The organism is Archangium primigenium (assembly GCF_016904885.1).
Taxonomy (GTDB): domain Bacteria; phylum Myxococcota; class Myxococcia; order Myxococcales; family Myxococcaceae; genus Cystobacter; species Cystobacter primigenius.
This window is the reverse complement of sequence record NZ_JADWYI010000001.1, coordinates 2,732,046-2,957,740: the sequence shown is the minus strand read 5'-3', so window position 1 is coordinate 2,957,740 and position 225,695 is coordinate 2,732,046. Positions and strand designations below refer to the sequence as shown.

Here is a 225,695-nt window from a genome sequence, read left to right as displayed (position 1 = left end):
CAGCACGGGCTTCGTCTACCTCACCGACGCCCAGGGCCGGGTGCTCGCCGGCGGCGGCGGCCTGAGCGCCAACCAGGACATCTCCCACCGCCCCGTGGTGGCCCACATGCTCCAGGGCCTCATGCGCAGCCCCGACACGGACATCCTCCACGTGGGCAACTTCGGCGAGGGCGAGGACGCCGTCGTGGCCGCCTACGCCACCCTGGCCGATGCCCACTGGGCCATCGCCTCCGAGCAGCCCGTGGCGCTCGCCTACAAGCAGGTGGAGACCATGGAGCGGCGGCTCCTGTTCACCGTGCTCGCCGCCACGCTCGTGGCCCTGGGGCTCGCCGCCTTCTTCTCGCGCGGGGTGACGCGGCCCCTCAAGGGCTTCACCCAGGGCGCGCTCCAGCTGGCCCAGGGCAAGTTCGGCCTCGAGGTCAACGTGCCCCAGAAGAACGAGCTGGGCGAGCTGGCCCGCACGTTCAACTACATGAGCAAGCAGCTGCTCGCCTACGATCACGAGAACCGCGGCCTCTACGCGAGCCTGGAGCAGGGCTACCTGGAGACCATCGTGGCGCTGGCCAACTCCATCGACTCCAAGGACTCCTACACCCGCGGCCACAGCCAGCGCGTGGGCGACGTGGCGGTGGAGATCGGCCGGGAGATGGGCCTGTCCGAGCGCGAGCTCAAGCAGTTGCAGTTCGGCGGCATCCTCCACGACATCGGGAAGATCGGCATCGCCGAGTCCATCCTCTGCAAGCAGTCCCGGCTCACCGATGAGGAGATGGCCATCATGCGCGAGCATCCGGACATCGGGGACACCATCATCAAGCCCATCAGCTTCCTGGCCCCCATGCGCTCGTGTGTGCGCCATCACCACGAGCGCTGGGACGGCACGGGCTATCCGGACCGGCTCAAGGGCGAGGACATTCCCCTGCTCGCGCGCATCGTGGGCTGCGCGGACACCTTCGACGCGTGCACCTCCACCCGCCCCTACCAGAAGGCCATGCCGCTGGAGAAGGCCATGGAGATCCTCGAGAACCTCAGTGGCAAGCAGCTGGATCCCACCGTGGTGAAGGCGCTGCGCCGGGTGCTGGAGAAGCGCGGCGTGCGGGTGGAGGGCCACCGGCTGCCCGTCAAGCTGGCGTCCTGAGCCACGCGGCGCTCCCCTCGGACTGGCGCCGGTGGTAAGCAGCCGCCCCGGGCCCCTCCGGCCCCGAGAGAGGAACCGCCTTGAGTTTCTGGGATCGCATCAAGCCCGCCGAGCGCCCCACCTCCGCCACCGAGGCGGAGCTGTCCCACGAGGGCACCCATCTGCACCTCACCTGGGACGACGGCGTGAAGACCCATGCCACCGCGCAGCACCTGCGCCAGCAGTGCCCGTGCGCGGGCTGCGTGGACGAGTGGACCAACCAGCGCACCCTGGACGCCACGAAGGTGCCCGCGGACGTGCGCGTCACCCTGGTGCAGCCCGTGGGCAACTACGCGCTCACCTTCGCCTTCAGCGACGGGCACTCCACGGGCATCTACCCGTGGAAGCTGCTGCGCGAGCTCACCCAATCGCCCTCGGCCTGAGTCGGCCGCCCCGGAGAGGCCGCCCGTGACCGAGTCCCGCTACCGGCTGGTGCGCTCCCTGGCCCTGGGAGGCATGGCGGAGCTGTTCCTGGGCATCTCCCGGGGCGCCGAGGGCTTCGAGAAGCCCGTGGCCATCAAGCGGCTGCTGCCCCACCTGGCGCGCGAGCCGCACATCGCGCGGATGTTCCTCAACGAGGCGCGGCTGGCCACGCACCTGCACCACCAGAACATCGCCAGCGTCTACGACGTGGGCCGCGGCGCCGAGGGCCTCTTCCTGGTGATGGAGCTGGTGGACGGCTGGGACCTGGGGGTGCTCCTGCGGCACGCGACCCCGTGTGGCGTGCGCTTTCCGCCCCACCTGGTGGCCTTCATCGGCACCCAGGTGCTCGCGGGGCTCGTGCACGCCTACCGCCGCCTGCACGAGGGCCGCCCCGTGCTCGCCGCCCACCGGGACATCTCCCCCTCCAACATCCTCGTGTCACGCGAGGGCGAGGTGAAGGTGACAGACTTCGGCATCGCGCGCGTCGAGGGACTCTCCACGGGGACCCAGCCCGGCACCTTCCGCGGGAAGATGCCCTACGCCGCGCCCGAGACACTCCGCGGCGAGCCCGCCACCGCCGCGAGCGACCAGTTCTCGCTCGGCATCGTCCTGTACGAGCTGCTCGCCGGACGCCACCCGTTCGCCCACGACGCGAGGGAGCCCCTGGCGCTCGCGCTCGCCATCACCCAGCGCGAGCCCGCGCCCCTGGAGGACGTGCCCGCGCCCCTGGTCGCCGTGGTGCTCAAGGCCCTGGCGCGCGACGCCCAGGACCGCTTCGCGCGGCCCGAGGACATGGCCGATGCCCTGGCGCGCGTCATCGCCCAGCTCGGCGAGCCCACGCAGTCCCGCACCCTGGCGGCCTTCATCACCCGCTTGGGTCCCCCGCCCCCGCTGCTCGACCGCGACGTGCCCACCGTGCCGCACGACGATCGCACCCACACCTCCGAGCGGCCCAGCCTGTCCCTGCCCGCCGTGAGCGCCAGCTTCGAGCTACAGCTGACGGACGAGTGGACCCCGCCGCCCGGCCCCGCCCTCAGCGCCAGCGGCCAGGTCCTCCAGAGCCCGCCGCCCCCGGGTCCCCCACCCGCCCCGGTCCGTCCCGCCCCCGTCGCGTACGAGCAGACCTTCGACTGGAGCGCCCCCCCGGTGGGCGGCGCCCCCCGCGAGCCCACCGGCTCCGGGCTGGAGTTGGAGGAACGGGCGCCCCATCCGCCCAGCGACTTCCGCTCCCCGCTGGAGCCGAGCCCCCTGCTCGCGCGCCTGGGCCGCGTCGCGCGCACCGGGCTGCTGCTGCTCGTCGGGGCGGGAGGACTCTGGCTGGCGGCGCCCCACGCGCAATCCCTCGGGCGGGCCCTCTGGCCCCGCGTGCGGCAGGCCGTGGGCCTGTCGCCCCGGGTGCACATGCTCTCCATCACCAGCGAGCCGCCCCAGGCCACGGTGCACGTGGACGGCGTCGAGCTGGGCACCACGCCCTTGTTCGTCGACAACGTGTACCCCGAGCGGGACATCCCCGTCCGGCTCACGCTCAAGGGGTACAAACCCTGGAAGGGCACCCTCCGGGGCGGAGAGCCCGTCACCCTGGACGTCCGCCTCCAGCGCTGAGGGGGCCCCGCTCGGGGCCCCCTCGCTCACTTCACCAGCCGCAGGTGGCCCCGCTTGGGCGGCGGCGGATCATCCTTGGGCCCCTCGGACTCCACGGCCGTGGGCACCGGGGCGACCTCGGGCTCCTCCTCGTGCGCCACCACCTCGCGCAGGATGGCGCGGGGCCGCGGCGCGGGCTGCTCGGCCACCGCTTCCGGCACGGGCACCTTGGACGTCACCATGGACTGCTGCAGCAGCTCCACCGGCATGTCCTCCGGATAGGCCCAGGACTCCTTCGTCACCTGACTGGTGACGGCGAAGAGCGCCGACCACGGCACCGCGACCGTGAAGCGGCTGCCGGAGAAGCTCAGCGTGCAGCGCACCCCCCACTCGCCCACCGTGAGGTCCGGCGGATCGAACCGGTAGGAGAGGTTGAGGCGCAGGTGGGACTCATTGCGCAGGGAGGCCGGGACGAGCACCCCGGGACGCCGCGCGTCCAGGTGGATCATCACCATGCCCTTGTCGAGCGCGGCCAGCAGCCGGGCCTTCTTCTCGGGACCTTTGTTGTCCATCGACGCGCGTGAGCGGGGTGGCGGCGATCAGCGACGGCGCATCGCTCGATCCATCTCCCGCTTCGTCTCCCTTTCCTTGATGTCCTGCCGTCTGTCTTCGTGCGTCTTGCCCTTGCACAGCCCCAGCTCCACCTTGGCCCGGCCCTGCTTGAAATACAGCACGAGGGGGATGATCGAATAGCCCCGCTCCCGAACCTTGGTGTTCCACCGTTCGATCTGCTCGCGGTGCAGCAGCAGCTTGCGGCCCCTCAGGGCCTCGTGGGTGAAGTAGCTCGAGGGGTTGTAGAGCCCGATGTGGGCGTTGAGCAGGAAGAGCTCGTTGCCCTTGGGCAGGGCGTAGGCATCCGAGAGGTTGGCCGTGCCCGCGCGCAGCGCCTTCACCTCGCTGCCGGTGAGCACCAGGCCCGCCTCGATCTTCTCGTCCACGGAGTAGCTGGCGCGTGCCTTGCGGTTCTCCGAGATGATCCGGATACCGCCCTCGCCCGCCCCGCCCTTGCCCTTCGCACCCGCCATACGCTCGTGTCCTCGTGGTCCCACTAGCCCCCGATGGGCTGGTTGTCGATCAGCCGGGTCTTCCCGGCGAACGCCGCCACCAGGATCCGCGCTGGCTGGCCCGGAGTCACGAAGGAAAGCGAGGTGAGCGACGTGGCGTCCACCACCTCGACATAATCCTCCCGCAGGTCCGCCGCCGCCAATTCACGCCGCACCGCGTCCACCAGGGAGGCCGTGTCCCGCGTGCCCTGGCCGAGGAGCGCCTGGGCGGCGGCCATGCCGCGGGACAGGGCGAGCGCCCGCCGCCGCTCGTCCGGCGTCAGGTAGGCGTTGCGCGAGCTCAGGGCGAGCCCGTCCGGCTCGCGCACGGTGGGCATGCCGACGATCTCCACGCCCAGGTTCAGGTCGCGCTCGAGGGCGCGGATGACCTGGAGCTGCTGGTAGTCCTTCTCGCCGAACAGCGCGAGCTGGGGCTTGAAGAGGCACAGGAGCTTGGTCACCACGGTGGCCACGCCCTGGAAGTGCCCGGGCCGGCGCGCGCCGCACAGGCCCTGGCTCACCTGCGCCACCTGGACGTGGGTCTGGAAGCCCGGCGGGTAGATTTCCTCGGGCACCGGGGCGAAGACGGCCTCCGCCCCGGCGCTCTCGCACTTGGCCAGGTCCCCCTCCAGATCGCGCGGGTAGCGCGAGAGGTCCTCGGTGGGACCGAACTGGGTGGGGTTGACGAAGATGGAGGCGGCGACCACGTCCGCGCGGCGTCGTCCCTCGCGCACGAGCGACTGGTGCCCCTCGTGCAGGTAGCCCATGGTGGGCACCAGGGCCAGACGGCGCCCCGCGCGGCGGAGGGATTCCGCCCACGCGGCGGTCTCGGCGACGGTGCGAAGGACGAGCAGGCTCATGGGCTAGACCGGCGCTCCGTAGATGGCGCCCAGCTTGTCGCCCACGTCCGCCGAGGGGGGCGCGTCCGAGACGGCCGGCTGCGTGGGCATCAGGCGCTGGGGCTGCTTGGACTTGAAGGAGTGCTCCTCGTCCGGGAAGCTGCCCTCGCGCACCTCGGCGAAGTACGCCCCCGCCGCCTCGGTGATGGCGCCGTGCAGGTGGGCGAAGCGCTTGACGAACTTGGGCTTGAAGTCCGGGTTCATCCCCAGCAGGTCGTAGCAGACGAGCACCTGGCCATCGCAGTGCTTGCCCGCGCCGATGCCGATGGTGGGGATGGACAGCCGCTGGGTGATCTGCCGGCCCAGCTCCAGGGGCACGCCCTCGAGCACCAGCGAGAAGCAGCCCGCGCGCTCCAGCGCGAGCGCGTCGTCGATCATCTTGCGCGCGGCGTCCTCGTCGCGGCCCTGCACCACGTAGCCGCCCATCTTGTGCACCGACTGCGGCGTGAGGCCCAGGTGGCCCATCACCGGGATGCTCGCGCGCGTGATGGCCGCCACGACGTCGGCGAACTCCGCGCCGCCCTCCAGCTTCACCGCGCCCGCGTGGCCCTCGGCCACCAGTCGGCCCGCGTTGCGCACCGCCTCCTGGGTGGAGACCTGGTAGCTCATGAAGGGCATGTCACCCACGACGAGCGCCCGCTTCGTGCCGCGCGCCACCATGGCCGTGTGGTAGACCATCTGATCCATGGTGACCGGCAGCGTGGAGTCATGGCCCTGGATGACCATGCCCAGCGAGTCGCCCACGAGCAGCAGGTCCGCCCCGGCCTCGTCGAGGATCCGGGCGAAGGTGGCATCGTAGGCCGTGACCATACAGATCTTCTGGCCGCTCTGCTTCTGACGCTTCAGCGTGTGGATGGTGACCTTGTCCTTCACGGTTCACCTCCTATGGGGTGAGGGGGAACGAGTACGGCGCACGGCCTGGACCCCCCTCGCCGTCCCCGAGGGGATCGACGGAGGAGACCATTGCGCCACACTCTAACGCCCTTGCCCGCCCCGCGGGGGGGAATGTCGTGAAGGCAGGCGGCCCGGCGGGCCCTCGCTCAGGCCCGCTTGGCCTGGGCCAGACGCTGGGCCGCGGCGCCCTGACTCGCGCGGTCGATCTTCTCCATCAACGCCTGGAGGTCGCCCTCGTTGTTCACGAAGTCGATGTCCGAGGTGTCCACCACGAGCAGCGGCGTCTCCGTGTAGTGGGAGAAGAACTCGTTGTACGCGTGCACGAGTTCCTCCAGGTAGCCCACGTCGAACTGGCGTTCGAACTCGCGGCCCCGCTTACGGATGCGGTAGAGCAGCACGTCCAGCCGGGCCTTGAGGTAGATGACCAGGTCGGGCCGTGTCACCCGGGGCGCGAGCGCCTCGAAGACGCGCTCGTAGAGCGCCAGCTCGTGCGAGTCCAGCGTCAGGCACGCGAAGATGCGGTCCTTGGCGAACAGGTAGTCGCTGACCGTCACCGAGTGGAACAGGTCCGGCTGGAACAGTTCCTGCTGCTGCTTGAAGCGCGAGAGCAGGAAGAAGATCTGCGTCTGGAAGGCGTACTTCTGCCGGTCCGCGTAGAAGTTGGCGAGGAAGGGATTCTCCTCGACGATCTCGAAGACACGCCGCGCGCTGAAGCGCCCGGCGAGGATGTTGGAGAGGCTCGTCTTGCCCACGCCGATGGGCCCCTCGACCACGATGTAGCGGTTGTCCATCCGCTTCGGAACCTCCGAACCACGCTGCTTGAAGTCACGCCGTGAGCCCCGCCAGGAGCGGGCCGACAACGGGGCGCGGATAAGAACACGGCCCAGGCGCCCGGGCAATGTTCCGGCGCGTCGCGCGCCTCGCCGGGCTTGACGGAATCCGGGGCGTCCACTACCAGGATGCCCACGCGCCAGGAGCGGCACGCGGGACGCGCGAGGACTGAACGAGATGAGCCGACGTCAGCGGCCAAGAACGGTCATCGAGCTGGAGACCCACCGGGCGTCCGTCCCCGAGATGGACGGTGAGCCCGCTACCGCCGCCGCGTCGGCGGAGGCCGTGGAGTCCCTGGAGCTGGATCCCCTCTACGGCGTGGCGCTGCTCAAGGTCGCCCTGGAGCTCAAGCGCCGCCGTGACGGCACGCCCGAGGAGATCCTCCGCGGGGTGCTCTTGCGCATGCGCCTGTCCGAGGTGGACTTCCGCGCGTGGCTCGCCGAGCGCGGGGACCTAGCCAAGGTGTTCGGCGAGTAGCCGCCCCTGGCTCCGGCCGCGTGGGCTCAGCGTCCGGACACCCAGCCGAGCAACACCGCGTCCACCGCGTTGCTCAGCGACTTGCAGAAGGCGTACTCGGTGCGCAGCCGCTCCACGGGCGTGGAGGCCTCGAAGCGCCGCGTCTCGAAGAACAGCGCGTACACCACCCGCTCGGCCACCTTGGAGCGGATGCACAGGTGCTCGCCCTGCACGTCCATGCGCGGCAGGAGCATGCGCTCCAACGAGCGGTAGACCCGCGCCATGTCGGTCGTGGCCCCCACGAAGGTGCAGGGGTCGGGCTGGGGGATGGACGAGGCATCACCCCAGGTCAGCAACACCTGACCGTCCGCGTGGGCGAACACCGCGTACAACACGCCAAAGCGGCCAAGGACCGGCGCCAGTGCCTCCACGGGCAGGGGGGTGTCCAAGCGTCAATCCTCCTCCGGCCCGAGCGCCCGCTCGATGGCGGCGAACTCCGTGGATGACAGCGTCTCCGCGCGCCGCATGGGATCGATGCCAGCGGTCTCCAGCGCCCGCTGCAGCCGCGCCGTATCCCCCAGGGACTTGTCGGACTTGAGGGAGTTGAGCAGCGTCTTGCGCCGCTGGGCGAAGCCCGCCTTCACCAGCCGGATGAAGCGCGCCCCGTCCGTCACCGGCGCCAGGGGCTGGGGGTGGCGGATGAGCCGCAGCACCGCCGAGTCCACCTTGGGCGGGGGATGGAAGCGCCGGGCGTCGATGTCGAAGAGGTTCTCCGCGCTGAAGTACAGGCCCAGGATGGCGGTGAGCAGGCCGTACTCGCGCCCGCCCGGCTCGGCCGAGAGCCGGTCCACCACTTCCTTCTGCAGGGTGAAGACGGCGCGCGACACGCGCTCGCGCTGCTCCAGCACCTGGAAGAGGATGGAGCTGGTCAGGTGGTAGGGCAGATTGCCGGCGACCTTCACCTCGGGAGCCTCCGCCACCTCGGCGAAGTCCACCGTGGCCGCGTTGCCGCTGACCACCCGCACGCCCGGGATGGCCTCCTTCTCCAGCACCGCGAGCATGTCGCGGTCCTTCTCCACCGCGGTGACCCGCGCCCCGGTGGCGGCGAGGAAGCGCGTGAGGTGGCCCAGGCCCGGTCCCAGCTCCACCACGGGCTCGCCCTCGCGCAGCTCCAGCGCGTCGGCGATGGCCTCGAGGATGTCCGGGTCTCCGAGGAAGTTCTGACCCCAGCTGTGCTTGGCCCGGAGCCCATGGCGCTGGAGGATGTCACGAGGTGTATCCACGAGGTGTTCCCTTCACATGCGCCAGGCGGGGTCCGCGGACAGGCTGAAGTCGCCGCGCAGTCCGCGACGCCAGGCCTCGTAACCCGCCACGGCGATCATCGCGCCATTGTCCGTGCACAACCGCACCGGGGGAAGGAAGAGCTTCAATCCCCGCTCCCGGGCGCGCTCCTGGCACAACGAGCGCAGTCGCGAGTTGGCCGCCACGCCCCCACACACCACCAGACGCTCGAGGCCCAGCCGCCGCGCCGCGCCCACGAACTTGCGCGACAGCGCGTCCGCCACCGCCTCCTGGAAGGACGCGCACAGGTCCGCCAGCCCCTGTCCCTCGGGCACCCCGTGCTTCTTCACGTGGTGGAGCACCGCCGTCTTGAGCCCGGAGAAGGACACGTCGAAGTTGTCCGCCCCCGGCAGCGCCCGGGGAAAGCGGATGGCCTCCGGGTTGCCCTTCTGGGCGAGCTGATCGATGGGCAGGCCGCCCGGGTAGGGCAGGCCGAGGATGCGCGCCGTCTTGTCGAAGGCCTCGCCCGCGGCGTCGTCCCGGGTGCTGCCCACCAGCCGGTAATGGCCGTAGTCCCGCACCTCGTAGAAGCTCGTGTGGCCCCCGGAGACGACCAACCCGAGGAAGGGCGGCTCCGGCGCGTCCTCGAGCAGGCGGATGGCGAGCAGATGGCCCTCGAGGTGGTTGGCCCCCACGAAGGGCTTGCCGGTGGCGAGGCTCAGGGACTTGGCCACCTGCACGCCCACCAGCAGCGCGCCAATGAGCCCCGGCCCGGAGGTGACGGCGATGAGGTCCACGTCATCGAGCCGTTTGCCCGCGCGGGTGAGGGCCTCGTGCAGCACGGGCATCACCTGCACCACGTGGTTGCGGCTGGCCAACTCCGGCACCACCCCACCCCACCGCCGGTGGATGTCCACCTGGGTGGAGACCACGTCCGAGAGCACCCGCCGACCGTCCTCCACGAGGGCGGCGGCGGTTTCATCACAAGAGGTTTCGAGTCCGAGGACGAGCAAGGGCACCTTCTCTACCAGGAGCCCATCGCCGCGCCTACTGCCCGAGCGACTTGAGCGCGCTTCGTGCGTCGGCCGCGTACTTCCCGCTGGGCTCCAGCGAGAGATAACGCTGATAGGCCTCGGCCGCCTTCTTCTTCTGCTGGGTCTGCTCGCGGGCCACGGCCAGGAACAACCACGCACTGGCGTTGCGGGGCTGCTCGCGCGTCACGTCCTCCAGCAGGCGGCTGGCCTCCCGGTAGTCGCCCGTCTCCCCCCGCACCAGCGCGATGCCCAGCCCCACCCGGGCCTCGGCATGGTCCGGCTTGAGCTCCAGCACCTCGCGGTAGGCCCGGGCCGCGGCCTTGTAGCGCTCGCTCGCCAGGGACTTGCGGGCCTCGCGCACCAGCTCCGCGAAGCGCGCCTCGGGATCCTTCTCGGCGGCGGCGGCCGTGGGCGGCGCCGCCCCCGGGGTTTCGGCCTTCGCCGCCGCCTCGGGGGCCGGCACGGGCGCGGCCGGGGCGGTGGCGGTGGCCGGCTCCGGAGTCGCGACGGGCGCCTTCGTCTCCGGCTCGGGCGTCTCCGGCGCCTTGGCCTCGGTGGGGGCCGGCGGCGCGGACGGCGTCGCGGCACGGGGAGCCGTCGGCGTCACGGTCGGCGCGGGCGCCTCGCCCCCCGAGCGGGTGAAGGCCACCACCGCCGCGGCCACGGCGATGGCCGCGATGCCCACGCCCACGAAGAGTCCGGTCCGCTTGGGCTTCTCGGACTCGGACACCTTGCGCTCCGCCGAGCCCGTGCGCGGCCGGGGCGTGGACTCCACGGAGGGCTTGCGCGCCTCGGCGGCGGGCGGGACCGCGGGCGCGGCCGGCGACACGGGCGCGACCGGAGCGGCGACGACCGGAGCGGCGGCGACGGGCGCGGCGACAACCGGAGCGGCGGCGACAACCGGAGCGGCGACAACCGGAGCGGGCGGCGCGGCCTCGGCGGGCACGGGCGGCATGACCGGCATCTTGGCCGACACGTGCGTCACTTCCTCGGCGGGCGTGGCGGGCTCCGGAGGAGGCACCGCCGCCAGCGGAGGCGACAGGGCCGCGCCCCCGAAGATGGGCGCCTTGGAGGCCAGGCTCTCCACCGGCGCGGCGGGCGCCACCGGCGTGGGGGTGACGGCCGGGACCGGGGCGGGGGCGGGGGCGACCGGTGCCGACGTGGGCGCGGAAGCGGAGGCGGAGGGCGCGCGAGGCGCGGGCGACCACGAGGGACCCCACCCCTGCGCCGAGCCGATTCCATCCTCGTCCACCCGGTCCCAGTCGAGCAGCAGGCTGCGCTGGGCCTCGTCCTTGGCGCGGTGGGCCGGCGCGGGATCCACGAGGAACGACGAGCCCTCGGCCGTGCGCGGCGGGGCCATCAGGTCCGCCTCGGCGGCGTTCGCCGGACGGCGACGGGCCTCGAAGACGACGACGTTGGCGAGCTGCGGCTGCGGCGCCACCTCGATGGGAATCTCCGGCGCGGGCGGCTCCAGGGCGGCCACGGGCTCGACCACCGGCGCCGCGACCACCTCGGGCTCGGGCATGGGCGCGACCGCGCGCAGCTCGGGCAGCGGCGCCGGCTCGACGGGCGCGCTCGGCGCGGGCGCGTTGTGCAGCCACTCCTCGATGCCCGGCTTGCCGCTCTGCACGGGCTCCTGCGACACGCTGCCCAGCTCGCGGATGAGCCCCTCGAAGTACAGCTTGCTGATGATGCCCAGGGCCGCGAGGTCGTCGAAGTCCGAGTCCTCCACCACCCGGCTCAACGAGCGCTTGCCATCGAAGAGGCGCAGCAGGCCGTTGACCTCGTCCGGGATCTCCGAGAGCCGGTCGGCCAGCTGGTGGTAGTCGATCTCGAAGAGCGTCTCCAGCGGCGGCAGCTGCTCGAGCATGCGGCCCCACTCGTCCAGCCGGCGCATGCCCTCCATGAGCAGGCCCTGGGTGGAGACCTCGATGCGCTCGGGGCGATCCAGCGCGGAGAACTGCACCTCGAACTCACCGTCGGTGGCGTTGAGCAGCCGGTAGAAGGCGTTCTCGCCCTTGAGCCGGCCCATCTCCGCGTCGATGACGCGGCCTTCCTTGAAGTAGATGGTGGCGACGCGGTCGCCCTTGATGGAGATGGTGCCCGTCTTGCGGCCGATCTCGAACGTCTGCACCAGGTCCACGACGCCCATGTCGACCAGGTTGCCCGCGAAGCCGCCCTTGGTCGTCTCGCGCCGCTCGATGCGCTCCTTGTCCGCCTTCTGGAGGATCATCGTCACGCGGGTGACGATCTCCTTGATGTAGATGGGCTTGGTTAAGTAGTCGTCCGCCCCCATCTCCAGGCCCTTCACCTTGGCCTCGACCGCCTTCTGGTTGGTCAGGAAGACGAAGGGAATGTGCTTGTAGCGCTCGTCCGTCTTGAGCGTCTTGCACAGGACCAGACCGTCCATCTCGGGCATCTTCGTGTCGGACAGCACCAGATCCGGTGGGCTGATCTGCACCTTCTCGAGCGCGTCCCTGCCGTGGATCGCGGTCGTGACGGAAAAGCCCGCCTTCTTCAGGCTGACCTCCATGACACGGAGACTCTTCGGGTCACCATCGACCAGGAGCAGGTGCTGCTTGGCCACGTTCGATTGCCTTTCGCTGCGGACGGTCTCCGACGGAGCGCCGGCGCGGAGAAGGCCGGATGATCACGCCCGCTCTCCGCGTGTGTCAATGGTCGAGGAGGCGACGGCCCCCGCCAGGAGGACAGGGGGCCAGGCACCTCCCGCCGGGCGATTCAGCGGAACAAGCCGCCCTTCTTCCCCGGAGGTGGATTCTTGCGGCGCATCTCGATGATGCGCATTTCCTGACCCGCCTCCAGGTGTTTGGGGTTGACACGCAGGGTCTCGCGGAAGTGCCGCTCGGCCCGCTCGATGTCCCCCTCCACCCGGGCGATCACCCCCAGCTGATAGTGGGCCCGCTCGCAGTGCGGATCCTTCTTGAGCGCCTCGGTCATCATCTGCCGGGCCTTGCCCGCCTCCGCCTTGCGTTGGGGGTCCATGTAGATGGCCCACCCCCTCGCCGCCAAGTAGGTCGCCTTGGGCTCCACCTGGAAGGCCCTGTCGAAATGTTCGGCCGCGGCCACGAAGTCCCGCTTGCGGAAGAAGACCTCGCCCATCTTGAACAGCTCCTCGGGATCCATGCCGCCGCCGGGCCGGGGCCGCAGCGACGGAGAGGCCCCCTTGGAGCGCAGCTCCTGGAGGTACGCCGCGCGCTTCGCGTCGTCGTAGAGCACCTCGTAGGCATCGCGGATGGCCTCGAAGATGGCCGTCATCTTGGGCGCCAGGGGCGAGAGCGACTGCGGCAGGCGATCCGGATGGAAGCGCTTGGCGAGCCCGAGGAACGCCGTCTTCACCTGCTCGCGCTTGAGGTCCGGGCCGATGGCGAGCCCCAGCATCGTGAAGTGATCCTTCTTCGCCTGGACGTCCGCGTAGCGCTTCTCGATGAGCTGGGCGAGTTGCTGCTCGTCCACGCCCGGCGAAGCGGGCGCCGGGGAGGCCGGTTTGGCGGCGGGCTCCGGCGCCCGGATGGGCGCTGGACGCGGCGCCTGCGCGCCCACGGCCGCTTCGCGCCCCCCCGCGACCGGACCCGGCGCGGGGGCGCGCGGGGCGGAGACCGGAGGCGCGGGCGCGCGGGGCGCTGGCGCGGCGGCCACCGTCGCCGCGGGCGGAGGCGCCCCGGCGGAAGGCGGCTCCACGGCGGGAGGCGGCTCCACGGCGGGCACCGGTGCCGCCGCCGGAGCAGCGCCGAGCTCGACCTGGACGAGCGACTCCAGATGGGCATCGACCTGATGCAGCGCGGCCTCGAAGGAGGCGTTGATGTCCCCCGCCGCTTCACCGGCCGAGGCCTTGTCGAAGGCGACGATGCGCCAGAGCACGTCCTCGGTCATGGGACGCACGTCCGGCTCCAGGACGGACGCGGGCGGAGGCGCCGCCGTGGTCGCCCGGGCGGACAGGTTCGGAGGCACGGAGGACGTCTGTCCGGCGGCGCGGGGCGTGGACGCGCCACTCGTGGAGGAGGAACGCAGGCCTGGCGGCACGGCGGCGACGGCCGGACGCGCGCCCGCCGCGGGCGGACGCATGCCGGGAGGCACATCGGCGCGAGGCGTGGTGGGCCGCTGGGGAACGACCACGGGCGGAGGCGGCACGACCGGCTCGGGTGAATCGGATGCCGACAACATGGCCCACGACTCCACGGGCGCGGCGCTCTCCGGAGACGGAACCGAGGGCTCCGCGACAGGAGGGGCCGGGGCCACGGGCTCCGATTCCTCCATGAGCCAGGCGTCCGGAGGAGCGGCACCCGCTCTGCGCAGGGCCTCCTCCATGTCCTGGATCAACGCGCTATTCGCCTGGGCCCGCGCTCCGCGCAGGGCGTCCGGGGTGTCCGCCACGCGGGGAGCGGGCGCCTGCGCGGGAACCACGACCTCGGGCGCCGGCGGCGGCGACGTGGGGGCGGCGTCGAACCACCCCTCGGTCGACGGAGACAGGTCGGCGAGCGAGACATCGAGCGCGGCGCCCTGGATGTCCTCGGGAGGAGGAAGGACATCGGTGAGGGTGGTGAAGACGAAGTCGTTCTCCTGGAGCGAGGACGAATCGGCGAAGGGCGCCGCCACCTCGGGGGACGAGACATTGACGGTCTCGACGTTCCCGGACGGGCCCTCCGGAGTGGACAGTCGCTCTTCCCGCGCGGAGCGGAACCACGCCTCCTCGGCGAGCCGGGCCGCTTCCTCGGCGAGCCGTGCGGCGTCCTCGGCCAGACGCTGCTCCTCGAGGATGCGGGACGCTTCCTCGGCCAGGCGGATCTGCTCGGCCAGACGCGCCTGCTCGATCTGCTGCCCCTCCGCGAGAAGCCGGGCGGCATTCTCGGCGAGCCGGGCCGCTTCCTCGGCTTCGTTGAGCGCTTCCGCACGATGCCAGGCCGCTTCAGCCAGTCGCGCCTTCTCCGCGCGCAGAGACGCCTCGGCCAGGCGCGCCTCCTCCGCCAGGCGGGCCTCTTCCGCCAGGCGGGCCTCTTCCGCCAGGCGGGCCTCTTCCGCGCGCCGTGCGGCCTCCTCGGCCAGACGCGCCTCTTCCGCGAGCCGTGCCTGTTCCTGCAAACGGGCCGCTTCGGCCAGCCGGGCCTCTTCCGCGAGCCGTGCGGCCTCCGCCGCCAGGCGTGCGTCTTCGGCCTTCCGGGACTCTTCCGCGCGCCGTGCGGCCTCCTCGGCCAGGCGGGCCTCTTCCGCGCGCCGTGCGGCCTCTTCAGCCAAGCGGGCCGCCTCGGCCAGACGCGCCTCTTCCGCGCGCCGTGTGGCCTCCTCGGCCAAGCGGGCCTCTTCGGCTTGCCGTGCCTCTTCGGCCTGCCGCGCCTCTTCGGCCAAGCGGGCCTCTTCCGCGCGCCGTGCGGCCTCTTCAGCCAAGCGGGCCTCTTCGGCCAGACGCGCCTCTTCCGCAAGCCGTGCGGCCGCCTCGGCCAAGCGCGCCTCTTCGGCCAAGCGCGCCTCTTCGGCTAGGCGTGCTTCTTCCGCGCGTCGCGCCGCTTCTGCGGCCAAGCGCGCCTCTTCGGCTAGGCGTGCTTCTTCCACAAGCCGCGCGGATTCTTCGGCCAGGCGAGCCTCTTCCGCGAGCCGTGCGACCTCTTCGGCCAAGCGCGTTTCTTCGGCCAGCCGGGCCTCTTCCGCGAGCCGCGCGGCCTCCTCAGCCAGGCGCGTTTCTTCGGCCAGACGCGCCTCTTCCGCGAGCCGCGCGGCCTCCTCGGCAAGGCGTGCTTCTTCGGCCAGACGCGCCTCTTCGGCTAGGCGTGCTTCTTCCGCGAGCCGTGCGGCTTCTTCGGCCAGGCGTGCTTCTTCGACCAGACGCGCCTCTTCCGCGAGCCGCGCGGCCTCCTCAGCCAGGCGCGTTTCTTCGGCCAGACGCGCCTCTTCCGCGAGCCGCGCGGCCTCCTCGGCAAGGCGTGCCTCCTCGGCCAAGCGTGCCTCTTCGGCTAGGCGTGCCTTTTCAGCGAGCCGCGCGGCTTCTTCGGCCAGGCGCGCCTCTTCCGCGAGTCGCGCGGCCTCCTCGGCCAAGCGTGCTTCTTCCGCGAGCCGTGCCTCCTCGGCCAAGCGTGCCTCTTCGGCTAGGCGCGCCTCTTCGGCGAGCCGCGCGGCTTCTTCGGCCAGGCGCGCCTCTTCGGCGAGCCGCGCGGCTTCTTCGGCCAGGCGTGCCTCTTCCGCGAGTCGCGCGGCCTCCTCGGCCAAGCGTGCCTCTTCGGCTAGGCGTGCCTCTTCCGCGAGTCGCGCGGCCTCCTCGGCCAAGCGTGCTTCTTCCGCGAGCCGTGCCTCTTCGGCTAGGCGTGCCTCTTCCGCGAGTCGCGCAGCCTCTTCAGCCAAGCGTGTTTCTTCCGCGAGCCGTGCCTCCTCGGCCAAGCGTGCCTCTTCGGCTAGGCGTGCCTCTTCAGCGAGCCGCGCGGCTTCTTCGGCCAGGCGTGCCTCTTCAGCGAGTCGCGCGGCCTCCTCGGCCAAGCGTGCTTCTTCCGCGAGTCGCGCGGCCTCCTCGGCCAAGCGTGCTTCTTCCGCGAGTCGCGCGGCCTCCTCGGCCAAGCGTGCTTCTTCCGCGAGCCGTGCCTCTTCGGCTAGGCGTGCCTCTTCCGCGAGTCGCGCAGCATCCTCAGCCAAGCGTGTTTCTTCCGCGAGCCGTGCCTCCTCGGCAAGGCGCTCCTCCTCGGCAAGACGTGCCTCTTCCGCGAGTCGCGCGGCCTCCTCGGCCAAGCGCGCCTCCTCGGCAAGGCGTGCATCCTCGGCAAGGCGTGCCTCTTCCGCGAGCTGTGCGGCTTCCTCGGCCAGACGCACCTCTTCGGCCAAGCGTGCTTCTTCGACCAGACGCGCCTCTTCCGCGAGCCGGGCCTCCTCGGCCAAGCGCGCCTCTTCCGCGAGCCGTGCGGCCTCTTGGGCCAGGCGTGCTTCTTCGGCCAGGCGTGCTTCTTCGGCCAGACGCGCCTCTTCGGCCAGGCGTGCTTCTTCCGCGAGCCGTGCGGCCTCTTCGGCCAAGCGTGCTTCTTCGACCAGACGCGCCTGTTCCGCGAGCCGTGCGGCCTCTTCGGCCAAGCGTGCTTCTTCGGCCAGACGCGCCTCTTCCGCGAGTCGTGCGGCCTCCTCGGCCAAGCGTGCCTCTTCCGCAAGCCGGGCCTCTTCCACGAGCCGAGCCTCTTCCGCGAGCCGTGCGGCCTCCTCCGCCAAGCGCGCCTCTTCCGCGAGCCGTGCCTCCTCGGCCAGGCGTGCCTCCTCGGCCAGGCGTGCCTCTTCGGCCAGGCGTGCCTCCTCGGCCAGGCGTGCCGCTTCCGCGAGCCGTGCGACCTCCTCCGCTTGCCGAGCCTCCTCGGCCAGCCGGGCGTTCTCGCGCTCCGTCCATTCTTCGACGGACAGCGACTCGACGAGCCCTTCGCGCTCCAGGACCTTCAGCAGGATGTCCATGGACGGAGGCACGCCCTCCAGGCGATGGAAGTCCGGGAGCGCCTCCAGCAACGTGCGCTCCTCCTCCCCCTGCACCCAGGGAGCGCAGGCGTCCACGTCCACGCACCGGTACATGCGTGCGGCGAGGGCCTCCTGGCGCAAGGGCTCGAAGGCGGCACGGACCACCCGAGTCCCCGGGATGGGCAGGAACATCTCCTCGATGTCCCCTTCCTCGAAGTCAGCGGACTCGGCGAACTGGCTCAGGCGGCGCACCTGCGCGAGCACCTGGTGCTCGGCCACGCCCCGAGCGGACAGCCCCAGGCTCTCCAGCAGTTCCTCGTCCGGGGCGCCCGCGCTCTCGCGGGCCCACAGCGCATCCAGCGTCTCCGGAGAGAGCAGACCGGACTGCAACAGCGACTGCACGGGCGTCTGGAACCCGAAGCCCAGGCGGGTCCCCACCAGGTTGCCCTCCTGGAGGAACAGCAGGGACTCCTGGTCCCCGGCCCGGAGCGTGAGCCGGCCAGTGGAGCGGGACTTGTGGACGGAGTACAGCGTGTCGGCGACCTGCGAGGCGGGCATGCGGCGCCCAGTGTAGTCCGTCCTTCCCTCCTCTCAACTTGGCGTGTCCGCCCGGCCGCCCGGCATCCCGAAGTGGACTTGCCGCAGGGCCTCGTAGGCGGCGATCCCCACGGCGGTGGACAGATTGAGGCTGCGGCGCTCCGGGAGCATGGGGAGGGTGACGGCCGTGCCGGAGCCTCCGGAGAGCACCTCCGGGCCCAGCCCCTGGGTCTCCGAGCCGAAGACGAGGTGGTCCCCCGGCTCGAGCCGGGCGTCATACAGGGATGTTTCAGCCCGGGCGGAGAACAGCCAGCGCCTGGTGGAGGGCCACTCGGCCAGGTAGGCGGCGTAGTCCGGGTAGAGCTTCAGGAAGACCTTGTCCCAGTAGTCGAGCCCCGCGCGCTTGAGGTCGCGGTCCGCGATGGAGAAGCCCAGGGGCTCCACGAGGATGAGGCGGCAGCCGGTGACGGCGCACAGGCGGGCGATGTTGCCGGTGTTGGGGGGAATCTGAGGGGAGACGAGGACGAGGTGGAAGGGGCGCGCCAAGGGCTGGAGCATTGGAGTAGAACGCGCGGTATGCGCTTGAGGGTGACCAACATGACACGAGACCGGTTGCTCGCCGACCGCGCGGAGCGAGCCACCCGTTTCGCGGACCGCTTCGTGGGGTTGATGGGCCGGCGCTCGCTGGCGCTGGGCGAGGGGCTGCACATCGACCCTTGCAATTCCATTCATACCTTCTTCATGCGCATTCCCATCGATGTGGCCTTCCTCGACCCGGACGGGGTGATCGTCAAGCAGTTCCTCGCCCTGCCGCCCTGGAGGACCACGTCGATGTACTTCCGCGCGAAATCGGTGGTGGAGCTGCCCGCGGGCACCCTCGCGGCGAGTGGAACCCAGGAGGGGGACCGGCTCGTGCTCGAGCCCGTCGCCTGAGGGACGGGTGAGGGACCGGGGGGCGCGCCGGGTGGGGTGTCGCTTCGGTTTTGACCCTCCTCGTGGCGCTTTGTTAACCTGCGCGCCCCGTCCACGGCCCATCCTGGACACGCTGGAGAACCGCCGAGCATGCGCATTGAGGTCGCTGGCCACACCCACGTTGGGATGAAGCGCAACCACAACGAGGACAACTACCTCATCCTCCAGGAGGAGAACCTGTGCTGCGTGGCCGACGGCATGGGCGGCCATTCCTCCGGGGAGATCGCCTCGAAGATCGCCGTGGACGAGCTGGCGGAGTTCTTTCGCATGACGGCGCGCGACCAGGACGCCACCTGGCCGTTCAAGATGGACAAGGCGCGCAACTACGACGAGAACCGCCTGGCCACGGGCATCAAGCTGGCCAACAAGTGCATCTACGAGAAGGCCACCCACGAGACGAAGTACAAGGGCATGGGGACGACGATCGTCTCGGTGCACTTCACCCAGGACTCGGCCTACGTGGGGCACGTGGGTGACAGCCGCGTGTACTTCTTCCGCCAGGGCGTGCTGCGCCAGCTGACCGAGGACCACTCGCTGCTCAACGACTACCTCAAGGCCAAGAAGCTCACGCCGGAGGAGATCGAGAACTTCCCGCACAAGAACGTCATCGTCCGGGCGCTCGGCATGAAGGAGCTGGTGCAGGTGGACGTGACGAAGGTGGAGGCCCAGCAGGGCGACGTCTTCCTGCTGTGCTCGGACGGGTTGAGCGGCATGGTGACGGACCCGCAGATCCAGGACCTGTTGGGCCGCACGCTGGAGCTGGAGAAGGCCTGCTCGCAGCTCATCGATCTGGCCAACGCCGCGGGCGGCAACGACAACGTCACCTGCGTGCTCGCCCGCTTCCACGCCAACTGACGCCGCAGCCGGGGCCTCAGCGCGGCGCGTGCACCCGGTGCGCGCCCCAGGCCACCGTGTCCACCAGGGATTCGTCGGGTTGGAGCGCCGTGCCCTCCAGCAGCACGCTGCGCTCCAGGCGCACGCCCTCCGCCACCCGCACGCCCGCGCCCACCGCCACCGAGCTCCCCACCCGCGCGTCGCGGGACACCACGCTCCGGGCCTCGAAGTAGGCCGGCCCTTCCACCTGCCCGTCCACCTGGGCCGAGGCGTGCGCCCAGAAGTAGCCCGCGCCCCGGGGCGCTTCCGCGAAGGGCGAGTCCGCCCCCAGGCCCGTGAGCGGCACCCGGCCCCCGAGCACGTCGTGCACCGTGGCCAGGTAGCGCGAGGGCGTGCCCAGGTCCGACCAGTAGGCCTTCACCGCCTCGCCGCGCACGCTCAGGCCCGCCTCCATCATCCGCACGTAGACGTCGCGGTTGATGTCCTCGGGGCCCTGGGCGGTCATGAAGTCGAAGACGCGCGGGGACATCACGTGCACGCCGGTGAAGTGCCAGGGCGTGAGGCCCTCGCCCCCCGGGCCCCGGCCGGCGATGCGGCGCACCTGTCCCCGGGCCTCCAGGTCCACCGAGGCGTACGTCTCGTTCTCCGGCATGGGCAGGAGCACCATCGTCGCCGCCGCGCCGGCCTCGCGGTGCGCGGCCACCACCGGGCGCAGGTCCACCGGGAAGAGGATGTCCCCGTTGAACACGAGGAAGTCCCCGTCCGACAGGAAGTCCCTCAGGCCGCGGATGCCCCCACCCGTGCCCTGGATGACGGGCTCGTGCACCACGTGCAGCGGCAGCCCCACGCGCGCGCACTCCGCCCGCGCCGTCTCCGCCATGACGTCCGGCAGGTGGTGGGTGTTGATGCCCACCGCCGTCACCCCCGCGCTCCGCAGCACCGACAGGTGGTAGCGGAACAGCGGCTGGCCCAGCAAGGGCAGCGCCGGCTTGGGCCACCGCTCGGTGAACGGCCGCAGGCGCGTGCCCAACCCCGCGCACAGGATCATCGCCTTCATGGACCCACCCCTTCGTGCTCGACCGCCGAGTGCTCGACCGCCGCCGGCTCACCCCAGCTCGGGCACGTACCGGGCCACGAGCGTGCGCAGCGCCCCGAGCTCCGGACGGCGCTCGAAGGCGTCGCGCACATAGCGCAACGAGGCCGGAATGGACACCAGGAACCCCGGATTGCCCTTCACCCGGTGGATGAACTCGAAGCGGCCCGCGTCCTTCATCTTGCGCTGGAGCGTGAGCAGGTCGAAGTAGGCCTTGAAGGCCGTGGGCTCGATGCGCTCGCCCGTCGCCTCGGCGAACGTGGCGATGTACCGGTCGAGCATGGCGTCCACGAAGCCCCGGTCCAGCTCCACGTAGCTGTCGCGCAGGAGCGCCACCAGGTCGTACTGCCGCGGGCCCTGCAGCGCGTCCTGGAAGTCGATGACCACCAGCTCGCCGTCCTTCACCATGATGTTGCGGCTCTGGTAGTCGCGGTGGGTGAAGCCCCGGGGCGCCGCGGCGAGCTGCCGGGCGATGTCCCGGAAGGTCCGGTCCAGCTCGGCGCGCTCCGTCTCCGTGGGCTTCTTGCCGCTCCAGGCCTCCAGGCCCCACTCGCGGAAGTGGTGCAGCTCCCAGTCGTACAGGTCCTCGTCGAAGGCGCGCGTGAAGGCGAGGCAGTCCGGGTCCGCCTGGCGCTCGGCCTGGGCGCGCAGGCGCGCGAGCAGGTCCACCGCGCGGGTGTAGAGCGCGTCGCGGTGCTTGCCGCCCTCGAGCGCCGCCTCGAACGTCACGTCGCTCAGGTCCTCGAGCACCATCATGCCCGCGGGCTCGTCGTAGCGCAGGATGCGCGGCACGCGCACGCCCAGGCGCTCCAGGTAGCGGTGCACGTTGACGAAGGGCAGCTCCTTGGGCGGCTCGCCCTTGGAGGCCTCCTCGCTCTTCTTGGATGCATCCAGGGGCATCTCCATCACCACCCAGCTCTCGGGCGGCGTGCCCACGCGGTAATACGAGCGGTTGCTCGCATCCCCCTTGAGCTTCTTGATGGGAGCCTGGGACACGGGGCGGCCAATGGCCTTCCCCACCTGGTCGCGCAGCGCGGCCTCGAGTTCCATGGGTCAGCGTTTCTCCGGAAGTCCGTCCTGGGACGGGCGCGCGCGAGTATGGGAGCACCGCCCGGCGGGGTCAAAGCTCCCGCGTGCCGGGACGCGTCATGGGCCGCCCGCCCGCTCCCCCGCCCTGTTGGAAAGTCACCGGGCCCCGGCCCGGGAGGGTCGGGCCCCCCCGGGGTGTTGAACGAAGACGGAGGCGGCGCTCACCGCGAGGGTCGACCCCTTTCTCCGGGGCTGCGTATAACGGCCCCCCACTCCCTTAGCCCCGAGCGAGTCTCCCATGGACATCCACGACACCATCCTCTCCGCGATTGGCCACACCCCGCTGGTGAAGCTGCAGCGGCTGGTGGGACCCAATGACGCCACCGTGCTCGTCAAGTGCGAGTTCATGAACCCCGGCGCGTCCATCAAGGATCGCATGGCGCTCTACATCATCGAGAAGGCCGAGCGGGAGGGGAAGCTCAAGCCCGGCGGCACCATCGTGGAGAACACCTCGGGCAACACGGGCATGGGCGTGGCGCTGGCCGCGGCGGTCAAGGGCTACAAGTGCATCTTCACCATGCCGGACAAGATGTCGCTGGAGAAGATCAACCGGCTCAAGGCCCTGGGCGCCCAGGTGGTGGTGACGCCCACGAACGTGCCGGCGGAGGATCCGCGCAGCTACTACGAGACGGCCAAGCGCCTGCACCGCGAGACGCCCGGCGCCTTCATGCTCAACCAGTACCACAACCCGGACAACATCGAGGCGCACTACAAGATCACCGGCCCGGAGCTGCTCGAGCAGACCGAGGGGAAGATGGACTACTTCGTCTCGGGCCTGGGCACGGGCGGCACCATGAGCGGGGCGGGCAAGTTCCTCAAGGAGAAGATCCCCGGCCTCAAGAACGTGGGCGTGGACCCGGAGGGCTCCGTGTACGAGGGCTACTTCAAGACGGGCAAGCTCACCGAGCCGCACGTCTACAAGGTCGAGGGCATTGGCGAGGACATGCTCTGCGGCGCCATGGACTTCAAGGTCGTGGACGACGTGCGCCAGGTGGATGACCGCCAGAGCTTCGTGGCGGCGCGGCGGCTCGCGCGCGAGGAGGGCATCTTCGCGGGCGGCTCGTCCGGCGCGGCGGTGCACGTGGCGGTGCAGCTCGCCAAGGAAGTGGGCAAGGGCAAGACGATCGTCGTCATCCTGCCGGACACCGGCATGAGCTACATCAGCAAGTTCCACTCGGACGAGTGGATGCGCGACAACGGCTTCCTCGAGGAGAAGGGCGCGGGCACGGTGCGCGACCTGCTCCAGGGCAAGCGCGGCGAGGTCATCACCGCGCGCAAGGGCCAGCGGGTGGACCAGGTGGTGGAGACCATGCGCCAGCGCGGCATCAGCCAGATGCCCGTGCTCGACGCGGAGGGCCGCGCCCTGGGGATGATCCACGAGTACGACCTGCTCAACGCGCTCGTGGCCGCGCAGGTGAAGTTCGCCGACCCCATCGACAGCATCGTGGCGCCCATGCAGGGCGTGGTGGCGCCCGAGACGAGCCTCCCCCGGCTGCGCGAGGTGTTCAACCAGGACAAGGTCGCCGTGGTGAAGGAGGGCGAGAAGGTGCTCGCCATCGTCACCAAGATCGATCTCATCGAGCACATGCACCGCAGCATGCCCTGAGCACGCCCCCGCGCATGCCACCGGACGCGGAGGAGGAGGCCCTGCGGGAGGCCGTGCTGCGGGCCTGCGACGACGTGGGCCTGCCGCGCGCCTACCGCGCGGCGGTGCTCCAGCGCCTGCGCACCCCTCGCGCCGAGTGGCCCGAGTGCTGCGGCGAGGGGTGCTACCCCTGCACCCAGACCCTGTCGGACGCCGCCGAGCGCGTGGAGCAGCTGCTCGGCCGCGCCCCGGCGGACGGCGCCTGACTCAGCCCAGGCTGGCCAGCAGCCGGTCCGCCTGCTCGCGGATGCTCGGCTGCGAGCTCTTCTGCGCCTTGCGCGCGTGCTCGCGCGAGCGGGCCTTGTCGGTGTCGGCCAGGGCCAGCGCCATGTTCAGGTTGAGGTTGGCATCCTCCGGGCTCGCGGCGAGCGGCGGCGTGAGCACCTGGATGGCCTGGGCCCGGCCCGCGCCGGCCGGCTTGGACAGGTAGTGGACCGCCAGGTCGCACGCGGGCGCGGCCGCCGTGGGGTCCACCTTGTTGGCCTCCTCCAGGAGCTTCAGCTCTCCGGCGGGGTCCTTGAGCAGCCGGCGCACGTTGGCGAGCGCCACGCGGGCCTCCACCGTGCGCGGCTCCAGGGCGATGGCATCGCGCAGCGGGGCATCGGCGCCCTGGGGGTCTCCCGACAGCAGCGTCGCGAGCCCCTGCAGGTAGGCGCCCTCCGCGCTCTGGGGGCTCGTCTTGCGGAACTCGGCGGCCGTCTGGGCCGCGCCCTTCGCGTCCCCGGTGAGGATGATGAGCTTGATGAGCTCCGGGTAGATCTCCGCCTTGTCGTGCGCCCGCGACAGCGCCTGCCGCATGTACTCGAGCGCCTTGGGCACCTGGCCCTTGAAGGCGAGCAGGCGCGCGGCGTGCAGCAGCGGCAGGTGCTCGTGCTGCGTCAGCGACGAGGCCTTGAGGAAGCAGGCCAGCGCCTCGTCCGTCTTGCCCAGGGGCCGCAGGGCCAGGCCCAGGTAGGTGAGCACGTGGTAGTCGTTGGGCTGCAGCTTGCGCGCGCGCTCGAAGGCGACCGCGGCCTCCTCGAAGACGTCGCGCGCCAGCAGCACCCGCCCGAGGTTGAGGAACTCGAAGAAGCCCGCGTCCAGCTGGCTCGCGAGGCCCCGCAGCACCGTGACGGCCTTCTCGTCCCCCGCCTCGGCGTCCAGCCGCGCCAGGTGCCCGAGCGCCTCGGGGTGCGTGGGCTGCACCTCCAGCACCCGGCCCAGCAGCGTGCGGGCCGCCGCGTTGTCACTCAGCGCCAACCGCAGCCGCGCCAGCCCGAGCAGCGCGGTGAGGTCCCGCGGGTTCTCCGTCAGGGCGCGGTCGAACGACTGAGCGGCCGGCGCGAGCATGCCCTGGGTCATCAGACGCACGCCTTCGGCGGCATGAGGGGAGACGGTCATGGGGGACACCTTTTCAACGAAGGGGGAAGGAAGCGCGGCGTCCAGTCTAGGCGCCGGGAGACGAAAATACCGAGGGGGATCCGCTCCCGCGCCTGGCGGTGACGGATCCCCCTCGGGGAGTGAAGCGATGGGAGCGAACGCGCGGACTAGCTGAACAGGCCGCCGATGCCGTCCTTGAACTTGTTCCAACCCTCCTCGATCTTGCCGCCGACGGCGCCGATGCCCACGTCGGCCACCGCCTCGGCGATCTCGGGGATGTTCACCTCACCGGCGACTTCCACGCCCAGGCCCGCGCCCACCGTGGCCTCGGCGCCCACGTCGAACTTCACCTTGCCGCCGCTGATGCCGATGTCCGCGTGGGCCTTGCCGCCGATGCCCGCCGTGGCGCTGGCCGTCACGCTGCCGCTCACCATGGTGTCGCCGTCGTGCTTGAGGGCCACCGAGCCCGTCAGCTCCGCCTTGGCGCCCGCGAAGCCCTCGGCGCTCGCGGTGATGGAGGGCTTGCCGTCCAGGCCCAGGTGCACGTTCAGGTTGATCTTGCCGTCCGCGCCGATCTTGCCGGCCGCCGACAGGTCCACCTCGGCGGAGAACTTCTCGCCGGCCACCTCGAAGTCGATCGTCTTCTTGGCGCTCGCGCCGGCGTCCGCCAGCGTGGCGTCCACTTCCACGCCCAGGTTGATGTCCAGGCCGTCCTTGCCCACCTTGGCGTCGGCATGACCCTCGACGCTGATGCTCGGGCCGTTGACGTGCGCCTCACCCTGGATGCCGCCGGGCAGCTCGCCCTCGACCTTCACGCCGCCCACGCCCGCGCCCGCCGAGCCGCTCGCGCCCGCCTGCGCCCCGTCCGGACCCACGCTCGCGCCGGCCTGACCCGTGGCGCCCGCGCCGCCCGTGGCCTTGAAGTCCGGGTTGCCCGAGCTGCCCTGCACGCCCGTGGAGAGCGTGGGGATGAGCCCCTTGAGGGCCGAGGTGAGCGTGTCCTTGGCGCCCTGCGTGAACGTGTCCTTCACGTCCTGCGCCGTCGGCTTCGGCATCGTCGGCTTGTTGGGCAGGTTGACCGTCACACCCGTGTTCGTCAGGCCCTTGTTGTCGACGTTCACCTCCACGCGGCTCGGCTTCGGGGTGGTGGGGGCGATGGGAGAGCGGTTCACGGGACCGATAGCCATGGGAGACCTCGAAGGGGGAGCGGCGGGGTTTGGAGAACCGGCGACCTGTGCGTCGGTGACGGGAATACACCTTAGCAGGAGGTGTGCCAGGGCATACCCGGACCGACACCTTCGCTAAGTTCCTCATATTCCACGAAAAGTTGGGACAGCACCAGCCCCCCTGGTGACTGGAGTCTCCAGGGAGCGAGCCCCGCGCTGGTGACTGGAGTCTCCAGGTGGTGACTGAAGTCACCACCCCCCCCGGGGTATCGTCCCCGTCCGCACCCCCGGGTGCACCCCGACCATGTCCCGCTCGCGCCTCCGTCCCGTCCCCGTGCTCCTCACGACCCTGCTGCTCGGGGCGTGCGGCCACCGCATCGAACCGCAGCACCTGCGGCCCACCGCGCCCGCGGCCAATGGGGGCCGGCCGGTGTCGGATCCGCCGCCCTCGCGCATCGTCCTGCACGCCACCGTCTTCCGCGAGGCGCTCATCCGCAAGATGGCCGAGAGCCTGCCGCGCACGGGCGAGGGCGATGCCCAGGTCTTCGCCGGCCAGCGCGTCCACTACACCTGGCAGCGCGAGCCGGTGACGCTCAAGTTCGACCGGGGCCGCGTGGTGGTGGGCGTGGCGGTGCACGGCCGCTTCAACCTGCTGGGCGAGCGCACCCTGCCCCTCACCATTACCCTGGCCGGCGAGCCCGTGATGACGCCGGACTTCCAGGCCCTGCTGCAGTCCACCGAGGTGCAGGTGGTGGCCTCCGGGCCCGTGGAGTCGGTCAACCGCGCCATCGAGGCCACGCTGCGCGACACGGTGATGAAGACCGTGGACACGTTCCGCTTCGACGTGCGGCCACTCCTGAGCCGGGCCTTCGAGCAGCTCGCCCGCCCCATCGAGATTCCCGTGGGGGACCAAGTGGCGTGCGCCGAGCTCAAGGTGACGAGCCTGGAGGCCGCGCCCACGGTGCTCGCCGATGGCCTGGAGAAGGACCTGGGCATCGTCGTGATGCCCTCGGTCACCCTGCCCTGTACGCCCGAGGCCAGCCTCCGCGCCCCGCCCCCGCCCGAGACCGCGAGCCCCGGCACGCCGGACACGGGGGACGCGGGGGACACGCGCCTGGCGAGCTACGCCCCGCCCGCCCCCGGGCCGGAGCTCTCGGTGCCGCCGCCGCCCCCCGCCCGGCCGCCCGTGCCCATCCCGCTCCTGCAGAACGTGTCCACCCTGCCCTCCGGACCCTTCCGGGTGGTGGTGCCCGTGGCCGCGCGCTACGAGGAGCTGTCCCGGGCGCTGGAGACGTCCATGAACGGGCGGCTCTACTTCTCCGCGTCCAACCCGGAGCTCTATATGGAGCGCCCCCAGGTCTACCCCTCGCACGACTCGGTGGTCATCCGGATGAACCTGGGCGGCAAGGCCCAGGTGGGCGGCTACGCGGTGCCCGTGGGGGGCGAGCTGTTCTTCGCCGGCCACCCCCACGTGCTCGACAACCAGCTGTCCGTGCCGGACCTGGAGATCGCCCCGGGCACGGCGAGCGAGCTGGTGAAGCTCAAGTTCGCCCTGGACTACGCCTCCATCCGCGACCAGGCCCGGCAGGCGCTCCGGGTGGACGTGTCCGAGCGCCTCGCGGCGGTGAAGGACAAGCTGTCCACCGAGCTGTCCTTCGCCGAGGACCAGGGCTGCGTGCGCGGTCAGGTGCTGCGCTCGGAGGTCACCGGCGTGCACCCCCACGCGAACTTCCTGCGCATCTACGTCCAGGTGGATGCGCAGCTGGGGCTCTACATGCCCTGCAAACAGTAGCGCCCCGCGGCCCCGAGGGCGCTCAGGCGCGCTCGAGCGCCTGGCGCAGGTCGTCGATGAGGTCCTGCGCGTCCTCGATGCCCACCGACAGGCGGATGAGCCCGTCGGAGATGCCGAGCGCCTCGCGCGTGTGCTGGGGCACCGAGGCGTGCGTCATGATGGCCGGGTGCTCGATGAGCGACTCCACGCCGCCGAGCGACTCGGCGCAGGCGAACACCTTCACCGTCTTGAGGAACGTGCGCGCCGCCTCCAGGCTGCCCTTGATGTCGAAGGTCATCATGCCGCCAAAGCCCTTCATCTGCTTGCGGGCCAGGGCGTGCTGCGGGTGGCTGGTGAGGCCCGGGTAGGTGGCCTTGTTCACCTTGGGGTGCGAGGCGAGGAACTCGGCGATCTTCATGGCGTTCTGGGCATGGCGCTCCATGCGCACACCGAGCGTCTTCACGCCGCGCAGCACGAGGAAGCTGTCCATGGCGCCGGGCACGCCGCCCACGGCGTTCTGCAGGAAGAACATCTTCTCGGCCAGGTCGTCGTGGCTCGTGCAGGCGAAGCCGCCCACCACGTCGCTGTGGCCGTTGAGGTACTTCGTCGTGGAGTGCGTCACCACGTCGAAGCCCAGCTCCAGCGGGCGCTGGAAGTAGGGCGTCATGAAGGTGTTGTCACACACCGAGAGGATGCCCCGCTTCTTCGCCGTCTCGGCGATGCGCGCCAGGTCGATGAGCTTGAGCATGGGGTTGGTGGGCGACTCCACCCACACCATCTTCGTCTTCGGGGTGATGGCGGCCTCGAAGGCGTCCGGGTTGGACAGGTCCACGAAGGAGAAGTCCAGGCCGTGGCGCTTCCACACCTTGTCGAAGATGCGGAAGGTGCCGCCGTACACGTCGTCGGACACGACGACATGGTCCCCCGCGTTGAGCAGGTGCATCAGGTTGTCCGTGGCGGCCAGGCCCGACGCGTACGCGAGGCCGTGTTTGGCCCCCTCCAGCGCCGCGAGGCAGTCCTGGAGCGCCCTGCGGGTGGGGTTCTGCGTGCGGCTGTACTCGTAGCCCTTGTGCTCCCCGGGGCCCGCCTGGACGTAGGTGGAGGTCAGGTACACGGGCGTCATGATGGCGCCCGTGGTGGGATCCGGCTCCTGGCCGGCGTGGATGGCGAGGGTATCGAAGCGCATGGGAGCCGACCTAGCACAGGAAGGCTTGCCGCGGGGCGTCGAGTCGGAGAAGAGAGCGGACATGACGACAGAGGGTCCAGGCCCGACAGCGGGTGGAATGTTCGACAACCGCCTGCGCAAGAACGCGCGGCACTTCCGCAAGTGGGCCCGGGCCCGGGGGCTCACCGCCTTTCGCGTGTATGACCGGGACATCCCCGAATACCCCTTCGCGGTGGACGTTTACGGCGAGCACGTGCACCTGGTCGAGTACCCGCGCCGCCGGGCGCTCAAGGGCGGCGGCCTGGAGGCCCAGCGCGCCGAGGTGCTGGCCACGGTGAGCGCCGTGCTGGAGGTGCCCGAGGCCCGCATCCACGTGAAGACCCACCTGCCCCAGCCCTGGGGCCGCGCGCAGTACGGCCGCGTGGGCGAGGGCTCCGAGAAGCTCGTGGTGGAGGAGCAGGGGCTCAAGTTCTGGGTGAACCTGGGCGACTACCTGGACACGGGCCTCTTCATGGACCACCGGGTGACGCGGGCGCGGGTGCGCGAGGAGGCCCGGGGCCAGCGCTTCCTCAACCTCTTCTGCTACACGGGCGCGTTCACGGTGTACGCCGCCGCGGGCGGGGCCTCGCGCACCCTGAGCGTGGACCTGTCCAACACCTACCTCGACTGGGCCGAGGAGAACCTCGCCCTCAACGGGCTTTCCAGCGCCCGGCACACGCTGCTGCGCGGCGATGCCCTGGCGTGGGTGCTGTCCCAGGCCGAGGCTCCCGAGGAGACGTTCGACCTGGTGGTGTGCGACCCCCCCTCCTTCTCCACCTCCAAGAAGATGCAGGGCAGCTTCAACGTGCAGCGCGACCACGTGAAGATGCTCCAGGCCCTGGGCGCGCTGCTATCCCCGGGCGGGGTGCTCTACTTCTCCACCAACTTCCTCGGCTTCGAGCTCAAGGACGCGGCGGTGCGCGACTACGCGAGCGTGACCGAGCTCACCCCCGGCTCCATCCCCGAGGACTTCCAGCGCGAGCACATCCACCGCTGCTGGCGGCTCGTGGCGCCGCGCGAATAGTCCTGGCGGGAGGCTACTCCTTGCCGTAGCGCGAGCCGTACCAGCGCTGCCCCACCTCCACGGACTTCTGGAAGTCGGAGAGGAAGGCGCGCTCGGCCTGCCGGGCGAAGGCCTTGTCGTCCACGATGAGCGCCCCCTCCTCCATCAGCCGGTAGGACAGGATGTCGAAGTTGATGGAGCCCACCATCACCAGGTGGTCATCCGCGAGGATGACCTTGGAGTGCATCATGGAGATGGGCCACTCCCACAGGCGCACGCCCGCGGTGGCCAGGTCCGGGTAGGACAGCCGCTGGGTGAGGGTGATGGCCGGCTGGTCGTTCTTGTCCCCGGGCGCGAGCACCCGCGTGTCCACGCCGGAGTGCGCCTGCTGCACCAGGAGCTCGAGCAGACTGGAGGTGGGCGTGAAGTAGGACTGGCCAATCCACAGCCGGCTGCGCGCCGCCTTGCACATGAGCAGGATGCTGCGCTCGGCGCGGGACAACTCCGGGTTGGGCGTGCTGCTCACGTAGGCGGCGCGCGCCCCGCCGGCCTTGCCCGGGGCGTGCAGGGCGGCGAAATCGGACGCGGGCAGCAAGACGCCCCCCATCTCCTGCCAGTTCTCCGCGAAGGCCTGCTGCATCTGCGCCACCACGGGCCCCTCGGCCCGCACGGCGACGTCGCGCCACTCGTTCTCGTTGCGCGCGTCCCCCAGCCACACCGTGTGCACCCCGAAGCCGCCCGTGTACCCCACCCGCCCGTCCACGATGACGAGCTTGCGGTGGTTGCGCGCCAGCGTCTCGTCCGCGGGCAGCGGCCGGAAGATGCGCACGTCACACCCCGCGCGCTCCAACTGGGGCTTGACGATCTCCAGGTCGTTGCTGCCAAAAGGGTCCAGCAACACCCGGCAGACGACGCCCTCCTTCGTGCGCTGGGCGATCTCCCGGGCCAGCGAGTCCCCCGGCTCCCCCGAGCGCCAGATGAACAGCACGATGTTGATGGAGGACTTCGCCGTGCGCACGTCCTTGGCGATGAGGTCGAAGAGCGCGCCGTTGTCGATCCACTCCACCTGGTTGCCCTCGGTGAAGGGCGTGCCGAGCGTCTGGTAGAGCGCCAGCCCGAGGCCCTCTGGATCCGCGGGGATTTCCCCCCGCAGCACGAAGTCCGAGGTGCGCGCGCCATTGGTGGCGCAGGCGGAGGACAACAACAGGGCCAGGGCCCACGGATGGATCTTCATCACCGCTCCAGGCCCCGCGGCCTCACTGCATGGCCGACAGGGCGTTCATGGCCGCCACCTTGGCGGGAAAGACGAGGGCGTGCACGAAGCGCAGCTTGCCCATGACGGCGGGCGCGAGCACGAAGGGATAGAGGTCCGGCTGCCCCATGCTCTGGTTGAGGCTGTTGACCGCGTAGGTGAGCGGCAGCCACGTCTTGAGCAGCACGTCGAAGTCCGACTGGTGGTAGGGCTCGAAGTCGATCTCCATCGTGAGCGCGGCGTCCTGGGCGCCCCGGGGCTGCACGCGCAGGCCGAACGCATGCGCCGTCTCCAGCGTGTCCACGATGTGCAGGTAGTGCGCCCACGTCTCCGCGAAGTCCTCCCAGGGGTGCGTGCTCGCGTAGCTGCTCACGAAGCGCTGCCGCCAGTCCGCGGGCGGACCGTCCGCGTAGTGCGCCTTCAGGCACTCGCCGTAGTCCTGGCGCTCGTCGCCGAACAACGTCCGGAAGGCGTCGAGCCACGGCCCGCCATTGACCAACCGGTCCCAGTAGTAGTGCCCCACCTCGTGCCGGAAGTGTCCGAGCAGCGTGCGGTAGGGCTCGGCCAGGTCGCGGCGGTGGCGCTCGCGCTCGGCGTCATCCGCCTCGGTCACGTCGATGGTGATGAGCCCCGAGGCATGGCCCGTGACGACGGGCGCCGGCTTGCCGCCCTTGCCCTTCAAGCGCGCGAGGAAGTCGAAGGCGAGCCCCCGCTCGGGCTCCTCCCCCTTGCCCACCACCGGCAGGCCCAAGCGCAAGAGGCCGTACACGAGCTGGTGCTTGGCGACCTCCAGCCGCTGCCAGCGCAGCAGGTTGTCCCCCTCGTTCAGCGGCGGAATGGTCCGGTTGAGCTGGCAGGCGCGGCAGTAGTCGTCGGGGCTGTCCGCGGGCACGAGCCAGTTGCACGCCGCGTGGGCCGCGTTGGCGCAGAACCGGGAGGTGCGCTCCGGCGCGGCCAGGGGGCTGAAGCGCCCGTCCTCCAGCGGCGTCAGGGCGCTGAGGGTCGTCAGCTCCGGCAGGTAGCCCAGCGCGTGCGCACAGCGCTCGCACCGCGTGTTGCTGAAGTACACCATCAGGCCGCATTGCTGGCAGTTGAAGATCTTCATCTCGACGAGCGGGGCGAGGGGGTGGGAGCACGACAAGAGGGGTGGACGCGGGGTCCACCCCCCCGGGCACGAGGGACTACTTGCCGAAGGCCTCGGCGAAGAAGTTGTTCATCGCCTGGAAGGCGCGCTTGGCCACCTTCGGGTTGTACTGGGCCTGACCCGGGGCATTGGCCTCGGGCTCCGAGAAGCTGTGCACGGCGCCGCCGTAGGCAACCAGCTCCCAGTCCGCCTTGGCCTTGCGCATCTCCTCCTGGAAGCCCGCCACCTCGGCGGCCGGCACGAACGGGTCATCCGCGCCGTGCAGCGCGAGCACCTTGGCCTTCACCGCGCCCTCGGTGGCCGGCATGGGCGCGTCCAGCCCGCCGTGGAAGGACACCACGCCCGCGAGGGGCGCCCCGGCGCGCGCCAGCTCCAGCACGCTCGTGCCGCCGAAGCAGAAGCCGATGGCCCCCACCTTCTTGGCGTCCAGGCCCGCCGCCTTGCCCTCGGAGCGCAGCAGCTCCAAGCCCTTGTTCACCCGGGCGCGCATGACGTTGCGATCGCCCTTCACCGCGCCCGCGGCCTGCCCCGCCTCCTGCTGGTTCTTGGGGCGCACGGCCTCGCCGTACATGTCCGTGACGAAGACGATGTACTGCTTGCCCGCCACGTCCGAGGCCATCTTGAGGCTCGCCGGCGCGATGCCCAGCCAGTTGGGCACCATCACCAGGCCCGGCCGCGCGCCCTTCACCGCGTCGTCATAGACGAGCACGCCCTCGAACTTCGTGCCGTCCACTTCGTACTTCACCGGCTTCTGCACCGGCTTGGCCGACGCCGTCAGGGCCAGCAGCCCCACCACCACTCCGAGTCCGCGCTTCATGGAAATTCTCCTCCGGGGGGAAAAAAGCGTCCGATGACTGTGCGCTGTGACACGCTTTTGCAAGCCGATTCGGTGGGATTCCGGCCCCGTCGTCATCTTCCGTTCCACCGCGCCCGCGTGCGGCGAGGCCCTCGCGGGTTGGCTGGCCAAGCGCCGCGCGGCCGTAGTATGTGCGCGCCCCATTCACGTCCATGAGGGACGAGTTGAGGAGCGGACCACCATGAAGAAGTTTGCCGGAATCGTGGCCTTCGCGGCCCTGGCGCTGACGGGTTGTGGGAGCATCTGCGACGACATGCTGGATGCGTCCGACACCTACCGGGCCAAGTACAGCCCCTGCAGCAGCTCGCTCGAGAACATCTTCGACAACGAGGCCTTCAACGTCACCCAGTGCGAGCGCACCGTCGACAAGTGCACGGACGCGGAGCAGGACGCCATCAACGACTACGCCGACTGCCTGCGCACCCTGCCCGAGTGCTCGCCGTCCACCCGCGACACCTTCAAGAACGCGGTCGAGGGCTGCAACCTGAAGATCAAGGACAAGGTGGGCAACAGCTGCCGCAGCGCCCTGTGAGCCGCGGCTGACGTGCTGAAGTCCGAGTGGGCCGGCGCCCCGGAAGAGCCTCCGGGGCGTCAGCGCACCCAGTCGACGCGCTGCTTGCGGCCCTTGATGCGCCCGTCGCGCAGCCGCTGGAGCGCCACCCGCACGAGCCCCTGGGAGACGGCGACGTAGGACAGCCGATCCTGGATCTCGATCTTCCCCACGTGGGACGCATCCAGGCCGCCCGCCTCCCCCGTCAGGGCCCCGAGGATGTCCCCCGGCCGCATCTTGTCCTTGCGCCCGGCGCCGATGCACAAGGTCTCCCAGGGCGAGGCCAGCGCGCCCCGCGCGGACGCCCCCTCGGCCGGCAGCGCCTCCACCCGCGCGCGCTCCAGCGGCGTGCCCAGCACCCGCTCCAGCTCCTCCACCCGACGCTCGTCCTTGGGCGTGAGCAGCGACAGGGCCAGACCCCGCCGACCCGCGCGGCCCGTGCGGCCGATGCGGTGCACGTAGGCCTCGGGCTGCGCGGGCAGGTCGAAGTTGACGACCGCGTCCAGCGCCTCGACGTCGATGCCCCGGCCCGCCACGTCCGTGGCGACGAGCACCCGGATGCTGTGGTTGCGAAAGCGCGCCATGACCTGGTCGCGCTCGCCCTGCTCCATGTCCCCCTGGAGCCCATCCGCGCTCACCCCCGCCTCGCGCAGCGCGCGCGAGAGCTCCGCCACCGTCACCTTGAGGTTGCAGAACACGAGCGCGGAGCCGGGCTGGTGGTGGCGCAAGAGCCGCGAGAGCAGCGCCGGTTTGTCCTCGGGCAGGCACGTGTAGGCGAGCTGCTGGATGTCCGGCGCGGCCCCCGGCGCCTCCTCCACCGTCACCCGCGTGGGCTCCTTCTGGAAGGAGCGGCTGAGCGCCTCGATGGTGTCGGGGAATGTCGCGGAGAAGAGCACGGTCTGCCGCGTGGGCGGCGTGGCGCCGAGGATGCGCTCCATGTCCTCGCGAAAGCCCATGTCGAGCATCCGGTCCGCCTCGTCCAGCACCACCGTGGCGAGCTGCCGCGTGTCCAGGGCCTCGCGCTGGAGCAGGTCCAACACGCGCCCCGGCGTGCCCACGGCCAGGTGGGCGCCCTTCTCCAGGGCCTCCAGTTGGGGACGCAGGGGCTGGCCGCCCGCGAGCACCAGCACCTGGAGGCCCGGCAGGCGCCGGCCCAGACGGCGCAACTCCCCGGCCACCTGCGCGCACAGCTCGCGCGTGGGACAGAGCACGAGCCCCTGGAGCCGCCGCCGGTCCAACCGCGTGCGGTGCAGCAGGGGCAGCGCGAACGCGGCGGTCTTGCCACTGCCCGTCTTGGCCTGGCCCACCAGATCCCGCCCCGCGAGCAGCACGGGGATGGTCTGGGCCTGGATGGGCGTGGCGCTCTGGAACTTCAGCTCCCCGAGCACCTGCAACAAGGGCGGGGAGAGGGACAACGCGGAGAAATCCATGGGGGACTCGATTCAGGAAGCACGGACTGAGGAAACGCGTCCCCCAGCCGGATCAGATCTGGCAGGCGCCTTCCACGCAGCGCTCGCCCGAGGGGCAGTCGCAGTTGACGGCGCAGGTGGCGCCGCTGCCCGGGGTGCTGGAGGGCGAGCAGTAGCCCACCTTGCACACGTGGCCGGAGGGGCACGCCGTGGTGGAAGCGCAGGGCGCGCGGCAGGAGCCATCCACGCAGTCCTGGCCCGAGGCGCACTGCGCGGCGCTCGTGCACGAGGCCGTGGGACGCGGGCGGCACAGGTTGCTCACGCACGCCTCGGTGGCCCGGCACTCCGTGTCGGACGCGCAGCCGCGCACGCACGCGTTGTTGATGCAGTAGGAGCCCGTGGCGCAATCGGTGTTGCGCACGCACCCGGGCGCCGAGCCGCCGTCCGTGGCGGGCGTGCCGGCATCACCCCGGGGGCAGGAGCCGCCATCCGTGCCGGTGCCGCCGTCCGAGGGCTTCGTGCCGCCATCCGTGCCGGTGCCGCCGTCCGAGGGCCTCGTGCCGCCATCCGTGGGCTTGCCGCCCTTCACCTGGCAGTAGTTCCCGTCGCACACGAAGCCCGCGGCGCACTGCGAATCCCGGGAGCAGGACTGGTTGCACACGCCGTTGACGCAGGTATCGCCCTTCGTGCAGTCGCTCGCGGAGCGGCACGCCTCGGCCTCGACGCTGAGCACCTCGCACTGGCCGCGCATGCAGTACTGGTCGGAGCGACAGTCCGAGTCGCTCCAACACGAGGACCCTTCCTCGTCCCAACCGGAGCCGTGACCATCGACGAAGACACATCCCGTGGCGAAGCCCACGACGAGCGCGAGCAGGGGCATCCAGCGGGACACAGGAGACGGGGCGATGTTCGACATGGGGCACTCCATGGGGCGGACCCTCACGCGCTCCGGGAGCTGGAGCACCACGCCGCCCTCGCGCGCGATTGGATCAGAGTCCGGCCCGGAACGCAGGTGAAACCGGACGGGACGCCGCTTTCTGGACGCTCGTGTCCCAGGCGGCATCGGGGCCACGGGCCGACTTGAAGTAGTCGCCCACGAACACATAGTTCTCGGGAAGCCGCAGCCGACCCGACTCGCGCAGGGCGATGTCCTCGGGACGACGGGACAGCAGGCAGGCATCCTCGTCGCAGAACAGGGGCTTGAAGCGAGTCACCACCCGCGGGAGGGCGGGATCGTCCCGCCGCAGCAGCACCAACTCCGTGCCGTAGCGCTCCAGCGTCACCAGGGGATCCACCCCGTCCACGCCCATGCGGATGTTCGTGGAGATCATCTGGCCCGAATAGGCCATGACGTGGCGGCCATCGCAGGCGATGCGCGAGTCCGGCGCCGCCCACAACAGCAACCCGCCCCAGTCGAAGTCGTTCCACAGCCGGCCCGACAGGCCATTGAGCCGCAACACGGCGATGGCGTTGGAGGGGTTGCGAAAGGGCCACTCGATGAAGCTCAACGCCTCGGGCACGCGCAGGCCCCACAGCGCCAGGAACCCCACCGCGAGCACCCCCGCGAGCTTCACCGCCAGCGCGTCGAGGCGCTCGAGCCGCAAGGACTTCATCCGCGCGAACATCGCCTCGAGCGACACCGCCACCACGGGCGCGAGCAGCAGCGGCGCCATGCGCAGGTGCCGGCTCGCCGACAGGCTCGTGCCCACCGCCAGCACGAGCAGCAGCCACAACCCCAGGCGCCGTCGGGGCAGGAAGGCGAGCGCCAGGAGCCCGGTCACCGCCAGCAACCCGAGCGCCACCTTCTCCGTGGGGACCAGGAGGTGCACGTACCAAAGGGGAATCCACTCCCGATCCAACAGCCGGGCGGGATCTCCCGACAGCCGAAGGGTTTCCAGCACGAGCCGGGGCCCATAGGGCGTCAGACACGCGGACAGCGCCGCGACCCCCGGCAACACCGTCCACTCGCTCCAGTGCGGACGCCGGGCGTCACCGCTCCAGCCCAGCCTCGCCTCGAGCATGCGCGTGACGCACAGGCCCGCGAGCAGACCCCAGCCCGCGAGGAAGCCTCCATGGAAGTTGGCGGACAGGCCCGTCAGCGGCGCGGCGAGCCACAGCGCCCAGCGTCGGCCCGAGACCCCCGCGTACACCACCAGGGCGATCAGCGCGAAGCTGACGAGCTGCGCGCGGACCAGCTCGAAGCTCATCCACATGCAGTGCACGGCGAACAGCAGCACCACCAGTTGCACCAGCGCGCTGCGGCTCACCGCGCGGATGCTCGCGGTCAGCCCCCCCACGGTGAGCGCCATCCACCCCCACTTGGCGGCGATGACGCCCCCAGCGCCCCAGCGCTCGTGCAGCCCGTACAGCAGGACGTTGAAGGCCCACTGGTACATGACGAGGGGATGGGTGGGCTCGGTGAAGGACTCCTCGTTCACGCGAGGAAAGACGCCCGTGGCCGCCAGCTTCCGGGCGAAGGCGAGCGTCCAGCCCAGGTCCGCGTTCACCGGCGTGAAGGCGTTGGACACCAGCGCGAGCCCCAGCCCCGCCCCCAGCAGCCACCACCCGGCGAGCGCGCTGGGAGCGGCGGGGACAGGCGCCTCCTCGGCGCGGGGGTCCGACCCAGAAGGGGAATCAGGAGAGGCCATGGCCACATCGGCTTACACGCTTCACGTCCTGGCGGGAAGCGCCTCGCGCGCACGGGGCACGAACCCCAGTCCGAAGGCCCAGGCGGGAAACGCCGTGGCGGCCACCCCCGCGCCAAAGCCGTACAAGAGTTCATCCCAGGGCACGCCCAGGAACCGGCCCGCGAGCAGCAGGCTCGGCCGCCACGTGCGCTCGAACACCCCGGGCACCAGCCGCGCGAACACCAGGCAGAGCACCAGATAGATGGCCACCGACACGAGCCCCCCGAGCAGCCCCGGCCCGAGCAGATCCCGGCGAACGCCCAGGAGCGCCCCGGCGCCCACGACCATGGCCCCCACCGAGGCGTACAGGATGGGCACCCGCAGGGCGTGCGCGACCCCCGCCAGCCCCAGCACGCCGCCCAGCGCGCCCACCGCCCGCCACACGGGCCGCACGCGCTGGCCTCGGGACACCACCGCCCGCCGGAACACCACCGCGTAGCCCGTGGAGGCGAACGCCGCGAGCCCCGCCACGAACAGCACGTCCTCGATGCCGAAGCCGAGGTGGTCCGCCAGGTCGAACAGGAAGCGCGGCGTCCAGTACGCCGGGTAGAAGAGCCACTCGGTCGTCGCGAACGGAAGCGCGAACAGCACCGAGCGCGCCATCAACCCGCGCAGGTCCGGCCGGGCCCAGGCGAACAGCGCCCCGGGCACGAGGAACAACACCGACAGCACGAGGAACTCGTGGGTCATGACCGGAGCGGGTTCATGACCCGTCACGAGCCCGGAGGCCAGCGGGGACTACTGGCAGAGGGGTGCCGCGGACACTTCCGTGTCCTGGAGGGACGCTCCGGCGGGACACGGCGTGGAGCAGAAATCACAGCTGGGGTAGCCGTTGAGGATGCAGAGCTGCGCGCACGACAACCCGGCCATGTTGGCGGGCCGGCAGGTCGGCGTGGGGCACACCGTATTGCAGTAGCCGCAGTCGGAGTACCCGCTGTTCATGCAGCTCTGCACGCAGGTCAACCCGCCCTGGTTCGGCGTCCGGCAGGTCGGCGGAGGACACGGGGTGTTGCAGTAGTCGCAGCTGGCGTACCCGCTGTTCATGCAACTCTGCAGGCACGTCAGCCCGCCCTGGGTTGGCGGCCGACAGGTCGGCGCGGGGCACACCGTATTGCAGTAGCCACAGTCGGAGTACCCGCTGATCACGCAGCTCTGCACGCAGGCCAGGCTGCCCTGGGTCGGCGGCCGACAGGTCGGCGCGGGTCCCACGGACGCCTGGGCCGGAGCGCACACGTCGGTCGTCGTCTCCCGGGCCTGCGCGAAGGGCAGCGCGACGATGAAGACGGCCGCACGGAGAAGATTCTCGAAACCTCGAGGCAGACGCATTCCTGGCTCCTTCCGCCCAGACGGGCGGTGCTGATGACGGCCTTGGAGCCTATCACTGGTTTTTTAGGATTTGGCGGTCTTGCTCGAATTCGGATCGTGGCTACCAGCCGACGAAGCAGTTGACGAACAGGCGGGCGATGCGGCGCGCCTCCGCCTCGTCATGCGGGTGATCGATCTGTTGGTAGAAGCCCTTCATGTTCTCCAGCCGGTGGGCGTCCTGCTCGGCCTGATGGAGCGCCTGCCAGTGGGCGAGCAAGAGCAGGCTGTAGCCGCGCTGCACGCTGTGGAGCTTCTCGATGCCAAAGCCCCAGGCCTCCGTGGTGAAGCGGAAGTAGCGCTCCGCGAAGGCATGCAGCCGCGGGGCGAACTCCTCCAGGCGGGTCAGGATGCCGGACGGGTTGCCGAGGTTCACCTGGCGCAGCATCCGCGTCACGTAGGCGGGGTAGAAGGGCGTCGGGCTCAGGGGCTTGCGCGACCATTGCGCCAGCTTCAGGTCCAGCTCGGCCACGGGGCCCTTCTCCGTGAGGGACTGCAACAACACCGTGTCGAGTTCGAGGGCATCGGGCGCGAGCGTCGCCTGCTGGGCCACCTTGCGCGTGTAGTCCTTCAGGGCGCGCTGGAGCTCGACGAACTCGCTGTCCGCGAGCTCCAGCAGCCCCGCGAGGCGTGAGAAGCGCCGGCGCAGGGGGATGGGAATCGACTCGGCGGATTTGTAGCCCAGGTCGTGTTCGATCTCGGCCCAGGCATGCTGGAGGATGGTGCGGATTTGAATCTCGAACGGCCAGTCCCACTCCGGGTGCGCCTCCAGCAGATCCGCGGGAGGGTGGCAGATGCTGTGCAGGGAGACGTAGCCGAAGCTGTGGGGATCATGCCGCCGCCGCTTGTCCTCCGAACGGCTGGAGTCCACGCGGAAGTTCGCCTTGATGAGACCGTCCACGTGGTCGACGGAGTCATCGAAGTAGGTGATGACCCGGAGCCCGATGAGGTCGGTGATGTCCTCCAGGCGCTGGTAGGTCTTGTCGGGTCGGCCCAGCTTGTGGGCGAGGCTCTTGAGGTCCTTCACCCGGTAGCTCACGGCGTGCACCTCGACCCCACCGCTCGAGAGCACGTCCTTCAAGCGCGCATGCAGGGCCTGGCCCAGCGCCTCGAAGGTGGCCTGACGGCCCAGGTAGGCCTCTAGCAACTCGTGGTTGATCATCGCCCGGTCATCTTAAAAACCGGCACCACCCGGCGCGACCGCAAGAAGCGGACCCGTGCGCGGAAACACCAGGAACCCACAGGTCGTCCGCGATGCCACAAGTGCGGGAGAGTCACGTCAGCGGCTCAAGCCCAGTGGACGCGCACGCACACTACGCGATACGTCACGCCACCAACATGACTCCAAGGAAAAGGGGGGAGTGGGCTCGCGTCTTCATCAGCGCCAGGCGCCACGGGCTCGGCAGGCTGGGGCTTGTCCTCTTCTCCGTTGAATGCGCGCGGGAGCTGGGCTCCATGCTCCCCGTGCTCCTGGCCGTGCGTGTGCTGCCTCGGGTCGCACCCACTCGAGGGAGATGGCGGAGGACGCGCCCGGCGCGGCATCTGTCCTCACGCTCAGCGGCGGACCGGAGCCGCGAGCGGAACGGAAGGTGGAGGACTCGGAGGTGCCGGAGTGGCTCATCACCCGCCAGGGAGACGCCGGGGTGGTGGCGAAGAAGATGCCTCGCCAGCGGATGAAGGGCCAGGCGGCGCCGCCATGCGAGGAGCCCAACCTGGCGCTCAGCGACGCATGCTGGGCTCGACTCGAACAGCGTCCGCCCTGCGGCGACTTCTACGAGCAGGAGGGCCGGTGCTACGTGCCCATCGTCGAGAAGAAGCGACTGCCCACGAGCGTGAAGGAATAGGTTTCCGCCCCTCCCTTCTCACCGCGCCTCGTGCCAGCCCCAGGCCTCCGCCCCATCCGGCAGGCGCCCATAGGCCTGGCCCGGGGACAGTGGCGCATGGAAGGTGAGGTCCACCACGCCCGTCATCCGCTGACCGTCGAAGAGCCCCAGCTCGCCGCCCTGCGTGGAGAGCTTGAAGGGCAGGTGCTCCGCGCCCGCCTGGGCAGCGCCATCCGCCACCAGTCGCAGCGTCCCATGCGCGGGCACCACCAGGGTCTTGGGCAGCCGGTGCTTGAACTGGCGGCTCAGGTCGTCCGTGAAGGTCATCCCGCCCAACGCCACGGGGGTGTCCTCTCGGTTGTAGAGCTCGATGTAGCCCGCCGCGCGTCCCTGGGCGTCGACCGCCGCGCCCGGAAGGATGCCAAAGGCGTTGATGACCACCCCACCCTCCCCCCGGTGCCGCTCCAAGGGGAGCTGCTGCTGGATGAAGGCCCGCCGGCGCGTGACGTACCGCTTGAGGTACTCCGGCGCATAGCGCGCCGCCGGGAGCACGACATACGGGTCCTTGGGCAGCAGGTCGCGGATGAGCGCATGCTCCTCATCGATGCGCCGGGTCGTGGCCTCCTCGGTGAAGACGGTGGCCATCAACGTCTCGATGGTGTCGAGCACCCGCGCGCGCAGGGCGGGACAATCCCAGATGCGCTGGTTCAGGACACTGAAGGGCAGGTGCGCCCCCCCGTACTTCTCCTCCTTGTACTGGTAGATGCGCTCCTGCCGCGTGTCGTAGGCGGTATAGGCGGGCAAGGGCAGCTTCACGCTCGGATCCGTGCCGACCGGCTCGTAGCGGTAGTACAGCAGCTTGCTGTTGTTCAAATCCCAGGGAACGTAGAGCCACCGGCCCTGCTTCGGATCGCGCACCAGGTAGCTGCCCGAGTCGTCGATCCCGCTGATGCTGATCAACGCGCCCACGGCGAGGTAGCGCAGGTACGCGTCCAGATCGAGGTGCTCGCGGAGGAAGGCCTCGAACTCGTGCTCGGGCGTGCGGGAGATCTTCCAGAGGAACGTGTTCAGGTCATCCCACGGCAGGTCCTCCTGGGTCTTCTTGTCCCAGGGGGACTGGTAGTGCGCCTTCGGGGTGAGCCGCATCTCGCAGTCCTTGCTGCCGCACCGGTAGATGCTCGAGTCGGAGGGCAGGCCGTGCGCCTTCAAGAAGGACTTGTCGACCTGCTCCACCAGCATGAAGACCCCCTCGAACCGGCCATTCACCGTGAGGGTGACGTAGCGCGCCCGCGGTGCGTGGGCGCCCGCCACGTGCATCAGTTCGTAGGAGAAGGCGTCCGTGAGCAGGCCCGCGTCGAGCCACTCGGCGAGGAAGTTGAGGTGACGGGCGCCATCGAGCTTCTGGCCCTCGGGCAACTCCACCTTCCAGCTCTTCTTCGGGTGGAAGAAGGCCTGATCGCCGCGCAGGCGCATCCCCACCGCGTACTCCACCCCCCGCGCCTTGAAGCGGCCGGGTGCATAGTCCTCCGAGGTGCTCGGGTCGTTGACGAGCCTCCACGTGGTCTCGTCGAAGGAGAGCTCGAAGTTCTCCACCTGCGACTGCGGTCCAGTCCAGGCAGGCGTCCAGGGTGGCGGGGGCGTGTCCTGCTCGGGCCGCGTCGGCTCGGATGGCGTGGCGGGGACGGAGGCATCGGGCCCCCTCGGCTCCGGCGCCGGGGACTCGCCTGGAGCGAGGGGAGGCGCCTCGGGTTCGCTCGAGGTGCGCTCCATTGGAGTACAGGCGCAGAACAGACACACCACCACCACCGACCACGGGATGACCTGCATGGAACGTCCCTCCTTGGATTCCTGGGGAGAATCCAAGGAGCGTGCCGAGCCCGGGGGCCCGCACGGGAGCGCCGCATGGAGCTTGAGTCCAATGAGGCGGAGAACCGGGAGTTCAAGGAGTAGAAAAAGCGTTCTTCCCGGAAAGAAGCCGAGTGGTCCCAGGCCTTGAGCAGGCGAGAAGCCGAAAGGCCCCTTGCGGAAGGCTCACGTGCCCGAGAAGAACGCCACCACCGCATGGGGGGACCGCGCGCCGAAGCACAGCTCGAGCCCGTCGGCTGAGTCCTGGGCCGACTTCGCACTGCGCGGGAACATCGCGGCTTCGTACTCCCGCACTGCCCTCTCGACCTCGCCCCCGTGCTTCACCAGCGCCTTGCCGAGCTCCGCGCCGTCGAACATCGCCAGGTTCGCGCCTTCTCCGGCGAAGGGCGACATGAGGTGCGCGGCATCGCCCAGGAGCGTGACACCGGGCGTGGGCTCCCACCGATGGCCGACGGGCAGCGCGTGGAGGTGTCGCGGCACGAGCGCGCCCTCGGCGTGCTCGACGAGCGCGCGAAGCTCCGGCGCCCAGCCCTCGAACTTCGCCAGCAGGGCCCGCCTGGCCGCGGGCACGTCGGTGAAGTCGAGGCTCGGCAACCAGGACTCCGGCGCGCGGACGGCGGCGTAGATGTGCAGGCTCCCATTGTTCTCCTTGTGCCCGAGCAAGCCCTGGTCGGGCGCCAGCGCCATGAGCGCGCCGTCGCCGACGACTCTCGCGTACTCCGGCTGCTTCACCGCCGCGTCGGGGACGTAGCACTCGACGAAGCTGATGCCCGTGTACGCCGGCTTCACGTCGGACACGAGCGGCCGGATGCGCGACCACGCGCCGTCACCGCCCACGAGCAGATCGCAGGTCACCGTGGAACCGTCGGCGAAGCGCAGCGCGTGCCGTCCGTCCCCGAGTGCCCGCGCGTCGACGAGCTTCATGCCCCAGCGGATGAGGCCCTCGGGCAGAGAGTCGAGGAGCAGCCGCCGGAGCTGACCGCGATCGACCTCCGGGCGGCCACCGGTGCCGTCGTCGACCGACGCGTGCAGCAGCACGCCGTCGCGGTCCAGGACCCGCGTGGCCTGCGCACCGGTGTGCACGAGGCGCAGGAACGCGTCGTGCAGCCCCGCCGCGCGCAGCGCCTCCTGGCCGGTGTCCTCATGGATGTCGAGCTGACCGCCCTGAGACCGCGCCGTGGGCGAGGCCTCAAGCTCGAAGAGCGTGGACGCGATGCCGTGCACGTGCAGCACCCGCGCGAGCGTGAGCCCACTCAATCCGGCCCCGACGATGGCGATACGAACATGTTCGTTCATGATGACTTCAAGCTAACGAACACGTTCGTCACGATCAAGTTCGTCAAGAACATGTTCATACCCGCTCCCGAAAACAGGTGTAATTTCGGGCACATGCAACGCAAACCCATCAGCCGGCGGGAGCGCCCGGCGAAATCACCGTTGAGCCGCGAGGCGGTGGTGAAGGCCGCGCTCACCCTCTTGAAGGAGGACGGACTGCGGAAGGTGACGATGCGCCGGATCGCCGAGGTGCTCGAGACGGGACCGGCGTCGCTCTACGTCTACGTGCGTGACACGCAAGACCTGCACGCCCAGCTGCTCGACGCGCTGCTGGCCGAACTCCCCACGCCGAAGCCCGGACCGAACTGGCGCGCGGACCTCGCGCACGTGGCGGAGGCGTTCCTCGCGGTGCTGATGCGCTATCCCGAGATCGCGCGCATGACGATGACGAACCTCGTCATGGAGCCGAACTCGATCCGGCTCCTCGACACGATCGCTGGGTTGTTGCTCGCGGGCGGCGCGGACGCGAGAGCCGCCGCGTGGGGGGTCGACATCGTGCTCGCCTACGTGGTCGCCACCGCCGTGGAGCACGCCGGACGCAACAATGACGCGGATCTCGACAGCCTCCGCCAGAGGGTGGCGACGCTCGATGCGTCCGTGCATCCCCACCTCGCGCAGCTCGGCGCCGAGCTCGTCTCCGGAGAGGGTTTGCAGCGCTTCCGCTGGGGGCTCGACGTGCTGGTGAACGGGCTGCTCCACGGCGCCAGGCCCTGAGCCCACGGGGTCAAGGCGGGCCGTCCCACCACCACGCCTCTGAATCTTGGCGCCGCCACCGGTTACGCCCGCGCGGTCCGCACATCACTCGGAGGTCCTCGGTGAAGAGGTCCCCCTCGAGGCCATCGACGTCGGGGACCAGGCGCCTCCGCACCCATACTCGGATTAATCCGATATTACTGGAATTATTCAATGTTCCAGGAAACGATGGGGGTCCTTTCCGAGAGGAAGACCATGCGACCCTTGATGACCCTGCTCGCGGCCGGACTCGTCCTCGCCGCCTGTGAACCCGCTCCCGGAGAGGAGCCGCTGTCCGGACAGGCCCGGGAGCCTGACACGGGGGTCCGGCGACAGGCCCTGGAGCCAGGAGAGGGCGCCGCGACGTTCGACACCACGTGGGCAGCGCCCGCGTGCGCGACCGTGGGCAGCCGGTGTGACTCGGTGGGCCTGCTGGTGGGACGGGGTTCCTTCGGCCCCGAGCCCCATCAGCCCAACACCGTGGGGGGCTCCTGTGCGGATGGCACGACGGGGACCGCGGGCTACATCGCGTCGCTGGATCGGCTCGTGGTCTCGCGGAGTGATGGCACCGCGTTCGCCGCGGGCAAGGAGGTCCAGGTCGAGGCCACGGTGACGACGAATGGGGCCGCCTCCAACCAGGCCCTGGATCTCTATGTCGCGGCCGACCCGGGCAACCCCTCCTGGACGTGGGTGGACACCGTGTTTCCGCCCAGTGAGATGGGAACCTTCACCCTCACGTCCCGGTACCTGATACCCGCCGGGACGCGGCACGCCCTCCGGGGTGTGTCCCGCACGAATGGCCGCGCCACCCCGCCCGTGCCCTGCCTCCAGCCCACCTACAGCACCTCCGCCTACGACCATGATGACCTCGTCATCGCGGTGGGCCAGGAGACGGACGCCACGCCGCCCTCGGTGGCCCTCACCTCACCCGTGGAGGGCGCCACGCTCGTGAACACCGTCAACGTCCACGTGACGGCGGGTGACGACTTCGGCGTGAGCCGGGTGGAGCTGTATGACGGCACCACCCTGCTGGGCAGCGCCACCCGCGCCCCCTCTGTCCTGAGCTGGGCGACCCGGACGGCGTCCAACGGGCCCCACACCCTCACCGCACGGGCGTATGACCAGGCGGGCAACGTCTCGAGCACCGCCCCGGTCCACGTCCTGGTCGACAATGATCTCGTGGCGCCACAGGTGGCGTTCGTCACGCCCGGGACGGGCGCGACCGTGAGCGGAACGGTCTCGCTCCAGGCCCAGGCCAGCGATGACCGGGGCACGGTGTACGTCTCGTTCTACGTGGATGACGTCTACATCGGGAGCACGTCCACGCCGCCCTACACCGTGAGCTGGAACTCGCGCGTGGGGGCCCCGACGGGGCCCAACGGCGTGAACAACGGGCCGCATGTCCTCAAGGTGACGGCCCACGACGCGGGCGGCAACGCCGCGCCCCCGAGCACGGTGAACGTGCTCGTGAACAACGACTACGTCGCCCCCACCACCACGATCACCTCGCACATGGACGGGGCGGTCCTCACGGGACTCGTCACCCTCGAGGCGACCGCGAGCGACAACCTGGGCATCGCGCAGGTGTCGTTCTACGCGAGGGGGGTGCTGGCCGGCATCGACACGACGCCGCCGTACTCCGTCACCTGGGACTCGGCGGAGCTGTCCAACGGAAGCCACGAGCTGTTGAGCGAGGCCCTGGACGTATCGGGCAACTCCACCCACAGCACGCGCATCACCGTGATCACGAACAACCCGGGCAGCGTGCGCTACGATCCGGTGCTGAAGGTCCCCCGGTGCGACGCCGTGGTGGCGAACTGTGACAGCCGGGATCTGCTCCGCGAGATCGGGGGCTCCGAGCGCAACTCACCCAACACGCTGGATGGCTGCGTCGATGGCAGGGATGTGGATTCGAGCCGCCGACGGGTGGACCGGATCCGGGTCATCCGGGAGGACGGCACCCTCCTGGCCGTCGGCAAGCGCGTGCGGATCGTGGCGGATGTGTGGAGCGGCTACGCCCCCGGCGACAGGCTGGACCTGTATTACATGGCGGAGGCGGCACCGGGAGGGGCGTGGACGCACCTCACCACCCTCCAGCCCGCGGGCGAGGGCGCGCAGACGCTCTCGGCGGAGTATGTCCTGCCCGCCGGCGCCTCGCAGGCGGTGCGCGCGCGCTTCCTGTCCACCGGAGACATCAGCCCCGGGACGTGCCAGACGGGCAACCGGACGGATCGCGACGACCTGGTCTTCGCGGTGGGCCAGGAGGCGGACACCGTGCCCCCGCACGGCGTCGTGCTCACCGCTCCGGCGGAGGGCGCGGCGGTGACCCGCACCGTCACGCTGACGGCCGTGGCGAGCGACAACTTCGGCGTGGCGGCCGTGGACTTCTATGACGGAGACACGCTGATCGGCACGGACACCCAGGCCCCGTTCAGCGTGAGCTGGAACAGCCGCCAGGGCCCCAACGGCGCCCGCGTGTTGACGGCCCGGGCCCGCGATCTGGCGGGCAACGCGACCCCCTCGCCGCCGGTGACGGTGACGGCCTCCAACGACCTGTCGGTGCCGGGAGTCACCCTCACCGCGCCCTCGCCCGGGGAGCGGTTGACGCGGGTGGTGGACTTCGCCGCCGAGGCCACGGACCCGGAGGGCATCACCCTCGTCGAGTTCTATTCCGGCGACCGGCTGATTGGCTCCGACGCCACCGCGCCCTACACGTGCACCTGTGACACGAAGATCACCGGCCCCTCCTGGACGGACCTGACCGCGCGGGCCTACGACGCCGCCGGCAACGTGGGCGTCTCCGCGCCGGTGCGGGTGCACGTGACGGTCGAGCTCAACCCCCCGTCCGTCTCGCTCACCGCCCCCGCGAGCGGGGCGAGGCTCGGCGGGACCGTGACGCTCTCGGCGAGTGCCTCCGATGGGTCCGGGGTGTCCCGGGTGGAGTTCCTCGTGGATGGGGTCCTGCTCGGGAGCGTTTCCTCCTCGCCCTACCACTTCTCCTGGAGCACCCGGACGGTGGCGGATGGCGCGCATGCCCTGAGCGCCCGCGCGACCGATGTCTACGGCAACACCGCCACGTCCACGGTGAGCGTGACGGTCGACAACGCGGGTCCGGCCGTGGCCATCACCTCCCCGGCCCCGGAGGCCTGGGTGAATGGCCTGGTGTCCCTCCAGGCATCCGCCACGGATGGCGCCGGGGTCTCCTCCGTCTCCTTCTATGTCGATGGGATTCTGCTGCGCACGGACTCCAGCGCGCCCTACGAGGCGAGCTGGAACAGCGCCGCCGCGGCGGACGGTGCCCACACGCTCAGCGCCCAGGCCTCCGATGCCCTGGGCAACGTCTCGAGCTCGGTCGGAGTCGTGGTGCGGACCGACAGGCTCTCGCCGGTCGCGGCGCTCACCTCGCCCTCGCCGGGCGCCTTCCTGCGCGGCATGGTCGAGCTCACGGCCAACGCCAGCGACAACCAGGGAGTGGAGCGGGTGGAGTTCTACGACGGCACGTCGCTCGTGGGCACGGACACCCAGGCGCCCTACGCGGTGAGCTGGAACACGACGGGCGGGACGGAGGGAACCCGGACCCTCACGGTGAAGGCCGTGGACCGTGCTGGCAACACGAGCACCTCCGCCGCGGTGGGGGTGACCGTGGACAACACCGCGCCCACGACCGCCCTGGCTGCTCCGGCGCAGAATGCCCGGCTCCGAGGCACGGTACTGCTCAGCGCCACCGCCAGCGACGCCCAGGGCGTGGACCGGGTCGAGTTCTACGCTGGCCCCACATTGCTGGGAACGGACACCAGCGCACCGTATGAGGTGAGCTGGGACACGACGGCCACGGTCAACGGGTCGGTGACCCTGACGACGCGGGCCTACGACGCCGCGGGCAACGTCACCGTCTCCGCTGGCGTCGCGGTCTTGGTGGACAACAGCGCGCCCACCGTGGCCATCACCTCGCCGGCCAACGGGGCCTCCCTCTTCCTGAGCGCCACCCTCCAGGCGAGCGCGAGCGACAACGTGGGCGTCACCCAGGTGGTGTTCTACGACGGCACCAAGGTCCTGGGGACGGACACCTCGGCGCCCTACAGTTACAGCTGGAACCTGCTCTCCGCGACCAAGGGCAACCACACCCTCACGGCCAAGGCGTACGACGCCGCGGGCAACGTCACCACCTCCACGGCCGTCACCGTGAAGGTGAACTAGGGCGCGGGGGCGCGAGGAGTGAGGACGAGGCCGTCGAGGACCCCGTAGGCGTAGAGGGCGGCGAAGGCGTAGGCCCCCACGAGGTAGGAGACGAGGTCCGCCGGAGAGGGCTCGGGGGTGACGGCAAGAGAGGGCGTGAGGGAGGGCGCGCGGCGCGGGGCGTTCAGCGCGGCGATACGCTCGCGGTGAACCGTGCGCACGCCTCGACAGCCTCCGTCAGAGGGGGGCGACGCTCGATGCGTCCGTGCATCCCCACCTCGCGAAGCTCGGCGCCGAGCTCGTCTCCGGAGAGGGCTTGCAGCGCTTCCGCTGGGGCTCGACGTGCTGGTGAACGGGCTGCTCCACGGCGCCAGGCCCAGAGCCCCGAGGGTCACGGCGGTCCCTGCGGCTCGCCCGCTCCCACGCGGCAGACGACCACGGAGACATCGTCTGGGAGGGCCCCCGACGGGTAGCGCACCGACTCCACCAGGCGATGGGCCGCCTCCTGGGGTGGGTGCTGAAGGGCCTCGGCGAGCCGCTCCCAGCGCACGTATTTCCAGAGGCCATCCGAGCCGAGCACGAGCTGTCCCGCGCGCCTGGCTCTCCCGCATTTTGTGTGCACGACGCGCTTGTGGCGTTCTCTGCTCGTCGGGGTGGCGGGCGTCCTTCCTCACGGAGTGGGACTGATCCACGTCAGCGGATCAAGCCCAGGTCGCTCGGTGTCTCATTCAGCGGCGGGGTGCCCCAGTGCATCCAACGTCCGACGAAGAGCCTGGATACCTTGCTCCGTGAGCTGACATGCGGCCCTGATTCTGCCGGTGATGGCCCTGACCTCGTTCCCGATTGCACGGCTCGCGTCGGTGAGGTCGATCAGCACGCGACGTTCGTCGTTCACGTCTCGGGTACGGGTTATCATGCCGGCGATTTGCAGCCTCTTCAAAATCGGCGTCATGGTACCCGTCTCCATCCCCAGCCGCTCGCACAGCTCGCCCACGCTCCGCGGAGAGCCGCTGAGCAGCTCAAGGATCACGAGATACTGCGGAAAGGTCAGCCCCAGCGGGTCGAGGAACGGCTTGTGAAGGCGCACGACCCGGTTCGCTGCCCCGTAGAGGGCGAACGAGAGCTGGGCGCCCACACCGTCCTGCTTGGTTTTCATACCTCCTCCTTCGTCGACCGCCACCTACGGAGTCCGTTGGCGCTGGCCCCGTTGTGCGCGTGCAAGTGGTTCTGCAACGAACTACACGCGCCCGTTCCCGTCATTCGAGGTCGAATCGGGGATGGGGCGGTCCATAGAACTCGCGCAGCGACTTCGGATGGAAGCCGGGAAGGTCCGTCACGCCATATCGCTCGCCGAGTTCTGCCCCGATCACCGTCTTGCCCGCCAGCGCCATCATCTCCGGATCGTCCCAGACAGCACCGATGATCCGGCCTTCGTAGCGCGGGCTTTCCATGCCCATCCCTTCGAAGACCTCCTTTTTGTCGCCGAGCATCTCCTCCCCGCGCTCGGTCCTGACGAAGCCGGGCCAGAGCGAGATCGCGGCGACGTTCCGGGGCACGAAGTCCTCGGACCAGGACGCGGCCAATTGGTCGAGCCCGGCCTTTGCGGCGTAGTAGGCCGGATCGTGGATCTTGGCGTCGCTGTAAAAAGAGATGTTGACGACGAGGCCCCGTCCGCCTGCGACCAAGAGGGGCGCAGCGTAGTAGGTCGCGACCTGGTGACAGCGCAGCCCGACGTCGATGATGTCGGCGAGCTTGATCGGCGCCTCCCAGAAGGGGCGTTTGCCCATGTCCTCGTGGAGCGAGGCGGCGTTGTTGACCAGGATGTTCAGGTGGCCGCTTTCTGCCTTCACCCGCTCAAATAGCGCCTGGATGTCGTCGTCCTTGGACATGTCGCAGGCGACCGCGATGCCGTGGCCGCCAGCGGCGGTGACCTCGGCCGCCGCCTTGTCGATCGATCCGGGCACGGGCCTGCCGCCCGCCGACACCTGGCTCATGCCCGCCGTCGTGCGCCCGACGACGTAGACAGTCGCCCCGCGCTGCCCGAGTTCCAGGGCGACGCCCTTGCCGATCCCTCTGCTGGCGCCCGTGACGACCGCCACCAGCTTGTTTGTGTCCACCATGAAAACCCTCCTTCGTTCATCCGTATAACGATTTCACGCCACTAGGAATTGCACCATATAATATTTAGCGATAATATAGCGAACGATATAATCGTCCTTGATGGAATCGCAAGCGGTCCTATTGTCGGTACCTGCCCGTCGCCAGACGGAGCGGGAAATCCACTCCCCGGGGCACCCGTACCCCACATCGCAATGCGCTAATGGAGCGCCGCCATGTCAAAACCTGTTTCGCGCCCGCCCATCGACCCCGAGTTGGAGCTGGCGCATACCGCCCTCGCCCAGCAACTGCCGTCCGGCATGACCGAGGCGATGATCCCGATGATGCGCGGGGACAGCCCGATGGATGTCACCGACGAGACGATCGCCGCTCATGGCCTCGTGCGAAAGGACCATACGATCGAGGGCTTCGAGGGCGCTCCGATCGAAGTCTCGGTGCTTGCCCGTGCCGACCACAGCGGCACCACAGCTGGCATCCTGAACGTTCACCCGGGCGGGATGGTCGCCGGCAACCGGATGACTGGCCTGCACAGCCTGCTGCCCTGGATCGTCGAGCACGACGCGGTGATGGTCACGGTGGAGCATCGGCTGGCGCCGGAGTTTCCGGCCCCGTATCTCGTCGAGGACTGCTACGCCGCTCTCGTCTGGATGGCAGGGCAGGCGGCGGAACTAGCCATAGACCCCGGCCGGATCATGATCGTCGGAGCCAGTGCCGGTGGCGGAGTGGCCGCGGGGACCGCGCTGCTCGCCCGCGACCGTAACGGTCCCCGCCTGACGGGCCAGGTCTTGATCGGCCCCATGCTCGACGACCGCGATCGCACGGCCTCTACGGAGCAATATGAGGGCATGCCGCCTTGGGACCGGGTCAGCAACCGGATGGGCTGGACAGCACTGCTCGGCGACCGCCGCAACACCGACGACGTCTCGGTTTACGCGGCGCCGGCGCGTGCCATCGACCTCGCTGGTCTCCCGCCCGCCTTCATTGAAGCCGGGTCGGCCGAGGTATTCCGTGACGAGGACGTCGCCTATGCCAGCGCGCTCTGGGCGGCTGGCGTCCAGGCGGAACTGCATGTCTGGGCGGGAGGCTTCCACGGCTTCTACGCAGTAGCTCCCGACGCCGCGATCTCCCGGGCGGCAGTTGCGACACGTGACGCATGGGTGGCCCGCCACCTGCGAAGCAGGTAGCAAAGTGGGCTTGAGCCTGCCCCAGTTTCGTGGCTCTCCCGCGCTTCATGTGCACCGTGAGCTGGGACGCCTGCCGCTCCGACGAGCGGTGATCGCCGCAGGTGTATCGAGCACACGAAATGCGGGAGAGCCCAGTCAGCCCGCTGTGGGCTTAGACTGGCCGCATGGGACTCTTGACCTTCAGCATCAACGTCACCCTGGACGGCTGCGTCGACCACCAGGAGGGAATCGCCGACGACGAGACACACGCCTTCTTCACCCGCCTCATGGACGAGAGCGGGGCGATGCTGTGGGGCCGCGTCACCTACGAGATGATGGAGAGCTATTGGCCGGCGGTCGCCCGGGGCAATGAGTCGGCGCCGCCAGCGATGCGCGAGTGGGCGCTCAAGCTGGAGGACAAGCCCAAGTACGTGGTGTCGTCGACGCGAAAGGACTTCCCGTGGACCCATAACCACCACCTCGTCGGCGACCTCCGCACGGCCGTGCAGAAGCTCAAGGATGCGACCCCGTCCGGCGTGCTCCTCGGGAGCGGCAAGCTCGCGACCGAGCTGGACCGACTGGATCTGATCGACGAGTACAAGTTCCTCGTCCACCCCAGGCTCGCCGGCCACGGCCCGACCCTGTACCAGAGCGGGCTGCCAAGCACACGACGGCTCGAGCTGGTCTCGGCGAAGCCGCTCGGCTGCGGAGCGGTCGCCATGCACTACCGGCGCGCGCTGACCCCCGCACTCGCTTGAGCACAGAGTCCGGGTCCCGTCCCCGACACTCAACCTACGGACCGGGTACTGACCGGAGGATTGTTCGCGGTGGGGGCAATCGCGGGGAACACGGCCCTTCTGGGAGTTCGAGCGTTGGCCTCCCGTCCCCCTGAAAAGCTACCGGTGTTTCTGGGCGCCTGGGGGGCATGGATGCTCCTGGTTGCCCTTGGTTCCGCCTTCTTTCGGAATGCGTTCTCATCGACCGCGGCCGCGAGCCTTCCAGGTGTTTGTCATCTGGTCGTGTGTGGGCTCTCTCTTTTGACGGAGCGACTGAGGACCCGGTAGCAACCGACACGCGCCGCGAACCCGGTCAGGCTATTCATTGGAGCGAGCGAGCAGGCTGCTGAACAAGTCAGGACTGAGCCGCTGTGAGGAGGACGTCCCCCTCTCACGACGAGGGCAGCCATCGTCGGCGGCTCCGGCAGACCCACCAGAGCAAATGGAGTACAGGTCCATCGCTCGCCACGACCTGGCCCGCAGCGGCAAGCCGCTCCGCGAGGGCAAGGCTCCACGCATTCAGGGCGCAGGGGCACGAGGGGTAAGGACGAGGCCGTCGAGGACCCCGTAAGCGTAGAGAGCGGCGAAGGCGTAGGCCCCCACGAGATAGGAGACGTTGAGCCCTCGGGCCACGCCCGCGTCCCCCGCGCTGTAGCGCCCATCGGGGCCCCGCAGCGCCAGCGCCGTGCCCAACGAGGCCGCGGACACGGCCAGACTCGCGCCCTGGGTCACCGCCAGCACCGTGCCCCGGGTGCGTTGGCCGTGCTGGAAGTGGCCCACGCCAAAGGGCACCAGGTACCAGCCTCGCGAGGGGCCGACGGTGCCCCGCAGTGCCAGGTCCGCCGGAGCGGGCTCGGAGGTGGCGGCAAGGGAGGGCGTGAGGACGGGCGCGCGGCGAGGGGCGTTCAGCGCGGCGATGCGCTCGCGGTGAACCGTGCGCACGCGCGCCACGAAGGCGATGAAGTCCGGCGGATACAGCAGCGGATCCAGCTTCGTGTCGGGACGGGCGCCCAGCCCCAGCACCGCTTCGTTCTCGGCGCGGGTCGGGTCCTCCTGCGCGTGGTAGGTGGCGGCCAGCAGCAGATGGGCCTCGGCCTCCAGTGGCGCCTCGTGCAGTTGCAGGGGGTAGAGCAGCGCCTCCAGTTCGGCACGGGCCCGCGCCAGCTCGCCGGATTGGTACGCCGCGCGCGCGGGCTCCAGCGGAGACGCGAGGGATAGGACCAGGGCCAGGACGAGGCCCGTCACGGCGCCGCCTCCACCACCACCTCGATGCGCTGGCCAGCCACGACGTCCACCTCGCGTTGAAGGAGGGCCCCGCCAGGCGCCCGGGCCGAGACGACGTGCGCGCCGTGCTCGACATTCACGGGACCGGGCAGCGGCGCCACCCCCTCCTCCACTCCATCGACGAAGACGCGGGCTCCCACGGGCGCGACGATGGCCAGCTCGGCCTTGCGCACCTGGAGCTTCACCTCACGCGACACGCTCTCCCCGGCGGCCACCTGGATGACCTCCTCCCAGGTGTCACACAACGGGTTGACGAAACGCAGCCGGTGCGTGCCCGGAGACAGGTTCACCTCACGCACCCGGGGCGTGTAGCCCCGGCTCTGGTCGTCCACGAACACCTCGGCCCACGGGCGTGTCGCCACCCGCAGGGTCGCGGGCTTCACGGGTTCCGCGGACAAGGGTGCGTCCGTGGTGGAAGCGGTCGGCGCACGCGCGCCCTTCGCGCCCCCCGTCCGCGTGGGCGCGGCCATGCGCACGGGTGCCACGGCCTCCGGTGCGGCGCTGGCCGTTTCCCTGGGAAGGACTTCCGGAGAGGCGGGTCGGGGTTCTTCGCTCGGTTCCCGAGGCTCCTGAGCCCGGGTGGGAACCGGCGCCGCGAGGACTCGCGCCTCCGGCGCCTGGAGCGACCGCTGCGGAGTGAGCCACACGGATGCGCCCCACCCCACCATGCCGACGACCGCGACGAGGCCGGCCACCGCCGCCCCCACGCCGAGCGCCGTCGGGCGTCGGGCCTTCGGCCGCTCGCGCAGGAGCGACATCACCTCGGGCGACTCCGGCCGGAGCACCAGGGCCTCGTTGAGGAGCTTCGCGGCCCGGGCCCCCTCCCCCCGCGCCAGCAGCGCGCCCCCCTCGCTCAGCAGCCGTTGAAACCGGGCCTCGCGCCAGCGCGCCGCGTACGCCTCCGGGTCCTGGAAGAAGGCCCGGACCTCCTCGGCGGGAGGACCAGACATCCGGCCCACCGCGTCCTCCAGCAGCCGGGCCAGCTCCTCCCCACTCGCGGGCCGATCGCGAGGGTCCCGCGCGAGACAGCGCGCCACCAGCGCATTCAACGGCTCGGGCGTGCCGGGCACCACCGAGGCCAGGAGCGGCGCGTCCTTCGTCATCACCGAGGCGGCCAGGTACGCGGCGCCCTTGCCGCCATGGGGGGTGGTGCCAGCACACAGCTCGAAGAGGAGGACGCCCACCGCGTACACGTCCGAGGCCGGCGAGAAGGCGCCGGTGTCGATGCGCTCGGGCGCCATGTACGCCAGCGAGCCGGTGATGGCGCCGGTGCTCGTCAGCCGCTCCTGGTCGGCGAGCGCGGCGATGCCGAAGTCCGCCAGCTTCAGTGGCCCGCCCCGCGCCACCAGGACGTTCTCCGGCTTCACGTCCCGGTGCACCACGCCCCGCGCATGCGCCGCCCCGAGCGCCCGGGCCAGCTCCCAGCCGAGCACCGCCGCCACCTCGGGGGGCACGGGCGCGAGCCGCCGCGCCAGCGCGCGCAGGTCCTCGCCCTGGACCCACTCGCACACGAGGAAGGGACCGCGCGCCGCGTCCTGGCCGAAGTCGTGGATCTCCAGCACGTTGGGGTGCTTGAGCGAGGCCACCAGCGCGGCCTCCTGGCGGAAGCGCTCGGCGCGGCGTCCGTCCCCGCCCGGGTGCATCACCTTCACCGCGACCTGGCGCGACAGGTGGAGGTCCGTGGCCAGGAAGACCGTGGCCATGCCTCCGTGTCCCAACTCCCGCTCCAACTGGTAGCGGCCGGCCAGCGGTTCACCCGTCATCGCGGGCGTATTGTAGGGCCCGGACTCCCGGGAGCAACCTCCGCCTCAGGGCAGGCGGCAGGCGCGGAGCGACGTCGAGCCCACCTGCTCGCACGCTCCCGCCGCGCCGCCGGGGCAGTCCCGGTCGAGCAGGCAGGGCTGGTGGCACCGCTTCACGCCGCCGGAGGCCACACAGAAGCCGCAGCGGCCACAGTCCAACGAGGATTCACACGTGAGGCCCACCGTCTCCGGCGGCGTGCCGGTGCACTCGTTCACGCACACCGAGTCCGGGGCACAACGGTAGTCGAGCGGGCAGCCCGAGTCCGAGAGGCAGCTCAGCTTGCAACGGCGCTGGGCATTGCAGCTCGCGTCGCGCTGGCAGTCGAAGCCCTCGCGGCACGCCTCACCGAGCCGCGGCCCTTTCTCGCACTGGTGCCACGACTTGCCGCAGCGCGAGCCGTCCGGACACTCCGCGTCCCGGGTACACGCGAGGGCACAGGCGCCGTCGTCACAGTCCGCCCCGGGGGTGGCGCAGTCGCAGGCCCGGGCACAGCGCTCGTACAGGGGCACCTGTCCCGCGCAGCCCGCGTCCTCCGAGGGCGACGGACCGTCCGTCCCCCCGTCCCCTCCACTGCTGGAGGAAGGGGCACAGGCCCAGGTACCGCTCCCGGGTCGCGGCACGGGTGCGCACGCATAGCCCGGGCGGTCACACGCCTCGCCACAGGCCCGCATGCACCGGCCCAGCTCCCCCACACACACCGAGCCCGAGGCGCAGGTGACTTCCGCGCCGCACGGCGCGAGGCAGTAGCCCCCCGGGAAGCCGGTTCCACAGGTGAGCCCGGCGCCACACGCGGCGTCGGAGGTGCAGGCCGCCCCCACCCGCGCGAACTCCACCGGGACACACGCGCCCGCCACGCACGCCGCGCCGTCGTCGCACAGGAAGGACGCGTCGCAGCGGACCTGGATGACGAGCGGGCACCCGGCGACCACCAGGGCCAGGAGTGCGGAGGCGAGGAAGAGGAGTCGGCGCATGGGGACAGGAGGACTCTATGTGAGCAGGCGCGGAAGGACAGCCGGGGGGGGGACGCTGTCCTTCCGCGCGCGGGTCACGGGTTCAAGCGGAGTGAAACGAGGAGCGCGCTACATGCACACGCCGCTCATGCCCGGGAAGGACGCGCAGCTGTTGCTGGCGCACTGGTCGTTGCTCGTGCAGGGCATGCCCGGAGCGCCGGAGCTGCAGAAGCCGAGGACCGCGTTGGTGTAGGGCTTCACGCAGCTCCAGCTGGAGGGGCAGTTCGAGTTGTCCTTGCACAGGCCCTCCATGCAGAAGCGGCCCTTGCCGGTGAGGTAGCCGTCGTTGCAGACGGCGCCGAACATGCCCGTCGGGCACACGCCGCTCTGCGGGCACGGCGGGAACGAGGCGCAGTAGGCGTCCTGCGTCGTGCCGTTCTGCTCGTTCGGGTCGACGCAGATGGCGTACGTGTTGCAGCCATCCTCCGCGGAGCCCGACCGATCCGGCTCGCACGCGGGCTTGGCCTCGGGAGGCTTGAGGCTGCAGAAGTTCTTGAGGCACACCTGCGACGCGGCGCACTGGCTGTCCGAGGTGCACGTGGGCACCGTCTTGTTCTTGCAGTAGTACGGCGGCCCGATGTCCTCGGTGTCGCAGTACATGCTGTCACCGCAGTCCTTGTTGGAGGTGCAGCCCGGGGCGCAGATGCCGTTGAAGCAGAACTGGCCATCGGGACACCGGTTGGTGGCGTTGCACAGGCCCTGCGGCAGCGTGGTGCCACCACCGCCACCTCCCCCGCCCCCGCCGTTGTTGCCGTCGGTGTCTCCGCCGCCCGAGCTGTTGCCACAGCCCACCGTCAGCACCAGGAGGAACGCCATCATCATCCGCTTCATGTGTTTTGCCCTCATGCGTCCTGCGCATCGGCCCCTGCCGGCGCAGCTGGGCACGCCTAGGGCAAGGGGAGTGCCAGGGGGCCTCGGAGCGACGAAAGCCCACCATTTCGCGGGGTTGCGCGCCGGGGCGTCCCGGGAGGGCTCATGGCCGCGGGAGGAACGTGCCAGGACTGGCACGCGCGAGGGGCTCCCCAGGGGACATGCGTGTCAGTCCCCTTCGCCCAGGTAGCGGAACAGGGAGCGCAGGCCGATCCCCAACGCCTGGGCCGCGTCCTTCTTGCTCCCGCCACTGCGGGTGATGGCCTCGCGCACGTAGCGGTGGACGAAGGCGTCGCGGGCCTCGTCCAGCGGAACGAGGGGCGCATCGTCTCCGCCCAGCTCCAGGTCCTCCGGTCCGAGCAGCTCCCCCGAGGCGAGGATCGCCGCGCGCCGCACCCGCGAGACCAGCTCCCGCACGTTGCCGGGGAAGGGGTGGCCCCGCAGCGCCTCGGTGGCCTTCTGGGTAAGGCCCCGAGCGCGTCGGCCCTCCTGGGTCAGCACCTGGTGGGCGATGAGCAGCACGTCGTCGCCCCGCTCGCGCAAGGGCGGCACGTCGACGCGGACCTCCTCCAGCCGGAAGAGGAGGTCCGCCCGGAAGGCGCCCCGCTCCACCAAGGTCTCGAGCCGCTGGTGCGTGGCCGAGACGACGCGCATGTCCACCTTGCGCGGGTGGTTTTCTCCCAGCCGCGTCACCTCGCGCTCCTGCACCACCCGCAGCAGCCGCGACTGGAGGGCGAAGGGCATGTCCCCGATCTCGTCGAGGAAGAGCGTGCCCCCGTCCGCCGCCTCCACCAGCCCCGGCCGGTCCGCGCCCGCGCCCGAGAAGGCCCCGCGCGCGTGGCCGAACAGCTCCCGCTCGATGAGGGACTCGGGCAGGGCCGCGCAGTTGATGGCCACCAGCCGCCCGCGCCGTCCACTGCGCCGGTGCAGCGCCCGCGCGACGCCCTCCTTGCCCGTGCCCGTCTCGCCCTGGAGCAGCACGTTGAGCGAGGTGGGCCCCAGTCGCTCCACCTGCCGGTAGAGCGCGCGCATGGGCGGCGATTCGCCGATGAGGCCCTCGAAGGTGGCGGCCTCGATGCGCTGCGTGAGGTTGTCCACCTGGGCGCGCAATTCCGTCAGCTCTCGCGAGGTGGCCAGCAGCATCGCCGCCAACGACGAGAGGGCCAGGGCCTCCTCCAGCTCCACGGCGGAGAAGGGCGCACGGCCCACGCGCCGTCCCAGGTACACGACCGCGAGCGGCGCGGGCTCCGCGCGCAGGGGCACGACCAGCGCGGAGGCGAGGCGCAGGGCCACGACACTCGGCGCGCCGGCCAGCACCGCGTCCGAGGCCACGTCCGTGACCAGCACGGGGGCGCCCGAGGCCACCACCCGCTCCACCAGACTGTCCACCACCGCCGCCTGAGGCACGGGCCCGGTGGCGCACAGCACCTGGCGCCGCGTGCCGTCCACCGACACGAGGAAGCCCACGTCCGCGCCCGTCACCTCCGCGAGCCCACGCATGGCCGTCTCCAGCAGCTCCACGGCGGGGCGTTGCACGAGCAGTCGGGACGCGAAGCCCGCGAGGACCGAGACGAGCCGCCCGCGGGAGGTGCCCGGGGACGGGGCCTCGCCGGGCGCTGGCTCCTGCTCGGAGGCATCGAGGGAGAGGAGAATCGCGCCCACGGAGAAGGCGTCTCCCGGGCGGAGCGGGGCGAGCTCCACGCGCTTGCCCCGCACGCGCACCTCACAGCCCTTGCTCGCGGGAGAGACGGACCAGCCGCGCGCGTCGCGAAAGAGCAGCGCGTGACTGGCCTTCACCCCGGGCGCCTCGAGGACGACGTCGCAGGCGGAATCCGAGCCCACGGACACCACGGGCTTCGTCAGCGGAAGGCGGCGGCCATCGGGAAGGACGAGGAAGACCGACATGCGACGGGGAGCCTAACGCAGCGCGGGCCAGCTCACGCGAACACGAGCACGCGCAGCACCTCGGCCACCGTGGCCAGCGTGGCGAGCACGGCGGCCAGCACCCGCACGAGGATGCGGCGCGAGCCCGGAGGCGCGGGCCGCACGGCCACCACCGTGAGCGCCGCCACCACCGGCACGAGCCAGCCCAGACTCATCCGCGGGCCCAACGCGCTCAGGGCCCCCGGGGCCAGCAGCCACGTGAGGCCGTTGAGCCCGAGGATGAGCCATGCGGCCCGCTCGCCGCCCAGGCGCACGGGCACGGTGTGCTTGCCGCTCTCCCGGTCCGAGGGCTCGTCGGGCAGCGCGGTGGCGATGGCGCACGCCAGATGCGTGGGCAGCAGCAGCGCGGTGAGCGCCCAGGGGAACGCCGCGAGCGGGCCGCCCTGCGCCAGGTAGCCGTACACGGGCAGGACCCCGGCCACGCCCAGCATCTGCAACAGCTCGCCGCCCCCGCGATAGGACAGCTTCAGGGGCGGATAGCTGTAGGCCCACAGGAGCAGCAGGGCCAGGAGCGCCAGGAGCACGAGCCCCGGCTGGTGCAGCCCTACCGCCAGGCCCAGGGACACGCCCAGCGCGCCCACCGCGCACACCCCCGCGGCCACCGCGAGCGCCCGGGACGACAGCCGCCCCTCGACGAGCACCCGCGAGCCTCCCGAGAAGAGCGTGGCCGTGCGGTTGCGGCGGTCCGTCTCCTGGTCCGCCCAGTCGTTGGCGTAGACGATGTAGAGCTGGTCGAACACGCCGAAGAGCTGCACCGCCACGAGCGTGCCCCAGGCCAGTCCCCCCCCGCGCTCCCGCGCCGCCACGACCTGGCCGAGCAATAGCGGCAGCGCGAGGTAGGCCTGGGAGGGCAGCCGGGACGCCTGGAGCCATGCCCTCACGGGCTCGCCTCGCGCAGCAGGCCCAGCCTCCGGGCCGCCTCGGTCCGCAGGTCCGAGAAGGGCAGCTCCCAGCGGCGCTCCCCATCCAGGCGCCAGGCCTTCACCGGGATGAAGTCCTCCCGCGCGAGCGTCTGGTGCAGCAGCGCCTCCTCGTGGGGCTCGCGCATGAAGACGAAGGGGTTGCGGAACGCCTCGCCCTCCAGCGGATGGTACTTGGCGTCGTTCTCCGCGATGAGCCCGAGCAGCTCCTCCCGCCGCGACTCCAGGTAGTCGAAGAAGGGCGGATCGAAGGGCCCGATGTCCGCGCGCTCCCGGGGCTCGCGCGCCACCCAGCGCGCCCAGTCGAAGCCGAACAGGAAGTCATGGGCATAGCGGAAGCGCAGCTCGGACTTGTTGCCGAAGCCCCGGAACAGGCCCACCACCCGGTGCGTGAAGTCCTCGATCTCCCGGGGCCCGCCCGCCCGCCACAGCTGGCTCGCCAGGTAGTCCAGGTCCCAGAAGATGTTGTCCGGGAAGTCCTCGCTCAGCACGAGCACCACGTCCCGCAGGCCCCGGAGGAAGGCCCGTCCCCGCGCCTCGTGCGTGTTGCCGGCGAGCACCCGCGCCGCCAGCTCCACCGGCAGCGGCGCGCACGCCCGCGAGGGGTCCAACGAGGCCCGCTCGCCCAGGCGGGGCCCCAGCCCCTCCAGCTCCTCGAGCGCGTCCTGGAGGTGGGGATTCACCATGGCGTCCTCCCGCCCGTGAGCACCAGGGACGCCGCCAGCGCCGCCGTGCCCCACCAGATGGCCCGGTGCAGCTCCTGCTTGTACGCCCCCTGCTCGGCGAACGCGTTCGTCACCGCGCCCGCGCTCCGGCGCATCATGCGCCCGCCGAAGAACAGCACCACCGGCACGGCCAGCACGCCGCCCGCCACCAGCCACAGCAGCGCGCCCAGCCCCACCAGGCCCTCCGTCACCCGCCGCGCCCGCGTGTTGCCCCACGCCGTGGTGAAGGTGCGCTTGCCCCCGGCGCGATCGCTCTCCTCGTCCGACAGGCCACTGGCGAGCGCGCTCGCCAGGGACAGGGCCAACAGCCCGGGCAGCCACCGCAGGAAGAACGCGGGCGCGCCCTCCCCACACTGCGCGTAGACGTGCAGCGCGGGCAGCACCCCGCCCACGCCCACCATCTCCAGCAGCTCGCCTCCGCCCCGGTAGTTGAGCCGCAGGGGCGGCAGGGTGTAGGCCACGAAGATCCCCAGGCTCAGCGCCGCGAGCGGCAGCAACGCCGGGCGCCCCAGCCCCGCGCCGCCCACCGCCGCGAGCCCCAGCGCGAGCCCTCCCGCCCCCAGCCCCGCCCCGAGCACCGCGCGCGCGGACAAGAGGCCGTCGGGGATCGTCTTGGGCGAGCAGCCCCGGGGGAACATGCGGCGCTTGAGGGCATCCACCTCGCGGTCGCCCCAGTCATTGAGCCACACGATGAAGGCGATGTCCGCGGCGGTCCACAGCACGCCCCACAGCAGCGCGGGGCCCGACAGTCGGCCCGCGACGAGCGCGCCCACCGCCTGCCCGAACACCGCGGGAACGAACACCTTGGGCCAGCTCGCCGGCTTGAGCGCGTACCGCCACCGCGCCGCGGCTCCCATCGACTCGACCGCCACCACGCAGGCCACCTCCTCGCCGCGCGTCCACCCCTGAACACTCCGGGCGAGCGCTTCACGCGCGCGGCATCGTCCCTACCTTACCCGGACGGAGGTCGTACATGACGAAGGTCACGGAGCAGGCATCGGGTGTCGTCGCGGGCACCCTGGACATCTCCACCCAGAGCGAGCAGGACGTCGCCCAACCCACCGACGCGGGCGCCGTGCTCGCGCGCCGCAAGCTCGCCGGAGAGCGGGGACGCAAGGCCGCCGCCCGGGCGAAGAAGACCCCACCGACCCGCGCCGCGACCGCCACCGGCTCGCGCACGAAGCGCTGAGTCCGTCCGGACGGCATGTGTCGCCTCCTTCACGCTCCAGCAACTTCTCCGTGCAAGCGCCCGGCGCATCCCTAGATTGCGCCGCCGTCGCACCCCGGCGTTCCCGCCGGGAGCACTCTCGCAAGGAGACAACACCATGAAGAAGGCACTTCTGGCCGTGACGCTGGGTTCCCTGCTGGCTGGCGCCACGGGCTGCCACCGCAACACCCGTGAGAACGCCGCCGACAAGGCCGAGCGCGCCGGCGACAAGATCGAGGACGCCGCCGACGAGGCCAAGGACAACACCAAGGACGCGATGGAGAGCGCCGGCGACAAGATCGAGGACGCCACCGACAAGTAGTCCCTCCGTCGGCGCGCCACGAACAGGGCGGAACGCCTGGCCCATGGTAGATCCACGGCCATGCACTCCGCCCTTTCCGTGCTCGTCCTGTTGCTCGCCGCGGACAAGACCCCGGCCCCCGTGAAGGCGCCCACCGAGCCGCTCGTCCCGGTGGTGGCCCTCTCCGTGGAGGTGGACTACGTCTGCCGGGAGCGAAAGACCGAGAGTCTGGTGCTCACCCCCCGGGCTCATGGCCAGTTGAAGGTGCCCGCGGGCTGTCCCGATGCCGGCGCCGACTGGCGACTCACCGTCGACTGCACCCAGCCGGAGCGCTGCACGGGCACGGTGCGCACGTCCCAGGGCGCCATCGCGCGGGTGACGGGCAGCGCCAAGCAGCTCGAGCTGCGGCCCTTCGCCCAGGAGCACCCGCCCACCCTGGACTTCATGGCCCTGCGCATCACCGGCCAGGACACCCTGATGCTCAAGGCCGCCGAGGAGCACCAGCGCCCGGTTCAATTGCTGCTGCAACACCCCGCCGTCACCGGCGTGTACACCCTGTCCCCGGCCGAGCGCATCCCCGTGGCGTTCGAGAGTCAGGGCAAACGCCTGTTGCTCAAGGCCCACGTCTCCTGGAGCGACGAGGAGCGCGTGCACCTGCGGCTGCACGACGCCGAGGACGTGCTCCTGTTCGACGACACGCTGCGCCTGGAGGAGCCGCGCGCGCTGGACTGCAAGCGCCTCAAGGGCTTCTGCCAGGACACGCTCAAGCTGCTCGTGCGCGAGAACCAGCCCCTGCCCTACCACTGAGCCCGGCGGGGGCCCGGGTCACCCGCCCTCGAGCTGGGAGCCCATCCAGTTGACCAGCAGGTAGAGCACGACGAAGAAGGCGATGACGCCCACGAAGAAGCGCGTCGTCGGCTCGAAGCCCTGCTTCTCCTGAGGGGTGGGCAGCGGCATGGCGTCCACCATGCCGAGCGTGTCGCTCGCGTAGCGCACCGTGCGCTTGTACTGGTCGGCCACGGCCTCGTCCTCTCGCCGGGTCAGCTCCCGGCCGAGCTGGGGATCGAAGAAGCGCACCTGGGCCTGCTCCGACAGCGCCGCGCCCTCGACGAGCACCTCCCGCACGAGCTCGGTCCGGTCCACCAGGGGCACGCGGATCTCGGTCGCGATCCACTGCCCGCCCTCGCGCAGGGGGTGGACTTCCACCTCGCCATGGTTGAGCCGCCAGAGCAGCCCACCGCTCGGCAGGGCCTTCGCCCCCCGGGCAATCAGGAGTTCTTCCACCCGGGCATTGTCGAAGGGGGTTCCGGGGACCAAGGATTGAAGGAGCAGGTCGTATCTCACGCCGGTTGGAGTATACGCGCCCCACGCTATGTCCAAGCCTCCTGCCCCTGGTTCCCGTCCCGAACGCCGTTCCGGCCCCCCCGCTGGTGGCTTCAAGCGTCCCTCGCACCGTCCGGAGAAGCCCGCGCCGGACCGGACCTCGCCGGACCTCGCCCCGGACGGTCTGCCCCAGGTGTCCATCGTGCGCCGCGGCGTCGAGCGCTGGCAGGGCGGCCATCCGTGGATCTACCGCGCCGACCTCAACGGCGACCCGGCGCTCGAGGGCGGCGAGGTGGTGCGCGTGGTGGACAACCGGGGCTGGTTCCTCGGCAAGGCCTTCTACTCGAAGCAGTCGAAGATTTCCCTGCGCTGGCTGTCCTACGACGACGTGCCGGTGGACACGGACTTCTTCCGCCAGCGCCTGGCCCAGGCCAACGCCATGCGCCAGCGCGCCCTGCCCGGGGAGACCACCTACCGGCTGGTGCACGGCGAGGCGGACCTCTTGCCGGGACTCGTGGTGGACCGCTACGGCGACTGCCTGAGCGTACAGTTCCTCACCCCCGGCACCGAGCAGCGCAAGCAGCTCATCGTGGAGCTGCTGGTGGAGCTGTTCAAACCGCGCGCCATCGTCAACCGCTCGGACGTGGGCGTGCGCGCGCTGGAGGGGCTGCCCCAGGAGAAGGGCGTGCTGTACGGCGAGCTGTCCGGCCCGGTGCCGTACGACGAGGGGCTCGTGCGCGTGCGCGCGGACCTGATGGAGGGCCAGAAGACGGGCGCGTTCCTGGACCAGCGCGAGAACCACGTCATGGCCGCGCAGTACGCCTTCGGCGAGGCGCTGGACTGCTTCTCGTACGTGGGCGGCTTCGCGCTGCAGCTCGCCACGCGGGCCCAGAAGGTCACCGCCGTGGAGATCTCCGAGCAGGCCGCGGGCCAGCTGCGCGCCAACGCGGCGGCCAACAAGCTCTCCAACGTGGACGTGGTGGTGGCCAACGCCTTCGACTACCTGCGCGACACGCTGGACGAGGGCCACCGCTTCGACACCATCGTGTTGGACCCGCCCTCGTTCGCCAAGAACAAGGACGCCATCCCCGGGGCGCTGCGCGGCTACAAGGAGCTCAACCTGCGCGCCATCCAGCTGTTGCGGCCGGGCGGCTTCCTCATCACCGCGAGCTGCACGTACCACATCGACGAGCAGGGCTTCGAGGACATGCTCGTGTCGGCGGCCACGGACGCCAAGCGGCGCGTGCAGATCATCGAGAAGCGGGGCGCGGGCAAGGATCACCCCGTGCTGCTCAACCTGCGCGAGACGCGCTACCTCAAGTGCTTCGTGCTGCGGGTGCTCTAGGGATGCGCGGCGCGGACTGGGAAGACGAGGACGAGGCGGCGCGCCCGGGCGGCACCCATGCCGAGGAGCGGGTCCTCAAGGAGCTGCGCACCGTCTACCAGCACGCGGACGCGGCCTACGCCCCCTACTCCTGCCCGGCCAGCGGCGAGTGCTGCCAGCTCGCCGTCACCCGGCGCCAGCCCTGGCTGTGGTGGCCCGAGTGGCTGCTGCTCGCCCGCCGTCACCCCCTGCCCCCCGCGCGCGCGGATGGGGCCTGTCCCTACCTGGACGCCACGGGCCGCCGCTGCTCGGTGTACGCGGACCGGCCCTTCGGCTGCCGGACCTTCTTCTGCGAGCGCATCCAGGGCCCCGCCCGCCAGCCCGCGGAGACGGTGAACGCCCTGCTCGTGCGCCTCGAGCGCCTGTCCGAGCGCCTGCGCCCCGCGTTGAAGGCCCCCCGCCCGTTGTTGGACTGGCATGCGGAGGCCCTCCCCCGCGAGTAGGAGGCGGCATGGCGCGCTGGCTCGTGGCCCCCCAGGAGTTCAAGGGCACCCTCACCGCCACCCAGGCGGCCCAGGCGCTCGCCGAGGGCCTGCGGGAGGGCGCGCCCGGCGTGGAGCTGGACGTGGCGCCGCTCGCGGATGGCGGTCCGGGCACGGTGGACGCGCTGCTCGCGGGGGTGGGCGGCGAGCGGGTGGTGCGCACCGTCACGGGGCCGCTCGGCGCGCCCGTCTCCGCCACCTACGGGCTGTTGGACGGGGGACACACGGCGGTCATCGAGATGGCGGCCGCCTCGGGGCTGTCCCTGCTCGCCCCGGAGGCCCGGGATGCCCGGCGCACCTCCACCCACGGCACCGGCGAGCTCCTCCGCGACGCCCTGGAACGCGGGTGTCGTCGGCTCATCCTCGGCCTGGGCGGCAGCGCCACCACGGACGGGGGGACGGGCGCGCTCTCGGCGCTCGGCTGGCGCTTCCTGGATGCGCGCGGCCACCCCCTGCCCCCCGGCGGCGCCGCGCTCCAGCGGCTCGCCCGGGTGGACGCGAGCGCCCGGCACCCGGCGCTGGAGCACGTGGAGTGGTGGGTGGCGTCGGATGTCACCGCGCCCCTGCTCGGCCCCGAGGGCGCCGCCCGACTCTTCGGTCCCCAGAAGGGCGCGGACGCGGCGGCCGTGGAGGAGTTGGAGGCGGCCTTGACGCACCTGGCCGACTGCCTCGACCCCAGGCTCGCCCAGGAGGAGGGCACGGGCGCGGCGGGCGGCTTCGGCTACGGCCTGCGGGCGCTCACCCACGGGCGGATCGTGTCGGGCTATGAGCTGGTGGCGCGCACCCTGCGGCTGCGGGAGCGGATCGCCGCCGTGGAGGCCGTGCTCACCGGAGAGGGGCGCTTCGATCGGCAGACCGCCCTGGGCAAGGGGCCCGGCGCCCTGGCCCGGGAGGCACGCACCCTGGGCAAGCGCACGGTGCTGTTCGCCGGACAGGTGGCTCCCGACGCGAGGACCGGGGACGCTCCGTTCGACGAGGTGCTCGAGGTCTCCACCCGGGGGCCCGCAGGACGGCCTCCCGCGGAGGCGCTGCGCCAGGTGGGCCGGGACTGGGCCACACGGGCCTGAACACCGGAAGCCAGACGGCCGCCGGTGTCCGGGACGAATTCAAGGACAGACGTTCTCGGGGATGGGGACTAGCTGCCGTTCTCGTTGTTGCAGGAGCCGGCGAGCACCGAGCAGATGATGGAGTCGCCGCAGATGAGCAGCACGGAGAAGACGCAGATGACACCCGCCGAGTCACCATTGCCGCCGGCCACCTGATCCAGACTCTCGTCGGACAGGTTGCGCAGGGTCTCCTTGTTGAGGCTGAGCTTCTTCTGGGCCTTGTCGGTCTTCATGGGCGTCATCCGTTCTTACGGGCCGTCGGGAGTGGCGGCGAAACAGACAGTACGGACGGCCATCCACCCCATCCATCGCACCCGAGGGCCGTGGACTGTGTTGTCCTGACGTATCCCGTGCGGTGTCTTCCCGACATGAAAGTCATTGTGCGGAGATCCGGAACGACAAGCGCCGCGGTGTCCATCCACTCGGGGCTCGGGCCCGGAGGGGGTGTGGACACGGCGGCGCGAAAAACGCGAAGCGTGGGTCTTGTCGTGGCCCGAGGACATCACCTCCCGGGGCGATGCCCTCCAGGCCCTGTCATGACCGTCTGGACTACCCGCCGTTCTCGTTGTTGCAGGAGCCGGCGAGCACCGAGCAGACGATGGAGTCACCACAGATGATGAGGATGGAGAAGAGGCAGATGACGCCCGCGGAGTCACCGTTACCGCCGGCCACCTGATCCAGGCTCTCGTCGGACAGGTTGCGCAGGGTCTCCTTGTTGAGGCTGAGCTTCTTCTGCGCCTTGTCGGTCTTCATGGGGGGAGTGTCCTTGGATTGGCCGTCAGGAGTGGCGGCGAAAAAGACAGTACAACTCTCACTGGCGTGCCCTCCATCACCCCCCGGGGTGGCCGATTGTGCACTGCCCATCGCCATTCCAGACAGACAGACAAAGCCTAAAAGCACCACGGTCCGGTCTCCCTGGGACAATCCCAGACGGAGCCGGACCGTGGCGTGGATGAGAGCGGAGGCGTGACGGGAACGGGGGCGGAAGCCTCACCCGCCGTTGTCGTTGTTGCAGGAGCCGGCGAGCACCGAGCAGACGATGGAGTCACCACAGATGAGCAGGATGGAGAAGACGCAGATGACGCCCGCCGAATCTCCATTGCCGCCCGCGACGTGACCCAGGCTCTCGTCGGACAGGTTGCGCACCGTCTCCTTGTTGAGGCGGAGCTTGGCCTGCTTCATGTCGTTCTTCATGGGTTCAATCCGTCCTTTCGTGCCGCCAGGGGTAGCGACGAAAAGGACAGTACAACTTGGACTGGAAAGCCCTCCATTACCCCCCAGGGAGGTGAACTGTGAATTCCCGGTCAACTCAGGGCGTGTAGCGCGCCGAGCGGGTCACCCACGTCTGGCCCCCGCGTCCGTCCCGCGCGACGACCCAGAACAAGACGTCCTGGGGCCCGGAGACACCGCTCGGGGGGCTCCACTCCACCTGGTGCCGGCCCTCGCCACCGCCCAGGTCCGCGCCGCCCGTCTGGTTGGGCGAGAACCCGCCCAGGGTGCTGAACCAGGCCAGCTCCCAGGACTCGCGCAGCTGCACGGGCTTGAGCTCGAACGAGGGCACCACGTAGTCCTCCTGGCGCGCGGAGAAGTCCTCGGGATCCACCCGGAAGGGGCCCGGCCCCGACAGCTCGCGCGGCACGCCCTCGAACCAGGGCGCCCCCTCCAGCACCAGGCTGCCCAGCTCCGGCTGGACGTTGACCACCATGCCCGGCACCAGGGGGCAGTTGTAGACCATCAGCTTGCGCGCGTAGACCCGCTCGCTCCCGCCCGACACCTCGAGCTGCAAGGGCAGCCAGATGCCCCCCAGGCCCCGGTAGGCGTCCTCCTCGAGCACGCGCTGCGCCACGAAGGAGCCGTCCTGGAACCGGGCCAGGCCCGGCCCCGGCGACAGCTCCACCGTCAGCTCTCCGCCCCGCGTCACGCCCCGCGCCAGCTCCACCTGCTCGCCCTCGCACAGCGCGGAGGTGGTGGTGGCGCAGGTGGTCAGGACGTAGTCCAAATCCCGGCCCTCCCCCGCGGGGTCCGGAATGAGCGCGGTGAAGCGCAGCGGACGCGACAGCGCGGGCAGCAAGGCGGCGGGGTCCGTGGAGCACGTGTCGGCGAAGACTTCCGGCGGCTCCAGCCGCACCGCGAGCACACGCAAGTCCTTCACGTTCGAGGGTCTGTCCTCCGACCCCACGCACGCGGCGCACAAGAGCAATCCCAGACAGGCGGACAGGTGGCGCATGATCAGAAACTCCCCTTGACGCCGACGACCGGGAGGATCGGGATGCCAGGCACCTCGAACTGCTCCCGGTAGCGGTAGTCGTAGAAGGTCGCCTCCACGTTGGAGGCGTTGTAGACGTTCTGCACATCGATGTACGCGGTGAGCGTCCAGCGATCGAACAGCCAGTTCTTGTCCAACCGCAGATCCAGCTGGTGGAAGGCCTTGAAGCGGGCCGAATCCGTGGGCCCGTAGGTGCCGTAGAAGCGGTTGCGGTCCACGTCGTACCGGTCGAAGGTGTGCTGCAAGGGCGTGGTGGGTCGGCCCGTCACGTACCGCATGCGCGCGCCCAGCTCCAGGCCGTAGGGCAGCCGGTAGCTGCCCACCGCGGTGAGGATGTGCGTCTGGTCGAACGTGGTCAGCCGGTAGGGATCTCCTCCCGCGCGCCGCTGCTCGGAGCGGTTGAGCGTATAGGCCAGCCAGCCGAAGAAGTTGCGCGTGACGGCGTGGCGCAACATCACCTCCATGCCGTACGCGCGGCCCAGGCCCCGGTTGGAGTACGGGTAGCTCGTGATGGAGCCGTCCGCGTTGACCACCCGGTCCCCGGGGCTGACCACCAGGTCATACCGGCGGTTGAAGTAGCCGGTGACGTCCAGGCCGATGGCGTCGGTGATCTGCCGCTCCACGCCCAGGCTCGACTGGAAGGCGCGCTCGTAGGACAGCCGGGGGTTGCCCAGCGGCGCGGGCTCCAGGTTGAAGGCCTCCGGCGGCTGGCTGTACAGGCCCAGGCTGCCCTTGAGCGCCATCTTCTCCGTGAGCACCCAGCGCGCCCACAGGCGGGGATCCAACGCGTAGCGCGTCTGGCCGTAGATGCGCGAGTACGTGGCGCGCAGGCCCGGCGTCACCGTCACCGGCCCCGCCTTGACGTCCACCTCCGCGAAGAGCGCGCTGTCGAAGGTGTTCGCCACGCGCTTGATGGCCTGCACCTCCGCCAGGGGCTCCGCGCCCGGGAAGGCCGGGTACTGGATGCCGCCCACGGACGGCAGGGTGCCCTCCCCCACCAGGTGCTCGAAGCGGAGGTCCGCGCCCGCGCGCGCGACGAGCCAGGGCCGCAGTTCCAAGGACAGGTCCTCGCGCAGGCCGAGCGACCAGACGTTCGCGTCGAGCTTCGTCGTGCCGAAGCCGAAGCTGCCCAGGTCGTAGCCGAAATAGGGCGTGACCACGGAGGTGAGGTTGCCCTTGCGCCACGTCCAGTCGCCCTTGACGCGGTGGAAGAGCGTGCGCGCGTCCACGGTGACGTCGCGGTTGCGACCGCCGCCGGTGGCCACCACCCGCAGCAGGTCGTCCGAACCGAAGGCCATCACGTAGCCGGAGCTGTGGCCCGCCCCCTTCTCTCCGCGCTTGGCGCCGAAGTCCATGCGCACCTGGTAGTCCCAGTAGCGCGGCAGCACGAGCAGCGTGCCGCCCTCGGGGTCCTCCGGCAGCACGAGCGGCAGGAGCACGTCCACGTAGGAGCGCCGCGCGGCACCGGCGATGGAGATGCCGTCCGTGATGGGGGCCTCCAGGAAGAAGCCCGAGTCCAGCAGGTCCACCTTCACCGAGCCGTGCAGCGTGTCGGAGGCGCCCTTGCGCGTGGCCACGTCCACGATGCCGCCCACCGCGCGGCCGTAGCGCGAGCCGAAGCCGCCCGGGAAGAAGTCGATGCGGTCCACGAACTCGGCGTTGACCACCGACGGGCCACCGCCCAGGTGGTAGAGCAGCGGCACCTCCACCCCGTCGAAGAAGGTGAGCGTCTGGTCCGGCGCGGCGCCACGCACGATGAGCTGGCCGGTGATGAAGGGCGAGCGGGCCACGCCCGGCAGGTTCTGCAGCACGCGGATGGGGTCACCGAAGCTGCCCGGCACCTTCTGCAACTCCTGGCGCTCCAGGGTGCGGCGCACCACCTCCTTCTTCTCGCGCGCCCCGCGCACCACCGTCTCGAAGCCCGGCGCCTTGGGCATCAGGTAGAAGATGACCTCCGTCGTCTCCGAGGGGGCCAGGGTCTCCTTCGTGGCGAAGAGGTGGTAGTCGCCCGCCACCACGCGCACGTCACAGACGCCCGAGGGCACCCGCAGGGTGAAGCGGCCCTCCGCGTCGCTCGTGGCCTCGGGGGCCTCGGGGTCGTCGCCACAGCGCACCGTGGCGCCCTCCACGCGCGTGCGGCTGCCGCGCGCGAGCAATTGCCCGGTGAGCGTGGACTGGGGCACGGGCGGCGGCGCGTCCTCCGGCGGCGGCGGGGGCGCCTGGAGCACGAAGTTGTAGACGTACTGGAGCTGGATGGGCGCCGGTACGCCATCCACCTCGGCCGGGGTGAACTCGAACTGCTTCACCGCCGCGAGCGCCGCCTCGTCGAAGCCCTCACCCACCGGGGTGGTGACCTGGGCGTCGGACACCCGGCCCTGCGCGTCCAGGGTGATGAGCATCTGCACCGAGGCCGTCCGGCCGGCGGCAGCCGCCTCGGCGGGGTAGACGGCCTCCACGGTGCGCACGAGCTCGGGCGGCTTGGTCAACACGGGGGTATGCACGCCCGCGTCCACCTCCTCGCGGCGCGCGCCCTCGTAGGCCTGGGCCCGGACGTGGGGTGCGACGAGCAGGAGGACGACGAGCAGCGACCAGGGCGAGAAGCGGGGGAAGGTCACGGTGACCGCATTTAAGCCACGAGTGGACCCCCCGAAGAACAAGAAGTCTTAACCGAACACGCCGCCCGTGGGCCGCCAGAGCGCGTAGCCGTGGTCGAGCAGCCACGGCTCCAGCACCAGGCCCTCCACGCGCCTGGACAGCCCCTGGAGCGAGTGACGGAAGGCCTCCGGGGGAGACACGTGCCCCCCAGCGCGCGCCGCGCTCCACGCTTCTGTCCAGTAGACGAAGAAGTCATGGATGGGCTCGCCGGGTTTCACCCTGCGGCGAAAGTCGCGGGGCAGCCAGTCGCGGAAGAGCACGGGGGCGAAGCCGCGGCTGAAGTCCGTGTGGAACAGCAGCGCCTCGCGCGCCAGCCCCGACCCCGTGCGCCGCAGCAGGTGGGACACGCCCACCGCGCCCGACGTGTCCGTGCTCCCCTCCACCAAGAGGCCACCCTCCAGCAGCCGCTCGCCCAGCACTTGGTGGACGCCGGGCACGTCCTCGGCGCGGTAGCCCCGCAGCAGGTTGGTGGCGCGGATGAGGCGGACGGTCTCGTCCGGCCGCAGGGGCAGCGTGAAGCCGCCCTCGCGGAAGTCGGTGAGCGCGTCGGCATGGACGCGGGCGGACGCCACCCGGGCCGGGTCCGCCTCCACACCCACCACGCGCAGCGCGGCGTTCACCTCCCGGAAGGCCCGCGCGCTCTCGAGCGTGGTCCACGGCTGCTCGCCCAGGCCCACGTCCACGAACACGGCCCGCGCCCAGTCGCCGTCCTGGCGCGTGAGCAGGGGCCGCTCGTGGTGGAGCAGGTAGGCGTCCAGCGCCTGGAGGCGCCCCTCGGAGGTCCGTCCGCGCATGGGCTCAGGAGGCGCGGAAGCGGTAGAGCGCCGCGGGCTTGGAGGCCGTGCGCCGCACGCCCGGCGCGGGCTCCAGCACCCCGTCCTCGACGAGCCGCTTCACCTTGCGGCGGAAATTGCCCGGGTCCTGCGCCTCGCCCTTCACGGCGGAGAAGACCGTGCGCAGCTCCGGAATGGTGAAGCGCTCGGGCACGAGCGAGAACGCCAGCGCGGAGGTGTCCAGCTTGTCGCGCATGCGCGCGAGCGCCACCTGGAGGATGTGCCCATGGTCGAAGGCGAGCGTGCTGCCGACCAGGTCCGCCACGGGCGCCCAGAACGTCTCCTCCGCGTCGCCGCCCGCGCGCACCCGCGGGCAGAGCTCCGGCCGCACCAGCGCGTAGTACGCCACCGACAGCACCCGCATGCGCGGATCCCGTCCCGGCCGCCCGAAGGTGGCGAACTGCTCCAGGAGCACGTCCCCGGGCGCGAGCCCCGTCTCCTCCTGGAGCTCGCGCGCCGCCGCCAGGTCCAGGTCCTCGCCCTGGTCCTCCACCCCATCGCCCACGCGCAGGAAGCCCCCCGGCAGCGCCAGGTGCCCCTCGAAGGGCGCCTCGCCCCGGCGGATGAGCAGCACGTGCAGCGCGCCGTCCACCAGCGTCAGGATGACCAGGTCCACCGCCACCGCCGGGCGCGCATGGGGCGCCAGGCTCTGGCGGGCTCGCAGGACGTCCGGAGCCCTCACGCGTCGATCGGGTCGGTGGTCCGTACCACCCGCATGCCCGCCTCGCGCAGCGCCTGGATGCCAGCGTCGGCCAATCGAGGAAAGTCCAGCGCTGGCGGCAGCGGATGAATCATGGGCGGCCGCACGGGGCTCATCGCGTCCTCGAGGATGTAGATGCGCTTCATCAGGGAGCGGTCCGTCGCCTCGATGGCCTGCTTGAGGTCCATCAGCGTGGACAGCACGCAGTGGGACTTGGCCTGGCCGAAGACGTAGACGCGATCGAAGGCGCGCAGGTAGTCGAAGAGCTTCTGGTTGAACTCGCCCACCTTCTGCCCCGCGAGGTCCTTCACCTCGGGGGACAGCACGGAGTAGCTCTCGGTGAGGGGCTCCTCGCCCTTGAGATCGAAGCGCGTGGGCGTGTCGCGCGCCACGGCGTGGAAGAGGCTCGCCTCCATGACCGAGGGCAGCAGCGCGTGGCCGAGGCTGCCGAGCAGCGAGTGGTAGGGCCAGATGGTCAGCACGTAGCGGCCCGAGGACTCCAGGTTCTCGCAGTAGGCGAGGCTCTTCTCCGGCTGACGCGTGGCGCGCCAGCGGCCCGAGCGGACCTCCGCCGCGGTGATGACCGTCATGGGCGCGGGCGGGTTGCCGCGCGCGTCCCGCCACCAGTCCGGGTGGAAGATCTGGAAGGCGTTGTGCGTGTCCAGGGAGAAGACGAGCGAGGTGATCTTCTCCAGGTTCGAGTACAGCCAGGTCAACGTGCGCCGGGTGTCCTCCACCGCGCCGGGCACGAAGAGCGCGCCCTCGGGAAGGCAGAAGCCCACCTGCACGTCGATGCCGAAGGCGGCGATGCGCAACCGGTCCTCGCTCGCGGGCCGGAGCTTGTGCTCGGCCGCGTACTTGCGGGCCTCCGCCGTCACCAGCGCGGAGCGCTCCAGGTACAACGTGTTGACCTGCTTCTCGTTGTAGAACGACGGGATGGGCAGCGACATGACGACCTCCGGGGGGACACTCAGCTGGCGATGGGGGCGGCGGCGACGGGCTTGTGGGGGAAGTGCCGCTCGCGCAGCTCGTCCACCAGGGCCTGGGTGGCCGCCGTGTACGCGATGCGCGGCGCGGGCTCGCTCTCCGCGGGCGTGGTGTCCGCGGCCGCGCCGCTGAGCAGCACGTAGCCCTCGGGCGGCGCCTCGCCGTGCTGCCCCACGAGGCCGATGGGCCCCGTGCCACTCACCCGGCGGAACACCACCGGCGTGCCCGGGATGCTCTGCTTGCCCTCGGCCAGCTCGTTGCCGAACTTCATGGTGGGCACATGGCCCGTGCACGCCAGCTTGTAGACGGCCGCCACGCGGTCACGCGTGAAGGGGCTCGCCATGGTGCGCGCCACGATGAAGCCGCCGTAGCCGTAGAACTGCTGCGAGGGCTCCCAGCCGAACTCGGCGCGCAGGGCCTCGAACTCGCGCGTGGCCTGGGCGTCCAGGCCGTCCTCCAGGATGAGCACCGGCTTGATGCCCTCCTGCTTCGCCCGCGACACCGCCAGCGTGTACTGCTTCTTCTTGTCGCCCGAGTCGAAGCGGATGGAGTCCCCCGCGTTGGGCTCCTCGTGGATGATGCGGAAGGCCGTGGGCAGCCCCGAGGCCAGCGTGTCGTAGGTGTCCAGGAGGAAGCTGGAGCGCTCGGGCCGCCGCTCGCGGATGGCGCGGAAGGCCGCCTCGTCCTGGCCGTAGCGCTGCACGTGCTCGTGGCCCATGGTGCCCACGGGAATCATCCCCAGCTTCTCGGCCAGGAGCACGTTGCTCGTGCGGGTCACCCCCGCCTCGTGACAGGCGCGCAAGGCGATCTCATGCTGCTGCAGGCACGTGGCCGCGCGCAGGCCCACCTCGAAGATGCGGCTCGCGTCCCCCACCGCCGCCACCAGGTCCTTCACCACCGCGACCACGCGCGCGTGATAGCCCTCCGTGTCCACCCGGATGGGCACGGGCGCCGCGCCCACCGCGTCCAGCGTCTCCAGGGCGATGCGCTTCTCCTCCTCGCACGACACCACGGCGAGCGCCTGGGCCAGCGCCTCGCGATCCGTGAGCGCCACCGAGGCCACCTGGATGCGGAAGTTGAGCTGGAGCAGCAACGGCTCCAGCCACGACACCAGCGCCGAGCTGCCCGTCAGCGTGAACACCGGCTCGCGCGGGTAGAAGCGCGCGCCCTTGGGCAGCGCCCGGATGACCAGCTCCTGCTTGCGGATGGCCGCCTTGAAGCCCGCCCCCATCTCGTAGCTGTTGCGCGCCAGGTAGGCGTAGTCCGCCTCGGTGGGCGTGGGCAGCAGCGCGCGCACGTAGGACGCGATGTCCAGGGGGACCACCTGCTGCCCTCCCTTGCGGTGCGAGTAGTAGAACGTCTCCCGGCGCAACGGCCAGCCGGCCTCGGCCATGCTGAACTTGTAGCCGTCCGTCGCGAGCAGCGGACTTCCCATGGATGTGCCTCCTGGGACGGCAATCTAGCGGGCGGGGAAAGGGTCAGCAACACTCTTTCTCGCGCATCCAGCCCGCTCCTGGGTCGTGGTTGAATCTCCGCCCGGATGCCGCCCTCCTCCCACCGCCTGCCCCGCGCGCTGCTGCTCAGCGTGGGCATGCATCTGGGTCTGGGCGTCTGGCTCTGGAGCCGGAGCGAGCCCGAGCCCCCTCCCGTGGAGCCGCTCCAGCATCCCACCCAGCTCCAGTTCGTGGAGGTCGAGATCCCCCTCCGCCCCGCGCCACCGTCGGCCCCGCCTGGGAGCACCCAGCCGATTCGCGCCCCCGCCCCCAAGGTCACGCGTCGGCTGTCCAAGCCCCTGTCCAACGCCGCGAAGGCCCCCGATTTGGAGGATGCCTCCGGCGGCTTGCATCCCACGTTCTTCACGCTGGGGCGGTCGATGCTCCAGCACTGGAACCCCGAGCCCTACCTGGCGGCCATCGGCTTCGAGGGCGCCTTCGCGATGAGCGTCGGCGCCCAGCACGAGGTGGGGCGCATCGTGGCGGCGGCCGACGCACGAGACAGGAAGGCCCTGCGCCGCGAGACGAAGCAGGCGGTCCGGACCGCCCGGCACACCCGGATGCACATCTTCCAGGATGCCCGGGGCCAGGTGCTCAGCGTGCGGGTCGTCGCCTCCAGTCATGATCCGCGCCTGGATGTCGTGGCGGTGCAGGCCCTCCTCGACGCCGCCAGGCGCCAGGGGCTCCTGGCCCCAGACCCCCCTCGTCAGGAGGGGGCCCTCGTGCGGAGCCTGTGGGAGGCGGAGCTCACCGTCGCCGAGCACCCTCCCGCGCCCGAGGGGGGCCTCGAGTTCAGCGCGGAGATGACGCCCACGCAGCTCCAGCTGCCCGCCGGGCAGCACCTCTACAAGCGCGTGCGACTGCTCGAGGTGCGCTAAGCGGCGCCGGACGCGGGACCCTCTCGCAGCCGCAGCGCGAGTCCCAGGGTCGCGAGGGCGAAGACGGTCATCACGCCCTCGGCGGCCACCGCGCCCCAGGACTGCATCACCCACACGGCGGCGAGGTTGGACAGCGCGTGCAGGCCCACGGCGCCCCAGTACCAACCGACGTGTCCTCGGGAGAAGCGCTGGAGCACGAGCACGCTGAAGCCCACGTGCATCACCACCGCGCCCAGGCGCTCGTACGCGCCCAGCAGCGGCTCCCACCAGCGCATCGCGGCCACGTGGGCCTGGGCGGCGCGGATCTGCTCGAGCTGCTCGGCGGGGAGCGACATCGCCGAGGGATCCATCCGCGAGAGGACCACCACGTTGACCAGCCCCAGCGCGGCCAGGCCCCCCACGAGCACGGCCGACTCCAGGCCGCCGTGCCCCAGGCCCAGGCCCACGGCGTCCTTCCACCGCCGCAGCTCCCGCAAGGGGTACTTGAAGGCCACGAGCCGCGCGGTCTCCTCGAACAGGCCCGCGGACAGGCTCAGCACCACGAGCCACAGCAGGCGCAGGGACTCGGAGGCCTTGAGCGCGTCGCGCAGCAGGTATTGCACCCCCCACACCGCGGGCACGCGGGTGAGCAATTGCGAGAAGGTGAAGGTCAGGACCCCCACCCCCACGGTCTTCCAGGCGATGCCCCAGCGCCGCCGCGCCGCCAGCACGAGCAGGACGGGCATCAGCACGTCGAAGACGATGGCGACGCCGAAGCTGGCGATCAGGCGGGAGTCGAGCGGCGCGGACACGTCACGGACACCTGGGAGAGAGGGGACTCAGCGCTTGCCGCGCGCGCGGGGCTTGCTCGCCGAGCCCTGGCCGTACACGCGCTGGTAGTCCTTCATGCTGCGCACGATGACCTCGTGGGCCTCCGAGCGATCGTACATCTCGACGATCTCCACCGAGCGCTTGGCCTGGCTGGGGATCTGCTTGTAGGTCAGGAAGTAGTGCTTGAGCCGCTCCACGAGCGCCGTGGGCAGCTGCGCCACGTGCTGGAAGGCGCCGTAGACGAGGTCCGACTCCAGCACGGCGATGATCTTGTCGTCGGCCTCGTTGCCGTCGACCATGCGAAAGCCCCCCACCGGCACCGCGCGCACCAGCAGCGCGCCCGTGGGAATCACCTTCTCCGTCAAGACGCAGATGTCGAGCGGGTCGCCATCGCCCTTGATGTCCTTGATGCCGGTGCGGTCCGCGCAGCGCTTGGCCACCAGCTCGTCGCAGTACGTCTGGGGCACGAAGCCGTAGAGCGTGGGGCACTGGCTGGAGAAGCGCTGGGGCCGGTCCAGGCGCAGGATGCCCGCCTCCTTGTCGAGCTCGTACTTCACCGTGTCGGTGGGGACGATCTCCACGTAGGTGGTCACGGTCTCCGGGGCTTCCTCGCCCGGGGAGATGCCATGCCACGGGTGGGCCTGGAAGTTGTGGGTCTGCGGCTTCTTGGGGGCCATGTCACTCACCTACGAATTCGTGTGCCGGGAAGAGAAGCACGTCCGAGATGGACTCCACGCCCAGCAGCAACATCAGGATCCGGTCCAACCCCACGGCGATCCCCGCCGAGGGCGGCATTCGCCCTACCGCGTCGAGGAAGCGCTCGTCCAGTGGATAGACGGCCCGGCCCGCATCGCGGCGGAATTGTTGCTCCTCCATCAGCCGGGTGCGCTGCTCCACCGCGTCCGTCAGCTCGGAGAAGCCATTGGCCAGCTCCAGGCCCCGGGCGTAGAGCTCGGTGCGCTCGGCCACGGCGGGCTCTCCGGGCTTGAGCCGCGCCAGGGACGCCATGGAGGCGGGGTACTCGGTGAGGAACGTGGGGCGCTCGTGGCCCAGCCCCCGCTCCACCTTCTGCAGGAAGAGGTGGAAGAAGACGTCGTCGAAGAGCAGGGCGTCGCCGGTGCGCACCCCGGCCGCCTCCGCCGCCCGCTTGAGCGAGGGCCCGTCCGGACAGGCGCGCAGGTCCACCCCCGTGGCGCGCAGCACGGCGTCGCGCACGGACAGGCGCTCGTAGGGGGTCCGGGAGAAGAAGCCGTCGCCGCCCACGGCCCGGTCCGCCTCGGCCAGCGCGCCCTCCAGGTCCGCCATGATGGCGTGGTAGTCCGCGTGGGGCCGGTAGAACTCCAGCATCGTGAACTCGGGGTTGTGCGTGGGCGACACCTCCCCGTTGCGGAAGACCTTGCAGATCTGGAACAGGGGCCCCGCGCCGTCCGCGAGCAGCCGCTTCATCGCGTACTCGGGGCTGGTGTGCAGGTAGAGCGACCGGCGCCGGCCCACGTTCGTCTCGGGGACGAAGGGCGCCTCGAAGGGCGTGATGTGGGGCTCCATGCCGGGGGTCGGCACGAGCAGGGGCGTGTCCACCTCCAGGTAGTCACGCTGGGTGAAGAAGCGGCGCAGGGCCGAGTAGAGCGTCTGTCGGGCGGTGGCCGCGCGCCACTGGACTGGATTGGGCATGGGCGGCGCGGACGTTACATTGCGCGTCCCATGCGCCCAAGGCTTCCCGCACTCGTTCTCGGTATTGGTCTCGGTCTGCTCGGCGGGTGTGCCACGCCGAAGCCCCCCGCCCCGCCCCCTCCCACCGAGGCGCAGCGGCTCGCCGAGGAGGTGGCCCGGAGCACCACCGAGGCCCAGGCCCTGCTCGAGGCGCAGGATCTGCTGGTCTGGAACTTCTGGACGGAGGGCACCCAGGGGGACATGGCGGCCACGTACACGGGGCGCGAGGGGCTCTTCACCCTGGAGGCCATCCGCAAGATTGAACGCCTGCGCCAGCTCGACGCCGAGCCCCGGCAGGTGCGGGCCCTCACCGCGCTGCAGTCGCACTTCGCCGGCGAGTACCTCTCCCAGCAGCTCGCCGAGGTGAACGACGCGCTGGCCAACCTGGAGGCCTCGCTCACGTTCCAGGTGGACGGCCACGACGTGCGCTGGCACGAGCTGGAGCGGCTGCTGGCCAACGAGCGCAGCGCGCTCAAGCGCCGGGCGCTCTACACGGCGGCCACGCCCGCGCTGGAGCGGCTCACCCCGCTCATCCGCAAGCGCGAGGAGCGCACCGAGGCGCTGGTGCGCGAGCTGGGCTACGCCTCCTACGAGGCCTTCGGGGGCGAGCTGCGCCAGGCGGACCTGGGCCGGCTGGGCGTCCTGGCCGAGGAGGTGCTCCAGGCCACGGAGGCGCCCTACCAGGTGGTGATGGAGCGGCTGTCCCAGCGCGAGTTGGGGCAGGCCTACGCGAAGCTGACGCGGGCGGACCTGCCCCGGCTGTTCCGCGGACGGGAGGTGGAGGGGCTGTTCCTCAAGGGCGAGGGCCTGCTGCGCGCGCACGGCACGCTGGCGGGCATGGGCATCGACCTGGGGGAGATGAAGAACGTGCGCATCGACGCCCGGGCGGACGTGAAGCGCAAGAACCCGCGGCCGCTGGCGCTCGGCATCCGGGTGCCCCAGGACGTGCGGCTGTCGGTCAAGCCGGTGGGCGGCGCGCTGGAGCAGGTGCGGCTGCTGCACGAGTTCGGCCACGCGCTGCACTACGCCTTCACCCAGGAGCCGCGCTTCGAGCTGGCCAAGCTGGGCAACCCCACCGTCACCGAGACGTACGCGGCCCTCTTCGAGGACCTGATGGACGACCCGGTGTGGCTGGAGGAGCACGCGGGGCTCAAGGACAAGGAGCGCAGCGACTACCTGGCGGCGGCGAGCGCGCACAAGCTGTTCCTCATCCGTCGCGCGGCGGGCCGGCTGCTCTACGCGCTCGCCCTGCACCGGCCGGGCGCGGACGCGCGCGCGCTGTACCAGGCGATGCTCGAGCGCGTGGACGGCATGCCGGCCTCGGCCGACGACGTGGCGCGCTACCTCGTGGACCAGGAGGACTTCTTCCAGTCCGCGGACAACTTCCGGGCGTGGTTCCTCGCCGGCCAGCTCCAGGGCCAGCTCAAGGCGCGCTTCGGACCGGCGTGGTGGCACAGCCTGGAGGCGGGCACGTTCCTCAAGGGCCTGTGGGCCCAGGGCAACGCGCTCTCGGCGCGCGAGCTGGCGCGCGGCCTCGGGGATGAGGGCATCGTGCCGGACGTGCTGCTCTTGCGCCTGGGCACCACCCTGGGCGTGCCCATGAAGCTGGGCTCCCACGAGGAGCCCGCCCCGCCCGCTTCCGCTCCTTAGAACGGCAGGTCGTTCGCGAAGTTCTTCAGGTCCTGCGACGGCCGGAGCTCGGGGTCCGGCTTGATCATCAGCGGCGAGGTCCGGATGTCCAGCAGCTCGCGCAGGCTGGGCTTCACGGACTCGGGGGAGGACTCGAGGGCCGGCTGGGACTTGTCCAGCTGCTTGAGCTGCTTCACGGCGTTCTGCGGGGACACGTTGCTGTTCGAGTCGGTGAGGTCGGCCACCTTGTCCAGCGCCTTGTCGGCCCAGGCGAGGTTCTCCACCCCACCCTCCTGGAGCTGCTGGCGCACGTCCGCGAGCACGTTGCGCGCGGCGTTGTCGACCTGGCGGGGGGTCACGCGATCCGACAGGCCGAGGTCGGGCTTCACCGACATCGTGTGCGTCGACTGGATCATGGCGCGCGTGCTCAGCTTGTTGCTCAGGTCGTCCAGCTTCCCGGTCAGCGCCTCGCGGGCCACGTCCTGCACCCGGTTCTGCGCCGACTGCGGGCTGAGCTCCACCGGCAGCTTCAGGTTCTGCAGGGCGTCCGGCCGCTGCATGGGGCCCGGACCCACGAACTTCTTGAACGACGCCCCCGGGCTGTCCAGCCCGCCCACGTCGAACTGATCTCTCGGCAGCGCCTCGTGCGCGAGCCGCCCCATCTTGTTGTCCACCATCCCCATCGGACCCATCGGGGCGGCGGGCTGCGTGGCCTGAGCGGCGGGCGTCGGGATCTGGCTGGCGGCGGAGGAGAACGCAACGGGACGCTGGGAGATGGAGTTGATGGACATGGCGGGTCTTCTTTCGGAAGCGGCGAGGTCGAGGTCGAAGGGGCCGCCGTGTCGCGCGGCCATGCTGGGACCTAAAGCAGGGCGCGTGCCAACCCGCCGTCCTCCCTCATGCCCTGGAAAATCAAGCACTTGGCTCGGTGGCCCACGTTTCCTCGGACCCCTTGCCCGGGCCCCGGGTGGTGACACCGAGCACCCCATGGTGTCTGGAGTCACCAAGACGCGGCACCAGGGGCCCGGAAACGACGAAGGCCTCCACCCCGCGTGGGGAGGGAGGCCTTGGGCGTCACGTGCCGGAGCACGCGCGGGACTACAGGAGCTTCATCAGCTCGGCGCGCTTGGCGGTGTACTCCTCATCGGAGAGCACACCCGCGTCCTTGAGTTCCTTGATCTCCTTGAGGCGCTGCGCCGGGGTGCGCGTGTCCGCCGGGGCCGCCGCCTGAGGCTGCGGGGGCGGCTGCTGGAACTGACCCGCCTGCCCACCACCGCCGCCGTGCTGGCCCGGCTGCTGGTTGTTGGCGAAGGCCTGGGCCATGCCGAACCCCATGCCCATGCCCATGCCCTGCAGCGCGCCATCCGAGCCGCCACCGCCCTTGGCCATGCCCTCGGACGCGCCCAGCATCGCCTGACCCTGCGCGTACTGCTGGAAGCCGCCGGCCAGACGCGAGTACGCCACGTCCTTGGACAGCTTCTTGAGCGTGGCCTCGTCCTCTTCCTTGATGCTGATGTGGAAGTTGCCCATGCGCACCACGGTCAGGCCGTAGCTGTCCACATGGGGCTTGAGGCCGGCGATGACCTCGGTCTCGATCTCCTCGGTGTACGCGCCGCTCGTCACGTCCAGCAGCGGCCAGCGCTTCTTGACCAGCAGCTCGGCGATGCGGTCGCGCGTCACCTTGAGGACCTGGTTCTTGAACCAGCCCACGAAGTCCGCGTTGGACGTGCGGCCCATGCCCACCAGGCCCACCACGAGCTGCTCCGGCTCCGTCACGCGGATGGAGAAGTCACCGTAGACCATGGTGCCGATGCCCAGGCCCGTCTCCGGGTCGCGCACGTCGCCGATGGGGCCGCCGAACTTCAGCCCGGTGATCTCCCGCGTCGAGACGAAGAAGACCTCGGTGATGAAGAGGTTTCCGCCCGTGAAACCCTCGATGAGGCGGCCCAGGAAGGGGATGTTCTTGCTGTCGAGCTGGTGACGGCCCGGCCCGAGCTTGCCCTCCACCTTCCCGTCCTTCACGAAGAGGGCGACCTCGTCGGCATCGACGGTGAGCTGGGTGAGCATCCGGATGTTCTTCTCCGGATACTTGTAGACAATCTCCCCCTTCGCCTCGTCGGCGCGCGCGATGAAGTTGCGCTGCGACTCGTTCTTGATCGTACCGAAGAATCCCATCGTGCTTTCGTCGCCTCCAAGAGACCGCGTCGACCACCGGGAGCCCACGCCGCCCACCTACCTTGAACGAATAACGCCGGGACTCATTGCATTCCCGACGATCGCTCCGCTCCCGGCCTGTTCCCCGACCATGACAGATAAAACGCGCTCTTGGCCAGTCAAGCGGACGAGCCCCCGTTGACGGGCGATCAACCCCACCGGTTCAAGAGCCGCTCGCGATCCAGCAGACGGACACTCGCCCACAAGAGCGCCAGGTCCAGCAGCAGCACCACGATTCCCTGAGACGCGTAGTAAGCGGGACCCGCGCGCAGGAAGCCCGCGATCTGCCCCGCCACCAGGCCCACGAGCGGCAGGACCACGAGCGCGGCGAGCTGCTGCGCCGTGCGAGCCTCGGCCACGCGCGCGGAGATGATGACGGCCACGCCGTTGCCGAAGAAGGCGAAGAGCGGCGCCAGGATGAGCACGCCGAAGAGCCACAGGGAGTTGGGCATGAGCAGCCCGTCACCCAGGGGCCAGCCCACCACGTCCACGCCCACGCACAAGAGCACGAAGGCCACCCAGGAGATGAGCACCGCGGGCACCAGCGAGGCGAGGCTCTTGCCCACCACCAGCTCCAGGGACGTCACCGGCGAGGCCAGCAGGGGCTCCAGGGTGCGCCGCTCCCGCTCGCCCGCCACGCTCTGCGAGGAGATGAGGATGGGCACGAACACCGGCATCACCAGGAACATGCCGAACCAGTCCATCAACGTGCGCTCCACGAGGAAGCGGCCCGCGTTGAAGTCCCGAGGCAGGGACGGGTCGTAATAGAGGGCGATGACCCGCAGGTTGGTGTCGGAGGGGTCGCGCACGTACGTCCACACGACGATGACGGGCACCACCACCAGCACCAGCGGCAGCGCCGCCATGGCGAGCAGGAGCGAGGGGTTCTTGCGCAGGTCCAGGAAGTCCTTCCAGAAGACCGCCAGCGCGCGCCGGGGATGGAAGCTCATGGCGCCTCCTTTCCGTCGCGGATGAGCTCCAGGTAGACTTCCTCGAGCGGGCGCAGGGCCGGCACGGCGCTGCGCACGCGGGCTCCGGCGCCCACCAGACAGGCCACCACGTCGGGCGTCTGGGCCTCGTCCGTCAGCATCACCCGCAGGCGTCCCCCCTCGGCGAGCGAGGGCGGCGCGAAGGGCAGCGCGGCCAGGGCCGGAACGAACCGCTCCGCGTCCCCCTCCACCTTCACCTCCAGCGCGCTGCCCGCGCGCCGCAAGTCCTCGAGGGGGGCGAGCGCCAGGAGCCGGCCCTTCACCACCGCCACCCGGGTGCACAGCCGTTCCACTTCCACGAGGTTGTGCGAGCACAGCACGAGCGTGCGGCCCTCGGCCGCCAGCTCCGCCACCGCGTCGCGCACCGTGCGCGCCGACTCGGGATCCAACCCGCTGGTGGGCTCGTCCAGGAAGAGCACCTGGGGCTCGTGCACCAGCGTGCGCACGATGGCGAGCTTCTGCCGCATGCCCTTGGAGAAGCTCCCGCAGGGCTCGTCCTCCCGGCCGCCGAGCCCGAAGCGCTCGAGCCACGCCTGGGCCCGGGGCCAGACACGGCGCTCGTCCAGTTCGTGCAGCTTCATGAAGAAGCGCAGGTTGTCCCGGGCGCTCAGCCGCTCGTAGAGCCCGGGCTGCTCGGTGAGCAGGCCCACGGCGCGGCGCAGCGCCTCGCCCTGGGTACGCACCGAGTGGCCCCACACGTGCGCCTCGCCCTCCGAGGGCTTCAGCAGCCCCGTGAGCATGCGCACGGTGGTCGTCTTGCCGGCGCCGTTGGGCCCGAGCAGGCCGAACACCTCGCCGGGACGCACGTCGAAGGTCAAACCCTCCACCGCCGTGCGCGCACCGAAGCGCTTGGCGAGGCCCTGCACGGAGATGCCGCTCAATCGATGGTCACCAGGACGAACTTGTTGTTGATGTCGCGGTCGATGACCGTGACGGTCTTGTCGGCGCCCGCGGTCTGGCGCAGCACGTTGAGCCGGTTGTGCTCCACGAGCGCCCACTCCCGGCCGGGCTGATCCACGAAGGGCTTGAGCTTGGGCGTCTCGCGGATCTGCTTCACGGTGTTGCGCGAGTAGAACGTCTCGCCGCGCCAGTTCATGAGGTAGGCGGTGATGGGCTCGCCCGGCTTGCGCTGGGCGTAGTAGCGCCAGAACAGGTCGCGCTGGGTCCAATGGTGGGACAGGTCCACCCAGTGGCCCCAGCTGAACCAGAGCGCGAAGCCCGCCGCGAGCGCCCAGAACGTGCCGTAGAGCAGCACCCGCATCCGCAGGAGCGCGGCCACCACGGCCAGGCCCCCGGCCACGAAGAAGGCATAGCCGAGCATCATCTTCACGTTGACCGGCTCGGACAGGGTCTTGAGCAGCGCGTCGCTGGCCAGCGTGCCTCGCCAGCCCCGCGCGAGGCAGCCCAGGCCCACCACCCACAGGAGCCCCGTGAAGGCCCACAGCCCCGTGCGCGACTCCGCGTCCGCGCGCCAGGCCTGCCACGCGAGCCACGCCCCCACGAGCACCAGCGCGCCGCCCGCCACCGGCGTGGCGGCCACCGAGCCGGGCGCCGCGAGCGGCACGACGAAGGCCGCCCCCAGCCCCAGGCACACGAGCGCCACGGCGCGCGAGACGGGCGAGGCCCCCGCGCGCGGGGGAAACACGCCCAGCGCGAGGTAGAGGCCCACGGCGAGCAGCACCGCCGCCAGCACGTCACCCGCCCACAGCGGCCGGGAGGAGAACATGGCGATGGGCTTGGTGACGAGCTCCAGCGGGTAGGGCCGGTCGTAGTTGTAGACGAAGAGGTCGGTGAAGGCCTTGGGGTTGCCCGCCAGGTCATGGCCCACGAGCAGGAACAGCACCAGGCCCAGCACCAGGCTCATGGCGTGGGCGCCGATGCCCTCTTCCCAGAGCCGGTCCACGAACAGGGCGATGAGCACCGCGAGCCCCGGCAGCACGGGGAACACGTAGTGGTGGAACTTGGTGGCCGAGGAGGACAGGAGCGTGAAGGAGAAGGCCACCCACAACACGGCGATGAGCGCCAGGTGCTCGGCCTTGTCCGGGGAGCGCGGACGCAGCCGCGTGGCCAGGGCGAAGGCCCCCGGCACCAGGGCCACCCAGGGGAAGATGGCGAAGCCCCCCTGCTCGATGAAGTACACGAAGGAGCCGCCCGGCGTGGTGGTATGCACCCCCGCGCTCAGCCGGTTGAGGTGATCGTGGATGAAGAAGCGGTACCAGAAGCGCTTGCCCTCGTCGTCCACGCCCTCGAAGAGGCAGAGCACCAGGTACCAGGGCACCGCCACCGCCGCGAACACGAGGATGCCCGTGCCCAGCCGCATCCGGTAGAGCTGCGCCCACACCACCGGCATGGGCCGCGTGCCCGCGCGCACCTCGGCGCGCACGCCCCGCTCCAAGAGCCAGCGCAGGTGGGCGTTGATGCTCGCGCCGTCATACGGCACCACCGCGAAGAGCGCGTAGAGCATCAGGATGATGGCGGGCAGGCCCACGCCGAGCAGGCCCTTGGCCAGGGTGGACAGCCCCAGGAAGACATAGAAGGCGTACCACCACGCGGCGCGGTGGCGCGTCGTCTCGTCGAGCTGGCCCACGAGCGCGCAGGCCATGGCGCACACGAGCGTGGTGACGAAGGGCGTGTCCGTCACCGTCTGGCGCGTGAGCAGGAAGTAGAGCGGCATGGTGGCCAGCACGAAGCCCGTGGCCAGGCCCGCCCGCGCGCTCACCACCCGCGCCACCGCGAGCGACAGCAGCGCCACGGCCGCGATGCTCAAGAGCGCGAAGGGCATCCGCATGCCCCACTCCGTATAAAGACCCAGGGCGCCCTCGGTGCGCAGCGTGCCCACCACCTGCATGCCCAGCGCCTGCATCCACATGGTCAGCGGCGGCTTGGAGAAGAACCAGGCGTTCTCCCAATAAGGGAACACGTAGTCCCGGCGCTGCACCATCTCCCGGCCCACCTCGCCGTAGTGCGTCTCCCACGGGTCCCACAGCCCCACCGCGCCCAGGTAGGGCACGAAGAGCAGCGCGGCGAAGGCGGCCGTGGCCAGGGCGACCCGCAGGGAGGGCTCCAGCCCCAACCACCGCTTCATCCAGGGCTCCCGCGCCAGCTCCCTGCCCAGAATGGCGTCGGTGAAGGTCCGCGGCTCCTGCCGCACTCCGTTGCTCTCCACGGGCAAGTCGCCTCCGTCCACGGGGTCCCCGGCTCCGGCTCCGGGTGGCGGCCTTATATCCCCGCCCCCCTCCAGGGTCGACCACCACCCGACGCACGGCCCGCCACCGGGCACGGGCGCCGGGCGGCCGGACCCCCCTCGGCCACCTGTCGGATGGACATCACTCCTGTCAAGGGTCTTGCTACGCTAAAAGCCCTGTCGTTTGGCGCAGATACCCTTCTTGAGGTGCCTGGGGGCGTTCTGCTATAGCTGTAAGGGGACTCTACTCGTGCTGAAGCTCATCATCGAAGACGACGAAGGGCGAAAGACCGTCGTTCCCTTCATGCGCGACGAGATCACGATCGGTCGTCAGGAGGGAAACACCATCCGCCTGACCGAGCGCAACGTGTCTCGGCGCCACGCCCGCCTCTTGCGCCAGAACGGGCACGTGGTCGTGGAGGATCTGGGCAGCTACAACGGCGTGCGCATCAACGGCGAGCGCATCCAGGGACCTGCCCAGGTCGGTGACGGCGATCTCATCCAGATTGGCGACTACGACCTGGCACTCCAGCAGGAGGCCGCGGTCCAGCCGCCCATCGCGCCCACCATCCGGGTGCCCAGCGCGGCGCTCCAGGCCGCCCTCGAGGACGGCGAGCGCACGTCCGAGGACGAGCTCGAGGACCCGCCCGACGCCCATGACGAAGGCGACACGCCCTCCACGCCCGACCAGCGCCGCCACGCCACCGCGGTCATCCGGCTGGATCAGGTGGAGGCCAACCGGCCGCGCCGCGCCGTGCAGGTGCCCGCGGAAGACGCGCCCCATCTGGTGGTGGTGAGCCCCGAGTTCAAGGGGCAGGAGTTCGCCTGCATCAGCACCGAGATGCGCGTGGGCCGCACCGAGGACAACGACATCGCGATCGATCACCGGTCGCTGTCGCGGCTGCACGCCAAGATCGTCCGCGAGGACACGGGCGAGTGGCGCGTGCTCGACATGCAGTCGGCCAACGGCCTGAGCGTCAACGGCGAGAGCTACGCCCAGGCGCCCCTGAACCACGGCGACCTGCTGGAGCTGGGCCATGTGAAGCTGCGCTTCGTCGGTCCGGGCAAGAGCACCGACGGCCTGCTGCATGACGGCTCGGCCAAGGGCTCGCGCAAGGGACTCGTGCTGGGCCTGGTGGGCGTCGTGGCCATCGGCGCGCTCGGCGGCGCCGCCTGGTTCGTGTTCGGCAACAAGGAGCCGGCCCCCGTGCCGCCCGTGGCCACCAACACCCCGCCCGCGCCCCCGACCCCGCCCGTGATGGACACGCCACCGGCCGCGCCCTCGCTCGAGGACACCCTCAAGAGCGCCCAGGCCTCCATGGACGCGCGCGACTTCGACGCCGCGGTGGCCACGCTCGAGGGGCTCGACGCCAAGGGCCAGCCGTCCACCGCGGCCAGCGAGCTGCTCACCCTGGCGCGCGCCGAGCAGACCGCGTCCAAGAACCTGGCGCTGGCGCAGCGGGAGTTCGGCGCGGGCAAGTTCGCCGAGGCCCAGAAGGCCCTGGCCGCCTCGGCCACCACGCGCGCCTTCGCCACCGAGTACGCCGACCTCAAGCAGAAGGTGGACACCGCGCTCAAGCCGAGCACCGGCACCAAGCCCACCGCCGCGACCCCCACGGCCGCGAACACGGCGGACGTCGCCGAGAAGACCTATAACGAGGGCGCGCAGTTGCTGCGCGAGAAGAAGTACAAGGAAGCGGAAGCCTCCCTCAAGAAGTGCATCGCCACCGATCCGGGTTTCGCCCCCTGCTACATGTTGATGGGCAGTGTGGTGGCCCGGCTCAATCGCCCCGCCGAGGGCGCCAAGTATTACCAGGAGTTCCTGAGGCTCGCGCCCAACGATCCGAAGGCGGTCCAGGTCCGCAAGCTGGTGGATGAGTACGAGAAGAGTCAAAAAACCACGGGGGATGGCAAGTAGCCCCAGGGCCGCGCCGCACTCAGTGGGCCACTGACGTGCCCCCTTCACCCAAGGAGAAGGTTCGTGCAGATCCGTATCCTGGTAGTCGATGACGAGCAGGACAACTGCGACTACCTCAAGCTCGTCCTCATGCGGGAGGGCTACGACGTCGTGACCACGACGGATCCCACCAAGACGGTGGAGATCCTGCGCAGCGCCGACTTCCACCTCGTCATCCTGGACATGATGATGCCCGTCATGTCCGGCACCGAGGTGCTGGAGCACATCCGCAAGTACGACACGGACGTCGCCGTCATCGTCGCCACCGCCTACCCCACGGTGGACACGGCCGTGGCCTCGTTGAAGAACCAGGCCAGCGACTACGTGAAGAAGCCCATGGAGCCGGAGCAGTTCCTAGGCGCCGTGCGCAACGCGCTCGCCAAGAAGGGCCTGTCCCAGGACCCCGAAGCGGACCTGCACCGCGCCATCGGCCGCACCATCCGCGACGCGCGCAAGACGCAGGACCTCACCCTCAAGCAGCTCGCGCGCCGCACCGGCCTGTCCGTGTCGCTGCTGTCGCAGATCGAGCGCGCCGAGTCCTCGGCGTCCATCTCGTCGCTCTACAAGATCGCCTCCGCGCTGCAGTTGCGCATGGGCGAGCTGTTCGGCGACACCTGAGTCGTGGCGGGGGAGCGAGGCCGCTCCCCCGCTGGGCCTCAGCGCCCGTGGAAGCGGGGCGGACGCTTCTCCAAGAAGGCCGCCTTGCCCTCGCGGGCATCCTCGCTCGCGAAGGCCCGTGCCCGCGTGTCGCGCATCCGCCGCGACGCCTCCTCGGACAAGGCGGGACGCGCGAGCAGGTGGAAGCCCTCCTTCATGCCCGCCACCGCCAGGGGGGCCTGCTGCGCGAGCGTCCGGCACAGCTCCATCGCCCGACGGTCGGCCTCCGCCGAGCACTCGTCCAACAGCCCCCAGGCCAGCGCCTCGCGCGCGTCCAGCCGACGCCCGGACAGGAAGAGCATCTTCGCGCGCGACAGGCCCACCAGGCGCGTCGCGCGCGACAGGCCCGCCATCGCGTAGACGATGCCCAGCCGCGCTGGCGGCATGCAGAAGAGCGCCGTCTCCAACCCCACGCGGAAGTCACACGCCATCGCCAGGTCGAAGCCCGCGCCAAACGCCGCGCCATTCACCAGGGCCACCGTGGGCAGGGGCAGGGTCTCCAGCCGCTCCAGGCACGCCATCAGCGCGTCATCTGGCAGCCGCTCGGCGGTGGGCGCCGCCAGCCCATGCAGGTCGTAGCCCGAACAGAAGACACTCCCCTCGCCCGACAGGAGCACGGCCCGCGCCCGCGACGGCGCCTCGCTTAGGGCCTCGTCCAGCCGGGCCACCAGGGCGTCGTCCAGGGCGTTGCGCCGCGCGGGGTTGGACCACCGGAGGACCAGGACCCCGTCCTCGCCCCACTCCACCGCCAGCGACGCACCCGACGCCGTCATTCCGGCTCCACGACCACCAGCACGTCCCCCTCGCTGACCGACTGGGATTCCTGGCAACGCAGCTCCCGAACGATCCCCGCCCCCTCCGTCTCCACCGGCATCTCCATCTTCATGGACTCGAGGATGACGAGCGTGTCGCCCGCGGCCACCCGCTGTCCCACCTCGACCAGAATCTTCCACACCGTCCCGGTGATGTGCGCCGCCACGTCCGCCATCGCTGTGCTCCTCCCTGGATGTATCGCCTGTGCGCTCACGGCCTCGCGTGCTGCTCGAGGAAGCGCGTGTTCAACGTCCCCGCCTGGAACACCGGATCGCGCAGGATGCGCAGGTGCAGGGGGATGTTCGTCTTGAGTCCCTCGACCCGGAAGTCCTCGAGTGCCCGGATCGCCCGCGCGATGGCCTCCGCGCGCGTGGCGCCCGAGACGATGAGCTTGGCGATCATCGGATCGTAGTGAGGCGTGACGATGTCTCCCTCCGCGTAGCCCGCGTCCAGGCGCACGCCCTCGCCCGTGGGGCCCTGGAACACGCGCAGCGGACCCGGCGAGGGCAAGAAGCGCACCGGATCCTCCGCGTAGATGCGGAACTCCAGCGCCACGCCCCGCCGCCGCACGTCCTCCTGGCGCACCGTGAGCCGCTCGCCCGCGGCGATGCGCAGCTGCCAGGCGATGAGATCCAACCCCGTGGTCGCCTCCGTCACCGGGTGCTCCACCTGCAGCCGCGCGTTCATCTCGATGAAGTAGAACGCCCCGTCCGCGCAGAGGAACTCCACCGTGCCCGCGTTGGCGTAGCCGAAGGCCCGCGCCGCGGCGAGCGCCGCCGGGAAGAGCCGCTCCGCCAGCGCCTCCCCTCCCACGTCCGCGAACAGGGGCGAGGGGGCCTCCTCCACCACCTTCTGATGCCGGCGCTGAAGGGAGCACTCCCGCTCCAGCACGTGCAGGAGGTGGCCGTGGTGGTCTCCGAGGATCTGCACCTCGATGTGGCGCGGCGCCGGGAAGTAGCGCTCCAGGTAGAGGCCGTCCCGCCCGAAGGCCGCCCGGGCCCGATCCGCGCACTGGCGGAAGACCTTCGCCAGCTCGGCGGGCGTCTGGGCCACGGCCATGCCGATACCGCCCCCGCCCCCGGCCGCCTTGCACAGCACCGGATAGCCGATGCGCTCGGCGGCCTCGCGCGCGGCGTCCACGTCCGGCACCAGGCCCTCGCTGCCCGGCACCACGGGCACGCCCGCGGCGGCCACGAGCTGACGCGCCCGGCTCTTGTCCTTCATCCGCTCCATGGCCTCGGCGGGAGGCCCCACGAACACGAGCCCCGCGTCCTGGCACACCCGGGCGAACCCGGCGCTCTCCGACACGAAGCCGTACCCCGGGTGCACCGCGTCCGCCCCCGTGGCCCGCGCCGCCTCCAGGAGCGCCGCGACATTCAGGTAGCTGTCCCGGGGCGGGGCCGGACCGAGCCGCACCGCCTCGTCCGCCTCGCGCACGAAGGGCAGCCCCGCGTCCGCGTCCGAGTACACGGCCACCGTGGCCAGGCCCATGCCCCGGGCCACCGTCTGGATGCGGCGGGCGATCTCTCCCCGGTTGGCGATGAGCAGCTTCTTGAACATGACCGCGCCTCCTCGCTCGGGGCGGTCGGCCACCCTAGACGCCCCCTCCCCCACTGACAAGGAGCCAACGTCCCCGGACCGGGAAGTTGCGACCATGTAGGGAAATGGCGTAGGTTCCGGGCCGTGAAGCCTCCCATGACAGGACGAGTGGTGGATCTCCAGGGCGCGCGCCTCGAGCGGCGGCTGGAGCTGTACCGGACGCGCGTGGCCGAGCGCCATGGCACCAACCGCGCGGCGGTGGAGGCACTCTACCAGGGAGGCACGCTCTTCACGCCGCAGGGCACCCGCGCGGGCCGGGCCCTGCTGCGCGCCCAGCAACTCTTGCAGCGCGCGAGCGGGCTCGTGGAGCTGCTGTCCGGCGAGGGCGTGGTCCCCGCGCCCCGGCTGCCCGCCCAGGTGGACGCGCTCTACCGCGAGCTGGACACGCTGCTGTCGCGGAGTGACGCGCTCTCTGGACGTCATGCGCGGGTGGCGGGCGTGGCCCGCCTCCCCGGGCGCTGACTCACGGCATCTCGGTCTGGCCCTGACGGCGCAGGAACGTCGGGATGTCGAACTGATCCTCGTCCAGCGGCAGCGCCGCGTCCCGCACCACCGCGGTGCGCCCGGTCAGCGAGCGGCTCTCGGCGGGAGCCACCGTGCGCGCGCCGGCCTTGGCGGGCACCAGGCTGGCCACTTCCTCGCGCGCGTTGGACAGGCTGATGGACGGGGGCCGCGTGACCACGGGCACCTGCACCACCGGCGCCGGCTGGCGCTTGGCATCGCGCGAGACGAAGCCCGTGGCGATGATGGTGATCTTCACCTCGTCCTGGATGTTGTCGTCGATGAGCGAGCCGAAGATGATCTCCGCGTCCGGGTCCGCCGCGTCGTGCACCAGCGTGAGCGCCTCGTTGACCTCCTGGAGGGTCATGTCGCGGCCGCCGGTGATGTTGATGAGCAGGCCCGTGGCGCCGTCGATGGAGATGTCCTCGAGCAGCGGGCTGGAGATGGCCTGCTGCATGGCGCTCAGCGCGCGCTTGTCTCCCGTGGACTGGCCGGTGCCCATGAGCGCCAGGCCCTTGTCGCTCATGATGGTCTTCACGTCCGCGAAGTCCACGTTGATGTAGCCGTGGTACTGGATGAGGTCGGAGATGCCCTGCACGGCGTTGAGCAGCACCTCGTCGGCGCGCTTGAACGTCTCCAGCAGCGGCATGGGCGCGTTGCTCAGCGTGAGCAGGCGCTGGTTGGGGATGGTGATGAGGGTGTCCACCGCGGCCTTGAGCTCCACGAGCCCCTGCTCGGCCTGCTTGCGGCGCTTGTTGCCCTCGAAGAGGAAGGGCTTGGTGACCACGCCCACCGTCAGGCAGCCCAGGCTCTTGGCGATGTCCGCGATGATGGGCGCCGCGCCCGTGCCCGTGCCACCGCCCATCCCCGCGGTGACGAACACCATGTCCGCGCCCTCGATGATCGAGGCGATCTGATCGCGCGACTCGAGCGCCGCCTCGCGGCCCATCTCCGGGTTGGCACCCGCCCCCAGCCCCTTGGTCAACGTCTGTCCGAGCTGCAGCCGCATGGGGGCCTTGCTCGCCGCGAGCGCCTGCACATCGGTGTTGGCGGCGATGAAGTCCACACGCTCAAGCTTCGCCATGATCATCGTGTTGACGGCGTTGCACCCAGCGCCCCCGACGCCGATGACACGAATCTTGGCGGCCTGCTTGTTCTGCTCGAACTGGTCCATGTGTTTCCTTCTTTCGGCGCGGGCCATCCGCAGTCCGCGCGCGCCACTGCGGACACCATCTTCAGCAAGTCGCGTTCTTTGGCAAGTTCTGAGCTACGAACCTGTAGCGCCCCGTCGCATCGCCAAGTCGTCACAGGCACTTACGCGAGAGCCCCACCAGAGCAGCCGTGCGCCGTGGTGGGTGCATCACACCTCTTGACTCGCGTGACGGGCATCGCGGAGCGCATGAGGAACCCCTTCTCACGCGCTCCGCGGTCCACCTGCGTGGACAGGTTCGCGACGACTAGGGCGTGTCCACGCCGTCCATCCGGAGGATGGTGAACTCCACCCGGCGGTTGTTCTCGCGCCCCTTGGACGTCAGGTTGCTGTCCACCGGCCGCGTCTCGCCGTAGCCCGTGGCCTCCAGCCGCTCCGCGCCGATCTTCTCCTGCTCGACGAGCCGCCGCCGCACGTTGTTCGCCCGGCGCTGGGACAGGTCCAGGTTCTTCGCGTCCGAGCCCTGACTGTCCGTGTGGCCCTCGACCCGGACCTTCTCGATTTGAGGATTGGCGCGCAGCACCGCCGCCACCTGCTGGAGCAGGTTGAAGGAGCGGGGAAGGATGACGTCCTTGTTGGTGGCGAAGTAGACCTTCTCCAGGATGAGGATCTTGTTGCCCTGGATGACCACCATCGCCTTGCCCTGATCCGGGCAGCCGTCCTCGTCCTTCACCCCGTTGATCGTCTCCGGCTCGTTGGGGCAGCGGTCACTCGTGTCCGGAATGCCGTCCTTGTCGTTGTCCGGATCCGGGCAACCATCCTCGTCCTCGAAGCCGTCCTTGTCCTCGGCCTCCAGCGGGCACTTGTCCTGGGCGTCGAGCAGCCCATCCCCATCGGAATCGACGGGCGCCGGGGGCGCGACCGGAGCCGACGCCTTGGGGGCCTCCTTGGGCGCGGCCTTGGGAGCCACGGGCGCCACGGGCGCCGTGTCCGGGCAGCCATCCTCGTCCTCGAAGCCGTTGATCGTCTCCGGCTGGTTGGGGCAGCGGTCGCGCGTGTCCGGAATGCCGTCCTGATCGTTGTCCGGATCCGCGCAGCCGTCGTCGTCCTGGAAGCCGTCCTTGTCCTCGGGACCATACGCGCACACGGACGCCACGGCGGGCAGCGGCCGGGGCGCGGCCCGCGTGCCCGAACCCGCCGTCCACATGAGCCCGGCGAAGACGCGGTAGGTGGGCGTGCCGTACCCGCGTGACAGGCCCGGACCCGCGCCCACATGGGCCGCGAACGCCTCCGTGAAGCGGTACTTGAGCGCCCCGAGCAGCTCCACGGGCAGTTCCTCGGCCTCGGTCTCGCGCAGGCCCACCGCGCCCACCAGCGTGGCCGCGGCCGCCAGGCGGTGCGTGCCGAGCTCGAAGGGCAGCTCGGCCCCCAGCCCGTAGGCGAACTCGTTGCCCAGGTCCAGGTTGTACGAGGACTGATCCCCGCGGAAGTGGAAGCCCACGTTGGCCAGCACACGCACGCGTCCCGCGTCCCACTCACCGAGCAGCTTGGGCTGCACGGACACCCCGCCCCCGCCGAGGAAGCGCTGGCCCCCCGCCGTGGGCAGCACGATGGGCACCAGCAGGCCCAGGTGGAAGCCGTCACCGCGCGTGGACAGCAGCCGCAGCTTGGGAATCAGGCGCAGGTCCCCCACGCCCGTGGCATCGACGCCTCCCGCGAAGAGCGGCGCCACGAGGGGCTCGCGCTCGGAGCGTTGAAGCGTCACCGGCAGCGCCACGCCCAGCTCCAGCCGATCGAAGAGCGCGATGGCGCCCATCAGGTCCGCGGTAAACTGGTGGTGCACCACCTGGTACACGTAGTCGTCCGAGCGGGGATCCACGAAGCCGAGCGGATCCCGCGCGTAGTTGAGCGACAAGCCCAGGTTCCACCCGAGGTGGGACGCCATCCTCGGGCTGGAGACCCCCAGCACGTCCCGGGCGCCCGGGCCCGGCTTGTACTGCTGCACGTCGATGGACTCGGAGGCGCTCGGGTAGCGCTGCGCCCAGGCCGGCGCCGCCACCAGCCCCGTGCCCAGCATCAGCACGCAGGACACGCCCAGCCCGAGCAGCGAGCGCTGGGAGGAGCCCCCGCGCCGGCGGCGCAGCAGCGTCCCCGCGAGCAGGAGCATCGCCAGCGGCAAGCCCAGGCTCGAGCCCGAGGCGGCGCAGCCATGGCCCGCCAGCCGGAGGTCATCCGACCCGTCCAGCGGATCCGATCCCGCGCGAACCTCGTCGCCATCCTTCACGCCACCGCGATCCGTGTCGGCATCGTTGGGGTCGGTCTCGGTCTGGCCGGGATCGAAGGACCCGTCGTGGTTCTTGTCCTCCTCGCCATCCTTGAGACCATCGCCGTCCGTGTCCGGGTTGTGCGGATCCGTGGTCGTCGAGGGATCCGCGTCCGGACGGAAGTTGGGCGAGGTCCGGTCGGTGCCCACGGGCGCCGTGTCGGCCGTCACGCCCCGCTCGGTGCCGTCGAGGATGCCATCGTCGTCACTGTCCCCGTCGAGCGCGTCGATGAGGCCATCGCCGTCCGTGTCCGTCACGCCGTCCAGACCGTCCGGGACGCCGTCGTTGTCGCTGTCGTTGTCGAACGGATCCAGGCCGAGCGCGATCTCGGTCGCGTTGTCGATGCCGTCCCCATCCGCGTCCACGTCGTCCGAGGCCTTGTTGGGATCCGTCTCGTTCGGGTCCACCCGGCCGTTGTGGTTGGCGTCCTCGATGCCATCGAACACGCTGCCGTTGTCCGTGTCCTTGGAGAGCGGATTCGTCGTGGTGCTCGGATCCGCGTCGGGCACGAAGACGTCGGGATCGGTGCCCGGACCCTCGGCCTGCGCCAGACCGGACTCCAGACCGTCGCCCAGGCCGTCGCCGTCCGTGTCGAACACGTTCGGATTCGTCTCGTCCGCGTCGACGATGCCGTCGTGGTTGGCATCCTCGGTGCCGTCGAGCAGACCGTCATCGTCCGAGTCCCCATCCAACGGGTTGGTGGGGTTCTTCCCGTTGACCTCGATCCCGTCGATCAGACCGTCGCCGTCCGTGTCCGGGTCGTTCGGATCCGTGCCCCGCGCGATCTCCTCGTTGTCGGTCAGACCGTCCCCATCCGTGTCCACGTTCGACGGCATCACCATCACGCGCACCGTGGCCATGGCCGTGCCGCCATTGCCATCCGAGATGGTGTAGGTGAAGCTCGTGGCGCCAGTGAAGCCCTGCGCGGGCGTGAAGCGCACCACGCCGCCCGTCAGCGTCACCGTGCCATTGGCCGGCTGGGTCACCGACACCACCGTCAGCGTCTCGCCCACATCCGGCGCGATGGAGTCGTTGGCCAGCACGTCCACCACCGATTCCTGTCCACCAGGCACCGTGACGTCATCGTCCACGGCCGTGGGCGGATCATTCACCGGGGTCACCGTCACGCGCACCGTGGCCATGGCCGTGCCGCCGTTGCCATCCGAGATGGTGTACGTGAAGTCCGTGCCGCCGAAGAAGTTCGGCGCGGGCGTGAAGCGCACCACCCCACCCGTCAGCGTCACCGTGCCGTTGGCCGGCTGAGACACCGCCACCACCGTGAGCGTCTCGCCCACATCCGGCGCGCTGGAGTCGTTGGCCAGCACGTCCACCACCGTGGCCCCACTGTCCTCCGCCACCGTGACGTCGTCGTCCATGGCCGTGGGCGGGTCGTTCACCGGCGTCACGGTCACCTCCACCGTGTCCGTATCCGTCTGAGGACCACCCGAGCCCGTGTTGCCCAGGTCGTTGCTCACCAGCTGCACGCTCGCCGCGCCGTTGAAGTTGGCCGCGGGCGCGTACGCCAGCCCGTCCAGCGCCGCGTTCACGTTGGCCAGCGTGCCCTGGAACTTCATGGTGGCGTCGGTGGTGCCGTCGCCCGTGGAGAAGGTCAGGCCCGTCAGTCGGCCCAGCGTCAGCACGCCGTTGGTCGCCGTGAGCGTCACCTCCATGTTGCCCGTGCCCACGTCCACGTCCGTCACCGCCAGCGCGTTGCCCTGCGCCGTCGAGAACACCTTCGTCGTGTCCTCGTCCATCGTCTGCGCCACCGGCACCACGTTCACCGGCGCGTCGTTCACGCCCGTCACGGTCACCGCCACCGTGTCCGTATCCGACTTGGCCCCGCCCGAGCCCGTGTTGCCCAGGTCGTTGCTCACCAACTGCACGCTCGCCGCGCCGCTGAAGTCAGCCGCGGGCGCGTACGCCAGGCCGTCCAGCGCCGCGTTCACGTTGGCCAGCGTGCCCTGGAACTTCATGGTGGCGTCGGTGGTGCCGTCGCCCGTGGAGAACGTCAGGCCCGTCAGCCGGCCCAGCGTCAACACGCCGTTGGTCGCCGTGAGCGTCACCTCCATGTTGCCCGTGCCCACGTCCACGTCCGTCACCGCCAGCGCATTGCCTTGCGCCGTCGAGAACACCTTCGTCGTGTCCTCGTCCATCGTCTGCGCCACCGGCACCACGTTCACCGGCGCGTCGTTCACCGCCGTCACCGTCACCGCCACCGTGTCCGTGTCCGACTTCGCCCCGCCCGAGCCCGTGTTGCCCACGTCGTTGCTCACCAGCTGCACGCTCGCCGCGCCGTTGAAGTTGGCCGTGGGCGCGAACGCCAGCCCGTCCAGCGCCGCGTTCACGTTGGCCAGGGTGCCCTGGAACTTCATGGTGGCGTCGGTGGTGCCGTCGCCCGTGGAGAACGTCAGGCCCGTCAGCCGGCCCAGCGTCAGCACGCCATTGGTCGCCGTGAGCGTCACTTCCATGTTGCCCGTGCCCACGTCCACGTCCGTCACCGCCAGCGCATTGCCCTGCGCCGTCGAGAACACCTTCGTCGTGTCCTCGTCCACCGTCTGCGCCACCGGCACCACGTTCACCGGCGCGTCGTTCACGCCCGTTACGGTCACCGCCACCGTATCCGTGTCCGACTTGGCCCCGCCCGAGCCCGTATTGCCCAGGTCGTTGCTCACCAGTTGCACGCTCGCCGCGCCGCTGAAGTTGGCCGTGGGCGCGAACGCCAGCCCGTCCAGCGCCGCGTTCACGTTGGCCAGCGTGCCCTGGAACTTCATGGTGGCGTCGGTGGTGCCGTCGCCCGTGGAGAAGGTCAGGCCCGTCAGTCGGCCCAGCGTCAGCACGCCGTTGGTCGCCGTGAGCGTCACCTCCATGTTGCCCGTGCCCACGTCCACGTCCGTCACCGCCAGCGCGTTGCCCTGCGCCGTCGAGAACACCTTCGTCGTGTCCTCGTCCACCGTCTGCGCCACCGGCACCACGTTCACCGGCGCGTCGTTCACCGCCGTCACCGTCACGGCCACCGTGTCCGTGTCCGTCTGGGGGCCACCCGAGCCCGTGTTGCCCAGGTCGTTGCTCACCAGCTGCACACTCGCCGCGCCGTTGAAGTTGGCCGTAGGCGCGAACGCCAGCCCGTCCAGCGCCGCGTTCACGTTGGCCAGGGTGCCCTGGAACTTCATGGTGGGGTCGGTCGTGCCGTCACCCGTGGAGAAGGTCAGGCCCGTCAGTCGGCCCAGTGTCAGCACGCCGTTGGTCGCCGTGAGCGTCACCTCCATGTTGCCCGTGCCCACGTCCACGTCCGTCACCGCCAGCGCGTTGCCTTGCGCCGTCGAGAACACCTTCGTCGTGTCCTCATCCATCGTCTGCGCCACCGGCACCACGTTCACCGGCGCGTCGTTCACCGCCGTCACCGTCACGCGCACCGTGGCCGTGGCCGTGCCGCCGTTGCCGTCCGAGATGGTGTAGGTGAAGTTCGTGGCGCCGTTGAAGTCCGGCGCGGGCGAGAAGCGCACCACGCCGCTCACCAGCGTCACCGTGCCGTTGGCCGGCTGGGTCACCGACACCACCGTGAGCGTCTCGCCCACGTCCGGCGCGCTGGAGTCGTTGGTCAGCACATCCACCACCGTGGCGCCACTGTCCTCCGCCACCGTCACCGCGTCGTCGTTCGCCGTGGGCGGATCGTTCACCGGCAGCACCGTCACGGCCACCGTGTCCGTGTCCGTCTGAGCGCCACCCGAGCCCGTGTTGCCCAGGTCGTTGCTCACCAACTGCACACTCGCCGCGCCGTTGAAGTTGGCCGCGGGCGCGTACACCAGGCCGTCCAGCGCCGCGTTCACGTTGGCCAGCGTTCCCTGGAACCGCATGGTGGGGTCGGTGGTGCCGTCGCCCGTGGAGAACGTCAGGCCCGTCAGCCGGCCCAGCGTCAACACGCCATTGGTCGCCGTGAGCGTCACCTCCATGTTGCCCGTACCCACGTCCACGTCCGTCACCGCCAGCGCGTTGCCTTGCGCCGTCGAGAACACCTTCGTCGTGTCCTCATCCATCGTCTGCGCCACCGGCACCACGTTCACCGGCGCGTCATTCACCGCCGTCACCGTCACGCGCACCGTGGCCGTGGCCGTGCCGCCGTTGCCGTCCGAGATGGTGTACGTGAAGCTCGTGGCGCCGTTGAAGTTCGGCGCGGGCGTGAAGCGCACCACGCCACTCACCAGCGTCACCGAGCCGTTGGCCGGCTGGGTCACCGACACCACCGTGAGCGTCTCGCCCACGTCCGGCGCGCTGGAGTCGTTGGTCAGCACGTCCACCACCGTGGCCCCACTGTCCTCCGCCACCGTCACCGCGTCGTCGTTCGCCGTGGGCGGATCGTTCACTGGCAGCACCGTCACGGCCACCGTGTCCGTGTCCGTCTGGGCGCCACCCGAGCCCGTGTTGCCCAGGTCGTTGCTCACCAACTGCACACTCGCCGCGCCGTTGAAGTTGGCCGTGGGCGCATACACCAAGCCGTCCAGCGCCGCGTTCACGTTGGCCAGCGTGCCCTGGAACTTCATGGTGGGGTCGGTGGTGCCATCACCCGTGGAGAAGGTCAGGCCCGTCAGTCGGCCCAGCGTCAGCACGCCGTTGGTCGCCGTGAGCGTCACCTCCATGTTGCCCGTGCCCACGTCCACGTCCGTCACCGCCAGCGCATTGCCCTGCGCCGTCGAGAACACCTTCGTCGTGTCCTCGTCCATCGTCTGCGCCACCGGCACCACGTTCACCGGCGCGTCATTCACCGCCGTCACGGACACAGCCACCGTGTCCGTGTCCGACTTCGCCCCGCCCGAGCCCGTATTGCCCAGGTCGTTGCTCACCAGCTGCACGCTCGCCGCGCCGTTGAAGTTGGCCGTGGGCGCGAACGCCAGGCCATTGAGCGCCGCGTTCACGTTGGCCAGGGTGCCCTGGAACTTCATGGTGGGATCGGTCGTGCCATCACCCGTGGAGAACGTCAGGCCCGTCAGCCGGCTCAGCGTCAACACGCCGTTGGTCGCCGTGAGCGTCACCTCCATGTTGCCCGTGCCCACGTCCACGTCCGTCACCGCCAGCGCGTTGCCCTGCGCCGTCGAGAACACCTTCGTCGTGTCCTCCGCCGTCGTCTGCGCCACCGGCACCACGTTCACCGGCGCGTCATTCACGCCCGTCACCGTGATCGCCACCGTGTCCGTGTCCGTCTTGACCCCACCCGAGCCCGTGTTGCCCAGATCGTTGCTCACCAGTTGCACGCTCGCCGCGCCGCTGAAGTCGGCCGTGGGCGCGAACACCAGGCCGTCCAGCGCCGCGTTCACGTTGGCCAGGGTGCCCTGGAACTTCATGGTGGGGTCGGTGGTGCCGTCGCCCGTGGAGAACGTCAGGCCCGTCAGCCGGCTCAGCGTCAGCACGCCATTGGTCGCCGTGAGCGTCACCTCCATGTTGTCCGTGCCCACGTCCACGTCCGTCACCGCCAGCGCATTGCCCTGCGCCGTCGAGAACACCTTCGTCGTGTCCTCGTCCACCGTCTGCGCCACCGGCACCACGTTCACCGGCGCGTCGTTCACCGCCGTCACCATCACGGCCACCGTGTCCGTGTCCGTCTTCGCCCCGCCCGAGCCCGTGTTGCCCACGTCGTTGCTCATCAGCTGAATGCTCGCCGCGCCGTTGAAGTTGGCCGTGGGCGCGAACACCAGCCCGTCCAGCGCCGCGTTCACGTTGGCCAGCGTGCCGTAGAACTTCATGGTGGGGTCGGTGGTGCCGTCGCCCGTGGAGAACGTCAGGCCCGTCAGTCGGCCCAGCGTCAACACGCCGTTGGTCGCCGTGAGCGTCACTTCCATGGAGCCCGAGCCCACGTCCACGTCCGTCACCGCCAGCGCATTGCCCTGCGCCGTCGAGAACACCTTCGTCGTGTCCTCGTCCATCGTCTGCGCCACCGGCACCACGTTCACCGGCGCGTCGTTCACCGCCGTCACCGTCACGCGCACCGTGGCCGTGGCCGTGCCGCCATTGCCGTCCGAGATGGTGTAGGTGAAGTTCGTGGCGCCGTTGAAGTCCAGCGCGGGGGTGAAGCGCACCACGCCGCCCACCAGCGTCACCGTGCCGTTGGCCGGCTGGGTCACCGCCACCACCGTGAGCGTCTCGCCCACGTCCGGCGCGCTGGAGTCGTTGGCCAGCACGTCCACCACCGTGGCCCCACTGTCCTCCGCCACCGTCAGCACGTCATCGTTCGCCGTGGGCGGATCGTTCACCGGCAGCACCGTCACGGCCACCGTGTCCGTGTCCGTCAGGGCCCCGCCCGTCCCCGTGTTGCCCAGGTCATTGCTCACCAGCTGAATGCTCGCCGCGCCGTTGAAATTGGCCGTGGGCGCGTACACCAGGCCGTCCAGCGCCGCGTTCACGTTGGCCAGGGTGCCCCGGAACCGCATGGTGGGGTCGGTGGTGCCATCACCCGTGGAGAAGGTCAGGCCCGTCAGCCGGCCCAGCGTCAGCACGCCGTTGGTCGCCGTGAGCGTCACCTCCATGTTGCCCGTGCCCACGTCCACGTCCGTCACCGCCAGCGCGTTGCCCTGCGCCGTCGAGAACACCTTCGTCGTGTCCTCGTCCATCGTCTGCGCCGCGGGCACCACGTTCACCGGCGCGTCGTTCACGCCCGTCACCGTCGTGTTCACCGACTGGCTGTTGTTGGCCGAGGAGGGATCCGCGGTGGCCGCGCTCACCGAGCCCGTCGCCGTCACCGAGCCGCCCGGGTTGGGCGCCGTCACCACCACGCTGATCGTGGACGCCGGGCCACTGGCGAGCGTCGGCCGGGTACACGTCACCGTGCCGCTCGCCTGGGAGCACGTCCACCCCGTCCCGCTCGCGCTCACGAACCCCGCGCCCGGAGGCAGCACCAGCGTCGCCGTCAGGCTCGTCGCCGTGCTGGGCCCCGCGTTGGACACGCCGAAGGTGTAGGTCAGGTTCTGCTTCTCGGTGACCGGATTGGGCGCCGCGCTCAGCGACACGGACAGGTCCGCGCTCGGGGTGAGCGTGTCGGTGTCCGTGGCCGAGTTGTTGGCGAAGTTCGAGTCCGAGAAGCCCGGGCCCGGGGACACGGAGGCCGTGTTCACCAGCGTGCCCGTGGCCGCGGGGTTGATGGTACCCCGCGCGGTGAGGGTGGCCACGCCCCCATTGGCGAGCCCCAGGGTCAGGCCATTGATGTTGCCCGTGCCGCTCGTCGCCGAGCACGCGGCCGCCGGTGCGCACGTCCACGTCACGCCCGTGAGGATCGCGGGGAACGTGTCCGTCACGGAGATACCGCCCTGGCCCAGGGGTCCCTGGTTGGTGACGGTGAGGGTGTAGGTCACCTGGGTGCCCGGCACCGCGCTCGTCACGCCGTCCGTCACCGTGATGGACAGGTCCGACGGGTAGCACATGGGGATGGAGGTCACGCCCTCCAGCCCACCCGAGGCGCCGTTGGTCGCGCCGTTGACGGGGAACTCGGTCAGCGAGCTGGAGCGCGTGATGCCCGCCGTGCCGCCAACCACCGAGCGCGTCACCACGCCGCCGGACGTGGCGATATAGCCACCACCACCGCCGCCACCGGGGCCCTCGGCCTCGGGGGTGGTGATGAGCTGGGTGCCACCGCGTCCGCCATTGGCCGAGATGACGATGCCCTCCAGCGAGTCGACCGCCACCACCACCGAGCCACCGGCGCCGCCACCGCCGGGCGCGTCATTGTGGCTGCCCGTGGTGCTCGCACCGTCCTGGCCGTTGGCGACGATGGAGCCCGAGCCCGTCACCTGCAGGGCGGCGAGCCACACCAGACCGCCACCCCGACCGCCCGCGCCACCCGCGTTGTCGTTCGCATCACCCGCGCCACCGCCACCGCCGAGGAACACCCGCACCGCGGGGTCGTTGGGCAGCGGCCGGCCGCCGAGGCCTCCGTGCGCGGAGCGGTTGTCTCCCCCCCAGTTGGTGTTGCCGGGGCCCTCGTTGAGCGCGTCCCGGTCGTTGGCGGAGTAGGCGTAGCCCGCGCGTCCGCCGCCCGAGGAGGTCGTCAGGGCGTTGCCGTTGGCGGCGTAGCCCGGATCCAACCGCCAGGCCGTGGCGCCCGTCGTCGAGCCACTCATCACGCCCTGGCCCGTCCAGGTGTTGCCGTTGTTGCCGTTGGCGCCGCCGCCGCCGCCCGTGTTGTGGGAGTTGCCGCCACCGCCGCCGTTGGCCGCCGCGCCCCGGCCATAGCGGCCGCCCAGCGCGTCGTACTCCGTCTGGAACCCGGCGATGCCCTCGCCCTTCTCCGCGCCCGCCGTGTTGCTCGCGGAGCGGTAGATGGTCGAGTTCATGCCGGCGAAGTTGTCCAGCGCGCCGCCCCGGAAGCCCGCGCCGCTCACGTCCAGCGCGCCGTTGAGGGTGACCGCGCCCGCGACCTGGAGCGCGACCACGCCGCCGATCGTGCCATTCCACGGCGTGGACACCACGCTCGCGCCCGCGTTGACGGTGAGGGCGCTGAACTGCGGCACCCGGATGACCTGGGCGTGCCCCGAGGCCGTGTACGGGTAGCGCAGGCCCGTGGTGCACTCGCCGTCGGTGCGCAGCCGCACGGTGTTGCCCGTGACGGACTCCACCGTGACGAGCTCGTGGTGGCCCGCGCCGTTGAGCGCCGTCACCGTGCCGTAGGCCGCCGTGTCCGCCGTGTTGATGGTGGCGCCCTGCATCTGGATGATCATCAGCAGATCACCCGGGACCAGGTTGCCGATGGCTCCGATGGGGCTGTTGAGGTCCGCGGCGCTGGCCACCTGGAGGCTCGTGGCCCCCACGGCCGCGTCCGCGGTGAGCGCCGTGTAGCGGTTGAGCACCGTGTTGGCGGCCGTCACCGTGAAGTTGCCATGGCTGCCCGCGCTCGCCTGCCGCACGCTCGCCGTCGCCGCGGGAGCCTTCGGGCTCGAGACCGGGGCGGTTTCAGTGCCGCAGGCCACGCCCACGGCCAACCAGGCCACCGATGAGATCCAACGAAGCTGGGTCGTCCAATTGAAAGGCAGACGGGTATTCATGGAATGAGCCGTAATTCTCATGGGGATAAAAATTGTCAGCGAGAATGCATGCGGTCCGGGGGGCCCGCAACTTGAAGGACGGATGTCGCGACCGCTCGGATGCTGAGTCGGCACGTGGCACGGAGGCGGGAATCAGCCCCTGTCGGGGCCAAGCAGTGCGAGGGATGTGCCACGGCGCGCCCTCGTGAGGGCACGCGCGGGCGAGGCACGCGGCTGGGGCGTTCCGCGCCACCGCGGGCGAGCGGCGGACCGCCTCCCCTCAGGGGGGGCTCGGACAGAGGAGCCGTGGAGACGACCGGGGCATTTGGGGACTGAGGAGATTCGCCACAGCCGTTCTCGCCACGAACGCGGGAGCTGCTCGGGGCGGCGAGCCGCTCGGTCTTCCCCGCCTCGGGCGCGTCCCCTGACGTATGGTTGCGCGAGGCAATCGCCCATGAGGTGCGCGCGTGGATGAGGGACTGACTGGCGGCGGCGGGGAGATGGCGGCGCGCATCCGCGCTTTCGATTGGACCCGGACGCCGCTCGGGCCTCCCGAGCGCTGGCCCCAGAGCCTGAAGACGGCGGTGAGCATCTGCCTGGACTCGCGCTTCCCCATGATCGTGCGGTGGGGCGAGGAGCTCATCGCGATCTACAACGACGCGTATATCTCCATTCTCGGGCGCAAGCACCCCGGCGCGTTGGGAGCGCCCGGCCTGTCACGCGCGGTGTGGGGAGATCCAGACACGCGCGCCGTCATCGAGCCCATGCTGCGCGGCGTCCTCACCCGGGGCGAGGCGACGTGGTCGGCGGACCAGCAGCTCATCCTCGAGCGGCACGGCTTTCGCGAGGAGGTCTACTTCACCTTCTCCTATAGCCCCATCCGGGTGGAGTCGGGCGCGGTGGGGGGCGTCTTCACGGCGGTGAGCGAGACGACGCAGAAGGTGGTGGGCGAGCGGCGCCTGCGAGTGCTGCGCGAGCTGACGCTGCGCACCGCGGAGGAGAAGACGGCCGAGGAGACCTACGCGGTGGCCGCGTCGGTGCTCGACGCCTCGTCCCAGGACGTGCCCTTCTGCCTGCTCTATGTGCTCGAGCCGGACGGCCAGACGGCCACGCTGCGGGGGCGGTCGGGCAGCATTCCCGCGCGGCTCGCGCCCCGGAGCCTGCCGGTGAACGATCCCACCGCGCCCTGGCCCCTGATGCTCCCGGGCGCCGCGCGGGACGTGGACGTGCGCGAGGAGGCCGAGCGGGGCGAGGGCCTTCCCGGAGGACCCTGGCCCGAACCGGCGCGGAGCGCGCTCGTCCAGCCGCTCGTGCGCGGGAGCGAGCGGCCGCCCACCGGCTTTCTCGTCGCCGGGCTCAGCCCCCGGCTGCCCGTGGACCCGGGCTATCGCGACTTCATCGCCCAGGTGGCGCACCACATCGCCGAGGCCATCGCCCAGGTGCGCGTCTATGAGGAGGAGCGCCAGCGCGCCGAGTCCCTCGCCGAGTTGGACCGCGCCAAGACGGCGTTCTTCAGCAACGTGAGCCACGAGTTCCGCACGCCCCTCACGCTCATGCTCGGCCCCGCGGAGGAGCTGCGCTCGGGCGCGTTCGGCCCCCTGACGCCCGCCCAGAGCGCCCAGGTCGACACGCTGCACCGCAACGCGCTGCGGCTGCTCAAGCTCGTCAACTCCCTGCTGGACTTCTCGCGCATCGAGGCCGGCCGGGTCCAGGCCACCTACCAGCCCACGGATCTCGCGGCGCTCACGGGGGACCTGGCGAGCGTCTTCCGCTCGGCCGTCGTCCAGGCCGGGCTCACGCTCACCCTGGACTGCCCGCCCCTGTCCGAGCCGGTCCACGTGGACCGGGACCTGTGGGAGAAGATCGTCCTGAACCTCTTGTCCAACGCCTTCAAGTACACCTTCGAGGGCGGCATCACCGTGGCGCTGCGGGAGGAGGGCGGCCAGGCGGTGCTCACGGTGGCGGACACCGGCACGGGCATTCCCCCCGAGGCCCTGCCCCACCTCTTCGAGCGCTTCTACCGGGTGGAGGGCGCGCGCAGCCGCAGCCACGAGGGCAGCGGCATCGGCCTGGCGCTGGTGCGCGAGCTGGTGAAGATGCACGCGGGCACGCTCTCGGTGGCGAGCACCGTGGGCGAGGGCACGTGCTTCACCGTGACCCTTCCCCTGGGCGTGGCGCACCTGCCCGCCGAGCGCCTGCGCGTCTCCAGCGAGCCCGCGCGTGCCCTCTCGGAGGTCGCGGCGCCCTATGTCCAGGAGGCCCTGCGCTGGTTGCTCGAGCCGCGCGAGGCCGCGCCCGCCCTGGAGCGCCAGGACAAGCGGGGCCACATCCTCCTGGCGGACGACAACGCGGACATGCGCGACTACGTGGCCCGGCTGCTGCGGGCCGCGGGCCACGAGGTGCGGGTGGTGGCCGATGGCCTCCAGGCCCTCGCCGCGGCGCGCGAGCAGCGGCCGGATCTGGTGCTCACGGACGTGATGATGCCGGGGCTGGATGGCTTCGGCCTGCTCGAGGCGCTGCGCGCCAACGAGCGCACCCACACCCTGCCCGTCATCCTGCTGTCGGCCCGCGCGGGCGAGGAGTCGCGCCTGGAGGGCCTGGAGCAGGGCGCGGACGACTACCTCGTCAAGCCCTTCGGCGCGCGGGAGCTGCTCACCCGGGTGCGCGCCCACCTGGAGCTGTCCCGGCTGCGCGCCGAGGCCCAGAGCGAGCGCTTCCGCTCGTTCGTGCTCAACGTGCCCGGCGCCGTCTACGTGTGCGAGCCCGAGGCGCCCTGGCGCTTCACGTTCATGAGCGAGCCGGTGCTGAGCCTCACCGGCTACCCCGCCTCGGAGTTCCTCGGAGAGGGCCGCACCTGGGCGCCGCTCGTCCACCCGGAGGACCTGGCCAACGTGGAGGCCCGCATCGCCCGGGCGGTGGACCGGCACACGCCCTACGAGCTCGAGTACCGCATCATGCACGCGGACGGCCTGCCCCGCTGGGTGTCCGAGGTGGGACGCGCCCTGTACGACGAGCACGGCAAGGCCTGGTCGCTCGAGGGCATCCTCTTCGACATCACCTCGCGCAAGGCGACCGAGGAGGCCCTGCAGCAGTACGAGCGCCAGGTGAGCCGCACCATCGCCGAGAACGCCACCTCGGCGCTGTACATGGCGGACGCCGAGGGCCGCTGCACCTTCATGAACCCCGCGGCCGAGCGGATGACGGGCCACACCTTCGCGGACATCCGGGGCCAGAAGCTGCACACGCTCCTGCACCCCACGCACACGGACGCGGCGCCGTGCCCGCTGGAGTCCCTGCTCACCGGACGCGCGGCGCTCGGCGCGGGCCACGAGGACGTCTTCGTGCGGGTCAGCGGCGAGCCCCTGCCCGTGGCCGTGTCGTCCAGCCCCCTGCTGCGCGGAGGCCAGCGCGTGGCCACCGTGCTCGAGGCGCGCGACCTCACCGAGCAGAAGCGCGCCGAGGCCTCGCTCCAGGAGGCCAGCCGCCGCAAGGACGAGTTCCTGGCGATGCTCGCCCACGAGCTGCGCAACCCCCTGGCCCCCGTGCGCTCGGCGCTCAAGCTGCTCACCACCCACGCCACCCTGGACGAGAAGAGCCAGCACGCCCTGGACGTCATCGAGCGCCAGACCACGAACCTGGCGCGCTTGGTGGATGATCTGCTCGACGTGTCGCGCATCACCCGCGGGCGCATCGAGCTGCGCAAGGGCCCGGTGGCCCTGCCCGCGCTGGTGGACAGCGCCCTGCAGTCCGTGCAGCCGCTGCTCGACGAGCGACGCCACGAGGTGAGCGTCACCCTGCCGCGCAAGCCCCTGTACACCTTCGGCGACGCCGTGCGCATCGAGCAGATCATCGTCAACCTCATCACCAACGCGGCCAAGTACACGGACCCCGAGGGCCTGCTCCGGGTGAGCCTCGAGCGCGCGGGCACGGTGGCGGAGATCCGGGTGAAGGACTCGGGCATCGGCATCGCCCCGGAGATGCTCGGCCGCGTGTTCAACCTCTTCGAGCAGGCCGAGCGCGGCCTGGATCGCTCCCAGGGGGGCCTGGGCATCGGGCTCACCGTGGTGAAGAACCTGGTGGAGCTGCACGGCGGCACCATCGAGGCGCGCAGCGAGGGGGTCGGCCGGGGCAGCGAGTTCATCGTCCGGCTCCCGCTCTCCGAGGGCCCCGCCACTCCGACCGCGTCCCCGGCCCCCGCGTCCCCGTCACCCGTGTCCCCCGCGCCCGCGCCCGTCCCCGAGAGCGCGCCCCCGCCGAGCACCCGGCGCATCCTCGTGGTGGACGACAACGTCGACGCCGCCGACACGCTCGCCGAGCTGCTCCAGACGTGGGATCACACCGTCTGGCAGGCCCATGACGGCCACGCGGCGCTCAAGGCCGCCGAGGAGCACCGCCCGGACGTGGTCCTGCTCGACATCGGCCTGCCGGGCATGGACGGCTACGAGGTGGCGCGCCGCCTGCGCGCGGGGCCCCTGGGCCCGGGCCTGACACTCGTGGCCCTCACCGGCTACGGCCAGGCGAGCGATCGCAGCCGCGCGCTGGAGGCGGGCTTCGACAAGCACTTCGTCAAGCCGGTGGACATCGACGGGCTGGAGAACTTCCTGCGCCGGGGCCCGAAGCCCGTGGCCCCCGCCCACGACGAGCCCTGAGCCCGCGCCGCGGAAAAAAAGAACGGGGCCGCTGGGAGGGGCGGCCCCGGAGGGTGCGGCGGGTGCTGGGACGGCGGACTAGAAGATCTCCTCCAGCCACTCGCGCATGCGGCCCTTGACCTTCTTGTAGACGTTCTCGTCGCGGATGCGGAACATCTTGCGGTCCAGGTGCTTGGCTCCGTAGACGACCAGGCCCACGCCCGTGGCGTACATGGGGCTCTTCACCACGTCCACGAGCCCACCGATGCCACGCGGCATGCCCCGGCGCACGGGCAGGCCAATCACTTCCTCGGCCAGCTCCGGCATGCCGGCGAGCAGCGTGGAGCCCCCGGTGATGACCACGCCCGAGGCGAGCAGATCCTCGTAGCCGCACTTCTGGATCTCCCGGTGCACGAGCTGGAAGATCTCCTCCACGCGCGGCTCGAGGATCTCACAGAGGATCTGCCGGCCGAGCACGCGGGGCTGACGGCCGCCCACGCTGGGCACCTCGATGGTCTCGTCCTTGTTGACGAGCGAGGACAGGGCGCAGCCGAACTTCTGCTTGATGCGCTCGGCCTCGTGGGCCGGGGTGCGCAGGCCGATGGCGATGTCGCTCGTCAGGTTGTTGCCGCCCAGGGCGATGACGGCGGTGTGGACGATGGAGCCGCCGGAGAAGATGGCGATGTCGGTGGTGCCCCCGCCGATGTCGACGAGGCACACGCCCAGCTCCTTCTCGTCCTCGCCCAGCACGGCCTCGGCGGAGGCGAGCGGCTGCAGGACGATGTCCGCCACGTTGAGCCCGGTGCGGTTGGCGCACTTGACGATGTTCTGCGCGCTGGACACGGCGCCGGTGACGATGTGCACCTTGGCCTCCAGCCGCACGCCCGCCATGCCCAGGGGCTCCTTGATGCCGCCCTGGTCGTCGATGATGAACTCCTGGGGCAGGACGTGGATGACCTCGCGGTCGAGCGGAATCGCCACGGCCTTGGCCGCGTCGATGACGCGCGCGATGTCCGGCTCGCGCACCTCCTTGTCCTTCACCGCGACGATGCCCTGGGAGTTGAAGCCCTTGATGTGGCCGCCGGCGATGCCCGTGTACACGTGGGAGATCTCGGCGCCCGCCATGAGCTCCGCCTCCTCCACCGCGCGGCGGATGGAGGACACGGTCGCCTCGATGTTGACCACCACGCCCTTGCGCAGACCCTTGGACGGATGGGTCCCGATGCCGATGATGTCGATCCCATTGTCGGTCAGCTCACCGACGATGGCGCAGATCTTCGTCGTGCCGATATCGAGGCCGACGATGATCTCCCCGGACTTCTGCTTCGCCATGACTGCCCTCCCAGGCCCCCCACTCTCGTGAAAGGGGCGCGATCGTCTACCGCGACGAGGCCCCGGTCCTCTCGGAGACGGGGCTCGACAACTTCACCGCCACCCAGCCGGGCCGAGCCCGGTTCTCCAGGTGGATGACCTCCGCGGACAAGCCGCGGGTCTTCAATTCCTCACGCACGCGCACGAGCTTCTTCAGCTTGGCGTCCGTGTCCCCCTGCCCCAACAACACTTCCGTCCCGTCCGCCAGCACCAACACCATGCCCCCGGCCCCGATGCGCACCTCGCTCAGCCGGTCGCGCTTGCCGGGCTGCGTGGCCGCGTGGGCCTCGAGCACCGCGAGCGCCTCGCGCAGCCGCTCGCGCGTGCGCGTCTCGTCCGTCAGGTACGCCTCGCGCTCCACGCCGGTGATGAGCACCAGGTCCAACCCGTCCCCGGGCTGCAGCCGCTTGAAGGGCTCGCCCTGGTCATCCAGCAGGTACAGGTCGCTGAGCACCGCGAGCGCCGCGGGCACGTGCTCCGTCACCTCCACGGACACGCTGGAGGGGAAGTGCCGCCGCACCTCCACCTGGCGCACCCAGGGGTGGGTGTCCATGGCGCGCTCGAGCGCCCCCACGTCCAGGGACCACAGGTTCTGTCCCACCGTGAGCCCGGACAGCTTGAGCAGCTCACCGGCCCCCGCGCGCTGCAGCCCGCTGAACGACGTCTCCTTGAGCAGGAAGAAGGGCGAGGTGAGCGCCCAGCGCCGCAGCTCGATGGAGCCCCACACCAGGGCGCATGTCAGACCGGTCAGGAGAATGGCCTTCGCGACGCCGGGCCCGTGCGTGCGCACGGCGCCCTTCATCGCCTCTTTCTTCTGGGCGGCGTCCTGATGACGCCGATTCTTGGACTGACCGAATGCCATGGTGCGTGGGTGGCGCATGCTGCGCGCGGTTGGATCTCCATGCCAGTTTTTCGCTACAGGCACGTCGCTGTAGTCCGGCGCCCTTCGTGCAAGGGGCCGGCACGTTGACTTCCGAGAGGCGCCGAAATCAGGCCTTGACAGTGGCTCCCTGCAGCAAGCGCTCGCAGAGCGCGGGGAAGTCGATGCCCTGGCCCGCGGCGATCTTCGGCAGCAGGCTGGACTCCGTCATGCCCGGCAACGTGTTGGTCTCCAACAGGTAGACGTCTCCGGCGGGCGTCAGGATGACGTCCGAGCGCGAGCCGCCACTGCACCCCAGGGCCTTGTGGGCGCCCAGGCACACCTCGTTCACCCGGGCGTACTGCTCGGGCGGCAGGGGCGCGGGGAAGAGGTACTGGGTGGTGCCGCCGGACTGGTACTTGGCCTGGTAGTCGTAGAACTCCCGCGCGGCGACGACCTCGATGACGCCCAGGGCCTCGTTGTCCAGCACGCCGCCCTGCACCTCGCGGCCCTTGATGTACTGCTCCACGAGGATGGTGCCCGCGCGCCCGGCCACGTCCTCCACGGCGGCGAGGTACGCCTCGCGCGTCTTGCACAGGTGCACGCCCACGCTGCTGCCCTCGCGCGAGGGCTTGACCACGGCGGGCAGGCCGAAGGGCAGCGAGTCCACGGCCGCCAGGGCCTCCTCCTTGGAGGCGAAGGCGCGGTAGGGCGGCGTGGGGATGCCGTGGGCGATGAAGATCTGCTTGGCGAAGACCTTGTCCATGCCCAGGGACGAGGCCAGCACGCCGCTGCCCGTGTAGGGGATGTCGAGGCACTCGAGCAGGCCCTGCACGCACCCGTCCTCGCCATAGCGGCCGTGCAGGGCGATGAAGGCGACGTCCACCTTCTCCGCGGCCAGACGGGCGGCCAGGTCGCGGCCCACGTCGATCTCCACCACGTCGTAGCCCAGGCCCCGCAGGGCCTTGGACACGGCGGCGCCCGAGCGCAGCGACACGTCGCGCTCGGAGGACAGACCTCCGAGCAACACACCGACCCGCTTGCGCTTCAGCTCGTCCTTGGACAGGGTGCTCATGGCAGGAAGACTCCCACGCGCTTGACTTCGGGTTGTAGCTCGACGCCCCGCTCCTCGCGCACGCGCGTCTGCATGAGGGTGAGGAGGGAGAGGACATCGCGGGCGGTGGCGCCGCCCAGGTTGACGATCCAGTTGGCGTGCAGGAGCGACACCTGCGCGCGGCCGATGACATGGCCCTTGAGCTGCACGGTCTCGATGAGCCGTCCGGCGAAATCCCCGGGGGGATTGGTGAAGACGCTGCCGAAGTTGGGCTGGCTCAGGGGCTGGGAGCGCTTGCGGTAGGCGAGGTCCTCGTCCATCACCCGCTTGGACGTGACGAGGTCCCCCTTGGGCAGGAGGAAGCGCACGCGCGTGACCACGCCGCCCGGCGGCAATTCCGAGTGGCGGTAGCGGTGCGGAATCTCCGCGCGGGACAGCCACCCCACCCCGTCCGCGGTGGCCACCTCCACGGCCTCCACCACGCGGAAGCACTCGCCGTTCTTGGTGCCCGCGTTCATGGTGACCGCGCCCCCGAGCGTGCCCGGAATGCCGGCGAGGAACTCCGCGCCCACGAGCCCGTGCGCGCGCATCTGGTTGCACAGCCGCACGATGGCCGCGCCCGCGCCCAGCGTGAGCCGACCCTCGGACTCGCCCAGCTCGGCCTGCTCGGGGAACAGGTCCCCCGGCAGCTTCACGGTGAGGCCCGGAATGCCGCCGTCCCCCACGAGCGTGTTGGCGCCGCCACCGAGCACGGTGAAGGGCACGCCCTCCTCGCGCGCCAGGCGCAGCAGGGCCACCAGGGCGTCGGGGGAGCGCGGGCGCACGAGCGCCTCGGCGGGGCCGCCCACGCGCACGCTGGTGAGGGGCGCGAGCGGCGCGTCCGCGCTCACGTCACAGCCGGACAGGCGCCCCACCCGCTCGGGCAGGGACGAGGAGAAGACGGCGGCCATGGCGTCCTAGTCGCCCTTCCCCAGGCCGTGTTGCTTGAGCAGCTCGACGAGTTCGGGACCCACCTGGGTGATGTCGCCCGCGCCGAGCGTCACCACCAGGTCCCCCTCGCGCAGCCGGGGCAGCAGGGCGCGCGCCAGGTCCGTGCGCTTCTCCACGAAGGTGACGTCGCGGTGGCCGTGCTCGCGGATGGCCTCGGCCAGGGCGTCGGCGGTGGCGCCCGGAATGGGCTCCTCGCCGGCGGCGTAGACGCTGCATACGAAGAGCGCGTCCGCGTCGTTGAAGGAGGTGGCGAACTCCTTGAACAGCTCGTGGGTGCGCGTGTAGCGGTGCGGCTGGAAGGCCACCACCAGCCGCCGGCCGAAGGCGCGCCGGGCGCCCGCGAGCGTGGCCTGCACCTCGGTGGGGTGGTGTCCGTAGTCGTCCACCACGGTGACGCCCGCCACCTCGCCGCGCACGGTGAAGCGCCGCTGCACGCCGCCGAACTCGGCCAGCGCGTCGCGCACCACGTCCAGCGGCACGTCCATCTCCTCGGCCGCGGCGATGACGGCCAGGGCGTTGAGGGCGTTGTGCGCGCCCACCATGCGCACGCGGAACTCCCCGAGCGGCTCGTCGCGCCGGAAGGCCTCGAAGCGCGTGGTGAAGCCCTCGAGCCGCACGCCCTCCAGCCGGTAGTCCGCCATGTGCGAGCTGCCGTAGGTGACGAAGCGCTTCTCCAGGTGGGGCAGGAGCGACTGGACGTTGGGGTTGTCCAGGCAGAGCACGTTGAGGCCGTAGAAGGGCACGCGGTTGCAGAAGGAGGTGAAGGCCTCCTTGAGCTTGTCCAGCGTGCCGTAGTGGTCCATGTGCTCCGGGTCGATGTTGGTGACGATGGAGATGGACGGGTGCAGGTGCAGGAAGCTGCCGTCGCTCTCGTCGGCCTCCACCACCATGAGCTCGCTCTTGCCGAGCTTGGCGTTGGAGTCGAGCACGTTCACCTTGCCGCCCACCACCGCCGTGGGATCCAGCCCCGCGGCGGACAGCACCGTGGCCACCATGGAGGTGGTGGTCGTCTTGCCGTGGCTGCCCGCGACGGCGACGGCGTACTTGAGCCGCATGAGCTCCGCGAGCATCTCCGCGCGGGGGATGACGGGAATCTTGCGCTGGCGCGCGGTGATGACCTCGGGGTTGTCCTTGCGCACCGCCGAGGAGATGACGACCACGTCCGCGTGCACGAGGTTGTCCGCGCGGTGGCCCTCGAAGAGCGTGGCGCCCAGGCGACCGAGCCGCCGGGTGATGTCACTCGCCTTGAGGTCCGAGCCGGACACGCGGTAGCCGAGGTTGAGCAGCACCTCGGCGATGCCGCTCATGCCGATGCCGCCAATGCCCACGAAGTGCACGTGCGCGGCATGACGCGTCTTGAAGAGGCTCGTGGTCCTGGCGGGGCGCTGAGTCGTCACGAAGGTCTACTCTCCTCGAGCCTGCTTTTCGTTGCCATCCGTCGGCTTGCCGCCACCGTCGGTTTTCTTCTTGGGCGGGGGCTTGGCGCGGGGATCCTCCCCCCGGGCCTCGGCGCGCCCGTCCGGACCGTACTTCTTCACCATCAGGTCCACGAGCACGTCGGCCAGCTCCTTGGCGGCCTCGGGACGGCCGAGCAGACCCGCCTTCTTCTCCATCTGCCGCAGCCGCTCCGGCTCGTCCTTGAGGCGGCGGATCTCCGCGGCCAGCTTCTCCCCGGTGAGCCCCGCCTCGCGGAACATGAGCGCGGCGCCCGCGGACACCATCTCCTGGGCGTTGACGGCCTGGTGGTCGTCCGTGGCGAAGGGGAAAGGGATGAGGATGCTGGCCTTCTTGGCCACCATCAGCTCGGCGAGCGTGGTGGCGCCCGCGCGGCACACGACGAGCGAGGCCTCGGCGTAGGCGCTGGACATGTCGTCGATGAATTCCACCACCTGGGCCTCGAAGCCCCGGGCCGCGTAGCCCTGGCGCACGGACTCCAGGTCGTTCTTGCCCGTCTGGTGGACGATGCGCAGCTGGCCCTTGAGGTCGCCCAGGTGGTCCAGGGCGTCGAGCATGCGCTGGTTGATGCCGCGCGCGCCCAGGCTGCCGCCGAAGACGAGCAGGGAGAAGGTGTCCTGGGCCACGTGCGCGAGCAGGAAGTTGTCCATCAGCTTGCGGCGGATGGGGTTGCCCACGAGCTGCACCTTGCGGGCGGGAAAGAAGGCCCCCGCCCCCGCGAACGCGGTGAAGACGACGCGCGCGAAGCGGCCGAGCACCTTGTTGGTGAGGCCCGGCAGCGCGTTCTGCTCCTGGATGGCGGTGGGAATGCCCATCAGCGCCGCCACGAGCACCACCGGCCCGCTCGAGTAGCCGCCCACCCCCACCACCACGTCCGGCTTGTGCTCGCGCAGGATGCGGAAGGACTCGAACAGGGCCAGGGGCAAGAGGAAGATGCCCTTGAGCAGGCCGACCAGCCCCTTGCCCTTGAGCCCCTGGGCGCGGATGGTCTCCAGGGGGTAGCCCTCGCGGGGCACCACCCGGGCCTCCAGGCCGCGCTCGGTGCCCACGAACACCACCTTGTTGGCGTGGTGCCGCGTCACCACCTCCTCGGCCAGGGCGATGCCCGGGTAGAGATGACCGCCCGTACCGCCACCCGCGATGAGCACCTTCACGCCGCCACCTCCCTCAAGTCACCACCGGTGCGCGTCACGCGGGCCCCACCCACGGGCTGCGCGCTGGCACTGAGCGAGAGCAATACACCGGCCGCCCCCATCAACACCACCAGGGAAGAGCCCCCGTAGGAGACGAACGGCAGGGTCAGGCCCTTGGTCGGCAGCAAGCCCATGGCCACGCACATGTTCACCGTGGCCTGGAAGGCGATGATGGAGGTGATGCCCAGCCCCAGGTAGGTGCCGAACACCTCCGGCGCCGCGAGGCTCGCCCGGACGCCGCGCCAGATGATGACGGCGTAGAGCGCCACCAGCACCCCCACCCCGAGCAGGCCCAGCTCCTCGCCGATGATGGCGAAGATGAAGTCCGTGTGCGCCTCGGGCAGGAAGAAGAGCTTCTGCCGCCCATCGCCCAGCCCCAGCCCGGTGAGGCCGCCGGAGCCGATGGACATGAGGGACTCGGCCACCTGGTAGCCGATGTCGTGCCGGTGGGCCCACGGATCCAGGAAGGCCAGCACGCGCTTCATCCGGTAGGGGCTCGTGGCGATGGCCGCGTAGGCCAGGGGCAGCGCCAGGAGCACCGAGCCCACCAGGTAGCTCAGCTTGGTGCCCGCGGCGAAGAGCAGCGCGAACAGGAGGAACACCAACAACACCGAGCTGCCGAAGTCCGGCTGGAGCATGCACAGCCCCACCAGCAGGCCACACAGCAAGAGGTGCGGCAGGAAGCCCACGGAGAACGACGCCACCTTCTCGCGCTTCTTGGCCAGCGAGTAGGACAGGTAGACGACCCAGGCGAACTTGGCCACCTCGGCCGGCTGCAGGCCGAAGCCCGGCAGGCGGATCCACCGGCGCGCGCCGCCCACCGTGGTGCCGATGCCGGGGATGAGCACCAGCACGAGCAGCACCAGCGTCACCAGCAAGAGCGGATAGGCGAGCCGCGCCAGGCGCCGCCAGCCCACCTTCATGCCCACCGCCATCGCCACCACGCCCATGCCCACCGCCATGAGCTGGCGGTTGAGGAAGTAGAAGCTGTCGCCCAGCTTGTCCTCCGCCATGACGGCGCTGGCCGAGTACACCATCACCAGGCCCAGCGACACGAGGGACAACACGGCACACAACAGCAGCGCGTCGAACCGCACGGGGGCGGCGGACACGGAAGCAGCGGCCTTCATGGGATCAGAGTTCCCCTACGAGGCGCTTGAAGGTGTCGCCCCGGTGCTCGAAGTTCTGGAACTGATCATAGGACGCACATGCGGGTGACAAAAGAATGGTGTCTCCCGCCCGCGCCAGCGCACGGGCTTGACGCACGGCTTCCTCGAGCGTTCCACAGGCGTGCACGGGCGCCACCCCGGTGTAGGCCTCGGCGAGCAGGGGCGCGTCCTGACCGATGGTCAGCACCGCCTTCACCTTGCCCCGCCCCTCCTCCACCATGGGCGCGTACGGCGCGCCCTTGCCCTTGCCCCCGGCGATGAGCACCACATCCCGGGAAAACGCGCGCAACGCCACCAGCACCGAATCCACGTTGGTGGCCTTGGAGTCGTTCACCCACTCCACGCCCTCCAGCACGCGCACGCTCTCCAGCCGGTGCGGCAGGCCCGGGTAGCGGTCGAGCCCCGCCTGCACCGCCGCGTGGGGCACGCCGCCGAGCCGGGCCAGGAGCGCCGCCGCCATGGCGTTCTGTGTGTTGTGGCCGCCGCGCAGCGCGCGGTTGGTGAGCGTGAAGGCCTCGCCCGGCTCTCCCACGCCCTCGAAGAGGAAGCCTCCGGGCCGGGCCACCGCGAGCCCCACGAGCCGCGGCGCGTCCGCCACCGGCTGACCCGTGAGGCTGAAGCCGTAGACGCGGCCGGGCGCGGACTCGGCCAGCCGCATCACGTCCGCGTCATCCGCGTTGACCACCACGAAGTCCGCGTCCCGCTGCGCGCGCCAGATGCGGGCCTTGGCCGCGCCGTAGGCCGCGTGGTCCGCGTACCGGTCGATGTGGTCCGGCGTGAGGTTGAGCAGCGCGGCGCCCCGGGGCCGCAGCGTGTCGATGCCCTCGAGCTGGAAGCTGGACAGCTCCACCACCAGCGCGTCCCAGCCCTCGGGCGTCAGGGCCGCCTCGGTGAAGGGACGGCCGAGGTTGCCACCCACGAACGTGCGTCCACCGCCCTGGGCGAACAGCTCGCCGGTGAGCGCCGTGGTGGTGCTCTTGCCGTTGGTGCCGGTGATGCCGAAGAGCGGCACGTGCGCGAGGAAGCGTCCGGCCAGCTCCACCTCGCCCCACACGGGCACGCCCGCGCGCCGCGCGGCCTGGAGCTCCGGCAGCGCGAGCGGCACCCCGGGGCTCACCACCACCAGCTGGTGCGCCTCGAGCAGGCCCGGCGCGGGCGGCGCGGTGACGAGCGTGACACCCAGGTACTGGAGCTCGCGCGCCGTGGCGCCCAGGGCCTCCGGGGAGCGGGCGTCGACGGCCGTCACCCGCGCGCCCTTCTCCACGAGCAGACGGATGGCGGCCACGCCGCTCTTGGCCAGGCCGTACACGGCCACCTTCGAGTCCCGCAGCAAGTCGGGCGTCATGCGCGCCAGGCTCCTTCGTCGCGACTAGCGCAACTTGAGTGACAGCAGGGCCACGCCACCACAGAGGATGGCGACGATCCAGAAGCGCACGATGATCTTCGGCTCGGCGATTCCCTTGAGCTCGAAGTGGTGGTGCACGGGCGCCATCTTGAAGACGCGCTTGCCGGTGAGCTTGAAGGAGGTCACCTGGATCATCACGCTGAGGATCTCCGCGAAGAAGACCCCGTGGATGATGGCGGAGACGACCTCGTTCTTGGACAGCACGGCGAGGCCACCGAGCGCCCCGCCCAGCGCGAGCGAGCCGATGTCGCCCATGAAGACGGAGGCCGGGTAGGCGTTGAACCAGAGGAAGGAGATGCCCGCGCCCACGATGCTGGCGCAGAAGATGGACAGCTCCGCGCCGCCGGGCACCTGGGGCACGCCGAGGTAGCGCCACAGGGGAATGCCCACCAGCCGCGCCGCGCCATCCACCGTCTCCACGTCCGACAGGCGGATGGAGGAGCCCGCCACGTAGCAGAGCACCGCGAAGGTGCTGGCGGCGATGATGGTGGGCATGATGGCCAGGCCATCCAGGCCGTCGGTGATGTTGACGGCGTTGGAGGTGCCCACCACGACGAACCACGCGAAGAACACGTAGAACCAGCCGAAGTCCGGGTTGAAGCGGTGCGTGGGCACGAAGGGCAGCGTGAGCCGCGTGTCGATGAGCAGCCGGGGCCCGGTGAAGGCCCCATCCGGCCCCGACCACGTGCACATGAAGCCGAACACGGCCACGAGGAAGAAGACGGTCTGCAGGACCATCTTGTAGCGGCCCGCGAGGCCCTTGGAGTTGCGCTTGGACAGCTTGAGCCAGTCGTCCAGGAAGCCGATGAAGCCGTAGCCGAGCGTGAGCAGCAGGGCCGCCCACACCGCGCGGCTGCGCAGGTCCGCGAAGATGATGGTGCCCACGGCGATGCACAGGAGGATGAGCGCGCCCCCCATGGTGGGCGTGCCCTTCTTCTTCTTGTGCGTGTCCGGGGTGTGCTCGCGCACGTTGCTCTGCCCGTGCTGCTTGAGCCGCAGGGCCTCGATGAGCCGGGGACCCACGAACATGCCCAGCAGCAGCGAGGCCACGCCCGCGGCGATGATGCGGAAGGTGGGGTAGCGCAGGAAGTTGAGCAGCCGCCCCGAGTCCGTGTCCTTGAGCCACTCGTACAGGAGGATGAGCACCCTAGTGTCCCCCCGCCGCCGACGTCACGCCGGTGAGACCCGCCACCACGCGCTCCAGCCGCATGCCACGGCTCGCCTTGACCAGCACCACGTCTCCCGCCTTGAGCTTGGGCTGGAGCCACGCCAACAGGGGCTCCACCTCGGTGAAATGGGCGGCCCGCTCGCCCAGGCCCGCCGCGCCCAGGCCCTCGCGCGAGCGCGGCCCGAAAAACGCCACCAGCTCCGCCCGGCCGGACGCGAGCACGCCCAGCCGCGCATGCTCCTCCAGCTCCCCGGGCCCGAGCTCCAGCATGTCGCCGAGCACCGCCACCGCCCGACCGCCCTCACCCACCAGCGAGCGGAGCGTGTCCAGCGCGGCGCCCATGGAGGCCGGGTTGGCGTTGTAGCAGTCGTCCACCACGGTGACGCCGTGCGGGGCGTCCACCACGTTGAGCCGACGCGCGTACGGCCGCGCCCGCTCCAGTCCTTCCACGCACGCCTCGGGCGCGTAGCCCAGCGCCACCGCCAGGGCGAAGGCGCCCGTGGCGTTGAGCGCGTTGTGCTCGCCCACGAAGCCCAGCCGCACCGGCCAGTCCTGGCCCTGGCAGCGCACCGTCATGTCCAGACCCTGACGGCCCCGGGGCTCCACGCGCACGAGCCGCACCTGGGCCTCGGCGTGCCGCCCGAACGTCAGCTGACGGGCCCGGCTCCGCGCCGCCTGGGCGGCGATGAGCGCGTCGTCCAGGTTCACCACCGCCACGGACTCGGGCGGCAGCTCGCGGAACATCTCGCCCTCGGCCTCGGCCACGCCCTCGAGGCTGCCCAGGCCCTCGAGGTGCTCGGGCTGCACCACGGTGATGACGGCCGCGTCCGGGCGCGCCACCCGCGTGAGCCGCGTCATCTCCCCGGGCTGGTTCATGCCCAGCTCCACCACCGCCGCCACGTGCGTGGGCTCCAGGCGGAAGAGCGTGAGGGGCAGGCCAATCTCGTTGTTGAAGTTGCCTTCCGTCTTCAGCGCGGGGCCGCGCGTGGAGAGGATGGCGCCCACCATTTCCTTGGTGGTCGTCTTGCCGTTGGAGCCCCCGACCGCGCCCACCGGAATCCGGAAGCGCTCGCGCCAGGCACGCCCCAGGGCGCCGAGCGCCTGGAGCGTGTCCTCCACCTCATAGAGCGTGAAGCCCTCGGGGAGCGGGGGCAAGGCCCGGCCACGCTTGACCACCGCGCCGCCGGCCCCCGCCTGGGCCGCTTGAGCCAGGAAGTCGTGTGCATCGAAGCGCTCGCCCTGCAGCGCCACGAAGAGACACCCGGGCGCGAGCGCCCGCGTGTCCGTGCAGACGGCCTGGAACTCCGCCGCCGGTGCGCCGCGCCGGATGGCTCCGGTCGCGCGCACCACCTGCTCATCCGAGAATGTCACGGCCATGGAAGGGAGGCTCGCGCGCCAGGGCTACGGGGTGCGGATGGCGAGCACCCGCGCCGCCACCTCGCGGTCATCGAAGGCGCGCTTCTCGCTCCCGATGGTCTGGGACGTCTCGTGCCCCTTGCCCGCGATGAGGACCACGTCGTCCTCCTTGGCCAGCGAGATGGCCGTCTCGATGGCGGCCTTGCGGTCCGTCTCCACGAGGTAGCCCTTCTCGCCGCTCTTGGCCTTGCCCGCGGAGATGCGGCGCAGGCCGCCCTTCTCCATGCCCGGCGTCACCTGGGCGATGATGTCCTCGGGGTTCTCGTTGCGCGGGTTGTCGCTCGTGAGGATGGACAGGTCGGCACCCTCGGCCGCCGCGGCGCCCATGAGGGGCCGCTTGCCGGGATCGCGCTCGCCGCCGCAGCCGAACACCACGATGACCCGGCCCTTGGCCATGGCCCGCGCCGCCTCCAGCGCGCGCTTGAGGGCGTCATCCGTGTGCGCGTAGTCCACGAGCACCGCGGGCGCGCCCGCCGGGGGACCGTGGTTCTCCACGCGCTCCATGCGCCCGGCCACGCCGGCCATGCGCTCGATGCCCGTCTGCACGTCCTTGCGCCGCGCGAAGCCCGCGCCGAGCGCCAGGCCGGCCGCCGCCAGGATGTTCTCCAGGTTGTGCCCGCCGAGCAGCCGGCTCTTCACCGGGATGTCACCCGCGGGCGTCTTGAGCGTGCCCTGGATGCCCTTGAGCGTGAACTCCACGCCCGCGCAGGAGATCTCCCCGTTGCCCTGGCGGCTGAACTTCCACGCCATGCGCTTCTGGCCGCGCAGCTCGGTGTAGATGCGCGTGGCGTAGGTGTCGTCGCCGTTGACCACCGCCACGCCGCTCTGGGAGAGGTTCTCCACGAACAGCTTGCGCTTGGCCTGGAAGTACTCCTCCAGGTCCTTGTGGTAGTCGAGGTGGTCGCGCGTGAGGTTGGTGAAGGCGGCGGCCTTGAAGGTGATGCCGTGCACGCGCTCCTGCAAGAGCGCGTGGCTGGACACCTCCATCACCACCGTCTCCACGCCCGCGTCCACCATCTGGCGGAGGATGCGGTGCAGCTCCAAGGGCTCGGGCGTGGTGTGGGCGGTGGGATGCGTCTCGCCGTTGAACTTGTAGCCCAGCGTGCCAATCACGCCCGTGGACGTGTAGGCCGCGGCGGCCATGGCCTCGAGCAGATAGCTCGTGGTCGTCTTGCCATTGGTGCCCGTGACGGCCAGCACGGAGAGCTGATCCGCGGGGCGGCCGTAGAAGTTGGCGGCGATGAGCGCCAGGGCCTTCCGGGCGTTGGACACCTTGAAGTAAGGGACCTGCGAGGACAGCGGCTTCTCCGACACCACCGCCACGGCACCGCGAGACACGGCTTCACCCACGAACTGGGCGCCGTCCTCCTTCGTGCCAGGCACGGCGACGAACAGGTCACCCGGCTTCACCTTGCGCGAGTCCTGCGACACCCCCGTCACATCGACCGGGGTCCGGCCGCCCGAGGTCTGCTCGGCACCACACCCTGCGAGGACATCCGTCAGCTTCATCTTTTCCCCTTCACAAATACCGCGCGACGGCCGGACCTCGGCGCCACGGCCTCATTGCCGCGTCGCCAGTTCCAGCGTCACCCGCGCACCCTTCTCCACCAGCGAACCGGCGGCGGGAGTCTGCGCTACCACGCGTCCACTACCTGACAATTGTGGCTCCAGGGCCGCGGAGAGCAGCTTCGTCACCGCCTCGCGTCCTGCCTGACCCATGACATCCGGAACGCGGACGGAGCCCGGCTCCACGTTCTCGGTGACGACCTCTTCCACCACGGCCCGCGCCGCCACCGCCTTGGCCGCGGGAGCCGGCACGGCCGCCGCCAACACGGCGGAGGACGGCAACGGCACCTCCCGCGAAGGCGGGACGGCCAAGTGCGCCATGGCGGCGGTAGCTATTTCCTTGAATGCGGGAGCGGCCACGGTTCCCCCGTACACGTCTGTTTTCGGCTCGTCCACAATCACGAGGATGACCGCGCGCGGATTTTCGGCAGGCAACACGCCGACGAAGGAAGCGATGCGCTTGTCCGAGTACCCTCCAGCCACGGGGTCCACCTTCTGGGCGGTGCCTGTCTTGCCCGCCACGCGGTAATCTTCCATGGCCGCCTTCGTCGCGGTTCCCCCCTTGACCACCACGCTCTCGAGCATGGATACCACCGTGCGGGCCGTCTGGGGGGAAATGACACGCCGGACCTCGGTGGGACGGTTCTCCAGCAACACCACCCCGTCCGGGTCCACCACCTTGGACACCAGGTAGGGCCGCATCAGCACGCCGCCGTTGGCCAGCGCGCTCCAGGCCGCCGCCATCTGCACGGCGGTGGCCGTCATGCCCTGGCCGAAGGCCTGGGTCGCCAGGGACACTTCCGCCTTGGGAAAGGGGATGGCGCCCCGGCTCTCGCCGGGCAGGGACAGGCCCGTGCGCTCGCCGAAGCCGAAGTCCCGGTAGCTCTTCACGAAGCGCTCGCGGCCGAGCAGCTGGGCGATCTTCGCCGAGCAGATGTTGGAGGACACCTGCAGCACGCCCTTCGGGGTGAGCCAGCCGTGCTCGTGGGTGTCGTGGATGGTGTGCTTGCCCACGCGCCAGGAGCCGTTCTCGCAGAAGAAGGAGTCCTCGGGCTTGATGACCTTCTGTTCCAGGGCGGCCGCCACGACGAAGGACTTCATCGTCGAGCCCGGCTCGATGGCGTCCAGCGCGGCGCGGTTGCGCATGCCGGCGCGCGCCTGCTTCTCCGGGGCGTTGGGGTTGAAGCGCGGCTCGTTGGCGATGGCGAGCAGCTCCCCGGTGAGCGGATCCATCACGATGGCCATGCCGGCGGTGGCCTGGGCGTCCACCACCGCGCGCGAGAGCGCCTTCTCGGCCACGTATTGCAGGTGCCGATCCAGGGTGAGCGTCACGGTGGCGCCCTGGCGATCCTGGGTGTCCGGCGCGCCCGTCATCAGCAGCTTGCGGCCCTTGGCGTCCCGGAAGCCCGACAGGCGCGAGTTCTGGCCGGACAGCTCGTCCTCGAAGGCCATCTCCAGGCCCTCGAGGCCGTGGCCATCCAGGCCCACCATGCCCACCACGTGCGCGCCCAGCTCCCGCTGGGGATAGAAGCGCTTGGGCTCCTTGGTGAAGCCGAACCCCGGCAGCCCCAGGGCCTTGACCGCCTCCACCTCGCGCGGCGTCACCTGGCGCTTGACCCAGGCGAAGCGCCGGCCCCGGGTGAGCCGGTTGAGCACGTCGTTCGGGTCGAGCTTGAGCGTGCGGGCCAGCGCGCGCGCCGTGTCCTTCACGTCCGGCAGCAGGGAGGGATCCACCCAGATGGAGTCCACCTCCACGCTCTGGGCCAGGGGCGAGCCGCGCCGATCGAAGATGTCCCCGCGCCGGGCGGGAATCTCGATCTGCCGCACGTACTGATCCTGGGCCATGCCGCGCAGCTTGTCGCGCTCGACGACCTGCAGGAACACGGCGCGGCCAAAGGCGGCCATCAGCAGACAGACGAAGAAGCCGGCCAGCAGCTTCACGCGCAGCCGCATCCACTGGGTGTTGGGCTCGGGAGCCCGCGTGGTCTTGAAGTCCCTCACGCCCGCCTCCTCAGAGTGCTCCGCCGCGCTCCGCCACGCGCACCACCGGGGCGCTTCGGGCCTGAACGGGACGCTTGCCACCGGACTCGGGCAGGGCGATGACGGCCGGGCCCGCGGGCATGGCCATGCCCAGCTTCTCGCGCGCGAGCCGCTCCAGGCGCGCTGGGTTCTTGAGCGTGGCCAGCTCCAGCTTGAGCCGATCATTCTCGCGCGTGAGGTCCCGCCCCTCCGCCTCGGCCTTGGAGAGCCGGTAGCCCATGTCCACCACCAGCACCCGGCTCGTCACGTGGAGGATGCCCACCCCGGCGAACAGTCCGAAGAGCAGCACCGCGGGCAAGAGGTGCAGGAACACCCGGCCCACCGACGCGCCATTGGGACCCAGGGCCCGGGCGGTCCCGCCCATCCCTCGCGACGACATGAACTTGCTGCGGCTCATCGAATCCTCTCCACCACGCGCAGGTGCGCGCTACGGGCACGGGGGTTGGCGGCGATTTCGTCGTCCGAGGGCGCGAGCGCCTTGCGCGTCACCAGGGTGAAGTCCCCCTGGCCACCACACACGCACACCGGGAGGCCCGGCGGGCATTTGCACCCACCCACCAGGTCCCGGAAGGTCTCCTTCACCTTGCGGTCCTCCAGCGAGTGGAACGAGATGACGGCGGCGCGGCCCCCCACCTTGAGCAGGCGCGGCAGCGCGGCCAGCAGCGACTCCAGGGACTCCAGCTCCTGATTCACCGCCATGCGCAGCGCCTGGAAGGTGCGCGTGGCCACGTGGATCTTCTGGGGCCAGGCCTTGCGCGGCACCGCGCGCTTGACGGCCTCGGCGGCCTCCAGGGTGCGCGCGGGCAGGGCGCGCTTGAGCTCGCGGGCGATGGGCCGGGCGAAGGGCTCCTCGCCGTACTCGCGCAGCACCTGCACGAGCTGCGCCTCGTCCTCCTCGTCGATGAGCTCCGCGGCGGTGCGGCCCGTGTCGCCCATGCGCATGTCCAGCGGCCCGTCCTTCTGGAAGGAGAAGCCCCGCTCGGCCACGTCCAGCTGCGGCGAGGACACGCCCAGGTCCACCAGCACGCCGTCCACGGGCAGCACGTCCGCGGCCACCGTGAGCAGCTCACTGAAGTTGCCCTGACGGGCCTCGAAGGCGGACGCGTCCGTGAGCCGGGCCCGCGCGGCCGCGAGCGCCACGGGATCCCGATCCACGCCGAGCACCCGCGCGCCCCGGGCGAGCAGGGCCGCCGAGTGCCCGCCCCCACCGAGCGTGCCGTCGATGATCACCTTGCCCGCGCCCGGTTGGAGGACATCCACCGCCTCGCGCAGGAGGACGGTCTGGTGGCCGAAGTCAGCCAAGGCGTCAGACGAACGGAGCGCGCGAGAGCGCGAAGGCGGCCCGGGCGTCGTTCATGTGCGGGTAGAGCTCGAAGCTGTCATGCGCTCCGGCGGCCCGGAAGATGGCGGCCAGGTAGGGCGACAGGCCCGACAGCTTGATGTCCCCGCCGGCCTTGCGGAAGGCGTCGGCGCGCGCCAACAGGGGCTTGACGCCGCGGTAGTCCAGGTGGCTCACGTCGCTGAAGTCCAGCACGGCGTTGCGCAGGCCGCGCTGCATGCGCAGCGCCAGGTCCTCGCACACCTGGACGAGATCCCGCTCCAGCAGCTCCCCCTCGAGCATGAGCGTCTCCACCCGGCCACTGGAGACCGCGCGGATGCCCTGCGCTTCGGCTACCTGGTTCATGTCGCCACCTTCCCGGCTTTCCCGCATCACGTCGAACTTCTGGTCCGCTACTGGCGCAGCTCGGTGAGCACGCGCATCACGTCCGCGCTGGAGGCTTCCTTGCGGGCCTCCTCCTGGGCACGCGCCCAGCCCTCGCGACTCCACAGCTCGATCACCTTCACCATCCCCGCCCACACCACGTCCTTGTCCAACCCCGCGTGCGCTCGCAGCGACGGGGGGATCACCAACCGCCCCAGCTTGTCGAGGGGGCACTCCTGCGCGCTCGCCACGTAGAGCCGCATCAACGTCTTCACCCCGGGCTCCAGGGGGTTGCGGCGGGCGAGCGCCACCTCCAACTGCTCCCACTCGCGCACCGGATAGGCGTGCAGACAGGGATCGAGCGCCGTCGTGACGATGAGGCGCTCGTCGTAGCCCCCCACGAGCGTCTCGCGCAGCCGTGACGGGAGGCTCGTGCGCCCCTTCGCGTCGATCTGGTGCTCGTAGACGCCTCGGAACACGCGGAAGCAACCACCTTGTCAGCCCGGCCGATCCCCATCACGCCACTCCTTGCCACTCCGATCCACTTCGGGCGGCGGAAAATACGCGCGGCCCCCTACCCGGTCAAGAAATGCAACAGGCCCGTACAGACCCGTGTCGCATTGACCCCGCGCGAGGCCCTCTGTCATGACGCGCCTCGCGAGCGGCCCCGGGCAGCACGCCGCCGCGACACGACGAAAGGTGCACACATGACGCGTTCGATTCGTCCGCTGGTGGTCTCCGCGCTGGCCCTGGGTCTGTCCGCTTGTGGAGGCGCGAAGCTCGGAGGAGGCAAGGACGGGGCCGCCCAGGCCGTGTTCCAGCTCTCGCAGGCGCCGGGCCGGGGCCACAACACGACGGGCCAGGCGCTCATCTCGCGGGCGATGGCCAGCGGCGCCACCTCCGGGTTCACGCTCAGCGCCACGTGCTTCCACGGCGGCACGGCCCACCTGGAGTTGACGACCGAGGGCGGCCCGGGCGGCGGACTGTTCACCTATTCCGTCACCTACGACGCGTGCAACGAGGACGGGCGCAACGAGTTCAACGGCACCCTGAAGACCTCCATGGGCCTGAACCTGGAGCCGGACCTCATGGGCCTGGGCTTCGCCATCGCCCACAAGGGCCGGGTGAGCATCGACGGGGAGATCTCCGACACGCTCGACGTGGACGTGAAGCTCACCATGGACGTGTCGGCCACCGCGACGCACGCCGGCAGCGTGAAGCTGGTGTTCGACGGCACCATCCAGACGTCCGAGGCGACGTACGTCTACAAGAAGGAGGCCCTCTCCCTCCACGTCGGCGAGCTGCCCAAGGCCTGAGTGCCCGCTCGCCGGACGAGACGAGGAACGGGGCGGGCACGAAAGAGGCCCGCTCCGGATTTTGCCGTATGCTTCCCGGCATGAGCGAGAGCGGCACGAAGCAGACCCTCGGCGAGGTGCGCCTCAAGGTGGCCTACAAGAAGCCCGAGGATCTGCTGAGTGAGTACACACGCAGCATCGGTCGGGGGGGTGTGACGCTGCACACCCAGAAGAGCCTTCCGGTGGGCACGCGGTTCGTCTTCGAGTTGCACAACCCGGGCCTCACCAAGCCCGTGGAGGTGCTGGGCGAGGTGGTGCGCTCGACGCCCCAGCCCGGTGACCGCTACCTGCTCACCGTGAAGTACGACCCGGGTCAGGACCGGGGCGGCCTGGACACGGTGCTCCAGCGCATCTTCGATCTCCAGGAGTACGAGAAGCTGCGCCGCCATGCGCGCATCCCCTTGAACCTGCCGGCCTCCGAGGAGGAGACGCCCTTCGCCCCGCTCTTCTTCGTGCGCGACCTGTCGCGCGGCGGCGTGGGCCTGGAGGTGGAAGCCCCCGCCCTGCCCACCACGGTGAAGGTCGGCATGCCCTTCCTCCTGGAGATGGAGCTGTCGCTCGGCACGCTCATGCTGCATGGCGAGGTGGCCTGGACGTCCGCGGGCGGCGCCGAGGTGCTGCCCTCCTTCGGCGTCAACTTCGGCACCCTGCGCCAGGACACCGTGGAGCGGCTGGAGAAGCTGCTCACCCTGGCCGCCATGCCCCCGCCGCCCTGGCGCGCCCGCATCTGCTTCGGCATCGACGCCGTGATGCGCATGCCCTGAGTCCTCCTCCAAGCGTTCGCGAGCCAACGCTCGGCCTGTAGCGGCCTGTAGCACCGGGCCCTCCCGGAAAGGGGACACCCGCTCGTCCGCACGGCCGCACAAGAGGGGAACGGAAATCCCCGGCGGTAAGTCGTGGCATCGGCGAAGGGTTATGTTACGACCTGCGCCGCTCTCTTACTCTCCGACGATGAGGGGGACATGCCAGAAGGCTCCGCGTCACTCCAGCTCTCGGTTGGCGACCGGGTGGTCTACCCCAACCAGGGGGTCTGCCGGGTCTCGGCCATCGACGTCAAAGAAGTGGCCGGTCAGAAGCTCACGTTCGTCACGATGCGCCGGGAAGAAGACGGGGCCGTGGTGATGGTGCCTCAGGCCAAGGTGCTCTCCATCGGCGTGCGCAAGGTCGCGGGCGGCGAGGACGTGACCCAGGTCTTCGACTTCCTCCGCTCCGACAGCGACAAGGCGGACCTGGACTGGAAGCAGCGCGCCCGCACCAACCTGGATCGCATGACCCAGGGCGGGCTGCTCGGTCTGGCCGAGGTCGTCAAGGGCCTGCAGGTGCTCAGCGAGCTGCGGCCCCTGCCCACCAAGGAGCGCGAGCTCTACGACAACGCCCGGCACCTGCTGGTGTCCGAGCTGGCCGCGGCGCTCAACATCTCCGAGGCCAACGCCGAGGACTCCCTCGACGTGGTCCTCTTCCCGCCCGGCCGCGAGCGGCCCAAGCGCACCGCCGCCGAGTTCAAGACCCGCGGCGAGGGCGACGAGGATCTCGGCCTGGACGCGGACCTGCTCGGGCTGGACGGCGACCTGGACCTGCCTCCGGACGAGGAGGAGCCCGCCGAGGAGGAGGAGTCCTCCGAGGAAGAGGGCGGCGAGGGCGGCGAGGACTCCGACGAGGAGGGCGAGCCCAAGGCCAAGAAGGCCGCGGCGTCCGGCGACGGCGACGCGCCCAAGAAGCGCGGCCGTCCGCCCAAGCCCAAGCCCGAGGGCGCCGAGGCCGCTCCCGCCGCGCCCAAGAAGCGCGGCCGTCCGCCCAAGCCCAAGCCCGAGGGCGCCGAGGCCGCTCCCGCCGCGCCCAAGAAGCGCGGCCGTCCGCCCAAGCCCAAGCCCGAGGGTGCCGAGGCCGCCGCCGCCGCGCCCAAGAAGCGCGGCCGTCCGCCCAAGGCCCGGCCCAACGAGGCCGAGGACACCGAGGCCGAGCCCGAGGCCGACCTGGACGAGGACTTCGAGTCCGATGAGTGACGTCCCCCGGGACCGCGTGTCCCGTCTCCGAGGAGACCCGCCGTGATTCGCGTCGTGACGCTGGATTCCTTCGACGAAAAGCAGACCGCCAAGCTCTGCCAGGCGCTCTACACGGCGTTTGGCGTGGGCAGCGAGCACTCCGGCCAGAAGGAGGTGCCCCCGGGCATGTCCGAGCCCCTGGACGCGGAGCAGCTCATCAAGGACATCAAGGGCGTGCGCGCCTACGAGGACGACAAGGTCCTCTTCATCACCTCGCGCAAGCTCAAGGAGCGCGAGTTGCCCGGCGGCAAGGCGCCCACCACCGGCTACGCCCTGTACAACCAGAACCGGGCCATCATCACCACGCACGGGCACAAGGACTTCGAGGCGGCCTTCAAGCCCATCGCCCGCAACGCGCTGCAGCAGATTGGCCACCTGTGGGGCCTGCACCACTGCCTGGATCCGCGCTGCGCGATGTACCCGCCCTGGACGCCGTCCTTCAACACGGGTGAGCCCTCCTTCTGCAGCTTCTGCCGCGAGAAGAGCGAGCAGAAGCTCCGCCTTGCCAAGTCCTAGGTCGCCGTCGCGCGCCCTCCCCCTGGTGGAGCTGGGAGGGCTGCTGCTCGTCGCCCTCGCCTGTCTCGTGTTCCAGCTGCGGCTGCCGGGCCTGTTCCCCTCGGAGCAGGACTACCGCGCCGTAGCCGGCTGGCTGAGCGCCGAGGCCCGCCCGGGGGACGCGGTGCTGCTCTTTCCCTGGTGGACGGAGCGCGCCCGGCTCTACCTGCCTTCCCAGACGCCCGTATACGGCTACCTCGGCTCGGACGCGGATGACCTGGACGCCCACCCGCGCGTCTGGGTGCTCGGACAGCCCGGCCTGCCGCGCGCCGACGCGGCCGGCTTCCAGGCCGCGTTCCTCCCCGGACGCACCGCCGTGGGCGCCCCCCGCCAGGCCGGGCCCCTGACGCTCACGCTGTACACGAACGGCCGTCACCAGCCCCGGCGCTTCGTGGCCTCGGAGGCCCATGCCCGGGCCCGCGTCTACCTGGAGTCTCCGGACGGCACCCGCACGGACTGCCCCTTCGATGGCCGGGCGCACCGATGCCTGGGCGCCTCCCACCTGTACGTGGCCCCCGAGTGGCACGAGCTGCGCTACCAGCCCCGCCACTGCCTGTGGATGCACCCGCCCGGGGGGCCCCAGCGGCTCGTGGCCGAGTTCGATGGCGTGCCCGCGGGCACGGAGTGGCGGCTCGAGGGGGGCCTCATCTTCGAGTTCGCCGCCGCCCACGCGCCCCACCTGAGCATCACCCACCTGGGCGTGGAGGAGGCCCGGAGCCAGGCGCCCGCGCTGTCCATCGCCATTCCCCCGGGGCTCGAGGGCGTGCAGAAGGTCTCGCGCCAGGTGCCTCCGGGCGAGCCCCGTACGCTCAAGCTCTGGGTCCAGGCGGACAACCCGGAGACGCGCCAGGTGTGCCTGGACCTGCTCGCGCTCGGCCCCCGGGAGGGCGCATGACGACCCGAGGCCGCGCCGCGACCCGCCCGGAGAAGCTCATCGCCCTGGGCTTGTGGGCGCTCGCCTTCTGCGCGCTGTGGGCCACCGAGTCCGCCGTGGGCTTCACCCGCGACGAGAGCTTCTACTTCCACGCCGCGCGGGACTACGCGCGCTGGTTCCAGCAGCTCGTGCACGAGCCCGGGCGGGCCCTCACCGACGCGGCCATCGTGCGCGCCTGGGACTACAACCACGAGCACCCGGCGTTGATGAAGACGCTCTTCGGGCTGTCGCACCTGCTCTTCCACGACACACTCGGGTGGCTGCGCCCCGCCGCGGCCTTCCGCCTGCCGGCCTTTGCCCTGGCGGCGCTCATCCCCGCCCTCGCCTTCCTGCTGGGCAGCGCGGTGTTCAGCCGCGCCGCGGGCCTCTTCGCCGCCCTCTCCTTCCTGCTCGTGCCGCGCCAGTATTTCAACGCGGAGCTGGCGTGCTTCGACATGCCCATCGCGGCCATGTGGCTGCTCGTGGTCTACGCCTTCTGGCGCGCGCTGGAGGATCGCCACTGGGGCGTGCTGTGCGGCGTCTTCTTCGGGCTGGCCGTGGCCACCAAGCACAACGCCCTCTTCCTGCCCTTCACCCTGGCGCCCTTCGCCCTGTGGCGCGCGTGGACGAGCAGCGAGGGGCAGCCCGTGGCGCGCACCGCCCTATGGCGGGTGGTGGGGCTGTTCGGCGCCGTGGCGGTGCTCTACGCGCTGCTCCTCGTGAGCCTCGGGCCCGAGGGCTTCCAGCGGAAGTTCTTCCTGCTCAGCCCCCACACCCTGCTGTTCGTCGTGCTCGCCGTGGGCGCCCTGGGCCTGCTGCACGTGCTCCACGCGACGCACCCCACGACCGCGCTCGCCCTGCTGCCCCTGGCCACCATGGCCACGTTCGGCCCGGTCGTCTTCTACCTGCACTGGCCCTACCTCTGGCACGCGCCGGTGGACCGCACGGCCTGGTACCTCGTCTTCCACGCCACCCACAACCACTACGCCTGGTTCTACCTGGGCACGCTCATGCGCGAGCCGCCCTTCCCGTGGAGCTACGTGGTCGTGAAGACGGCGCTCACCGTGCCCACCAGCCTCTTCGTGCCCATGGTGACGGGCGGGCTCGTGCTCGCCGCGCGCGCGCTCCTGGGCCTCGCGGCCCGCACCCGCGCCTGGGTGACGCCCCTCACGCTCGCCGAGGGGCTGGTGGGGCTGCACGCCATCGCCGCCCTGCTCATCATCAGCCCGCCGAGCGTGCCGCACTTCGGCGGCGTGAAGCACTGGCTGCCCTCGATGCCGTTCCTGGGCCTGCTCGCGGGCGTGGCCGTGTGCCGGGGGTGCGCGGCGCTCGTCGAGACGCTCCGCGCGCGCTGGCCTCGCCTGCCCTTTTCCGCCGTGGCCGCGCCCGTGTTCGCCGCGGTGCTGCTGCCCGCGCTGCTCGCGCTCGTGCGCGTGTTCCCCTACGGCACGAGCTACTACTCGGAGCTCGCCGGCGGCATTCCGGGCGCCGCCTCCCTGGGCATGCAGCGCCAGTTCTGGTCGAGCAACGTGACGGCCGTGCTGCCGTGGATCAACGCGCACGCGCCGCGCAACGCCCGCCTCTTCCTGCACGAGGTGACGGGCTTCGCCTTCCAGGACTACCAGCGAGAGGGCCTGCTGCGCGCCGACTTGCGCCCGGCGGGCCTCGGTGACTCGGACGTCGCGGCCTACCAGTACCACCAGGAGTTCCGCGAGCACGAGTTCGCCCTCTGGCAGGCCTACGGCACCCGCACGCCCGTCACCGGGCTCTACCTGGACGAGGCGCCCCAGGTCATCGTCTACCAGCGGCCCTGAGCCCGCCCCGAGCGCGCTTCCCCACGGCCCCCCGCCATGACGCGAGGCGTCTGTTCACGCGCGGACGGGCAGGCGTCTCGTGCACGAAACGTCTGGCGTCCGAGAACGGGTATTCCCAGAATCGGGACAACCAGCACCAGGAGGGCGCATGACGCGGTGGATGTGGGCCATGATGACGGTGGCACTGGGGACAGCGGGCTGCCAGCAGGAGCAGAAGTCCGCGCTGCCCTCCCGTGCGGAGCTCAAGACGCTGAGTGGGTCCACGGTGGAGATCATCCCCAAGGAGGGCCAGTACCCCTACTGCCTGCTCTACACGGTGTCCGAGAAAGGGGTCATCCGGCAGCTGACGATGACGCGCGAGAACCGCTCCATCCGATGCGAGCCCGGCAAGCGCATCTACAACTCCAGCTTCCGGGTGCCCGTGGAGGAAGGCAAGGTGCGCATCTACGTCTTCTTCTCGGACCAGCGCGTCCAGGCGGGCTCGCTGGCGCAGCAGCTCTACGACTTGCGCGACAAGCCGCGGGTGACGGCCATGGACTTCCGCATGCCGGGCTCGGTGGCGGTGGAGATGCTGGAGTTCACGCCCCAGGCGGGCGGGGACGCGGTGCCCAACGCCGTGGTGGGCACGACGGAGCTCAACGACGTGCCCGAGGGCGCGGAGCCCGAGGCCGACGAGCCCGGCATGCAGCTGGCCGCACCGGACGCGGGCATTCAACCCTGACGCGGCGTCCCGGGCTCCCCTCGGGGAGCCTCAGGGCGCTCGGGCCAGCGCATGCACCAGATCCACGAGATCGAACAGCTCGAAGGGCTTGCGCAGCGAGGCCGTGAGATCGGCGTGCTTCACTTCCGCGCCGCTCATGGCCACCAGCGGCACCCGCTCGAGCGCGGGAATGGCCCGCAGCCGCTGGATGAACTCATCCCCGCTCAGCCGGGGCATGAAGAAGTCGAGAAGCACGAGGGAGGGCTTCCCTCCGGCGGACACCCAGTCGAGCGCGGCCACACCATCCGCCGCGCACACGACCTGGAAGCCCTCCTCGATGAGCAACTCCTCGATGACCGTTCGCAAGTCGAGTTCATCCTCGACCAGCAGCACGACGCGGGGTGTTCCCGTCATTTCTCCTCGAACATCGCATGAATGACCCGCCAGGCCAACTGGACTTCGCGCCCGGACAGGCGCCCGAGGAAGTCACACAGCTCCGCGACCCGATCGGGCTTCTCCCGGCCGAAGCCGTGAAACAGCGTCTTCAAGGACAGGTCCAGACCGCCCGACAGCTTGTTGAGGGTTTCAAGAGAAGGAGAGAACCCGCCGCGCTCGATGCGCCGGATGGCATCGACGGACAGCGCACTGCGCTCGGCGAGTTGCTCCTGCGTCAGTTTACGTGAATTCCGGAGGCGCTTCACATGGCTACCGAACCGCCCCGAAAGGATGGCTTTCTCATTGTCCATAAGCGCGACCGGTAATCTTGTGGCCACCGAGCGCGCTGTGAAGTGAGTATGTTCGGGGTTGGAACGTGCATTGCCTCCGGGTCCCAGTCCCGTCGGTTTGACCTAATACGATTCGCGGATCATCGCGAGTAGGTCTTCCTGGGTGCAAGGGCGAGGATTGCCCCGATGGGAGGCGTCCTGGAAGGCCTTGTCGGCGATGCGCTCCAGGTCCTTCTCCTGCACGCCCACGTCGCGCAGACGTGTCGGAATGCCAACGGTCTGGTTGAGCTTGCGCACGCGCTCCACGGCGTTGGCGGCGAGCACCTCCTCGCGCGCGTTGGAGGAGTCCCCCATGGCCTGGGCCACGCGGGCCATGCGCGCGGTGCACACCGGCCGGTTGAACTCCATCACCACGGGCAGCACGATGGCGTTGGCCAGACCGTGGTGGACGCCGGAGGTGGGCGTGAGCGCATGCGCCAGGGCGTGGCAGGCGCCGAGCCCCTTCTGGAAGGCCATGGCGCCCTGGAAGGCGGCCACCATCATGTCCGTGCGCGCCAGCAGGTTCTTGCCGTCACTCACGGCCAGGGGCAGCGAGCGCGCCACACGGGCGATGCCGTCGATGGACACCGCGTCCGCCAGCGGGTGGAAGCCGTTGGACAGGTAGGCCTCCAGGCAGTGGGTGAAGGCGTCCATGCCCGTGGCCGCGGTGGGCCCGGGCGGCAGCCCCAGGGTGAGCTCCGGGTCGCAGATGGCCGCCTTGGGCATGAGGAACGGGCTGAAGATGACCGTCTTGCGGCCCGTGTCCGACAGCGTGGCCACGCCCGAGCGGCTCACCTCCGAGCCCGTGCCCGCGGTGGTGGGGATGGCGATGAGCGGCGGCATGTTGTCGCGCACGTACTGGTCGCCGCCCGTGGCGTCGTCGTAGCGCGACAGGGGCGGCTCGTGCGTGACGAGCACCTGCACGAGCTTGGCCGCGTCCAGCGGGCTGCCACCGCCAATGGCGATGATGCCGTCGCAGCCCCCGGCGCGGTACGCCTCCAGGCCCGCGAAGGCATCGTGCTCGGTGGGGTCGGGCTTGACCTGCTCGAAGGCGACATACGCCACGCCCGCGCCCTTGAGCACGTCGTACAGCCGCTGCGCGAGCCCGGCCTTCACCACGCCTCCGTCCGTCACCACCAACGGACGCTTCATGTTCAGCCGGGACACCTGCGCGGGCACGCGCTGCAGCGCCCCGGCCCCGAAGACGATCTTCGTGGGCCAGGACATCTCGGTGATGCGCGGCTCGCTCGGCAAGTCGAAGGGTTTCATTGCGGTTCTCGCTCTCCTACTAGATGAGCTCCAGGTAGCGCTCGAGCTCCCAGCTCGTCACGGCGCGCTCGTACTGACGCGCTTCCCACTCGCGCGTGCGCACGAAGTGGTCCACGAACTCCTCGCCCAGGATCTGCCGGGCCCGCTCGGACTCCTTGAGCAGCGTCACGGCCTCCTTGAGCGTGCGCGGCAGGAGCGGCGCCTCGGAGGCATAGCCGTTGCCGGCGCAGCGCTCGGGCAGCTCCACCTCGTTCTCCACGCCCCACAGGCCCGCGGCCAGGCTCGCCGCCATGCCGAGGTAGGCGTTCATGTCCGCGCCCGTCTGCCGGTACTCCAGGCGCATGGACTTGGGGCTGTCGCCAATCACGCGCACCGCGGTGGTGCGGTTCTCCTTGCCCCACGTGGCGGTGGTGGGCGCCCACGTGTTCTCCACGCTGCGCTTGTAGCTGTTGATGGTGGGCCAGTAGAGCGCCGTGAGCTCCGGCATCAGCGCGATCTGCCCGCCGAGGTAGTGGCGCATCGTCTGGCTCATGCCGTCGCGGTCGTCCGGATCGTGGAAGACGTTCTCGTCCTCCTTGAGCGACCACAGCGACTGGTGGATGTGCCCCGAGCAGCCGGGCAGCTTCGGGTCCACCTTGGCCATGAAGCAGGCGGTGAGGCCGTGGCGCGCGCAGATCTCCTTGACCGCCGTCTTGAAGAGCACCGCCTTGTCCGCGATCTTCTCCAGCGAGTCGTAGCGGATGGCGGCCTCGAACACGCCCGGGCCCGTCTCGGTGTGGAAGCCCTCCAGCTCCACGCCGAAGTCGCGGCAGCCATTGATGATGGCGTGCACGAGCGGCGCGTTGAGCGAGGTGCGCAGCCACGAGTAGCCGAACATGCCGGGCGTCAGGGGCGTGAGCTGCGAGTAGCCCTTCTCCTTGAGCGTCTGCGGCGTCTCCTTGAAGATGAAGAACTCGTACTCGGCGCCGAACTTGGGCAGGTAGCCCATGTCGCGCGCGCGCTGGCCAATCTTCTGCAGCAGCTGGCGCGGGCTCGGCTCGAAGGGCGAGCCGTCCGGGTTCACGAAGTCCAGCAGGAAGGCGGCCGTGTCCGGCTCCCAGGGGATGATGCGCGCGCTGCTGGTGTCCACGCGGCACATGCCGTCCGGATAGCCCGTGTGCCAGCCCGTCACCTTCGTGTTGTCGAGCAGCTCGTCCGCGATGTCCCAGCCGAACACCACGTCACAGAAGCCCATGCCGCTCTTGCAGGCGGAGAAGAACTTCTCCACCGACACGTACTTGCCGCGCCACACGCCGTCCAGGTCCACCGCGCCGAGCTTCACCTGGCGAATGCCCTTTTCCTCGAACCACTTGTGCAGCACGTCCGTGCCCGAGGGAACGCGCCCCAGGGGCCTGCCGGTGTCGCGCTCCTTCTCCTTGTCCTTCGCGCGCGCCCGCCTGCTCGCGGGAGATGGCAACGTGATGACCTTCGCCTTGGAACGACTCGCCATTGGCCTCTTCCTTTTCCCGACGCCCATTCAGAAAGTGCCCCTTGTGCCGTCTTCTTTCAGTTTCCCCGGACGCGCGTGCCCACCGGGATCCCCACCACACCTCGCGATGCACAGCTTGAACCCAAGCCGCCGTGGCGCGAGTGTACGGGCAGGGGCCCTCCAAGATGTTCGGAATCCCGGACGGCACGTGTGAATTGGACGGACGTCAACACAAGCGGCAGCCGAACGTAGGGAACCCCCGCCGCCGCGGCAACCCGACCTGGAGCAAGACCATGAAGAACGTTCTCCTGTTGAAAGCTGGCGACGCGGCCCGGCCCGTGCAACTGAGCGTCGGCGACTACGAACACTGGTTCGTCGAGACGCTCGCGCCCGGCGGATGCCGCTTCGACATCCTCCACGTCCACCGCGACGCCCCCCTGCCCGCGAGCGCCGCGGGCTACGACGGGGTGATGATGACCGGCTCGCCCCTGTCCGTGACCCAGGTGGAGCCCTGGATGGAGCGCGCCGCGGACTTCATGCTCACCGCCGCCGCCCGGGGCACGCCGGTGCTCGGGGTATGCTTTGGGCACCAACTCCTCGCGCATGCCCATGGGGGCCGGGTGGTGCGCAGCACCCAGGGCCGGGAGATTGGCACCGTGGAGGTGCGGCTCAACGCCGAGGGGCGGGAGGACGCGCTCTTCGCGGGGCTGCCGGGCAGCTTCGCGGTGCAGACCACCCACGAGGACGTCGTGGAGCGGGTGCCCGAGGGGGCCACGCTGCTGGCGGGCAACGCGCACACCCCCATCCAGGCGCTCGCCTACGGGCCGCGCATCCGCGGCGTCCAGTTCCACCCGGAGGTGAATCCGGCCGCCATGCGCGCCCTCATCCTCGCGCGCGCGGAGAAGCTGGAGGCCGACGCCCCGCGCCATGGGCTCGCGCCCGGCGAGCGCGTGCCCCGGCTGCTGGCGGGAATCCTGCCCACCAGCGCCGGGCAGCAGATCCTCCGAAACTTCGTGGAGCGGTTCACCTGAGGACCCGCCTGGGGTAGGACTTCCCCATGGCGTCGCGCTGGGACTACCTCTTCGAGACCAAACCGGTTCCCATGATGGACCACCTCCTGGAGGAGGTGGCCAAGCTGCTGGCCAAGGACCTGCGGCAGTGGCCGCCCCCGGTGCAGGAGGTGGACCTGGACGTGGGCGGCACGTTCGCGCCCCTGTTCACCGAGCCGACCCCCCGCCCCGCCGAGGCCGTCTACGACGAGGCGCTGCGGCTGTCGCGCTGGGAGCTGGAGCGGGAGCACGAGGCGTACGACGACTACATGCGCAACAAGCGCTACCTGGAGCGGGGACTCGCGCCCACGGACCGGCTGCCGCTGCTCCTGCTCAACCGGTGGCTCGTGGACCAGATGCTGGGCCTGGGCGAGGCCACCGAGGGCCGGGTCAACCGCCGGTTGATGCTCAAGTGCCTGGAGCGGCTGGAGGCCCGTCGGCGGCTCATCCAGGGGCCCACCGCTTGAGCCCCAGGCGCCCCTCTGCCATAAGCCGCGCCATGCCGGAGCCTCACGAGTCGGACATCCCGGACCCGCGCCGCAAGCGCCTGGTCATCCTCGCCGGACTGTGGGCGGCCATCGCCGTCGTGCTGGTCGTGTTCCACTCGGTGCTGCTGCCCTTCGCCAGCGCCGCGCTCATCGCCTACCTGGTGCATCCGCTCGTCACCCGGCTCACGCGCGTGCGCGTGCGCGGCCACGCCGTGCCCCGCTGGGCGGGCATCCTGCTCATCTACTCGCTCTTCTTCCTCGTGCTCTACCTGTTCTTCATCGCCATGGTGCCGCAGCTCTACGGCGAGCTGGCGCGGGTGAGCCGCGAGGGCGTGGCCTTCGTCAACTCGCTCACGCCCGAGCGCATCCACGTGCTGGCCGACCGGGTGGAGGAGTGGCTGCGCGCGCGGGGCATTCCCGTGGCGCTCGCCACGCCCGCGGAGATGCGCAGCGGCACGCCCGGCGTGGGGCTGATGCTGGACATGGAGAAGCTCATCCAGGACAGCGCCGCGCAGTTGCGCCTGCTGGTGAGCCGGCACCTGGGCGACATCGTCACCCTCTCGCGCGGCATCATCACCTCGGTGGTGACGGGCGTGTTCATGATGTTCTTCATCCTCATGGTGGCCGCGTTCCTGTCCATCGACGCGCACGCCATCGTGGCCTACGTGACGAGCCTGCTGCCGGCCGAGTACGGCACGGATTCCCAGCGGCTGCTCGAGCGCATCGATCGCTCGCTGTCCGGCGTGGTGCGCGGCCAGGTCACCATCTGCCTCGTCAACGGGGCGCTCACCTTCATCGGGCTCTTGTTGTTCGGGGTGAAGTTCGCCTTCCTGCTGGCCAGCGTGGCCACGGTGTTCAGCCTCATCCCCATCTTCGGCACCATCCTGAGCTCGGTGCCCATCGTGCTCATCGCGCTGGCGGACGGCTTCCAGAAGGGCGTCATCATCCTCGTGTGGATCATCGGCATCCACGCGCTGGAGGCCTACTTCCTCAACCCGAAGATCATGGGCTCGGCGGCGCGCATCCACCCGGTCATCGTGGCCTTCAGCCTCATTGGCGGCGAGAAGATGTTCGGCCTGGTGGGCGCGCTCTTCGCGGTGCCCGTGGCCTCCATCCTCGTGGCGTGCTTCGACTACGCGCGCCTCAAGGCCCAGCCCACCCAGCCCTCGGCCATCGAGTTGTCGGGCGCGATCGACTGAGCCCGGGGCCGCTCAGCCCTGGCAGGCCGCCGCGCAGCGCGAGTCGCGGCAGATGACGGTGCAGCGGCCACACTCCAGGCCGTCCTCGGGACAGTCTCCGCCGCAGCGCACCCCGGAGCAGTTGGGCCCGTCCTGCACGTGCGTGGGCCGGGTGCCCAGGCCGCAGCACGCGTTGCCCGTGCAGTCCGCGTCCGAGTAGCAGACGCGGTCGGACTCGGACACGGGGATGTTGCCGAAGTCCAGGTCCACCGGCTCACAGCCCGCCAGCAAAACGAACGCCGCCCCCAGGGCGAGGGCGGCGAGAGAAGAACAACGGATGCGCGACATGAAGGCCTCCTCCAGGAGGCCCCGAGTCTAGCGGTTCATCGAGCCGAGGAACTCGGCGTTCGCCGCGGTGGGACGCATGTGTTTGAGCACGAACTCCATCGCGTCGATGGGCGTGAAGGGGTGGAGCACCTGGCGCAGGGCGGTGATGCGCACCAGGTCCGCCTGGGTGAGCAGCAGCTCCTCCTTGCGCGTGCCGGACTTGTTGATGTCCAGCGTGGGGAAGATGCGCTTCTCCATCAGCTTGCGGTCCAGGACGATTTCCGAGTTACCCGTGCCCTTGAACTCCTCGAAGATGACCTCGTCCATGCGGCTGCCGGTGTCGATGAGCGCCGTGCCGATGATGGTGAGGCTGCCGCCCTCCTCGATGTTGCGCGCGGCGCCGAAGAAGCGCTTGGGCTTGTGCAGGGCGTTGGCGTCCACGCCGCCCGAGAGGATCTTCCCCGAGGCGGGCACCACCGTGTTGTAGGCGCGCGCCAGACGGGTGATGGAGTCGAGCAGGATGCACACGTCATACTTCTGCTCGACCAGGCGCTTGGCCTTGTCGATGACCATCTCGGCCACCTGCACGTGGCGCGTGGCGGGCTCGTCGAAGGTGGAGCTGACCACCTCGCCGCGCACGTTGCGCGCCATGTCGGTGACTTCCTCGGGGCGCTCGTCCACGAGCAGCACGATGAGGTAGACGTCCGGGTGGTTCTTGGAGATGGCGTGCGCGATGTTCTGCAGGAGCACCGTCTTGCCCGCCTTGGGCGGCGCCACGATGAGGCAGCGCTGGCCCAGGCCGATGGGGCAGAACATGTCGATGATGCGCGTGGTCATCTCCGCCCCGTCGTGCTCGAGCTTGAGCTTGCGCGTGGGGTAGAGCGGCGTGAGGTTGTCGAAGAGGATGCGGTCGCGCGTCACCTCCGACAGGGGGTCGGCGAAGTTGACCTTGTCCACCTTCTGCAGCGCGAAGAAGCGCTCGCCCTCGCGCGGCTGGCGGATGGGGCCCGTCACCGTGTCGCCGGGCCGCAGGTTGAAGCGGCGCACCTGCGAGGGCGACACGTAGAGGTCGTCCGGGCTCGCCTGGTAGTCGCTGTCCGCGCTGCGCAGGAAGCCGAAGCCGTCGCTGAGCAGCTCCAGCACGCCCTCGGCGTGTACCTCGAACTTCTTGTCCGCGATGCCCGAGAGCAGCGCGAAGATGAGATCCTGCTTCTTGAGCCCCTGGTAGCCCTCGATGCCGAAGTCGTGGGCCATCTTCGCCAGGTCGGTGATCTTCATGCGCTTGAGGTCATTGAGCTTGATGACCTGCATGGGCGCCCCGTCGCGCGTCACCTCGGTGACCACGGGAGCGTCCGTCGCCTCGGGCGCCGGGGCCGGAGCCGAGGGCTCCTCCTCCCGCGGCTCCTCGGAGGCGCGCGCCTCCTGGTACTCGTCGTCCCGCACGGGCACCGGCTGGGACGGCATGGGCGTGAGCACCGGGCGCGGGGGCGCGGGGGCGGGGGCTGCCTCGACCGCGGGCTCCTCCTCGCGGCGGGCCGCCGTGCGGCGCGAGCGCGTGGGCTTCTCCGGCTCCTCGCGCTCCACCGTCTTGGCCCGTGTCGAGCGCCGCTTGGGCTTCTCCTCCTCGACAACCGGGGGAAGCAGAACTTTTTCCTTGGGTGAACGGGCTTTGGCCATGGTGCGGGGGTCACTGGCGGCGCGATGGGACGCGCCCGGGAATGTCGTGAACGATGTCCGGGGGAAACGCGGAACGCGAAACGCCCTCAGGGCGGCACCGGGATCCCTTCTTGCCGGGACCACGCGGGTGGAGGAACCTTGTGCTGGGAAGTGACGCCTGACGGGTAGGACAACCACCTCATGCGCGCCGCACGAGGTTATTGACCACCTCCGGAGCTGTCAAGGCATCCTCGCTTCCCACGCAGCCCAAGGCCGCACCGCCCCAGAATATTCCCGTCCAGCCGCCGAGCCTCCCGCCGTGACCGCCTCGAAAACCGCCGACGCCCTCCGCATCACGCAGCTCCGCAAGGAGCTCGCCCACCACAACCACCGCTACTACGTGCTCGACTCCCCGGAGGTGAGCGACGCGGAATACGACCGGCTGATGCGCGAGCTCCAGGAGCTGGAGGCGCGCCACCCGGAGCTCGTCACGGACGAGTCCCCCACCCGGCGCGTGGGCGGCGCGCCGGCGGAGAAGTTCGAGAAGGTGCGCCACCGCGAGCCCATGCTGTCGCTGGCCAACGTCTTCGACGACGAGGAGCTGAGCGACTTCGACGAGCGCATCCGCCGCCAGACGGGCCTCGCCAAGGTGGGCTATGTGTGCGAGCCCAAGCTGGACGGCCTGGCCATCACCCTGCGCTACGAGGACGGCCGCTTCGTGCGGGGCGCCACCCGGGGGGACGGCACCGAGGGCGAGGACGTGACGGGCAACCTGCGCACCATCCGCGCCCTGCCCACCGAGCTGATGGCCGAGCCAGGGGTGAAGGTGCCCGGCGCCATCGACGTGCGCGGCGAGGTGTTCATCTCCAAGAAGGACTTCAAGCGGCTCAACGACACGCGCGAGGCGGAGGGCGAGCCGCTCTTCGCCAACCCGCGCAACGCCGCCGCCGGCAGCCTGCGCCAGTTGGATCCGCGCATCACCGCCTCGCGCCCCCTGTCGCTCTACCTCTACGAGTGCGTGCCCGGCGAGGGCGTGCCCGCCTTCCGCTCCCACTCGGAGAAGCTCGCCTACCTGCGCTCGCTCGGCCTGCCGGTCAACCGGGCCGTGGCGGTGGAGGACGTGGACGGGGTGCGCGCGCAGTACCGCGCCTCGCTCGAGGGCCGCCACGCCCTGCCCTTCGAGGTGGATGGCATGGTGGTCAAGGTGGACGAGGAGGACCTGCGCCGGCGCCTGGGCCAGGTGTCCAAGAGCCCGCGCTGGGCCGTGGCCTACAAGTTCCCGCCCGAGGAGGAGTCCACGCTCGTGGAGTCCATCCAGGTGTACGTGGGCCGCACGGGGGCGCTCACGCCCGTGGCCCACCTCAAGCCGGTGAAGGTGGGCGGCGTCACGGTGAGCCGCGCCACCTTGCACAACGAGGACGAGCTGCGGCGCAAGGACGTGCGCCAGGGCGACACCGTCTTCATCCGCCGCGCCGGGGACGTGATTCCAGAAATCGTCAAGGTGGTGGAGGGCAAGCGCCCCGAGGGCGCCCAGCCCTTCGTGTTCCCCACCGAGTGCCCGGTGTGCCACGCGGCCGCCACGCGGGACGAGGAGGGCGCCATCATCCGCTGCACGGGCGCCACCTGTCCCGCCCAGCTCGTGGAGAAGGTGCGCCACTTCGCCTCGCGCACCGCCCTGGACATCGAGGGCCTGGGCGAGAAGCTCGCCGCCCAGCTCGTGGAGTCGGGGCTGGTGAAGACCTTCGCGGACGTCTTCCACCTCACGCGCGCGCGCCTGCTCACGCTCGAGCGCATGGGCGAGAAGAGCGCCGACAACCTCCTGGCCAGCATCGAGCGCGCCAAGCAGACCACCCAGCCGCGCTTCCTCTACGCGCTGGGCGTGCGCCACGTGGGCGAGTCCACCGCGCGGGTGCTCGCCGAGGCCTACCCCGACGTGCGCGGCCTGTACGAGGCCTCCATGGAGGACATCACCCGCGTCAAGGACGTGGGCCCCACCATGGCCGCCGTCATCCACACCTTCTTCCACGAGCCCCTCAACCGCGACGCCATCGAGGCCCTGCTCGCCGCGGGCGTCTCGCCCGCCGCCCCCGTCATCGTCAAGACGGGGCTGTTCGCCGGCCAGACGGTGGTGCTCACCGGCGGCATGAGCGCCATGAGCCGCGAGCAGGCCAAGGAGGAAATCGAGCGCCGGGGCGGTAAGGTGTCCGGAAGTGTCTCGCGCAAGACTGACCTCGTGGTGGCGGGCGAGGACGCCGGCAGCAAGCTGAAGAAGGCCCAGGAACTCGGGGTAAGAATCCTGGACGAGCAGGGCTTCTTGCAGCTGCTGCAGACGGACGCGAGGGGATAGGGCATGTGGGCATGAGCGAGCGCATGAACGACGGCACCCAGGACAGACGGCGCGTGGTGCTGCGCATCCGGGGCACGGTGCAGGGGGTCTCCTACCGGGAGAGCGCCCGCGCCGAGGCCGTACGGCTGGGGCTCACCGGCTGGGTGCGCAACCGCTCGGACGGCTCCGTGGAGGCGCTCGCCGAGGGCCCCGCCCCCGCCCTCGACGCCTTCACCACCTGGTGCCACCAGGGCCCTCCCCTCGCCCGGGTCACGGACGTGGCGCGCGCCGAGGCCCCGGCGCTCGGGGAGTTCACTACCTTCATCGTGGAGCGCAGTTCATGAATCCCTACGCGCCAGCCTCCTTGAGCTCCATGCTGGGCATCAAGTCGGGCAGCAAGGTGTCCGTCATCAACCCCCCGCGCGGCTTCGTGCAGCGGCTCAACCCCCTGCCCGAGGGGGTGGAATTCCTCATCACCGCCCAGACGGGCCTGGACATCATCCTCTTCTTCACCCAGGACACGCACGAGCTCGTCCAGCGCTTGCCGGCCCTCTCGCGCGCCATGACGCTGCAGGGCGGCATCTGGGTGTGCTGGCCCAGCGGCGAGGGCATCAAGACGGCCCTGTCCGAGGACTTCATCCGTCAGGCCGCGCTCGACATCGGCATGGTGGACAACAAGTTGTGCCTCATTGATTCCACCTGGACGGGCCTGCGCCTGGTGCGTCGGCCCCGGGGCCGCCTGGACAAGCCGGACCACCGCAAGCGCGCCCCCACCGCCCAGGCCTGACCCCCCCCCGGGCCCCCAGACCGGCGGACGGCGTCCATTGGACATTTTCCACGTCCCGCCTTTACACGCCGGATCAAGCGTGAAAACCTTTTGGGGTTTTCAGGCCTCGGAACTCTCCGCCAGGGGCGGGGGGTTCAGTCGCCAGTGGATTCGAGATTTCAAGACGGGTGCGTTCCCGGCAACCCGGACGCGCTTGCCACTCCGAGCTTCTCGCCGCCCCCAAGGCGCCCGCGGATGGGCACCGACCGGGTGAGGAAGGCCAGCAGCCGGAAGGCACGAGCGCCTGGACTGCCTCGAACGCTCGATATGGCAGCCAGTCCCGCCCGGCGAGGTGCCGGTAGCCGCGGGACGACATGACACCGGAGGAGCAGGTCGTGGTCCCCTCAGCCCCCTCTCGCGCGCGAACAGCCCCCTCCCGCATCCGCGGGCGGATCCGCGTCCGCGCACGGGCAGGAGCCAGGACCGCCTCTCCCCTCGCAGCGCGCTCGGTAGCGGCAGACGCCGTCGACTCCCGTCCGCCGGAGTCCCCGCGCCCGCGCGCGCGCCCAGGATTCATCCATGAGCAGCATCCTCGTCATCAACGCCGCGGGCCGGGAGACCCGGGTCGCCCTCGTCGAGAACGGGCACATCGCGGAGTTCTACCTCGAGCGCAAGAAGGACAAGGGAGTCGTCGGTAACATCTACAAGGGCCGCGTGGTCCGGGTGCTCCCCGGCATGCAGGCGGCCTTCGTGGACATTGGCCTGGAGAAGGCGGCCTTCCTCTACGTCAGTGACGTGGTCTACGACCCGGACTTCGCGCGCGCCCAGTTCGAGCTGACCGAGGGCGAGCACGAAGAGGCCATGGACGTGCCCGAGGAGTCCGAGGCCATGGCCGCCGAGGAGGCGCACCATGAGCCCGCGCCCCCCGAGCACGCCCACGCCGAGCCCGTGCCCACCGAGCCCGCGGTCGCCGGGCCCGTGCCCGAGGCCCCCCTCCCGGCCGAGGCGTCTGGCCACGGGGCAGAGGCCACCGAGGCCTCCGCCGAGCCCGCGTCCGACAGCCCGCCCCCCTTCGTGCCGCCCGCGGCCGAGGCGGAGGCCCCCATGTCCGCCCTGGAGGCGGCGCCGCACGAGTCGCCCCTCGCCCTGGAGTCTCCCGCGCACCACGAGGCCCCCGTGCCGGTGAGCGAGGCGGCGCCCCCCACCGTGGAGCTCGCGCCCGAGGCGACGCCGGTCACCGCCTCCGAGTCCGCCCCCCAGGCCGAGTCCGCCCCCCAGGCCGAGTCCGCGCCCCAGGCCGAGTCCGCCCTCGCCCGGCCGGAGCAGGCCGCCGGCGAGCGCCGCGCCCCCCGGGAGCACCGCGAGGCCGCGCGCGAGGCGCGTGAAGCCCGCCGTGACCCCAAGGAGTCCAAGGAGCGCGGCGAGAAGGAGCGCGGCGACAAGGACAAGCGCAACAAGCAGCGCGACGAGCCGCAGCGCAAGCGCGAGGAGGACAAGAGCAAGCCGCGCAAGACGGCGAAGATCGAGGATCTGCTCAAGGTGGGCCAGGAGGTCGTGGTCCAGATCTCCAAGGATCCCATCGGCACCAAGGGCGCGCGCCTCACCTCGCACATCTCCATCCCGGGCCGCCACCTGGTGTTCATGCCCACGGTGGACCACGTGGGCATCAGCCGCCGCATCTCCAACGAGAAGGAGCGCAAGCGCCTGCGGGAGATGGTGGACCGCTTCCGCCCGCCGGGCACCGGCTTCATCGTGCGCACGGTGGCCGAGAACGTGCCCCAGGAGAAGCTCGAGAGCGACATCCGCTTCCTCATCGAGGTGTGGAACCAGGTCGTGCGCCGCAACGAGAAGCGCGGCGGCTCGGGGCTCCTGCACCCGGACCTGGATCTCATCCTGCGCGCCACGCGCGACCTGTTCGCCCATGACGTGGAGAAGCTCGTCGTGGATGACCGCGAGGAGTACGAGCGCATCCTCGGCTTCGTGAACGCGCAGGACCCGGCGCTCAAGGACCGGGTGGTGCTGCACGAGTCGGACGAGCCCGTGTTCGACGCCTACGGCATCGAGCACGAATTGCAGCGCGCCACCCAGCGCAAGGTGTGGCTCAAGAGCGGCGGCTACCTCATCATCGATCAGGCCGAGGCGCTCACCGCCATCGACGTCAACTCGGGCCGCTACGTCGGCAAGAAGAGCCTCGAGGAGACGATCACGAAGATCAACGTCGAGGCGGCCAAGGAGATCGTCTACCAGCTGCGGCTGCGCAACATCGGCGGCATCATCATCTGCGACTTCATCGACATGGAGAAGACGCAGAACCGCGACAAGGTCTTCAAGTCGCTACAGGAGGCGCTGGGCCGGGACAAGGCCAAGACGAACGTGCTGCGCATCTCCGAGCTGGGCCTCGTGGAGATGACGCGCAAGCGCGTGCGCGAGTCCATCGGCCGCGTGCTGCACGAGGACTGCCCGTACTGCGACGGCAAGGGCTTCGTGAAGACGGCCACCACCGTGGCCTATGAAATCTTCGGGGAGATCCGCCGCGAGGCCCCCGGCTACAAGGATCCCACGCTCGTCATCAACTGCAACGCCGAGGTGGCGCGGCTGCTCCAGGGCGAGGAGCGCCAGGAACTGCGCCACCTGATGGACCGCTACAACAAGTCCATCCAGGTCAAGGCCCAGCAGAACTACCACCGCGAGCAGTACGACGTGTACGGCCGCAGCGCCCAGGGCGGAGACCACAAGGTGGCCTCCTCTCCGGGCTCCGGAGACGGCGAGCTGTCGATGCAGCGCCGCCCCGAGAACGGCGGCGGCGGCGGTGAGCGCGGCTTCCGCGCGGAAGGCAACCGCGAGCGCGAGCGGGAACGCTCGGGCGGCGGCGGCGGTGGCGGCGGCCGTGACCGGGAGCGCTCGGGTGGTGGCGGCGGTGGCGGTGGCGGTGGCGGTGGCGGCAATCGGGACCGCGGCGGAGGCCGTGACCGCAATGGGGGCCGTGACCGCAATCGGGGAGAGCAGCGCCGCTCCGAGCCGCGTGAGGCCCGGGGCCAGCAGACGTCGCCCTCCGGAGAGTCCTCGGGTGGGGGAACGCCTCCGTCCTCCTCCGGGAATGGTCAGGGCTCCGGAAACGGGAACTGAGGGATGAACGGATGCCCGAGGGGCGAGCGAGCCAGGAAGTCCGCTGGCCGGTCCCCCTCGGCATTGGTTAGCCTGGGGGGCCGCGGATGAGCCCCTTCCCTCCCCCCGTCCTCCGACACGCACGTACCCTCTGGGCGACCCTGGCCCAGAGCCGCTCGGGGCGTTTCGCCGGAGACACGCTGGCCGCCCTCCGGGAGCTGGCTCGGGGATTCCAAGGCGAGAACATCCGCCTGCGGGCCGCGGCGCTCACCTACATCAGCGTCTTCTCGCTGGTCCCGCTGCTGACGGTGGTCCTGGGCATCCTGGGCGCCTATCACCAGAGTGCCTTCCAGTACCGGCTCCGGGGATTCATCTCCGCGGTGCTCGCCCCGGGCGTCCGCGAGGAATCGGCCGCCTTGCTGGAGCGGTTCCTCGAGCCAGGCAACGCGACGGCCATCGGGAGCGCGGGCTTTCTCGGCCTGCTGCTGTCCGCGGGCTCGCTGCTGCACAACATCGACGTCTCCCTCAATGAGATCTGGGGCGTGAAGAACCACCGCTCCTGGTGGGTCCGGGGCCTCGTCTACGCCGGCCTGCTCCTGTTCGGGCCGCTCATGCTGGCCTTGTCCTTCGCGGGCACCAGCGGCGTGCGCTCCCTGCTCAGCGGCACGCACACCGCCCTCGTGCTGGAAGTCTTCGAGTCACTGTTCGGCGCGGTCTCTCCGCTGATGATCACCGGCGGGCTCACCCTCATCTACCGGGTGGCGCCCAACACCCATGTGCGGATGCGCTCGGCGCTCGCGGGAGGGCTGGTGGCGGGCCTGGCCTGGAGCGTGGCGCGGCACGTGTACACGGGACTCGCCGCCTACGGCTTTCGCAACAACCCGCTCTACGCGTCGCTCGGCGCGCTGCCCATGTTCCTCGCGTGGCTGTACGTGGACTGGCTCATCTTCCTCGCCGGCGCCCGCCTCTCCTACGCGGTGGAGCACGCCACCTTCCGCGACTCGCTGTCGGGCTTCGGCATGCACCCCCGGGCACGCGAGCTCGTGGCGGCCCGGCTGGCGCAGGAGACCTCGCTCGTCTGGTTCGATGGCGGCACGCCGCCCCTTCCCCGGGAGCTGGCCCTCGAGCTCCGGGTGTCCGAGGCCCTGGTGGACGAAGTGGCCGAGGCCCTGGTCCGCGCGGGCCTGATGACCCGCCACCGCCGGGGAGGGTTGCTGCCCGCCCGCTCCCCCGAGACGCTGACGCTCGCCGACCTGACCCTCGCCGTCCACGGCGTCTACGATCCCATCACCCCCGGGGCCTGGAGCCCCCCTCATGCCGAGGGCTTCGAGACCCTGGACGCCTTCTTCCGCCAGTCGGATGCCCTCGGCCTCGACGTCCTGCGCCGGACCCGCTGGATGGATCTCGCCATCCTCGTGCGGCCCGGACTCGCGCTCCCCCCCTCGCGTCCCGCCCACCTGGACGCCCCGTCCCTCGGGGCGGTGGATGGCGGAAATCCGTAACGTTTCTGGGAGGTTGGCGGCCCTCACGGCTTGCGCGCCGGATTGAGTCTGCTATCGTCCCGAGACTGACCATGGGCCACGCGCCCTGTGACGAGGGGTTACGCGGTTTGCGGGAGCATGCGATGCTCAAGTCCGATCTGATCAACGTCCTCGTCGCCAAAAAGGGCATGACGCAGAAGCAGGCCGAGGCCACGGTCGAGACGATCTTCGAGTCCATGAAGGACGCCCTGTGTCGCGGTGAGAACATCGAGATCCGCGGCCTGGGGGCCTTCCATGTGAAGAACTACCAGGGCTACCAGGGCCGCAATCCGAAGACGGGGCAGATCATCCCGGTGAAGCCCAAGCGGGGCCTGTTGTTCCGCACGGGCAAGGAACTGCGGGACCGGGTCAACCGGCCGCCGCCCCAGACGCCGCAGTCGGACGTCTCCTTCGACCCCAAGCGCGGCAGCGGCGGCTACTGACTTCCCGCTTCACGCCCCTGGGCTCACCGCGGAAAGCCGCCCCAGGGGGCGGATCCGCAGGTGTGCCTCCAGCTCCCCGTAGGTGAGGACCGCGACGTCGGGAAACGAGCCCTCGCAGAGCTTGCGCAGGGTCCGCCGGACGTCTGGCGCCGTGAGCAGCACGGTCTGTCCCCCCACGGCGATGCGTCCCACCCCCTCCAGGATTTCCGCGATGCGCTCGGGAGCGGGCGCGGGGCCTCTCGGGCCCGTGGCACGCAGGGTCTCCTCGATGTCCGGATCCACGAGGTAGGCGAAGAGGGGCCCGGAGGGCGCGAACTTGTGGCTCAGGTAGCTGGAGAGCGCCTGTCGACACCGCTCGGCCAATGCCGAGGCATCCCCCTCGGTGGTGGGCGCGACCAGGGCCTCGAGGATGGCGCGGAGATTGCGGATGCTCACCCGCTCCTCCACGAGCTTGCGCAGCACCTCCGTGAGCAGGGGCAAGGGGACCTTCTGCAGCGCCTCCTTGACCAGGGTGGGCGCCCGCGCCTCGAACCCATCCAGCAGCCCCTGCACCTCCTGGATGCCCAGGAAGGCCGCGGCGCGGGTGCCCACCAGGCCCCGCAGATGCTCGGCGATGAGCTCGCCGGCGCTCCGGACGGGCACCTGCGCCATCTCCAGACGGGCGCGACCGTCCGCCGGCACCCGGCTGATGGCTCTTCCCGAGAACGGCTCCACCACCGGCTCCGCCTGGAGCTCCAGGAACGACAGCTCCTCGGGCCGCGCCAGTGCATAGAGCCCCTCGGGCACCACCTGACCCACGCCCACGGGAACCTCGTCGAGCAGCAGCCGGTAGCTGCTGGAGGGAAGATAGGAGGCTTCCGTGCGCACCTGGATTCCCGGCACACGTACGCCCAGCTCCAGGAAGACCTCCTCACGGAGCCGATGCAGCACCTGGTGCACGAACTCGCCTCCCCGCGCCTGGGCCAAGGGCGTGAGATCCGACGCCAACTCCACCGTCAACGGCGCCACCCCCACGGGAGCCGTCTTGGGCTCGGAAGACGCCGCGGCGGCCCCGGATCCGGAGGTGTTCTCCCGCGAGGCCACCTCGGGAGCCTCCCGCGCGGACAGCGCTTTCATGCGCCGGAGCGCCTGGGCGAGGCCGCCCAGGCCCGCGGCGAGCCCGAGGAATGTCAGGTGCGGCATGCCCGGCATCAGGGCGAGCGCCACGCAGAGCGCGGCCACCACCCAGAGCGCCCGGGCCTCGCCAAAAATCTGGGAGCCGATGTCCGAGCCGAGCGAGTCCTCTTCCTTCTCGGAGGCCACGCGCGTGACCACGAGCCCCGCCGCGATCGCGATGCAGAGCGAGGGAATCTGGGACACCAGTCCATCCCCCATGGCGATGAGGGCATAGGTGGAAGCCGCCTCCGTCAGGGTCATCCCCTTCTGGAGCACGCCGATACAACTGCCCCCCAGGAGGTTCACCGCGACGATGACCAGCCCCGCGATGACATCTCCCTTCACGAACTTCATCGCGCCGTCCATCGCGCCGAACATCTGCGACTCGCGCTCCAAGTCCCGGCGCCGCTGGCGGGCTCGCGTTTGGTCGATCGCACCCGCGCGCAGGTCCGCGTCGATGGACATTTGCTTGCCAGGCATCGCATCCAGGGTGAAGCGCGCGGAGACCTCGGCCACGCGCTCCGCGCCCTTGGCGACCACGAGGAACTGCACCAGCGTGAGGATGGCGAAGATGACCGCGCCCACCACGTAGTCACCCCGGACCACGAACTCACCGAACGCCTGGATGATGTCTCCGGCATGGCCCTCCGCCAGGGCCAGCCGCGTGGAGGACACGTTGAGCGCGAGCCGGAAGAGCGTGGTGAACAAGAGCAGCGTGGGAAAGGACGTCACCCGCAGCGCGTCCCGGGCCTGGAGGGCCGCCACCAGCAAGGACACCGCCACCACCAGGTTGAGCGCCAGGCCCAGGTCCAACAACCAGGGGGGCAAGGGAACGATGAGCGCGCCCAATACCGCGGCCATCGCCACGGCGAGCACCCCCTCCGACGACTCCCGCGCCCGGAGCAGCATCTTCATCAAGGGATTCACGACGCCTTCCTTCCCGTCCGCACGTCCATGGCCATGCCCTCCCGGGCGACCCGCAGCACCGCCGCGGCCGCCTGGTACAACTCCTCGGGGATCTCCTCCCCCACGTCGTAGTGGACGAGGCCGCGCGCCAGCGGCACATCCCGCACCACGGGAACACCCAGCCGCTCGGCGTCCTGTCGCAGATGGAGTGCCTCCGCGTCTCGCGCCTTGCCCACCAGATAGGGCGCGGCACACTCGCCCGCGTCGTAACGGAGCGCGACCGCGATGTGCGTGGGATTGACGACCACGACCGTTGCCGCCTTCACGCCCCGCGCGCCTCCTCCCGCCGCCAGTTGGCGATGCGCCGCCCGACGCTGTCCCTTGTGGTGAGGGTCTCCTTCGCTCTCCTTGTGCTCGCGCTTCACCTCCTCGCGCGTCATCCGCAGGTCCTTGAGGTGCCTCCGGCGCTCGAGCAGGTAGTCCCCCACGCCCAACACCACGAGCACTCCGGCGAGTCGCGAGACGAGTGATTCCCCTCGCGCCAGTCCGTGCACCATGCCTTCCATCCCCGTCCCCCGGACCGCCCGGAGCACATCCGGTCCCACGAGCACGATCTCCCGCCATACGAGCCAGCCCAGGAGCGCCGCCACGAGCAGGGCCTTCACCCACTCGACCAGGGGCTTCATGCTGAAGAGCTTCTTCCACCCCTCCACGGGATGGATGCGCTCGAGGCGGGGCATCACATGGTCCGCGTTGAATTCCAGGCCGCTCATCGCCACCGAGACGCCCAGCGCCGCCAGCCAGGCCACGAGCAACGGCGGCCCCGCCCCCCATGCCAGCCAGACCGTCGCCTCCCGCAAGGCGCCCGAGGCGTCCTGCGTGAGCAACAGCTGGGTTGTCCAGGCCTCGAACTTCGTGATCACGCGCGGGAGCACCGCGGACAGACCCAGCCCACCGCCCAGCAAAACCACACTGGAGGACAGCAGCCGGCTGCGCGGAATCTGTCCCTTGCGGCGCGCCTCCCGAAGACGCCTGGCCGAGGGTTGCTCCGTCTTCTCACTCACCGTGCCCCCAGGTCAGGCGTCCAAGCACGTCCTCCACGGCCAGGACATCCACCCACAATCGCTCGCACAGGGCCCCCACCCCCAGCCACAACAAGGCGCCCCCCGCGAGAATGCGCAACGGCGCCCCCAGGTCCCTCGCGTTCAGGGCAGGCGCGACCCGCGACAACACGCCCAACAGCCCATCCACCGTCATCGTCACCACCGCCACGGGCACGCCCACGGAGAGACCCGTGGACAAGGCCTGGCCCACCAGCCCCACCACCTGCAAGCTCACGCCCTCGGAGGGCACGTAAGCGCCCAACCGGACCGGACCAAAACTCCGCAACACCCCCGCGAGGACCCACGGCATCGGTCCCCTCGTCATGGCCAGGCCGACGAGCAATTGGTACAGCATCTCCCCCGAGGCGGATTCTCGCGTCCCCGTCACCGGCAGGCTCGCCTCCGCGGAAGTCCCCCGGAACAGGTCGATGAACCGGCCTCCCATGCGTGCCGCGTCGAAGGGCAACGCCGCCACCAGGCCCAGCACCGTGCCGTAGGACAACTCCTTGAGGGTCAGGGCCATCAGGCCCACGGGTGACGTCACCGGCGCGCTCAAGGCCACTCCCGCGCCGTGATGGAGGAACAACGCGAGGCTCAGCACCACGGCGAGCTTCACCGGCATGGGCGTGGCCTGTCCCCCCAACAACGGACAGAGAAAGGCCACGGGCAACAGCCGCGCGGAACACAAGGCCACGGAGACCACGCCGCCCCCCCCTTCTTCCAGCGCGGCCCGCAGGAGGTCGAGGCTCATTGGCCCACCTCCGCGATGACGCCCAGGACCCGTTGGGCGAACACGGTGAGCTGTCCGGCGATCCATGGGCCCGCGAACACCAGTGCCCCGACCGCCGCGCACAACTTGGGCACCACCGTGAGCGTGCTCTCCTGCAACTGCGTGGTCGCCTGGAAGAGGCTCATCACGAAACCCACCACCAGACTCGCCCCGATGGGTGGCAAGGACGCCAGCACCATCAGGAGCAACGCCTCCCGCCCCAACGACAGCAAGACATCCGGACTCATGGCATCACCGGTAGCCGAGGACGAGGCCGCGCGCGAGCAGCGACCATCCATCCACCGCGACGAACAGAAGGATCTTGAAGGGCAGACTCACCTGGCTGGGCGACAGCGACTGCATTCCCAACGCGAGCAGCACGTTGGCGACGACCATGTCCAGCACCAGGAAGGGGAGAAAGACGAGAAAGCCAATCTGGAAGGCCTCCTTCAACTCGGTGAGGACGAAGGCGGGGATGATCACGAAGAGGTCCTCCGCCCCCACCCGCGCCGCGTCCTCCGGGGGACGCAACTCCCGCGCCATTTCCACGAGACGCTCCCGCTCCTCCACGCTTCCGTGTTTGAGCAGGAAGGACCGCAGGGGCTCGGTGACCTTCGCCGCGGCCTCCAGGATTCGCGCGCCGGAGTCCGCCTCTTGATGGACGGCCTGGCCCACGTCGTACATGCGCTCCACGACAGGCGCCATGACCAGACCCGTCAGCACCGCGGCGAGGCCCGTGAGCACGAGGGTGGGCGGGGCCTGCTGGGTGCCCATCGCCGAGCGCGCCAGGGACAGCACCACGGCGATCTTCGAGAAGGAGGTCAGCATCATCACCGCGAACGGCAGCACGGACAGCGCGGCCAGCATCCCCATCATCGACAAGGGACTGCCCGCGAAGGACATCTGGGAGAGGGACGTCATGACAACGGCCCCTCGCCCACGGCCCGCCCCATCCGAGGGCGCTCGGGCCGCGGCCTCGCGAGCACGGGACCGCGCGTCCGGCGAATCTCCGCGAAGGAGTCTCCGAAGACCACGAGGTAATGGCGGCCCTCCACGTCGAGCACCGCCACCCCGCAGCGCTGGGACAGGCCCGTCCGGGCCACCACCCGCAGGGGCTCCGCGCCAGGAAAACGGGCGCGGTTCCAGCCCCTGCGGCACCACCAGAACAACCCCGCCCCCAACACGAGGGCGCCCCACAACATCCGCGCCGTGGACGTGGCGGAGGTGTCTTGCCCCCACGTCAAGGCGAGCCACAGCGTCAACATTCCTCCGGCGAGCAGGAGCCGGGAAGACACACGTGCGTCAGGAGGTGTCGTCATGCCCGGGCTCATGGCAGCAGGCAGAGGATTCGCGCCCCGACCTCTCCCTCGATGTCGACCAACTCCGCCCGCGCCACGGCCCGGTCGCCCACCCGCAGCACGACCGGCTCACTCGCGCTGATGCGCAGCGGCAGCAATCCGCCGGGCTTCAACGCGGCGAGCTCGGAGAGCGGCAGCAGGCAACGCGTCAGCTCGATCTCCACCTCCACCGGCAGGGGCGGCATGCCCTCGCTCCGTTCATTCACCTGCGTCACCATGTCCAACTCCTGAAGCGCGCCGCGCACCTGTACGCGGCTCCATGAAAAGCCCTCGGGACCCACCGTCCCCCCCAGCTCGAAGCCGCTCGACACCAGGCGTCCCGCCCCCACCAGCGCCGCGCCGTCCCACCGCACGCCCTCGAACAGCACGACGTCCCCCTGCCCCAGCGCGCGCCAGGACTCGCGCGGCAGCGACGCCCGCCCGAGCCGGCACCCGGCCACCACCTTCGCCGCCAGCACCTCGGGCGCGAGCCCTCCATCCCGCTCCAGCGGCAGGTCCCCGCACGCGCTGTCGAGCACCTGGGCGGGCAGGAGCAGCCGTCCCCCCGCGGTCGTCCCGCCCACCGTCACCCGCAGCTCCACGCCCAGGTGTCTTCGCCGGGCATCCATGCGCGCCAGCGTGTCCGTGCGATTCATCGTCACGCCGGTGAGCCGCGGACCGAACCGGCGCCACAGCTCCTCCTGGCCTCGCAGCACGTCCAGCACCGACAACCCCACGAAGGCGAACGACGCCTCCTCCAGACGGGTCAGGCCCGTGAGCGGACACGGTCGGGTGGCCGTGCCCGACAGGCGATCCAGGACGGCGAAGAGGACGGCGGGCTCCAGTTCCAGGATCGCCAGGCCGCCCAACGAGGACAGATCCACCCAGGCGAACGCGGCCGTGTGCGCCAGCCCCGAGGCGGGCATCACCACCGCCTCCACCACGCGAGCCTCCACCCGAACCTCGCAGCCCAGCTCCCGCGTGAGCGCCGTCTCCACCGCCTTCAAGGCCCGCGCGCCCAGGCGACCCAGGTGGGGGCGCTGCTGGAGCGTCACATGGGCACGCGACACGCGCCGGACGCCCAACTGGCGAAGCCCCATCGGCACCACCCGGGTGGATTGAGAATGAAGGACAGAGGGACTTCCCATGATTCGCTCCATGCGCTCGCGTGAACGGCCCGTGCTGCTCAACGTGTGGCTTCCCGGATCAGCCGCTCGGCCCACGGCGCCACCGCCGCTGGGGCGGAAACGTCGAGCGGCGTGTCCCGCATCTCGGGGAAAAGGCCGCGGTGAAACGCGGGCAGTCGCTGGTAGAGCGCGCGCCGCAGGGCCTCGGGCGCTTCCTCCATCACCCGCCTCAACCGGACCGCCGCATCCGGCCGCCCCCCGAACTCCACCGAGACCCGTGCCTGCCGCCGCGCGGACGACAGCGCGATGAACTCGGCCAGATGCGCCTGGGCCCGCCCCACCACGTGCTCCGGCAAGCCCTCCAGCAGCGCCGCCGCGCGCTCCCGCCCGAAGATCAGGGCCACCAGGGCCCATCGCTCCAAGGGAAGCGCCTCCGGACCTCCCGGGCCCGGGGAAGCCCGCGGAGCGAGGCCCCGTCCCCCCTGGGTCTTGTCGTCGCCGGATGCTGGCGGGCGAACCCGCACGATGCGTGTCGCGTCCATGTCAGGCCACCTTGCGGGGACCGCCCGGCGTCACGACGGGACGCGTGGGCACGGGAGGCATGTTCGTCCTCGATTCCTCATGGGCCCTTCCCCGCCGCGCGCGCAGCGTCATGACGGACAAGCCCACGGACAGGCCGGTGATCACCAGACACAGCACCGCGAGCAGCACACGCAAGCGGCTCAGGACGGAGGGCCCGGGCGGTGGGGTCTCCACCCGCGTGGCCACTTCATCCACCATGAGGGACACCGCGTCGGCGGACAGGCCCTCCACGCCGCCCGCGACCAGGGCGCGCAGCATTTCCCGCGACGCCGCGAGCCGCGTGGCATGGCCCGGCGCCGCGCGCACCAGCGCCGAGGCCTTCGCCGGAACGGGCGACTGGCCGAATCGCGCCGGAGGTGGCACCACCAGATGCACCCGCGCGAACAGCACGCCCTCCACGGTCTGGAGCGTCTTCTCCAGTCCCCGCTCCAGCATCCGCCCCCGGCACAGCTGCTCCTCCAGGGGCGTGCGCACGAAGCCACCGCTCCCGAAGACGTCACAGCCCGTCTCCTCCGCGGGCCGCGGCAGACCCAGCTCGGCGAGGATGCGCACCGCGGCCGAACCCTGCTCCTCGGCCACCTCGATGGCCCACGTGGGCTTCTTTCCCGCCTCGGGCACCTTGCGTGCGTCGAGCCCCCGCTCGACGAGCACCCGCTGCAGCTCATTGGCCTGACGCTCATCCAGACCGTGTTGAATGCGATCCTGGCACCCGGTGAGCCACACGAGCAGCAGGAGGACACAGCGTCGCGCGTTCATGGACGGCTCTCCTCACACCTGGGTCTGCAGGATCTGCTTCACGCCGCCGACGGCCTTCTCGACGACCTTGCCGGCCAGATCGAGCTCCTGGCTCGCCCGGTACACATGCGCCTGGAACGCCAGCAGCTCCGCCGGCGAGAAGGACCTGCCGGACTCCGCCAGCGCCAACACGTGATCCAACCGCCGCTGGGCCTCGCCCACCTGGTCCAACACGCGGACCGCCCGAGACGGTGCCGCGGCGGACACCGAGGACACGCCGCCCACGGCCGCGTCCCCGCCTCGCGCCTCGCACGGGCCACGCACGGCTTCCGTCCGCTCGGCGGGCACGAGGTGGTGACGCCCCGCCTCGCCCGCCACCGGCACCCCCGGCGGCTTCGCTGGACCCTTCATGCCCTCGAGGAGTCGAGCGAAGTCGCCCTTCGTCGCCGAGGACTCCCCGACGGGCGAGACCCCCGCGCCGCCCAGCGCTCCCACATTGCCCATGGCCATGACGCGCGCCCCTAGCGGATGTTGTTGATGGCCGCCTTGGCCGAGTCGTGGCGCACCTTCATGATGTTGGAGAGCGCGTTGTGCGCCCGGCTCTCCGCCTGCATCTCGTTCTGCAGGCCCATGTAGGCGAGGTTCATCTTCGCGCCCTCCGCCTGCATCTCGCGCTGGGCCGAGAGCAGATCCCACTGCTCGCCCTGGGCCGAGGGCGAAGCGCCGCCCGCGCCCACCGGCAGGGACGTGGCCGCGGCGCTCCGCGCGGACGTGGCCGAAGCCACCACCGAGCCCACGCTCGCCACCGCCGCGCTCACCGCGGGCGCGCCCGGCGCGAACGACGCCACCACGCCCGCGCCCGAGCGCACCACCTCGCGCGCCGTGTGCGCCAACACCGTGCCGAAGTCGTTGCGGGGCGTCTGCCGCGCCACCGTGGGGGTGATGGACAGCCCGCCCAACCGATTGCCGTTCTCCATGTGAAGCCTCCTCGCATCGTGGATGCGCCGGAGCTTCTTCAGGCTTCGTGCCAGGCACCCGGCGCCCGTGTTCCCAGGCACCTGGCCACGACACCGGGGCCGCGAGGGCCCACCCGGTGGAGGTCATGTCCACGAGGGCGGACGGTGCGGGCGGCGGCTGAAAAGTTGCTACCCGCCCAGACTGCTACACACTCGTAGTCCCTTGTCGTACACCGAGGAGTTTCCGATGACGCCGCCCACCGATCCCGCCCGTCCCCAGGGGCGCTACCACCCGCGCGTGGATGCCAACTGGATGGTCCAGGTGCACCTGGGCGAGCGCCGGGTGCTCGTCAAGGCGCTGGACCTGTCCATGGCCGGCCTCTTCCTGCAGGGACACCCCGAGGACGCGGTGCGCAGGCTCACCCTCACCCTGCCGCTGCCGGGCGTGGGCGACATCACCACCACGTGCTGCATCGTGCGCCGCGAGGCGCATGGCGTGGCGGTGGAGTTCGACGAGCTGGACTGGGATCACCTGCTGCTGCTCGCGCGCTACCTCCACCCGCGCCTGCCCTGAGCCTCACTCCCCCTTGCGCAGCCGCTCCACGAGCGCCATCAGCTCCGCGCCCTTGAAGGGCTTCTGGATGTAGCCATCCGCTCCGGCGAGCGTGGCGCTCTCCATGTCGGACTTCTTGGACTTCGCCGAGAGCATGTAGACGGGCACCTTGGACGTCGACGGATCGCTCTTGAGCATCCGGCAGACCGAGATGCCGTCGAGCTGGGGCAGCACCACGTCCATCAGCACCAGTTGGAAGGACCGGCTCTTGGCCAGCTTGAGGCCCTCGACGCCGTTGGCCGCGCACACCACCTCCACGGCCCCGTCGCTCAGCATGGAACGCACGAGTTCCCGGATGACGGGCTCGTCCTCGACCAGGAGGATGTGGAAGGGCGTCTGCGGATTGGCGGCCATGGGTTTCACTCGTGTGCGGGCGCCTCCCCCTGGGGCTGAGGCAATGGCGCGGCGTGCCGCGCAGGATACAGCCCGGAGCCCATGCCGCCCAGGGTTGGATACACGGGAAGATGTCCGGTCTACCTCCGCCGTGGGGCAAAGCCCCCCAGGCCCCCCGGGAACATCCACCAGCCAACGCCTCGCCCCCCCGGGGCAGTGACTACCTTGGAGGACAATGAGCCCGGCTCCCTCACCCACCCTCACGGCCTTCACGGCACTGCGCGCCTCCTTCTTCCAGCGCTACCTGCGCGCCCAGCCGGAGGAAGCCACGACGCTCGGCCTGCACCACCTGGATGACCGGCTCAAGGACCTGTCCGACTCGGCCCTGGGGGATGAGTACGCGCTGCACCGCGACACGCTCGCCCAGTTGGAGCGGCTGCCCGTCGAGCACCTGCCCGCCAGCGATGGACTCGACTGGCGGGCGATGCTCGACCTCACGCGCTTCCACGTGCACGCCTACGCGGCGCTCGGGGCCCACCGGCGCAACATCGAGCTGTCGACCTATCCCCACACGATGGTGCAGTACCAGATCGGCCAGGCCGAGACGTCCGAGGACTGGGCGGCCATCGCCAGCCGGCTGGCGCGCATCCCCCTCTTCCTCCAGCAACAGGAGGCGCTGCTGCTCGCGGGACTGGCCTCGGACGCGCCGCCGGACCTGCACAGCGTGCGCGACTTCGCCGAGGACCAGCTGCCCGTCATCGCGCGCTACTACGAGATCCTCCCCCAACTGCCCGGTGCCCACGGGGTGGCGCTCACGGGCGGGGCCTCGCGCGAGCTGGAGCTGGCGGCCCGGGAGGCCCACGGCGCCTTCGCCGCGCACCAGCGCTTCCTCACCGAGCGGGTGCTGCCCCGGGCCCGGCCCGGCGTCGTGCTCGGCGCGGACGAGTACGCCTGGCGGCTCGAGCACATGTTCGGCATCACCGAGTCCCCCGAGGCCCTGATGCAGCGGGCCCGGGAGGTCCAGGAGGACGCCCAGCGCGCCATCGCCCGGCTCGCCCCCACGCTCGCCCGGGAGCTGCCCGACGCGCCCGCCTCTCTCGACAGTCTGGCCGAGGCCCGCGCCCTGCTCGCCCGGCTCGAGGCGCTCCACCCCGAACGGGACGAGGACGTCATCCCCCTGTACCGGGAGCTCGTGGGCCACACGGAGCAGTTCATCCTCGAGCACGGCATGTTCCACGTCCCCGAGGGCCTGCGCCTGGGCATCAAGGCCCTGCCCCCGGGCATGGTGGATGTGCGGGGCACCAACTGGCCCGCCCCGCTGCTGGACACGCGCAAGGTGGGCTGGTTCGTGGTGGCGCCCATGGCCGCCGCGCACCCCAAGGTCTGGGCCGCGCTGCTCGCGGTGCACGAGGGCATCCCCGGCCACTTCCTGCAGAGCGTCGCCTGGCAGCGCGCCTTCTCCCACCACCCGGCGCCGGTGCGCTTCCTGCTCGTGACGGACCACGTGGCCATGGCGCGCGGCCACTTCGGACCCATGCTCAACATCGAGGGCTACGCCACCTACGCCGAGGAGCGCATGCGCCGCGCCGGCTTCTACACCGCCGCGGAGGAGCTCACCGCGCTCGTGGCCCGGGCCCTGCGCGCCGTACGCGTGCGGGTGGACATCGGCCTGCACACCCGGCGCATGGACGACGCCACGGCGGTGCGCCACCTGGTGCAGGACGCCTGCATGCCCGAGCCCAACGCCCAGCGGGAAGTCCTCCGCTACAAGCGCATCCCCATGCAGGCCATCACCTATCTGCTCGGCGCGCTCGAGTTCGAGCGGCTGGAGGCCGACTGCCGACGCGAGCGCGGGAGCCACTTCGACGAGGCGCGCTTCCACGAGGAGCTGTTCTCGTTCGGCCCGGTGCCCCCCGCCCACCTGCGGCGCTTCATGCTGGCCCGTCCGTGACGCCCGGCAACCACCCCACGTAGCGCGTGGCCCCCGTGCGGCGGCCCCGCACCCGGTGCAGGCCCCGCTTGAAGAAGGCGTACACGTGGAAGAAGGCCGCCAGGCCCGCCCGGTCCGCCGCGCTCAACGGCCGGGGGCTGCAGATGACCTTGGGGTCCGCGCACCCCGCGTCCAGGAAGCCAATCACCCCCACCACCGGCAGCCGCACCCGCGCGCCCCGCGGCAGCCGCGGGCCCAGCACCACCACGTCCAGCGGATCCCCATCCCCCGAGTCCAGGCCGGGGATGCAGCCGTAGTTGTAGGGACACGGCAGCGGCGAGACGAAGTCCACCCCGCCCTCCGCCGTGCGCTTCACCACGGAGCCCCGGGGCGATTCGATCAGGATCTCGGGCTCGCTCGGCAGCCCAGCGGGGAAGGGAATCTCGGGCATCCGCACGGTGTAGCACGCCAGGGTCCCTGATCCGTTCCTTCGCGCACACCGGGGCCCCCCGCCCGCCACCCCCGCCCGCGCGGCCACCGTTGGCCAGCCAACGCCCGGACCGCTCACCGCTCCACAGACGACGGGAACTCTGTGGAACCGGGCACCGGCCCCCTGTCCGAAAGCACGGGGACCCCTGGCTTTCTTCCCGACCCCTGCCCACATCCCTGTGGGGCGGAATCGGCGGAGGGGGCGGCGATGAGGGCGTGGGCGGTTCTTGGACTGGCGGTCCTGGCGGCGTGCTCGAACACGGAGGGGGAGTCCTCGGGGTTGAGCCACCCGGGGTGCGTGGATACGCGGGAGGAGGCGGTGTCCAACCGGCTCCAGGATCCCCTTCCGAAGGACGATCGCCAGGCGGTGATCGTGCGCTACCGCTCGGGGGTGCGCGCCGCGAGGGCGGTGGAGTCCCTGGGCGTGGCCGTGAACACCCGCCACACGCTCGTGCCCGCGGTGTCCGCCCGGCTGACCCCGGAGGAGATCGCCCGCGTGGCCGCGAATCCCGACGTGGAGCGCATCGAGCCGGACCTGGAGGTGCGCGCGCTCGGCATGCCCATGAGCGTGGGCTCCGTGGACGAGTACACCGACGCGCTGCGGCTCGTGCAGGCCCCCCACGTGTGGGACGCCAACCAGGACGGCGTGCTCGACCGGGGCGCGCCCGTGGGCGCGGGCATCCGCGTGTGTGTCATCGACAGCGGGCTCGACCGGCGCCACCCCGAGCTCGGCATCCCCTACGTGGGGGGCTACGACTTCGTGGACGGCGACAGCGATCCGAGCGACGAGTCGCGCGGCGTCCGGGGCCTCGGCCACGGCACGCACGTGGCGGGCATCGTCGCGGCGCAGCTCGCCTCGGGCGGAGAGATCTGGGACGGCCTGAGCCGCGGCGGCATGGTGGGCGTGGCGCCCGGCGTGGACCTGCTCATCGCCCGGGTGCTCAACGTGGAGGAGCGCGCGAGTGTCAGCGGCGTGCTCTCGGCGCTCGAGTGGTGCCAGCGGCAGAAGGCGCACATCGCCACGCTGTCGCTCGGGTCGCCCGTGGACATGGGCCGCACGGCCCGCGAGGCCTTCCAGGCCGCCCGCGACGCCGGCATGCTCATCGTGGCCGCGGCGGGCAACGACAGCGACCTGACGCGCCAGGCGCCCCTGAGCTACCCGGCCGCCTACCCCTCCGTGCTCGCCGTGGGCGCCGTGGACGCGCATGGCCAGGTGGCCTCCTTCTCCAACGGCGGCGAGGGCCTGAGCCTCGTGGCCCCGGGCGTGGACATCCTCTCGTCCATCAGCGTGAGCGGCAACACCGTGTCCCGGCTCGACGCGGGCGTGCTGAGCTACGACTCGCGCTCGCTCTTCTTCTCCCCGCCCGGCGACTACACGGGCACGCTCGTGGACTGCGGCCAGGGCGAGGCGCTCGGGTGCCAGGGCGGCACGTGCGCGGGCTTCGTGGCCTACGTGCGGCTGGAGCACGGCGCCGACCCGTCGCGCATCGCCCGGAACGTGATGAGCCAGGGCGCGCGCGCCATCATCTTCGGCACGAGCGACTCCGAGTCCCAGTCCTGGCAGATGAGCCTGGAGGGGCCGAGCGCCGCCTGGGTGCCCGCGCTCAGCGTGGGCCGGGAGTCGCGGGGCGCCGTGCTGCAGCACCTGGGCAAGCCCATCCACGTGAACCTGCGGGGCGTCGACTACGCGCGCTTCATGGGCACCTCCATGGCCGCCCCCCACGTCACCGCCGTGGCCGCGCTGCTGTGGGGCGCCCACCCGGAGCTGACGGCCAGCGAGGTGCGCGAGGTGATGGAGCGCACCGCGCTCGACCTGGGCACACCCGGCCGTGACAACCAGTACGGGCATGGCCTCGTCCAGGCCCGGACGGCGCTCGACGCGCTGGACGGGCTCGCGCCCCTGCCCTGAGGACGCGGTAGGCTGGGGCGCGCCCATGCCCGCCCTCGCCCCACCCCGCTACATGTCGCGCTTCCGCTGCATCGCGGAGCGCTGCGAGGACTCCTGCTGCGCGGGGCTCACGGTGCCGGTGAGCCCACCCCAGGCCCGGCGCATCCGGGACGCCCTCGGCGACACGGCGCCGCTCTCCGAGGAAGACCCCTCGCTCGGCGCCGTCCTCCGGATGCGGCCCGATGGAGGCTGCGCCCTCCTGGATGCCGAGCGGCTGTGCTCGCTGCAGCGCCACCACGGCGAGGCGCTCCTGCCCGACATCTGCGCCACCTTTCCCCGGGTCGTCACCCGCTGGGGTGAGCGCTGGGAACTCGCGGGCACCCTGGCCTGTCCGGAGGTGGCCCGGCTGTGTCTGCTCGCCGAGGACGCCTTCCACCTCGAGGCCGCCGTGCCGCCCGCGTCCCTCCTGCCCCGCCCGGACGTCGCGCGGGCCATCGAGCCCGGCGAGGCCTGGACCGCCCACGCCGAGACCGTGCGCGACGCCCTGCTGCGCTGGCTCGACCGGAGGACCCATCCCCTCGCGTCCCGCATCGCCCTGCTGGGACACTTCGCCCACGCCGTGGAGGACGTGTACTTCCAGGGCACGCGGGCGTCTCGGGAAGCGCTCCAGGCCCACCTGGACGCCGCCCTCCAGCACTTCGACCGCGCGGACACCCAGCAGGCCGTGCACCAGGACTTCGCCCCGCTCGCGCTGCCGGGTGCCCCCAGCGTGGGACTCTTCGCCTCAATCCTCCGCGCCCGGATGGCGGCGCTGCGCGGGCCTCGCTTCCGCGCCCTGGCGCATGGCGTACTGACCTCGCTGGGACTCGACACGGACGACCCCGAGCGCTTGGAGGCGGCCTGGCGCCTTCACGACGCCCGCTGGCGCCACCTGACGGGAACCCACGGGGCGCGGCTCGACCAGGTGTTCCGGCACTACGCCCTGCATGCCGTGTGGCGCACGCCCTTCACGGACGCGCCCACCCTGCTCGGGTACGTGTTCCGTCTGGCCCTGCGCCTGGGCCTGCTGCGCTTCGTGCTCATGGGCCATCCCCGCGTGGAAGCCCTCCACCTCGCGCCCGCGACTCCCGAGGCCTCCGCCTCCCTGGACCTGGCCGTGGTGGAGACCTTCCAGCTCGTGGCCCGGCACGTGGAGACCTCTCCGGAATTCCTCACGCTCGCCCGGGGGCTGGAGGGCACCGGGCGGGGTGCCCAGACGTTGGGCAAGACGCTTGTCTTCGCCTCATTCTAGACACGCGAGTCAAAGACAGACGCCGCGCCGGGTGTGAGCGGTTCTACGCCCCGAATCTGAAGTTTCCCTGAAGCGCGCCTCGCCTCCTGTCGACGGGGAGCCAGGGTGGGCGTCCGTGACGAGACTGTTACGATTCATTTCCAGTCATCTTCCCGCGCGAGCGCCGTGGTACCCATGAATGGGGTGACAATCATTGGCGTCCGGTAGAGCTTCTGGGCCGGCGGAGGACGCCTGGGTCGTCTCCCTCTTCAAAAGGACCCCTCATGCGCGCTTCCTTCGTGCTGCCCGTGATCGCCACCCTTTGCCTGGGTGGCGGCATCGCCGCGTGTAACGCCGAGCCCACCGACTCCACCTCGCCCGGCACCGAGACGCCCGAGGGCGGTGGAACCGATGGCGCCACGTTCAGCTTCTTCGTGACCAGCATCGAGGCCATGCGCCAGCTGTCCGGCAGCCCGAACGGCTTCGGTGGAGACCTGCGCTACGGCGAGGCCACCGGCCTGGCGGGCGCGGACAAGATCTGCCGCACCATCGCCGAGATGGCCCTGCCCGGCGCGGGCCAGAAGGAGTGGCGGGCCTTCCTCAGCGCCTCCACCGGGAGCGCCACGGGCGGCGCCGTCAACGCCATCGACCGCATCGGCGAGGGCCCCTGGTACGACCGCAAGGGCCGGCTCGTGGCCCAGGACAAGGCCGGCCTGCTGAGCGCGTCCCGTCCGGCGGCGGACGCCACCATCAAGAACGACCTGCCCAACGAGCGCGGTGAGCCCAACCACCAGGGCGTCGACAACCACGACGTCCTCACCGGCTCGACCAAACAGGGCACCTTCTCGGGCAGCAAGGGCAACACCTGCAACGACTGGACGAGCGCCGTGGGATCCACCGGCAAGCCCATGTGCGGCCACTCCTGGCCCCGCAGTTCCAGCACCGGCAGCGGCTCGTACTGGATCGCCGACCACTCGGCGCCCGGCTGCGCCGCTGGCGTCAACCTCTCCAACAACGGTCCCGGCAATGGCTCGGCCACCGTGGGCGGGTCGGGCGGCTACGGCGCCCTCTACTGCTTCGCCACCACGCCCTGACATGCCGCCCAGACAGGACATGCCCCCCATGAAGACACCCGCCTGGCTCGTTCTCTCCCCGCTGCTGTGCCTGCTGAGCGGTTGTGGCCCCGACTCCGGCTCCACGACGCCCGACCCGACCGTCCCGGGAGAAGAGACGCCCCCCGGACAGGAGAACCCCAGCCCCCTCGCGTACACGCCGTGTGACGCGAGCGCGCGGCTCGGGCAGTTCACCGTGGAGAACCTGGACGGCTACACCGCGGTCCAGGGCAACGTGCGCAACGGCGTCATCCCGAGCACGGTGCGCACCCTCGCCGCCGAGGAGGGCGCCTGCCGCCTGCTGGTGGGCCGCGCGCTGTTCTGCAATCCGGCCTGCGGCTCCTCGCAGACCTGCGGCGAGGGCGGGGTCTGCATCCCCTACCCCACCTCCCAGAACGTGGGCACGGTGAACGTGACCGGCCTCAAGGCGGCGCTCGCCATGAGCCCCAACTCGGCCCGGTTCTACTCCAGCAGCTCCACGCCCCTGCCCTTCCCGGGCTTCTACACGGGCGCGAACATCCAGCTCGCCGCCACCGGCGCGGACCTGCCCGCCTTCACCCTGCGCGGCCAGGGCGTGGACGCGCTCACCGTGGCCGAGGCGGACATCGTCATCGAGAAGGGCAAGCCCGTGCCCCTCTCCTGGACCCCCTCCACGAACTCCAGCGCGGCGCGCATCCACGTCCTCCTGGACCTGGCGCACCACGGAGGCATCGCCGCCTCGGTGGAGTGCGACAACGTCCCGGACACGGGCAGCTTCACCCTGCCCGCGGGCCTGGTGTCCCAGCTGGTCGATCGGGGCATCGCGGGCTTCCCCAAGATCACCCTCAGCCGCCGCACGGCGGACTCCGCCCAGCTCGCCTCGGGTTGCGTGGACCTGCTGGTCCGCTCGCAGGTGAGCCGTGAGGTCGTCATCCCGGGCCTCGTGTCATGCAGCACGGACGAGGATTGCCCCTCGGGACAGACCTGCCGGGCGGATCTGACGTGCGGTGGCACGACCCCGCCCCCGACCGAGACCCCCGACAGCGGCACGACCACGCCGCCGACCGAGACGCCCGACAGCGGGACCTCCACGCCAGACAGCGGCACTCCCGATAGCGGAACGACCCCGCCTGACAGCGGTACGCCCGACAGCGGTACGCCCGACAGTGACACCGTCGACAGCGGCACCCCCGACAGCGGCACCGTCGACAGCGGTACGCCCGACAGCGGCACCATCGACAGCGGTACGCCCGACAGCGGTACGGTGCCGACCCTTCCCCCGTTCAGCTTCTTCGTGACCAGCATCGAGGCCATGCGCCAGCTGTCCGGCAGCCCGAACGGCTTCGGTGGAGACCTGCGTTACGGCGAGAACACCGGCCTGGCGGGCGCGGACAAGATCTGCCGCACCATCGCCGAGATGGCCCTGCCCGGCGCGGGCCAGAAGGAGTGGCACGCCTTCCTCAGCGCGTCCACGGGTGGCGTGGGCGGCGCGGCCATCAACGCCATCGACCGCATTGGCGAGGGCCCCTGGTACGACCGCATGGGTCGGCTCGTGGCGCAGGACAAGGCCAGCCTGTTGAGCGCGTACCGCCCGCCGTCGGATGCCGTCATCAAGAACGACCTGCCCAACGAGCGCGGCGAGCCCAACCACCAGGGCGTCGACAACCACGACGTCCTCACCGGCTCGAGCAAGCAGGGCAGGTTCTCCGGCACCAAGGGCAACACCTGCAACGACTGGACGAGTTCCGTGGGCTCCACCGGCAAGCCCATGTGTGGCCACTCCTGGCCGCGCAACGGCGCGACCACCGGCAATGGCGCCCACTGGCTGTCCGACCACTCGGTGCCCGGCTGCGCGGCCGGCGTCAACCTCGTCGACAACGGGGGCGGCAACGGCACGCCCACCGTGGGCGGCGCGGGCGGCTACGGCGCCATCTACTGCTTCGCCACCACTCCCTGAACCCCAGCCCCGAGACTGACCCCATGAGATCCTCATTCCTGCTCTTGATGGGCGCCGCGCTCGTGCTCGCGTGCTCGCCCGATCCCACGACGCCCCCGGACGAGACGCCCCAGGAGCCCATCCAGGAGTCCTGCCAGCTCACCGAGGGCGCCACGGCCCCCGATGCCCTCAAGCGCCTGTCGTGCGCCACGGACTTCAGCGCCCTGGCCTCGCAGCCCATCGACACGAGCATTCCCGGCGCCCGCTCGGTCAAGGTGGTGCTGGACCGCTACGACAACGACACGCTCCACTTCCAGAACAGCCAGAAGTACGCCATCCACTACGCGTTCGTGTCCAAGAACCTCTCCGGCGCGGGCAGGCCCGTGGTCGGCTCGTTGGCGGACTTCAACCAGACCGAGTACTACTCGCCGGACCGGCGCTTCGTGCTCGGCTCCGTCACCTACTATGAGGGGGCCAAGGTCTGGGCGCTGGAGATCTCCCCCTACGACACGGCCTCCGCCGAGATGCTCACGCAGCTCTACGGGGCCGTGCGCGATGCGACCTTCTTCGGCGCCTCGCTCGTCTTCCACCCCACGTCCGAGGCCGTGCACCAGGAGGCCCGGAACCTGCCCTCCACCATCCAGGTGATGAGCACGGACGAGCTCTTCGCGGCCATCGACTACCAGCCGCTCAACCTGGCCAGCTCGGTGGGCAAGCTGCGCTTCCTCACCGCGACCGAGCTCACGACGACGTACCTGTCCTTCCGCGACATCATCGTGCTGGACCGCATCCCCAACGACATCTCCACCATCCTCGGCATCATCAGCGAGGAGTTCCAGACGCCGCTGTCGCACGTGAACGTGCTGTCGCAGAACCGCAAGACGCCCAACATGGGCCTGCGCGGGGCCATGAGCAACGCGACGCTGCGGGCGCTCGAGGGCAAGTGGGTGCGACTCACGGTGGGCGCGTTCGACTGGAGCATCCAGGAGGTCTCCGCCGCCGAGGCCGATGCCTACTGGGAGGCCCACAAGCCCTCGCCCGTCGTGCTGCCCGCGGTGGACCTGTCGGTGAAGGACCTGCGCGACGTGGAGAAGCTCGTGGACGAGAGCAAGGGCACGCTGCGCGAGACCATCAAGGCGGCGGTCCCGGCCTTCGGCGGCAAGGCGGTGCACTACGGGGTCATGGCCAACACGCCGGGCATCCCCATGCGCAAGGCGTTCGCCATTCCGGCCTACTACTACGTCCAGTTCATGCAGGAGAACGGCTTCTACGAGCGGCTGGACACGCTGCTCGCGGACCCCGAGTTCCAGAGCAAGCCCGAGGTGCGCGACGCGCAGCTCGACGCGTTCCGCAAGGCCATGAAGGCGGCGCCGGTGAACGCGGAGTTCCAGGCGATGCTCAAGGCGAAGCTGGAGAAGGACTACCCCGGGTTGACCATGCGCTTTCGCACGAGCACCAACAGCGAGGACCTGGAGGGCTTCCCCTGCGCGGGCTGCTACGAGTCGCACACGGGAGACCCGCGGACGGACTGGAACGACGTGCTCAAGGCCATCCGCAAGACGTGGGCGACGGTCTGGCTGTTCCGGACCTTCGAGGAGCGGACCTACAGCAGCATCGACCACAAGTCCGTGGTGATGGCGCTGCTCGTGCACCACAACTTCCCGGACGAGGAGGCCAACGGCGTGGCGCTCACGGCCAACCCCTTCGATCCCACGGGCAACCAGCCGGGCTTCTACGTGAACGTCCAGGTGGGCGGAGACGCCGAGGTGGTGCATCCTCCCGCGGGCGTGACGAGCGACCAGTTCATCTACGAGTTCCACCAGACGGGTCTGCCCATCACCTACCTGTCCCGCTCCAACCTCATGCCGAGCGGCCAGAAAGTGCTGACGGCCGCCCAGGTGTACGAGCTGGGCCAGGCGCTGGACCTCATCCACAACCGCTTCTCGGCCGCGTACGGGCCCAAGGCGGGCAACACGGGGTGGTACGCCATGGACGTGGAGTTCAAGTTCGACGGGGAGCCGGGCGAGACGCCCAAGGCCATCATCAAGCAGGCCCGCCCCCACCCGGGACGGGGCCAATGAGCCGCCCGCTCTGGAGGGGACTGCTCGTGCTCGGCTGGCTCGCCACCGGCTGCGGCGTGGCGGGCGGCACGGACACCGGCACCGACGGAGACAACGGCGGGGAGGTCCAGGAAACGCAAGGCGCGCTGCTGCCGTGGGCCGAGGGCCACCGGTGGACGTACCGCGTCACCGTGTCGGGCACCGTCTCGGAGAAGGAGCTGTCCGTGGGCGCGCTGGAGGCCGTGGGCGGCACGGGGCCGCTGTCGGCCGAGAAGGCCCACCGGGTGACGTCCCGCAAGAGCAACGGGGAGGTCACCCTGAGCTGGCAGACCGTCTCGGGCGAGCGCCTCCTGCGCTACCGCGAGCAGTCCTTCGACGCCGGGACCACGAGCGCCAAGAGCGAGGAGTGGTGGAACCCCGCCAAGCTCCACGTGGACATGAGCCCCGAGCACCTCGTGAAGGGCACCACCTGGGTGGAGACCTACGCCGAGACGAAGCAGAAGACGGGCAAGTCCCCCACCACGGAGACGACGCGGGATTTGTGGACGGTGGTGTCCGAGGCGGAGTCCGTCACCGTCCCCGCCGGGACGTTCACCGCCGTGGTGCTGCGCAAGACGGGCAACAGCAAGACCAAGACGTACTGGTTCGTGCGCGGTGTCGGCAAGGTGAAGGAGACCGGCGAGGAGACCGAGGAGCTGCTCGGCTACGCGCTGGAGCCGACGGCTCCCTGAGACCTCCGGGGGCCGTCAGATCTCCGCCACGCCGTCGCGCTCGGCCCAACCCTCCAGGCCATTGGGCAGACGGATGCGCACGTAGCGCCCCGCGTCCTCCATGACGCGCACCTTGAGGCCGGGGTGGACCTCGAAAGCCACCTTGGCCTCTTCCCGGGGGAACTCCCGCGCGCGCAGCGTGGGCGCGACGACGACGGCCTCGTGCAGCGTCTGCTGGACCCAGACATGCGCGGCCAGCAGCGCGCCCGCCGGCAGGGACAGGATGAGCAGCAGTCCACCCAGCACCGCCGCCCACGCCCGCCGCCCCGGCCGCAGCAGCCGGAAGAGCAGGAAGAACGCGCAGCCCCCGAGCCACGCCCCGAGGAAACCCCAGGCCGCGCCGTTGCCGCTCGTGGCGGCCACCACGCGCTGGAGGAGCGGCTCCTCGGGCCCGCTGCCCACCACCTTGTCGAGCTGACGCGCGCGGGCATGGGCCAGGTTGGCCTCCAGGTCCGGCCCCTCGCCGCCCGCCCGGCGCGCGCGCTCGAAGGCGAGCACCGCGTGGCCCAGGTCGTCCTGCGCCAGGGAGGTGGTGCCCAGGTTGTACTGGAGATCCGGCCCGCCGAAGCCCCGCTCGAGCAACTTCTCGTAGCCCGCGCGGGCGGCGGCGTAGTCCTGCTTGTAGAAGGCGTCGTTGGCCTGCTGGAACAGGCCCTGGGCCTCCTCGGGGGAGTAGTAACCCTGGCCCAGCACGGTGGCCACGAGCACGGCGGCGAGGGCGCTCACTTGTCCCATCCCTCCATCACGGCCGCGGCGTCATCGAGAATCCGCTCGCGGGCGGCCTGCTCCGCGCCAGGCGCGAAGCGGCCGGTGTCACACGACTCGAGCACGAAGCGCACCCGCTGGCGGCGCGTGTCGTCCACGCCCGCCTCGGCGAGCCGGGCGTCGAGCGCGTCCCGGGTGAGTCCGCCCACCGGCGCGTGCAGGCGGGCCTCCAGGAAGTTGAGCACGGCCTTCTCCACCTCGCCGTAGAACGCGCTGGACGAGCCCTCGCGCAGCTTCTCCGCCGCGGCCAGTTGCTTGCGCGCCGCCCGGGCCCGCTTGCGATGGCCCACCTCCTGGCCCGCCATCCGCCCGCGCACGAAGCCGCCCAGGCCCAGCGCCAGGAAGAGGCCCAGGGGCGAGAGCACCGCGGGCAGGAAGAAGGGCCGCTGCCACACGGCCGTGGTCGGCGACTCGAAGCGCGCCTGGTAGCGCAGGGGGCGCAGGCCGCCCGCGGTGAGCACGTTCTTCTGCTCGGCCGCGGCGTCCGCCAGCGGCGTGGTCGCGCTCCCCTGCCCCCCCGGCGTCGGCGCGCCACCGGCGCCGGGCGTCACCACGATCTCCACCGGCTCGGTGCGCGACACCGTGTAGCGGCCTTCCTTCGGATCGAAGTAGGGGAACTCGAGCGCCGGCAGGGTGAAGGTGCCGGTGCGCTGGGGCATGACCAGGTACTCCTGGGCGCGGCGGCCCTGGATGCGCCACTTGCCGGGCGTCAGCTTGTCGGTCGTCTTGGGATCGTAGACCTTGAACGCGGACGGCGCCGCCAGGCGCGGGGGCGTCACGTTCTTCACGTTGCCCGAGCCCTCGAGCACCACCGTCACCGTCACCGGCTGGCCCAGCTCCACCTCGTGCTGGGTGGCCTCCACCGACAGCTTCCAGTCACCCACCTGGGCGTTGGAGAAGTCGCGGGGCGCGCCCGGGGGCAGCGGCTTGACCGTCACCTGGAGATCGTTGGAGACGCGGTGCACCCGGTGGCCCACGAAGAGCATGCCCGTGGTGATGTCCGCCTCGGCCGGGGTGATGGACAGGCGGCCCGAGCGCATGGGGAAGAGCGCGCGGCGGCGCAGGAGGTAGGTGCGGTAGGGCACGCCGTTGACGACGCGCGTCTCGCCGGTGAGCTGGGTGGGACTCTCCACGTCCTCGCTCCAGAAGCCCTCCAGCTTGGGCATGCTCACCGAGTCCACGCTGGACAGGTCCACGCGCGAGTAGATGAAGAGCGAGAGCGTCACCTGCTCGCCCACGAACACCTGGTTCTTGTCGAGCGTGGCGCGCAGGAACAGGTCCGAGTCGCCCCGGGGAATGCGCACGTCCTCGCGCCGGGCACCCTGCGTGTCCTCCTCCTCGGACTCCTCCTCGGCGAAGGGGTCCTGCAGAGCGCCGAAGGGCAAGTTGCGCAGGGGGTCTGGCAATTGGGAACGCGGGGAGCGCGGCGGCGGTCCGGTGCGGCCCCGGGTCACCGTCATCTTCACGGGCTCGGTGCGCAGCGTGCGGCCCACCGAGGTCAACACCGCGGCGGGGATGGTGAGCGTGCCAGCGCGCTTGGCGCGCATCATCAACACGTGCTTGCGCACGGTCTGGATGACGGGCGGGCCGCCTCCACTCATCTGGATGGAGCGCTGGGTGCTCTGCGACGTCGAGAGCACCTCGAAGTCCTCCGGCGCGGGGAAGCGCACCTGGGCATCGTCCGGGGGATCCACGATCACCACGGTGAGCTGGAACACGTCCTCGGTGCCCACCTCGGAGCGATCCACCGTCTGGTAGAATTCGACCTCCGCCCACGCGGGCATGGCCGTCAGCAGCAGGCTGAGGGCGGCCAGCACCGCGCGGCCGCTACCAATCCTTCGCATTGGGATTCCTCGGTCGCTTCTTCTGCTGGAAGCGCCACAACTGGAGATTCTTCTCGTTCTGCTTCATCGCATCCAGCAGCCGCTCGGCGTCCTGGCGGTCGACTTCCTCCGCGCTCATGCCGCCATCGCGCTCCTCGGTGCCCGCGTCCGCCGCCGAGTCCGAGTCCGCCTGACCCCCATCCGCGCCGCCATCGCTGTCGCCCTGGCCGCCATCCGCGCCGCCGTCGCTGTCACCGCCATCACTCTGGCCGCCGCCGTCCCCGGCCCCCCCGTCCCCACCGCCATCCTGCCCGCCATCGCCGCCGCCATCCTGGCCGCCATCGGAGGGCGAGCCCGCGTCACCGCCCGCGTCCTGGCCCCCATCCTGACCGCCGTCCTGGCCTCCATCCTGACCGCCGTCGGTGCCACCGTCCTGACCCGCGTCCGGCTGACCCGCGTCCGGCTGACCCGCGTCCGGCGCGCCGCCATCCTGACCGGCGTCCTGACCCGCGTCCTGGCCCCCGTCCGAGCCGCCATCGGCGCCGCCCTGTTGGGGCGGAGGCAGGTTGCGCAGCAGCACCTCGTAGTTGTGCCGGGCCTGGGCGTCCGTGGGGTCCAGGGTGAGCGCGCGGCGGTAGGCCTTGAGCGCCTCGCGCGTGTCACCCGTCGCCGCGTGCACGTTGCCCAGGTTGTAGGTGGCCTTCTGGCGCAGGTCCGGCCGGGTGTTGGACTCGGCCACGCTCTGGAAGGACTGCCGGGCGTCGTTGTAGCGGCCCAGCTTCATCAATGCGTCGCCCCGGTTGAACTCCACCGCCGGGTCGTTGGGCCGCTCCTTCTTGGCCTCGTCGAAGGACTTGAGCGCGTCCTCGTAGCGGCCCGCGGAGTAGGCGTCGCGGCCCTTCTGCACGAGGGGATGATCCTTCTCCAGGAGCCCCGCGGCGCCCGCCACGGACGGCACCACCCAGCCCACGGCCAACAGGCCCCAGACGCCCAGACGCCTGCCCAAGGGACGCGGCTTCATGCGGACCTCCGGCGCCACGAGGGCGGCAGCACCATGCCCAGGATCAACAGCACGAGCCCCGGCAGCGCGAAGACCTGGAAGCGCTCGTTGTAGCGCACGGTGATGCGGCTCTCCAATTCACTCTTCTGCATCGCGTCGATGCGCTCCAACACCCCGCTCATGGCCACGCCGCGCGGCTGGTAGAAGAAGTCCCCGTCGGTGGCCTCGGCGATGGCCGTGAGGCCGCCGCGATCCATGCGGGTGATGACCGTCTCCCCGCTCGCGTCCTTCTTGAAGTCCACGAACTCGCCCCGGCGGTTGTACACGGGAATGGGCTCGCCCTGCTCCGAGCCCACGCCCACGGTGAGCACCCGCACCTTGGCCTCCTTGAGCGCGTCCACCGCCTCCTTCACCTGCCCCGTCAGATCCTCGCCATCGGACACCAGCACCACCACGCGCTCCTTGGAGCCCCGGTCCGCGTTCTCCAGGACCTCGCGCGCCAGCATCAGCGCGTCCCCGATGTTGCTGCCGCCCTGGGGCATCTGCTCCGGATCCACCGCGCGCAAGAAGAGCTTCACCGCCGAGTAGTCCGAGGTGAGGGGCGACTGGATGAAGGCGTCTCCGGCGAACGCCACCAGGCCCACCCGGTCCCCCTTGAGCTCGTCGAGCAGCGTGTTGAGCTCCAGCCGCGAGCGCTCCAGGCGGCTGGGCTGCACGTCACGCGCGAGCATGGACTTGGAGGCGTCCAGGGCCACCACCACGTCGATGCCCCGGCGCTTGGTGGGCTCGGTGGTGGTGCCGCACTGGGGCTGGGCCAGCGCCACGCCGAAGAGCATGAGTCCCAGGCCATAGAACCCCGCCTGGGTGGCCGGCAGCCAGCGCACGGTGCCCGGCGCCAGCTTGTCCACGAGCCGATCCGCCAGGATCGCCCGGATGCGCGAGCGCCGACGCAGGGCGCCCCACAGGGCGATGCTCCCCACGAAGAGGCCCACGCCCACCATCACCAGGAAGAGCGGCTGGGCGAGCCCCATCTCCTCCCCCAGGAACTTGAACCGCCAGGGCTCCAGCGCCATCACGGCAGCACCTTCAGCAAGGTGGAGCGCAGGAAGAGCTCCAGCACGGCGAGCCCGAAGGCCAGCAGCAGGTAGGGGTGGAAGTTCTCGCGGTAGTTGGCCGAGGCCCCGCCCTCCAGGAGCTTGGTGCGGTCGAGCGAGTCGAGCACCTTCTGCAGGCCCTGCTTGAGGCCCTCGGGGTCCGTGGCGCGGTAGTACTCGCCGCCGGTGGACGAGGCGATGTCCTGCATGAGCTCCGGGTTGATGGGAATCTCCGTCTCGCGCCAGACGGTGTTGCCGAACAGGTCCGTGCCCTGGGGAAAGGGCACCTTGCCGCCCTTGCCCACGAGGATGGTGTAGACGGGCACGTGCAGGCTCCTGGCCATGCCCGCGGCGTCCAGCGGGGAGATCTTCCCCGCGTTGTTGTCACCGTCGGTGATGAGCACCACCACGCGGCTCTTGGCGTCCGAGTCACGCAGGCGGTTGAGGGACGTGGCCAGCGCGTCGCCAATGGCGGTGCCGTCCTCGAGCACCCGGGTGCGCAACTGCCGCAGCACCTCCTTGAGCACGCCGTAGTCGAGCGTGAGCGGCGCCTGGGTGTAGGCCGAGCCCGCGAAGACCACGAGCCCGATGCGGTCGTTCACCCGGCTGGAGATGAAGTCCGCGAGCACCTCCTTGGCCACGTGCAGGCGGTTCTGCGGGCGGAAGTCGCCGGCCTCCATGGACGTGGACAGGTCGAGCGCCACGACGATGTCGATGCCCTCCACGTTCAGGTCCCGCACGCGCGTGTCGCGCGTCTGGGGCCGGGCGAGCGCCACCACGGCGGAGGCCACCGCGACCAGCCGCAACAGGGGCAAGAGCGGCAACAGGTAGGTGCGCAGGCCCTTGCGGTGCTGGGCGAACACGTGCGCCGCGGAGAAGCGCAGCACGGCGCGGCGGCGCTTCTCCCACAGGCCCGCGGCGATCAGCAGGGGCAGGAGCAACAAACCCCACAGGAACTGGGGGCTATGAAACGCGAGGTCCGGAAGCATGGGACACGTCGGCCGCCACGGGCGGCAAGAGGGGGGGCCAGGTCTTGTCGAGCAGCGCGTAGCCGAACGTCAGCGCGTCCTGGCAGGAATCCGCGGAGGCATCCGCGCGGGCGTACTTCACCATGTCCGACTCGGAGATGAAGCGCATGAGCCCGTCCTCGGGCAGGCCGGGCGCGTGCAACCCGCGCAGCCGCGTCATCAGCTCACTGCTCGTGCACTCGAGCGCGTCGAAGCCATAGCGCTCGCCCAGGTAGCCGCGGAGGATCTCCGAGAGGCGGAAGTAGAAGTCCTTCACCTGGCCCCGGGCGGGCAGGTCTTCCGTCTTGAGGGCATCCAGGGCGCGGCGGGTGCGCACGTCCAGCGGCAGGGGCGGCGCCACGGCGGCCAGCTTGCGCTCGCGGTACTTCTGGAAGGCGCGCCAGGCGACCACGCCCAGCAGCGCCGCGGCGATGGCGCCGAGCAACACCCACACGAGCGTGAGCGAGCGGATGGCCACCTCGGTGGGCGGCTGGATGTCGCGCAGGTCCTCGCCCTTGGTCTGGGCGTCGTCGGGCAGCGTGGAGCCCACCTCCAGCGTCCGGCCCGGCGCCACGTAGCGGTGCGGCCCCTCCGGGGTGCTCACCGCGAAGGGCACCTCGGGCAAGGTCACCGTGCCCAGCTTGAAGGCGGACATGCGCAGCCGGAACGTGGTGACGGCCGGCTCCTTGCCCGACTCGGGCGGCGTGCGCTCCTGGGAGATGACCTCGAAGTCCCCCAGGTCCGCGGGCAGCTCCAGCTCGTAGCGCTGCTGGGCGGGGTGGGTGATGGCCAGCTCGTAGACGAAGGGCTCGCCCAGCAGCACGCGCTCGGGCTCCACCCGGGCCCGCACGTCCGCGGGCATCGCCTCGGGCAGCGTCGCGCTGGCCGGTGCCGCCGCAGGTGCCGCGGGCGCCTGGGCCCACACGGGCGAGGCGGCCAGGAGCGCGCAGAGAACCCACCCCTTCATGCCGCCATCCTCCGCGAGCGGGCCCGGAAGAAGCGCACCAGGGCCAGGCCGTGGTCGTCTCCCGTGCTCAGCTCCACATGGTCCAATTCCAGCTTCTTGAACAGCCGACGCAGCTCGTCGCGCTGCGCCTGGAGCGTGCGCGCGAAGCGGCCGCGCACGAGCGGATCACTCGTGTCCACCACGAAGCGCTCGCCCGTCTCCGGATCCTCCATCTCCACGAGCCCCATCCTCGGAAACTCGCGCTCGAGCGGATCCACGATCACCACGGGGACCAGGTCGTGCTTGCGCCCCACCAGCCGCAAGGGCGGCTCGTAGCCGAAGGCGAGGAAGTCCGACACGAGGAAGGTCACCGTCTTGCGGCTGGCCAGACGGCTCAGGTACGTGAGCCCCGCGGCCAGGTCCGTCCCCTTGCCCTTGGGCTGGAAGGTGAGGATGTCGCTCACCAGCCGCATCACGTGCGTGCGGCCCTTGCGCGGCGGCACCACCTTCTCCACCCGATCCGAGAAGAGGATGAGCCCCACCCGGTCGTTGTTCGCGATGGCGCTGAAGGCGATCTGCGCGGCCACTTCCGCGGCCACCTCCGCCTTGGAGCGCTCGCGCGAGCCGAACTCCTTGGACGCCGACACGTCCACCAGCAGCATCACCGTGAGCTCGCGCTCCTCGGTGAAGACCTTCACGTAGGCGTCGTTCATGCGCGCCGTGACGTTCCAGTCGATGATGCGGATCTCATCGCCCGGCTGGTACTGGCGCACCTCGGAGAACGCCATGCCCCGGCCCTTGAAGACCGAGTGGTACTGGCCCGCGAGCATGTCCGACACCACCTTGCGGGTGCGGATCTCCAGCTTGCGGATGCGGCGGATGATGTCCTTGGCGAGCATGGCGCGGCCTCCAGACCCCGGGGGCGGGCTTAAGGCACCTCGACGCGGTCGAAGACGCGCTGGATGAGCTTCTCCGTGGTGAGCTCCTCCGCCTCGGCCTCGTACGTGAGGGCCACGCGGTGGCGCAGCACGTCGAACGCGATGGCCTTCACGTCCTCGGGCGTGACGAAGCCCCGGTGGCGCAGGAAGGCATGGGCACGCGCCGCCTGGCTCATGGCGATGGTGGCGCGGGGGCTCGCGCCGAACTGGATGTAGTCCGCCTGGTCCTTGAGCCCGTAGCGCGCGGGCTCACGCGTGGCGAAGATGACGTTGAGGATGTAGTCCTTCACCTTCTCGTCCATGTAGATCTGCTGGACGAGCGCGCGCGCGTTGACGAGCTGCTCCAGGGCGATCACCTTCTGGACCGAGGGCGGCTTGCCGCCGCTCATGCGGTCCATGATGACCTTCTCCTCGTCCCGCGTGGGGTAGCCCACCTTCACCTTGAGCATGAAGCGGTCCACCTGCGCCTCGGGCAGCGGGTAGGTGCCCTCCTGCTCGATGGGGTTCTGGGTGGCGAGCACCAGGAAGGGCGAGGGCAGCGGGAAGGACGTGTCCCCGATGGTGACCTGGCGCTCCTGCATGGCCTCGAGCAGCGCGGACTGCACCTTGGCGGGCGCGCGGTTGATTTCGTCCGCGAGCACCACGTTGGCGAACACCGGGCCCTTGCGCACCGTGAAGTTGGCCGCCTGCTGGTTGTAGATCATCGTGCCCACGAGGTCCGCGGGCAGCAGATCCGGCGTGAACTGGATGCGCGCGAACGAGGCGCTGATGCTGTCGGCGATGGTGCGCACCGTGAGCGTCTTGGCCAGACCCGGCACGCCCTCGAGCAACACGTGGCCGTTGCACAAGACGCCGATGAGGATGCGCTCGAGCATGTAGCGCTGGCCGACGATGACCTTGCCGACCTCCTGGTTGAGGAGTTCCACGAAGGAGCTCTCCTGCTGTACGCGCTCGGTGAGTGCCCGGATGTCCGTGTTCATAAGGTGTTGTCTCGACCGTCCCTGAGGAGGCAGGCAGCCTAGGGGGTGGGAGGTTCCGGCTCAACATCGCAGTAGGCCCGGCATTCCGGTATTTTCTCGCCTCCACCCATGCGGAGGCAGCCCTGATGGCCGGAGCGGACGTCCAGGAGGTGGCGCGGCTCGTGCCCCCCGTGCGGCTCCAACGGTGTCCCGTGCCCGGGGGCGGCGCGCTCCGGGTGCTCGACGGGGGCGAGGGGCCGCCCTGGGTGCTCCTGCACGGGCGGGGCAACGCCGCGAGCACCTGGTTTCCCCTGTGGCCCGCGCTGGCCCGGACCCACCGGGTGCTCGCACTGGACCTACCGGGTTTCGGGAATTCTACCCCCCCACCGGGTCCCCTCCGGACGGCCGAGGAGGGCCTGCGCGCCTTCGTCGAGCCGGTGGAGGCGGTGCTGACGGCGCTGGCTCCGGGCCCGATGACCCTGGTGGGCCACTCGCTGGGGGGCCTCGTGGCGCTGGAGCTGGCGCTGCGCGGCCGTGTCCCCGTGGAACGGCTCGTCCTGGTGGACGCGATGGGGCTCGGCCCGGAGATGACCCTCGCCTCGCGCCTGTTCTTCCGACTGGGCCCCGAGCGGCTCGCCCGGGTGCTGGGGCCCCGCCTCTTCGGCCGCATCGCGCCGCTGCCGGACACCCCGGTCCACCACCGGTTGATGGCGCTGGACCACGAGCTGATGACGGTGCCGGGAGGCCGACCCGAGGCCACACGGGCCTTCAACACCCTGGTCCCGCTCACCGGCGACGTGTTCCACCGCCGCGAGCGCCTGGGCGAGGTGAAGGTCCCCACCCTCCTCTACTGGGGCGAGCGGGACAACGTGCTGCCCGTCTCGCTCGCGGAGGCCGCCGTGAAGCGGCTGCCCCGGGCCCGGCTCCTGAGGGTCGCCGCCGGACACAGCCCGCACCAGGAGCGATGGGACAGCGCGGCCGAGGAGCTCCAGACGCCGCTCGACGGCTGAGCCCCTTCCGTGCTTGGACGGGGCCCATGCAGATCACGACCTGGTTCATCGCGCGAGAAGACGAGGCGAAGGCGATCGCGTCGATCGTCACCACCGAGGAGCACGATCCGGAGGAGTGGCCGAACATCGAGCTGCCCCTCATCGAGATGGAGCTGATGGCGCTGTTCGCCACGCTGCGCGGCTCGGAGGATCTCACCGTCCCGAGCAGCCAGGGCGAGCCCTTCGTCTTCGACGAGGACTCGGGGCTGCTCGTCATCCGCGTCTCGGACGCGCTCATCCAGGCGCTGGCGCAAGTGGCCCCGGGGAAACAGGCGAGCCTCGTCGAGGCCTGGGCGGGACACATGGACTCGGACTACGCGCCGGAGGAGCTGCTCGAGCAGCTCGAGGACCTGGCGGCGTTCGCGCGGGACGCGGTCCAGCGCCGCTCGCCCGTCCTGTCGCTGTCGACCTTCTAGGACACGCGCGTCAGAAGGGCCGCTCGGGCATGCCCCGTTCGAGCCAGGCCTCGTACTCGACCAGGATGTCGAGCCGGTCGAGCAGGAGGATGCCGACGAGCGACAGCACCCCCAGAATCATCAGGGTCGCGCCCGCGGCCCGGCGATTCGCCGACCACCACGTTCCGCCCGCGAGCACCGTCAGCAGGAACAACGGGGAGGCCCACCACGGGTCGACCCCGATGTGATTGTCGGTCGTGGCGAGGATGCGCAACGCCACGAGGCCCCAGAACAGGAGGGACACCACGGCGCTGAACCACCCCAGGCGCATTCTCCAGGACAAGACGGGCATGCGGGACGGAGTGTATGTCAGGCACATCCGGCGCGGACGTCCGTGACACTCCCCGCGAGCCCGACCCTGGAGGCACCATGACCCGCGAGACCTCGACGCCCGAACACGATCCGGCCGAGACCCCAGCCCGGCCCCGGGGCTATGAGCAGGTGGACCGGCTCTCCGTTCCCCTCCCCCACGGCACCGAGGTGACCACACGCGTGGAGCGTCTGGCCGGCGAGCGCCGCATCCCCCAGGGCGTGGTCGGCCGCGTGGCCCGCGCCCGCGACGGCGGCTTCGACGTGCAGATCGTCGGCGTGGGCGAGGTCTGGTACGCCCGGAGCGAGCTCGTGCCCCGTCGGCCCGGTCAGCTCCAGTTCGCGCTCCGCCGCGCCGCGACCTGGGACGCCCTGCGCCCCTGCGTGGTGCTGGAGACCATCGTGGGCTCCCAGGCCTGGGGGCTGGCCAACGAGGCATCCGATGTCGACGTGCGCGGCGTCTTCGGCCTCCCCCTGCCCTGGCACTTCGGGCTCGCGGACAAGGCGAAGGATCTCGTCAGCGCGGATGGCAGCCACACCTTCTGGGAGCTCTCCAAGGCGGTGGAGCAGGCCCTGCGCGCGGACCCCAACACCCTGGAGATGCTCTTCGTGCCCGGCGCGCGCGCCACGGACGTGCTCGGGGAGTGGTTGCTCGCCGAGCGCGACGCCTTCGTGTCCAAGGCCCTCTTCGGCAGCTTCGGCCGCTACGCCATGAGCCAGCTCGACAAGCTCACGCGCAGCCAGCGGCTCGCCGAGCACCGTGACCTCGTGCTCGAGTGGCTGTGCGAGGAGCCCACGCCGTCGCTCGACGAGGTGGCCCGGCGCCTGGCGGCCATCTCCCCGCGTCCCGCGCCCACGCCCGAGGACGGCCTGCTCGCGGCCAAGACGTACATCAAGCAGCTCTACCGCTCGCTGTCGGACCAGGGCCTGCTCGAGGCCAACGACTTCGCCGCGCTCGTGCGCTACGCGCGGGGCGGCGGGCAGCGGCCCCCGAGCGCCCGCGAGCTGCGGCCGAAGAACGCCTACAACCTGCTGCGCCTGGTGGTGCTCGCCACCGGCTGGTTGAAGGAGGGCGTGCCCACGTTCGATGTGTCGGGCGCCATCAAGGCCCGGCTGCTGGACATCAAGGCCGGCCAGGTGCCCCTGGAGGACGTGCTGCGGGACGCCGAGGCGCTGGCCCCGGAGCTGGAGGAGGCCCACCGCCAGAGCGCCCTGCCCGCCCTGCCCGACCACGCTCGGGCGGACCGGCTGCTGCGGCGGGTGGGTGAGGAGCTGGCGCGACGCTGGGTGATGAAGGAACCAGGACCGCTCGGGCGGGAGGCGCCCGCGCCCCCGGCCCTGGAGAACACGGAGGACGCGTCATGACGGATGCACGGATGACGGAGCACCAGACCCGCGTCGCCGACCGCGTCCTCGACGAGGAGGCCGCGCGCCGCCACCACCTCGTGGTCACCCTCACCGGGGCCCACGCCTACGGCTTCCCCTCGCCCGACAGCGATCTGGATCTCAAGTGCGTGCACATCACGCCCACCTCCCAGTTGCTCGGGCTGGAGCCGCGCCTCACGCCCGCCGAGCGCCTGGAGGTCCTGGACGGCGTCGAGGTGGACTACTCGTCCAACGAGATTGGCGCCGTGCTGACGGGCGTGCTCCAGGGCAACGGCAACTACCTGGAGCGGCTGCTCGGCGCCCATGCCCTGCGGCACTCGGCCGAGCTGGAGTCCCTGCGCCCCCGGGTGCGCGGCGTGCTGTCGCGGCGCCTGCACCGGCACTACCGGGGCTTCGCCCAGAGCCAGCTGCGTGAATGGGAGAAGACGGGCTTTCGCTCCGCCAAGAAGCTGCTCTACGTGCTGCGCACGACGCTCACCGGCACCCACGCCCTGCTCACGGGCGAGGTGGAGGCGGATCTCACCGCCGTGATGGACCGGTACGGCTTCGGAGAGGCGGGAGAGCTGGTGGCCTGGAAGCGACGGGGCGAGCGCAGTGAGCTGTCCGAGGCCCTGTCCGAGCGATGGCGGGGACAGGTCGGCCGGGCCTTCGAGCAGCTCGACGCGGCGCGTGAGCGGTCCGTCCTTCCCGAGGAGCCCGGGGAGACGGCGGCCCTGGAAGCGTGGCTGCTGGAGCTACGGCGTGCGCACTGGTGAGGCGTGAGACAAAGGGAGGCGCTTGGGACTAGCGTCTCCCCTCGTGTCCAGTGACCCTCTCGATCTCGCCGCCACGCCCGAGCGCCTGTACCTGCTCGCCGATGCCGGTGTCTTGTCCCCCCCCGAGCTGAAGCAGGCCCTGGGGCGCGCGGTGCAGACCCCCGCCCCCCCCGCCTGGCAACGCTTCCTGTCCATCGGGTTGATGGGCTTCGGCTCGCTGCTCGTGCTCTCCGGTGTCATCTACTTCTTCGCCTACAACTGGGCGGCGCTGCACCGCTTCGGCAAGCTCGGCCTGCTGCTCGCCGCCATCGCGGGGGCGTGTGTCGCCGCGACCCAGTTGAAAGACGGGCTCCCGGGACAGTTCGCCCTGCTCTTCGCGGCGGTGCTCGTGGGGCCGCTGCTCGCCGTCTACGGACAGGCCTATCAGACGGGCGCGGACCCGTATGGCCTGTTCCTCGGCTGGGGCCTGCTCATCCTGCCCTGGGTGGCCCTCGCGCGCTTCGGCCCCCTGTGGCTGTTGCTGCTCGTGCTCGTGGACACGGGCCTGAGCCTCTATCGCATCCAGGCGCTCGGCCGGGAGGATGCGTTGCTCGTCCTGATGATCGGCCTGCTGAACGGCGCGGCGTGGGCGGTCCATGAGGTCCTCGCCCTCCGGGGCGTCGAGTCCGCCCAGGGCCGGTGGTTGCCCCGGGTCCTCGCGGCGATGACGATCCTGCCGCTGCTCGGGCTCGCCGCCCATGTGGTGTTCGAGCCCCAGCGGGCCGATGCCTCGGAGTACGTGGCGTTGGTGCTGGTCTGCGCCCTGGTGGCCGCGACCTACTTCTTCCACCGCCGGGTGCGTCCGGAGTTGTTCCTGCTCACCCTCGGCGTGTTGAGCGTGATGACGCTCGTCACCACCTTCGCGGGGCGCATCATCTTCGAGGTCCTCGACGCCGAGCTGTTCGGCATCTTCCTGATGGCCGCGGTGCTGATTGGCGAGCTGAGTGCCGCGGCCTGGTGGCTGCGCACCGAGGCGCAGGGAGCGGAGGACGTATGACACGGGCCTTCAAACCCTCGCTGCGCGAGGTCCTGTCCCCGTCGGTGCATGCGCGGGCCCATACCGAGCTCCAGGCGCGCAAGGAGAGCATCACGCCCACGCCCTGGTTCATCCGGGTTCTCATCGGCGCGGGCGCCTGGCTGGCCTCGCTGTTCCTCATCGTCTTCGTGGCCCTGGCGATGGAGCTGTCGAACGAGACGGCCGCCCTCGTGATGGGTCTGCTGCTCACGGGGTGCGCGATCGGCCTGCGCTTCATGGATTCCAGCCTCTTCTTCTCGCAAGCGGCCCTGGCCATCGGCCTGGCTGGCCAGGGCCTCTTCGCCTTCGGACTCTTCGGCAAGAGCGACGGGGCGCTCTCGGCGCTCCTCTTCGCCGTGTTCGAGGCGATCGTCTTCGTCCTGTACGCGGACCTCGTCCAGCGCTTCCTGTCGGTGTGCGCCGCGAGCCTCTCGCTGCTGTACGCGCTGCAGGACGCCATCGCCATCGAGGCCGCGAGCCTGGGGTTGGTGGTGCTCGCCGGGCTCGCGCACGCGCTCGTCCTGCACCAGGCCGAGCTCCAGGCCCGGCGCTGGGCCCCCTGGGTCACCCCCGCCATCTTCGGACTGGTCACCACGGTCATGGGCCTGCTGCTCGCGGGCGTCGGGGAAGAGGAGCTCTTCGGCCGGGGTGAGCAGACCGTGCTGCGCATCGTGGTGACGACGGGGCTCGCCGCGGTGACGATGTACTCGGCCTGGCGGGTCCTCGAGGAGTCGCACCGCGCACCGGGTGGCGCTCCGGGCGTGACGTTGTTCGGCGCCCTGGCCCTCCTGTCCCTGCTCACCTACCGCACCCCGGGCGTCATCGCCGCCGTGGGCGTGCTGCTGCTCGGCTTCCACCGGCGCAGCGTGGTGCTGCTCGGCATGGCGGTGGTCTTCATCCTCGCCTTCGGCGTGAACTACTACTACAGCCTGCAGCTCACCCTGCTCGCCAAGTCGCTCGCGCTGCTGGGCGGAGGACTCGCGATGCTCGGTCTGCGGCTGTTCATCCTGCGCCGCTTCCCCATGGCCGCCCCGGAGGTGTCCTGATGCGCACCCGTGTCATCTACGGAGGACTCGCCCTGGTGGTGGGGGCCCTCGTGCTGCTCGTCATCCAGAAGGAGCAGTTGCTCCAGCACGGCACCCCGCTGCTCCTGGAGCTCGCGCCGGTGGATCCCCGCTCGCTCATGCAGGGGGACTACATGGTGCTCAACTACGCCATCAGTCAGGAGGTCAGACCGGGCTGGGACAATCCGGCCGAGGACGGCCGGCTCGTGCTGCGGCGGGACGAGGCGGGCGTGGGCCGCTTCGTGGGCGTGGAGACGCCGGGCCTCGCGCTCGGGCCCGGAGAGCTGTGGCTGAACTTCAAGGTCCGCGGCAGCCGCGTCCGCCTGGGCGCGGAGTCCTTCTTCTTCCAGGAAGGGCATGCGGACCACTACGCGCGGGCGAAGTACGGCGAGCTGCGCGTGGCCGCGGATGGCACCAGCGTGCTCGTCGGGCTGCGGGACGCCGAGCGTCAGCCCCTGGGTCCGCCCGCGTCCCTGGACTGACCGCGCGCCGGATGACAAGGCAGGTCATTCGGCGCATGCTCGACCCGCGGCTCATCCCCCACGGGAAGGAAGCGCCCATGATCTTGGAGCCCTACTGCGTCATCCCCGTCCTCACCTCGGTGAAGGACACGAAGGAGCGTCAACGGCTCCAGGAGCTGCTCAAGGCCTACCTGGACGAGCAGTCGGCGCTCGGGTTGATCCTGGGGGACGACGCGCACGCGGCCCTGGCGGCGGCCACGCTCTCGGGCATGGCCCGGCAGTTCCCCGGCTCGCGGGTCCTCTGGCTGAAGGATCCCCGCGCCCTCACGGACGAGCAGCGGGCCCGGTGGAGGCCCCAGGCCACCACGCTCGTCACGTTCCTCACCGTGGAGCGCCACGTGTCCTCGCACCTGACCATGCCCGCGGCCAGCAAGGCGTCGGACCTCACCCTGGCCCTGCTCGCCGCGCTCGCGGGGAAGACCTCATGAAGACCCCTCGCTCCCCGTGGTCCCAGGTCCTCGCCGGGCTCGTGGCGCCGGTGGTGGTGCTCGTGGCGCCGGACACCCGGGCGGCCCCCTCCTGCACCCGGAGCGACACCGCCCTGTTCTGGCTGGTGGAGCGCACGGAGGCGGGCAAGGAGACGTGCTACCCCGAGGCGCCCATCGTCGACGTGGACGTGAACAGCGCCGTGCTCGTACGCATCAACCCGACCGCGCTCGCCTCCGAGCGTGTCACGGGAACGAAGACCGGCGGTCCGCTCGTCACCCGCATCCAGCGGCTCACCCTCCTGCAGACGCGCTTCACCGAGAGCCTCGCGCGCTCCCAGGAGCTGGGCCAGGCGGCGGAGGCCCTGTGGCGCCAGTCGCAGCGGATGGACGGGGCCCAGCTCGAGCGGTTCCAGGCCGCCTACGGGGCGCTGCTCGGCACGCTCACCGACATCAAGGCCTACCTCGTGGAGGTGGACCCCGCGGGCGGACAGCTGCGCTTCGACGCGCTCTTCTCGCCGGGCAAGCCGCTCGGCAAGAGCATCGAGGAGTTCTTCCAGGCGGAGAACACCTCCGTCCAGGCGCAGGTGGACCACCTCCTGCGGGGCGCCTCGCAGACCCTGGAGGTGGTGGCGTACCTGGGCGAGCCCGCCACGCAGATCCACGTGCCGGGCTACGACAACCTCACCCCGGGCACGCCCCACCCCATCGAGAAGACCCGCTTCGTCTTCGACGAGCGCTTCCAGGCCGAGTACCGCGCCGCGGTGGAGCTGTCCGCCAGCGCCACGAGCCTCAACGGACTCAAGGCCCAGGCCACGCGGATGCTGAGCGAGCAGCTGTCCAGCTTGAGGGACGCCGTGATGGGGCTCGCCGCGCGTGAGCTCCAGGACGCGCTGAGTGCCGTGGGCCCCGCGCTGGCGGCCGATCCGGCCGTCGTGAAGGCCAAGGCCGCGGTGTCCGCCTGTCAGGCGGCGAGCACGGTCCTGCTGCCCCCGCTCAAGGAGGCCGCCCAGCCCGCGAGCGGCGTGGATGCCGCGCAGATCCTGGCGAGCACCATCTCCGCGCTGCAGAACGGCAAGCCCCAGGCCCAGGCGTGCCTCAACGCGGTCTCCAGCGCGGTCACCGCCTGGGGCGCCCTCGCCTCCGACAAGCGGAGCGCGCTGGCGTCGCTCTCGCCGCCCCTGGAGGCCCTGTCACGGGCCATCGCCCTCGTGTCCGCGAGCGTCGCGCAGTCCGACGCGGCCTCGCTGCCCACGCTCACCACGCTCACCACGCCCCTGCACGAGGCGACCGACACCGAGTTCTCCCTCATCAACACGCCTCGCAAGGAAGGCGACCTGCTCACCGTGCGGGCGCGCGTGCTGGACAAGGACGGGAAGATCGTCCCGGGCGGAGAGACGCTGCGCTACCTGCGCGTGCGCAGCCGGGGGTTCCTCACGGACACCGGCGCGGCGGTGCTGTTCGCGCGGGGCATCCGCCCGGACGCGGGCGCCCTGCTGCCGGCGGCGGGCGCCTACGCCGTCATCCGCTTCAAGGGCTGGCGCGGCGACGACGACGCCAACTCCAACTTCTTCCACGTGCTCGCGCCGGGCATCGGGGTCGCCGCCGTGGGCATCCCCCAGGCCCAGGACGGCTCCACGAAGATCACCTGGATGGTGACCGGTCACCTGTTCGGCGACATCCTCCAGGCGGGCGTAGGCGTGTCCACCACGATGGAGCCCTACTGGGCGGTGGGGCTCGGGCTGCACCGCATCGCGGGGCTGGGCAAGTACGTGCCCTGAGGCCCCGGCGCTAACACGCCTCCGCGTCGGGAAGGGCCCGCAGGACGAAGATGCTGTCCAGGCGGATGTCCCCCCGGCGCCGGGGCGCGGTGATGTCGTAGTCGAAGTCGTAGGTCTCGAGGACCTCGAACCCGGCCGAGCGGAACAGGCGCCGCGTCTGCGCCAGGTCATACGTGCGGAAGTGCCAGTGCGTCTCGATGAGCAGGTCCTTGTCGGGACCCGTGATGCGCAGGCGGTTGCGCATGGCCGAGCGCCGCAGCTTGCGGTCCGGCACGCTCTCCCGGGTGTTGCACACCACGGTGTCCGCGCCCAGCGTCTCCACCCAGCGCTCGGCCTCCACCTTCTGCCGGGCGTACTCGGTCAGGTGGAAGCCCAGCACGTAGATGCCCTCGGGCTTGAGCAGCCGCCGCGTGCTCGCCAGGTGCGCCCGCGCCGCCTGCTCGCTGTCGAGGTAGCGAAAGGTGGAGACCAGGTTGAACGCGAGGTCCATCTGGCCTTCCAGCTCCGGCCGGAAGAAGTCCTCCATGCGCGCGACCTGCAGCTTCACGCGCCGGCGCAGGGCCGGGGTGAGGCGCGCGCGGGCGTGGGCCAGCATCTTGTCGGACAGGTCATAGCCCACCACGTGCAGGCCCCGGCGCGCGGCCTCCTCCACCAGGCGGCCCGCGCCGCACGCAGGCTCCAGCCAGCGCTTGCCCCCGGTGCCATGGCGCTTGCCCACCTCCAGCAGGAAGTCCATCTCCCGCGCGGTGCCGGTGCCGAAGATGGCCTCGTAGTACTCGGGGTGGTCGTACCAGTCGGAGAGTCGTTGCATGGCTCAGTGTCCGGGATGTTCCGTCATGCCCGAGAGGGCCAGCATCACCAGCAGGCCCGCCGCGAGCGCCACCAGGTTGCGGCCCCGGTTGTCCTTGCCGTGGCGGTTCACGTGCGGCAGCAGATCCGACACCGCCACGTAGAGGAAGGTGCCCGCGGAGAAGGACAGGGCCAGGGGCGCCAGACGATCGAAGCGCAGCACCGCGTCGAAGGCGAAGTAGAGCACCGCGCCCACGGGCACCATGAGCCCGTAGGCCACGGCGTAGCCGAGGATGCGCGAGGAGCTCTTGCCCTCGGCCTTGAGGATGGAGGCCAGGGACAAGGACGAGGGCACCTTGTGCGAGGTGATGGCCATGAGCGCCATCATCCCCACGCCCTCCTTCACCGCCGAGCCCAGCGCGATGCCGTCGAACAGCGTGTGCGCCGACAGGCCGAGGAACGCCGTGAGGCCCAGGGTGTGCCCGTGCACGTGCTCCTCGCACTCCGGCGGCTCCTCGCACGCGTGCGTGAGCACGTAGCGCTCGAGCACCATGAGGAACACGAAGCCGGCGGGCACCATGACGAACGCCCAGAAGCCGCCCCCGTGGTACGCCTCGGGCAGCATGTGGAAGAACGCCGCGCCGAACATGATGCCCGCGGCGAACGCCAGGAAGGTGACCAGCCGCGTCGGCTTCTCGGTGAAGACGACGGCGAGCGCGCCCACGAGCGCGCCCAGCAGGATGACCAACGAATAGGCGGAGAGGGTTACTACCGGAGACATGGGGGGCCCGACACCTAGCACAGATTGGCCCCCTGCACAGATTGATGCAATCCGGTGTCAAGTGGCGGCCCGGGGATTTCCGGACCCTCAGTCGTAGCCGCGCACCACGACCAGCCGCACCCGGCCCGGCTTCACCTCCACCCGCTGGGAGGCACTCCAGCCCGGGCCCTCCACCCGCACCGTGTGGACGCCCGCGGGCAGCCGCAGCCGCGCCACCTGGAACTCCGCTGGCAGGGACAGCCACGAGCGCAGGTCCGGCTGGTTGGCCGCGTTGAGGACCAAGAAGGTGAGCGCGCCCACCGCCTCGCTGCGTGCCAGGGCGCCCGCCCCCGCGGCCAGGCCCGCCTTCACGCCCACCCCCGCCACCTGTTTGGCCAGCATCCGGCCCAGGCGATCCTCCAGGTGCACCTCGGCCACGTCCGCCAGCGACGTCACCGTCACGGCCCGCATCGGCGCGCCCGACTCCACCCCCACCCGGACGAGCCCCGGCCGACTCCGGTCCCGGTACACGGGCACCTGGATGAGCTCGTGCGAGTTGAGCCGCCGGTCCGCGGGCTCCTTCTCGGGGGAACGCCCCGCCTCGACGACGATCACCACCTGGCCCTCGTCGGGCCCCAGGGGCGCATGCGGCAGGCCCGGAAAACGCGCGAGCAGTCGCTCGTACTCGTCCTGACGCCCGGTGCGGCGCGCGAGCCGCAGCAGGGGCTCGGCCAGCTCCCCCAGCCCGGGCGCGAGCCGCAGCGCGTTCTCGTAGTCGATGTAGGCCGCGTCCCAGTCGCGCTGGTCCTCGTACAGCACGCCGCCGAGGTAGCGCGCGATGGCGAGCTGCTCGTAGGGCTTCTTCTCCTCGACGACCATCTTGCGCAGCCGCTCGTTGACGCGGCGCACCTCGACGAGCGCCTCCTCGTCCTGCTCCAGCTGCGCGTAGTTGAGCGCCTGGAGCACGGAGATCATCAGCTTCTCGAAGTCCTCGCCCCGGTAGGCGCGCTGGCGCTCGTTGGTGATGAGCGCCCCGGCCTCCTCGCTCACGGAGACGGCGTCCAGCTCCGAGGCCAGACGGTCCGCGCGCGCCAGCACCTCGATGCTCTCCTTCCACCGGCCGGCCGAGTGCAGCACCATGCCCCGGTCCAGCAGCACGAGCAGCGCGTCCTTGCCGCTGCCCTGCTTCTCCACGGCGTCCAGCTCGCTCAGCGCGCGGCCATAGTCCCCGGACTCGTAGGCGCCCCGGAGCGAGCGCGTGCGCGCGACATAGTCGCCCGCGCAGCCGCTCAGGAGCACCAGGGCCACCAGCAGCAGTCCACCCGCCTGTGGTCGCGCGCGGCTCATGGGCGCGCTACCAGGAGATGCCCTGCTTCTCGAACTTCTTGCGGATCTCCTTCTCGTCCGTCCACTCCACGATGCCCGTGCGCACGTTGTTCAGCTTCGCGGTCATCTTGTAATAGACGAGCTTGTCGCCGCCGACCTCCTGGACGATGGAGGCGATCTCCCCGGTGAGCAGGAAGTCCGCGCTGGCCTGCTGGCCCGGCGCCTTGGCGGCGTTGGGGTCCACGTAGCCCGAGCCCTGGTACTCGTACTCCTCGGCCAGGTCCTCGCGCGCCGCCTTGTCCAGGAGCGCGAAGCGGCCCGTGCGCGCCAGGCCCGTTTGAATCTTGTCCCCGAGCGACGCCATGTCGATGTGCTCGGACGTCTTGTTCTTGAGCCGGCCCACGAGCACCACCGGCAGCTGGGCGTTGGGCTGGGCGAAGCGCGGCACACCGGCGAGCGACTCCACCATCTTCTTGGCGATGAGCTGCAGGTCGTTCTCGTTGAACTGATCCGACAGCATCTCGATGGTGTTGGGGTCCTCGTAGGTGCCGCGCGTGAAGGCGCGGGGGCCGCCACAGGCGGCGAGCAGACCCACGAGCGAGACGGACGCGATGAGACGGGTTTTCATGGGACGCACTCCTAGTTCCATTCGCATTCGAAGCGGCTGCCCTGGAAGTTCCACTTGGACGTGAGCACCGCGTCGCGTTTGTACCCCGCCGTGAGCCGACAGAGGCTCTGCAACGACGAGCGGGGGTAGTCGAACGTGTAGGCCTGGGCCTTCTGGCGCTCGGCGTCGGTGAGCTGCGAGGGGTGGCTGAGGCTGGGGTTGGCGCTCGCCGCCACCAGCACCCGGTGGGGGCCGTAGCTCTTGAGGGGCACCTGGCCGGCGAGCTGGATGCGGCGCACCGTGCGCGCCCGGAGGATGTCGCTGCGGTCCACGCGCGTCTCGTGGGCGTTCTGGCGGCCCAGGAGCTCGGACAGGTTCGCGGTGAAGACGCGCGTGAACTCGCCATCCTCCACGAAGAAGTAGAGGAAGGACTCGCGCGCCACGCGGCTCTCGCCGGTGAAGTCGAGCGTCACCAGCACGTCCAGCGCCCGGTGGGGCGCGAGCGCGTGGGTGCTCACCGCGTCCAGCACGGCCGGGGACACCCCCGCCTGCTTGAGCCGGATGAGCCCGTCCGCGCTCGCGTCACACGCACAGCGCCGCTGCTCGATCATCCGCACGAGCTGCGCCTCGTCGAACCCCGCCTGGGCGAGCTTCGTCACCTCCGCGTCGGTGAGCGGCAGTTGCTCCGAGCGCTCGTAGAGGCGCGGCAGTTGGTTGGAGTCCCACTGCATGAGGTTGTACGTCTGCGTCTGGCCCGGAAAGGGCGCCACGGCCACGGGCTGGCCGTTGGCGGTGGAGACGCGGGGCGCGGTCTGGGCGGTGACGAGCGCGAGGGCGGCGGCGAGGGCGTGAGTGAGCATGGCGCGCTAGAACTTGAAGCCGACGTTCATGTAGAGCCGGTTGGTGATGCCGTGGCTGGCGATGGGCACATCCAGCGCGTAGCCCAGACCGATGAGGAAGGGGCCGCGGGGCAGCAGGTCCACGCCCACCTGGGGCGACAGCCCGAAGCGCAGGCCCTCGTCGGGCACGAGGAAGGCGCCCGCCTTGAGGCCCGCGTAGAAGCTCACCGGCAGGCCGTAGGTGCGAAAGCGCGGGCCCACCAGCACGTTCACCAGGCCGTTCTGGAGCACGTAGTTGCCGCTGACGTCGAACTGGTACCAGTCCGCGCCCCAGAACGACGCCGTGCCTCCGATGAACAGCGGCGGGCCACCCGAGCGCAGCCGGGACTGCTCCGCGGCGAAGCCCGCCCCCCAGTCGAAGGTGAGCGAGAAGCGGGGGCTCGACTGGCGGGAGTACCCGCCCCGGCCATACTCGGACCGCTCGGGCCCGTCCGTGCGGCCCCGGCGCTGGGCCCAGGAGTCCTCGGGAAGCAGTCCACACACCACGCCCAGGGCGATACCCCACACTCCGGCGAGACGATTCATCACACAGGCTCCCACGTTCATTGCGGCGATGCCCTCCCGACCGGGGCAACGCGACCGATATTCAAACGCGCCCGTCTCCCTGGCTCGCTCCCTCGCCCGCCCTAGGGTCGGGTGGGCCCCAGGGTCGAGTCCGACGCGGCCTCGGTGTCGTCCTGGGCGTCGTCGTCCTTGGGCTCCGACTTGAACTCCGACTTGAACTCTTCCTTGGGCGGCACGGTGATGGCGGCCCGGGCCTCGGTGCGGGTGGTGGGCAGCCAGTGCGGCCGGACGCGCAGGTACTTCATCAGCTGCTCGCGCACGACGGCGCGCAGATCGAAGAGCACCCCGAGCGAGCCGCTCACCACCACACGCACCTGCAGCGTACGGTCCAACACGTCCTCCACCACCAGGGTGGACACGCGGCCGTCCCACAGCGCCTTGGCCTCGTTCTCCAGGATGCGCTTGAGCTCCGCGCGCAAGAGGTCCAGGTCCGTGGAGAAGTCCACGAGCACCCGCACCACGCCCAGCATGGACTGCCCGCCGCGGCTCCAGTTCTGGAAGGGCTTGTCGAGGAACTGGGAGATGGGGATGACCAGCCGCCGCTCGTCCCACACCTTCACCACCACGTAGGTGAGGGTGATCTCCTCCACCCACCCGAACTCGTTCTCGACGATCACCGCGTCCCCGATGCGGATGGGCTGGGTGAAGGAGATCTGGATGCCCGCGAGCAGCGAGGCCACGGGCTTCTGCGCCGCCAGACCGATGACGATGCCCGCCAGACCCGCCGAGGCCAGGAGGGACACGCCCACGTTGCGCACCGTCTCGAACTGCATGAGCAGGAGCGCCGCGGCGATGAGGTAGGTGGCGGCCTCGAAGACCGAGCGCATCACCGACAGCTGCGTGCGCAGGCCGCGCATGCTCCCCGCGTCATTGGCGTCCTGCGCCACCGACTCGTGCACGTACTGCGCCGTCGCGCGCAAGAAGCGCAGGATGAACCACGCCACCGCGATGATGCTCAGCGTGGTGTCGATGTGCCGCACGATGTTGCCGGGCTTGGGCGGCAAGAGCGCCAGCTCCGCGCCCAGGGCCGTGAGGAGCGCGAAGTACAACAGCTTGAGCGGCCCCCGGCCCGAGGACACCAGGGCCACGGCCCAGCCCAGGCGCGTCCAGTGCACCACGCGCAAGAGCACCCACAAGGACAGCCGCTCGAGCAGCACACTGAGCACCCCGGCCCCCGCCACCGTGAGCACCAGGGCCAGCCACTGCCACGGCTCGAGCCCCAGCACCGTGCGCTCGAAGAGCACCGCCGGCAGCTCCTCGCCGAGCAACACCGGGCCGTACCGCTGGTAGAGCGGCTCGATGGACTTCACCGTGGCCTCCGCGAAGACCCACACCTTCCCACCCTCTGGCAGGGACACCCGGGTCAGGCGGAGGGGGTAGGACATGTCCTCCACGGGGATGATGCCGATCTGATCGAAGCGGGGGTTCTCCGGATCCCCCTCGGGCTCCTTGCTCAGGCTGGCCAGGGCGGTGGACGGCAGCTTGTGGTCCAGCACGAACTTGAGCTGGCGCGCCAGGCGGGCCCCCTGCTCCTTCTGCGAGGAGGCGGGCAGGTAGTCCAGGTAGAGGTAGTGCGCCGCCAGCGCGTAGTCGCCCTGGTGCACGGCGTCCGAGAAGCCGTTGGCCGTGGCGTAGGGGGTCTGCCGGTCCACCCGCGACGGGGGGGTCCCCAGGCCCGGGTTGAGGGCCCATGCCTGCCAGGACACGAGGATGGACAACAACAGGCTCAATCCAGCCGAGGTGCGTCGCATGCGGCCCTCTTTGCGACACCCCGTTCCGCCCGGCAACCGTTATATGAGGCTGGCTGCTCGACCCACGGCCTATTGGACGAACGGCGCCGGGGGGCGCCCCGAATCGGTGGGAAAAGCATGGAGCCCCCGGAAGGGGTAGGCTACAAGGGCCGCTCCGCGAGAGGTCGCCGTGCAAGAGAAGCGAAAGATCCTCCTCATCGACGACAGCGAGATCACCCTCGCCATGGAGAAGGCCGTGCTCGAAGCGCGCGGCTACGAGGTGATCGCCACCTCCACGCTGATGGAGTTCGAGAAGACGCTCCAGTCGTGGAAGCCGGATCTCATCCTCACCGACATCCACATGCCCGAGGCCAAGGGCACGGACATCTGTCGGACGCTCAAGAACGAGTACAACACCCAGGACATCCCCATCATCCTCTTCTCCAGTCTGGCCGACGACGAGCTGGCCAAGCTGGCCGAGCAGGTGGGGGCCGACGGCAGCCTGTCCAAGGGCAATGGCCTGGAGGCGATGGGTGAGAAGATCGACGAACTGGTGCAGAGCATCATCTGGTGACGGCGTGGGTGCGGGGCCCGGTGGCACGGTGAGGCGACTCGTCGCCGGGCTGCTGGTGCTGTCGGCGCTCGCGGGCTGCCCGCGCAAGGACGTCCGCGCCCCCGAGCCCGCCCCGCCCCCGAACCCCGCCGCCGAGGCTCCGGCCGCCCAGGCCTCCCAGGCCCCGGGCGCCATCCTCTTCTTCTCCGCGGACGTGCGCGGCTACCTCGGGCCCTGCGGCTGCAGCGAGAACATGCGCGGGGGCATCGCCCGAGCCGCCTTCCAGGTGCGCGAGGCGCGCCAGGGCGCCCTGCCCGTGCTCTTCGTGGATGGCGGCGACAGCCTCTTCGGCGAGCCCCACCTCAAGCCCGAGCAGGTGCCCCAGGAAGAGCGCAAGGCCCGAGCGCTCGCCGAGGCCTACCGGGACATGGGCCTCGCGGTGCGCGCGGTGGGCGAGCTGGACGACACCCGCGGCGCGGGCTTCCGCCAGTCCCTGGGACTGCCCGAGCTCGCCTCCGGGGCCGTGAAGGTGCTGCCCGCGGGCGCCCGGAAGGTCGGCCTCGTGAGCGCCTCGGCCAGCGCGGGGCTCGTCCAGGGCGCGGCCCGGGCCCGGGCCGCGGGCGCCACGTTCGTGGTGGGCCTGTTCCGGGGCACGCTCGCCGAGGCCCAACGCGCCGTGTCCTCCTCGGCCGCGGGCGTGGATCTGGTGATCGCCACCCACACCGCCTCCGAGTTCGACGGGGAGCAGAACACCCTGACGCGCGACGCGGTCCCGGTGGTGGCGATGCAGAGCAAGGGCCGCTCCCTGCTGCGCGTGGACCTGACGTACGGCCCCACCCCGGGCCCCTTCACCCAGCAGCGCACCGCGGAGGACAGCGAGCGGGAAGTCACCTCGCTCGACCGGCGCCTCGCGCTGATGGACGCGGAGATCAACCGCCCCGGCATCGACCCCCAGCTCAAGGCCCTCAAGCAGGACAAGCGCACGGAGCTCGCGGCCCGCCGGCAGGCGCTGCTCACCGCGCCCCTGACCCCCACGGGCGAGGGAGACGGCTTCGCCGTGCGCTTCGTCCCGCTCGAGTCCACCCTGCCCTCGGATCCCCAGGTCCAGGCCGTGGTGAACGCCTATGACGCGGATGTGGGGAAGATGAACCTGGAATGGGCCCGCGCCCACGGCCAGGACTGCCCGGCGCCCGCCAAGGGCCAGGCGGCCTTCGTGGGCAACGCCGCCTGCGCCGAGTGCCACGCGGAGACACTCCCCGTGTGGGAGGGCTCCAAGCACCACCAGGCGTGGAAGACGCTGGAGGACGTGGGCAAGCAGTTCCACCTCAACTGCACGGGCTGCCACGTCACCGGCTGGCAGCAGCCCGGCGGGGTGTGCCGCCTGGACAAGGTGGCCGGACGGGAGAACGTGGGCTGCGAGAGCTGCCACGGCCCCGGCTCGCTGCACGTGGAGGACCCCTCCCCCACCAATGTCATCGCCCAACCCGGCCAGACGGTGTGCGTCACCTGTCACAACCCCGAGAACTCCCCCCACTTCGACTTCGCCACCTACCTGCCCAAGGTGCTCGGTCCTGGACACGGAGCCACACGCGGAGTGAAACAGTAGGCGTTCTGGCCCGCCCACGCGGTGCGTTTCTTCCCGTCCCAGGCATCCGAGGGGAAGATGGCCCGTCTGGATGCTTGTTGGAGCGAATCGAAAAGCATCGAATCCTTCCGCCCCTCAACCCACCCGGCCCGCCTGGCAGCCGGTTCCCAGGTGCTCATGCCGTCTTTCAGCCTGCTCCTCCTGGCGCTCTCGTCGGTCCCGCCGTCGGGTGAGGCCCTCCCTCCGCGGCCCGAGCCCGCGAGCCTGACGGCCCCCGCGGCGCCGTCGCCCGCGACGCCCGCCCCCGCGATGGAAGGCGCCGCCCCCCGGGAGTCCGAGCCCCCCATCGCCGGAGCGGCCCTGCCCGTGGAGCCCCCGGCCCCCGACGAGGGCGAGGAGGCGGACGAGGACGAGTCCACCGAGCTCGAGGAGATGCGGGCCCTGGAGGGCGCCACGCTGGACCCCGGCGCCCGGCCGGACGCCGCGGTGCTCCAGTCCCTGCGGCGCCTGGGCGTGGCCAACCCGCTGCGCCTGCGCATGCTGGACGCCCTGGAGGAGTCCACCTTCCGCGAGGACGAGGCGGACGATGGGCCGCCGCTCATCACGGACCTGTCCACCTTCGACGTGGCGCGCTTCCAGCCGCACTACGACATCCCCGTGGAGATGCAGCCGCTCGTCGCCCAGTACATCCAGTTCTTCCAGGGCCCGGGCCGCAAGTGGTTCCGCAAGTGGGTGGGCCGCTCCACGCGCTACCTGCCGGTGATGCAGCCCATCCTGGAGTCCATGGGCCTGCCGCGCGACACCGTGTACCTGGCGATGATCGAGAGCGGCTTCTCGCCCACCGCGTACTCGTGGGCGCATGCCTCGGGGCCCTGGCAGTTCATCTCCAGCACCGGCCGCCAGTACGGCCTGCACCAGGACTTCTGGGTGGACGAGCGGAGGGATCCGCTCAAGGCCACGCGCGCCGCGGCGCGCTACCTCAAGGATCTGCGCGCGGAGCTGGGCCACTGGTACCTCGCGTGGGCCGGCTACAACACGGGCAGTGGCCGGGTGCGCCGCCTGATGGAGCGCCACGACACCAAGGACTTCTGGCTCATCTCCGCGGAGAAGGGCCTGGCCACGGAGACCAAGCACTACGTGCCCAAGCTCATCGCCGCGGCGCTCATCTCCAAGCACCCGGCCGCCTTCGGCTTCGCCGAGGAGGAGTTCGTCTACGAGTCGCCGCTCAGCTTCGAGGAGGTGAAGCTCACCGACGCCACGGACCTGGACGTCATCGCCCGGGCGGCGGGCGTGGAGGTGACGGCCGTGCAGGAGCTCAACCCGGAGCTGCGCCGCTGGTGCACCCCGCCGGCCAGCACGAAGAACCCCTACGTGCTGCGCCTGCCCACCGGCACCGCGCCGCGCTTCACGGAGAACTTCGCCAAGCTGCCCCCCAAGGAGCGGCTCACCTTCCGGGTGCACCGGGTGAAGCGCGGGGACACGCTGTCGCAGATCGCCCTGAGCTACGGCACGGCCGCCGAGGCCATCCTCCAGATGAACCAGCTCAAGAGCCTGCGCACGCTCAAGCTCAACTCGGAGCTCGTCATCCCCATCCCCGCCAGCCGCGGGGGCGTGAAGACCGAGGACGCGGCGGACACGGCCATCGCGCGCAAGGTGGCCCAGGCGCGGCGCAGCGGTGTCACCGCGCCCCGCCCCGAGGACGAGGTCCCGGCGGGCACGCCGCGCGGCCCCGTGGCCTCCGGCCCCATCAAGACGGAGAGCATCGGCGGCCGCAAGCGCATCACCTACGGCGTGCAGTCCGGCGACAGCGTGTGGGCCATCGCCAACCGCTTCCAGGTGCAGGTGGAGGACGTGCGCAAGTGGAACAGCCTGTCCGCGCGCGCCAGCCGCCGGGCGCTCAAGGTGGGCTCGGTGCTCTACCTCTGGCCGGACAGCGCGCCCCGGCAGGTGGAGGAGCGCGCGGGCACCGTCATCGCCCAGCGCGCCGCCCCGGCCGCGGCCCCCGTCATCGGCAACACCAACCGGCACACGGCCGCGCCACCCCCGGCCTCCGCGACCAACGTCCACCACCTGGCCGCCGGCGAGACGCTGTGGAGCATCGCCCAGCGCTACGGCATCAGCGTGGAGGACATCAAGCGCTGGAACCACATCAAGGACACCAGCCGCCTGCCCACCGGCCTCAAGCTCACCGTGAGCGCGCCGTAAGCAGAGCAGGACCGGAGGGAGGAGCCCCGCCGCGAGCGGGGCCCCGGGACCGCGCCCCCGCTCAGGGCGTGGCCAGGTTGATCATGTAGTACAGGCCGTTGAGGTAGATGTTCAGGGCCCGCATGAGCATGGGCAGCACGGTGATGATGGCCACGCCACCGGCGAGCGCCAGCGCATAGACGACCATCGAGTACTCGACCATCGCCTGGCCACGGCGCCGACGCGACAGCAGCCGCGACTTCTTCGATTGGGAACCCATGCGCCTCAATCCTCCGCCGATCCGCCCTCGGGCATCGAGGGCGGCTTGAGGTGATCCTTCATGTACTGAGCGTCGATGCGGCCCTTCTCCTGGCAGCTGCCATCGCACGCGGCGACCATCTTGTCGCAGCTCTTCTCGCACTGGGCCTTGCTGTTCTTGCGCTTGGGATCCGCGCAAGGCTGCGCGCACATCTGCGCCATCAGGTCGCACTGATCCTTGCAGGTCGTCGGGCGCTTGGTGATCTTCGGCGCCGGCGTGGGCTGGATCGAGGGCTTGTCCTTCTTGGGAGCGGCGAAGGCCCACCCCGCGCTGAGCCCCACGCACAACGCCAGGGCCGGGATCCGGAGAGATTTCAGGGAAGTTTTCATGAGTCGAACCACACGAGAGACACGGCCACGCCCGAGGAGTCCTCGACCTTGGCGGTGATGGACAACACGGAACCCGCCTTCTGGTAGCTCTCCATGCCCGGAAGGCTCTCGCCCTCCGGCGTGGGGACGTAGCCACGCTTGAGCAGTTCCGTGCGGTAGAAGGTCATGACCTTGGCGGGCGTGCTGTCCTTCACCAGGAAGAACGCGCTGCGCGAGGACAGCCCCGGCTCCAGTTGCTGCATGGCCGTGGGCGGCTCCGAATTGGGCGGCTGGGGCAGCCCATCCGGCAAGTTCTTGCGCTCGAGCAGCTCCTCGGGATTGCCCACGGACGCGAGGATGACCGTTCCCGAGCCGTGCGGCACGAACGTGAGCGTCTTGAGGTTGTCGCTGCCCGGGGGACGGAAGCTCATGTACATCAGCTTCACCTCCGGCACCTTCCCCACCATGACGTTGACGACGCCCTGCTTCTCCAGGGAGTCCGCGTAGTTGTTCATCACGATGTGGGGCGCATCGTCCACGATGAGCGTGGCGATCTGCATCCGGGCGCCATTGATGAGGGTCTGCTCCCCCATGGGCTCGGGGCGGGCTCCCCGGTAGACGCTGAACCCGAAGGGATCCGGGTCCTCCGGAGGCGGGGCGTCCTGCGAGGGCGTGATGGCATCCCGCACCAGCTCCTGCCAGTCCGCCTTCGTGGGCGTGGCCGACGGGGCCGGCTTGGCGGCGGGCTGCTTGCCGGCGGCGGCACTGGAGGCCGCCTTGGGCGGGGCCTTCGGCGCGGAGGGCGCCGGGCCCTCCCCGCTCGCCCCGCCCGCGGTCAGGACCCCGCCGAGCAGGGCGAGGAGCACGCCTCGGCTCATGGGCAGGCGCCGTCCTTCTGCTCGGTCTTGCAGCCCATGTAGTACAAGCCGCGCTTGTTGTAGGCGGTCTGGTACTTCGGGTTGGCGTTCTTGTAGGGCGTGGACTCGAACTTGGAGTTGGACATCAGGTCCATGCTCGGCCCCTTGGTCTGACCCGGCGCCTGCGGCTTGTAGCGGGCGACCATGAAGGTGCCCGCGATGCCCGGCAGTCGGGCGACGGGATCCTCGCGGATGGAGGTCTCCATGAGGCTCAGGCCCGGGTTGACGGTCATCTTGAGGTTGTTGGACGCGTCCCGGGCCAGGGTCGCCGCATTGGCCTGCACCATCGAGAACGTCGCGGCTCCGCTGGTGGAGTTCAAGTACACCACGCGCTTGTAGAAGTTGCTGTCATCCAGCTTGGTGTACGACGAGGCGAAGCTGCGGTCCCCGAGGTCCGCGTCCGCGATGGTCTCGCGCTGGCCCCGCCTGCGCGAGGCGCCGGTCTCCAGGGCCCAGGTATTGAAGTAGACGGAGCCCATCTCGGAGGCCACGACGTTGTTTCCCCGGCCCTGGAAGTTGTGCGAGTCCGAGTCCTTGTCGCGCTTGGTCAGGTTGGACAGGTCCAGATCGGAGAACTTGGAGAAGAGCTTCTGCGGGATGATGTAGTTGTAGATGTAGCCCTTGGCGTCACAACGCACCGCACCGCCCTTGCTGTACTTCCGGGCGAAGCTGCCGAGCATCAGCGGATCAATCGCCCAGGCGTTGTCGTCCTCCATGGAGCACTTGAACTGGGTGTCCGAGCCCGCGCTCGCCTCGAAGCGGTAGGTGTACTGGGCCGCGAAGTAGATCTTGTGGTGCTTGGAGTGGTTGTGATTGCCGTTGATGCGCTCCACGACCCCCAGGCCCGGGGAGCCCGGCTCGGCGCCATCCTCGAAGGCGGAGGTGTGGTCCGAGTAGGAGGAACGCGAGGCGTGGTAGGAGCGGTTCCAGCCCGCCGCGTCCTTCCAGTTGCTCGGACGGGGGTCGGGATCGTCGCCCCGCTGATCCTTGGTGTCCGGCTTGTAGCGCCCGCGCGTCTGCTGCACGTCATTCTCGCCATTGAGCGTGGAGATGTCCCAGACGCTCGAGACGACGGACTCCTGCAGGTCCAGCTTCATGTAGGCCGCGTCCATCAGGAAGAACGCGTAGAAGAGCAGCGGGAGCAGCACGAGCATCAACAGCACGGTCTCCACCATGGCGGCACCGCGCGGGCGACGCGACATGGGGACGGCAAGCCTCGAGTTCGAGCGGTTCATTGGACGTTCACTCCCTTGCCACCACTGCCGGGGATGGCGGATGCGCCTCCCACCACGATGGCGGCGTTGGAATCCACGATGGTCAGCGTCGTCGCCAGTTCCCGCGTGGTCACGGGGTGCAGCTTGGCGCGCCAGTAGGGATTGAAGAGGTTCGGGTAGTCGGACCAGTCGCCCATGCGGTGGTAGTACACCTGCGCCTTGGAGAAGGCCTTGGTGGGCGAGTTGTTGGTGAGCGTCAGCGAGGCGTCCGAGTTGCCCACGTTGGTGAAGCGCACCGTGCCCGTGCCATCCTTGGCGATCTCATACGGCCCCCGGATGCCGAACTCGTTGACCCGGCCGTCCGTGGTGGCCGTGGCGAACACCGCCGGCTGGTTGAACGGGAAGGAGTCCCCGATGTTGAACTCCATGAAGCGCTCCATCGCCAGCTCGGGATTGGAGTGGGAAGCGCCCGTGTGGGGATTGCCGGTCAGCGAGAAGAGGCCCGAGGCGTGGGCCTGGCTGGCGCCAGTGGTGATCCGGGCCACGCCAATGGGGCCCAGCATCGGCAGGGGCGCGCCGCCCACGCCGTGACGCCAGGTGCCGCCCAGCAGGCCGTGGTCGAAGGAGGTCATGCTCTTGCCCTCCACGTTGGCCGCCACGTCGCGGGTGATGATCGCCGTGGCGCCCGACTGGCCCGGGAAGTTTCCGGCGGCCACGACACCCGTACGGCCGCTCACGCCGCCCGGGAACTGCTCGATGATCCAGGTGCCCTTGGGGCCCACCCAGAGGGACTCCGCCTTGACGAGATCACTGAGCCGGGCGAACAGCACCGGGGTGGCGATGAGGGAATTGGTGCGGTTCCACGCGAAGTCCTGCCGGGTGGCGTTCACGTTCTCCGCCAGGATGCGCCGCTTCTTCTGATCGTTGGTCTCGAACGCCTGCGTCCACTGCACGATGTTCTGGGCGCTCAGCGTCATGGGGTCGCTGGTGACGGAGGCCGCCTTGGACATGTTGTCCTCCTTGAGCGAGCCGAACGAGCCCTTGCCCAGCGCCACCATGACGCCGCCGTGCACGGCCTTCTGCGAGAGGTTCAGCGCCTGGATGTGCCGATTCAGGGCGTCGGTGACGCTCCGGGCCGAGCGGTCCACGGCCTGGACCTTCTTGGCGATCTTCCCGCCGAACGCGTCGATGAACAGCCCCGCCACGTTGATCTCCGCCTCGCCCGCGTGGAGGCAGTGCTGGGGACGGCACGGCACCCAGCCGCAGAAGCACTGGGCGAGCTCCTCCGCCGCGATGGTCTGCATGACCAGGGCGCCGCTGAAGCGCAGGTCGGTGAGCATCGTCGCCTCGGACACGTAGGCGTGCACGTTGGCCATGCTCACGTAGGACGAGGCGATGGCGCGGTTGCTGTAGGCGAAGTAGTTGAGCGCCCGGGCCTCCATCACCGCCATGGAGAACGCCTTGGCATCCGCGTAGTTCTGCAGGCGGATCTTCTGCTGCACCGACACCGTCACGTTGATGGTCATGAAGACCACCAGCGCCAACACCACGAGCGAGACCACTCCGAGGATCATCGCCTGGCCGCGGGAGCGAGGACCCTGGCGGGAATCCGACGCGCGGCGCTTCAAGATTCGAGAAAGCGTCTTCATGGGAGCCCTGGCGAAAGCTACGGCTTGTAGTGGATGCACTCGTTGCTCTTGGGGAGCGCGAACTTGTTGAGGAAGAAGTTGCTCTGCATCCGCATCGCGTAGCTGACGTTGATGGGGATGGTGTAGATCTTCATCGCTTCCAGCGCCCGCACCGACGAGGCCTGCGTGGCGGTGGAGGGTTTGTTGGGCACACCCTTCTGCGTCATCATCAGCACCGAGGGCAGCGTGGCGCCCAGATACGTGCGGGTGATGATCCAGTTGGCGAACGGGATGGGCATCCGGTAGAGCAGCTGGAGCTGGGCGCGCAGGCGCAGCCGGTTGTACTGGCGCATGCCCGGGCCCGTCTGCGGGTCCTGATCCTCCTCCTCGGAGATCATCAGCCGGGGGTCGTCGAAGTCCACCTCGTTGCGGCTGCCGCGGCCGTGCAGGGCCGACTGGTGCCCCGCCGCCAGCGCCTGGCCTCCCGAGCCGCTCAGCTCACTGTCGGTGGGGCCGCAGATGACCACCTTCACCATCTGGCCCACGCCGAGCGAGTTCTCGCCCAGGAGCCGGCCGTACTTCATGACGACCCGCGAGCTGCTGTCGTTGGGCAGGATCTTCTTGCCCTGGCTGTCCGTCAGCACGGGCATGAGGTGGAAGACGGCCGCCGCCTCCATCGCCTTGGGGCTGGCGTTGTGCATCGCGCCCACGCGCACCGCCCGGTACGCGGCGTACTTGGCCATCACGCGCGCCTGAGCGATGAGGCCCAGCTGCAGGATGCCCAGGATCAAGAAGACATAGAGGGGGATGATCAGGGCGGTCTCCACCGCCACCTGTCCCGATTGCCGCCTTCTCGATCGACCCCGCATGTACGCTCCCATCGTGAAGGCCCAGCATAAGGGTATCGGGAGGGTTCGCTATCGGTCAACTTGCCGGAGCCTGGCCTTGCACAAGAACCCGAATGAATCCAAGGGGTTGGCTCAGAGCAAGCCACCAAGGAGCAGGTGACCCGGAAGGTCCGTCATCGTCCGGGCGCGGGGCGGCGAGCGGCCTGCTTTCAACTTGCCGCGCGGACCGCGGTTTTGATGTTATCCGAGCCTACCGAGGAGGATCACCATGGACAAGATTTGGCGGACCCTGGCTGTGACGCTGTCGTTGTCGGTCGCGGCTTGCACCGGCTGCAATGGCTCGAATGGCGAGAACGGCGGCGAGAACGGCGGCGAGAACGGCGGCAACCCGTCGCAGGACAAGATCGTGTGCACGGGCACCTACAGCGGCGCCGCGACGGGCAAGATCTCGTTCTGCAGCCTGTCCGCGCTCAAGACCTCCGATGGCTCGATCCAGTACACGCTCAGCCTGGAGCCCGACACGAGCGGCACCGTGGAGAGCACGACCAACCTGGAGCTCATCGGCAAGGGCGATCCCAAGAAGGGCGCCATCACGCTGGACACCTTCTCCGACGCGGTGGGTCAGGTGACCGTCAAGGGGGACAAGGACTACCACGTGCTGCGCTCGAACGGTACGCAGGACGGCAACGTGTCGCTGACGATCGACACGGTGCCCGCCGGACAGGATCTGACCGGCGGCAACTACAAGTACGAGAACTTCGTGGGCAAGGCGGAGATCCGCTACGTGGCGCCCCCGGGCTCCTCGTACTCGGACTCCGTGACCCTGTCGGTGTCGTTCCAGAAGCAGTAGGCCGCACGAGCGCGCGGGCCTCACGGTTCCCGCGCGCTCACCCGCCCCGCCGCGGCTAGCCCTGCTCGAGCAGTTGCTTGAGCTCGCGCACCCGGCGGGTGATGAGGTCGCGGTCCATGCGCCGGAAGCTCTCGGGCAGCAGCTCGCGGCTGGTGCACTCCTGCACCGCCACCAGGTTCTGCAGCTCGATCTCCAGGGGATAGCTCGGGGGCACGAAGTCCTCGAACACCGCCTTGAGATCCTCCTCGGTCGCCTGCTCGCGACCCTGGGCGAGCGCCCGGAAGCGCGTGCGCACCATGACGGCCTCCATGTCCGCGCCGCTCAGCTGCCGGGTGCCAATGGGGATGAGGTCCGAGATGGACGGCACCTCCAGTTTGAGCCCCGTCTTCTTCTGCATGACCTTGAAGAGCTCCTCCCGCTCGGCCTCCGTCTCCGGGTAGAAGAGCGCCAGGTGCTCCTCGGCGCGCCCCTGACGCTTGAGGTCGATGGGCAGGAGGTCCGGCCGCGCCGTCATGAGGAACCAGACGATCTTCCCGCGGTAGACCGTGTTGCCCATGAACGAGGCGATGGAGCCGAACACGCGGCTGCTCGTGCCCGAGTCCCCGCCCGAGTCGCGGTTGCCCAGGAAGGTGTCCGCCTCGTCCACCATCACCGCCACGGGCCAGAGCGCCTTGAGCAGGTTGAAGATCTTCTCCAGGTTGCTCTCGGTGACGCCCTGCCACTGGCTGCGGAAGTTGAGGAACTTCACCACCGGGATGCCAATCTCCCCGGCGAAGCACGACACGAGGAACGTCTTGCCCGTGCCCACCGGCCCGCTCACCAGGTAGCCCATGGGCATGACCTCCATGCGGCCCTTCTTGAGGGCGTTGGCCGCCGAGCGCAGCATCTCCTTGGCCTTGGCGTGGCCCGCCACCGCGTCCAGCGTGTGCACCGGCTCGATGAACTCCAAGAGGCCGTGGCACTCGGCCTGGATGAGCTCCTTCTTCTTCTCCTTGAGCAGCTCCGAGGTGATGCGCACGCCGCGCTCGAGCGACTCGGTGAGCACCCGGTCCAGGTTGATGCGCGAGAGGCCCGCCGTCATCTTGGCCAGGCCCGCGAGCGGCACGTCCGACACCGCCGCGAGCTTCTTGCCCTCGAGCTTGTAGCGCACGTACTCCAGGCGCTCCTCCTCCACGGGCAGGGGCAGCTCGATGGGGGCCACGTAGGGGTTGCGCGTGAGGCGCGGGGAGATGTCCGCCAGGTTCTCCGCCAGGAGCACCACCGACACGTCGCCCGCGAGGAACTGCGGGTCGTGCGCCCACTTCTCCAGCGTGGCCAGCACGAAGCGGTCCTCGGCCGACAGGTGGCTCATCTCCCCGCCGGGCACCAGCGTCTCGGCGAAGTCGATGACGAGCGCCAGCGAGCGCCCATCACTCAGGCGCATGCGCAGGAAGTTCTCCAGAATCTGCAGCGCCCGACCTGGATCCCGCGGCAGGCTCTTGGCGAAGTCCGTGCCGTAGAGCGTGTCGTAGCCGGCGAGCGTGCGCTGCAGGTCCTTCTGCGTCTCCGTCGAGGCGGAGCGGATGCCCGAGGAGCGATCATAGAAGACGACGTGATCGCGCCCGCCGAACAGCTCCTCGGCGAGGAAGGTGCGCAAGGGGCCGAAGCCCCGGCCGCCGTCCTCGAGCGTGAGCGGCTGCAGATCCCTCACCGCGCCGTAGAGCAGGAAGGTGTTGACCGTCTTCGTGTAGTACTTCTGCGCCAGCTTGCGGGCCCAGCCAGGCAGCTCCGCGAGTGGATCCGCCTCGGCGGACTTGCGTGACTTGCTCACCGACACACCCCTCTCCCGCCCCCGCGCGGAGGCACGGCGCCCGCCCCGACCGGGACGGGGCGCCTGTCTGGTTCACACGGCATTACTTGCTGCAGCGACCCTTCACCTTCTTGAGCCGCTCGTTCACGCGGGCGGTCCCATTGGCGGCGGGCGCCACGGGCACGTCCACGCCGGTGTAGCACTCCATCTGGAGGCTCACCTGCTTGACGCTCATGGGCACCGTCACCGTCTTGGGCGTCAGGCCGAGCTCCTTGCCCCCCGCGACGATGGTGGCGCCCGCCGGGATGGACTGCACGTCCACCAGGTACGAGTCCGCCTCCAGCGTGAGGCGCACGTCCGTGGGCGCGCCCGCCACGGGGCTGACCTGCTCCTGCCGCGAGCGGAAGCCCGGCGCGCTCGCCTCCAGCGTCAGCACGGTGCCGGCGGGCACCTCGTTGTTGATGTACGTCTTGCTGTCGCCCTTGGGGCGCACCACCTCGCCATTGAGCTTGAGCTCGGCGTCCGCGGGCTGGGTGAACACGATGAGCTGGCCCAGGCGGGCCTCGCGCTGCAGCTCCACCTCCACGTGGGTGGGCGTGGTGCCCGGGGGAATCTGCACGTTCTGGGTGAAGGGCTTGTAGCCCTCGACGCTCACCAGCACCACGCCCGGGCCGGAGGAGACCGGCTGCAGGATGGGGCCTCCCTTGGGCGGAATCTCCAGGTCCTTGCCGTTGTAGCTGACCCGGGGGTTCTTGCCCTGCACGTCATGCGGAAGGATGACGTAGATGAAGCCCGTGGGCGGCGGCCGCGTGAGGGCCATGAGCCCGCCGCCAATGGCCAGCAGCGCCACGAGCGCCCCGCCGAGGATGAGCGGCAGGCGGTTGCGCCCCGCGGGGGCGAGCGCCGCGGGCGGCGGGGCCACGGGCGCGGGCGCCACGGGCTGGGACCGGGGCGCGGCCACGGGCATGCGGCCCGAGGGGGCGGACACGGACGCGGGCGCGATGCCGTCCTCCGTCAGGTCGTCGGTGGGCGGCGGCGACATCACCGGCGGAGGCGGCCTGAGGCCCTGGGAGGTCGAGCTGCGCGCGGGCCCCGAGGCGTCGTCCCGTCCGACGCGCGGAATGGAGTCCAGGGTGTTGCGGCCCTGACGGGCCACGGTGGTGCTCTCGCCCTGGCTGGGCGCGAGCACCGGGGGCCGGGGCATGCCCGGGTGCGACAGGCGCGGGGCGGCGCGCGGCGGCCCCTCCTGGAGCGTGGGCGGACGCGGCACCTCCATGGGCGTGACCGAGCGGCCCGGGCCCACGTGCTCGCCCGTGGGGTTGTCCTCGTCGAAGTCCCCCGCGTTGACGACCTGCGTCGCGCCGGACTCCTCCTCTTCCTTGGGAGGCGCCACGGGCGCGGCCGTCAGCTTGGGCATGGCCGCCATGGTGGGCGAGCGGCGCACGCCCGGCGGGGGCGGCGGCGCGGGCTCCACCTGCGGCGGCGACAGCTGCGGCGTGGAGTGCGGGGAGATGGGGTGGGCGCCAAAGCCCATCTCGATGGCGGCCAGCATGCCCTCGGGCGGCCGGATGTCCGCGTACTCCTGCAGGCGCTGCTTCTCGCGCTCCACGTCCTCCGCGAAGGTGGACTTCATGTACTGCATGAGGTCCTTGCGGCTGAAGATGGACTCGGAGGTGATGAGGAAGCGCTGGAGGTCGTCTCCCAGTTCGTTGGCGTACTGGTAGCGCTCGTCCACGTCGCGCGCGAGCGCCTTGAGGACGATCTTCTCCAGCGCCTCGGGGATGCGGCGGTTGTAGGTGGAGGGCGGCGCCACCTCGGCCTTGCGCACCTTCTCCAGCACGGAGAAGTCGCTGTCGCCCACGAAGAGCCGCTCGCCGGTGAGCATCTCGTAGAGACACACGCCGATGGCGAAGATGTCCGAGCGCCGATCCAGCGGCAGGCCGCGGATCTGCTCCGGGCTCATGTACCCGAACTTGCCCTTGAGGATGCCCGCCTGGGTCTTGGTCGCCTTGCCCGCGGCCTTGGCGATGCCGAAGTCGATGATCTTGACCTCGCCCTCGAAGGACACGAGCACGTTCTGCGGCGAGATGTCGCGGTGGACGATGTTGAGGTCGCGCCCCATCCCGTCCTTCTTGCGATGGGCGTAGTCCAGGCCCTCGCACATCTTCGACACCATGTAGGCCACGAGCGGCACCGGCGCCGGCTCGCTCTTCTTGCGGCCGCGGTCGAAGATGGCGCGCATGTCCTTGCCGGGGATGTACTCCATCGCGATGAAGTAGTTGTTCGCGATCTGCCCCAGCTCCTCGATCTTCGCGACGTTGGCGTGGTTCAGCTGGACGCTGATCTTCGCCTCGTCGATGAACATCGAGATGAATTCGTCATCCTCGGCGATGTTGGGGAGGATGCGCTTGATGGCGACAAGGCGCTCGAATCCTCCGGCGCCAAACATCTTCCCCCGCCACACCTCCGCCATGCCGCCGATGTTGATTCGGTCAAGGAGGAGGTATTTCCCAAACGGAATGGGTTGCCGCTTCGGTTGAGTGGTCGTCACGGGCGTACGTGGCTCGGGTTTGAGGCGCGAGCCTATCCGATCGCCCCTCCATAGGGTCAACCGCGCAGGCGACCCTCACGGTGTAGGTGCCGGGCCCCCAGGTCCGGCGGGAGGCTCGCGGCCCTCGAAGGGCGGCGGCGCCCCGTCCGCGGGGTCCTCCGGAGGGGGCGCCTCGACGACCACCCCGTAGGGCTGGCCCTGGGTGGAGTACACCGCCGGCAGGCCGAACCGGCTGCCCGCCGGAAGGCCGACCAGGGACACCCAGGCCCGGTCCTTCTGGGGAGCCACGCAATACAGGAGGGTCCCCACTTCCAGGCCCGGCGCCTCGGCCACCGGGCCGGTGCAGTCCTGGCGCACCTGGAGTGACCAGGCCCGGGCCCGCTCTCCCCGGACGAGGTACGGCGGCTGCCCCAGCTCCTCCACCACGGGCCGCAGCACCTCGGGGGTGGAGGGCACCTTGCCCTCGCGCATCAACCCCTGGGCGCGCTCCTGGAACTGGGACAGGGTGAGCGCCGCCACGTCCTCGGCGCGCAGCGGCCCCTGGCCCTCGGCGAAGACCAGGTCCACGAAGAGCGCGACCACCAGCAGGATGGGCAGCACCCGGTAGCCCTTGAAGCCCTCCCCCTGGCCCTTGAGCAGGCCCCACGCTCCCACGGCCCCCAGCACGACCGTCACGCCCAGCACGAGCGCGGGCCAGACCAGGGGGGGTGGGGCCAGGAAGGCGGACACCTCGGCGCTCCGGGCGCGCAGCGCGTCCCAGAGGTCCCCTCCATAGAGCCAGAGGAGCAGCACGAGGCTGACGGCATTGAGCAGCAGGGTCTGTCGGGAAGGACGCGTCATCCGGCGAGGGTCCGGGCGGGGTCGGTCGCGGCGGCACGGTGGCTGGGGAACCACGCGCCCGCCAGCGCGGCGAGCAACCCCAGGACCATGCCGCCCACCACCACCCCCGCGGGAAAGGAGAAGAAACTGTCGGGTTTGAAGGGAAACTCGGGCAGCCAGCGGGCCGCGAGACGGTCCGTGAGCAGGGCCAGGAGCACCGCGCCGAGCGTGCCCACCACGCCCCCCGCGAGCCCCACCACCCCCGCCTCCGCCAGGACGATGTTGCGCACGTCCCCGCGCGAGGCGCCCACCGCCTGCATGACGCCAATCTCCTTGGCCCGCGCCCGCACGGACGCACTCAACGCGTGGGCGATGTTCACCGCCGCGAGGACGCAGATGAGAATGGAGAGCAGCGCCATGGCCGACGTGGTGAGGGTCACCGCGGCGCCCACGTTCTCCGCGAGCCGCCGCTCCTGGTCGTCGATCTCCAGGCCCATCTCCTTGACCGCGGCCACCACGGCGGGCACGCCGCCCGGGCTGGTGGTCACCAGCGTCACCCCCGTGTACGTGTCCGTGTCCTGGCCCAGCGCCTTGTTCAGGCGCACCGCCACGTCCAGGGGCAGGGTGATGCCCGCGAGCAGGGCCCGGTCCGAGGCGCCCACCACCTGGGCCTGCACGGAGATGACGTCCACGCCCGGCAGCGGCGCCGTCACGTACGAGCGGTTGAAGTCCACGGGCAGCACGAAGCCCCGGAGCATGTCCGGCGCGAGCCTCGGCAGCTTGCGCGAGGGCGCGAAGGTGTTGTTGTAGATCTCCAAGAGCCGCGTGGAGATGAGCACCGGCAGCGGCTGGCCCGGCCCGGGGTCCACGAACGTCTCCCGGGGCACGTCGCCCTCGACCAGGCCCGGGTCCACGCCCACCGCCAGCAGGTCCATGCCCATGCGCAGTCGGCGGCCGAAGAAGTCCCCGTTGTAGAGGCTGGCCGCGGGGGCGCGCACGTTCATCTTCCGGTACACCCGCTCCACGCCCGGCAGCGCCCCCAGGCGCTCCACCATGGCCGCGTCCAGACGGCCGCCGCCCAGGAACGAGCCGAGCGACACCGCGGGCGGCACCACGTCCACCAGCCGCGCATCCGTCGGGAAGACGCGCTCGCGGATGACGCTCCCCACGCCCAGGCCCAGGCCCACGAAGAACACCAGCGCGCCCACGCCCATGGCCACGCCGAAGGCCGAGAAGAACGCGCCCCGCCGCTCCCGCGCGAGGCTCAACCGCACCAGCCGCGCCAATGCCGCGAGTCTCATACCGTCCCCTCCTCCACCAGCCGACCTTCCTTGAGCCGCAACACCCGCCGCGCCGCCGAGCTCATCCGCTCCTCGTGGGTGACGGCGAGCAGGGTCAGCCCCTCGCGGTGCAGCTCCTGGAAGAGCGCGATGACGCCCGCGCCCGTGGCGGCGTCCAGGTTGCCCGTGGGCTCGTCACACAGGAGCAGTCGGGGGCCCGTGAAGAGCGCCCGGGCGATGGCCACGCGCTGCCGCTCGCCGCCCGACAGCCGCACCGGCGTGCGCTCCTTCTTGGCCAGCAGGCCCACCCGATCCAGCAGGGCCTCGGCCCGCTTGCGCGCGTCCTCGGACACGCTGGCGCCGAAGTGCGAGGGCAGCAGCACGTTCTCCACGGCGGACAGGTTGGGAATCAGGTGGAAGGACTGGAAGACGAAGCCCACGTGCTGGTTGCGAAAGCGCGCGAGCGCCGCGTCGCGCAGCCCCGACAACTTCACCCCCGCCACCTCCACCTGCCCCTGGTAGTCCACGTCCAGCCCGCCGAGCAGCTGCAGCAGCGTGGACTTGCCACAGCCCGAGGGGCCCACCACCGCGACGAACTCCCCCGCCTCCACGTCCAGGGACAGGCCGTCGAGCACGCGCACCTCGGCGCCCTCCCCGTCCTGGTAGCGCTTGACGATGTCCCGCGCGCGAATCATCGGGCCGCCGGGGTGAGCCACAGGGTGAGGTCCGCGCGCAGGGCCTTGTCCTTGGCGGACACGCCCAGCGTCACCGCGCGCAGGTCATCCGTGGCCTCGAGGAAGCGCACCGTGGTCGCCTTGATGGCGAAGCCGCCAATGCCCCAGGCCTCCGAGGGCAGCGCCTTCACCGTGTCCGACAGCCGCCGCAGGTCCAGCACCGCGCCCAGCACCGGCTCCTGGAGCGAGGCGCGCAGCTCCTCCGGCACCGGCGAGGGGCCCGGGGGCGCCGAGAGCGTGGGCAGCACCGCCTCCAGTCGCGTCTGGGGCGCGGCGAGCAGCACCTTCTTGTCCACCGCCGCCAGGTGCGTGCCCTCGCCCTGTGCATACGACGTGAGGTAGACGCGCTGGCCGTTGAGCTCCGCGGGCTCCACCTTCGCGCCCAGCTTCTGCGCCAGCGGCGGCACCTTCTCCAGCAGCGAGGCCACGCCCGCCGCGTCCTTGCCCTCGCCCACCACCACCAGGTGCACGAAGCGGAACGGGTTGGTGCGCCGCGGATCCAGCCGGGGCAGGCCCGCGCCCAGTTGCACCGTGGGCGCCAGGGCCACCCCCGCCACCATGCCGGGCTCCAAGCGCGAGAGCAGCTCGCCCTTCACGTCGACGCCGCTGGACTGCACCGCGCGGGTGATGGCGCCGCCCGCCAGGTAGGGCCACACCCCCTCCAGCTTCGCGGGGTCTCCCCCGTAGCGCACCGTGAGGAAGCTGTCCGCGGGCAGGTAGCCCGCCAGGTCCGGCCCCTTCTGCGCCTTGAACACCTCGAACGAGGCCTGGTCCGGCCACGGCATGTCCGCGTGCAACGACAGCGCGCCCTCGCGCAGCGAGCCCACCAGCGTCACGGACTCGGTGCCCCCCACGGGCAGGAGGAAGCCCAGCCCCCCCGGCAGGAAGGCGTAGAAGTCGCGCTCGGTGGGCAGCCGCTTGAGGGCGTCGGACAGGAGCGGCTCCTGGGCGAGCGACTGCTCCGGCGCCAGCGTGGCCAGGCCCGGCAGTTGGGCGACGAGCTCGCCCGCCCCCACCAGGGCGTACCCGTCCGAGAGCAAGAGGCCGAGGGACGGCGCCGGTGCCCCCGCGCGGCTGAACGTGACGAGCGTGCCGCCGGGGACCTTCTCCTCGGCCCGCGTGGGCGCGCCGAGCCGCTCGCGCGCGAGCTTCGCGAAGGTCTCCGTGAGCGCCTTCTCGTCCTTCATGCCGAGCACGGAGACGACCTGGTTGTTCGCCAAGAGCGCCAGGCCCGCGCCCCGCGAGGGCTGGAGCCCCGCGGCCTCCATGGCCTGGGCGCTGCGCAGGTCCACGCCCACCTGGCGCATGATGCCGGAGACGAAGCCCTCGGCGGACTGGGCGTTCTGCAGCTGCGCGGCGAAGTTGGCGATCTTCAGCCGCTGCAGGCGCGCCAGCTTCTCGCCCAGCACTCCCACGTCCGGAATCACCACGGCCGCCCGGGCCGAGCGCGGCAGGTAGCGGGCGGGACTGAGCACCTTGGCCCCGGACGGCTTGTCGCCGCCGCAGCGGGAGCAGCCGGCGAACACCAGGAAGACGAGCAGGAGCCAGGGCGTGGCGCGGCGGAGCATAGGAGGCGGAGTGCAGACGGGCTCGGGCCCGGAGTCAAATACTTCTCGCGGCCGCGCCGTCGGGGGCGTCCGCGATCCAACCCGGGGCGCGCCCCTGCCCCGCTAGCGCACGCGGGTGCCGTGGGGCAGCGGCGCGGACGTCTCCTCGGTGAAGTCGAGGAAGCGCTCCATCTGCCGCACCGTCTCGTCCGTGGCGCTCGCCTCGGCGCTCAGCGCGTCGAGCTGGCGCGTGACGCCCTCGGGATCCCGGATGGCGATGGACTGCTCGTGGGTGAGCCGCATCAGGTCCTCGATGCTCGCGAGCTGGTGGCTCACCACCTCCCGGCTCTCGCGCGCCTGCTCGAAGCGCGCCAGGCGCTTCTGCAGGATGTCCAGCCGCTTCTCCTTCACGTCCTTGATGCGCGCGCTGCCCTCCTGGGCGATTTCCGCCTCCAGCGCGCGCACGTCCTTCTCGAGCGACTGGCGCTCGGCCGGGTTGAGGTAGGCGCGGTACTGGTTGAGCGTGGAGATGAGCCGCAGGAACGAGGTGAGCAGCGCGTCCAGGCGCTGCTCGCTGCTGGCCGCCAGCACGCGCCCGCCCGGCAGCTTCGCGTAGTTGGCCAGGATCTTCTCCTTGAGCCCCACGAGCTGCTGGTAGTGCTCGCGCTGCGAGGCGGCCAGGTCCGCGAGCAGGGCCTCCACCTGCTTCTGGGCCACCTCGGGATCGTCCTCCGCGGACAGCCCCGCGCGCACCGCGCGCTGGAAGCGCTTGGAGGACGCGGCCCCCACCAGGTACAGCCCCTCCACGCCCAGCGCGATGAGCGCCGGCAGCGGCTCCTGGGTGATGGCCGACGAGGCCGCGGCGGTGAAGAGCCCCACCAGGTTGGCGGGCATCAGGAAAGCGGCCTTCAGGAAGTTGGGTGAGCGGGCCACGTGAGTCCTCGCCAGTGAAGCGCCTCGCGGACCGAGGGCCGCTAGGGCCCTCGCGCCTCCGACACATATTTCAACGCGCCGAGATCGCGGGTGTCCTCGGCGGGCGGAATCACCGCCGTGCGCTTGATCTTCTGGTAGAGCGCCGAGGCGCTCTGGAAGAGCTCGTCATAGGTGACGGGCGCCTCGCCGGAAAGCCCGAAGAAGGAGCGATTGTCCGCGAGTGTCGCCGGGGGAGCGCTGCGGATGGCCTCGGTGGGGTCTCCCAGGTAGGGGGCCACCTCGCCGAGCAGCCGTGCCGCGGGCGCCGGGTCCTTCGACACGCTCAGGCCGGCATCCAACAGACCCCGGATGATGCGCCGCACGGCGTCCGGGTAGCGCGCGGCGTAGTCCCCCCGGGCCACCAGCACCGTGGCCACCAGGTGGGGCGCGTCCGCCGTGGTGGCCAGCACGGTGCCACCCCGATCCCTCGCCGCCAGCGCCACGTCGCCCCACAGGCCCGACACGGCATCCGCCCGCCCCTCGCGCAGCGCCCGGCCCGCGTCCAGGGTGGAGGGCAGGTCCACCCAGCGCACGTCCGACATGCGCAGCCCCGCCCGGGACAGCGCCCAGAGCGTGAAGTAGTACGAGGAGCCCGAGGGGTACACCCCCAGCCGCTTGCCCCGGAGCGAGGCGAGGTCCGCCACGCCCACCGCCGCCAGCGCCTCCTGGCCCCGACTGCGGCCCAGGAGCAGCACCGTCCGGGGCGCCGCGTCCCGGAGCGCCGGGAGCCAGGCGGCCAGCCGGTCCACGGACAAGGCGGCCATGTCCACGCCCCCATGCTCGGCCCCCAGGGCGAGCGCCTGGCGCAATTCCTCCTCCCGGGCGAAGAGCACCGCGCGCGCGTCCAGCGCGTAGCCCGCCTTGAGCACGCCCTGGGCCACGCCGGGAGGGGCCGCGAGGTTGTCCAGCGTGGAGACGCCCCCGGTGGCCAAGAGCAGCGCCGCCGCCGAGCCGCGCGCGGAGAAGCCGATGAGCGTGGGGCGCAGGGGCACCGAGGCCAGGTCCGCCACCGGCGCCGCCACTCCCGCGGGGAAGTCCCCGGGCGACAGGCGCACGGTCTCCTTGGCCGCGGGAAAGAAGCGCGCCTGGAGCCGGTCCAGGTAGCCCAGGCGCGAGGCCATCAGGTAGGCCCCGCCCAGACAACACAACACCAGGAACGGGAGGAGACCCGGTCCGCGTTTCAAGCCCATCGGCGCGGCCTCCACCCATCCATCCGACTACTCGACTCCCACCTTCTTGCCGATCGTCTTCTCGGGGGAGCCGCCCACCTCGGACACCGGCGCGGGGCTGTTGAGCCCCATCTCCATCTTCATCTGCTTGACCAGGTCCATGGCCTGGAGGCGCTCGGCGTCCTCCTCGATCTGCACCGACTGGTGGTCCACCGAATCGAGCGCCATCTGCATGCGCGCCTCGTTGACGGCGGCCTTCTCCTGGACCTTGCGCAGCATCTCGTCGTGCGTCTGGTCGATGCCCGCCACCGTGAAGGACTCCATGGCGTCGGCGACCTTGGACTGCCACTTGGCGCGGCGCGCGTCGCGGATGGCCGTCATGGCCTCCTGCGTCTTGCGCTCCTTCTCGCGCATGAAGGCCTTCTTGAGGTTGAGCGACTTCTCGTATGCCTGCTTGGCCGTGGCCAGCTGCATCTCGTTGCGCTCGAGCGCCGACTTCTCCGTCTGCAGCTTGGTGGCGTACTGGGCGGCCAGGTCATCCCGGCCCGCCTGGATGGCCGCCTTCACGCGGGCCGTCAGCTCGCGGATGTCCTGGGTGTACTTCGCGTTCTCCTTCTCCAGGAGGGTGAGGTTGGCCCTCACCATCGCGATGGACTCGTTCATCTTGGGAACCTGATCGTTCAGGTCCCGCACGTTCTGCTCGAGGATGAGTTCCGGATCCTCGAGGGAGGAGACAAAGAATCCACCGAAGCTGCGCATTGCCCTTCTGAACCGTTGCCACATGACGGTGTCGACCTCCTCCACTTCGAGTCTTGAAGAAACAGCACCTTACACCAGCCCGCCCGCCCCGCCACCCACGGAGAGGCCTCCCGGTATCTACGTCCGGAATCCACCCTTTATTGCCGCCCCCCCGCCCCCCGGCCAGGACGAACCGTCTCAGGGACGGCGGGCGACGATGCGCGCGGAGTGCTGGTGGGCGCTCGCGGCCACCGCCTGGGCGTCCAGGGTGAGCAGCGTGCGGTCCTTGAGCACGGGGCGCCCGTCGATGAGCACGTGCACCACGTCGCTCGAGCGCGCCGCGTAGACGAGCGGCGAGAGCACGTCCCGGGGATCCTGGGGCGTGGCGTGCAGGCCGGACAGGTCCACCACGGTGATGTCCGCGCGCTTGCCCGGCTCCAGCGAGCCCAGCTCGGACTCCAGGCCCAGCGCCCGGGCGCCCCCGAGGGTGGCCATCTCCAGCACCCGCTCGGCGGGCATGCCCCGGGGGCCCACCCGCGGCTTGTGCAGGAGCGCCGCGAGCCGCATCTCCACGAACATGTCCAGGTTGTTGTTGCAGGCCGCGCCATCCGCGCCCAGGCACACGTGCACGCCCGCGTCGAGCATCTCCGGAATCGGGGCGAAGCCCGAGGCCAGCTTGAGGTTGGAGCCCGGGCAGTGGCACACCACCGTGCCCGTGTCGCGCAGCAGCTCCACCTCCGCGTCGGTGGGCCACACGCAGTGGGCGAGCGTGAGGTGCGGCCCGGTGAGCCCCAGCTCGTGGAACCAGGCGATGTTGTCGCGGCCGGTGAGCTGGCGCACCACCTCGCACTCGGTGCGGTTCTCGCTCGCGTGGGTGTGGATGCGCACGTTCTTCTCGCGCGCCAGCCGGCCCACCTCGCGCAAGAGCTTCTCCGTGCACGACAGCACGAAGCGCGGCGTGAGGGCGTAGCGCAGCCGGCCCCCTTGCGTGCCGTGCCAGCGCTCCAACAGGGCGAGGCTCTCGGCCAGCGAGGCCTCCGTGGACTCGCTCAGGTAGGGGGGCAGGTCCGGCGCGTCCATCATCGCCTTGCCCCCGGTGAGCCGGAAGCCACAGTCCCGGGCGGACTCGAAGACGGCGTCGTAATGACGCACCGAGCCCATGTCGAGCGCCGCCGTGGAGCCCGAGCGGATGAGCTCCGCGAACGTCAGGTCCGCCGAGGCCCGCATGGAGTCCGCGTCATGGCTGGCCTCGAAGGGCCAGATGCGCTCGCGCAGCCAGTCGAGCAGCTCCAGGCCGTCCGCCCGGTTGCGGAAGAGCGTCTGGCACGCGTGCAGGTGGCCATGGATGAAACCGGGCAGGACCACATGGCCCTTCACGTCCAGCACCCGCAGGCTCGCGCCCCGCGTGCGCAGGTTGTGGCCCACCCGGGCGATGCGCCCGTCCTGGATGAGGACGTCTGCGCCCACGAGCACCTCGCGCTCGCGGTTCATCGTCACGACGGTGCCGTTCGTCAGGAGGAGGTCCAAGGTTCGACGCCTCTTAGCACGGTTCTCCGCCGCGCCAGCCCCTTCGGCGCGCCCCGGGGCCCACATCGGCCCCCCGGGGTCACAGCTCGATGCCCTGCTCCTTGCAGAAGCGCTTCACCCGGGCGCGCTCGGACTCGGGCACCTTGATCCAGTGGGCCTTGGCGTTGGTGAGCTCCTTGCGCTGGCAGTAAGCACGCGTGATCACGGAGAAGGACGCGCCGGTGACGGCGTTGCGCTGGCTGCGACGGGCCAGACGCAGCGCCTCGTTCACGTCGTTGGAGGCCAGGGCCTTCTCCGCCAGGGTCAGGTCCGCGCGCACCACCTCGGGCAGCTTCTCCTCCGCCCGGACCGGCGCGCGCCGGGGCGCCGAGGGCTCGGGCTCCGGGGGCGTGGGCGCCGCCGCCAGGGCGGGCGCCGAGGGCGTGGGCTTCTCGGCCTCGGGAGCGGCCTCCGTCGGCGCCGGCGTCGGAGCCGCGGTCGGCGGGGGCACGGGCGTGGGTGTGGGCTGGGCCACCACCGCGGCGGGCGCCGAGGGCGACAGGGTGGGCGCCACGGGCGGCGGCTCGCGCCGCATCAGCCCCACGCTCACCCCCACGCCCAGGAGCACGACGAGCGAGGCGCCCACCACCACGGGCCGCCAGGACTTCGCGGGCACGGACGGCGCGGACGGGGCCAGGGACGGCGCGGCGGCCTCCGGCGTGGACTCGGCGGGCGGGGGCGAGCGAGAAGAACCCCGCCCCGCCACCGTGGGCCCCGGAGGAGGCGCCGAGCCCCGAGCCGAGCCCGGGGCCGCGCCCAGCGCCGGGGTCACCCGGGCGGACACGGGCGTCGCCGCGGCCGCGGCCTCGGCATCCGCGATGGCCTCGGCGAGCGTGCGCAGCGGACTGCCCGTGAGCGCCTCGATGAAGGCCGCGACGCTGGGGTAGCGGTCGTCGGGCCGCTTCTCGAGCGCCTTCTCCACCACGGCGCACACCTCCGCGGGCACGTCCGGGCAGCGCGGCGCCAGCGGCGGGAGCGGCTCCTGCACGATGCGGTAGAGGATGCGCATCATCACGTCGTCGTCGAACGGCGACACGCCGGAGAGCAGCTCGTAGACGATGGACCCGAGCGCGAACAGGTCCGAGCGCGCATCCAGGGTGCTGTTCTGGCCCATGGCCTGCTCGGGGGACATGTACTGGGGCGTGCCCATGAGCACGTCGTCCACCGTCTGCATCGTCTGGGACGACACGATCTTCGAGATGCCGAAGTCCAGCAGCTTCACCTGCTGGGTCACCACGCCGCCGGACTCGGTGGGCACCAGGAAGATGTTGCCCGGCTTGAGGTCGCGGTGGATGACGCCCACCTGGTGGGCGGCGTGCAGCGCCGAGCCGATCTGCCGGGCGATCGCCATCACCTCGGGCAGCGGCACGGGCCCGCGCCGGATGCGCTGGGACAGGCTCTCGCCCTTGAGGTGCTCCATCACCAGGCACGGCGCGCCGCCCTCCTGGCCATAGAAGTCGTACACCCCCACGATGTTGGGGTGACCCAGGCGCGAGGTGATCTCCGCCTCCCGGCGAAAGCGCGCGTACTGCTCCGCGGTGATCTCCTCCTGGGTGTGGAGGACCTTCACCGCCACCTGCTTGCCGGGCAGTCGCAGGTGACGCGCCAGGTAGACCTTGCCCATGCCGCCCTTGCCCAGGACGGACACGAGCTCGTACGTGTCGCGGAGGATGCTGCCGATGCCAATGTCTTCAGCGGGAGGCGTTGCGTTCATGACGGGTCCGGAGCGAGCATAACACCTGAAATCCCGTTCTCCCCGTCACCTTTCACGGTGAGGCGGGTGGGGAGACGTGGGGAGTGCACCCCTCGGCATCCGCACATGTCCATCCTTCGCGCCATTCTCGTGCTGTGCATCGCGTCCTCGTCGGGCTGCACCTGCACATCCTCCCCCACGGCTCCGACGAGGCCCGCGGGCGTGCCCGCCGACGCCTTCTGGAATGGCGGCCTGGACGGAGGCGTCTTCGTGCGCGTGCGGCAGAAGGCCCGGAAGCCCCGGCCCGTCTACGACGTCACCATCTACAACGAGTACACGGGCGAGGTCTGGTTCCAGGGGCCGATGACCCTGAGCGCGCCCGGCGAGTTGGAGGCGCGCGTCCTCGGGGACGCGGCCTTCTTCAACGGATGGGACGGCGAGCGGCTCTTCTTGAGGGATGGCCGCTTCCTCGCGCCCCTCTAGAGGAAGTCACTCGTGAAGGCGTGCGGGAGCAGTTCCCCGAGCGAGTAGCGCGCCTCGTCCCCCTTGAGGTTGCGGCTGCGCACGGGCAGCTCCTTCGGGGCGAACTCCATCATCACCTGCCGGCACATGCCGCAGGGCGGACAGGGCGTGGGCGTGTCCACCACGATGGCCACCGCCAGGGGCCGACCCCGCCCCCGCCCCACGCCCGCCGCCAGGGCGTTGCGCTCGGCGCAGGCGGACAGCCCGTAGGAGGAGTTCTCCACGTTGCAGCCCGTCTCCACGACTCCGTCCGCGTACAACACCGCCGCGCCCACGGGAAAGCGCGAGTAGGGGGCATGGGCCCGCTCCCGCACTTTCGCCGCCGCCTCGAAGAGACTGTCCCAGGGAATGTCCGTGCTCATGCGCCACCCTCGTTGGTCAGGACTCCAGCCGCTCCACTTCATCCAGGTACCGCGCGATGTGCCGCTCCACGTCCACCGGCAGGTCGAGGAAGCGCGCGTGCGCGGAGGTACCCCTGGCGCCATAGCTTACGTTGAGCACCTGACCTCGCACGAGGAAGGGCGCGGAGATGTCCGGCAGCGACAGCGACACCTCCACCAGCGTGCCCACCGACAGGGCCGCGCCATGCCAGGCGAACCCACCCACCGACACGTTGCCCTCCCGGGAGTCGAACGCGCCCGAGCTGCCCGCCACGCGGATGCCCAGCCGCAGCGGCACACGGGGCGAGGCGCGCCGATCCTCCCGGGACGACGCGCTCACTCCACGCGCTCCAGGATGAGCGGCCGGGGCGCGGGAGCCACCGGACCGAAGCTGTAGGCCGACAGCAGCCGGGCCTTCACGTCCTCCACGCCTCCGGGCTCGTTGAAGTGGATGCGCACGAGCGGCTCGCCCCGCTTCACCGGCTCACCCACCTTGCGCAGGAGCGTGAAGCCCACCGCCGGATCGATCCGGCTGTCCACCCGCTGCCGCCCCGCCCCGAGCGCCACCGCCGCCAGGCCCACCGCCTCGGTCTCGATGCCGGTGATGAATCCCTCGCCGGGCGAGGGCACGTCCAGGGTGGAGCGCGCCTGGGGCAGCCGCGCGTAGTCCTCGATGGAGCGCGGGTCGCCGCCTTGCGCCTCGACGATCCGCTGGAGCTTGCGCACGGCGCTGCCGTCCTCGATGACGCGCTGGAGCCGGGCACGGGCCTCGTCGAGCGAGCGCGCCTTGCCGCCGAGCACCAGCATCTCCGCGGTGAGCGCGAGTGTCACCTCGGTGTAGTCCTCGGGGGCGCGGCCGCGCAGCATCTCCACGGCCTCCACCACCTCCAGGGCGTTGCCCACCGCGCGGCCCAGGGGCTGGTTCATGTCCGTGAGCAGCGCCGTCACCTTGCGGCCCATCTGGGCGCCGATGTCGATCATCGTCCGGGCCAGCGTGCGCGCGTCCTCCTGCGTCTTCATGAAGGCGCCCGAGCCCACCTTCACGTCCAGCACCAGCGCGTCCAGCCCCGAGGCGAGCTTCTTGCTCATGATGGAGCTGGCGATGAGCGGGATGCAGTCCACCGTGGCCGTCACGTCGCGCAGGGCGTAGAGCTTCTTGTCCGCGGGCGCCACCGACGCCGTCTGGCCGATGAGGCAGCAGTCCAGCTCGCGCACCAGGCGGCGGTACTCGCTCACCGGCAGGTTGATTTGAAAGCCCGGAATGGACTCCAGCTTGTCGAGCGTGCCGCCGGTGTGCCCGAGGCCCCGGCCGGAGATCATCGGCACGGGCACCCCGCAGGCGGCCGCCAGAGGCGCCAGGCTCAGGGACACCTTGTCCCCCACGCCTCCGGTGGAGTGCTTGTCCACCTTGGTGCCGGGGATGTCCGACAGGTCCAGCACCTCGCCGGAGTGGAGCATGGCCTGGGCCCAGGCGCTCAACTCCTCGGCGTCCAGGCCCCGGAAGAAGATGGCCATGCACAGGGCGGACATCTGGTAGTCGGGCACCTCCCCGTCGGTGTACGCCCGGAGGAATGCCTGGATATCGTCGGCACGCAGCCGCTTGCCGTCCCGCTTGGCCTTGATGAGCTCGTAGGGTCTCACGCCTAGAGCCCATAGCAGGAAGCCCCGCGCGCGTGCAGCGGGAAGAAAAGGCCGCCGTCCACCATCGTCCATCCGGTACGCCCGGCCCGCCTTCTGATAAAGGGGGAGGGTCTTGATTTCCCTCCGGAACATCCACAAGCGCTTTGGCGCCGTGACCGCCCTGGACGACGTGTCGCTGGACATCGGCACCGGGGAGGTGCTCGCCCTGGTGGGCGAGAACGGCGCGGGCAAGTCCACCCTGATGAACGTCCTGTATGGGCTGTACCACGCCGACTCGGGCGAGGTGCTCATCCAGGGACGGCCCGCGCGGCTCAAGAGCCCCCGCGACGCCATCGCCCGGGGCATCGGCATGGTGCACCAGCACTTCATGCTCGTGCCCACGCTCTCGGTGGCCGAGAACGTGGTGCTCGGGCGCGAGCCCACGCGCCTGGGCCGCTTCGACCAGGAGCGGGCGTGCGCCGAGGTGGCCGCCACGTGTGAGCGCTTCGGCTTCAAGCTGGACCCGCGCGCCCGGGTGGACACCCTGAGTGTGGGCTCGCAGCAGAAGGTGGAGATCGTCAAGGCGCTGCACCGGGGCGCCCAGGTGCTCATCCTCGACGAGCCCACGGCGGTGCTCACCCCCCAGGAGTCCGACGACCTGTTCCGGGTGTCGCGGGGGCTCGCGGCGGGCGGGCGCACCGTGGTCTTCATCAGCCACAAGCTGCGCGAGGTGCTCAGCGTGGCGGACCGGGTGGTCGTGATGCGGCGCGGCAAGCGCGTGGCCGAGGTGCGCGCCGCCGAGACGCGGCCCGAGGCGCTGGCGGCGCTGATGGTGGGCGAGGCGCGCGTGCCCCAGGCCGAGGCCCAGGCGTGGCACCCGCCCGAGGGCGAGCGGCTGCTGGACGTGAAGGACCTCACCGCGCGGGGGGAGGACGGCCAGCCCATGCTCCGGGGGGTGACCCTGGAGGTGCACGGCGGGGAGATCGTCGGCATCGCGGGCGTGGACGGCAACGGCCAGCGCGAGTTCGCCGAGGTGCTCACGGGCCTCAGGGAGATGGAGGGCGGCGAGGGCACGCTGCTGGGCCAGCCGCTCGCGGGGCTGACGCCCGCCACGGCGCGCGCGCGGGGCGTGGGCCACGTGCCCGAGGACCGGCTGTGGCGCGCGGTGGTCAAGGCCATGAGCGTGGAGGAGAACGTGGCGCTGGGCCGGCAGTCGCGCGAGCCCTTCGCCAAGGGGCTCCAGGTGGACTTCGCCGGGCGGCGCGCGCGCACCCAGGCGCTGCTGCAGGCCTATGACGTGCGGCCGCCGGACCCCACCCTGCCCCTGCAGGCGCTCTCGGGCGGCAACCAGCAGAAGGTGGTG

General features: G+C 70.7%; 200 protein-coding genes (2 of these 200 cut by a window edge). 67 read left to right on the top strand and 133 right to left on the bottom strand.

All coding sequences use genetic code 11. The annotated features are described in order from the left end of the window. The 3 genes from I3V78_RS12615 to I3V78_RS12605 form a co-directional block, all read left to right on the top strand. Window positions 1–1,135, top strand: the 3' portion of a protein-coding gene (locus I3V78_RS12615) for an HD domain-containing phosphohydrolase (RefSeq protein WP_204487466.1). Its footprint begins 566 nt before the window's first position; 1,135 of the gene's 1,701 nt are visible here — the last part of the coding sequence; its start codon lies beyond the left edge, outside the window; its stop codon occupies window positions 1,133–1,135. An 80-nt stretch (window positions 1,136–1,215) separates the two neighbouring features. After that, window positions 1,216–1,557: a DUF971 domain-containing protein gene (locus I3V78_RS12610; protein WP_204487464.1), complete on the top strand. Its 342-nt coding sequence runs from the start codon at window positions 1,216–1,218 to the stop codon at window positions 1,555–1,557. A gap of 25 nt (window positions 1,558–1,582) precedes the next feature. After that, on the top strand, window positions 1,583–3,199 hold the full coding sequence (locus tag I3V78_RS12605; RefSeq protein WP_338023547.1) for a serine/threonine-protein kinase: 1,617 nt from the start codon (window positions 1,583–1,585) through the stop codon (window positions 3,197–3,199). A 26-nt stretch (window positions 3,200–3,225) separates the two neighbouring features. Here the strand turns inward: I3V78_RS12605 and I3V78_RS12600 are convergent, their stop codons facing one another. The 5 genes from I3V78_RS12600 to I3V78_RS12580 form a co-directional block, all read right to left on the bottom strand. Next, window positions 3,226–3,750, bottom strand: a complete 525-nt coding sequence (locus tag I3V78_RS12600) for a ClpXP protease specificity-enhancing factor SspB (RefSeq protein WP_204487463.1) — start codon at window positions 3,748–3,750, stop codon at window positions 3,226–3,228. Window positions 3,751–3,777: 27 nt separating this feature from the next. After that, window positions 3,778–4,263: an SsrA-binding protein SmpB gene (gene smpB, locus I3V78_RS12595; RefSeq protein ID WP_204487461.1), complete on the bottom strand. Its 486-nt coding sequence runs from the start codon at window positions 4,261–4,263 to the stop codon at window positions 3,778–3,780. 23 nt (window positions 4,264–4,286) lie between these two features. Next, a complete protein-coding gene (gene panC, locus I3V78_RS12590) occupies window positions 4,287–5,141 on the bottom strand; it encodes a pantoate--beta-alanine ligase (protein ID WP_204487458.1) in 855 nt (284 codons plus the stop codon). A gap of 3 nt (window positions 5,142–5,144) precedes the next feature. Next, window positions 5,145–6,053 carry a 3-methyl-2-oxobutanoate hydroxymethyltransferase gene (gene panB, locus I3V78_RS12585; protein WP_204487457.1) on the bottom strand — a complete coding sequence of 303 codons (909 nt, stop codon included), beginning with the start codon at window positions 6,051–6,053 and terminating at the stop codon, window positions 5,145–5,147. A 167-nt stretch (window positions 6,054–6,220) separates the two neighbouring features. Then, a complete protein-coding gene (locus tag I3V78_RS12580) occupies window positions 6,221–6,865 on the bottom strand; it encodes a deoxynucleoside kinase (RefSeq protein ID WP_204487456.1) in 645 nt (214 codons plus the stop codon). Between the two features lie 217 nt (window positions 6,866–7,082). Between I3V78_RS12580 and I3V78_RS12575 the strand changes: the two genes are divergently transcribed. Beyond that, window positions 7,083–7,382: a hypothetical protein gene (locus tag I3V78_RS12575; protein ID WP_204487455.1), complete on the top strand. Its 300-nt coding sequence runs from the start codon at window positions 7,083–7,085 to the stop codon at window positions 7,380–7,382. Window positions 7,383–7,408: 26 nt separating this feature from the next. Here I3V78_RS12575 and I3V78_RS12570 read toward each other — a convergent pair whose 3' ends face one another. From I3V78_RS12570 to I3V78_RS12545, 6 genes are all read right to left on the bottom strand, one after another. Beyond that, on the bottom strand, window positions 7,409–7,810 hold the full coding sequence (locus tag I3V78_RS12570) for a hypothetical protein (protein WP_204487454.1): 402 nt from the start codon (window positions 7,808–7,810) through the stop codon (window positions 7,409–7,411). 3 nt (window positions 7,811–7,813) lie between these two features. Continuing rightward, the gene (rsmA, locus tag I3V78_RS12565) at window positions 7,814–8,644 is read right to left on the bottom strand and encodes a 16S rRNA (adenine(1518)-N(6)/adenine(1519)-N(6))-dimethyltransferase RsmA (RefSeq protein ID WP_204487453.1); all 831 of its coding nucleotides are present in this window, start codon (window positions 8,642–8,644) and stop codon (window positions 7,814–7,816) included. 12 nt (window positions 8,645–8,656) lie between these two features. Then, complete coding sequence (tsaD, locus tag I3V78_RS12560) at window positions 8,657–9,655, bottom strand: tRNA (adenosine(37)-N6)-threonylcarbamoyltransferase complex transferase subunit TsaD (RefSeq protein WP_204487452.1); 999 nt, start codon at window positions 9,653–9,655, stop codon at window positions 8,657–8,659. Between the two features lie 34 nt (window positions 9,656–9,689). Continuing rightward, window positions 9,690–12,263, bottom strand: coding sequence for a response regulator (locus I3V78_RS12555; protein ID WP_204487450.1), 2,574 nt, complete (start codon window positions 12,261–12,263; stop codon window positions 9,690–9,692). Between the two features lie 152 nt (window positions 12,264–12,415). Then, on the bottom strand, window positions 12,416–17,662 hold the full coding sequence (locus I3V78_RS12550) for a J domain-containing protein (RefSeq protein WP_204487449.1): 5,247 nt from the start codon (window positions 17,660–17,662) through the stop codon (window positions 12,416–12,418). A gap of 33 nt (window positions 17,663–17,695) precedes the next feature. Further along, window positions 17,696–18,199 carry a tRNA (cytidine(34)-2'-O)-methyltransferase gene (locus tag I3V78_RS12545; protein ID WP_204487447.1) on the bottom strand — a complete coding sequence of 168 codons (504 nt, stop codon included), beginning with the start codon at window positions 18,197–18,199 and terminating at the stop codon, window positions 17,696–17,698. Window positions 18,200–18,217: 18 nt separating this feature from the next. On the opposite strand from I3V78_RS12545, the gene I3V78_RS12540 reads away from it, so the two are divergent. Continuing rightward, window positions 18,218–18,574, top strand: a complete 357-nt coding sequence (locus tag I3V78_RS12540; protein ID WP_204487445.1) for a DUF192 domain-containing protein — start codon at window positions 18,218–18,220, stop codon at window positions 18,572–18,574. 129 nt (window positions 18,575–18,703) lie between these two features. Beyond that, entirely contained in the window at window positions 18,704–19,468 is a 765-nt protein-coding gene (locus I3V78_RS12535; RefSeq protein ID WP_204487443.1) for a Stp1/IreP family PP2C-type Ser/Thr phosphatase, read from the top strand. Between the two features lie 16 nt (window positions 19,469–19,484). Here I3V78_RS12535 and I3V78_RS12530 read toward each other — a convergent pair whose 3' ends face one another. Further along, the gene (locus I3V78_RS12530) at window positions 19,485–20,504 is read right to left on the bottom strand and encodes a nucleotidyltransferase family protein (RefSeq protein ID WP_204487441.1); all 1,020 of its coding nucleotides are present in this window, start codon (window positions 20,502–20,504) and stop codon (window positions 19,485–19,487) included. A 48-nt stretch (window positions 20,505–20,552) separates the two neighbouring features. Next, complete coding sequence (locus I3V78_RS12525; protein ID WP_204487439.1) at window positions 20,553–21,590, bottom strand: aminoglycoside phosphotransferase family protein; 1,038 nt, start codon at window positions 21,588–21,590, stop codon at window positions 20,553–20,555. 277 nt (window positions 21,591–21,867) lie between these two features. On the opposite strand from I3V78_RS12525, the gene I3V78_RS12520 reads away from it, so the two are divergent. Together I3V78_RS12520 and I3V78_RS12515 are read left to right on the top strand one after the other, a co-directional pair. After that, the gene (locus I3V78_RS12520) at window positions 21,868–23,235 is read left to right on the top strand and encodes a pyridoxal-phosphate dependent enzyme (protein ID WP_204487437.1); all 1,368 of its coding nucleotides are present in this window, start codon (window positions 21,868–21,870) and stop codon (window positions 23,233–23,235) included. A 14-nt stretch (window positions 23,236–23,249) separates the two neighbouring features. Next, window positions 23,250–23,480 carry a hypothetical protein gene (locus tag I3V78_RS12515; protein WP_204487435.1) on the top strand — a complete coding sequence of 77 codons (231 nt, stop codon included), beginning with the start codon at window positions 23,250–23,252 and terminating at the stop codon, window positions 23,478–23,480. 1 nt (window position 23,481) lies between these two features. Here the strand turns inward: I3V78_RS12515 and I3V78_RS12510 are convergent, their stop codons facing one another. Then, a complete protein-coding gene (locus tag I3V78_RS12510; protein WP_204487433.1) occupies window positions 23,482–24,654 on the bottom strand; it encodes a tetratricopeptide repeat protein in 1,173 nt (390 codons plus the stop codon). Between the two features lie 146 nt (window positions 24,655–24,800). Next, on the bottom strand, window positions 24,801–25,820 hold the full coding sequence (locus tag I3V78_RS12505; RefSeq protein ID WP_204487431.1) for a transporter: 1,020 nt from the start codon (window positions 25,818–25,820) through the stop codon (window positions 24,801–24,803). A gap of 283 nt (window positions 25,821–26,103) precedes the next feature. On the opposite strand from I3V78_RS12505, the gene I3V78_RS12500 reads away from it, so the two are divergent. Continuing rightward, window positions 26,104–27,591: a DUF4403 family protein gene (locus tag I3V78_RS12500; RefSeq protein ID WP_204487429.1), complete on the top strand. Its 1,488-nt coding sequence runs from the start codon at window positions 26,104–26,106 to the stop codon at window positions 27,589–27,591. Window positions 27,592–27,613: 22 nt separating this feature from the next. Here I3V78_RS12500 and I3V78_RS12495 read toward each other — a convergent pair whose 3' ends face one another. After that, the gene (locus tag I3V78_RS12495; RefSeq protein ID WP_204487428.1) at window positions 27,614–28,756 is read right to left on the bottom strand and encodes a cystathionine gamma-synthase; all 1,143 of its coding nucleotides are present in this window, start codon (window positions 28,754–28,756) and stop codon (window positions 27,614–27,616) included. Window positions 28,757–28,817: 61 nt separating this feature from the next. Between I3V78_RS12495 and I3V78_RS12490 the strand changes: the two genes are divergently transcribed. Then, a complete protein-coding gene (locus I3V78_RS12490) occupies window positions 28,818–29,798 on the top strand; it encodes a class I SAM-dependent methyltransferase (RefSeq protein WP_239576397.1) in 981 nt (326 codons plus the stop codon). Window positions 29,799–29,811: 13 nt separating this feature from the next. Here I3V78_RS12490 and I3V78_RS12485 read toward each other — a convergent pair whose 3' ends face one another. Genes I3V78_RS12485 through I3V78_RS12475 form a run of 3 tightly spaced genes read right to left on the bottom strand, consistent with a single transcriptional unit; the run spans window position 29,812 to window position 32,990 of the window. Then, window positions 29,812–31,011, bottom strand: a complete 1,200-nt coding sequence (locus tag I3V78_RS12485) for a phospholipase D-like domain-containing protein (RefSeq protein WP_204487423.1) — start codon at window positions 31,009–31,011, stop codon at window positions 29,812–29,814. 22 nt (window positions 31,012–31,033) lie between these two features. Next, on the bottom strand, window positions 31,034–32,170 hold the full coding sequence (locus I3V78_RS12480; protein WP_204487420.1) for a zinc-binding metallopeptidase family protein: 1,137 nt from the start codon (window positions 32,168–32,170) through the stop codon (window positions 31,034–31,036). A gap of 40 nt (window positions 32,171–32,210) precedes the next feature. Further along, on the bottom strand, window positions 32,211–32,990 hold the full coding sequence (locus I3V78_RS12475) for a dienelactone hydrolase family protein (RefSeq protein ID WP_204487418.1): 780 nt from the start codon (window positions 32,988–32,990) through the stop codon (window positions 32,211–32,213). Between the two features lie 220 nt (window positions 32,991–33,210). Between I3V78_RS12475 and I3V78_RS12470 the strand changes: the two genes are divergently transcribed. Next, complete coding sequence (locus I3V78_RS12470) at window positions 33,211–33,561, top strand: hypothetical protein (protein ID WP_204487416.1); 351 nt, start codon at window positions 33,211–33,213, stop codon at window positions 33,559–33,561. Between the two features lie 59 nt (window positions 33,562–33,620). On the opposite strand, the gene dbpA is transcribed toward I3V78_RS12470, so the two are convergent. From dbpA to I3V78_RS12440, 6 genes are all read right to left on the bottom strand, one after another. Continuing rightward, window positions 33,621–35,009: an ATP-dependent RNA helicase DbpA gene (dbpA, locus tag I3V78_RS12465; RefSeq protein WP_204487414.1), complete on the bottom strand. Its 1,389-nt coding sequence runs from the start codon at window positions 35,007–35,009 to the stop codon at window positions 33,621–33,623. A gap of 52 nt (window positions 35,010–35,061) precedes the next feature. Continuing rightward, window positions 35,062–35,904 (bottom strand): DUF7107 domain-containing protein, encoded by an 843-nt coding sequence (locus I3V78_RS12460; RefSeq protein WP_204487412.1) that lies wholly within the window; start codon window positions 35,902–35,904, stop codon window positions 35,062–35,064. A 73-nt stretch (window positions 35,905–35,977) separates the two neighbouring features. Then, window positions 35,978–37,636 carry a hypothetical protein gene (locus tag I3V78_RS12455; protein ID WP_204487410.1) on the bottom strand — a complete coding sequence of 553 codons (1,659 nt, stop codon included), beginning with the start codon at window positions 37,634–37,636 and terminating at the stop codon, window positions 35,978–35,980. Window positions 37,637–37,657: 21 nt separating this feature from the next. After that, window positions 37,658–38,365: a lycopene cyclase domain-containing protein gene (locus I3V78_RS12450; protein ID WP_204487408.1), complete on the bottom strand. Its 708-nt coding sequence runs from the start codon at window positions 38,363–38,365 to the stop codon at window positions 37,658–37,660. Window positions 38,366–38,413: 48 nt separating this feature from the next. Beyond that, entirely contained in the window at window positions 38,414–39,001 is a 588-nt protein-coding gene (locus tag I3V78_RS12445; RefSeq protein ID WP_204487405.1) for a hypothetical protein, read from the bottom strand. A 100-nt stretch (window positions 39,002–39,101) separates the two neighbouring features. Beyond that, window positions 39,102–40,199 carry a hypothetical protein gene (locus I3V78_RS12440; RefSeq protein ID WP_204487402.1) on the bottom strand — a complete coding sequence of 366 codons (1,098 nt, stop codon included), beginning with the start codon at window positions 40,197–40,199 and terminating at the stop codon, window positions 39,102–39,104. Between the two features lie 427 nt (window positions 40,200–40,626). Here I3V78_RS12440 and I3V78_RS12435 point away from each other — a divergent pair, with 427 nt between their 5' ends. Continuing rightward, window positions 40,627–40,881 carry a hypothetical protein gene (locus I3V78_RS12435; protein WP_204487400.1) on the top strand — a complete coding sequence of 85 codons (255 nt, stop codon included), beginning with the start codon at window positions 40,627–40,629 and terminating at the stop codon, window positions 40,879–40,881. 18 nt (window positions 40,882–40,899) lie between these two features. Here the strand turns inward: I3V78_RS12435 and I3V78_RS12430 are convergent, their stop codons facing one another. Beyond that, window positions 40,900–42,687, bottom strand: a complete 1,788-nt coding sequence (locus I3V78_RS12430; RefSeq protein ID WP_204487397.1) for a CotH kinase family protein — start codon at window positions 42,685–42,687, stop codon at window positions 40,900–40,902. Between the two features lie 204 nt (window positions 42,688–42,891). Then, complete coding sequence (locus I3V78_RS12425; RefSeq protein ID WP_204487389.1) at window positions 42,892–44,022, bottom strand: FAD-dependent oxidoreductase; 1,131 nt, start codon at window positions 44,020–44,022, stop codon at window positions 42,892–42,894. Between I3V78_RS12425 and I3V78_RS12420 the strand changes: the two genes are divergently transcribed. Together I3V78_RS12420 and I3V78_RS12415 are read left to right on the top strand one after the other, a co-directional pair. Next, on the top strand, window positions 44,011–44,775 hold the full coding sequence (locus tag I3V78_RS12420) for a TetR/AcrR family transcriptional regulator (RefSeq protein WP_204487387.1): 765 nt from the start codon (window positions 44,011–44,013) through the stop codon (window positions 44,773–44,775). The two genes, I3V78_RS12425 and I3V78_RS12420, sit on opposite strands and share 12 nt — an antisense overlap. Before the next feature lie 234 nt (window positions 44,776–45,009). Further along, a complete protein-coding gene (locus I3V78_RS12415) occupies window positions 45,010–48,990 on the top strand; it encodes an Ig-like domain-containing protein (protein WP_204487384.1) in 3,981 nt (1,326 codons plus the stop codon). Here I3V78_RS12415 and I3V78_RS12410 read toward each other — a convergent pair. The 4 genes from I3V78_RS12410 to I3V78_RS12395 form a co-directional block, all read right to left on the bottom strand. Next, window positions 48,987–49,190, bottom strand: coding sequence for a hypothetical protein (locus I3V78_RS12410; protein WP_204496966.1), 204 nt, complete (start codon window positions 49,188–49,190; stop codon window positions 48,987–48,989). The two genes, I3V78_RS12415 and I3V78_RS12410, sit on opposite strands and share 4 nt — an antisense overlap. 170 nt (window positions 49,191–49,360) lie before the next feature. Continuing rightward, the gene (locus I3V78_RS12405) at window positions 49,361–49,549 is read right to left on the bottom strand and encodes a hypothetical protein (protein ID WP_204487383.1); all 189 of its coding nucleotides are present in this window, start codon (window positions 49,547–49,549) and stop codon (window positions 49,361–49,363) included. Window positions 49,550–49,693: 144 nt separating this feature from the next. Further along, window positions 49,694–50,125 carry a MarR family winged helix-turn-helix transcriptional regulator gene (locus I3V78_RS12400; protein ID WP_204487381.1) on the bottom strand — a complete coding sequence of 144 codons (432 nt, stop codon included), beginning with the start codon at window positions 50,123–50,125 and terminating at the stop codon, window positions 49,694–49,696. A gap of 100 nt (window positions 50,126–50,225) precedes the next feature. Continuing rightward, window positions 50,226–51,089 carry an SDR family NAD(P)-dependent oxidoreductase gene (locus I3V78_RS12395; protein WP_204487379.1) on the bottom strand — a complete coding sequence of 288 codons (864 nt, stop codon included), beginning with the start codon at window positions 51,087–51,089 and terminating at the stop codon, window positions 50,226–50,228. 213 nt (window positions 51,090–51,302) lie between these two features. On the opposite strand from I3V78_RS12395, the gene I3V78_RS12390 reads away from it, so the two are divergent. Both I3V78_RS12390 and I3V78_RS12385 read left to right on the top strand, forming a co-directional pair. Continuing rightward, complete coding sequence (locus I3V78_RS12390; protein WP_204487377.1) at window positions 51,303–52,271, top strand: alpha/beta hydrolase fold domain-containing protein; 969 nt, start codon at window positions 51,303–51,305, stop codon at window positions 52,269–52,271. Between the two features lie 164 nt (window positions 52,272–52,435). Then, window positions 52,436–53,008, top strand: coding sequence for a dihydrofolate reductase family protein (locus I3V78_RS12385; RefSeq protein ID WP_204487375.1), 573 nt, complete (start codon window positions 52,436–52,438; stop codon window positions 53,006–53,008). A gap of 537 nt (window positions 53,009–53,545) precedes the next feature. On the opposite strand, the gene I3V78_RS12380 is transcribed toward I3V78_RS12385, so the two are convergent. The 8 genes from I3V78_RS12380 to I3V78_RS12345 form a co-directional block, all read right to left on the bottom strand. Continuing rightward, a complete protein-coding gene (locus I3V78_RS12380; protein ID WP_204487372.1) occupies window positions 53,546–54,271 on the bottom strand; it encodes a hypothetical protein in 726 nt (241 codons plus the stop codon). Further along, the gene (locus I3V78_RS12375; protein ID WP_204487370.1) at window positions 54,268–56,073 is read right to left on the bottom strand and encodes a serine/threonine-protein kinase; all 1,806 of its coding nucleotides are present in this window, start codon (window positions 56,071–56,073) and stop codon (window positions 54,268–54,270) included. Before I3V78_RS12375 ends, I3V78_RS12380 begins: the two co-directional genes overlap by 4 nt. A 45-nt stretch (window positions 56,074–56,118) precedes the next feature. Then, window positions 56,119–57,084 carry a hypothetical protein gene (locus tag I3V78_RS39180; RefSeq protein WP_239576396.1) on the bottom strand — a complete coding sequence of 322 codons (966 nt, stop codon included), beginning with the start codon at window positions 57,082–57,084 and terminating at the stop codon, window positions 56,119–56,121. A 108-nt stretch (window positions 57,085–57,192) separates the two neighbouring features. After that, entirely contained in the window at window positions 57,193–57,954 is a 762-nt protein-coding gene (locus tag I3V78_RS12365) for a Dickkopf N-terminal cysteine-rich domain-containing protein (protein ID WP_204487368.1), read from the bottom strand. A 207-nt stretch (window positions 57,955–58,161) separates the two neighbouring features. Then, entirely contained in the window at window positions 58,162–59,898 is a 1,737-nt protein-coding gene (locus I3V78_RS12360) for a sigma 54-interacting transcriptional regulator (RefSeq protein ID WP_204487366.1), read from the bottom strand. 32 nt (window positions 59,899–59,930) lie between these two features. Continuing rightward, a complete protein-coding gene (locus tag I3V78_RS12355; protein WP_204487363.1) occupies window positions 59,931–60,818 on the bottom strand; it encodes a UbiA family prenyltransferase in 888 nt (295 codons plus the stop codon). Further along, entirely contained in the window at window positions 60,815–61,543 is a 729-nt protein-coding gene (locus I3V78_RS12350; RefSeq protein ID WP_204487361.1) for a ferrochelatase, read from the bottom strand. The genes I3V78_RS12355 and I3V78_RS12350 overlap by 4 nt, the downstream gene beginning before the upstream one ends. Next, a complete protein-coding gene (locus I3V78_RS12345; RefSeq protein ID WP_338023546.1) occupies window positions 61,537–62,454 on the bottom strand; it encodes a prenyltransferase in 918 nt (305 codons plus the stop codon). The genes I3V78_RS12350 and I3V78_RS12345 overlap by 7 nt, the downstream gene beginning before the upstream one ends. A 101-nt stretch (window positions 62,455–62,555) precedes the next feature. Here I3V78_RS12345 and I3V78_RS12340 point away from each other — a divergent pair, with 101 nt between their 5' ends. The 3 genes from I3V78_RS12340 to I3V78_RS12330 all read left to right on the top strand — a co-directional run bounded on the left by I3V78_RS12340 (window position 62,556) and on the right by I3V78_RS12330 (window position 63,897). Continuing rightward, window positions 62,556–62,771 carry a hypothetical protein gene (locus I3V78_RS12340; protein ID WP_204487359.1) on the top strand — a complete coding sequence of 72 codons (216 nt, stop codon included), beginning with the start codon at window positions 62,556–62,558 and terminating at the stop codon, window positions 62,769–62,771. Window positions 62,772–62,907: 136 nt separating this feature from the next. Then, window positions 62,908–63,111, top strand: coding sequence for a YtxH domain-containing protein (locus tag I3V78_RS12335; protein WP_204487357.1), 204 nt, complete (start codon window positions 62,908–62,910; stop codon window positions 63,109–63,111). Window positions 63,112–63,171: 60 nt separating this feature from the next. Continuing rightward, window positions 63,172–63,897 (top strand): hypothetical protein, encoded by a 726-nt coding sequence (locus I3V78_RS12330; RefSeq protein WP_204487355.1) that lies wholly within the window; start codon window positions 63,172–63,174, stop codon window positions 63,895–63,897. Window positions 63,898–63,915: 18 nt separating this feature from the next. Here the strand turns inward: I3V78_RS12330 and I3V78_RS12325 are convergent, their stop codons facing one another. Next, window positions 63,916–64,374, bottom strand: coding sequence for a hypothetical protein (locus tag I3V78_RS12325; protein ID WP_338023545.1), 459 nt, complete (start codon window positions 64,372–64,374; stop codon window positions 63,916–63,918). Window positions 64,375–64,462: 88 nt separating this feature from the next. Here I3V78_RS12325 and I3V78_RS12320 point away from each other — a divergent pair, with 88 nt between their 5' ends. Genes I3V78_RS12320 through I3V78_RS12310 form a run of 3 tightly spaced genes read left to right on the top strand, consistent with a single transcriptional unit; the run spans window position 64,463 to window position 67,346 of the window. Beyond that, complete coding sequence (locus tag I3V78_RS12320) at window positions 64,463–65,758, top strand: class I SAM-dependent rRNA methyltransferase (protein ID WP_204487353.1); 1,296 nt, start codon at window positions 64,463–64,465, stop codon at window positions 65,756–65,758. Between the two features lie 2 nt (window positions 65,759–65,760). Continuing rightward, on the top strand, window positions 65,761–66,240 hold the full coding sequence (locus I3V78_RS12315; protein WP_204487351.1) for a YkgJ family cysteine cluster protein: 480 nt from the start codon (window positions 65,761–65,763) through the stop codon (window positions 66,238–66,240). 8 nt (window positions 66,241–66,248) lie between these two features. Further along, window positions 66,249–67,346 carry a glycerate kinase gene (locus tag I3V78_RS12310; RefSeq protein WP_204487349.1) on the top strand — a complete coding sequence of 366 codons (1,098 nt, stop codon included), beginning with the start codon at window positions 66,249–66,251 and terminating at the stop codon, window positions 67,344–67,346. Between the two features lie 68 nt (window positions 67,347–67,414). Here I3V78_RS12310 and I3V78_RS12305 read toward each other — a convergent pair whose 3' ends face one another. The 9 genes from I3V78_RS12305 to I3V78_RS12265 all read right to left on the bottom strand — a co-directional run bounded on the left by I3V78_RS12305 (window position 67,415) and on the right by I3V78_RS12265 (window position 76,261). Further along, complete coding sequence (locus tag I3V78_RS12305; RefSeq protein WP_204487347.1) at window positions 67,415–67,618, bottom strand: class I lanthipeptide; 204 nt, start codon at window positions 67,616–67,618, stop codon at window positions 67,415–67,417. A 316-nt stretch (window positions 67,619–67,934) separates the two neighbouring features. Continuing rightward, complete coding sequence (locus tag I3V78_RS12300; RefSeq protein ID WP_204487345.1) at window positions 67,935–68,138, bottom strand: class I lanthipeptide; 204 nt, start codon at window positions 68,136–68,138, stop codon at window positions 67,935–67,937. 237 nt (window positions 68,139–68,375) lie between these two features. Continuing rightward, window positions 68,376–68,579: a class I lanthipeptide gene (locus I3V78_RS12295; RefSeq protein ID WP_204487343.1), complete on the bottom strand. Its 204-nt coding sequence runs from the start codon at window positions 68,577–68,579 to the stop codon at window positions 68,376–68,378. A gap of 115 nt (window positions 68,580–68,694) precedes the next feature. Further along, entirely contained in the window at window positions 68,695–69,612 is a 918-nt protein-coding gene (locus I3V78_RS12290) for a hypothetical protein (RefSeq protein WP_204487341.1), read from the bottom strand. Window positions 69,613–69,614: 2 nt separating this feature from the next. Continuing rightward, window positions 69,615–72,266 (bottom strand): TonB family protein, encoded by a 2,652-nt coding sequence (locus I3V78_RS12285; RefSeq protein ID WP_204487339.1) that lies wholly within the window; start codon window positions 72,264–72,266, stop codon window positions 69,615–69,617. 48 nt (window positions 72,267–72,314) lie between these two features. Beyond that, entirely contained in the window at window positions 72,315–73,100 is a 786-nt protein-coding gene (locus I3V78_RS12280; protein ID WP_204487337.1) for a methylase, read from the bottom strand. Between the two features lie 4 nt (window positions 73,101–73,104). Then, window positions 73,105–73,821 carry an NUDIX hydrolase gene (locus tag I3V78_RS12275; protein WP_338023544.1) on the bottom strand — a complete coding sequence of 239 codons (717 nt, stop codon included), beginning with the start codon at window positions 73,819–73,821 and terminating at the stop codon, window positions 73,105–73,107. Further along, window positions 73,818–74,789, bottom strand: a complete 972-nt coding sequence (locus I3V78_RS12270; protein WP_204487335.1) for a cysteine hydrolase family protein — start codon at window positions 74,787–74,789, stop codon at window positions 73,818–73,820. The genes I3V78_RS12275 and I3V78_RS12270 overlap by 4 nt, the downstream gene beginning before the upstream one ends. Before the next feature lie 20 nt (window positions 74,790–74,809). After that, window positions 74,810–76,261, bottom strand: a complete 1,452-nt coding sequence (locus tag I3V78_RS12265) for a nicotinate phosphoribosyltransferase (RefSeq protein WP_204487333.1) — start codon at window positions 76,259–76,261, stop codon at window positions 74,810–74,812. Between the two features lie 105 nt (window positions 76,262–76,366). On the opposite strand from I3V78_RS12265, the gene I3V78_RS12260 reads away from it, so the two are divergent. Next, entirely contained in the window at window positions 76,367–77,197 is an 831-nt protein-coding gene (locus I3V78_RS12260; RefSeq protein ID WP_204487331.1) for an energy transducer TonB, read from the top strand. Here I3V78_RS12260 and I3V78_RS12255 read toward each other — a convergent pair. The 3 genes from I3V78_RS12255 to epmA are packed head-to-tail and all read right to left on the bottom strand — an operon-like array spanning window position 77,194 to window position 79,678. Next, complete coding sequence (locus I3V78_RS12255; RefSeq protein WP_204487329.1) at window positions 77,194–77,988, bottom strand: YhfC family glutamic-type intramembrane protease; 795 nt, start codon at window positions 77,986–77,988, stop codon at window positions 77,194–77,196. The two genes, I3V78_RS12260 and I3V78_RS12255, sit on opposite strands and share 4 nt — an antisense overlap. Before the next feature lie 27 nt (window positions 77,989–78,015). Next, window positions 78,016–78,684 carry an inorganic pyrophosphatase gene (locus I3V78_RS12250; RefSeq protein WP_204487327.1) on the bottom strand — a complete coding sequence of 223 codons (669 nt, stop codon included), beginning with the start codon at window positions 78,682–78,684 and terminating at the stop codon, window positions 78,016–78,018. A 1-nt stretch (window position 78,685) separates the two neighbouring features. Continuing rightward, window positions 78,686–79,678, bottom strand: coding sequence for an EF-P lysine aminoacylase EpmA (gene epmA / locus I3V78_RS12245; protein ID WP_204487325.1), 993 nt, complete (start codon window positions 79,676–79,678; stop codon window positions 78,686–78,688). Between the two features lie 30 nt (window positions 79,679–79,708). Here epmA and I3V78_RS12240 point away from each other — a divergent pair, with 30 nt between their 5' ends. After that, window positions 79,709–81,367 (top strand): chromosome segregation protein SMC, encoded by a 1,659-nt coding sequence (locus I3V78_RS12240; protein ID WP_204487323.1) that lies wholly within the window; start codon window positions 79,709–79,711, stop codon window positions 81,365–81,367. On the opposite strand, the gene I3V78_RS12235 is transcribed toward I3V78_RS12240, so the two are convergent. The 5 genes from I3V78_RS12235 to I3V78_RS12215 all read right to left on the bottom strand — a co-directional run bounded on the left by I3V78_RS12235 (window position 81,364) and on the right by I3V78_RS12215 (window position 87,715). Next, window positions 81,364–82,137 (bottom strand): hypothetical protein, encoded by a 774-nt coding sequence (locus I3V78_RS12235; protein ID WP_204487321.1) that lies wholly within the window; start codon window positions 82,135–82,137, stop codon window positions 81,364–81,366. The genes I3V78_RS12240 and I3V78_RS12235 overlap by 4 nt on opposite strands. 307 nt (window positions 82,138–82,444) lie before the next feature. Continuing rightward, complete coding sequence (locus I3V78_RS12230; RefSeq protein ID WP_204487319.1) at window positions 82,445–83,521, bottom strand: SPFH domain-containing protein; 1,077 nt, start codon at window positions 83,519–83,521, stop codon at window positions 82,445–82,447. Window positions 83,522–83,709: 188 nt separating this feature from the next. After that, entirely contained in the window at window positions 83,710–84,510 is an 801-nt protein-coding gene (locus I3V78_RS12225; RefSeq protein ID WP_204487317.1) for an ABC transporter permease subunit, read from the bottom strand. Continuing rightward, entirely contained in the window at window positions 84,507–85,430 is a 924-nt protein-coding gene (locus I3V78_RS12220) for an ABC transporter ATP-binding protein (RefSeq protein ID WP_204487315.1), read from the bottom strand. The genes I3V78_RS12225 and I3V78_RS12220 overlap by 4 nt, the downstream gene beginning before the upstream one ends. Beyond that, the gene (locus tag I3V78_RS12215; protein ID WP_204487313.1) at window positions 85,427–87,715 is read right to left on the bottom strand and encodes a glycosyltransferase family 39 protein; all 2,289 of its coding nucleotides are present in this window, start codon (window positions 87,713–87,715) and stop codon (window positions 85,427–85,429) included. Before I3V78_RS12215 ends, I3V78_RS12220 begins: the two co-directional genes overlap by 4 nt. A 268-nt stretch (window positions 87,716–87,983) precedes the next feature. Here I3V78_RS12215 and I3V78_RS12210 point away from each other — a divergent pair, with 268 nt between their 5' ends. After that, window positions 87,984–89,651: an FHA domain-containing protein gene (locus I3V78_RS12210; protein ID WP_204487310.1), complete on the top strand. Its 1,668-nt coding sequence runs from the start codon at window positions 87,984–87,986 to the stop codon at window positions 89,649–89,651. A 63-nt stretch (window positions 89,652–89,714) separates the two neighbouring features. Further along, the gene (locus tag I3V78_RS12205; RefSeq protein WP_095976561.1) at window positions 89,715–90,308 is read left to right on the top strand and encodes a response regulator; all 594 of its coding nucleotides are present in this window, start codon (window positions 89,715–89,717) and stop codon (window positions 90,306–90,308) included. A 38-nt stretch (window positions 90,309–90,346) separates the two neighbouring features. On the opposite strand, the gene I3V78_RS12200 is transcribed toward I3V78_RS12205, so the two are convergent. The 3 genes from I3V78_RS12200 to I3V78_RS12190 are packed head-to-tail and all read right to left on the bottom strand — an operon-like array spanning window position 90,347 to window position 92,720. Further along, window positions 90,347–91,120, bottom strand: a complete 774-nt coding sequence (locus tag I3V78_RS12200) for an enoyl-CoA hydratase/isomerase family protein (RefSeq protein WP_204487308.1) — start codon at window positions 91,118–91,120, stop codon at window positions 90,347–90,349. After that, entirely contained in the window at window positions 91,117–91,335 is a 219-nt protein-coding gene (locus I3V78_RS12195; protein ID WP_204487306.1) for a biotin/lipoyl-binding carrier protein, read from the bottom strand. Before I3V78_RS12195 ends, I3V78_RS12200 begins: the two co-directional genes overlap by 4 nt. A 35-nt stretch (window positions 91,336–91,370) precedes the next feature. Beyond that, the gene (locus I3V78_RS12190) at window positions 91,371–92,720 is read right to left on the bottom strand and encodes an acetyl-CoA carboxylase biotin carboxylase subunit (RefSeq protein ID WP_204487304.1); all 1,350 of its coding nucleotides are present in this window, start codon (window positions 92,718–92,720) and stop codon (window positions 91,371–91,373) included. A gap of 135 nt (window positions 92,721–92,855) precedes the next feature. On the opposite strand from I3V78_RS12190, the gene I3V78_RS12185 reads away from it, so the two are divergent. After that, on the top strand, window positions 92,856–93,221 hold the full coding sequence (locus I3V78_RS12185) for a hypothetical protein (protein ID WP_204487302.1): 366 nt from the start codon (window positions 92,856–92,858) through the stop codon (window positions 93,219–93,221). Between the two features lies 1 nt (window position 93,222). Here I3V78_RS12185 and ftsZ read toward each other — a convergent pair whose 3' ends face one another. Both ftsZ and I3V78_RS39885 read right to left on the bottom strand, forming a co-directional pair. Continuing rightward, window positions 93,223–94,434: a cell division protein FtsZ gene (ftsZ, locus tag I3V78_RS12180; RefSeq protein ID WP_204487300.1), complete on the bottom strand. Its 1,212-nt coding sequence runs from the start codon at window positions 94,432–94,434 to the stop codon at window positions 93,223–93,225. A gap of 283 nt (window positions 94,435–94,717) precedes the next feature. Next, a complete protein-coding gene (locus tag I3V78_RS39885; RefSeq protein ID WP_204487298.1) occupies window positions 94,718–105,703 on the bottom strand; it encodes a tandem-95 repeat protein in 10,986 nt (3,661 codons plus the stop codon). A 500-nt stretch (window positions 105,704–106,203) separates the two neighbouring features. Here I3V78_RS39885 and I3V78_RS39160 point away from each other — a divergent pair, with 500 nt between their 5' ends. Beyond that, complete coding sequence (locus tag I3V78_RS39160) at window positions 106,204–110,385, top strand: ATP-binding protein (RefSeq protein WP_204487296.1); 4,182 nt, start codon at window positions 106,204–106,206, stop codon at window positions 110,383–110,385. Between the two features lie 78 nt (window positions 110,386–110,463). Here I3V78_RS39160 and ftsA read toward each other — a convergent pair whose 3' ends face one another. From ftsA to mraZ, 16 genes are all read right to left on the bottom strand, one after another. Further along, window positions 110,464–111,696: a cell division protein FtsA gene (gene ftsA / locus I3V78_RS12165; RefSeq protein WP_095976568.1), complete on the bottom strand. Its 1,233-nt coding sequence runs from the start codon at window positions 111,694–111,696 to the stop codon at window positions 110,464–110,466. Between the two features lie 46 nt (window positions 111,697–111,742). Next, a complete protein-coding gene (locus tag I3V78_RS12160) occupies window positions 111,743–112,597 on the bottom strand; it encodes a cell division protein FtsQ/DivIB (RefSeq protein WP_204487294.1) in 855 nt (284 codons plus the stop codon). A gap of 127 nt (window positions 112,598–112,724) precedes the next feature. Then, window positions 112,725–113,669: a D-alanine--D-alanine ligase gene (locus tag I3V78_RS12155; RefSeq protein ID WP_204487292.1), complete on the bottom strand. Its 945-nt coding sequence runs from the start codon at window positions 113,667–113,669 to the stop codon at window positions 112,725–112,727. Then, the gene (gene murB, locus I3V78_RS12150) at window positions 113,666–114,598 is read right to left on the bottom strand and encodes a UDP-N-acetylmuramate dehydrogenase (RefSeq protein ID WP_204487289.1); all 933 of its coding nucleotides are present in this window, start codon (window positions 114,596–114,598) and stop codon (window positions 113,666–113,668) included. Before murB ends, I3V78_RS12155 begins: the two co-directional genes overlap by 4 nt. Before the next feature lie 6 nt (window positions 114,599–114,604). Beyond that, window positions 114,605–116,035, bottom strand: a complete 1,431-nt coding sequence (murC, locus tag I3V78_RS12145) for a UDP-N-acetylmuramate--L-alanine ligase (protein WP_204487287.1) — start codon at window positions 116,033–116,035, stop codon at window positions 114,605–114,607. A 6-nt stretch (window positions 116,036–116,041) separates the two neighbouring features. Next, window positions 116,042–117,247, bottom strand: coding sequence for an undecaprenyldiphospho-muramoylpentapeptide beta-N-acetylglucosaminyltransferase (gene murG, locus I3V78_RS12140; RefSeq protein ID WP_204487285.1), 1,206 nt, complete (start codon window positions 117,245–117,247; stop codon window positions 116,042–116,044). Then, window positions 117,244–118,416, bottom strand: coding sequence for a putative lipid II flippase FtsW (gene ftsW, locus I3V78_RS12135; RefSeq protein WP_204487282.1), 1,173 nt, complete (start codon window positions 118,414–118,416; stop codon window positions 117,244–117,246). Before ftsW ends, murG begins: the two co-directional genes overlap by 4 nt. Before the next feature lie 4 nt (window positions 118,417–118,420). Continuing rightward, window positions 118,421–119,800, bottom strand: a complete 1,380-nt coding sequence (murD, locus tag I3V78_RS12130; protein ID WP_204487280.1) for a UDP-N-acetylmuramoyl-L-alanine--D-glutamate ligase — start codon at window positions 119,798–119,800, stop codon at window positions 118,421–118,423. A gap of 24 nt (window positions 119,801–119,824) precedes the next feature. Continuing rightward, entirely contained in the window at window positions 119,825–121,006 is a 1,182-nt protein-coding gene (mraY, locus tag I3V78_RS12125; RefSeq protein ID WP_204487277.1) for a phospho-N-acetylmuramoyl-pentapeptide-transferase, read from the bottom strand. 1 nt (window position 121,007) lies between these two features. After that, window positions 121,008–122,405 (bottom strand): UDP-N-acetylmuramoyl-tripeptide--D-alanyl-D-alanine ligase, encoded by a 1,398-nt coding sequence (locus I3V78_RS12120; RefSeq protein ID WP_204487275.1) that lies wholly within the window; start codon window positions 122,403–122,405, stop codon window positions 121,008–121,010. 24 nt (window positions 122,406–122,429) lie between these two features. Further along, on the bottom strand, window positions 122,430–123,953 hold the full coding sequence (locus I3V78_RS12115) for a UDP-N-acetylmuramoyl-L-alanyl-D-glutamate--2,6-diaminopimelate ligase (RefSeq protein WP_204487272.1): 1,524 nt from the start codon (window positions 123,951–123,953) through the stop codon (window positions 122,430–122,432). Window positions 123,954–124,004: 51 nt separating this feature from the next. Further along, window positions 124,005–126,011: a penicillin-binding transpeptidase domain-containing protein gene (locus I3V78_RS12110; protein WP_204487270.1), complete on the bottom strand. Its 2,007-nt coding sequence runs from the start codon at window positions 126,009–126,011 to the stop codon at window positions 124,005–124,007. A 10-nt stretch (window positions 126,012–126,021) separates the two neighbouring features. Continuing rightward, the gene (gene ftsL, locus I3V78_RS12105) at window positions 126,022–126,414 is read right to left on the bottom strand and encodes a cell division protein FtsL (protein ID WP_204496602.1); all 393 of its coding nucleotides are present in this window, start codon (window positions 126,412–126,414) and stop codon (window positions 126,022–126,024) included. A 29-nt stretch (window positions 126,415–126,443) separates the two neighbouring features. Then, window positions 126,444–127,352, bottom strand: coding sequence for a 16S rRNA (cytosine(1402)-N(4))-methyltransferase RsmH (gene rsmH / locus I3V78_RS12100; RefSeq protein WP_204487268.1), 909 nt, complete (start codon window positions 127,350–127,352; stop codon window positions 126,444–126,446). Window positions 127,353–127,356: 4 nt separating this feature from the next. Beyond that, on the bottom strand, window positions 127,357–127,734 hold the full coding sequence (locus I3V78_RS12095) for an STAS domain-containing protein (RefSeq protein ID WP_204487266.1): 378 nt from the start codon (window positions 127,732–127,734) through the stop codon (window positions 127,357–127,359). A 47-nt stretch (window positions 127,735–127,781) separates the two neighbouring features. After that, complete coding sequence (gene mraZ / locus I3V78_RS12090; RefSeq protein ID WP_204487263.1) at window positions 127,782–128,231, bottom strand: division/cell wall cluster transcriptional repressor MraZ; 450 nt, start codon at window positions 128,229–128,231, stop codon at window positions 127,782–127,784. Between the two features lie 228 nt (window positions 128,232–128,459). Between mraZ and I3V78_RS12085 the strand changes: the two genes are divergently transcribed. From I3V78_RS12085 to I3V78_RS12055, 7 genes are all read left to right on the top strand, one after another. Continuing rightward, a complete protein-coding gene (locus tag I3V78_RS12085) occupies window positions 128,460–129,068 on the top strand; it encodes a hypothetical protein (protein WP_204487261.1) in 609 nt (202 codons plus the stop codon). Window positions 129,069–129,136: 68 nt separating this feature from the next. Next, window positions 129,137–129,871, top strand: a complete 735-nt coding sequence (locus I3V78_RS12080; protein ID WP_239576393.1) for a PilZ domain-containing protein — start codon at window positions 129,137–129,139, stop codon at window positions 129,869–129,871. Between the two features lie 198 nt (window positions 129,872–130,069). Next, window positions 130,070–131,110 (top strand): CarD family transcriptional regulator, encoded by a 1,041-nt coding sequence (locus tag I3V78_RS12075; RefSeq protein ID WP_204487259.1) that lies wholly within the window; start codon window positions 130,070–130,072, stop codon window positions 131,108–131,110. A gap of 42 nt (window positions 131,111–131,152) precedes the next feature. After that, window positions 131,153–131,665: a hypothetical protein gene (locus I3V78_RS12070; RefSeq protein ID WP_204487257.1), complete on the top strand. Its 513-nt coding sequence runs from the start codon at window positions 131,153–131,155 to the stop codon at window positions 131,663–131,665. Continuing rightward, complete coding sequence (locus I3V78_RS12065; protein ID WP_204487255.1) at window positions 131,652–132,599, top strand: hypothetical protein; 948 nt, start codon at window positions 131,652–131,654, stop codon at window positions 132,597–132,599. The genes I3V78_RS12070 and I3V78_RS12065 overlap by 14 nt, the downstream gene beginning before the upstream one ends. Then, window positions 132,596–134,431: an ArnT family glycosyltransferase gene (locus I3V78_RS12060; RefSeq protein ID WP_204487253.1), complete on the top strand. Its 1,836-nt coding sequence runs from the start codon at window positions 132,596–132,598 to the stop codon at window positions 134,429–134,431. Before I3V78_RS12065 ends, I3V78_RS12060 begins: the two co-directional genes overlap by 4 nt. 148 nt (window positions 134,432–134,579) lie before the next feature. Further along, the gene (locus I3V78_RS12055; protein WP_204487251.1) at window positions 134,580–135,152 is read left to right on the top strand and encodes a hypothetical protein; all 573 of its coding nucleotides are present in this window, start codon (window positions 134,580–134,582) and stop codon (window positions 135,150–135,152) included. Window positions 135,153–135,182: 30 nt separating this feature from the next. On the opposite strand, the gene I3V78_RS12050 is transcribed toward I3V78_RS12055, so the two are convergent. From I3V78_RS12050 to I3V78_RS12035, 4 genes are all read right to left on the bottom strand, one after another. Continuing rightward, window positions 135,183–135,545 (bottom strand): response regulator, encoded by a 363-nt coding sequence (locus tag I3V78_RS12050; protein WP_204487249.1) that lies wholly within the window; start codon window positions 135,543–135,545, stop codon window positions 135,183–135,185. Further along, complete coding sequence (locus I3V78_RS12045) at window positions 135,542–135,877, bottom strand: helix-turn-helix domain-containing protein (RefSeq protein WP_204487247.1); 336 nt, start codon at window positions 135,875–135,877, stop codon at window positions 135,542–135,544. Before I3V78_RS12045 ends, I3V78_RS12050 begins: the two co-directional genes overlap by 4 nt. 102 nt (window positions 135,878–135,979) lie before the next feature. Beyond that, the gene (locus I3V78_RS12040; RefSeq protein WP_204487245.1) at window positions 135,980–137,164 is read right to left on the bottom strand and encodes an iron-containing alcohol dehydrogenase; all 1,185 of its coding nucleotides are present in this window, start codon (window positions 137,162–137,164) and stop codon (window positions 135,980–135,982) included. A gap of 19 nt (window positions 137,165–137,183) precedes the next feature. After that, complete coding sequence (locus I3V78_RS12035; RefSeq protein ID WP_204487243.1) at window positions 137,184–138,653, bottom strand: glutamine synthetase family protein; 1,470 nt, start codon at window positions 138,651–138,653, stop codon at window positions 137,184–137,186. A gap of 272 nt (window positions 138,654–138,925) precedes the next feature. Between I3V78_RS12035 and I3V78_RS12030 the strand changes: the two genes are divergently transcribed. The 3 genes from I3V78_RS12030 to I3V78_RS12020 are packed head-to-tail and all read left to right on the top strand — an operon-like array spanning window position 138,926 to window position 141,368. Beyond that, on the top strand, window positions 138,926–139,663 hold the full coding sequence (locus I3V78_RS12030) for a glutamine amidotransferase (protein ID WP_204487241.1): 738 nt from the start codon (window positions 138,926–138,928) through the stop codon (window positions 139,661–139,663). 26 nt (window positions 139,664–139,689) lie between these two features. Then, window positions 139,690–140,148 carry a hypothetical protein gene (locus I3V78_RS12025; protein WP_204487239.1) on the top strand — a complete coding sequence of 153 codons (459 nt, stop codon included), beginning with the start codon at window positions 139,690–139,692 and terminating at the stop codon, window positions 140,146–140,148. A 32-nt stretch (window positions 140,149–140,180) separates the two neighbouring features. After that, window positions 140,181–141,368: an AI-2E family transporter gene (locus I3V78_RS12020; protein WP_204487237.1), complete on the top strand. Its 1,188-nt coding sequence runs from the start codon at window positions 140,181–140,183 to the stop codon at window positions 141,366–141,368. A gap of 12 nt (window positions 141,369–141,380) precedes the next feature. Here I3V78_RS12020 and I3V78_RS12015 read toward each other — a convergent pair whose 3' ends face one another. Continuing rightward, window positions 141,381–141,695 carry a hypothetical protein gene (locus tag I3V78_RS12015; protein ID WP_204487235.1) on the bottom strand — a complete coding sequence of 105 codons (315 nt, stop codon included), beginning with the start codon at window positions 141,693–141,695 and terminating at the stop codon, window positions 141,381–141,383. 27 nt (window positions 141,696–141,722) lie between these two features. Continuing rightward, complete coding sequence (gene rho / locus I3V78_RS12010) at window positions 141,723–143,351, bottom strand: transcription termination factor Rho (RefSeq protein ID WP_204487233.1); 1,629 nt, start codon at window positions 143,349–143,351, stop codon at window positions 141,723–141,725. A 298-nt stretch (window positions 143,352–143,649) separates the two neighbouring features. On the opposite strand from rho, the gene ligA reads away from it, so the two are divergent. The 6 genes from ligA (at window position 143,650) to I3V78_RS11980 (ending at window position 151,490) form a co-directional block, all read left to right on the top strand. Then, window positions 143,650–145,677, top strand: coding sequence for an NAD-dependent DNA ligase LigA (gene ligA, locus I3V78_RS12005; protein ID WP_204487231.1), 2,028 nt, complete (start codon window positions 143,650–143,652; stop codon window positions 145,675–145,677). 23 nt (window positions 145,678–145,700) lie between these two features. Next, window positions 145,701–146,000, top strand: a complete 300-nt coding sequence (locus I3V78_RS12000; RefSeq protein ID WP_204496600.1) for an acylphosphatase — start codon at window positions 145,701–145,703, stop codon at window positions 145,998–146,000. Then, window positions 145,997–146,443, top strand: a complete 447-nt coding sequence (locus I3V78_RS11995) for a DUF3052 family protein (RefSeq protein WP_204487228.1) — start codon at window positions 145,997–145,999, stop codon at window positions 146,441–146,443. The genes I3V78_RS12000 and I3V78_RS11995 overlap by 4 nt, the downstream gene beginning before the upstream one ends. A gap of 558 nt (window positions 146,444–147,001) precedes the next feature. Continuing rightward, a complete protein-coding gene (locus tag I3V78_RS11990) occupies window positions 147,002–149,548 on the top strand; it encodes an Rne/Rng family ribonuclease (RefSeq protein ID WP_204487226.1) in 2,547 nt (848 codons plus the stop codon). 86 nt (window positions 149,549–149,634) lie between these two features. Continuing rightward, window positions 149,635–151,029 carry a YihY/virulence factor BrkB family protein gene (locus I3V78_RS11985; protein ID WP_204487224.1) on the top strand — a complete coding sequence of 465 codons (1,395 nt, stop codon included), beginning with the start codon at window positions 149,635–149,637 and terminating at the stop codon, window positions 151,027–151,029. Window positions 151,030–151,151: 122 nt separating this feature from the next. After that, window positions 151,152–151,490 carry an HU family DNA-binding protein gene (locus I3V78_RS11980; protein ID WP_204487222.1) on the top strand — a complete coding sequence of 113 codons (339 nt, stop codon included), beginning with the start codon at window positions 151,152–151,154 and terminating at the stop codon, window positions 151,488–151,490. A gap of 9 nt (window positions 151,491–151,499) precedes the next feature. On the opposite strand, the gene I3V78_RS11975 is transcribed toward I3V78_RS11980, so the two are convergent. From I3V78_RS11975 to I3V78_RS11925, 11 genes are all read right to left on the bottom strand, one after another. After that, window positions 151,500–153,572: an FHIPEP family type III secretion protein gene (locus I3V78_RS11975; RefSeq protein ID WP_204487220.1), complete on the bottom strand. Its 2,073-nt coding sequence runs from the start codon at window positions 153,570–153,572 to the stop codon at window positions 151,500–151,502. Continuing rightward, a complete protein-coding gene (locus I3V78_RS11970; RefSeq protein ID WP_204487218.1) occupies window positions 153,569–154,615 on the bottom strand; it encodes an EscU/YscU/HrcU family type III secretion system export apparatus switch protein in 1,047 nt (348 codons plus the stop codon). Before I3V78_RS11970 ends, I3V78_RS11975 begins: the two co-directional genes overlap by 4 nt. Next, window positions 154,608–155,405 (bottom strand): EscT/YscT/HrcT family type III secretion system export apparatus protein, encoded by a 798-nt coding sequence (locus I3V78_RS11965; RefSeq protein ID WP_204487216.1) that lies wholly within the window; start codon window positions 155,403–155,405, stop codon window positions 154,608–154,610. Before I3V78_RS11965 ends, I3V78_RS11970 begins: the two co-directional genes overlap by 8 nt. Continuing rightward, complete coding sequence (locus tag I3V78_RS11960; RefSeq protein WP_204487214.1) at window positions 155,402–155,671, bottom strand: flagellar biosynthetic protein FliQ; 270 nt, start codon at window positions 155,669–155,671, stop codon at window positions 155,402–155,404. The genes I3V78_RS11965 and I3V78_RS11960 overlap by 4 nt, the downstream gene beginning before the upstream one ends. Window positions 155,672–155,675: 4 nt before the next feature. Continuing rightward, window positions 155,676–156,344: a type III secretion system export apparatus subunit SctR gene (gene sctR, locus I3V78_RS11955; protein ID WP_204487211.1), complete on the bottom strand. Its 669-nt coding sequence runs from the start codon at window positions 156,342–156,344 to the stop codon at window positions 155,676–155,678. After that, window positions 156,341–156,742, bottom strand: coding sequence for a hypothetical protein (locus I3V78_RS11950; protein WP_204487209.1), 402 nt, complete (start codon window positions 156,740–156,742; stop codon window positions 156,341–156,343). The genes sctR and I3V78_RS11950 overlap by 4 nt, the downstream gene beginning before the upstream one ends. Window positions 156,743–156,750: 8 nt before the next feature. Further along, window positions 156,751–157,830: a FliM/FliN family flagellar motor switch protein gene (locus I3V78_RS11945; protein ID WP_338023539.1), complete on the bottom strand. Its 1,080-nt coding sequence runs from the start codon at window positions 157,828–157,830 to the stop codon at window positions 156,751–156,753. Between the two features lie 116 nt (window positions 157,831–157,946). Next, complete coding sequence (locus I3V78_RS11940) at window positions 157,947–158,291, bottom strand: hypothetical protein (RefSeq protein WP_275583482.1); 345 nt, start codon at window positions 158,289–158,291, stop codon at window positions 157,947–157,949. A 139-nt stretch (window positions 158,292–158,430) separates the two neighbouring features. Beyond that, on the bottom strand, window positions 158,431–159,225 hold the full coding sequence (locus I3V78_RS11935) for a flagellar M-ring protein FliF (protein WP_204487207.1): 795 nt from the start codon (window positions 159,223–159,225) through the stop codon (window positions 158,431–158,433). 12 nt (window positions 159,226–159,237) lie between these two features. Continuing rightward, the gene (locus I3V78_RS11930; RefSeq protein ID WP_204487205.1) at window positions 159,238–159,714 is read right to left on the bottom strand and encodes an ATP-dependent helicase HrpB; all 477 of its coding nucleotides are present in this window, start codon (window positions 159,712–159,714) and stop codon (window positions 159,238–159,240) included. A gap of 11 nt (window positions 159,715–159,725) precedes the next feature. Continuing rightward, entirely contained in the window at window positions 159,726–160,181 is a 456-nt protein-coding gene (locus tag I3V78_RS11925; RefSeq protein ID WP_204487203.1) for a hypothetical protein, read from the bottom strand. A gap of 226 nt (window positions 160,182–160,407) precedes the next feature. Between I3V78_RS11925 and I3V78_RS11920 the strand changes: the two genes are divergently transcribed. After that, window positions 160,408–160,734, top strand: coding sequence for a PilZ domain-containing protein (locus tag I3V78_RS11920; RefSeq protein WP_204487201.1), 327 nt, complete (start codon window positions 160,408–160,410; stop codon window positions 160,732–160,734). A 3-nt stretch (window positions 160,735–160,737) separates the two neighbouring features. Here I3V78_RS11920 and I3V78_RS11915 read toward each other — a convergent pair whose 3' ends face one another. Then, the gene (locus I3V78_RS11915) at window positions 160,738–161,127 is read right to left on the bottom strand and encodes a response regulator (RefSeq protein WP_204487199.1); all 390 of its coding nucleotides are present in this window, start codon (window positions 161,125–161,127) and stop codon (window positions 160,738–160,740) included. Between the two features lie 214 nt (window positions 161,128–161,341). Between I3V78_RS11915 and I3V78_RS11910 the strand changes: the two genes are divergently transcribed. Then, the gene (locus I3V78_RS11910) at window positions 161,342–163,057 is read left to right on the top strand and encodes a DUF885 domain-containing protein (protein WP_204487198.1); all 1,716 of its coding nucleotides are present in this window, start codon (window positions 161,342–161,344) and stop codon (window positions 163,055–163,057) included. On the opposite strand, the gene I3V78_RS11905 is transcribed toward I3V78_RS11910, so the two are convergent. Then, window positions 163,038–163,487, bottom strand: coding sequence for an inorganic diphosphatase (locus I3V78_RS11905; protein WP_204487197.1), 450 nt, complete (start codon window positions 163,485–163,487; stop codon window positions 163,038–163,040). The genes I3V78_RS11910 and I3V78_RS11905 overlap by 20 nt on opposite strands. Before the next feature lie 246 nt (window positions 163,488–163,733). Here I3V78_RS11905 and I3V78_RS11900 point away from each other — a divergent pair, with 246 nt between their 5' ends. The 6 genes from I3V78_RS11900 to I3V78_RS11870 all read left to right on the top strand — a co-directional run bounded on the left by I3V78_RS11900 (window position 163,734) and on the right by I3V78_RS11870 (window position 172,501). Next, the gene (locus I3V78_RS11900; protein WP_204487196.1) at window positions 163,734–165,434 is read left to right on the top strand and encodes a S8 family serine peptidase; all 1,701 of its coding nucleotides are present in this window, start codon (window positions 163,734–163,736) and stop codon (window positions 165,432–165,434) included. Window positions 165,435–165,459: 25 nt separating this feature from the next. Next, complete coding sequence (fliB, locus tag I3V78_RS11895) at window positions 165,460–166,704, top strand: flagellin lysine-N-methylase (protein ID WP_204487195.1); 1,245 nt, start codon at window positions 165,460–165,462, stop codon at window positions 166,702–166,704. 263 nt (window positions 166,705–166,967) lie between these two features. Beyond that, on the top strand, window positions 166,968–167,777 hold the full coding sequence (locus I3V78_RS11890) for a hypothetical protein (RefSeq protein ID WP_204487194.1): 810 nt from the start codon (window positions 166,968–166,970) through the stop codon (window positions 167,775–167,777). Between the two features lie 28 nt (window positions 167,778–167,805). Beyond that, entirely contained in the window at window positions 167,806–169,731 is a 1,926-nt protein-coding gene (locus tag I3V78_RS39880) for a hypothetical protein (protein WP_275583481.1), read from the top strand. Between the two features lie 23 nt (window positions 169,732–169,754). Beyond that, complete coding sequence (locus I3V78_RS11875; RefSeq protein WP_204487192.1) at window positions 169,755–171,791, top strand: PEP/pyruvate-binding domain-containing protein; 2,037 nt, start codon at window positions 169,755–169,757, stop codon at window positions 171,789–171,791. Then, a complete protein-coding gene (locus I3V78_RS11870) occupies window positions 171,788–172,501 on the top strand; it encodes a hypothetical protein (protein ID WP_204487190.1) in 714 nt (237 codons plus the stop codon). The genes I3V78_RS11875 and I3V78_RS11870 overlap by 4 nt, the downstream gene beginning before the upstream one ends. 15 nt (window positions 172,502–172,516) lie before the next feature. Here I3V78_RS11870 and I3V78_RS11865 read toward each other — a convergent pair whose 3' ends face one another. From I3V78_RS11865 to I3V78_RS11830, 8 genes are read right to left on the bottom strand one after another with little or no spacing between them, the layout of a single operon-like run. Continuing rightward, a complete protein-coding gene (locus I3V78_RS11865; protein ID WP_204487188.1) occupies window positions 172,517–173,275 on the bottom strand; it encodes an SH3 domain-containing protein in 759 nt (252 codons plus the stop codon). Beyond that, window positions 173,263–175,149, bottom strand: coding sequence for a BatD family protein (locus I3V78_RS11860; protein WP_204487186.1), 1,887 nt, complete (start codon window positions 175,147–175,149; stop codon window positions 173,263–173,265). Before I3V78_RS11860 ends, I3V78_RS11865 begins: the two co-directional genes overlap by 13 nt. Beyond that, the gene (locus tag I3V78_RS11855; RefSeq protein ID WP_204487184.1) at window positions 175,133–176,149 is read right to left on the bottom strand and encodes a tetratricopeptide repeat protein; all 1,017 of its coding nucleotides are present in this window, start codon (window positions 176,147–176,149) and stop codon (window positions 175,133–175,135) included. Before I3V78_RS11855 ends, I3V78_RS11860 begins: the two co-directional genes overlap by 17 nt. Further along, complete coding sequence (locus tag I3V78_RS11850; RefSeq protein ID WP_239577618.1) at window positions 176,146–177,201, bottom strand: VWA domain-containing protein; 1,056 nt, start codon at window positions 177,199–177,201, stop codon at window positions 176,146–176,148. Before I3V78_RS11850 ends, I3V78_RS11855 begins: the two co-directional genes overlap by 4 nt. Continuing rightward, on the bottom strand, window positions 177,201–178,211 hold the full coding sequence (locus tag I3V78_RS11845; protein ID WP_204487180.1) for a vWA domain-containing protein: 1,011 nt from the start codon (window positions 178,209–178,211) through the stop codon (window positions 177,201–177,203). The genes I3V78_RS11850 and I3V78_RS11845 overlap by 1 nt, the downstream gene beginning before the upstream one ends. After that, window positions 178,186–179,196 (bottom strand): DUF4381 family protein, encoded by a 1,011-nt coding sequence (locus I3V78_RS11840; protein WP_204487178.1) that lies wholly within the window; start codon window positions 179,194–179,196, stop codon window positions 178,186–178,188. Before I3V78_RS11840 ends, I3V78_RS11845 begins: the two co-directional genes overlap by 26 nt. Next, window positions 179,193–180,074 carry a DUF58 domain-containing protein gene (locus tag I3V78_RS11835; protein ID WP_204487176.1) on the bottom strand — a complete coding sequence of 294 codons (882 nt, stop codon included), beginning with the start codon at window positions 180,072–180,074 and terminating at the stop codon, window positions 179,193–179,195. The genes I3V78_RS11840 and I3V78_RS11835 overlap by 4 nt, the downstream gene beginning before the upstream one ends. Before the next feature lie 29 nt (window positions 180,075–180,103). Beyond that, window positions 180,104–181,093, bottom strand: coding sequence for an AAA family ATPase (locus I3V78_RS11830; protein WP_204487174.1), 990 nt, complete (start codon window positions 181,091–181,093; stop codon window positions 180,104–180,106). Between the two features lie 125 nt (window positions 181,094–181,218). On the opposite strand from I3V78_RS11830, the gene I3V78_RS11825 reads away from it, so the two are divergent. Both I3V78_RS11825 and I3V78_RS11820 read left to right on the top strand, forming a co-directional pair. Then, window positions 181,219–182,082 (top strand): alpha/beta fold hydrolase, encoded by an 864-nt coding sequence (locus tag I3V78_RS11825; protein ID WP_204487172.1) that lies wholly within the window; start codon window positions 181,219–181,221, stop codon window positions 182,080–182,082. Between the two features lie 26 nt (window positions 182,083–182,108). Further along, window positions 182,109–182,537 carry a hypothetical protein gene (locus I3V78_RS11820; RefSeq protein ID WP_204487170.1) on the top strand — a complete coding sequence of 143 codons (429 nt, stop codon included), beginning with the start codon at window positions 182,109–182,111 and terminating at the stop codon, window positions 182,535–182,537. A gap of 10 nt (window positions 182,538–182,547) precedes the next feature. On the opposite strand, the gene I3V78_RS11815 is transcribed toward I3V78_RS11820, so the two are convergent. Beyond that, entirely contained in the window at window positions 182,548–182,847 is a 300-nt protein-coding gene (locus I3V78_RS11815; RefSeq protein ID WP_204487168.1) for a hypothetical protein, read from the bottom strand. A 98-nt stretch (window positions 182,848–182,945) separates the two neighbouring features. Between I3V78_RS11815 and I3V78_RS11810 the strand changes: the two genes are divergently transcribed. From I3V78_RS11810 to I3V78_RS11780, 7 genes are all read left to right on the top strand, one after another. Beyond that, a complete protein-coding gene (locus I3V78_RS11810; RefSeq protein WP_204487166.1) occupies window positions 182,946–184,250 on the top strand; it encodes a DNA polymerase beta superfamily protein in 1,305 nt (434 codons plus the stop codon). Then, on the top strand, window positions 184,247–185,026 hold the full coding sequence (locus tag I3V78_RS11805) for a nucleotidyltransferase domain-containing protein (protein ID WP_204487164.1): 780 nt from the start codon (window positions 184,247–184,249) through the stop codon (window positions 185,024–185,026). The genes I3V78_RS11810 and I3V78_RS11805 overlap by 4 nt, the downstream gene beginning before the upstream one ends. A gap of 43 nt (window positions 185,027–185,069) precedes the next feature. Beyond that, complete coding sequence (locus I3V78_RS11800) at window positions 185,070–186,062, top strand: DUF2157 domain-containing protein (RefSeq protein WP_204487162.1); 993 nt, start codon at window positions 185,070–185,072, stop codon at window positions 186,060–186,062. Beyond that, window positions 186,059–187,126 carry a DUF4401 domain-containing protein gene (locus I3V78_RS11795; RefSeq protein WP_204487160.1) on the top strand — a complete coding sequence of 356 codons (1,068 nt, stop codon included), beginning with the start codon at window positions 186,059–186,061 and terminating at the stop codon, window positions 187,124–187,126. The genes I3V78_RS11800 and I3V78_RS11795 overlap by 4 nt, the downstream gene beginning before the upstream one ends. Further along, the gene (locus I3V78_RS11790) at window positions 187,126–187,626 is read left to right on the top strand and encodes a GDYXXLXY domain-containing protein (protein ID WP_338023537.1); all 501 of its coding nucleotides are present in this window, start codon (window positions 187,126–187,128) and stop codon (window positions 187,624–187,626) included. The genes I3V78_RS11795 and I3V78_RS11790 overlap by 1 nt, the downstream gene beginning before the upstream one ends. Window positions 187,627–187,703: 77 nt before the next feature. Continuing rightward, window positions 187,704–188,093, top strand: coding sequence for a hypothetical protein (locus I3V78_RS11785; RefSeq protein WP_204487158.1), 390 nt, complete (start codon window positions 187,704–187,706; stop codon window positions 188,091–188,093). Further along, entirely contained in the window at window positions 188,090–189,871 is a 1,782-nt protein-coding gene (locus I3V78_RS11780) for a hypothetical protein (RefSeq protein WP_204487157.1), read from the top strand. The genes I3V78_RS11785 and I3V78_RS11780 overlap by 4 nt, the downstream gene beginning before the upstream one ends. Window positions 189,872–189,881: 10 nt before the next feature. On the opposite strand, the gene I3V78_RS11775 is transcribed toward I3V78_RS11780, so the two are convergent. From I3V78_RS11775 to I3V78_RS11745, 7 genes are all read right to left on the bottom strand, one after another. Continuing rightward, window positions 189,882–190,682 (bottom strand): class I SAM-dependent methyltransferase, encoded by an 801-nt coding sequence (locus I3V78_RS11775; RefSeq protein WP_204487156.1) that lies wholly within the window; start codon window positions 190,680–190,682, stop codon window positions 189,882–189,884. A 3-nt stretch (window positions 190,683–190,685) separates the two neighbouring features. Continuing rightward, the gene (locus I3V78_RS11770) at window positions 190,686–191,441 is read right to left on the bottom strand and encodes a ZIP family metal transporter (protein ID WP_204487155.1); all 756 of its coding nucleotides are present in this window, start codon (window positions 191,439–191,441) and stop codon (window positions 190,686–190,688) included. Between the two features lie 87 nt (window positions 191,442–191,528). Continuing rightward, window positions 191,529–192,767, bottom strand: coding sequence for a COG3014 family protein (locus I3V78_RS11765; protein ID WP_204487154.1), 1,239 nt, complete (start codon window positions 192,765–192,767; stop codon window positions 191,529–191,531). Between the two features lie 7 nt (window positions 192,768–192,774). Beyond that, window positions 192,775–193,374, bottom strand: a complete 600-nt coding sequence (gene lpoB / locus I3V78_RS11760) for a penicillin-binding protein activator LpoB (RefSeq protein ID WP_204487153.1) — start codon at window positions 193,372–193,374, stop codon at window positions 192,775–192,777. A gap of 11 nt (window positions 193,375–193,385) precedes the next feature. Then, a complete protein-coding gene (locus I3V78_RS11755; RefSeq protein ID WP_204487152.1) occupies window positions 193,386–194,213 on the bottom strand; it encodes a hypothetical protein in 828 nt (275 codons plus the stop codon). Between the two features lie 6 nt (window positions 194,214–194,219). Beyond that, entirely contained in the window at window positions 194,220–194,777 is a 558-nt protein-coding gene (locus tag I3V78_RS11750) for a hypothetical protein (RefSeq protein WP_204487151.1), read from the bottom strand. Window positions 194,778–194,878: 101 nt separating this feature from the next. After that, window positions 194,879–196,567, bottom strand: a complete 1,689-nt coding sequence (locus I3V78_RS11745) for a mechanosensitive ion channel family protein (RefSeq protein WP_204487150.1) — start codon at window positions 196,565–196,567, stop codon at window positions 194,879–194,881. 169 nt (window positions 196,568–196,736) lie between these two features. Between I3V78_RS11745 and I3V78_RS11740 the strand changes: the two genes are divergently transcribed. The 3 genes from I3V78_RS11740 to I3V78_RS11730 all read left to right on the top strand — a co-directional run bounded on the left by I3V78_RS11740 (window position 196,737) and on the right by I3V78_RS11730 (window position 200,889). Continuing rightward, complete coding sequence (locus I3V78_RS11740) at window positions 196,737–197,120, top strand: response regulator (protein WP_204487148.1); 384 nt, start codon at window positions 196,737–196,739, stop codon at window positions 197,118–197,120. 28 nt (window positions 197,121–197,148) lie between these two features. Then, on the top strand, window positions 197,149–198,705 hold the full coding sequence (locus tag I3V78_RS11735) for a multiheme c-type cytochrome (protein ID WP_338023536.1): 1,557 nt from the start codon (window positions 197,149–197,151) through the stop codon (window positions 198,703–198,705). Window positions 198,706–198,861: 156 nt separating this feature from the next. Beyond that, complete coding sequence (locus I3V78_RS11730) at window positions 198,862–200,889, top strand: lytic transglycosylase domain-containing protein (protein WP_204487144.1); 2,028 nt, start codon at window positions 198,862–198,864, stop codon at window positions 200,887–200,889. Between the two features lie 61 nt (window positions 200,890–200,950). On the opposite strand, the gene I3V78_RS11725 is transcribed toward I3V78_RS11730, so the two are convergent. The 6 genes from I3V78_RS11725 to I3V78_RS11700 form a co-directional block, all read right to left on the bottom strand. Then, window positions 200,951–201,148 carry a hypothetical protein gene (locus I3V78_RS11725; RefSeq protein WP_204487142.1) on the bottom strand — a complete coding sequence of 66 codons (198 nt, stop codon included), beginning with the start codon at window positions 201,146–201,148 and terminating at the stop codon, window positions 200,951–200,953. A 5-nt stretch (window positions 201,149–201,153) separates the two neighbouring features. Further along, window positions 201,154–201,516: a hypothetical protein gene (locus tag I3V78_RS11720; RefSeq protein ID WP_204487141.1), complete on the bottom strand. Its 363-nt coding sequence runs from the start codon at window positions 201,514–201,516 to the stop codon at window positions 201,154–201,156. After that, window positions 201,513–202,373 carry a hypothetical protein gene (locus I3V78_RS11715; RefSeq protein ID WP_204487140.1) on the bottom strand — a complete coding sequence of 287 codons (861 nt, stop codon included), beginning with the start codon at window positions 202,371–202,373 and terminating at the stop codon, window positions 201,513–201,515. The genes I3V78_RS11720 and I3V78_RS11715 overlap by 4 nt, the downstream gene beginning before the upstream one ends. After that, window positions 202,370–203,614 (bottom strand): hypothetical protein, encoded by a 1,245-nt coding sequence (locus tag I3V78_RS11710; RefSeq protein WP_204487139.1) that lies wholly within the window; start codon window positions 203,612–203,614, stop codon window positions 202,370–202,372. The genes I3V78_RS11715 and I3V78_RS11710 overlap by 4 nt, the downstream gene beginning before the upstream one ends. A 29-nt stretch (window positions 203,615–203,643) precedes the next feature. After that, window positions 203,644–205,200: a hypothetical protein gene (locus tag I3V78_RS11705; protein WP_204487138.1), complete on the bottom strand. Its 1,557-nt coding sequence runs from the start codon at window positions 205,198–205,200 to the stop codon at window positions 203,644–203,646. Between the two features lie 92 nt (window positions 205,201–205,292). Further along, a complete protein-coding gene (locus I3V78_RS11700; protein ID WP_338023535.1) occupies window positions 205,293–206,081 on the bottom strand; it encodes a TadE/TadG family type IV pilus assembly protein in 789 nt (262 codons plus the stop codon). Window positions 206,082–206,370: 289 nt separating this feature from the next. On the opposite strand from I3V78_RS11700, the gene I3V78_RS11695 reads away from it, so the two are divergent. Continuing rightward, window positions 206,371–206,952, top strand: a complete 582-nt coding sequence (locus I3V78_RS11695) for a hypothetical protein (RefSeq protein ID WP_204487136.1) — start codon at window positions 206,371–206,373, stop codon at window positions 206,950–206,952. A 55-nt stretch (window positions 206,953–207,007) separates the two neighbouring features. On the opposite strand, the gene I3V78_RS11690 is transcribed toward I3V78_RS11695, so the two are convergent. The 11 genes from I3V78_RS11690 to I3V78_RS11640 all read right to left on the bottom strand — a co-directional run bounded on the left by I3V78_RS11690 (window position 207,008) and on the right by I3V78_RS11640 (window position 221,831). Continuing rightward, entirely contained in the window at window positions 207,008–208,762 is a 1,755-nt protein-coding gene (locus I3V78_RS11690; RefSeq protein ID WP_204487135.1) for an AAA family ATPase, read from the bottom strand. 82 nt (window positions 208,763–208,844) lie between these two features. Further along, complete coding sequence (locus tag I3V78_RS11685) at window positions 208,845–211,292, bottom strand: protein kinase domain-containing protein (protein ID WP_204487134.1); 2,448 nt, start codon at window positions 211,290–211,292, stop codon at window positions 208,845–208,847. Between the two features lie 75 nt (window positions 211,293–211,367). Then, a complete protein-coding gene (locus tag I3V78_RS11680; RefSeq protein WP_204487133.1) occupies window positions 211,368–212,132 on the bottom strand; it encodes a hypothetical protein in 765 nt (254 codons plus the stop codon). After that, on the bottom strand, window positions 212,129–213,412 hold the full coding sequence (locus tag I3V78_RS11675) for an ABC transporter permease (RefSeq protein WP_204487132.1): 1,284 nt from the start codon (window positions 213,410–213,412) through the stop codon (window positions 212,129–212,131). Before I3V78_RS11675 ends, I3V78_RS11680 begins: the two co-directional genes overlap by 4 nt. After that, window positions 213,409–214,086 carry an ABC transporter ATP-binding protein gene (locus I3V78_RS11670; protein ID WP_204487131.1) on the bottom strand — a complete coding sequence of 226 codons (678 nt, stop codon included), beginning with the start codon at window positions 214,084–214,086 and terminating at the stop codon, window positions 213,409–213,411. The genes I3V78_RS11675 and I3V78_RS11670 overlap by 4 nt, the downstream gene beginning before the upstream one ends. Then, window positions 214,083–215,693 carry a hypothetical protein gene (locus I3V78_RS11665; protein WP_204487130.1) on the bottom strand — a complete coding sequence of 537 codons (1,611 nt, stop codon included), beginning with the start codon at window positions 215,691–215,693 and terminating at the stop codon, window positions 214,083–214,085. The genes I3V78_RS11670 and I3V78_RS11665 overlap by 4 nt, the downstream gene beginning before the upstream one ends. A 102-nt stretch (window positions 215,694–215,795) precedes the next feature. Then, window positions 215,796–216,605 carry a hypothetical protein gene (locus tag I3V78_RS11660; RefSeq protein ID WP_204487128.1) on the bottom strand — a complete coding sequence of 270 codons (810 nt, stop codon included), beginning with the start codon at window positions 216,603–216,605 and terminating at the stop codon, window positions 215,796–215,798. A 41-nt stretch (window positions 216,606–216,646) separates the two neighbouring features. Then, the gene (locus I3V78_RS11655) at window positions 216,647–217,834 is read right to left on the bottom strand and encodes an ABC transporter substrate-binding protein (protein ID WP_204487126.1); all 1,188 of its coding nucleotides are present in this window, start codon (window positions 217,832–217,834) and stop codon (window positions 216,647–216,649) included. Window positions 217,835–217,861: 27 nt separating this feature from the next. Next, the gene (locus I3V78_RS11650; RefSeq protein ID WP_204487124.1) at window positions 217,862–218,596 is read right to left on the bottom strand and encodes a PspA/IM30 family protein; all 735 of its coding nucleotides are present in this window, start codon (window positions 218,594–218,596) and stop codon (window positions 217,862–217,864) included. A 153-nt stretch (window positions 218,597–218,749) separates the two neighbouring features. After that, window positions 218,750–220,078, bottom strand: a complete 1,329-nt coding sequence (locus I3V78_RS11645; RefSeq protein WP_204487122.1) for a 5'-deoxyadenosine deaminase — start codon at window positions 220,076–220,078, stop codon at window positions 218,750–218,752. 79 nt (window positions 220,079–220,157) lie between these two features. Beyond that, on the bottom strand, window positions 220,158–221,831 hold the full coding sequence (locus I3V78_RS11640; RefSeq protein ID WP_204487120.1) for a serine/threonine-protein kinase: 1,674 nt from the start codon (window positions 221,829–221,831) through the stop codon (window positions 220,158–220,160). Window positions 221,832–221,936: 105 nt separating this feature from the next. Between I3V78_RS11640 and I3V78_RS11635 the strand changes: the two genes are divergently transcribed. Next, on the top strand, window positions 221,937–222,293 hold the full coding sequence (locus I3V78_RS11635) for a hypothetical protein (RefSeq protein WP_204487113.1): 357 nt from the start codon (window positions 221,937–221,939) through the stop codon (window positions 222,291–222,293). On the opposite strand, the gene I3V78_RS11630 is transcribed toward I3V78_RS11635, so the two are convergent. Genes I3V78_RS11630 through I3V78_RS11620 form a run of 3 tightly spaced genes read right to left on the bottom strand, consistent with a single transcriptional unit; the run spans window position 222,290 to window position 224,353 of the window. Continuing rightward, window positions 222,290–222,694, bottom strand: a complete 405-nt coding sequence (locus I3V78_RS11630; RefSeq protein WP_204487112.1) for a cytidine deaminase — start codon at window positions 222,692–222,694, stop codon at window positions 222,290–222,292. The genes I3V78_RS11635 and I3V78_RS11630 overlap by 4 nt on opposite strands. A 16-nt stretch (window positions 222,695–222,710) precedes the next feature. Further along, window positions 222,711–223,052 carry a PilZ domain-containing protein gene (locus I3V78_RS11625; protein WP_204487111.1) on the bottom strand — a complete coding sequence of 114 codons (342 nt, stop codon included), beginning with the start codon at window positions 223,050–223,052 and terminating at the stop codon, window positions 222,711–222,713. After that, a complete protein-coding gene (locus I3V78_RS11620) occupies window positions 223,049–224,353 on the bottom strand; it encodes a thymidine phosphorylase (RefSeq protein WP_204487110.1) in 1,305 nt (434 codons plus the stop codon). Before I3V78_RS11620 ends, I3V78_RS11625 begins: the two co-directional genes overlap by 4 nt. Before the next feature lie 169 nt (window positions 224,354–224,522). Between I3V78_RS11620 and I3V78_RS11615 the strand changes: the two genes are divergently transcribed. After that, window positions 224,523–225,695: the 5' portion of an ATP-binding cassette domain-containing protein gene (locus I3V78_RS11615; protein ID WP_204496595.1), read on the top strand. The gene runs 291 nt beyond the window's last position; the window shows 1,173 of its 1,464 coding nt (coding positions 1–1,173); the start codon lies at window positions 224,523–224,525; its stop codon lies beyond the right edge, outside the window.

Excerpts from the sequence above, each read along its gene's own strand:
- I3V78_RS12600 (WP_204487463.1), bottom strand. The coding sequence starts at position 3,750 with ATGGACAACAAAGGTCCCGAGAAGAAGGCCCGGCTGCTGGCCGCGCTC.
- smpB (WP_204487461.1), bottom strand. The coding sequence starts at position 4,263 with ATGGCGGGTGCGAAGGGCAAGGGCGGGGCGGGCGAGGGCGGTATCCGG.
- panC (WP_204487458.1), bottom strand. The coding sequence starts at position 5,141 with ATGAGCCTGCTCGTCCTTCGCACCGTCGCCGAGACCGCCGCGTGGGCG.
- I3V78_RS12580 (WP_204487456.1), bottom strand. The coding sequence starts at position 6,865 with ATGGACAACCGCTACATCGTGGTCGAGGGGCCCATCGGCGTGGGCAAG.
- I3V78_RS12575 (WP_204487455.1), top strand. The coding sequence starts at position 7,083 with ATGAGCCGACGTCAGCGGCCAAGAACGGTCATCGAGCTGGAGACCCAC.
- I3V78_RS12550 (WP_204487449.1), bottom strand. The coding sequence starts at position 17,662 with ATGCCCGCCTCGCAGGTCGCCGACACGCTGTACTCCGTCCACAAGTCC.
- I3V78_RS12545 (WP_204487447.1), bottom strand. The coding sequence starts at position 18,199 with ATGCTCCAGCCCTTGGCGCGCCCCTTCCACCTCGTCCTCGTCTCCCCT.
- I3V78_RS12540 (WP_204487445.1), top strand. The coding sequence starts at position 18,218 with ATGCGCTTGAGGGTGACCAACATGACACGAGACCGGTTGCTCGCCGAC.
- I3V78_RS12535 (WP_204487443.1), top strand. The coding sequence starts at position 18,704 with ATGCGCATTGAGGTCGCTGGCCACACCCACGTTGGGATGAAGCGCAAC.
- I3V78_RS12530 (WP_204487441.1), bottom strand. The coding sequence starts at position 20,504 with ATGAAGGCGATGATCCTGTGCGCGGGGTTGGGCACGCGCCTGCGGCCG.
- I3V78_RS12525 (WP_204487439.1), bottom strand. The coding sequence starts at position 21,590 with ATGGAACTCGAGGCCGCGCTGCGCGACCAGGTGGGGAAGGCCATTGGC.
- I3V78_RS12520 (WP_204487437.1), top strand. The coding sequence starts at position 21,868 with ATGGACATCCACGACACCATCCTCTCCGCGATTGGCCACACCCCGCTG.
- I3V78_RS12515 (WP_204487435.1), top strand. The coding sequence starts at position 23,250 with ATGCCACCGGACGCGGAGGAGGAGGCCCTGCGGGAGGCCGTGCTGCGG.
- I3V78_RS12510 (WP_204487433.1), bottom strand. The coding sequence starts at position 24,654 with ATGACCGTCTCCCCTCATGCCGCCGAAGGCGTGCGTCTGATGACCCAG.
- I3V78_RS12505 (WP_204487431.1), bottom strand. The coding sequence starts at position 25,820 with ATGGCTATCGGTCCCGTGAACCGCTCTCCCATCGCCCCCACCACCCCG.
- I3V78_RS12500 (WP_204487429.1), top strand. The coding sequence starts at position 26,104 with ATGTCCCGCTCGCGCCTCCGTCCCGTCCCCGTGCTCCTCACGACCCTG.
- I3V78_RS12495 (WP_204487428.1), bottom strand. The coding sequence starts at position 28,756 with ATGCGCTTCGATACCCTCGCCATCCACGCCGGCCAGGAGCCGGATCCC.
- I3V78_RS12490 (WP_239576397.1), top strand. The coding sequence starts at position 28,818 with ATGACGACAGAGGGTCCAGGCCCGACAGCGGGTGGAATGTTCGACAAC.
- I3V78_RS12485 (WP_204487423.1), bottom strand. The coding sequence starts at position 31,011 with ATGAAGATCCATCCGTGGGCCCTGGCCCTGTTGTTGTCCTCCGCCTGC.
- I3V78_RS12475 (WP_204487418.1), bottom strand. The coding sequence starts at position 32,990 with ATGAAGCGCGGACTCGGAGTGGTGGTGGGGCTGCTGGCCCTGACGGCG.
- I3V78_RS12470 (WP_204487416.1), top strand. The coding sequence starts at position 33,211 with ATGAAGAAGTTTGCCGGAATCGTGGCCTTCGCGGCCCTGGCGCTGACG.
- dbpA (WP_204487414.1), bottom strand. The coding sequence starts at position 35,009 with ATGGATTTCTCCGCGTTGTCCCTCTCCCCGCCCTTGTTGCAGGTGCTC.
- I3V78_RS12460 (WP_204487412.1), bottom strand. The coding sequence starts at position 35,904 with ATGTCGAACATCGCCCCGTCTCCTGTGTCCCGCTGGATGCCCCTGCTC.
- I3V78_RS12455 (WP_204487410.1), bottom strand. The coding sequence starts at position 37,636 with ATGGCCTCTCCTGATTCCCCTTCTGGGTCGGACCCCCGCGCCGAGGAG.
- I3V78_RS12450 (WP_204487408.1), bottom strand. The coding sequence starts at position 38,365 with ATGACCCACGAGTTCCTCGTGCTGTCGGTGTTGTTCCTCGTGCCCGGG.
- I3V78_RS12445 (WP_204487405.1), bottom strand. The coding sequence starts at position 39,001 with ATGCGTCTGCCTCGAGGTTTCGAGAATCTTCTCCGTGCGGCCGTCTTC.
- I3V78_RS12440 (WP_204487402.1), bottom strand. The coding sequence starts at position 40,199 with ATGATCAACCACGAGTTGCTAGAGGCCTACCTGGGCCGTCAGGCCACC.
- I3V78_RS12430 (WP_204487397.1), bottom strand. The coding sequence starts at position 42,687 with ATGCAGGTCATCCCGTGGTCGGTGGTGGTGGTGTGTCTGTTCTGCGCC.
- I3V78_RS12420 (WP_204487387.1), top strand. The coding sequence starts at position 44,011 with ATGTTCGTTCATGATGACTTCAAGCTAACGAACACGTTCGTCACGATC.
- I3V78_RS12425 (WP_204487389.1), bottom strand. The coding sequence starts at position 44,022 with ATGAACGAACATGTTCGTATCGCCATCGTCGGGGCCGGATTGAGTGGG.
- I3V78_RS12415 (WP_204487384.1), top strand. The coding sequence starts at position 45,010 with ATGCGACCCTTGATGACCCTGCTCGCGGCCGGACTCGTCCTCGCCGCC.
- I3V78_RS12400 (WP_204487381.1), bottom strand. The coding sequence starts at position 50,125 with ATGAAAACCAAGCAGGACGGTGTGGGCGCCCAGCTCTCGTTCGCCCTC.
- I3V78_RS12395 (WP_204487379.1), bottom strand. The coding sequence starts at position 51,089 with ATGGTGGACACAAACAAGCTGGTGGCGGTCGTCACGGGCGCCAGCAGA.
- I3V78_RS12390 (WP_204487377.1), top strand. The coding sequence starts at position 51,303 with ATGTCAAAACCTGTTTCGCGCCCGCCCATCGACCCCGAGTTGGAGCTG.
- I3V78_RS12385 (WP_204487375.1), top strand. The coding sequence starts at position 52,436 with ATGGGACTCTTGACCTTCAGCATCAACGTCACCCTGGACGGCTGCGTC.
- I3V78_RS12375 (WP_204487370.1), bottom strand. The coding sequence starts at position 56,073 with ATGACGGGTGAACCGCTGGCCGGCCGCTACCAGTTGGAGCGGGAGTTG.
- I3V78_RS39180 (WP_239576396.1), bottom strand. The coding sequence starts at position 57,084 with ATGCGCCGACTCCTCTTCCTCGCCTCCGCACTCCTGGCCCTGGTGGTC.
- I3V78_RS12365 (WP_204487368.1), bottom strand. The coding sequence starts at position 57,954 with ATGAAGCGGATGATGATGGCGTTCCTCCTGGTGCTGACGGTGGGCTGT.
- I3V78_RS12360 (WP_204487366.1), bottom strand. The coding sequence starts at position 59,898 with ATGTCGGTCTTCCTCGTCCTTCCCGATGGCCGCCGCCTTCCGCTGACG.
- I3V78_RS12350 (WP_204487361.1), bottom strand. The coding sequence starts at position 61,543 with ATGGTGAATCCCCACCTCCAGGACGCGCTCGAGGAGCTGGAGGGGCTG.
- I3V78_RS12340 (WP_204487359.1), top strand. The coding sequence starts at position 62,556 with ATGACGAAGGTCACGGAGCAGGCATCGGGTGTCGTCGCGGGCACCCTG.
- I3V78_RS12335 (WP_204487357.1), top strand. The coding sequence starts at position 62,908 with ATGAAGAAGGCACTTCTGGCCGTGACGCTGGGTTCCCTGCTGGCTGGC.
- I3V78_RS12330 (WP_204487355.1), top strand. The coding sequence starts at position 63,172 with ATGCACTCCGCCCTTTCCGTGCTCGTCCTGTTGCTCGCCGCGGACAAG.
- I3V78_RS12320 (WP_204487353.1), top strand. The coding sequence starts at position 64,463 with ATGTCCAAGCCTCCTGCCCCTGGTTCCCGTCCCGAACGCCGTTCCGGC.
- I3V78_RS12315 (WP_204487351.1), top strand. The coding sequence starts at position 65,761 with ATGCGCGGCGCGGACTGGGAAGACGAGGACGAGGCGGCGCGCCCGGGC.
- I3V78_RS12310 (WP_204487349.1), top strand. The coding sequence starts at position 66,249 with ATGGCGCGCTGGCTCGTGGCCCCCCAGGAGTTCAAGGGCACCCTCACC.
- I3V78_RS12305 (WP_204487347.1), bottom strand. The coding sequence starts at position 67,618 with ATGAAGACCGACAAGGCCCAGAAGAAGCTCAGCCTCAACAAGGAGACC.
- I3V78_RS12300 (WP_204487345.1), bottom strand. The coding sequence starts at position 68,138 with ATGAAGACCGACAAGGCGCAGAAGAAGCTCAGCCTCAACAAGGAGACC.
- I3V78_RS12295 (WP_204487343.1), bottom strand. The coding sequence starts at position 68,579 with ATGAAGAACGACATGAAGCAGGCCAAGCTCCGCCTCAACAAGGAGACG.
- I3V78_RS12290 (WP_204487341.1), bottom strand. The coding sequence starts at position 69,612 with ATGCGCCACCTGTCCGCCTGTCTGGGATTGCTCTTGTGCGCCGCGTGC.
- I3V78_RS12280 (WP_204487337.1), bottom strand. The coding sequence starts at position 73,100 with ATGCGCGGACGGACCTCCGAGGGGCGCCTCCAGGCGCTGGACGCCTAC.
- I3V78_RS12270 (WP_204487335.1), bottom strand. The coding sequence starts at position 74,789 with ATGTCGCTGCCCATCCCGTCGTTCTACAACGAGAAGCAGGTCAACACG.
- I3V78_RS12265 (WP_204487333.1), bottom strand. The coding sequence starts at position 76,261 with ATGGGAAGTCCGCTGCTCGCGACGGACGGCTACAAGTTCAGCATGGCC.
- I3V78_RS12260 (WP_204487331.1), top strand. The coding sequence starts at position 76,367 with ATGCCGCCCTCCTCCCACCGCCTGCCCCGCGCGCTGCTGCTCAGCGTG.
- I3V78_RS12250 (WP_204487327.1), bottom strand. The coding sequence starts at position 78,684 with ATGGCCCCCAAGAAGCCGCAGACCCACAACTTCCAGGCCCACCCGTGG.
- epmA (WP_204487325.1), bottom strand. The coding sequence starts at position 79,678 with ATGCCCAATCCAGTCCAGTGGCGCGCGGCCACCGCCCGACAGACGCTC.
- I3V78_RS12240 (WP_204487323.1), top strand. The coding sequence starts at position 79,709 with ATGCGCCCAAGGCTTCCCGCACTCGTTCTCGGTATTGGTCTCGGTCTG.
- I3V78_RS12235 (WP_204487321.1), bottom strand. The coding sequence starts at position 82,137 with ATGTCCATCAACTCCATCTCCCAGCGTCCCGTTGCGTTCTCCTCCGCC.
- I3V78_RS12230 (WP_204487319.1), bottom strand. The coding sequence starts at position 83,521 with ATGGGATTCTTCGGTACGATCAAGAACGAGTCGCAGCGCAACTTCATC.
- I3V78_RS12225 (WP_204487317.1), bottom strand. The coding sequence starts at position 84,510 with ATGAGCTTCCATCCCCGGCGCGCGCTGGCGGTCTTCTGGAAGGACTTC.
- I3V78_RS12200 (WP_204487308.1), bottom strand. The coding sequence starts at position 91,120 with ATGACGGCGTCGGGTGCGTCGCTGGCGGTGGAGTGGGGCGAGGACGGG.
- I3V78_RS12195 (WP_204487306.1), bottom strand. The coding sequence starts at position 91,335 with ATGGCGGACGTGGCGGCGCACATCACCGGGACGGTGTGGAAGATTCTG.
- I3V78_RS12190 (WP_204487304.1), bottom strand. The coding sequence starts at position 92,720 with ATGTTCAAGAAGCTGCTCATCGCCAACCGGGGAGAGATCGCCCGCCGC.
- I3V78_RS12185 (WP_204487302.1), top strand. The coding sequence starts at position 92,856 with ATGACAGGACGAGTGGTGGATCTCCAGGGCGCGCGCCTCGAGCGGCGG.
- ftsZ (WP_204487300.1), bottom strand. The coding sequence starts at position 94,434 with ATGGACCAGTTCGAGCAGAACAAGCAGGCCGCCAAGATTCGTGTCATC.
- ftsA (WP_095976568.1), bottom strand. The coding sequence starts at position 111,696 with ATGGCGAAGCAGAAGTCCGGGGAGATCATCGTCGGCCTCGATATCGGC.
- I3V78_RS12160 (WP_204487294.1), bottom strand. The coding sequence starts at position 112,597 with ATGGCATTCGGTCAGTCCAAGAATCGGCGTCATCAGGACGCCGCCCAG.
- I3V78_RS12155 (WP_204487292.1), bottom strand. The coding sequence starts at position 113,669 with ATGAGCACCCTGTCCAAGGACGAGCTGAAGCGCAAGCGGGTCGGTGTG.
- murB (WP_204487289.1), bottom strand. The coding sequence starts at position 114,598 with ATGGCCGCCGTCTTCTCCTCGTCCCTGCCCGAGCGGGTGGGGCGCCTG.
- ftsW (WP_204487282.1), bottom strand. The coding sequence starts at position 118,416 with ATGAAGGCCGCTGCTTCCGTGTCCGCCGCCCCCGTGCGGTTCGACGCG.
- murD (WP_204487280.1), bottom strand. The coding sequence starts at position 119,800 with ATGACGCCCGACTTGCTGCGGGACTCGAAGGTGGCCGTGTACGGCCTG.
- I3V78_RS12120 (WP_204487275.1), bottom strand. The coding sequence starts at position 122,405 with ATGGCCGTGACATTCTCGGATGAGCAGGTGGTGCGCGCGACCGGAGCC.
- I3V78_RS12115 (WP_204487272.1), bottom strand. The coding sequence starts at position 123,953 with ATGAAGCTGACGGATGTCCTCGCAGGGTGTGGTGCCGAGCAGACCTCG.
- ftsL (WP_204496602.1), bottom strand. The coding sequence starts at position 126,414 with ATGGGCGGGACCGCCCGGGCCCTGGGTCCCAATGGCGCGTCGGTGGGC.
- I3V78_RS12095 (WP_204487266.1), bottom strand. The coding sequence starts at position 127,734 with ATGAACCAGGTAGCCGAAGCGCAGGGCATCCGCGCGGTCTCCAGTGGC.
- I3V78_RS12085 (WP_204487261.1), top strand. The coding sequence starts at position 128,460 with ATGACGCGTTCGATTCGTCCGCTGGTGGTCTCCGCGCTGGCCCTGGGT.
- I3V78_RS12080 (WP_239576393.1), top strand. The coding sequence starts at position 129,137 with ATGCTTCCCGGCATGAGCGAGAGCGGCACGAAGCAGACCCTCGGCGAG.
- I3V78_RS12075 (WP_204487259.1), top strand. The coding sequence starts at position 130,070 with ATGCCAGAAGGCTCCGCGTCACTCCAGCTCTCGGTTGGCGACCGGGTG.
- I3V78_RS12060 (WP_204487253.1), top strand. The coding sequence starts at position 132,596 with ATGACGACCCGAGGCCGCGCCGCGACCCGCCCGGAGAAGCTCATCGCC.
- I3V78_RS12055 (WP_204487251.1), top strand. The coding sequence starts at position 134,580 with ATGACGCGGTGGATGTGGGCCATGATGACGGTGGCACTGGGGACAGCG.
- I3V78_RS12050 (WP_204487249.1), bottom strand. The coding sequence starts at position 135,545 with ATGACGGGAACACCCCGCGTCGTGCTGCTGGTCGAGGATGAACTCGAC.
- I3V78_RS12045 (WP_204487247.1), bottom strand. The coding sequence starts at position 135,877 with ATGGACAATGAGAAAGCCATCCTTTCGGGGCGGTTCGGTAGCCATGTG.
- I3V78_RS12040 (WP_204487245.1), bottom strand. The coding sequence starts at position 137,164 with ATGAAACCCTTCGACTTGCCGAGCGAGCCGCGCATCACCGAGATGTCC.
- I3V78_RS12035 (WP_204487243.1), bottom strand. The coding sequence starts at position 138,653 with ATGGCGAGTCGTTCCAAGGCGAAGGTCATCACGTTGCCATCTCCCGCG.
- I3V78_RS12030 (WP_204487241.1), top strand. The coding sequence starts at position 138,926 with ATGAAGAACGTTCTCCTGTTGAAAGCTGGCGACGCGGCCCGGCCCGTG.
- I3V78_RS12025 (WP_204487239.1), top strand. The coding sequence starts at position 139,690 with ATGGCGTCGCGCTGGGACTACCTCTTCGAGACCAAACCGGTTCCCATG.
- I3V78_RS12020 (WP_204487237.1), top strand. The coding sequence starts at position 140,181 with ATGCCGGAGCCTCACGAGTCGGACATCCCGGACCCGCGCCGCAAGCGC.
- I3V78_RS12015 (WP_204487235.1), bottom strand. The coding sequence starts at position 141,695 with ATGTCGCGCATCCGTTGTTCTTCTCTCGCCGCCCTCGCCCTGGGGGCG.
- rho (WP_204487233.1), bottom strand. The coding sequence starts at position 143,351 with ATGGCCAAAGCCCGTTCACCCAAGGAAAAAGTTCTGCTTCCCCCGGTT.
- I3V78_RS12000 (WP_204496600.1), top strand. The coding sequence starts at position 145,701 with ATGAACGACGGCACCCAGGACAGACGGCGCGTGGTGCTGCGCATCCGG.
- I3V78_RS11995 (WP_204487228.1), top strand. The coding sequence starts at position 145,997 with ATGAATCCCTACGCGCCAGCCTCCTTGAGCTCCATGCTGGGCATCAAG.
- I3V78_RS11990 (WP_204487226.1), top strand. The coding sequence starts at position 147,002 with ATGAGCAGCATCCTCGTCATCAACGCCGCGGGCCGGGAGACCCGGGTC.
- I3V78_RS11985 (WP_204487224.1), top strand. The coding sequence starts at position 149,635 with ATGAGCCCCTTCCCTCCCCCCGTCCTCCGACACGCACGTACCCTCTGG.
- I3V78_RS11980 (WP_204487222.1), top strand. The coding sequence starts at position 151,152 with ATGCTCAAGTCCGATCTGATCAACGTCCTCGTCGCCAAAAAGGGCATG.
- I3V78_RS11965 (WP_204487216.1), bottom strand. The coding sequence starts at position 155,405 with ATGAGCCTCGACCTCCTGCGGGCCGCGCTGGAAGAAGGGGGGGGCGGC.
- I3V78_RS11960 (WP_204487214.1), bottom strand. The coding sequence starts at position 155,671 with ATGAGTCCGGATGTCTTGCTGTCGTTGGGGCGGGAGGCGTTGCTCCTG.
- sctR (WP_204487211.1), bottom strand. The coding sequence starts at position 156,344 with ATGACGTCCCTCTCCCAGATGTCCTTCGCGGGCAGTCCCTTGTCGATG.
- I3V78_RS11950 (WP_204487209.1), bottom strand. The coding sequence starts at position 156,742 with ATGACGACACCTCCTGACGCACGTGTGTCTTCCCGGCTCCTGCTCGCC.
- I3V78_RS11935 (WP_204487207.1), bottom strand. The coding sequence starts at position 159,225 with ATGAACGCGCGACGCTGTGTCCTCCTGCTGCTCGTGTGGCTCACCGGG.
- I3V78_RS11930 (WP_204487205.1), bottom strand. The coding sequence starts at position 159,714 with ATGGCCATGGGCAATGTGGGAGCGCTGGGCGGCGCGGGGGTCTCGCCC.
- I3V78_RS11925 (WP_204487203.1), bottom strand. The coding sequence starts at position 160,181 with ATGGAGAACGGCAATCGGTTGGGCGGGCTGTCCATCACCCCCACGGTG.
- I3V78_RS11920 (WP_204487201.1), top strand. The coding sequence starts at position 160,408 with ATGACGCCGCCCACCGATCCCGCCCGTCCCCAGGGGCGCTACCACCCG.
- I3V78_RS11915 (WP_204487199.1), bottom strand. The coding sequence starts at position 161,127 with ATGGCCGCCAATCCGCAGACGCCCTTCCACATCCTCCTGGTCGAGGAC.
- I3V78_RS11910 (WP_204487198.1), top strand. The coding sequence starts at position 161,342 with ATGAGCCCGGCTCCCTCACCCACCCTCACGGCCTTCACGGCACTGCGC.
- I3V78_RS11905 (WP_204487197.1), bottom strand. The coding sequence starts at position 163,487 with ATGCCCGAGATTCCCTTCCCCGCTGGGCTGCCGAGCGAGCCCGAGATC.
- I3V78_RS11900 (WP_204487196.1), top strand. The coding sequence starts at position 163,734 with ATGAGGGCGTGGGCGGTTCTTGGACTGGCGGTCCTGGCGGCGTGCTCG.
- fliB (WP_204487195.1), top strand. The coding sequence starts at position 165,460 with ATGCCCGCCCTCGCCCCACCCCGCTACATGTCGCGCTTCCGCTGCATC.
- I3V78_RS11890 (WP_204487194.1), top strand. The coding sequence starts at position 166,968 with ATGCGCGCTTCCTTCGTGCTGCCCGTGATCGCCACCCTTTGCCTGGGT.
- I3V78_RS39880 (WP_275583481.1), top strand. The coding sequence starts at position 167,806 with ATGAAGACACCCGCCTGGCTCGTTCTCTCCCCGCTGCTGTGCCTGCTG.
- I3V78_RS11875 (WP_204487192.1), top strand. The coding sequence starts at position 169,755 with ATGAGATCCTCATTCCTGCTCTTGATGGGCGCCGCGCTCGTGCTCGCG.
- I3V78_RS11870 (WP_204487190.1), top strand. The coding sequence starts at position 171,788 with ATGAGCCGCCCGCTCTGGAGGGGACTGCTCGTGCTCGGCTGGCTCGCC.
- I3V78_RS11865 (WP_204487188.1), bottom strand. The coding sequence starts at position 173,275 with ATGGGACAAGTGAGCGCCCTCGCCGCCGTGCTCGTGGCCACCGTGCTG.
- I3V78_RS11860 (WP_204487186.1), bottom strand. The coding sequence starts at position 175,149 with ATGCGAAGGATTGGTAGCGGCCGCGCGGTGCTGGCCGCCCTCAGCCTG.
- I3V78_RS11855 (WP_204487184.1), bottom strand. The coding sequence starts at position 176,149 with ATGAAGCCGCGTCCCTTGGGCAGGCGTCTGGGCGTCTGGGGCCTGTTG.
- I3V78_RS11850 (WP_239577618.1), bottom strand. The coding sequence starts at position 177,201 with ATGGCGCTGGAGCCCTGGCGGTTCAAGTTCCTGGGGGAGGAGATGGGG.
- I3V78_RS11845 (WP_204487180.1), bottom strand. The coding sequence starts at position 178,211 with ATGCTTCCGGACCTCGCGTTTCATAGCCCCCAGTTCCTGTGGGGTTTG.
- I3V78_RS11840 (WP_204487178.1), bottom strand. The coding sequence starts at position 179,196 with ATGAAGGGGTGGGTTCTCTGCGCGCTCCTGGCCGCCTCGCCCGTGTGG.
- I3V78_RS11835 (WP_204487176.1), bottom strand. The coding sequence starts at position 180,074 with ATGCTCGCCAAGGACATCATCCGCCGCATCCGCAAGCTGGAGATCCGC.
- I3V78_RS11830 (WP_204487174.1), bottom strand. The coding sequence starts at position 181,093 with ATGAACACGGACATCCGGGCACTCACCGAGCGCGTACAGCAGGAGAGC.
- I3V78_RS11825 (WP_204487172.1), top strand. The coding sequence starts at position 181,219 with ATGGCCGGAGCGGACGTCCAGGAGGTGGCGCGGCTCGTGCCCCCCGTG.
- I3V78_RS11820 (WP_204487170.1), top strand. The coding sequence starts at position 182,109 with ATGCAGATCACGACCTGGTTCATCGCGCGAGAAGACGAGGCGAAGGCG.
- I3V78_RS11815 (WP_204487168.1), bottom strand. The coding sequence starts at position 182,847 with ATGCGCCTGGGGTGGTTCAGCGCCGTGGTGTCCCTCCTGTTCTGGGGC.
- I3V78_RS11810 (WP_204487166.1), top strand. The coding sequence starts at position 182,946 with ATGACCCGCGAGACCTCGACGCCCGAACACGATCCGGCCGAGACCCCA.
- I3V78_RS11805 (WP_204487164.1), top strand. The coding sequence starts at position 184,247 with ATGACGGATGCACGGATGACGGAGCACCAGACCCGCGTCGCCGACCGC.
- I3V78_RS11795 (WP_204487160.1), top strand. The coding sequence starts at position 186,059 with ATGACACGGGCCTTCAAACCCTCGCTGCGCGAGGTCCTGTCCCCGTCG.
- I3V78_RS11790 (WP_338023537.1), top strand. The coding sequence starts at position 187,126 with ATGCGCACCCGTGTCATCTACGGAGGACTCGCCCTGGTGGTGGGGGCC.
- I3V78_RS11785 (WP_204487158.1), top strand. The coding sequence starts at position 187,704 with ATGATCTTGGAGCCCTACTGCGTCATCCCCGTCCTCACCTCGGTGAAG.
- I3V78_RS11780 (WP_204487157.1), top strand. The coding sequence starts at position 188,090 with ATGAAGACCCCTCGCTCCCCGTGGTCCCAGGTCCTCGCCGGGCTCGTG.
- I3V78_RS11775 (WP_204487156.1), bottom strand. The coding sequence starts at position 190,682 with ATGCAACGACTCTCCGACTGGTACGACCACCCCGAGTACTACGAGGCC.
- I3V78_RS11770 (WP_204487155.1), bottom strand. The coding sequence starts at position 191,441 with ATGTCTCCGGTAGTAACCCTCTCCGCCTATTCGTTGGTCATCCTGCTG.
- I3V78_RS11765 (WP_204487154.1), bottom strand. The coding sequence starts at position 192,767 with ATGAGCCGCGCGCGACCACAGGCGGGTGGACTGCTGCTGGTGGCCCTG.
- lpoB (WP_204487153.1), bottom strand. The coding sequence starts at position 193,374 with ATGAAAACCCGTCTCATCGCGTCCGTCTCGCTCGTGGGTCTGCTCGCC.
- I3V78_RS11755 (WP_204487152.1), bottom strand. The coding sequence starts at position 194,213 with ATGCTCACTCACGCCCTCGCCGCCGCCCTCGCGCTCGTCACCGCCCAG.
- I3V78_RS11750 (WP_204487151.1), bottom strand. The coding sequence starts at position 194,777 with ATGAATCGTCTCGCCGGAGTGTGGGGTATCGCCCTGGGCGTGGTGTGT.
- I3V78_RS11745 (WP_204487150.1), bottom strand. The coding sequence starts at position 196,567 with ATGCGACGCACCTCGGCTGGATTGAGCCTGTTGTTGTCCATCCTCGTG.
- I3V78_RS11730 (WP_204487144.1), top strand. The coding sequence starts at position 198,862 with ATGCCGTCTTTCAGCCTGCTCCTCCTGGCGCTCTCGTCGGTCCCGCCG.
- I3V78_RS11725 (WP_204487142.1), bottom strand. The coding sequence starts at position 201,148 with ATGGGTTCCCAATCGAAGAAGTCGCGGCTGCTGTCGCGTCGGCGCCGT.
- I3V78_RS11720 (WP_204487141.1), bottom strand. The coding sequence starts at position 201,516 with ATGAAAACTTCCCTGAAATCTCTCCGGATCCCGGCCCTGGCGTTGTGC.
- I3V78_RS11715 (WP_204487140.1), bottom strand. The coding sequence starts at position 202,373 with ATGAGCCGAGGCGTGCTCCTCGCCCTGCTCGGCGGGGTCCTGACCGCG.
- I3V78_RS11710 (WP_204487139.1), bottom strand. The coding sequence starts at position 203,614 with ATGTCGCGTCGCCCGCGCGGTGCCGCCATGGTGGAGACCGTGCTGTTG.
- I3V78_RS11705 (WP_204487138.1), bottom strand. The coding sequence starts at position 205,200 with ATGATCCTCGGAGTGGTCTCGCTCGTGGTGTTGGCGCTGGTGGTCTTC.
- I3V78_RS11695 (WP_204487136.1), top strand. The coding sequence starts at position 206,371 with ATGGACAAGATTTGGCGGACCCTGGCTGTGACGCTGTCGTTGTCGGTC.
- I3V78_RS11680 (WP_204487133.1), bottom strand. The coding sequence starts at position 212,132 with ATGACGCGTCCTTCCCGACAGACCCTGCTGCTCAATGCCGTCAGCCTC.
- I3V78_RS11675 (WP_204487132.1), bottom strand. The coding sequence starts at position 213,412 with ATGAGACTCGCGGCATTGGCGCGGCTGGTGCGGTTGAGCCTCGCGCGG.
- I3V78_RS11670 (WP_204487131.1), bottom strand. The coding sequence starts at position 214,086 with ATGATTCGCGCGCGGGACATCGTCAAGCGCTACCAGGACGGGGAGGGC.
- I3V78_RS11665 (WP_204487130.1), bottom strand. The coding sequence starts at position 215,693 with ATGCTCCGCCGCGCCACGCCCTGGCTCCTGCTCGTCTTCCTGGTGTTC.
- I3V78_RS11655 (WP_204487126.1), bottom strand. The coding sequence starts at position 217,834 with ATGGGCTTGAAACGCGGACCGGGTCTCCTCCCGTTCCTGGTGTTGTGT.
- I3V78_RS11650 (WP_204487124.1), bottom strand. The coding sequence starts at position 218,596 with ATGTGGCAACGGTTCAGAAGGGCAATGCGCAGCTTCGGTGGATTCTTT.
- I3V78_RS11640 (WP_204487120.1), bottom strand. The coding sequence starts at position 221,831 with ATGAACGCAACGCCTCCCGCTGAAGACATTGGCATCGGCAGCATCCTC.
- I3V78_RS11635 (WP_204487113.1), top strand. The coding sequence starts at position 221,937 with ATGTCCATCCTTCGCGCCATTCTCGTGCTGTGCATCGCGTCCTCGTCG.
- I3V78_RS11630 (WP_204487112.1), bottom strand. The coding sequence starts at position 222,694 with ATGAGCACGGACATTCCCTGGGACAGTCTCTTCGAGGCGGCGGCGAAA.